This is a genomic window from Candidatus Accumulibacter phosphatis (assembly GCF_000024165.1).
GTDB classification, from domain to species: domain Bacteria; phylum Pseudomonadota; class Gammaproteobacteria; order Burkholderiales; family Rhodocyclaceae; genus Accumulibacter; species Accumulibacter phosphatis.
In genome coordinates this window covers 345,297-575,982 of the sequence record NC_013194.1, presented here as the reverse complement: position 1 = coordinate 575,982, position 230,686 = coordinate 345,297, and the positions used below count along the sequence as shown (strand labels likewise).

The following is a 230,686-nucleotide window of genomic DNA, read 5'->3' as shown; positions in this document are numbered from 1 at the left end:
CGGCGCGCCGGTGTCGGCGTTGAAGCGCTGGAAGAAGTAGCCGTTGCCGCCGGTCGTCGGAAAGACGCAGGCCAGACGTTCACCGACCACGATCAGGTCGGGCGGCACCGCATCGTCGGCACGGGTGTCCGGCGCGAGAGTGACCACCCCGGCCGTACCAAAAGCGGCGAGAGGGCGCAACGCGCGGTCGTAGCACGACAGGCGAATCTTGCCGTCGCCATGCCGGTGCAGCAGGTAGGTGCGCTCGCCGAGGGTGACGACCTTCGGCGCGGAGTGCTCGCCGACGTTGTCCTGCAGATGCACCGGCAGGCTGTCGATCGGCGCCAGTTGGCGGCTGAGGCGCAGCGCGACGATGTTCTTCTGGGCGGCGGCAAGCGCCGGGGTAAGCCAGACGCAAAGCAGACCATCAGCGTGGCGGGCAATCGCCGGAGGAGGGCCGAAAGCCGGTAGCGGCGGCGCAGCCGGAACGGCGACGCCTTCGAGCAACAGCGGCCGGCGCATCTGGGCAAAGCGGCTTCGATAGAACTGGCGCACGAGCAGGGCCGAGCCGCTGACCATCGGGGTGGCCATGCTCGTACCGGTGAGAATCTGGTAGAGATTTCGGTTGAAGCCGGCCGGCAGCATGCTGTCGGGATTGGCATTCCAGAACGGTGCAGGAACAGGTGCGCCGGGCAACGCCGGCGGCTGCGCGACCCATTGCGAGCGACACGAAAGGACATTGGTGCCCGGCGCGACCACATCGGGCTTGACGCGGTTGGTGTTGGTCAGCGCGTTGGTACGCACGCTTCCGCGGTCGCTGAACAGCGCGATCTCGTCAGCGTTGTCGGAAAAGCTGAAAGCTCCCGCGGCAGCACCGGCCGCGACGTTGAATGCCGCGTGGTTGTAACGTGCTCCGAAGAATGCGCGATAGCTGTCGCGCCAGCCGCCGTCACTGCGCAGATTCTCCGTGGCGCCGACCGTGAAGGCGTTCTTGGCAGTGGCCTGCAGGCGCAAGCTGCGCGCGTCGAGGACGCCGTTGCCGCCGCCCTGGGTATCCGATTCGGCGTTCCCGGCGGCGAACAGCACCAGGACATCGGGATGGTCGAAACACCAGCGGTCGACCGCCTGGGACTCCGCCGGCGTATAGCGGTTGTTGTTTGCTCCGAGGGCGAATGAACTCCCCCAGGAATTGTTGATCACGCGTGCCCCGTTGCTGGCCGCGAACTCGAAGGGAACGCGCAGGTTGGCCGGCAGTGGCGCCAGGCCGATCAGTGCGGCGCGGGGAGCGATCCCGCGCGTGCGACCCGCCGAACTGCTGCCATCGCCGACGACGATTCCGGCGACGTGCGTACCGTGCGGCGTAGCGTCCGGGACGGCGAGTGCCGCGTTGAACGGCGTGTTGCTGTTGCGCAGGAGGCGGACGTTGGCGACCAGATCCGGGTGGAAGGCGGTCACTGCTCCGGTGGACGGCGCCACGGCGCCGGCCAGATTGCCGACGTCGAAGCCCGAATCCACGACCGCGCCGATTTCGGCGAGGCCATCGAGATTGACGAGGAAGTTAACCGTTCCCAGGTCGCGCACCTGATTGGCGCCGAGAATCACTCCGGCATTGTGACTGCACACTTCCATCGTCGACGGGGCCGATGCCATATAGAGGCCCGGCACGCCGACAATGGCGGCGCAGCGCTCAGGCGGCACCTGCACAAGAAAGCCGTGCGCGAGGTCGGCAAGTACCGTCGCGCCGGCGGCCTCGAAGAGCGGGCGAACGCTCTCGGGATCGACTCCGTCAAAGATCTGCAATTGCAGATTTCCCTGCGCGGTCGCGGGCGGCGGCTGCAAAGCCAGCGTCGCCAGCGATGCGGCGGTGAACGCTTCCTCGGAGGCGGTCAGATCGAGATCGACGGCATAAGCCGGATGGTAGAGGCCAAGGAAGTCCACGTAGCGCAGGGCGCGCACCGTGTCGGAGGCGGCCAGCGGCATCCTGAACACGCCAGTAAACGGGTCGATCACGTGGACCTGTTCGCCACCTGCCAGAGCCATCTCCACCAGCCAGGCTTTGTCGACCGGCGCCACGAAATGAACGAGCCAGAACGCGGGCTCGTCCCCGCTTGGCGGGCTTGCCTGCAACGCAGCCGGCGGCTGCGGCGTTTCACTGGCTGGCCGGAAAGTCACCGGTCCGAGATCGAGAACTCCGGCGGCCGGGAAGGTCGACACCAAGAACCCCTCGGCAACGAAGGTGTCAACCTGCGCTTCGTCGAGGTCGACCCAGAAGTGTCCTCCCGCCTCGCGCAGGACGGTGACACGGGCACGCAAAAAGGTCGTCTGTTCGGGGGCACGGTCGGCGTCGAGTTGCAGGAAAGCGTGGGTGCGCGCCATGGCGGCCTCCGGTCTGCTTCAGGCCTGGATCGCCGGATCGATGTCGACCGGCTTGCTGCCGGGTGTCCTGCCCGGCGACAGAATACGCACGATCGGCTTGCCTTCGTCCTCGGCGAGCAGGCGTTCGAGGCGCAAATCCACCTCCGCTTCGAGCAACAGGGTGCGCGAAGTTGGCGCCGGCACCGCACCGGCGGAGAACTTCAGCGTCTTGACCGCTCCTTCGGCCTGGTAGCCTCCGGCGGTCCACGCAAAACCCCCGTCGCGCAGCAGCGCGTCGCGGTTGAGGACCAGCACCGCCAGCGCGAGTGCGAACGCCTTTTCGCTGCTGCCGGCGTCGGCCCCGGCGATCTGCAGGGTGAGCTTGTGCAGCGTCTTCAGGCGGGTTGCCGCCGCCACAACGCCGTACATGATGTGCAGGTGGTCGAAGCCCGTCAAATCCCGCGTGGCCAGCGGCTGGATCGAGAATGCGGCCGGATTGGCCGGGTTCCAGAGCACTTCAGCGCTCGCCAGCGCGACGAGTTCGCCGCTCGTCGCGCGCAGGTAGACGCGCTTCGGGCCCGGATAGGGTGGCCGCGTCAGCGCGTAGGGGCCAGCCGCTGCGGCCGGATCGAAAGCCAGTTCGTCCACCGCGTCCTCGGGACCCGGTTGACCGGCAACGGGATCGGCCGACAGGCGATCGAAGTCCCAGGTATCGATCGAAAAAGTGGCGCTTGCGGCACCCGCGCCGGTGAACAGCGACGGCAGTTCACGTTGCAGCAGATTCGCGATGGCGTTCTCGAGGGCGAGCAACATGGCTGCCTAGTCCGCGGCGCGGGGAATTGGGACGTTTTCGCCGCCACCCGGGCTCTCGCCCAGTTCCTCCTGCAGGACCTGTACGGCTCCGGCAATGCGCAACAAGGTAGCGCGGACATTGGCTGCTTGACTTTCAAGGTCGTCGAGAGCCTTGCGGCCCTTGTCGTACTCGGCGCGGAGTTCCTCGAGCCGTTTGCGTAGCCTCGCTTCCATTTGTCGAAACTCCTCCCGCGTCGGGTTGGGGGATGGGAATGGCTGTCGTCGTGGCCGCGATGTGGACTAGCGCAAGACGACGAAAACCTCGATGACACCTTCTCCGTCGACATGTGCGGCGAGCGCTTTGCCAATGATCGTGCCGGAAGGGTACAGGCTCTTCCCGTCCAACAGGATTGGCTCGGCGCGCATCGCATGCCCCGGCGTGGAGGACGTCGTCAGCAGATCACCACGACGGATCGGGCCGTTTTCGTCGCTCACCTTGCAGGGCACGCAACCGCACAACGCCACCGGGTAAGGACGGAGATCGCCAGCCGGCGCTTCCCGGTTGAGCTGCGAGTTGAGAAGAAAGCCCGGCTCGGTCGACAGGATGCCGATGACTGTCGGGTCGGCTGGCCCGCTCGAGCGAATGATCCGATCGGCGTCCGGATCGAGGCTGACGAGATCGCCTGGATCGAGTTCGAGGTCGGAAAAATAGATTTCGGCCACGTCACGCGGTCCGGTCTGGAACGCCCCCCTGGACCAAACCGTTCCCTCCGCCTCGACGTCCCAGGTTCGCAGACCGCCACCCCAGCCTGCCGTGAGCGGGCCAGGTCCCTTGTTCATACTGCCGATTCTGCCGGTAACCAGAAGGTCCCCGTTGACTTCCAGAACGTCCCAGAGCTTCACCACCCGCGCCTTGGTACCCGCGGGCTTTCCGGGAACTTGGGCGCCCGCCCGTCCAAGAATCATCAGGGCATCGTAGTTGCCGGCGTTCTCGATGGCGGCGAATCCGGGCGTGTTGCCGAATCCGCTGTGGTTGTGGTCGGTCTTCGTGAAGTACAGGTCGGAGTTGCCGGCGCGTATGCTTCCCGCCACGCTAACGCTGGAAATCGGCCCCCAGCCCATATCTCGGCCGATCGTCAGACTGTTCGCGCTGCTCTGATAGTAAGCGACACTGGCGATCCTGGTGCCCGAGTCGTGGATCGCGATCTCCGTATCGTCCCGGGTTTCGAAGAGCAGTCCGGCGGTGTTGTCGCTCCAGCCACTTCCGCCCCCAAAGCTCGAGGTAAGGCTGCCGACGGTCAGCGAACCTTTCGCCATTCTGTTGTTCGCCACGGCGTAGCCCGTGCCGTCGCACAGCCAGGTGCCGCCGACGACATGGAGTGCGGCCTTCGGCGTACTCGTGCCCATCCCAACGTTGCCACTGTCGTCCCAGCTCAATGCCAGCTTCTGCCCACCGTCGGTCGATCCGAGTGCTCCGCCCGAAAATCCGAACAGTACCGGGCCGTCGACGTTCGCCCCGGCGAACGGACTGCCCGGACCGTACCACCCCAGCCCATGGTTATTGTCGCCAGCCCCTCGCAAATACAAGCGCGAGTTGTTGATCCGGAGATCGCCGGCAACATCGAGCTTGGCGCTGGGCGTCGTCGTACCGATGCCCAGTGCGCCGGCGATGGTCAAGGGCCCGCTGATCGCGTCGCCCGCGCGATTGACCTTGGCATTGTCCAGGCGCTGCGTTTCGGTGACCAGGTCGTTCCAGTCCTTCGAGCGGATGGCGTCGCCGGCGCTCTTCGGAAACGGCAGATCGGGGGTCAGTGGCATGGTAGGGATCTCCTCGAAAAGCAGCTCAGAAAACGATGTCCCAGATCAGCGTCAGCTTGAAAGTGTCGGCCTTGGTGACCGGATCGAAGACGACGCGGTTGTACATCGTCCCATCCTTGGCGGCCGTGAAGATTCCCGCCTCGCGCAGAGGAGCGGCGCCGTTGGCTTCGGCGAAGTCGAACACCGCTTGCAGACTGACCTTGATCCGCTTGACGCCGGCGCTGTCGATGATCTCGGTATACACCGGGGCACCTACCGGGTTGCGCGCCCGCTCACCGACCAGCGCCGCTTGCTCGTCGGTAGCGGCGTCCGCACCGGTGCCCACCGCCATGTGACTGGCTTTCGACGGTGGCGTGCCTTCGACACCGGCGAACAGTTGGGCAGCCAGTTGACGACCACTGCGAACGATTCGGTTGGCATGGCTGCGGTCAACCAGGATCCGCTCCTGCCGGTCGGTCACCAGCAGCCTCAGCCTACCCTGCATATCCATGATTTCATGCATCGCTATGCTCCTGGAAAGGTTCACTGAAATCCGAAACTGCCGTCCGAGACAGCTACGTCGAAGACGCCGCCGATGGCGAAGTGCTCGCTGGCATCGTGTGTTTCGAGTGCACTGCTGAGGGCGCCGACGAGCAGATCTTCGAAGGTGTCGTGAGTCTCGGCGTGACGATGCTCGGCGGTGGCCGAAAACCGCTCGACAACCGCATGCTCTTCCCACGGCGTCTTCTCGGAGGACTCTCCCGGCAACGAGAGCGAGTACTGTACCATGCCGCGAACGCCGGCAGCCCGCTTGTCATCGACCACCTTCTGGATGGCGTCGAGCGACAATCCCTTGAACACCCGGAAGCGGTTTTCGTAGCCTGTACCGGCCAGAATGCGCCTGACTGCGGCGTCAACGAAGTAGGGAACGACGACGTCGAAGGTCAGCGGCTGGTAGCGGACCCATGCCATGCGCACGGTGAAAGCCGCCGCATCGAAAGTGTCGCCGCTGTCGTAGGCCGCGAATCCGAACTCGCCGGCGCGGGCTGCGGAAAAGACCCATCGCGAGCCACCTGCCGGTACCTCGGGCAGTGCCGGCGGCAGCGAACCGGCAAGGTCGACGAACCATGAACTGACATCCGTGGTGCCGATCGACGCCGAGAAACCCGTTGCGCCTTCGCCGGCCAGCAACAGCGTACTCCCTTCCGGGACCACGAATTCGTCCCGGGATACGATGCCGGCACCCGAGTCCTGCCGCACGAGCGACAGGTGCCGGCCACCACCCTGCGTAAAGGTCCACTCGATGCGCGGCACGACCGGCTCGACCGTCGCAAAGTTGACGTCGAGCGTGGCAGTGCTGCCGACGGGCGTCGGCAGCGCACTGCCGAGAACGACTTCAGTCTTCGGCGAAAACTCCTCGATCTGCACCAGCCTGTCGAGACCCGCCACCAGATCCGAGATGCCCCGGTTGACGGCGCCGCCCGGGCCGGCGATTTGTTTGGCGAAGAGATCCAGATCGTATGGCAACCCGAGGGCGGCGCGCACGGCTCCCTTGATGCCTTCCACGGTCCCGCCACCGATGAAGGAGAGCACCGTGGATTTGAGCAGTGGGCGGAAGGTTTCGTCACCTTCCGGCGTGCCGTCGGGCAGGCGACGCCGGAGGACGCCGAGGAGCGCGCCGAGACCATCCAGCCCGCCGCTCCCGGCGTAGTCGATCCAGTGCGACTTGAGCAGGTCCTTGACGGCCGCGTCGCTGTTCACCAGTTCGGCGGCCAGCGCGTCGAGAACCTGGTGGAGCAGTGAGTCGCGCTCCCGCGCCGCGTAGACGTCCGGGAATAGCGCTACCAGCCGATCGGTCTTGAAAGACACGCTCCCTCCTAGGTCGTGAGTCTGGTCTTGGCGGCAACCATCCCCGGGTAGGCAGTTGCCTGGACCATCAGCTCGATGCTGCTTGCGTCCAGACTGGCGAGGTTGGCGATGACGAGCTTGGCAAACGACGGCGCGGCCTGCTCGGCAGCGGTAAAGCTGATCGTACCGGCAACCTGGGCAACCTGCTGCAGAGGCTGGTTGGGGGTCGTCGCTGGCTTCGCCCGAACGGTGGCCAGGAGCGCGAGCTCGAGGCGACGGAAATGCACCGGCTTGCCGTCGTCATCAAGGATGCGCAACGACAGCGACAGGCTGCCATCGGCCGCCAGGCTGGCCGCCGACGCATCCAGCGCGTGCAGGGCGACGACTTCGAGCGCCCCGGCATCGGGACGCGCCTGCTCGCCGGCGTCGAGGACGAAGGGGTCCTGGTCGATCGCCAGCGCGGCATCGCTTCCCCGCACGTAGTCGAGCTGCACTTCACCCATGTCGGCGAGGCCGGCAACGCGGAAAGCAAGCGCCGCCAGTTTGCGCTGCGAAACCGGCTCGCCGATGGCAAGTCCGGCGAGCGCAGCGATGGCGGCGGTTCGGTAGCGCTGGCGGGCATCCTTGCTGCTCCCGTAAGCGTCGGGGATGACCAGGAATCGACCGGACAAGGTCAGCGTGCGCACCTGTTTGACGACCGCCTTGATGCCGGCGGCGCGCGTCCTGTCCACCACCCTTTCCACCTGCGGGGCAACCACATCGGGTTTGCCGGTCGAGAAGCGGACCCACACCTCACCCAGCGGTATTGCCGCATCGAGCGAGGCGTCACGCACTTCGACGCTGTCCACTCCTTCGATGTTGAGCACCGCATAGTGGATGGCATTGAGCGTCGCATTGCCGGCCCGCTCGAGGGCGTGTTTGGCGCGTTCGCGCAAGGGTTCGTCATCCTCGGCCGCTTCGCCGCCGGTCAACGGCTTCTCGTTGACGACGCCGCCGTCAACGCCGCGCGGAGGTGTTGGCATGACGGTCAGGCTTCCCGACCCGAGGTTGCCTGCGGGCCCGGCATCGACCGCCACGACCGCGACGGTGGTCTTCGGCGTCTTCGGCTGGAAAGTGATCACCAGGCTGGCCGACGGCGGCACGGTCTTCAGGGTAATGGTCACGCCGTCGTCGCCGAAAGGCTTGCCGGCCCTGGTGGCGACCGTCGCCAGGTCGACCTCCTTGCCCTTCTCGCGCACATGCAGCAGCGAGCCGATGGCGACGCTGACGCGCACGCTCTTGCCGGCTGCCGAGGTTTCCTCGACCAGCGTCGAGCGGATGACGCCCGGCGCGGCAACCTTGAAGACGCGCCCGCGCGCATCGGCGACGCGAATGCCGCGAGCTATGGCGACGTCGTTCCGGCCGGCTTTCTTCAGCCAGAAAGTGACTTCACCCTGCGCCGGCAGCGCCTGGCGGCGCTCGACGCCAAGCAGCGCCACGACGTTGTCGAGCGCAGCACCCTGAGCGTAGTCGATGAAGGCGCGCCGGTAGGCCTGGTCCATCTGTTCGTAAAGCAGTTTGAACTCACGCGACATCGCGCGCACGAGGGTTCCGGCGACGCTGCCGGCGTTGAAATCGGTAATCCCCGAGGGCAGGTCGCGGAAGAAGTAACCCACCGTCAGGCGAGAATTGTCGTCCGGGAACCAGACGGCAGCGATGTCGGCGTCGACGGTCGACGGCGGCGCCTGCCAGACGAGTTGGCCGACGGCGTACAAGTAGTGCTGGCCGAGTGTGAACACCGCCGGGCGGCCAGCGACGAAGCCGGTGATCTGGGCAGCCAGACCGCTCACCGGGCCGATACCCTTGAGTGGATAGCTCAACGTGCCGGCGCGAAAGATGATTTCCTGGCTGGCCGGCTGTTCGACACCGAGTTGCAGGCTTTCAACGAGCGCGTCGACCAGACTCTGGAACGGCTTCGAGAAGGGGTGTCCGACGTCGATCATGTACCCTCCAGGGCGAGGTCGAAAACAAGGTCAAGCGGCGTCGGCGCGTCGATCAGGAGAACCTGCATCGCCAGGCGCAGCAGCGTGCGCTCGCCGGCAATGCTGACCACCTCGATCGCCTCGACCCGGCGCACGCGCGCGTCGGCCTCGACGGCCTCGCGAGCGAAGACCTGTGCCTTGAGGCGCGTGCGCGGCAGATCAGGTTCGCCGATCAGTTCGTGCAGCCGGGAACCGTAATCGGGCCAGCCAAGGAGCGCCAGCTCGCCTTTGCGCACCCGCAGGCGCAGTGACAGCGCCTGGACGGCGTTGGCGTTGCCGTAGGCGAGCGCCAGGTCGCCCGACGATCCGACCGGACCTTCGAGCGTCAGATCGCTGCCGCCAGCGCCTTCGCGCAACTGGAGGTCGGCTCCGAACAGGCTCTGGCGTTCACTGGCCATCGTGCGTTCTCCCCTACGCCGCCAGAATGACCTGGCGCACGGCCGAGGTCGTGGCGCCGCCGCCGCTCACCGACAAGCTGAGCGTGTGGTTGCCGTTGCCGAGATTGGCAGGTAGCGCTCCCGCCCAGCGAAACCAGGTCTTGTCGTCGGCACGGATGAACGGCAGCGTCGCCAGGGTCAACGGAATATCGGCCGAATGCGCGGGATCCAGTGGCCCCACCGGTACCAGACGCAAGCGCATGGCGATGCCGTTGATCCTCTGGTAGTCGCTGTCGGCGACCCAGGCCTCGGGTGGCCCCGCATCCTTTCTCGCCCAACGCGCAGGGGCGAGAAATTCGAGCGTGGCGGCCGCTTTCGACAGCACCTGTCCGTTCGCCGCGGGGGTGCGAATCTGCGCGACCAGGCGGTGAACGATGCACGGCGCGGAGGCCGCGGGCGGTGCGCCACCGCTCATCGCCGAGCGCGTGACAGCCTTTATCGCGCTGAGGTCGGTACGCTCCTGATCGGTAGCAGCGAGAACGATGACGTGGCTGCCGAACTCCGCCAGCGGCGCACTCCAGTTGAGGATCGCCAGCGAATGGTCGGCATTGAGTTCGGGCTGAGTCTCGCTCGCCGCCGAATTCAGCGACGAATACCACTTCAGGTACAGCCCAGCCGAATCGCCGGTCAGGCTTCCCTGCAGCGCGATCGACGGCCCCGGTGGGTAGCCTGTGTCGTGCACCGGCTGGACGATCCGGAGGGCAAGCGCCGTCATGTCTGGCCGCTCGCGCTGAAGGCGGCCGAGCCGCCCGAGGGGAAAATCACGGCCATGTCGTTGACCACGTTGATCGGGACGTGATTGACCGTGACGGTGGGGTTTCCCGAACTCGGCAATAGCATGCCCGGCCACAGCGGTGCGCCTGACTGTCCCTGCATCGCCATGCCGAGTGCGACGATGCATTTCGACCCGGCCTTCACGGTCTTGTTGAAACTACTGACGATCCACACGGTCGGCTGCGGCTGCAAGGGCGACGCCGGCGGCGGCGGCAGAATGACCGGCGGCGCCGCCGTGCATTGCGGTGGGTCGCCGGGCATCACCTCGACCAGCGCCTCGAGCCCGGCGTTGCCGATCTTGAGCTTGCCGCCGGGCGACGGTTTGAACGTCAGCGTGCCCATCAGGTTGAGCGTTCCCTTCAAGGTCAGGTCGGCCATCAGGCCCCTCCCGAGATGTCGGTGCCGGAAATCGTCACGCTGCTGATCTTGCCGGTACCCTTGATCGTTCCGTCACCGTTCACCGTCAACGTCTTCCTGATCTCGACGTCGGCGTCGACGGTCAGCTGCGAGCAGGTGATGTCGATCGGCTTGCCGTCACAGACGATGGTGACCTTCTCGTTCCTGGCGTCCAGGGTGACGGTGATCTTGTCGCCGGCCTTCAGCTCGATGATCCCGTCGGGATCGATGCGCAGGCCGGCCTTGAACTCACTGTTGTCCTCGAGCTTGCTGACCGCGCGCTGCAGGAAGATGCTGCCGTCGTCGGCAAAGCGCAGATGGTTGACGGTGTCGTCGGGCAGGCGGTGCTCGAAAAGCACTTCGTCCTGCCTGAACAGCGGAGCGCGTTCCTGGTCGTGGTAGAAGCGTCCGGTGATTAGCGGCTGCTGCAGGTCGTGATCGAGGAATTCGACGAGCACCAGATCGCCGACGCGCGGTGGCGCGGCGAAGCCGACGTGCGACATGGCGATCGGCACTTGCGTGATCTCCAGTCCGTCGTGCTTGAGGCGCAGGTCGGCCTCGTAGTTGGCGGTGTCGTCTGCGCTGGCGTGAGCGGTGAGCGCGATGACCGTGGCCAGTTGCGGTCCCCGCCGCAAGGCCAGTTCCTCGCGCACCGTCCGGCGGACCATGTCGAGCAGTTCTTTCACTGGGACGTCTCCGTAGACACGACGACATCGGTGACGAATCCTTCGCGCGCGCCGAATCGATGGCTTAGGCCCTTGACGTAGCCGGTGGTGTTCAGTGCCGACTCGGGGGCATCGCTGGCCCCGCTGTCGTCGCCCAGTTCGAGATCCGGCATGCCGAGAACCGTCAGCCGTACTTCGCTGGTTCGCCGCGCAAAAGTGGCGGCATAGCCGGCAGCAAAGCGACCCGCCATGTCCTTGGTGCGCGCCGTCGGATCGGTGACCAGCAGTTCGTCGCCGTCGCCCGCCGAATCCTGGTAGTCCGCATCGGTCGCGGTGAGCCAGAAGCTCTTGTCTTCCCCCTGGCCCGACATCGGACTTTCGCCGCCGAGCAGCAGTTTCCGTGCAAAAGCCGGCCGCAGCCCGCCCGTGGCGCCGAGCAGGTGTTTGCCGTAGGTGAGACCGCCGGCACCGCCCTTCCCCAGCGTTCCCAGTGCTCCCGCAGCGGCCGTGGCAAGTCCTGCGCCGATGCCGCCGGCAGCAAGCCCTGCGGCCGGTCCGAGGCCGCGGAAATGGACTTTCCCCGCGCGGTCGGCAAACAACGAGTAGCCCAGGCGCTCGGCCAGGCGCCGCAACTGCGCGTGCGCGCCGAGACGGCGCTCGACCGCAAACCGCGGCAGTGTGATGCCGTCGGCAATCTCCCCTGGTTCGAGAGCAGCCTGCCCGATCAGATCACGCACCACGTCGCCGGCGCTCCGACCCAGATAGAACGACGAGACGCGCAGGTCGACGAGCGCGAGCAAGCTGCCGGCGCAGAACAGTTCGCAGCCAGCGAGGCGTGGCCGGACTTCCGCGACGCTGCCGGTGAACACGCGCGCAAGCCCGTCCTCGTCACCGAGGTCGAGTTGCACGGGATCACCCGGCGCGACCCCGCCGCTTTCGGCGAGCGTTACCCGCAGGCCGTCGATGGGCACGTCGAGGCTGCGCTCGACGACGAAGCGCGACGGACCGGCCAACGGTGAGGCCGAGTCAGCCGACAGACTGCCGGCAGTCAACGAGAAACGGGGGCGCAGGCCGGCCATCAGAAGCCTCCGTGCTCGCGGGCGTCTTTTTCGAAGCTCGCGTTCCGGTAGCCGTTGAGAATGACGTCCCACTCGTACACGCCGAACAACGGCAGGCCGAGATGGAAGAAGGGGCCCCACCAACTGTACTGGTTTACATGCCGCAGTTCGTGCTCGTAGAGCGCCTGACTCTTCGCGATCGTCACCGCACCGCCATACGCGGTCGGGCGGACGGGATCGGGGAGCGCTTTCCATTCGGCGTTCTCCTGGTATCGGCCATTGACGAAAATGACATTGCCGAAGGTGATGCCGAGCAGGCTGTCGAACGATCCGAGCCAGCCGCCCTTGCAGACCAGCGCGAAGGCATTCAGGCGGCCCGAGGCGGCGGCGTCGAAACCGGGCGTCTGCCAACTGACCTTGCCACCCGAGAACAGCCACACCAGCCAGCGCACGACCTCGCCGAGCAGACAACTGACTTCGATCGCCAGGCCGAATGCCGTGTTCGGTAGCGTCCACAGGACGCCGAGCAGTGACAGGAGGACGCCGCCGAAGCTCCAGTGTCCATCGGGGTCGAAGCGGTTGATGGGATCGTTGGCGCAGTAGGCGTGGCGGTTGCGCAGTCGCGGTTGGCGCAGCCAGTCGCCGAGGATCTGCGCGCGTGCCATGCGCTGCTCGCCGGCGAGCCGGAAAGGGTTGACCAGGCGGGCGTCGTCGGGCGCACCGGTGTGCGTATCCGGCGTCAGGAAGCGCCGCAGGTTCGGGTCGTACCAGCGACAGCCGATGCGGTAGAGGCCAAGGTCGGCATGCCAGAGGCGACCTCGATAGAGGTAGGGGCCCGCGGTGTGCAGCGGAACACCCCAGGGGTCGCTGGCGAAGGGTCCGGCAAGCGCCGTCTCTGCCTCGCCTGTCCCGGTGAAAAGCAGGTTGCCGTGCGCATCGCAGTGCAAGCACACCGCCTGCCCTTGGCGATGGGTCCGAAAGTCGATCATCGCGACGACCCCGGTCGGCAGGCGCAGGAAGATCAGTAGCGGCTGCCCGGAATCGTCGGCTATCGCCAGCAACCCATCGTCGGGGCCGTAGAGGTAGCGCTCGCTGCCTGCCGGTCCCGACTTGCAGACCAGCCGCCCCTTGTGGTCGTAAAGGCAGCGCGCGACGCGGGTGCCGTCGAGCAGCAGTTCGAGCAGTTCGCCCGCCTGATTGTGCCGGAAAACGCGCTCGGCCGAGCCTTGCCGAACCCGCCGCACGCGCTCAGCCAGGTCGCAGTCGACGGCTGTGGGCAGGCCGTCGTCGAGGGTCGCGTTATCGAGCGCATCGTAGCGATAGCACCAGGTCTCCTGGCCATCGCGGACTTCGGCAAGGCGCCCGCAGAAGTCGTAGGCATAGTCCCGGCGGCCTTCGCGAATCAGGCGGAAAGCCTCGTCGCGGACGAGCTCGCAGTGCCAGATCTCCTGCCCGGCGCGGCGCATCGACTGGCGGACCGGGCGACCACTGGCCGCCTCGTGCCAGGTTTCCTCGCGCACGCCGTCGAAGCCCTCGCACCACGCTAGCCGCGCCGCATCGTCGGTGCCGAAATGGGCGAGCTGGCGGCCGTTCCAGTCGATGGCGCTCGGTCGGCCCCGCTCGTCCCAGGTGAAACCGATCGCCTGTCGCCATTGCGGGAAGTCGATGCGCGCCAGGCGATCCTGGCCGTCGAAGGAGAAGCGCGCCGACAAGAGACTGCCATCGACCCGCTGATCCACGCCGCTGACGCGCCCTCGGGCGTCGTAATGGAAGTGGCTCTCCTCGCGATCCGAACGCGCAGTCGCCACCCGCTCGCCTTGCCAACGATAGACGAAGGGACTGGCATCGCCACGCAGAGTGCGCACCAGTCGCCCCTGCTCGTCATAGGAATGCGTCAGCACGCCGTCGGGGCGACGTACCTCGATGAGCCTGTCTGCCGCGTCATAGCGGTAGTCGGCCCAACGCCGACCGTCCCGGTCGACTGCCAGCAGGCGTCCGTCGTCACCATAGGCGTAGCCCCAGCGCTCGCCGTCGGGCTCGACGATCTCGGCGAGTTCGCCCGCTTGCCAGGTGTAACGCGAAATCGCCGGCCCCTCATGGACCTCGTTCGCCAGCCCCTGGTCGGCGATCACTTTTCTCGCCGCCGCTTGCGCGGCCTGCCAGGCGCGGAGTTGCGTCAGGGTACTCATGCGATCGCCACCCCGGCCGAGGCGCCGAGGGGAATCGCCTCGAGCATGCCGTCGAACTCGTTGCGGACCCGGTCGAGTTCCTGGTCGAAACTGGTCTGCAGGTTGGCAAGCAGGGTCAACAAGCGCTTGAAGAGATCGTCGACGAGCAGGCCATCGATACGGACGACAAGCTTGCTCACCTCGCCGAGGATCGCTTCGATCTTCTGCCGTAGTGTCGCCAGAACGCTCGACAGCGCCTGCCGAACGCGCACCAGGAAGGCGTCTATGGCTTGCTTGAGTTGCCTCAGCAGATCCTTGACCGAGCCGCTGATCTTGGCCAGCAGGTTCTGGAAAAGGGCGTCGAGGTGAGCTTTCAACGCTGCCGGATCGATTGCTCGCAAGGGATCGAGGAGTGGGTCCCAAACGCTGCTGCGCAAGGATGCCGCCAGCAGCTCGGGATCGAGGACGGCGAGCCTGGCGCGCAGGCTGGCATAGACGTCGGCAACGGCGTCCTTCAGCTCCCCCGGGTGGAGGGCCAGCGCCGCCTGCCGGATCTCCTTGAAGAAGCCGTCGACGGCGCTGTCGAGCGCGCTCTGCAGCGGTGCAAGCTGCCTCAGGAAGCCGTCGACGGCCAGGTCGATGCGCCGCGCTTTCAGGGAAGGCCTGAGCGTTGCCAGCCCGGCACGGACATCGGCCATGGCGAGCGGCGTGGGCTGGCGAAGAAACGGCGGCAGGATGCGTCCGAGTCCGCTCTGCAGTCGCTGGAACTCAAGCTGTGCGGTCGCGGTGTCGAGGGCGTTGATTCGCTGGCGCAGGGCGGTGACCAGCGCGGCGTGGGCCGTACTCAGACGGCACAGGCGGGAGGTGTCCGAGGCAAGGTCGAGCGGTGCCAGCGTCAGATCGAAGCGTGCCAGCAGCGAGGCCCCGGCGTCGCCGTTGGCGGTCGATAACGAGAGCCGCCCGGCAAGCCTGGCACGCAACTCCGGCAGCGCGACGACGCCGGCCACGCTGCTCGGTGACAACGCCGCAAGCCGGCCCTGAGCAACGCGCATGCCGCGCACGACATTCGCCGGGTCCATTGCCGGCAGTGCCGCCCCAAGGCCCTGGCGGATAGCTTCGAGCGCCCTCAACACGTCGTCCGCGGGCAGCGTCTCGACGGCCGCCAGAAGGCGGTCGAAGGCCTGGTCGAGCGGCTCGAACAGCGTGCTTGGCCGCATCGAGGCGGACAAGGACAGATTGACCTGGCGCAGCGTGCCATCGGGGTCGGCGAAGATCGCGTCGGTGATGCCGACGATCAGTGTCGTCATCTGCGCATGAAAGGTGTCGAGCGGCTCGGGCAGGTGCACCGCGCCGACAGCGTCGGCAATCGCCTGCCTGGCCTGCGCGAAGAGGTCGCGCTGCTTCTGTTCGAGCGTGCTCAACAAGGGTGTGATGTCCACCAGCTTGATCAGGCGGTCGATCTCGGCATGCAGCACGTGCAGCGGCTCGACCCAGACGTCGGGATTGGCGCGCTCGATGGTCCGCAGCATGCGCTGATAGGGTTCCTGCAGCGGCTCGAGAATCGCCCCCGGCGAGACGGTGCGGGCCTTGGCAAGGAGTTCATCGAGGAGCTTCTCGAGCGGTGCGACGACGGCGGCCCCATTGATCGCGAGGACGGTGTTGCCGACCTCGTCGAGCAGTCCGGTGACCGGCGCCGCCAGCGATGCGCCGTCGAGAGTCCCGACACGGCGGCGAAACTCCAGCCAGGCGTCGAGTATCGCCTGGACGACCTGCGCCAGTTGCGCATCGACGCTGGCAAACTCCTTCTTCAGTTCGCCTTCGATCATCCCCTCCAGGTCGATGGCGCGCAGGACAGAGAGACCGGCCTGAATGGCGATACGCTCGACGTCCGACAAGGACTCCGGCCGTATGGCGGCAAGGCGCGACTTGAGCGCACCGATTTCATCGACCACTTCGTCGGCCACGGGACGAAAGTCGATGCCGTCGAGCGAAGCGAGAAGCGTGCGCACCTCGTCGAGTCCGGCGGCCAACTTGGCCTGCAGATCCTCGATCAGCTCGCTGGCCGCCTGAATCGCGCTGGCCAGTTCCTGTCCCAGTTCGGCGACCGGAATGTTCTCGAGTTGGCCGAGCGCCGCGGCGAGTTGCGTGCTGATCCCCGCCAGCAGGTCGCCACCCAGATTGTCGTCGACGAAGTCGTTGGCATCCTGGAAGCCCTTCTCGATCGTCGACCGTACCTCCGCGATACCGAGCTCCTCGATCTGCCGCTGCACGGTCTGCAGCATTCCGAGCACGGCGGTCCGGACGTCTTCGACCGGAATCGCGGCGAGTTCGGCGCCGATCCTGCCGATGAAGTCGATCAGGATCTGGCGGACCTGCGCCAGTGGCGAGTCGCTGAACAGCGCGTGCAGCGAGCCCGCCATGCGTGCGACCTGTGCCGCGAGATCGTCCGGTGACAGGCTCATCGTCAGCCGCGCCAGCAGCGACTCGATGGCGCCGGCGATGGCATCGACGGCGTCGTCCACCGTCGGCACGTCTGCCAGTTCGACGGCGGCCAGCACGGCGGCCCAGGAGGTGAACAGCGTCTCCCATTCCGGCCGCGCCACGGCGACGGTCAACGCTGAGTACAGCGCCTCAAGGGCGAGAAAAGCGGCTTCCAGCGCCCGGCCGAGCGTATCGAGCAGCGCTTCGGGCGTCGCGTAGGCGGCGAGATCGTTCGGGTCGAACTCGCGCAACGCCTCGGCGAGGTTGCGCAAGGCCGTGGTCGCGGCGTCGCGGGTGGCTGCGACTGCTGCCTCGACCGCGGTGGCAGAGAATGGATCGAGGATCGCCAGGGCCGCGTCGAGCTGACTGCGGGCACCAACGAGCAAGTCGGCGTCGACGCCCAACAGGTTCCGGGAAAGGAATTCAAGCAGTTGATCGGCGGGAAGAACGCTACCGGAGGCCAGCGCCTCCATCGTCGCCAGCGCTTTGCTCACGGCTTCGAGCGTGTCGGCGTCGATCAGCGACGAACCGAGACCCGCGAGGCGGGCGCTGAACAGATTCAGCAGCTCGTCGATCAGAGCCAGCGCCGTCGTTTCGAGGCTGGCCCCCGGCTGGATCTGGCGCACCAGTCCGCTGCTCGCCAGGAAGTCGCTGACTTCCTGGTAGCGGTTTACGATTTCCTCGACAAAACGCAGGGCGTCGGTGGGGAGCGCTTCCTCGATGTTCGCCAGGGCTGCCGGCAGCCGCTCGGAGAGTCCGCTGACGTCGATCTGCAATGCCTGGTCAAGGCCTCCAAGCGCCTCGCTGATCCCTCGCAGCGGCGAGTCATGGCCACCGCCGGCCAGCGCGCTGGCGATGCCGAGAAAACCGCTGAGGCCAGTTTGGGCATTCGCGCTGGCGTTGCTGGCGCGCTGCAGATTCGGCAGGCTGGCCGTGGCGCCGCTCACAACAGGTCTCCGATGCCGCCCAGCGACGCGGCCGAGCCGCCGGCGATGCCCGTGAAGCCGTCGAGCATCGCCGGCAGACGAGTCGTCGGATTGGCGAAGTCGCTAGCGCCGGCAAGCAGGCTGGTCAGGCCGGCAACCTGCGCCAGCGCGTTCTGCACGTCGTCCATCAGCGCCGTGGCTTCGTCGAGGATGCCGGCGTCGAGACCGTCGAGCAGCCCACCTGCCGGCGGCGGTGGCGGCGGCACGTACTCGGTGACGACACATTCGTAGTCGTACTCGTCCGGGTAGCCGGCGCGCTCGGCTACGTCGAGCTGATCGACCAGCACCTGCGAGAAATAGCCATCGCCGGTCAGTTCGCACAGGAAATCCACCGGTTGGCGCGCCAGCAAGTGGTCGCGCAACTGCTTGAGGCGATCGCCGGCGTCGCCGCCGTAGAAAACGCCGCGAACCCGAATGCGCACGCTCGGGCGTCCCAGGTCCTGGGCCAGCTCGCCGGCAAGCCCGGGAACCGCGTGACGAACGAAGCGCGCCGCCTCGCTGGCCTCGATGCTCACCAGCTTGTCCATCGCCACTCCGGCAATCTCCAGCGCCATGCTAGGTCAATCCTCCCGTGAACCCAAGGTGACGGATCGCCTGCTCGCGCAGCCGCTCTTCCCAGCGATCGAGAAGACGGTCGAGGAGGAGGACGTCATCATGCGCAGCATCGGCCGGCATCAGAGCCGCCGTTGCCGGCCAGTCGGCACGCGTCAGCGGTGCGGCGCGCGGCACCGGCGCGGCCTCAGCAAGGGATGCCGGCGAGAGATCGGGATGTCGCCCTGCTGCCCCAGGGGGCTCGCCTTCGGCGGCAACAGGGGCTTCGCGGCGAGTTCCCGCCAGCACCGCCGCTTGTGTGTCTGCCGGGCGGCGCCCGGCGAGCAGCGACTCGAACAGGCCATTGAGATCGGCCACGCCACTGACCAGGCGCGTCTTTCGCGACGCGTCGGCGAGGATCTGGGAGGAGGCAGCGGTCGCGGGGCGCCCTGTCGCGCTCGTATCTCTTGTGCTCAGGCGAGAAGCCGTTGCGGGCCACTGCGCGGGCGGCGTACGAGTGACATTGCCTGGAGCGCCGTCAGGCGCCGACGAGGTGCTCCGCGGCGGCTCCGCGTGCAGCCCCTGCGCACTTGCGAGGGCCTCGCGCTTGTCACCCGGGCCATCGTTGCGACGGCGGCGTGCCTGCCGACTGCCACCGCGGAGTTCCTTGGTTTCGGTCGCCGGGATAGGTGGCGCGTCCGCGGCGCGCGTGCCGAATGTTGGCCCCTCTGGCCGCGGCGTGGGCAAAGTCGGTGCGCCCTGCCTGGTGCGCTCCGGAATGACGGGGCCGTCTTCGCTAGACCCCGGCGTCCCGCCTCTGGAGTCGACGGGCGGGGTCTGCCGGGGTGGGCTGTCGGTCGCCACCGTGACTTGCCCGGGCGACGTGCCAGGTAGCGACTGCAGCCCGGCAATCCCGGTCGATGCGAACATGGGGTCGATCAGGCGCAGCGGATTCCCGGGCAGCATGTCGGCCGGCAGCGCCATTCCCGCGTCAGCGCCTGCGCGCGGCTCGCTCGCCGCTCGTAAGCTAACCACTTCCCGGGAATGCACTGGCGTGCGCGCCCCTGCCGGCAGGTCCGCTACGGATTCCTGATGCGTACCTATAGGTGGGCCTGCTTGCAGGATGGCGGCGAGCAGGCTCTCCAGCGCAGCCGATGGGTCGACGCCGGCGAGATGCTGCGTGGCAGCCGCCCTTTCGGCACCAGGTAGTGTGAACAGTGCGTCGGCGACTTGCAGCGCGAGGCCTGCCGGTTCCTCCCACGGCGTCGGGTTCATGGCGCCGGCTGCGGTTCGCTGTCGCGGGCTCGCTGCCGCTCGATGCCGGCCAGGTAGACGGCAACCTGTCCCGGCGTCAGATCCGCCACCTGTGCCGGCGTCCAGCCGAAATACCACGCGAACTGCACGTGCGTTTCGCCGATGGCCGAGTCGGCAGCGTGGCGCACCGCGCCCTCGCCGGAAGCGAGTCCCGAGACCCGGTTGACGGCAGTGACCAGGAAGTTCACCAGTCCGGCGTGCATTTGCCGGACCTGTTCGAGCGGCACCAGGGGTTCGACCAGCGACTCCTTGATCATCAGCAAGGGCACCAGCGAAGGGTCATCGCGCGCAGCCCTGGCGATCAGCGCCAGCGTTGCCACCTTCAACGGCCGTAGTCGCACGCGCCCGCCTGCAGCGGCGGCAGCGTCCTCGTCACCGGGGCGGAGGATGCTCGGCGGCACTTCGACGTCGTAGGTCAGCAGACTGCCGGCGAGCAACTCCTGCGGCGTCAGCAGCCGTGCCTCCTGCGGCCCGGCGTCGGCGGCCGTTTCGTTCACCGCCTGGTCTCGGACTGCCGGCATGCGTTCGGAACTCCCGCGCGGTGGTCGAGATCGACCGTGCCGATCAGGTTTCCTCGTAGGCGACGCGCATCGCCTGGAAGGTGATCGCTTCCATCACGAAGGCGTCGCTCGGGATGCTGTAGGTCCAGCTGTCGAACTTGACGCCGAACACCGTCACCTTGGTCATCTGGCTGGGGTGTGCGGGATCCTTCAGCGTCGAGATCAGGTTGAACGACGGCTGGGCGAAGCTCGGACCCGATGGCGGACTGACGGAGCCGTCGCCGAGCAGCAGACGAAGCAGCGCACCATTGACGTGCGCCCTTTCCGCTGTACCGGAGACTCTCAGGATGCCCGGGCGCAAGTGCGTTGGGTAGCGACGACCGATCTCGTAGAAGGGGCGAACATCGCTGCTGACGCTGATCGAGACGTTGGTCAGCCGGCCGACCACATTCGACAGGTCGTACTGCGACACCACCGCGTCGGCAGCCTCACCTTCAGGGGTGGACGTATCCTCGACACCGAGGACGAGGACCGCATCCGTGGCACGCAAGACGTCGTTGGGCATGGCGGGGTCTCCTGTCTTACTGCAGCGTCATGACGACGCGGATGAAGTCGATGCTGAAGGTCGGCTGGATGGTCATCACCACGTTGACCTGGCCGGCAATCTCCTGGGCGCGCGTGGCGGTCACGTCGAGCATGTAGCCGGTCAGCGCCTCGTCCTCCACCATCCCGGTCAGGAACGCGTCGAGGGTCGCCTTGAGCGCGGCCCGTACCCGTGAATTGTTCAGCCGCCCGATGTAAGGGTTGGCCGCCGAACGCACGCCGTACTTGGCGTAATCGACGATCCGTCGCGTCGGGATGGCCGAGAAGGGCTGGCCGACGCCCTCGCTGGTGATCCCCTTGAGGACGCGCAGCCCCTGCCTGGAGACGATGGTCAGGACATTGCGCTCGATCAGCTGCGCCTGCTGCCCGCGATTGGCTTCCACGGCGATTCCCGGCAGGTTGATTGCCTTGTTGGTCAGGCTGGTCTGGACCGACTGTGCCGCGATCAGACCGGCAACAGCGGCGGCGGTGTACGCCGGCGGCAGCGTTGAGCCATCCGGATTCCGGATTCCCGGGCCAACGATCACAAGGCGACCCTCGGCGACGCTGTGGCCGAGAAAGTCGGCGATCTCGACACCGGGCGCGCCGATGACGCCGATCCGTTCGAGGTCGGTTTCCTCGGTTGACTTGAGGTGCCCAACCAGCACCGAGCCCATGCCGCGGGCGTCCTGGCCGCCCAGCACCACGAGATTGACGACCCTGTTCGAAATCGCTTCGAGTCCGCCAGCGTATTCGTCTTCGCCGGCATCGGCGCCATTGGCGCCGCCGACGTTGCTGCCCGTCCCGAAATAGGCGGCGACATCGGGCGCGGGTTTGCCGCTGCCGTGGCCCGCGTCGGCGACGGCGCGTACGAGCTTGGACTGCGCGGCGAGCGCAGTCAGACTCCTCCCGTCGGGAACGACGTAGGATTCCTTGAGCTGGCTATGAGTGAGGCTCACCTCGACGCTGTCCGCCGCTTCAACGAGGTAGCTGGCGGTCAGGACATCACCGGCGACGGCGCGCGGCGCCTCGCCAGCATGGAAATCGATATCGCCGTTCCAGACCGTGATGAGGATCTCGCCCGGCGCGGGGTCGGCATGGTCCACCGCGTAGGTCGCCACGACACTCTGCCCCGCCGCGGGCGCCTGGGTGGCAGCAAAGGCGAGCTCGCTGGTGTTGGGATTGATGCGGATCTCGTTGAGCGCCGGCGTCGCTGCCAGATCGTAGAGAATCGTTCCGGCGGTCACGCCGCTCGGTGGATTGGCCCCGTAGGCGCGTACCGGGCTGCCGTTGCCGTCGAGGACCACGATCGAGTTGATCGACGCAACCGTAGACACCTTCGGGTTGGCCAACTGGTAGCTGCCGCCGCCGTTCTTCGCTACCGCTTCATCGCGGGCGACGAAGCGGTAGACGAGGTTGAAGTTGTCGACCCGGCGCGTGTCGCCGCGCAGCACCTGGATGCGATTCTGCTGGTTGGGAAGGACGCTGTGGTACCCGAGTTGTGCGAAGGAGGCGGTCTGCTTTTCGCCGACGATGCGCGCCGGTGTTCTCGCCTGGCTCACCGAGATCTGGATGTCGTTGCCCCAGGTGCCCGGCGTGGCCGCCGTGAGGACGGCCAGCGTGTTGCCTGCGGGATCCTTGAGGGCATAACTCGCCGAAGCGGCACGCGGGCTGGCGACACGGACCGCAACCACGGTGGAGGCGCCATTGGCATAGGCGAGTTGCAGGGAACGGACGAGGGTCAGTGGATTCGATCCATCCTCGGGGATCGAATACTTGTCGGGGAGTCCAAAAAGCTCACGCGCCTGCGAAAAGCCGGAGAGGGTGATCGGGGTTCCCACCGGTCCCGATCTGGCGGTACCGACAACCGCGACGACCCCTGTCGCGACGCCGCCGGCGGAGATCAATCCCTCCGCCCGCACGTCGATGTACGTCCCCGGCACGATCATTTCCGACATAGCGATCTCCTTCGATTCGAGGCCGCTCCGCGCGTCAAAAAAGCGGTGCGCTCCACGACGTTCCAATACGGTTGAGCCAAGCAACGACAGGAAAAGCAGACCAGTGCAGCAGACGATGCGAACCGACTATCCCAGAATCGGCATGGGGAGTCAACTCCGGGGGAATCGTCTGAATCACCCTGTTAAACCAGTCAGAACGAACGTGCGAGGCGAGTCGACGTGCAGCCCGTCGGCGCATTCCCCGGCCAGGAAAGTCGGCCGGCTTGCGCACTATTTCATAACGCTGCGCCGCCCGCCCGGGAGAAACTTCGTTGCTACGGCGGATCCGGTTGCTTTCTTTGCACAAGCAAGAAAGGCTCGATCCGCACCCTCACCAAGTGACGACCGAAAGCATCCAATGAACAGAATCATCGTCCTCGCCATCACCGCCCTCGCTGCGGGCGGCAGCCTGCCGGCCGCCGCCTTTACTGTCGACGGGAAACTCGATGACTGGATCGCCAACCCGAAGACCTGGGCAGCGCTGCCCGGCAAGGGCATCCAAGCCTCGATCGAAGACCAGGTCGGCCGCGACGGCCGCGTGTACCCCGGCTGGGGAGGACAGGCCTACGATGCCGAGGCGCTGTATGCGGCGGTTTGCGACGGCAATCTTTACATTGCCCTGGCCACCGGTCACAACCCGAGAACTCTGAACCAGGGGAACAGCTATGGCGCGGGTGATTTCGCCATTGACTTCGGCAAGGATGGCAGCTACGAGTTGGGCATCAACGTCCTGCATGCCGAGAGCGTCAAGAAGGGCGTCTATACGTTCGAGAAATTTGGCGTCGAGGGCGGTGTCTACAAGAATCCGACGTGGGCCTATGGGTTGTGGAACGCCGCCGGGAACCTTGCGCCGGGCGATCCCGACCTTACTCATCCCACGCACCTGACTGCCGGCAAGCTGGTGGGAATGGCCGAGATCAGCTACACGACCAGTCCGGTGAAAGGCTATGGTGATTATCCAGAGGACGACCATTACTTCTACGAAATGAGCCTACCCCTGAGTCTGTTGCTCGACAGCGGCTGGGATGGCAAGGCTTTCGACATTCACTGGGCCGAGAACTGCGCCAACGACAGCATACTCGTCGACCCGCCCGCCGACATTCCCGAGCCGGCTACGCTTGCGCTGATCGGCTTGGGACTGTTCGGCTTGATTCCGCGTGACAACAAGAAGAAGGCCGTGACGAACTGATCCACGGCCAGCAAGCAGCGGTTGAAAGGGGGCAAATGCCCCCTTTTTTTGGTCGGACGTCGTCAGCAAACACGCTGACGCAAGCACCGGCCGAGTAGCTTAGCTGTTGCCGCTGTCGAGGAAGCTGCGCAGCTTGTCGGAGCGTGACGGATGACGAAGCTTACGCAGCGCCTTGGCTTCGATCTGGCGAATGCGTTCGCGGGTGACGTCGAACTGCTTGCCGACTTCCTCGAGGGTATGGTCGGTGTTCATTTCGATGCCGAAACGCATGCGCAGAACCTTCGCCTCGCGCGGCGTCAGGGTGTCGAGCACGTCCTTGGTGATGAAGCGGAGGCTTGAATAGAGGGCGGCCTCGGTCGGTGCCAGCGTCGCATGATCCTCAATGAAGTCACCGAGATGCGAGTCGTCGTCGTCACCGATCGGCGTCTCCATCGAGATCGGCTCCTTGCTGATCTTCAGGATCTTGCGGATCTTCTCTTCCGGCATTTCCATCTTCTTGGCCAATGTCGCCGGATCGGCCTCGAGGCCCGTTTCCTGCAGAATCTGCCGCGAGATGCGGTTCATCTTGTTGATCGTCTCGATCATGTGCACCGGGATGCGAATCGTCCGCGCCTGATCGGCGATCGAGCGCGTAATGGCCTGGCGAATCCACCACGTGGCATAGGTCGAGAACTTGTAGCCGCGCCGGTATTCGAACTTGTCCACGGCCTTCATCAGGCCGATGTTGCCCTCCTGGATCAGATCCAGGAACTGCAGACCGCGGTTGGTGTACTTCTTGGCGATCGAGATGACGAGGCGCAGATTCGCCTCGGTCATTTCCCGCTTGGCGCGGCGAGCCTTCGCTTCGCCGGTTGACATCTGCTTGTTGATGTCTTTCAGTTCGCGCAGCGGGATGCCGATGCGGTCCTGCAGCGCCAGCAGTTTCTTTTGCTCTTCCTTGATGTTCGGCGCATTGCGCAAGAGGACGGCGCCGTAGGTCTTGCCGGCAGCGGCGATCTCTACGTCGACCCAGTCGATGTTCAGTTCGTTGCCGGGGAACACCTTGATGAAATGCACGCGCGGCATGCGCACCGTGTCGACGCAGATTCGCTGAATCTTGCGCTCGCAGGCGCGCGCTTCCTCGACCATGGCGCGCACCGAGTCGCACAGCCTCTCGATGGTCTTCGAGGTAAAGCGCATCCCCATCATCTCTTCGGAGATCTCCTGCTGAAACTGCAGGTAGCCCTTGTCCTGGGAGCCCTTCCTCAGCAACAGCGCATGCGCCTTGGTGTAGCCGGCACGGATCCGTTCGAGCCGTTCGAGTCCTTCCGTCCTGAGTCTGAGCAGCGACGCTGCCGCTGCCGCGCCTTCGACGGCTTCTGCAGCCTCCTCGTCCTCGTCTTCCGCCTCGCTCTCCAGTTCCTCGGCCAGTTCTTCAAGCGAGCCACTGGTTTCCGGATCGATCAGTCCGTCGATCAACTCGTCGATGCGCATTTCGTCGCGTGCGATCCGGTCGGCGCAGTTGAGGATCTCCGCAATCGTCGTCGGACAGGCCGAAATCGCCTGGATCATGTGCTTGAGACCGTCTTCGATGCGCTTGGCGATCTCGATTTCGCCTTCGCGCGTCAGCAGTTCCACCGAACCCATCTCGCGCATGTACATGCGCACCGGATCGGTAGTGCGTCCAAACTCCGAATCGACGGTAGACAGGGCCTGCTCCGCCTGTTCTTCGACATCGGCATCGTCAGCCCCGGCAGCCGGCGCGGCATCCGACATCAACAGCGTTTCGGCATCGGGCGCCTCGTCGTAGACCTGGATCCCCATGTCGTTGAACGTGTTGATGATGCTTTCGATCTGCTCCGCATCCACAACGTCATCCGGCAGATGGTCGTTGATCTCGGCGTAGGTCAGAAAGCCACGTTCCTTGCCAAGCTTGATCAGCGTCTTGAGACGCATCTTGCGCGTCTCATCATCCACCGGTGCCGGTTGCGTGCCGACCTGCGCCAATAGATCCGCTGCTGCCTTGGCCTTCGCAGCCTTGGTTGTTACCACCTTTTCCCTTGCCATGACCATTTCCCGGATAGCGTTGAATTGGTAAACCCTAAAGTTTAGCACACATTATTTCGTCTCGCGGATGCCGCCGCGTGCGCCGAGTGCCTGCAGATACTGCCCCTTCTCTTCGCTCGACAGCCCGCTGACGCCGAGCTTCTGGATCTTGTCCTGCAGGAGCGCGAAAACGCGTCTCTGTTCACCGTCGCGCAGTTGCCCGAGCGCACCAGAAAACTCGCTATCGATTTCGTCTTCGGCAAAAGGCTGCTGCATTAGTTCAGCCGCCGCCGTATGCAAGACGCTTTCACACTCGCTGCCTCTCAGCCTTTCCAGCAAGGCCGGATAAGCCAGCGCCTCGGTCCCGCCGCCGGCTATCGTTTCGCATAACAGGCGGATTGCCCGGCCTTCCGCCGAATGCTCAGGCAGCAAGTCGAGCGGCAGGCCCGAAGCCAGTTCCGGTTTCTGCAACAACAGGCGCAGCAACGGCCGCAGCAGTGATGGCGCCTGCCGAGGCACACGCGCCGGCGCGGCGCGAACCAGCGGCCGCAGCTCGCACAGTCGCTCCACCTCGGCCTGCGAGAAGTCGCTGAGCTGGGCGAGGCGCTTGACGACCTGCAGCCTCAACAATGGCGACTGCAGACGGCCGATCAGCGGTTTGGCGACGGCCACCAGTCGGGCCCTTCCTTCGGCAGAACTCAAGTCGCAGTGCCCGGCCAGTTCGCGGAGCAGGAAATCCGACAAGGGCATCGCCTCGACGATCAGCCGGCGAAACGCTTCCGCCCCCCCCTGGCGGACGAAGCTGTCGGGGTCTTCGCCATCGGGCAGGAAAGCAAAGCCAATGCTCTTCTGCTCCGGCAATGTCTCCAGACTGTTCTCCAGCGCACGCCATGCCGCCTTGCGCCCGGCGGCATCGCCGTCGAAGCAGAAGACCAGGCGCTCGGCCTGGCGCAGCAGCTTGTGCACGTGCGTCGGCGTGGTCGCCGTGCCGAGCGTGGCAACGGTATTACCGACGCCGTGCTGGGCGAGAGCGACGACATCCATGTAACCTTCGACGACGATCGCCGTCCCGGTCTCGCGGATGACTGCGCGCGCCTGCGGCAGGCCGAACACCTCGCGGCCCTTCTCGAAAAGCGGCGTCTCGGGTGAATTGAGGTACTTGGGCTCACCCTGGCCGAGCACGCGGCCGCCGAAAGCGATCACTTCGCCTTTCTGGTTGATGATCGGGAACATGACCCGATCGCGGAAACGATCGTAGAGGCGACCTTGCTCGTTCCTGATCACCAGCCCCGCCACCTGCAACTCGGCGCTTTCGTAGTCGTCAAAAGCGCCGGCAAGACTCTGCCATCCTTCGGGCGCATACCCGAGGCCGAAGCGGCGGGCGATCTCGCCACTGACGCCGCGCGTCTTGAGATAGGAGACGGCCCTTTCCGACGCCTTGAGTTGTTCGTAGTAGAACTTCGCCGCGCGCGTCATGATGTCGCCAAGCGCCTGCGCTTCGCGGCCGTGCTGCGCCGCGTGCCTCGGCTCATCGGGAACCTGCAGGCCGGCGCGGCCAGCCAGTTCCCTGACCGCGTCAACGAAACCGACGCCGGTGTACTCCATCAGGAAACCGATCGCCGTACCATGCGCTCCGCAGCCGAAGCAGTGGTAGAACTGCTTGCTCGGACTGACCGTAAACGACGGGGACTTCTCGCTGTGGAACGGGCAGCAGGCTGCAAAATTGGCGCCCGTCTTCTTCAGCGGCACGTAGCCATCGATCAGGTCGACAACGTCGACGCGATAGAGAAGCTCCTGAATGAACGAGTCCGGGATCATCCAGAACCTTCCTCGAACCGGTAATGAACAGCGGCGAAGTAAGTCAGGCGCCAGTCAGACGAATCTTCACGAGCCGGGCCACCTCGCTCATATCGGCACGGCCGGCGAGGTCCGTGCGCAGGCTGGCCATCACCTTGCCCATGTCAGCGGGACCGCTGGCTCCGCTCGAAGTGATGGCCCGGGCGACGGCGGCGCCGATTTCCTCGCCGGAAAGACCGGCCGGCCGGTAGGTGGCGAGCAACTCGGCCTCGAACTGCTCTGCGTCGACGAGATCGTTGCGTCCGGCCGCGGCAAACTGGGCGATCGAATCGCGGCGCTGCTTGAGCATCCGCTCGATGACGGCCAGCACGGCCGCGTCATCGAGCACGATGCGCTCGTCGACTTCCTTTTGCTTGATGGCCGCGGTGAGCAGGCGCAACGTGCCGAGTCTTCTTGATTCGCGCGCGCGCATGGCGGCCTTGACGTCTTCGTTGATGCGCTCCTTCAGGGTCATCGCGAACTTCCTCATGGCTACATGGTGCCGCTTGACGACGCCGCGCGTCGCTCATCGCCGTTCCACAAACGCCAACAGCCGCCCATCTTCAGACAGGCGGCTGTCCCGGCAACGGCACTTCAGTGCTAGTACAGCTTGGGCGGCAGGGTCTGGCTGCGCATCCGCTTGTGATGCCGCTTCACCGCCGCGGCGAGCTTGCGCTTGCGCTCGGCTGTGGGCTTCTCGTAAAACTCGCGAGCCCTCAGTTCGGTCAACAGACCGGTTTTTTCAACGGTGCGTTTGAAACGACGAATGGCAACTTCGAACGGCTCATTTTCCTTCACGCGAATTGCAGGCATCGACTCATCCCAAGGTCAAAAAGGTCACATTACAGTTTAGCCGTCCATTATAAACACACTCGTGGACGAAATCCAAGAGCCAAATGACCATTTTCACTCCGTCTCGACATTGTGGTCCACGCTCTGCCGGAGCACGCCGGCCGGCGGCGAATCACTGGCTGCAGGCATAGGCGCTCATTCGGCCGCTTGCTCGTCGATGACCTCAAATCTGGTCGCGCCGGCCTCATCGCTGAAGCTGAAGACCTCATCGACCTGCAAGCCTCGCGGTATCTGGTGCGTGATGAACAACATGGTCACCTGACCCTTGAGCTTGTTGATCGTCTTCGCAAAGGCCTCGGCGGTCGGCTGATCGAGGTTCGACACCGCTTCGTCGAAGATCAGGATCGGCGGCCGCTTGAGCAGCGCCCGGGCGATCGCGATGCGCTGCATCTGGCCACCCGAGAGGCCAACGCCGCGCTCGCCGATCGCGGTCTGATAGCCGTCCGGCAGCTGCTCGATGGTGTCGTGGATCTCGGCGGCCTTGCAGGCGACGATCACGTCCTCAAAGCTGGCGTGCGGGTGTGCCATGACCAGATTGTCGTAGAGGCTGCCGGAAAAAAGGACGGTTTCCTGCGGCACCATCCCGAAGAAGCGGCGCAGTTCGTTGGCGGCGAAGTTGCGGATATCCCTACCGTCGATCTCGATCCGACCCTCGATCGGCACGAGGAAACCGAGCAGCAGTTTCGCCAGTGTGCTCTTGCCGCAACCCGAGGGACCCATGATGACGCTCAGGTGGCCCGGCTTGAAACGAAGCGTCAGTTGGCGGTAGAGCCACGCATGCTGTTCGCTGTAACGGAAGGCAAGGTCTTCGATGACGATGCCGCCGCTGCCAGCGACGTCCGGTGAACGCTCGCGACTCGGCGTCAGCGCATGCGCTTCCCGCGGCATGTCGACGATGTCGCCGAGGCGCTTGACGGCGATGTCCGCCTGCTGGAACTCCTGCCACAGGCCGACCAGGCGCAGCATCGGCTGACTCATGCGGCTGGCGAACATCTGAAAGGCGACCAGCATGCCGACCGTGAAGCCGTCGTTGCGCATCACGAGCAAGGCACCGACGATCAGGATGGCGAGCGTCATCAACTGTTCGAGACCATTGGCGACGACCTGATAGGTATTGCCGACCTGCTTGCTGGCGAAGCCGGCGGCGAGGTACTGGGCGAGGAGGTCCCCGTACCTGCGGTCGAGGTCGGGTTCCATCTGTAGCGACTTGACGGTGGCGATGCCCGAGAGGTATTCGGTGAGGAAGGCCTGGTTTCTGGCGCCGAGCATGAACTGGCGATTGAGTCTGGCGCGGAAGACCGGGGTGACCAGGACGCTCGCCACGGCGATGGCGCCGAGCAGGGCCAGCGCAATCAGCGAGAGTTGCCAACTGTAGGCGAACATCACGACGAGGAAGATCACCAGGAACGGAAAGTCGAGGACGAGCGTGATCGCAGCGCCAGAAACGAACTCGCGGATCGTCTCGACACCTTGCAGACGGGCGACGAGGGTGCCGGTCGGTCGTTGTTCGAACCAGCGCAAGGGCAGGTGCAGCAGGTGCCGGAAGACCTCGCTGCCGAGTACGGCGTCGATGCGGTTGCCGGTATGCAGAACGAGGTACTGGCGCAGCCAGGTCATGCCGCTGGTGAACAGCATGAACATACCCAAGGCCACCGCGAGGACGAGCAGCGTGCTGTCGCTCTGGTGGACGATCACCTTGTCGATGATCACCTGGGTAAACAAGGGCGTTGCCAGACCGACGAGCTGGATCGCCAGGCTGGCCAGCAGCACGTCGCGCCAGATCTGGCGGTGCTTGAGCAGTTCGGGGAGGAACCAGCGAAAACCAAAGGTCTGGCGTTCGCGGGCAAAGCCGGCGATGTCGCCCTCGTCGCCCCCGGCCGACTGGCGGGCGACAAGGACGACTTCCGGTTCGAGCGTCTGCAACGCTTCATCGATCGGCAGCGCGACAGCGCTCTGGCTACCTGGCCGGAAGTAGAGGATCTGCTCGGCGGAGGCCTTGACGACGAGAATCGCGCCGTGCGGCCGCGGTGCTTCGGCACCGGTGGCGGTGGCTGGCTTCAGCAAGGCGATGGCGGGCAGCGGCAGCCGCTGCCAGTCGGCCCCGTCGATCCGACACCCCCCGGTTTTCAGGCCGAGTGCCCGGGCCGCTTCATGCAGCGTCGCCAGGGTAGTCGGCGGCGGGCAGGCCTGGGCGAGCAAGGTAGCATCGAAGGGAATGCGGAATACGCTGCAGAGACTGCCGAGCAGCCAGAGGACTTCGTCCCGTCTCATTTCGGTCGTCAATTGCATGCTTGCCGCCTCCTCCGGAACGTGGTGCCTCTTGCCGCAACCCTCAACGAGCGCCCGGCTTCAGCGCCCCTGGCCACCGCGTCATCCCTACCCGCCTCCTGGCGCTCGTTGGCAGCGCACCGGCGAGGCCGTCCCAGGCAAGCGGCCTGGGCTGGAACGGGCGCGCCTTCCCGCTCGTCAGGACCATCACGCGAGCCGCTGCGCGCCAGACTGCAGCCCGGCGAGCGGTGTCAATGCCTGCGCTGCACCGCCGAATGCCGGATCGGCGAGAATGCCGATCGCCGGCGTCACGCCGATACCCGCCAGGCTGCCGCTTCTGCCGTACTGGTAGGCCAGATCGCCACCGAATGCCGCGCTGTCCGAGCCGGCGAGCTGGTGGCGGCTCAGCGCATCGGCCAGTGCCCAGTGAGTGAGCGTCGGAGTAGCCGCGCGGGCCGCGTCGAAGGCATCGACCAGGCCGCCGAAGTCGAAGCTCTCCACCCTCTCGTCGCGCAGCGGATCGCTGCCGCCGGCGTCGAAATCGGCCATCGCCTCGGCGATCACCTGCAGTCGGAGCACGCTGCGGCTGGCCGCGCCGGGAGCCGACGCATACCAATCCGTGAACGTGATCTGGTCGCCCGTAGCGATCGTCACGACGAGGTCGCGATCGACCTTGTCAAGCGACAGATCCGTGTAGGCGACGACGCCGCCGAGCGACAGAACATCCTGGCCGGAGTCCCCCGCCGCGAGCGTGTCCTGACCGTCGCCCCGGTTGAAAGCGATGATGTCGTTGCCGGGACCGGTGCGCAGCGTGTCGTTGCCGGTGCCACCCAGATAGATCTGTGAGCCGGCGCCACCGCTGAGCGTGTTGTTGCCGGCGCCCCCAGTGAATAGCGCGCTGCCGCTGCTGTCCTGGAGCGTGTCGTTGCCGGCCCCGCCTTCGAGAACATCGTTGCCCGCACCGCCATCGAGCGTGTCGTTGCCGGCGAGTCCGGCGAGCCGGTCGTCGCCGGCGTTGCCGCGCAGGCGGTTGGCGAGGTCGTTGCCGGTGAGCGTCGCGGCCGTGGCGACGGCGAGGAAGAGGTGTTCGACGTTGGCGGCGAGCGTGTGCTCGCTGCCGTAGCCATAGACGCTGTCGTTGCCCTGGTCGGCGTCTTCGACCGCCCGGTCGCCGGCGCCGAGGTAGTAGATGTCGTCGCCGAGGCCACCGGTGAGGATGTTGACGGCGCTGTTGGCGTGCCCGTAGAGGGTGTTGGCGCGGGCGTTGCCGGTGGCGTCGATGGCGGTGCCGCCGGTCAGGTAGAGGCGTTCGAGGTGCTCGCCGAGGGTCCAGGTGACGCTGCTGTAGACGGTGTCGAAGCCGGCGTCGGCGTCTTCGTGGATCGCGTCGGCGAGGTTGTCGACGGTGTAGCTGTCGTCGCCCGTGCCGCCGATGAGGGTGTCGGCGCCGAGCCCGCCATCGAGCGTGTCGTTGCCGGCGAGGCCGGCGAGCCGGTCGTCGCCGGCGTTGCCGCGCAGGCGGTTGGCGAGGTCGTTGCCGGTGAGCGTCGCGGCCGTGGCGACGGCGAGGAAGAGGTGTTCGACGTTGGCGGCGAGCGTGTGCTCGCTGCCGTAGCCATAGACGCTGTCGTTGCCCTGGTCGGCGTCTTCGACCACCCGGTCGCCGGCGCCGAGGTAGTAGATGTCGTCGCCGAGGCCGCCGGAGAGGATGTTGACGGCACTGTTGGCGTGCCCGTAGAGGGTGTTGGCGCGGGCGTTGCCGGTGGCGTCGATGGCGGTGCCGCCGGTCAGGTAGAGGCGTTCGAGGTGCTCGCCGAGGGTCCAGGTGACGCTGCTGTAGACGGTGTCGAAGCCGGCGTCGGCGTCTTCGTGGATCGCGTCGGCGAGGTTGTCGACGGTGTAGCTGTCGTCGCCCGTGCCGCCGATGAGGGTGTCGGCGCCGAGCCCGCCATCGAGCGTGTCGTTGCCGGCGAGGCCGGCGAGCCGGTCGTCGCCGGCGTTGCCGCGCAGGCGGTTGGCGAGGTCGTTGCCGGTGAGCGTCGCGGCCGTGGCGACGGCGAGGAAGAGGTGTTCGACGTTGGCGGCGAGCGTGTGCTCAGTGGCGTAGCCATAGACGCTGTCGTTGCCCTGGTCGGCGTCTTCGACCACCCGGTCGCCGGCGCCGAGGTAGTAGATGTCGTCGCCGAGGCCGCCGGTGAGGACGTTGGCGGCGCTGTTGGTGTCGCCACGCAGCGTGTTGGCGAGATCATTGCCATAGCCGTTGATCGCCGCCGTTCCGGTGAGAGTGAGGTTCTCGACGTTGGCGCCGAGTGTCCACCGGATGCCCGAGACGATCGTGTCCTTGCCGGCGTCGGCCGCCTCGATCACGGTGTCTTTGTCGCCGACGTAATAGGTGTCGTTCCCTGTGCCGCCTTCCAGCGTGTCGGCTTCGGCACCGCCATCGAGCACGTTGTTGCCGCTGTTGCCGGTCAGCCGGTTGCGCAGTGCGTTGCCGGTGCCGTTGATCGAGGCGCCTGCCGCCAGGACGAGGTTCTCGACGTTGTCGGCGAGGGTGTGGCTGACCAGACTCCAGACGGTGTCACTCCCCTGATTCGCCAGTTCGACAACGGTATCGCCGCGCTCATCGACGACATAGGTGTCGTCGCCGTCACCGCCGCGCATCGTGTCGGCGCCAGCGGCACCGTTGAGCAAGTCGTTCCCCGAGGTGCCCACGAGTACGTCCTTGTTGGCGGTTCCGAGAAGCGCGGCGGGAGACGCGGCGGCAATCTGGAGCGTCAATGGTGTGGCGACGGAAGCACCGGCTCGGTCGGTGGCCGTGATGCGTAGATTGAGGTTGCCTCTGGCGCCGACCGGTGCGATGCCGCTGATGTCCCCGGTGCGGGCGTCGATCGCCAGCCATGACGGCAGGGGGTCGCCAGTGGTCAGCGCGGCATGCAGCGTCAGCACCTCGCCCGGGTCCTCGTCCGCGAAGGTGTCGGAAGGTATCGTCCAGCGGATCGGCATGCCTTCGCGAAAGGTCAGCGTCTCGATAGGCGCGTTGACGACGGGTGCCTGATTGACGTCAGCGACGATCACTTTCAGGGCCTGAGAGGCCGACGCGCCGCTCCGATCAGCGGCGGTGACGAACAGGTCGTGGCTCCCGACATCCGCATTGGTGGGGGTGCCGCTGAGCGTGCGCGTGAGCGGGTCGAAGCGAAGCCAGGCGGGTTCGTCCGGCAGGTTCACCGACCAGGTCAGCAAATCGCCTGGGTTGGGGTCGCGGAAGGCGATTTCGGGCAGCACGACGGTGAACGCCTCGCCCTCGCGCGCCGAGACCGGCAACAGCGGCACGTCGGCTTGCGGAGCCAGGTTGCCCTGGGTGGCGGCCATGGCCTCGATGGCTCGACGGTCCCACGACGAACCGTTGGCGAAATTCACCTGCTCGACCGTGATGCGGCGCCCGTCAGCTTCGAGCTTCAACCAATCCGCACTGTCCTTGACACGGAAATACAGTCCGTCGGGCTGGTACTGAAGCGTGACGTCGCTGGGCAGGAGGTCGAAAAGGTCGATCCGCTCCACTTTGCCGATGACGCGATCCTGGCCGTATCCTCGCCCGTAGCGTACCGTGCTGGCATGGTAAAGAAGGTCGTTGCCGGCGCCGCCATCGAGGAGGTCCGCACCCTCCCGCGCAGACATGGAACTGCCGCCGTAGAGGGTATCGTCGCCGGCATCGCCGTAAAGCTGGTCGTCGCTGCTGGACCTGCTGCCGCTGTCCCCGTAGAGGACGTCATCGCCGTCGCCGCCGCGTAAGGAGTCGTTGCCACCACCGCCGGTGACCGTATCGTTACCGGCCTGGGCGTCAATCCTGACGTTGATGGTCGCTGTGGTCACCGGACCAAACGTCGGTATGGCGAAGAAGGAAGCCGCCAGTCTGTCGGCTCCCGCGGTTCCCACCAGTGCACCGGTGAGGTCGACGCGCGTGCCGTCGGCAAACTGCAAGGACTCGATCGGGATCACCGGTTGCCCATCGGCAAAGCGCGAGCCCGCGTCCTTGACGAAAACGAGGCTGTCGCTGCTTCCTGCCAGCGTCAGTTGCCAACTCTCGTCAGACAACACGGCGATGGTCAGATCCTGCATGCGGATCCCTTCGTCGAACCGGATATTGTCCCGGTCGACGGGCGCGCCGAGGCGCCGGTCGTCAATGATACGGTCCGTACCCGAACCGCGGCGAAAGAGATAGGTGTCGGCGCCGAAGACACCACTCAGTGTATCGTCGCCGGTTCCGCCGTCGAGCGTGTCGTCGCCCTCACCACCCCAAAGGTCATCGCGGCCGCTGCCGCCGTCGAGGTTGTCACTGCCCCCATAAGCCCTGAGGGTGTCGTTGCCGGCGCCGCCTTTGAGCACGTTCGCTGCCGCGTTGCCGTTGATCACGTTGTCCAGTTCATTGCCGGCAGCGCCGAGCGGGTTCGACCCGAGCAAGGTCAGGACCTCGACGCCGCTACCCTGGCTGGCCAGATCGAACGACACCCAGCTGTAGGCGGTGTCTCGGCCTTCGCCAGCGTGCTCGATGATGAGGTCGTTGGCGTCATCGATATCGTAGACATCGTTGCCGGCGCCGCCGACCAGCGTGTCTGCACCGGCCAGTCCTTCGAGCCAGTCATTGCCGTTGCCGCCGTCGAGCAGGTCGCCGCGATCGCCACCGCTCAGCGTGTCGGAGCCGTCGAAACCGAACAGTCGATTGCCGACGCCGTCAAAGCCGGTCAGTGAGTCCGCCGCTGACGTGCCGAGCGTCGACAGGCGTGCCTTGATGTCGTCAGCGGTCCACGTGAGACCATCGGCGAAAGTGATCTGCTCGATGCCGGCGGATGTTGCCGCGTTGTATTGCTGTCTGACGGTCACTTGATCGCTGCCGCCGAGCCTGACGATCAGGTCGCTACCGACGCGCGCGAGTTCGCTGACTGCGGCGGCAGCGAGGTCGGTCAGGCGCAGGGTATCGACGGTACCGTTCGTGTCGTTGGTTTCGTTGATCACATCGGCGCCGTCGCCGTTGGCAAAGAGGTAGATGTCGGCACCGAATCCGCCAGCCAGCCGGTCGTTGCCGCGACCGCCGGCCAACGTATCGGCCACTTCCGCGCCATTGAGGCTGTCGTCGCCGTCGAAGCCGTAAAGACGGTTGTCGGTCCCCGCCTGACCGTTGATCACGTCCTTGCCGGCAGTACCGGTAACGAGTACGCGCTCCTGGAGGTCGCCCACGTTCCAGCGCACGCTGTCGGCGAAGCGAAACTCCTCGATCTGGTGGCTGGCACCGGCAAAATACGCTTGAATCGTCAGCCGATCCGAACCGCCGTAGGCCAATACCAGGTCATTGCCGTTATGCGGACGCGTGACGGTGACTACCGAGGAAGCGACATCCAAGAACTCGACGACGTCGGCGTGGTCGGCGGTGACGTCATCGTCGACAATGAGATCGCTGCCGTCGCCGACGGCGAAACGATAGTGGTCGCTACCCGCCCCACCCCGCAGCGTGTCGTTGCCACGCCCACCGGTGATCACGTCGTCGCCGGCCAGACCGTCTACGAGGTCGTCACCACCCAGTGCGTCGATCGTGTCGGAGGCCAGGGTGGCGGTGTATATGTCGGCGCCTTCGCTGAGTTCGGTACTCAAGTGTGTGGCGATCTCGGCGCCGTTCCACTCGCTGCCGTCAGCGAAGCGGACGCGGTCGATCGGTGCGCCCGCGAAGTGCCGGAGGACGAGAACGTGTTCGCCGCTCGTCCGCACGCGGATGACGAGGTCGTCGTGGCTGCGTGCGAAAATCAGATCGTCCGCAAGCAGGCCGTTGCCGATGATCAGGCGGTCGGTGTCGAGCGAGGAGTCGCTGTTGTCGATTGTGTCGTTGCCACTGTCGAGCCCCCAGAAATAGGTATCGGAACCGGCACCGCCACGCAGGCTGTCGTTGCCGGCGCCGCCGTCGAGGCGGTCGTTGACGCTGGTGCCGGTCAGCGTGTCGTTGCCGGTCGTGCCGGTGAGGTCGAAGCCTCTGGCGAGCAGCTCGCCGTAGCTCAGCGCCGTGCCGTCGGCGAACTCGAAACGGTCGATCGCCGGCGGCTTCTTGGTGCCGAGGGCGTCGTCGGGGTCGAATCCGTCGATGTGGATGGCGTCGTCGGGGTTGCTGCCGACCAGGATCTTGAGCGAGCCGATCGCCAGCCGGATGTCGTCCGCGGTGATGCCGGCGCCGAAGCGCAGGGTGTTGGGGAGGGCAGTGCCGTCGGCATCGGTCTTGGTGCTGGTGTCGATGATCCGGTCGGTGCCGTCGCCGCGGCTGTAGAGATAGGTGTTGCGGCCGCCGTAGCCGATGAGGGTATCGTCGCCCCGGCCGCCCGAGAACGTGGTGTGGCCGTCGGTGGCGACGAGGTAGTCGTCGAGGCTGCCGCCGAACCAGAAGCTCCGCCCACCGCTGGCCGCGCCCATCGGCGTGTCGACGAGGCGGCCGATGAGTTCGCTGTAGCTGAGGGTTTCGCCGTTGGCGAACCGGTAGTGGCCAATGCTGCCCGCCAGGCCGTCCTTGATCAGCAATTGATCGTTGGTGCCGTAGGTGATGAGGAGCGAACCGCCGGAGTTGGCGATGCGCAGGTCGGTTGGCGTGGCATTGCTGAAGACGATGGTGTTGTCGCCCTCGGCATCGACGACGTATTCGACGAAGCCGTCCGCATCGCGCGGGCTGTCGCCGGCGGCGAAGAGATAGATGTCATCGCCGGCGCCACCTTCCAGGTAGTCGGTGTCGGTGCCGCCGATCAGCGTGTCGGCTCCGTCGCCTCCGCGCAGGCCGTCGCTGCCGCTGCCGCCGTCGAGAAGGTCGTCGCCGTCGCCTCCGCGCAGAGCGTCGTTGCCGCTGCCGCCGTCAAGGAGATCGTCGTCGGCACCACTGTCCAGGTAGTCTGTGCCGGTGCCGCCAAGCAGGGTGTCCAGACCGTCGTCCCCGAAGAGCGTGTCGTTGCCCTCGCCGCCGTCAAGAACGTCATCATTGCCCCCGCCGCTGAGGTCGTCGTGACCGGCGCCGCCGTCGAGGGTGTCATTGCCGCCATAGCCGCGCATGTAGTCGTCGCCGGCATCCCCGAAGAGTCGGTCGTCGCCTTGTTCGGTAACCAGTGCGTCGCCGGTATCGCCATGCAGTTCGTCGTTGCCGGCTGCGCCATGCAGTTCGTCGCCACCGCCGTCGCCGATCAAGGTGTCGTTGCCGGCATCGCCTTCGAGAGTATCGTCGTCGGCGCCTCCACTCAGAAAGTCCTCCCCGTCACCGCCCTTCAGCCGGTCGTTGCCGTCGCCGCCCCGCAAGGTGTCGTTATCGCTGCCGCCGTCGATATAGTCGTTGCCGGCACCACCCCAGGCGGCGTCGTTACCCTTGTCGCCCATGATGACGTCGTTGCCGCTACCGGCGGGCCCTTCTTGGTATTGATCGCCACGGGAGCTGGACAGGATTTGTGTGAAATCGAAGATGAAGTTCAGGCCGTCGCGCCTGACATCCCAGACGCCGTAGAGAAAGAAGTCAACATCGCCAAGCAGGAAATCGTCGCCTCCCAGGCCCCCGAGAAAATCGTCTCCCGCTCCACCGTAAATGAGGTCCGAACTGGAGGAACCGTACAAGGCATCATTGCCACCCTGGCCCGAGACGAGGTCGCCTGGCTCGTTGTTTCCGGCTTCCCTGATCTGCACGGCAAGGGTGGCGGCCAGATCGCCGAAGATGACATCGTCGGCATCGCCGCCGGCCAGCAGATCGTCGCCGCCGGCGCCCCCTTCGATGTAGTCGCGCCCGGTGCCACCGGCAACGAAATCGACATTCATCCCACCACTGATCCAGTCGTCACCAGAGCGTTGGGTCATGTAGTTCTGCGTATAGCCTGCGGCATCCGGTACCGCCAGGGCCATGTTGAAGCCATCGCCGAGAATGATGCGGTCGTTGCCCGGGCTGTTGTGCATCAAGTCGGTGGCGCCAGGCGCGGGCGCCGAGGGGTCGCCGACATAGTTGAACAGGTCGTCGTGGTGAAGGTCGATCAGTCGGAGGTCGCCAACGATGGTTCGCGTGACTCGGGAAGCGTCCGGAGCTTGCGCGAGGCGGATCCCGAAGTTGCTTGCCGCAAAGGCTTCCGCGCTGGTGTAGTTGTCGAAGGTAAGCGACGTGGTGTCGTCGAGGGTCAACACGCCGGGGGAGTGAAACCTCATCACGAAGCCATCGTCGCCGGCGAAAGTGTAGTCGTCCGAATCGGTGCTCTTCAGGAACAGTCCGGTTACGAGGCGGCCGTTGTACTTGATGAAGTTCATGCCGGTGTCGACGATGTGATCGTTGCCATCGCCGGTGTTGATGACGTAGGTGTCTTCGCCGTCCCCGCCCACCAGCGTGTCGTCGCCCTGGCCGCCAACCAGCGTGTCGTTGTTGTCGCCGCCCTCGAGGCGGTCGTTGCCCTGGCCGCCGAGCAGGGTGTCGCGGCCGGCGCCACCGCGGAGTTCGTCGGCGTCGGCGTTGCCTTCGAGGATGTCATCGCCAGCCCCACCATCCAGCTGATCGCTGCCGGCGCCGCCGTAGAAAGCGTCCTCGCCGGTTTCCCCAACAACGCTGTCGTTGCCGTCGCCGCCGAAGACGACGCGCGCTCGCGCAGCGGCGCCGGTCAGCGCATGGACTTCTTGCAGCGAGAGGCCACTGGCTTCATCTTTGAAGTGGCGCAGGCCAGTATCGAGGGTCGTTACGCGCAATGCCTGGCCTTCGCCGGTGTTGGCCAGCCGCGCTTGGGCGAGGCGCGCCAGGAAGGCGGCGCGGTCAGCGAGGTAGCGGTCGGTATAGGTGCCTTCGAGGTTCGCCCGCTGTTCGGGGGTGAGGTCCTGATCGGCTTTCCAGGCGGTGTATTCGGCGGTCCACTGGGCTTTGAGCGCGGCTTCGAGGGTGCTCTCCTGCCCGGGAACGGCTTTCAGCGCGAACGACGAGCCGGTGTGCAGGGTGAGGAAGGCGGCGAAGTCGGATCGGGCGGCGGTGGCCAGGTCGCGGCCAGGAAGGGTCAGGGTGAGCTTGCCTTTGGCCTCCTTGAAGGCCGGGCTGTCGCCAAGCGCCTTGAGCTTGTCGTAGAAGGTCTCGCGCAGGCTTTCGTCCGCCCAGGTGCCACCGGTGAGCAGGCCGTTGCCGTTCTTGGCCTTGCCCTGGCGCAGCTCGGGGTCGTCGTGAGTGAAGACGCGCAGCAAGCTGTCGAGGAGGGTTTCGAGGCCGTCGCCTTCGGCTCGTCCCTGGGTTCCGGTGGTCGATTCGGCTTTGACCACCGAGGCGGCCTTGAACAGGGTTTCGATGTCCGCTTGCGTGGCCGTCGGCGCGAGGGTCTGGAGCAGATGCTGGACGCTGAGGCTGTCGATGAGCAGGACGATGCTGTGGGTGTCGCCGAAGTCGTTCTGGGTGTAGTTGTTGATCGGCATCAGGGCGCCGGTGTCCCAATAGACGCCGGCCGCCGCTTTGCGGATGGTGCCGCGAACCAGCGGTTGATCTTCGATGAAAACGTCGACGTTGGCGCCATGGTGCCATTGCGAGTCGGCGACCATGGCCGTCACCAGGGTGGTGGTCTCGCGACCGACGACGTCGAACTGATTGTCGAGTCGGGGTGCGCCATCGGACTTGCCGAGAACGATGTTGATCGCGGCAGGCAGCAGCGCTTTGGCGGTAGTCTTGAATTCCTGCGCCACGAGCAGGGCCATCTGGTACTCGAAGCGGGCCTGGGCGACGACGCGCTCCGGGATGGCCGCCGGCTGGCCGTCTTTCGTGTCGGTGACTTCGGCGAGCAAGGTGACGGCCTGCTTGATGTTCTTGAGACGATCGAGGGCGAGGCTCAGCTGTTTGCGTTCGCTCGCGAAGCGCGCGAGGCCAACGTCGTCGGTCGCCGCCGCGGAGACGGTGTGGAGCAGGGCGTAATCGTCCGCCGTCGGTGAATGGCCGTCGGACAGGCGCTCGCGCAGCGTTTGGTAGAGTGTGCCCAGGCCAGCGTCGCTGAAGCGGGCGGCAATGCTCTCCGGAGCGGCGCGCAGGGCGTTGAAGTCGTTGATGACCTGACTGAGCGGGAAGCCGACCTGGCCGACGCCGGCGCCGTTGAAGGTGACGACCCGATCGACGTTGCCGGCGCTGCCGTCCTCATGGCGCAGCAGGTTGAAGGCGGTGGCGAGATGGCCGCCGAGGCTGTAGCCGGTGACGGAGAAGTGCTTTCCTTCCAGCGGGCCGCCCGGCTTGGTCAATTGGGCGTACCACGCTTCCATGTCGCTGATCTGGCCGAACGCCCAGCCGAATTCCTTGATCTCCATGGCGTTGGTCGCCACGCTGTCGCGCAGCGTGTCGTCGATGAATTCGGTGCTGCGGATGCTGAGGACGTATTGCTTTTCGGCTTCGTTGTAGAACAACGTGCCGCTGAAACCCGTGGTCGTGTTCGAAAGGTGGTCAATGACGATCCAGTCTTTGACGAACTTCTCCGCTTCGGTCGGAGCGAATCTGCTGGCGTGTTCGTTGCCGGTGGTGAGGATGTCCGGACGTATTGCATCAAAATAGTGTCCCTCTGTGGATATGAGGTCCCCAGGAGTCTGGCTGGGAGTCAATTTGGCTCTAAAGTCGTACAGCGCCTCGGCGGCCAATTGCAGGTTGGCGTACTTGAGCATTTCGGCAGGAGTCGGTGCAGCCATGATCACTTCTCCTTCATCGGAATCAGAATCTGGTCAACGAATTTTCGAGAGCTATCAAGATCGCCTGTCATTTGCATTGTTGGGCAGATCGAATGGTTCAACCACGGCATCGAATGATGCGGAGCGTGGATGTAGCTGATGGCGTAGCGGGTCATCTCGCCCAGCACCTCATGGGTCTTTAAGTCGAGCACTTTGACCGTGCTGCTCGCGACCCACAGCGCCCGCTCGTCAGGAATCACGTGGTCCTCGAAGGTGACCGCGTAGCGGGGCGAGGTCTTGCTTGGGGAGGGGATCTTGTCCAGCGACCAGCGGTAAGTGTTCATGTCGTACGCGGGGTCGTTTTCCAATTCCGCCCGATAGGCATCGGGATTCTTCTTTCCCGCCGCTTTCACCGAGCCACTATACCGATACCGCTGCCCATCCTTCTCATCGATCACCTCGACCCAGCGGTAGCCTGGCAGGCCGCCGGGGTTACGCGTTGTGCCAATGTAGCCGCGCCACGGCGACATTTCTCCATTTTTTGAAGCACGGTATTCGTAGCCAAGGAAGGATGTGATGTAAGAGTCTCCCGTGGCCTCCCGCCCAAACGCCGCCCCCGGCCACATCGGATCGGCGAGTTCGCGGCTGCGGCGTTCGGGGCGGATTTTCAGCAGCAACAGCCCCTCGATGTCCGGCACCGTCCTGTGGATACGGATGCCCGCGACCTTCTCGCATTTCTCGTCGTAGTACGCCTTGGCTTCCTTGATCTTCGCCAGGTACTCGACGCGGTTGAGCGGGTCGTAGGCGTAGAGCGGCAGAGCCGAGCTTGCCGCCAGCAAGGCGACGAATAGCCGTTGGCAACATGGTCCGGTCATGCCGTTTGCCTCCATTGTCGAGCGTTGCCCGCTTGTCCGTAAGAGACGTCGTTGCAGGTTTCCCCAGCAAACGCTGTCGTTCTGGTCGCCGCGAAGGACGACGCGCGCACCGTCGGTAGCGCCGTTGTGACAGGCGGTTTGGCCACCCTCGCTGGCGAGCTGGCCCTCCAGGTCGCCTGGCCTGATGGCCTGCGGGCGCGAGGCACGGAACGCGGCGATCATGTTTGGCAACTCGCGTTGCATCGTGGCGAGACCACCGTCGACGATCTTTCCCATTCTGGCTGACCCGCTACCACATCCCCGATGAACACAGGTGCCGTCCACGCAACCGGCATCCGCAACCTGACAGGTTTCGCGTCTGGCGAAGATGTTTCCGCTGGCGGCCTGCTTGCTGCCGCCAGCACCGGGAGCATAACCCGGGTCGCCGTGGTCAGCCGCCCCGGCTGACGCACTGCCGGCCCGGCGGGAAAGGCAAGAAGAGCAGGACGAACAGGAAGTGCAGCCGATGCAGTAGAAGGCGATCCGGCGCGGGCGACCCGGTCAACGCACATGGCCGGCAACACAAAGCCGAGTATCGATTCAAGGAACTCGAGGCCCATCCGTTTCCCCCTCAAGCAAGCTTGTCGCTCCCTTGGCGAGAGCCCTGCCCTGCATGCGTTGATGCGCAAGCGGCGAACCGGTCCGCCCTTGCCGTGCTGCCTGAGCAACGGTGCGCGGACATCTTGTCGACCCGCTCACCACAGGGGAACCCACGCGCGAGAGTGAGTCATAGCGCGGACCCGTGCCACGGATGTTCTCGCCGACCTCGTCAGGCCGCGACGAGACCGACACGGCGGTAGCAAGAACGTCGCGTGCAGGGGCGCCCGGGGCGCCCCGCCTCCCCCAAGATCCACACAAAACTGTACAAATAAACAGTATCACTGCCAAAAATGCTGCGTCAAGCCGCGTTACTGCTGGCCCTCGAACAGCACGTCCGGCCATGTTCTTAGCCGCTGTTTCTTAGCCGCTGCTGCCAGCCTGCTCGACGTCGCGGGCGAGGCGGATGCCCGAGAATTGCCAACACGCCGATGCCGGGAAGAAGTTGCGGTAGCTGGCGCGCACGTGCGCGTCAGGCGTGACGCACGAACCCCCTCTGAGGACGTATTGATTGACCATGAACTTGCCGTTGTACTCGCCCACGGCGCCGGCTCCGGCGCGAAAGCCGGGATACGGTTCGTAGCTCGAGCGCGTCCATTCCCAGGCGTCGCCGAACAACTGCGCCAGACCGTCAGCGCCAGCAGCTGCGGGGTGAAACTCACGCCTACCGGCAAAATGGCCGGCAAGCGGCAGCGTAGCGGCGGCGTTCTCCCATTCCGCCTCCGTCGGCAGTCGTGCCTCGGCCCAACGCGCATAGGTATCGGCCTCGTAATACGAGACATGCACTACCGGCCGCTGACGATCAAGGGGAACGAGACCGCCCAGGGTGAATTCCTGCCAATCCTCCGGCCGCTGCCAGTACAGCGGCTGGCGGCGGTTCTCCGCCAGCCGCCAGTCCCAGCCCTCGGCCAGCCAATGGACAGGATCGGCGTAGCCGCCGGCCTCGATGAACTGCAGGAACTCGCCGTTGGTGACCAAGCGCGACGCCAGCCGATAGGGTTCGAGGAACACGCGATGGCGCGGTTTTTCGTTGTCGTAGCAGAAGCCGGTGCCGGCATGGCCGATCTCGACGATGCCGCCGGGAACGTCGTGCCAGCTCAGCGCCGGTGCGGCTTCGGCGGCCGCCGGCCTGACCGCGTAGGCCGGGGCCAGGGGATTGTGGGAGAAGAGGTGTTTGAGGTCGGTCAGGATCAGCTCCTGGTGCTGCTGCTCATGGTGCAGGCCGAGGGTGAGCAATGCCGCCAGATCCGCGTCCGCATCCGGATGCGAATCCGCCGCCCTCTCGGCGAGCATGCTCTGCACGCGGCGATCGACGTCGGCGCGATACGCGAGAACGCCGGCCAGTTCCGGGCGCGTCAACAGCCCGCGCTGCGGCCGCGGATGCTTGTCGCCGACGGCGTTGTAGTACGAGTTGTAAAGCACCCGGAAGGCGGCGTGAAAGGGTTTGAAGTCGCGCTCCCAGCGCTCGAGGACGAAGGTCTCGAAAAACCAGGTGGTATGGGCAAGATGCCATTTCACCGGGCTTGCGTCGGGCATCGACTGCACGCAGCAGTCTTCTGCCGACAGGGGGGCGGTCAGTGCCAGGCTGGCATCACGCACCAACCGGTAGCGGGCGGCGAGGTCGTTCGCGTTCATCGAGCCAGCCTCCATGAGGTCTTCAGGGTCGGGCAAGCAGCACTGCAAAGGCGTGCCCGGAATCGGTCCAGCACGAGCGGCTGGCGAAACCGGCACGCTCGAGCAGACCGGCGAAATCGGCGATGGGGTACTTGTAGCTGTTCTCCGTGTGGATGCGCTCGCCGCGGCGAAAGTGCCGGCTACCTCCCGGCCACGTCACCAGCGTGTCGGCGTAGGCCTCCAGATGCATCTCGATACGCGACCTCTCGCGGTTGAAGAGGGCACGGTGTCGCCACTGCGCGAGGTCGAAATCGGCGCCCAGCAGCCGGTTGAGGTGCGTCAGGACGTTCAGGTTGAACGCGGCGGTCACCCCGGCGGCGTCATCGTAGGCCGCCTCGAGCACGGCCGCGTCCTTGACCAAATCGACGCCGATCAGCAACGCGCCATCCTCGCCCAGCAGAGCGCGCATGCGACGCAACAGGGCAAGCGCCGCCGGCGGGTCGAAGTTGCCGATCGACGAACCGGGATAGAAGACCAGCCGCCGATCGGCCGGTATGTCGTCAGGCAGCGCAAGCTCGCCCAGGAGGTCGGTGACCACGGCGCGAACGTCGAGCGCCGGAAAGGCGGCGCGCAGGCCATCAACGGCCTGGTGGAGAAAGTCGGCCGAGATGTCGACGGCGACGAAGCACCCCGGCTCGATCAGCGCGCACAGGCGGCGCGCCTTTTCGCAGTTGCCGGCGCCGAGTTCGATCACCGTCGCGCCGCGGCCGACCTGCCGGCCGATTTCCTCGCCGTGGGCCTGCATGATCGCGCGCTCGGTACGCGTGAGGTAATACTCCGGCAAGCGCGTAATCCGCTCAAAGAGCACCGAGCCCGCGGCATCGTAGAAATACTTCGGGGAAATGGTGGCCGGCGCCGCGCCAAGCCCGGCGGCGATTTCCGTAATCTCTGCGGCAAGAACAGGCGAAGCTGGGGGCAATTCCGCGTTCTCCAGTCGTGTTCAGTGGTGGTTACGGGTGTCACGAACTTCCGGCTTCCGGTGATCCCCGCGCGGCCAGGACGCTGGGCGCGTCAGGCGCGCATTCCGGCACTCTCTGTCCGGTCGCTGCGCACCGGCAAACCTTACAACACTTACGGCCGGACTGGCGAGAAAAGGCAAACGCCGTACACGCGGTGCTGCATGCCGGGTCGACAGCCCCGCCAGGGCACACTTGCAGCCGCCGAGCGATCGCGCTTGACCTATACTCACCGCTCCCCTTGAACCGCCTGACCACCCCCCGCCGCGAGGAGCACGCAATGCCTGATGCTACGCCCCCCGGAGCCGACCCGCTTGCCGCCGAGCTGCAAGCGCGGCTTGCCGGCGCGATTGCCCTGCGCGGGCCGGCCTATGTGCCGCGCACGCATCACCTCGACGCCGACGGCCGCCCGCTGTTCATCAACCGACTGGCGCTGGAGACCAGCCCCTACCTGCTGCAGCACGCGCACAACCCGGTGAACTGGTTCCCCTGGGGTGACGAGGCGTTCGCCGAAGCGCGGCGGCTCGGCCGGCCCGTGTTCCTGTCGATCGGCTATTCGACCTGTCACTGGTGCCACGTGATGGAGGCCGAGTCCTTCGAGGACGAGGCGATCGCCCGCTTCCTCAACCGCCACTACGTCGCCATCAAGGTCGATCGCGAGGAGCGTCCCGACATCGACGCCGTCTACATGAGCGCCGTGCAGCAACTGACCGGCGCCGGCGGCTGGCCGATGAGCGTCTGGCTGACCGCGGCGCGCGAACCCTTTTTCGGCGGCACCTACTTCCCGCCGCGCGACGGCGGCCGCGACGGCCAGCGTGGTTTCCTGCCGCTGCTCGGCGCCTTGTCCGACACTTTCCATCGCGACCCCGAGCGTGTCGGGCAGGCGTGCACGGCGCTGGTGGAGGCGATTCGCCACGACATGCAGGGCGCGTACGGAACGGGCGGCGCCGACGCTGCCATCGGCTTGCCCGCCGGCGACGTCATCGACGCCACCGTCGCGCATTACCGGCAGTCATTCGACGCCCGGCACGGCGGCCTGAGCCGGGCGCCGAAGTTCCCTTCGCACATCCCGGTGCGCCTGCTACTGCGCTATCACCAGCGCACCGGCGATGCCGACGCACTGCGCATGGCGACCCTGACGCTGGAAAAGATGGCCGCCGGCGGCCTCTACGATCAGCTTGGCGGAGGCTTTCACCGCTACTCCACCGACGTCCGCTGGCTGGTCCCGCATTTCGAAAAGATGCTCTACGACAACGCCCTGCTGGTCGTGGCCTACGCCGAGGCGTTTCAGGTCACCGACCGCGCGGACTTCGCCCGCGTCGCGCGCGAGACCTGCGACTACATCCTGCGCGAGATGACGGACGCCGGCGGCGGCTTCTACTCGGCAACCGATGCGGATTCGGAAGGCGAGGAAGGACGCTTCTTCGTCTGGCGCGAGGACGAGATCCGGCGCGAACTGGACGCTCTCGGCGACGGCGACACGACCGAACATTTCCTTGCCCACTATGACGTGCACCCGGGCGGCAACTGGGAAGGCCACACCATCCTCAATGTGCCGCGTCCCGACGAAGCCGCCTGGGAAGCGCTGGCCGCTGCGCGCGCCAGGCTATACGCGGTACGCGCCAGGCGCACGCCGCCCTTGCGCGACGAGAAGATCCTCGCTGGCTGGAACGGGCTGATGATCTCGGCCCTCGCCGTTGCCGGACGGGTTCTCGACGCGCCGCGCTACGTCGCCGCGGCGGTGCGCGCGGCGGATTTCGTTCTTACTCACCTGCGCGGCGCCGACGGCGGACTCCGGCGCAGCTTCAAGGACGGTCAGGCACGGCAAGCGGCCTTCCTGGACGACCATGCCTTCCTCGCGGCGGGCCTCATCGACCTCTACGAAGCCACCTTCGACGTGCGCCACCTGCGCGACGCCCTGGCGCTGGCCGAGACCACCGAGCACCTGTTCGCCGATCCGGCGGGCGCCTGGTTCATGAGCAGCGAGGCGCACGAGAGCTTGATCGCGCGCGAGAAGCCCGCCTACGACGGCGCCGAACCTTCCGGAACCTCGGTCGCCCTGCTCAACGCGCTCCGCCTCGGCGTGCTCACCGACGACGAGCGCTGGCGCCAGATCGCCGAACGCGGCCTGCGTGCCCATGCCAGGGTACTCGGCGAGCGGCCGATCGCCATGACCGAGGCCCTCTTGGCCGTCGATTTCCTGGCCACCACGCCGCGCCAGATCGCCGTCGTCTGGCCGGATAGCGCGGCTGCTGCGGCAGCGCCCCTGCTGGCCGTCGTGGGTCGGCATTTCCTGCCCGCCCGCGCGCTCGCCGCCGCGCCGGAATCGGCTGTCGCCGCGCTGGCGCAAACGATCCCCTTTGTTGGCGACAAGGTCGCGCAGGGTGGCCGCCCTACCGCGTATGTTTGCCGTCACGGACGCTGCAAACTGCCGGTGAGCGATGCGGCAGGGCTGGAGGCTCAGCTACGCGAAGCGGGCTCCTGAGTTCCTGAGGCTCGCGGATTGGCGGATTGCCCGTAGCGCGCATGTCAGCGCGGCGGCGGATGGTTGACGTACGTCACCGAATCGAGGAAGCGCTGAACTTCCTTTTCGGCCTCGGCAGCCTGGAACACCAAGAAAAAGGTGAAGCAGAAGCCCCGATAATAGGGAAACCAGTTCAGCAACTTTACCTCGACGTCCGGCCCGCCCACCTGGGACTTTGGAGGCCTTGCCTTGACGAGCTGGACGATCTTTCCATTCATTTCGACGTCAACGACCGGCCCGACGATCCCGCTCTCAGGCGTGTCCCTGGCGATCGCGTCCCGGGTTTGCTGGAGCCTCGTCGCGTAGTGTCGGCGGCAGGATTCGGCATCGGTGGGTCCATCGACTCGCTCGGCAGCGACACTCACCTTGATGCCGGTGCTCTGGTTGCTCATGCCGAGGAACACGTCGGTGCAGTCCGCCGCCCCGCTGTCGTCAGGCTCGAAGCCGGGCATATCGACCAGCAGGTGCCAGTCCTCGCCTTCGAGGTGGAGTCCCAGCTGGCCCTGCTGGCCCGTCGTGAAGACCAGCTTCTTCCCTGCGCTCAGCGCTGCGGGATTGCTGCAGGTCGCGGCCGGACGAGGGCTCGAAACGGCGAGATCGGCGACCTGAGCCCGGCTGAACGCTTCCGTCATGCGTTGGGCGTCCTCCTTGCTGTCATCGCGGTAGAGCAGCGACAGGCCCATGATCCTCCCGTCGAAGTCGGCCCATCCTTGCCTGTGGTACTCGTAGCTGTGAGGATCAGACGACAGGAACGGACCGACCGAAAGGTCAAAGAAGTAGACGCAAGTCCCCGTCGAGCAGACTTGGCGAACGGGCGAAACGAACTGCATCCTGCGCTCGATCGATCGGCGGTTCGCTTCCACCTCATCATGCAGCGAGCGCTCGCGGACACCGGGGCTTCTCGTGCCGAGGGGAAAGACCAGGAAGGAGGCGATCGGCGTCGACGACGGCAGCAGTTCGGCTCCGCCGACGGGCCCCGGCGGCCCTGGCCGATGGCGGTACTGCCACGCAATCGGAACGCTCAAGCGCATCAACGTACGGCCAGCAAAGCCAAATCCCCGGCTGATCTCGACGCCGACTGGCTTTCCTGGAACATAGGTCAGCGAATCGAAGATCTTCAAGGCCTCTTCCTCGGCGACCGGGCTGGTGACATTGAAATGGATGTCGAAGCAATGGCCGCGATACCAGGGAAACCAGAAGATCGCCTGGCGCGGGCCAAACTGCCGATCCTCCGAATCGAAGACCTGTAGCCGCTTCCCATGTCTTTCGACCTCGACGACCTTTCCGACGGTTCCCCGGTTGCCCACGTGGCGGGCCGTCTGATCGCGGGCTTTGCTGGTGTAAGGTGCGTGCCACTCGCGACACGCTCGCTCGCCGTCGGCGCCGGGCACCTTCTCAGCCAGGATGCTTGCCGTCGTGCCTGAAGCGGGATGCCGCATGAAGAGGAAGTGCTCGGGCATGAAAAACTCCGGCGGCTTGCCGACTTCGGAGATTCGTTCGTAGCCGGGCATGTCGATCAGGAGATGCCAGTCCTCCCCCCCGATGTAGAGGCCCAGTTGCCCAGGCTTGCCGGTGGTGAAGACCTGATTGGGGAAGACTCGGAAGGACGCCGTGCCCGACTTCGAGGCATCCTCTTCACTGGCCCAAGCCAACCCGCAGGCGACACGCAACACCACTCCGAAGAGGAGCGCCAGACGCGTGATCCGGATCGCCCGCGCTGCCGCAGTTTGCCGTGGCCGAATCACTTCGCGGATGTCTCCCAACCAACTCGAGAAGATCATCTCCTCTTCCGCTCCCTTATAGCCGCCGATTTCCACTGGCAGCAAGATCCATCACCGCAAAATCATCCGGCCGGCGCTTCGGCCATCACTTCGGGATTTTCTTCATCAGTTCCTTGACATCCCCGCGCTCAACCTTGTTGCGGAACTCCTTGAGATCGAGCACCTTTGCCTGGGTGATTTTCTCCGTGAGATGATCGGCAGCCGCCGTGCCGCCGTCGCTATACAAGAGGGAGATGCCCACGATGCTATCACCAAGTCTCACGAACCCGTCGCGGTGATACCTGAGCCCGTAGGTCGCGAAACCCTGCGAATACTGGGGTTCGTCGCCACGGATGGTCACATCGTAGTAGCTGAAGCAGACTTCCGCGCTGCACTTGCTGCGCACGGGACTGAGCACTTCGCCCCGTTCCAGCTTGGATTGCCGCCTCTCCTTGGTCATATCGACCGTGTGGTCTTCCGCCGACTTTACTGTGCCGAGCGGAGAGATCAAGAACGAGAAGACCTCACCTTTTTCAGGCTGACGCAGTTCGATTCCACCGATCGGACCCCCGGGCGGCGGCCGAAAGCCCCAGCGCCAGTCGATCGGAACGCTGAGGCGAATCCGGAAGTGGTACAGATAGAACAGGCGCTCGACGTCCGTGTTCCTTGGCTTCTGCGCCAGATAGGTGACGGAATCGAGGATGCGCAGGACTTCCTTCTCGGCGGACGGACTCGATACGGTGAAGTGAAAGTCGAAACAAAATCCCTGGTAATACGGTAACCAGTGGAGTGCTTTCGCGTGGTAATCCGACCCAACGCCAAACTCATACGCCTGCAGAATCTTTCCGTTGGCGCTGAACTCGGAGAGCGGCCCGGTCGTGCCACGGTCGCCGAGTGCGCGCGCCTTCGCCTCATGCGCCTGCTCGAAAGAGGCCGCGTAGTGCCTGCGACAGGACTCTTCGCTGTCGGCGCCGGCTACGCGCTCGGCGAAGATGCTGACCGGTGTCTGCAAGATGGGGTTCGTCATGTAAAGGAACTGAGAAGGAGAAGTGAATGGCCACTCGACATCCACGAAGCCGGGCATGTCGACGCGCAACTGCCAATCCTCACCTTCGATCCACAGACCGATCTGACCGGGTTTATCGGTCCGGACAACCTGATTCGGATAAGTCATCAATGCAGGTGGCTTGCTGCCCGCGGCAATTGACGATCCTTGGCCGAAATAGAGCGAAGTGGCGTGCATCAGCAAGCTGACAGCCAACCCGGCAACGGCTGTTCTGATCAGTATGGCCACCTTTCCGTCCCGGCACGATCCCCGGCCGATCCTCAGCTTGTTGCCAAACATGATTTCCCCCCCTTGAACGTCCGACACCAGGCGGCAACGACACGCTATCCCCCACACCAACGGTGTGGCTATGATTTCAATATAGTCCAGCGCCAGAGGGAGATCCACTCGCGAGTGATCTCTGCCTGCCGGCGCCCAGATGCGGCGCCAGATGCGCCGGGGCGCAGCACAGGCTCGCGTCGCTCGGGATCTCCTTCATCCCGAAAACCAGCAGTCTGTCGGACTTCCAGCTTGCTACCTGCCGCGTGGGTATGAAGCATGATGTCCGTCCAGGCCACCGAGGTCCGCCATATACGGCGTCATCGTCACCGATCGCAAGCTCAACGGCCTGCTGCCGCCTATGGCTACACCACGGGCATTCTCTCCGCCCGCGAGTCGAAGCGGGCGACTCGCCATTCGGTGGCCTGCCGCTTCATTGCCGCCAGAAGCCACTCCAATCACGATGGCCTGGCGACCCTCCGCCGACGTTTTCCTGACGAGCGGAGCGGCCTGTGCCTGCCAGTCCCGGTGATGGCCAGGGACATGCAAGTGCCCGAGCCAGTAGAACACTGGAACGCGCTGTCCGGCCACGGCCATGGTGGGCACACCCGATGCGTGACGAGACCGATCTCGAACGCCATGTCGACCATCTCCACGTCAATCCGGCCAAGCACGGCTAGGTCAGGCAACCGACCGCCCGGCTGTGCTCGCCGCTGCATGCGCCCATTGAATGGGGAATCGTCGGCGCTGACCGGGGGCAGCGTCAATGAAGGCGCGTCGAGAGGGGCCAGGCAACGGCGAATGGTGTTGGGCTTCGTTCCTCAGCCCAACCTACGCCTGGTACGCCTGCTGGATGACTGCAGGCGCCGTTCATTCCCGCAATGGCATTTCAGCCTGCGGCAGAGCCTCCGTCGATCGATGGCCTGATGAGCCGCTCGCCGCAAACCTCGCGAACACACCCGCGCAGCCAACGATGCGCTGGATCGGCATCCATCCGCGGGTGCCAGTGCAAGGAAACCGTGATCTCGGGAGTGGCGATCGGCAGGGGAAAACTGTGCATTCCGGCGCGCAGCTTGGCGGTGTGGCGCTCGGGGACACTGGCGATCAGGTCCGACGCTCGGGCGAGAACGAGCGCTGTCGAAAATCCGCTGACGATCGTGACGATCTGCCGTTCCAGCCCCAGCGGCTTCAGGGCTTCATCGATCATTCCCCTGTCGAACCCCCGGCGTGAGACGAGGATGTGTTTGCCCGTCGCATAGCGGTGAGGCGTCATCTCGCCCTGGCTCAGCGGATGCCCCATTCGCACGACGCCGATGAAACGGTCCCGGAACAATGCCTGCACACGCAGTTCCGGCGCCGTCGCCTTGCCGACAACGCCCGTTTCCAGGTCGACGCTTCCGTCGCGAAGCGGCGCGCTGTTCTTGTTCGACTTCTGCACGAAGCACAGCCGCACGCCAGGCGCTTGCTCGGCAACGCGGGCAATGAGATCTGGCCCGAAATTTTCCACAAAGCCTTCGCTGGTCCGCAGCGTATACATGCGGACCAGCCGTTCGAGGTCGAGTTTTTCGACGGGGCGGAGTGCCGCCTCGGCCGCCTGCACCAGCGGGCCGACCTGCTCGCGCAGTTCGAGCGCCCGCGGTGTCGGCACGAGACCGCGCCCGGCCCTGACCAGCAGCGGATCACCGGTTGTCGCACGCAAGCGCGCCAGCGCCCGGCTCATCGCCGACGGACTGAGCCGCAAGCGCTGGGCGGCGCGCGCGACGCTGCCTTCCGCGAGCAGCACATCGAGGGTGACCAGCAGGTTGAGATCGGCTGTCGACATGCATCGACGATAGCACAGCCTGATCGTGACATGGCGTCAGACACACGAATAAAGTGCAACCGGTGCGTCTTCCGCCATGCCAGACAAGGGCATAGAGTACGTTTCTGACAGCTCCATTTCGGGAGCCAGCAGAAAAGGAGGTCCTCTTGAAGTCAATCATTGCAAGACCCGACGCGGTAATGGCCGGAAGTGCGGAACACCGTCCTGCGGCTCGCTGGGCGCTGGCCAGCCTCTCGCTTTCCATGTTGCTGTCCTCGCTCGGCACGAGCATCGCCAATGTCGGTTTGCCGACGCTGGCACAGGCCTTCGGCGCCACCTTCCCGGAAGTCCAGTGGGTCGTCCTCGCCTATCTTCTCGCCATCACCACACTGATCGTCAGCGTCGGACGACTCGGCGACATCACCGGCCGCCGACGGCTGCTCCTCGCCGGAATCCTCGTGTTCACGGCGGCCTCGCTCCTCTGCGGCGTCGCACCGACGCTTTGGCTGCTGATTGCCGCCCGGGCGGCGCAGGGCCTCGGAGCGGCCATCATGATGGCTCTCACCATTGCCTTTGTCGGTGAGACGGTTGCGAAGGAAAAGACGGGTAGCGCCATGGGGCTGCTCGGAACGATGTCCGCGCTTGGCACTGCTCTCGGTCCATCGCTCGGCGGCGTTCTCATCGCCGGACTCGGTTGGCGGGCCATCTTCCTCGTCAACCTGCCGCTGGGTATCCTGACTTTTCTTCTCGCGCATCGCTACCTGCCCGTCGATCGCCGCAAGCCGAAAACCGATCGGGCCAGCTTCGACCACGTGGGCACGCTGCTGCTTGCTCTGACGCTCGCCGCTTATGCCCTCGCCATGACGCTCGGAGGCCGCGAATCCGCTCCGGTGAACCTGCCTCTGCTGTTGACCGCCGCCTTCGGCCTCGGCCTGTTCGTGCTTGCCGAGACGAGAGCCGCATCGCCTCTGATGCGCTTGGCGATGTTCCGCGATGCCGCGCTGAGTGCCAGCCTGGCCATGAGCGCGCTGGTGTCGACGGTGATGATGGCGACGCTGGTGGTCGGACCGTTCTATCTGACGCGTGCGCTCGGGCTCGACGCCGCTCTCGTCGGGCTCGTCGTGTCGGTCGGTCCGCTCGCCGCCGCGCTGGCCGGCGTGCCGGCCGGTCGCCTTGCGGACCGTCTCGGTGCACAACGCATGACCGTCATCGGGCTGGCCGGAATGGCCGCCGGCGCTTTCACTCTGTCCAGGATGCCGGCGGCGTTCGGCCTCCCAGGCTACATCGCCCCGATCACCGCCATCACCGTCGGCTATGCACTGTTCCAGACGGCCAACAACACTGCCGTGATGACGGACATCCGCCCGGACCAGCGGGGAGTCGTTTCCGGCATGCTCAATCTGTCGCGCAACCTTGGGCTGATCACCGGCGCATCGGTCATGGGCGCGGTTTTCGCGCTCGCCTCGACGACGAACGACATCACCATGGCGCATCCCGAAGCCGTTGCACACGGTATGCGAATGACGTTCGCCGTGGCGGCGATCCTGATCGTCGTCGGGCTCGCCATGGCGCTCGGCAGCCGCAATCGCGCAGGCCGTGCCTCGCTCCATGCAACACCGCAGACGTCGCCACTGCCCTTGACCAACGACCTTGCGCGCCCGGGGAGACTGCGGTAAGGCGGTGGTTCGCCCAGGCCTGACAAGGGAGCGGCGACGAACCGGCGTGTGCGGCGCCGTCGGCGTGCTGCGCTTGACGCCAGCATCACTGTCGATTGACAGTGGCTGTGCCTGGCACGGATACTCGTGACAGCGCAGAGACCAGCAGCTTGAGAGGACCGGCACTGGCTGGAGAAGCGCGCAGTGGTAAGCAACGGGTACACGCCTATGCCAGGGAGGCCTTCATGAAACTGATGATTCGAGTTCTTGCCGTTCTCGCCGCAGTCGCCCTGGCGATTCCCTCCAGCCACGCGCAGACCCTCACCGGTACGCAGGCGAGGAAGTCAGCGCAGGCCGACGCCTTCCTCGCCTACGAGAAGGCCTTGCTCGCCGGCGGGCTCGACGCCGCGCAGCCCTACATGACCGCCGCGAAGTTCGAGGAGTTGAACGGCATGCTGAAGACCTGGGGCGAAGACGGCTTCAAGCAGTTTCTCGACCGGATGCGCGGCGGCGCACAGGGTGAGGCGCGACGCAAGCAGATCGAGAAGGTCGAGCTGACCGGCGGCTACGCCGTGCTCGAGGCACGCGACAGCCCGCAGGTCCTTACCGTTCAGCATCTGACGAAGACGAAGGACGGCTGGCAGGTCGACGTCCGGCGCTGAAGTGGATGACGGCCGGGCCATGGTCGCCACCCTCAGAATGCGCTCTTGATCACTCCGCCATCGACACGCAGTGCCGCGCCGGTGGTTGCCGAGGCCAGCGGGCTGGCGACGTAGGTGACCAGTGCGGCCACTTCCTCGGGCGTGGCGAAGCGCTTGATGAGCGACGTGGGGCGGACCTGCGCGAAGAACGTCTTCTCGAATTCTGCGAACGACTGTCCCTCGGCCTTGGCGAGCGCGTCAACGAAATCGTTCACCCCGCGCGATCGGGTGGGCCCGGGAAGGATGCTGTTGACGGTAATGCCGGTGCCGGCGAGCGACTCGGCCAAGCCTCGCGCCACGGCAATCTGCGCCGTCTTGGTGACCCCGTAATGAATCATCTCGGCTGGAATCTGCACGCCGCTTTCGCTGGAGATGAAGATGATGCGGCCCCAGTCGGCACGTCGCATGGCCGGCAGGCAAAGACGGGCGAGCCGAACCCCACTCAACACGTTGGTCGCGAAGAAACGCATCCAGTCGGCATCGGCAATGTCGGCGAAGGGCTGCGGCTCGAAAATCCCGAGATTGTTGACCAGGATCTCGATATCGGGATTCTCCCGCACCAGTGCCGCCGCGGCATCGGCCGTACTGAGATCGCCGGCGAATCCCAGCACGTCGCTGCCCGTCGCCGATCTGATCGCCGTCACCGCCGTGTCAACGGCGGCCTGGGTACGGCCATTGACGATGACCCGGGCGCCTTCGCCGGCGAGAGCAGCGGCAATTGCGTAACCAATTCCGGCCGTGCTGCCGGAGACCAGCGCCAGCCTGTTCCTGAGTTGCATGTCCATGTGGTGTGCCCTTTCAGTGATGACATCCCCGTTTACGGGTGGAGAGGAAGATGCGCGGCGCTCGGCGGTGAGCCTGACGAAAACCGCGCATAGCGGCTGAGTGTAACCAACCGACGGACAAGAGCACAGGATTCTTGCGTACCGCCCGCCCAGAGTCGCGCGCAGCATAAGGATAGAAAAACTTTGTCTTTGCATGACCTTGCGGCGCCGCTAAGGTGAACGGCTAGCCGCTGAACTTGCGGGTCCAGCGGTGCAGCCGCCGGTGTCCCCGACACCTTTTCCCCGACACCATTCCACCTCAGGAGATTCGCAGATGTCCAACTGGTACGCAGACAACTCCCTTTCGATCGGCCGGACGCCGTTGATCCGGCTGAACCGCGTCGCCGACGGCGCCACCGCCACCCTGCTCGCCAAGATCGAGGGACGCAACCCCGCCTACTCGGTCAAGTGCCGAATTGGTGCAGCGATGATCTGGGATGCCGAGAAGCGCGGCCTGCTCGGGCCCGGCAAGGAACTCGTCGAACCGACGAGCGGCAACACCGGCATCGCCCTGGCCTTCGTCGCCGCCGCCCGCGGCATTCCCCTGACGCTCACCATGCCCGAGACCATGAGCATCGAGCGGCGCAAGCTGCTGGTGGCTTATGGTGCCAAGCTGATCCTGACCGAGGGCGCCAAAGGGATGAGCGGCGCCATCGCCAGGGCCGAGGAAATCGCCGCGGCGGACCCGGAGCGCTACGTGCTGCTGCAACAATTCAAGAACCCCGCCAACCCCGCGATTCATGAGAGCACCACCGGTCCCGAGATCTGGGATGACACCGACGGAGCGATCGACATTTTCGTATCCGGTGTCGGTACCGGTGGCACCATTACCGGCGTGTCGCGCTACATCAAGACCACACGCGGCAAGCCGATCGTCTCGGTAGCTGTCGAGCCCACGGCCAGCCCGGTGCTCACCCAGGCCCGCGCCGGCGAACCGCTGAAACCGGGCCCGCACAAGATCCAGGGGATTGGCGCCGGCTTCGTGCCGCAAGTCCTCGATCTCTCGCTGGTCGATGTCATCGAACAGGTGTCGAACGAGGAAGCCGTCGATTACGCCCGGCGCCTCGCCCGCGAAGAAGGAATCCTCTGCGGAATCTCCTGCGGGGCGGCCGTGGCGGCGGCGGTGCGACATGCCCGGAAGCCGGAAAATGCCGGCAAGACGATCGTCGTCGTCCTCCCGGACTCCGGCGAACGCTACCTGAGTTCGATACTGTTCGACGGCATTTTCGACGCCAACGGCCAGGCGCTGTAGCGCCCCGTACCGGGGCGGCGTCGGCCACCCCGGTGCGACACGGGCAACCGGCAAGGACCGGCATCGGCCCGGCCTCCTCGCCCTCGTTGCTCATCAGCCGTATTCTCGCTGGCCGCTGACGGCCTCGCCCTGCCGGCCGCCGACACGAACCATGCCGCCAGTCATCCGCCACTGATCTGACCGTCAGTGGCCTTGACTCGGCTACTCGCTTGCCGGCCTCAGCCGATGTAGCGAGGCACTGCCTCGACACTCGCGTGCCCGCGGGGTTGACGGCGATGACCCCGCGCGGAGCACCGCGCGACCCCCCCAAGCGATTTCCCGTGACCACCCGCCGCCAGGCTGTGGTTCGTGGACTGCGCAAATAAACTGAATGAATGAGCTTGCATTTGTGAATACGAATGGTTATCATTTGCGGCAATTGTTCTACGAAAGGAAACGGCAAGCGTGGAAGCTCCTGGACGCTCCGCGGCACTGGAGGCCACCAACGCCGCCGTGCTGATCAAATTGAATGAACTGTACAAGGAAGCCATTGCGCACGACGGATTTGCCGAGATCAAGGTGGAAATCCGCATCCTGCGGCGAGGGCAGAAGGAAGTCATTCTGCATTGCGGCAAGCAGTACCGATTCGTGGTGGACTACGCGCCCGGCAACTGAGGGCGCCCAAGAAGCACAGATTCCGGCCGGGGCGAGCCTGGCGGATGGCACAAGTCACAGGCTGGCGACGCGGGGTCGCAGCGAATTCCTCCGGAACGATCCGGAATTTTCGTGAAAAACCTGGTGCAGGAGTTCCCACGGGGAGGGAATCCGAGACCATCTGCTAGGAATTTACTCATGTTGAACAAACTCATGGCCATGACCAAGGCCGAACTGAAATCCACGATCCAGGCGATCGACGCCACCGCTGTCAAGGGCCGCGCCCTGCGCCGACAACTGGCAAGCATCAAGAAAAAGGAGGGCGGCTTCACGCTGCTCGAACTGCTGGTGGTCGTCGCCATTCTCGCGGCCATCGCCGGCACCGCCACGATCATGTTGCAGGACACCGACCGCAAAGGATCTGCCGCGGCGCACGTGGCGATGATGGACGAACTGTCGAAGGGCATCCAGACCTTCCGCGTGCTGAACGGCGGCAACTACCCCGACAACTTCGATTCGCTGCTGAAAAACGCCACCAACACGCTGGCTGGCGCCACCGGCCTCGCGCCCTTGCTGAGCGCCGATCTGCTGGGCAATCTGACGCTGTCGACGATCACCGCGGCCGATGTGGCCGCGCTGAACAGCGTCGGCATCACGACGGCCCGCGTCATCGACACGACAGCAACTCCGGACGGTGGCACCGCTACCGATTGCGCCACCGGTGCGGCGATTCAGGCCTTGCTCGCCAGCAAGGTCGGCAACACCACCCCGCAGAATATCTTCCGTCCGGTGGCGGCCAATGGTTGCGGGTTTGCTGCCAATGCCACGCTCACCGCCGGCGATGTTGCCTACGTATGGGCCAGCGCCGGGAATCTGCGGGTCAACGCCGGGGCTGCCGACAAGCTCGTCGCGTTCGGCGTCGGTCCGGACTCGACTCTGTTCAATCCGTCAACCATCGGTGCGCTGTCGAATACGCCGGTCTATCGGCACGTGGCGAACACCGAGTACAACCGCTTCATCGTGCTCTGGAACGTTTCCACCACCGGTGGCCAGGCTACTTTCCAGGCCATCGTCGACGGCGCTGGCGACACCAAGGACGAAGAACTGGGTGAAGTCGACAACGTTCGCCGCACTTAATCAGGTCTGACCTGAGTTTGACCGGGGCGGGTGACCGACCCCGTTCGCTCCACTCGGAGGGCGTCGAGCACACGCCGGCGCCCTCCCTCTCTCCTGGATCACGAACCGAGAATTTTCCATGGCGCTGTCCAAGGCAGGTGATCTGCGCGACTGTGGCTTCACGCTGATCGAGTTACTGGTTGTTTGCGGCATCCTGGCCGCGCTGTCCTATACCGCCTGGGGTACCTACATCGGCATTCAGGAAGGCGCCGAGGATGAGATCGCGCGCGCCGAAATGCAGCGGCTGGCCGATGGCCTGAGACGCTTCAAGGCCGATACCGGCTACTACCCCGGGCAAGGGCCGTTCGTGCTGTCCTCCCCCGGCACACTCGAAACTGCCGTTTCCGCTACCCGCATCGACTGCACGCCGGTCGGCGGCATCCTGCGCACCTGGGCGGCGCCGAATCTCGATGCCGACAGGGACGCCTGGTTCGCCTCGCCGGTCAATCTGGCCCTGCTGCTCGAAGCGCCGGCGCTGTGCGGCAATCACCCACTGGCCCATCTCAACCGCTGGAGCCCGGACGCCCGGCGTGGCTGGCATGGCCCTTATCTGGACAGCAAGTCGCGCTTGTGGGTAGACCACGGCGCGGATTTCAACGCCAGCACGGTGGTCTTCACGGCCCCGGACGGCACCGGCAGCCCGCTGGCCGGGGCCAAGCTGCTCGACATCCCGGCCTTCGGCGTCGGTCCTCGTTACCGTGCTGCCGGACCAAGCTGGAGCACGTGCAGCAGCCAGGCGGCAATCACCGGCAACTGCATGCTCGGCTGGCGCGAGGTCACGCGCGAAAGCATCGGCTACGACGCCAGCCGTCACGAACTGCCGGCGCGGGCTCGCCCCTTCGCCGTTTTCGGGCTGGCCAACGGCGACCACCCCCGCATCGTCTATTGGGGCCGCGACGGCCGCTACGGTGGCCGCAACACGGCAGACCCCTGCCGTCCCAACCTGAGCCATCCGGATGACTACGGCGATGACGATCAGGTTCTCTGCCTGAACGATTGATTGGACGAGGAAGACCCGTGCAAGCATCACCTTTCCTGCAAGTCCCCGCCCGCGCGGCTGCCCGCCTGGTCGTTGGCGTACTGCTGACGAGCCTGGCGTCCGCCAGCCTTGCCGTCGACGCTTCCCCGGCTGGCCGTGCCGCGCTCACCGCGGCACCGAGCAGCGACCCTGCCGCCAGCTACAGGGACGTCGACCTGAAAAAGCTGGTTGCCGGATCACGCACGGAAGTGCCGGGCCAGCGCGTCATCTTCGCACCGTCACCCATCAAGTTCCGGGCAACTCTGGCGGCGTTGCCGGCGCCGCAAAAAGCCGATTACCTGCTGGCCGCCCTGGCCATGATGAAGATCAGCAACCCGCCCAAGGTGAGTCAGCGCATTGGCCTCGATTACGGCGGCGACAGGGCGTTGGCTGCCTACATCGACGACGCGATTGCCGACCGCCTGGCCAACGAGGCGAAACCCGGTCAGGTGCTCACCTTCTACGCCTTTCACGTCTACAACCACTCCCGCGGTCCGGCGCTGCTGGTCACTTCGTTCGCGGACTGATCCTGACAATGATGCACATCTCCGCCACGCCGGTTCGTTCCGGCGAATCCATCGAGTCTGTCAGATCCATCGGTCGCGGCTTCACGCTGATCGAATTGCTGGTGGTGGTCGCCATCCTCTCGGCAGCCTCGCTGCTGGCCTTCGGCATCGTCACGGAGGACCGGGCGCAGATACGTTACGACGACACCCGGCTGCGCCTGCAAAGCCTGCGCCGCGCCATTCTCGGCCAGCTCGGGCCGGTGAATCCGGACGTCGTTGGCGGCTTCGTCGCCGACAATGGCGACCTGCCGAGCGATCTGGCGACGCTGTTGCGGTCCGGCAGCCTGCTTGCACAAGGCGTCCAGAGCCCGCTCTTCGACCCGGTTCCGGATGCCGCCACCTGCGCCAACAATGGCGGCGAGACGCCCCTGAGCGATAGCGGCGCCGTCCTGGTCAAAGGTCACCGCGGCGACTATCTCGGTGGTCTGAGCTTGAACGGACGCTTCCGCGACGGCTGGGGCAACGAGAGCAGCGACCCGGCTACCGACGCGCTTAACTTCGGTTGGTCGCTAGAGGGCGCCAGCCCTAGTCTGACCGTGGCCAGCCTCGGCAACGACAACGCCGCTGGCGGCAGCGACTTCGCGGCCGACCGCGCCCTGCGCATCACCGCGAGCGACTGGCAGGTACCCTTGCAGGGGTGGAGCGTGCGTCTGGTCGCGCGCACCGACATCCCGGCCACCCAGCCCCTCTCGGTCAGCCTGCTGGTTTTCCGCAACACCGCCGCCGGTGGCCAATGGCGACGTTACTCGACGCCGCTCAGCAGCGTCTGCCTCGACGGCAACGGCGACGGTCTGGTCGGCGGATCGGCGTGCCCGCAGAGTTCGGTGACACTGAGCTTCACCGCCAACTGCAAGGCAGGCGACACCAGCAGCGGCGACACCTTCGTTCCGCAGGGCCGACACCTCTTGCTGGTGACTGGCCACACCGGGGCACTGTGGAGCAGCGGTGACTCGCCGTACTGGGACACGCCGATCAACACCAGGCAGTCGGTTGCGCGCATCGACGCCGTCGCCGGCATGGCGCTGCCGGAAGCTCGGCTGGAGCTGCGATGACAGGCATCTCCGAGGACCGTCGGCCTGCGGCCAGCGCTCACGCGGTGGCGGTGGCGGACGGCAAGCCGGTGCCGCGGCGATGGTTGGCGAAGGCGAAGGCTCGGGCCAGCGCAGCGAGGGCTCGCCTGGCGTCGCTGCGCGCACGTCTTGGCGCCGGCGAGCAGCCGTGGCTCCTGCTGGCCTGGGATATCGCCAGCCTGAAGGCCGCGGTTCACGTCGGTGCGGCAGGCACGAGCCGCATCGTGGCCACCGCCGAATCGAAGCAGGCCCGCTTTGCCGATGCGCTCGACGAGGTCCGCACTCTCCTCGCAGGCCAGTCGGGCGTCAGTCCGCGCCGGGTTGCGCTGGCCGCCAGGACTCTCCTGCCGGGCGTCATCGACCTGCCGGTTGCCCCGGACAAACCCCGCCCGGCAAGACAGATGCGCGAACTGCTGCAGAGCGAGCTCGAACCGATCCTGGCGGAGTTCGGCGGCCTGTGGTCGCTCGGCGCCCTGCTGGAAGCGCGCGGCCACCTCTCCCCGGTTGACCGCGAACGGGTGACGCTGGAGGAAGCCGTGCGCCGGGAGGGGCGCCGGACGCCGCTGCGCTACGGCGAGACAGCGCTCGAAATGGCGCTGATCGACCGTGCCGGCCTCGACGAGTGCCTTGAACTGCAGGGGCATCTGCAGAACCTCGACGGCGATGTCGTTGCCGGCTGGCGCGGACGCTTCGCCGCCGGCCGTCCACTGTGGCTGGGCTGCGGCGTCGCCGCCGGCAACCACCGGCACTGGCGGGAAGCGCTCGCCGAGCGCAATCTCTGCCTCACCGTCTGTCTGCCGCTGGCGTGGTTGGTGAGCGAACCCACGAGCAGCGGCGAAGACCGGCGCGACGGCGCCGTCGCCACGATCTGCCTGGAGTTGCATCGCGAAGAGGTGGTCGCGGTGCACCGCCAGGACGGCGCGGTGCTGGCGACCCGCAGCGAGGGCCGTCTCGAACGCCGTCTGCGGCCCGACTGGCTGGCACGGCTGCTGTCCGAGTGGAACAGCGAGACACGTTGCAGCCTCGAGCTGGTCTGCCTGCATGCCGACGACGAGGCGGCAGCGCAGGGTATCTGCGACGACCTGAGCCTGTGCACCGGCTATCCGGCGCGTCTGCGAACGGCTGGCGAAACCTGGCAGGGCGTCTGGTTCACGCTCGCCAGCGAAGCCGCCAGTCAGGCCTCGCGCCTGCCTCGTATCGTCGAACGCGAGCTCCGCGACTCCCTCTGGAAAAGCCATGACTTCCGCCGCCTGGCGGGCATCGGCGTGCTCGTCGCCGCACTTGGCGTCATCGAGGGCGTGCAACAGTATCGGCTCTACCGGCTGAACGCGACGGTAGCCGAGAGGAGTCGCCTGGAAAGGGAAAAGTCGCAGACCTCCCAACGGGAATCGCAGTTCACCGCGGAACTCAACGAGTTGGCCGCCAGCCTCGACGCCAGTCGAAGGCAACTCGAACCGCTGGTCAACGACCGCGAGCGTCTCACGGCCATCGTCGCCATGCGTCAGAAGCTGCCCGACCTGCTGCAGCTGCTGGCCGAAGCGGTCGGTACCGATGCGGTTCTCGACAGCCTGCGCAACAGCAAGGTCGGCAGCAACGCCACCTCGGTCCAGGTCGTCGCCTGGTCGGCCAGCTATACCGGCGCCCAGGCCTTTGTCGGTCGAATCGCCGAACGCACCCACGCACTGGGCTACGCTGTCGCGCAGACCGAGATCGTCGAACGCAAAGGGCGCAACAACAAGCTCGGCCACGAAGTGAGCTTCTGGCTGGTGCCTGCAGGCGACGATCTGGAGAGTGCCCTGCCACCGGCGCAAGCGGCCACCGGCAAGCCGCCGGCCAACCCGGCAGGCGGCATTTCCGCCGGCAGCACTGCCGTCCGTCCCTGAGCGCGCGATGCAGGAAAACCAGACCCGGAAGACGCTTCGGCTGCGCCTGCGGCATCTTCGCGCGACGCTCCGAAGACTCTCCGACAAGGACAAGAACACCTACGCAGCGGTCGCCGCGGCGCTCTGCCTGGCGCTCTACTTCGGGCTGATCTGGCCGCGCGGCCACACCCGCCTGAGCCAGCTGGCGTACGAACTGGAGAAGCAGGCGACTCGCGACAAGCTGGCCGCCAAACAGCCGGCCAGGCCGCCGGCGCCGCTGCCCAGCCTGGGAGGCAAGAATCTCGTCGAAGCCCGGCGGGAACTCAGCGAACTGCATCGGCAAGTGGACGAAACCCGCAACGAAGTGGCGCGCCTGAATGGCAGCTTCGTTCCCCTCGACGACAGTCTGGCGATGAACGCCCTGAAGACCGGCCTGACCAGTCTGGCCGAGGCCGGCGACATGGAAGTCCTGGCGCTGGAGCACGTGTACCTGCGCAACGAGGACAAGGAGCGGGCGCCGACGTCGCAGATGGTGCACGAGGCCGCACAGGGCAACCCCTTCAAGCGCCCGCTGATCGTCATGCGCGCGCGGGCCAGCTACCACGGGCTGATGCAGTTTCTCGACGGCCTGTCGCGACTGCCCTACGTGGCGGCACCGGTGAGCAGCGACATCTCGGTGCAGGTCGAACGCCATCCAGAAACCCGGGCACCAGTGCGGCAATGGCTGGACGTCCAGATCAGGTTTGCCGTCTGAGCCATGACGCACGCAAGCCTTTCGCCAGCGAATGCGCACGCCGCTCTTGACGCCTTGCTCGCCACCGTCGTCGACAAGCAGGCGTCGGATCTCCACCTCGCGGGCGGGCGGCCACCATATTGGCGGCTGCACGGTGCCGTGGCGCCGATGTCGGCGACGGTCTGGCCGCACGCAGCCATGCACGAACTGCTGACGGCCCTGCTGGCCGCCGGCCAGCAAAGGGATCTGGCCGACAAGGGCAGCGTCGACCTCGGCTACACGTCGCGCGCCGGCGAGCGCTTTCGCATCAACGTCTTCCGCAGTCTCGGGGAACTGGCGCTGGCGGCGCGCCACCTGCCGGCGCGCTGCGCCAGCTTCACCGAGCTGCGCCTGCCGGAAAGCCTGCGCGACCTCGCGCATCTCGCCTCCGGCCTGGTGCTGGTGACCGGGATCACCGGCAGCGGCAAGAGTACGACGCTGGCCACGCTGATCAACGAGATCAACAGCACCATGCCAGCCCACATCCTGACCATCGAGGATCCGGTGGAGTTCGTTCACCGTCCGGCGCAGGCGATCATCACTCACCGCGAACTGCATACCGATGTTCCCGACTTCGCCGGCGCCGTCCGGGCGGCGCTGCGCGAAGACCCGGACGTCATCCTGGTCGGCGAGTTGCGCGACAACGACACCATGCGCGCGGCGCTGATGGCAGCCGAGACCGGCCACCTGGTCTTGTCGACGCTGCACACAGCGGACGCGACCGGGGCGGTCGAACGCTTCGTCGGTGCCTTTCCCGGGCAGGAACAATCGGTCGTTCGCCACCGCCTGTCGCTGGTCCTCAAGGCGGTGATCGCCCAGCAACTCCTGCCGGCCGTCGGGCGCGCCGGACGCGTCGCCGCCGTCGAGGTGCTGCAGGTGACGCCGGCCGTTGCCAACCTGATTGCCTCCGGGCGTACGGCGCAGATCTATTCGGCGATCGAATCGGGTCGTGACTCGGGTATGCAGACCTTCGACCAGGCGCTGGCCGGCCTCGCCCGCGACCACCTGATCGCCGTCGATGACGGCCGTCGCCTGGCCCGCGATCCGTTGGGTTTCGATCGTCTGCTGCGTAACGGACGGGGCGCCGGATGATCGTCAACGAAGCCGCGTTGATCAACGCGGGTCTGCAGGCGGGGCTGTTCGACCGCGAACTCGTCAACCGCCTGCGCAGCCAGGCCCGGATCGCGCGCCAGTCCTTGCTCGACGCCCTGTCGCACGAATTGCGGCTGCCGCGGACGTCCTTCTACCTGGCTCTGGCCGAAGCCCACGGGCTGCCCTATGCACCGCTCGATACATGGATTCTGGACCGCGCCAGCGCCACCCGCCTGCCGGGCACGCTCATCAAACGCCACCCGATGGCGCCCATGCGCACGCCCGAGGGAACGCTCTACCTGGCGATCAGCGATCCGGCAGACCAGATCGGCGTCGATACTGCCCGCCGCATCCTCGGCGCCGGCACACCGCTGGCTGTCGCCGAACCCGAAGCGATTGCGCCCTTGCTCGCGCAGTTCGCGCCGGGCGAGGCCCGCGATACGACGGGCGACGAACCGGTAGCTCTGTTCGAACGGTTGGTGCGCGAAGCGCTGCTGCGCCGCGCCTCGGACATTCACATCGAGAGCATCAAGGAGGGCACGCGCGTACGCCTGCGGGTGGATGGCCGCATGCAGGCCTGGGGCGCCTTGCTACCGCGCCAGCTCGGCGAAGGGATGATCTCGCGCATCAAGGTGCTTGCCGGCATGGACATCGCCGAGTCGCGCGCACCGCAGGACGGCGGCCTGAACTATCCGGCGAACGACGGCAGCGACCCCATGGAAATGCGCGTCGCCTCGGTGCCGGCGAAGTTTGGCGAACGCCTGACGCTACGGGTGATGCAGAGCGATCCGGAGCGCCAGACTCTCGCTGCGCTCGGCATGCCGCCAGTCATGGTGGAACGTCTGCAGAAGGCGCTCGCCCACCCGCATGGCATCGTTCTGGTCACCGGGCCGACGGGATGCGGCAAGAGCACGACGCTGTATGCCGTGCTGCGCGAACTCGATGCCAATGCCCTCAACATCCTCACCGCCGAGGACCCGGTCGAGCAGGTCATTGCCGGCATCACACAGGTCCAGGTCAGCGGCAAGGTGGACTTTGCCGGGGCACTGCGCAGCTTCCTCCGCCACGATCCCGATGTCATCCTGGTCGGCGAGATCCGCGATTTCGCGACGGCCGATGTCGCGCTCAAGGCGGCCACCACCGGCCACATGGTGTTGTCCACACTGCACACCAACACCGCCGTCGGCGCCATCACGCGGCTGGCCGACATCGGCTGCGAGCGCTTCCTGGTCGGCGCGACGCTGCACGGCGTCATCGCCCAACGTCTGGTACGCCTGCTCTGCACGCATTGCCGCCAGGCGCGCGCGCCGACGGTGGACGAGGGGCGACTGCTCGGCGTCAGGGAACGCGACGGCTGCCACATCCACGAGCCGAATGGCTGCCCGCGCTGCCTGGGTACCGGCTATCGCGGCCGGGTCGGGCTCTTCGAAGCGCTCTGGTTGGACGGCGAACTGGCCGAACGGATCGCCAACAGCGCCGGCGAGCGCGAACTCGCACAGGCCGCCGGCGGCTACTGGCGTCTGGCTGACGATGCCCGCGACAAGGTCTTGCGCGGTGTCACCAGTCTGGCCGAAGCCCGTCCCTATCTGCATCCCGGCCTCTGAAAGCGAACGCATGGCGACCTTCAGCTACATCGGCCTGAACCCCCAGGGCAAGGAGTTGCGCGGTCAGATCGAAGCCGGCGATCTGGCGCAGGCACGCCGCGTCCTGCGCGACCAGGGGCTGCGCGTTCTCGAACTGTTCGCCGGCACAAGCGGCGGCCGATCGCCGCGGGAACGGCTGTGCGAGCTTTGGCGCCTGTTGCGAAGCGGGCTATCGGTGCGCAATTCCGACCTGATGTTGTTCTACCGCCAGATGCAGTTGATGCTGCGTGCAGGCCACACGATTCTCGAAGCACTCGAAGCGGCGGGGCGCCTGTCGGCGCGGCCCCGTCTAAGCTCGCTCCTCGACCGCTGTGCGCAGCGGATCAGCGCCGGAAGCAGTTTCTCGGCCGCCCTGGCCAGAGAGTCATCGACCTTTCCGCGCCTTGCCGTCAAGCTCGCCGAGGCCGGCGAGGCGAGCGGTGAACTGGATGCGGTCTTCGAGCGCCTGGCCGTCTTGACCGAGAAGCGGGCCGACGTGCGCCGGCAGATGATGACAGCGCTGACTTACCCGGCGATCGTCACGCTGGTGTCGATCGGCGTGATCAGCTTTCTCGTCGGCTCGGTGGTGCCGCGCTTTGCGGTCTTCCTGCAGGCGCGCGGCAAGGCGGTACCGTGGGCGGCGAGAACGATGATGGAGATGGCCGACTGGCTTGGGCGCTGGGGCTTCACGCTGGTGATGGCGCTGCTCGGGCTGGTCGTCGGCTTCATCGCCCTGCGCCGACTGCCGGCGGCGCGGCTGCTTGTCGACCGCCTGATGCTCAGCCTGCCGGTACTCGGCGGCACGCTGATGGCTGCCAGCCTGGCGCAGGTCGCCTGGACCTTCGGCTTGCTGCTCAAGAGCCGACTCACGGTTCTCGAGGCGCTGCGCTCGGTGGCACAGGTCGCCGGCAACGCTGCGCTCACGCGCGCCCTGCAACTGGCGGCCGAGCAAGTGCTCGAAGGGCGCGCGCTGACCGTGGCGCTGGCGCGCGCGCCGATACCGCCACTGCTGCAGCACATGGCGGCGATCGGCGAGCGTAGCGGCGAGATGGAAGCCGTCATGGAAGCGCTCGGCAACCACTACCAGAAGGATCTCGATGCTCGCGTCAAGCTTCTCTCGTCGCTGATCGAACCCCTGTTGACGCTGCTCATCGGGGGCATCGTCGGCTTTGTCTACTACGCCTTTTTCCAGGCGGTCCTTGCCGTTTCGACCGGCGGCGGCTGAGCCGGGAATGGGCATGCACGGATTCATCATGCACAAGTATGTTCTCCTGCTTCATGTTCTGGCCGCGACCGTGTGGACCGGTGGCCACCTTGTCCTCGCTCTTGCGGTGCTGCCGCGCGTACTACGCGAGCGCTCGCCCGCCGATCTGCTTCGCTTCGAGTCCGCGTATGAAAAAGTGGGAATGCCGGCACTCGTAGTCCAGGTCCTCAGCGGCGTGTGGCTGGCGTGGAATCTCGTACCGGACCCCGGCGCGTGGTTTGCTGCCGACAACTTCGTCACCCGTCTCATCGGCTTGAAGCTGGGCTTGCTGGCGGCAACGCTTGCCCTGGCGACGGACGCCAGGCTGCGAATAATCCCGCAGCTATCGACCGACAATCTCGATGCCATGGCACGCCGTATTCGGCTGGTGACGGCCTTGTCGGTGCTTTTCGTCGTCGCCGGCGTGACTTTCCGCACCGGCGCCTGGGCATGAAACCCGCCGAGCCACTCGGCCAGGTCGGTGCGCTGCTGCTGCTGACGCTGAGCGCGCTCGCGCCGGCAGCGCATGCCCAGAATCGGGCGCTCGACCTGGCCCACGACAAGACGACCGACCTGCACCCGACCTTGCGTGCGGGTCTCGGCACACTGGGCCGCTACGCCGACACCGTCACCCGGCAGACCAAGGCGGTTGCCGGCAGCCACCAGGGCGAAGCGCCGTCGTCGGAGCGCGCTGGCCAGGTGCTGCCGCCCGCACCGGCACCGGCAGGCCGTCGTGGCGAGCCTGGCAACGACCCGTTCGAGGTCTCTCCGCAACTGCGCGAAGGCCGTAGCACCAACCGCTTCACCGGCCTGCCGGGTGCGAGCATCCTCGAACTGCAAAAACAGGTGCAGTTGCGGGCGCTGATCATCACGCCGCAAGGACGGGCCGTTCAGCTTTTCGTGAGGGGCGCGGAGACGATCACCGTGATGGACAAGGAACTGATCGATCTCGGCAGCCTCGGCACCTTCCTCGTGCACATCGAACGCGACGGGGTCACGCTCTACAACCCGAGCCTGCCGCAAGGGAAGAAGGTGGTCCTGCGATGAAGCAAGGCTTTCGTGCGGCCCCTTTCGCCGCCCTTTTCGCCGCCCTCGCCGCCGCCCAGCCACTGGCGTTCGCCCAGACGGCGGGAGCGAGCACCGGGACGCTGCCGACGCGCACCGCAAACCCGGCAGCCGTGCGGCCATCGCCCTTGCCCACCGGCATTCTCGGCGACATTCAGTTGACCCAGGTACGGCTTGCCGACGCCGCACGCATGCTGTCGCAGGTTGGCAAGACCAATGTGGTGGTCACCGGCAAGGTTGCCGAGCAGATCGTCTCGCTCTACCTGCGCGACACAACTGTCGAGAACATGGTACGCAACCTGTGCCGAGCGGCTGGCGTCTGGTATCGCTTCGACGCCACCTCGAAGACCTATGTCGTGATGAGCGGCGACGAGTACCAGAAGGACCTGGCGATCGTCCGCGACGAACAGACCGCGGTCTTCTCTCTCCGCCATCACAACGTCGTGGCGACCGCCAACGCGCTCAAGGCGCTGTTCGGCAACCGTGTTTTCCTGTCGCTGCCGATCGAGGAGATGCCCCCGACATCCCTGGGGAGCGGCACGCGCACCAGCAACAATACGGGCAACCGCGGGACGCCGACGACCCGTGGCGCCGGCAACCGTGCGAACACCGGCAACAATGGCGATACCGGCAGCACCTTTTTTGGCGGCGCCTCCTTCGATCAGGGCCCATCTGCCGGTAGTGCCGGCCCACTTGGCAGCTCCCGCGGGACAGCGGCTGGTGCGGCCGGCTCGGCAGCGAACTACGATCCAGCGTCCGATCTCGGCCGCATGAGCCAGGACCGCCTGGGCGGCCAGCTGCGTCTTGATGCCAACGGCCAACCCCTGCTCGGCATGGCCGAAATCCAGGACATGGCGGGTCGCCAGGGTCCGCCGGTGTATATCACCTACAACAGGCTGAACAATCTGCTCCTGGTGCGCACCGGCGACGAGCAGGCCCTGAGGCAGATTGCCGAACTGGTCGGCCAGATGGACAAGCAACCCAGGCAGGTCCTGCTCGAAATGAAGATTCTCGAGGTCAGGCTGGACAACGGTTTCCGCTCGGTGTTCGACATCGGCTTTGCCGGCACCAGCAAGAGCACGGGACCGCTGCCGGTCGGCGTGCTGCCGACGACGGTGCCGGACCAGTACGCGCGCAACGCAGGCACCACCGGCATGTTCGACATCGAGCAGGACGCGACCATGCTCTGGCAGTACATGAGCAAGTCGCTGAGCCTGCGCTTCCAGTTGCTGGCGCAGGAAAACAAGCTGAAGGTCCTCTCTTCGCCGATGCTGGTGGCTGCCAACAACCACCCTGCGCGGCTTTTCATCGGCGACGAGCGCGTGTTGACGGTCGGTGCGTCGTCGCAAAGCATCACCGGTACCACGGGTGCGACGAACACCCAGATCACCGTCGAAACCGAACGTCGGGATGTCGGACAGACGCTGTCGATCCTGCCGCGCATCAACGGTGACCGTTCGGTGACCTTGACCATCGACCAGGACAGTTCGACCGTCAGGCTCCGCGACGGCACCATCCCGATCGCTACCGGCACGGGCGGCGTGGTGTATTTCCCGATCGACACGGTGAGTACGGCAAATCTGCAGGTGACTGCGCACGCCCAGGACGGAATGACGGTAGCCATCGGCGGGATGATCCGCGACAGCCTCGAGCGCGATGAGGAGAAGGTACCGGTACTCGGCGACATCCCCGTGCTTGGCTACCTGTTCAAGCGCGATGTGCGCGCCTCGATACGCTCGCAGATCGTTCTGCTGATCACCCCGCGAGTACTGGAAAGCCCGCTCGAAGCGAACAGCGTGGCGCAGGTGAAGACGCAGGATTTCAACGCCCTGACGGCGACCATCCCAAGTACGCCGGTCATTCCGGCCCTGGTCAACAATCCGCCCGCGGTGCCTCCCTCGGCAATCGCCGGTGGCCGTGACGGCGATGTCGCGTTCGCCGGGCTGGCGCGCGCCGCTGCCGCAGCCGTGCGCCTACAGGATCCGACGGCGCCGCCCCCGGAAGGCCTGATCGCGGTTCCGTTGAACGACCATGGGCGCCTGTCGCTGGCGAACGGCATGGAAGCCAGACCGAGCGCGTCCTGGCAACGTGATGGGCTGTACGTGACCGCCCTGCAGGTGATCAGCATGAGCGCACAGCCCAGCACGCTGGCGCCGACCATGATCCCTGGCCGCTGGGCAGCGATGGTACTGGAAAGCTCCAAGCTGACGCCGGCCGGTAGCGCGGGTTCGTGGACCTGGGCCTACGCCATCTCCCGGCGGCCCTTCGAGCAGTCACTGGGGCAACCATGAAAACGCCGCACCTTGGCGCCTGGCGAGTCGTCGTCGCCCTGCTCGTCAGTCCACCGGCGCTTGCCGATTTGTTCGCCTCTGGATCGATGGTCGTATTCACGGCCGACGGTCAGCGTGAGATCGCTCTGGCGCCGGCACCCGCACCGACCCTGACGGTTTTCACCCCGGACGGTACGCGCGCCGTGACGATCGACGCCGACTGGCCGCGTATCCAGGGTAATGGCTACCTGAATCTGTCGGCCGGCTATCGCCACGACAAGCTGAGTTTCAACATCGCCGCGGATCGCCGCGGGGGCGCGACGCCGAACGTCCTTTCCGAGCTGACCTGGGAGATTCCTGCCGCGGAACTCCGCCTCGGCGGCGGCTGGACTCACGCTTCCGGCTTCACCGCCAAGGCTTACCTTGCCTACGCGCGAGCCTCTTCCGCCGGCAAGGTGCAGGATTCCGACTACGCGCTGAACGACCGTCAAGGTGAGTTCTCGCGCTCCTATGCCGACCCGCGTGACAGCCGGATGCTGGATGCCTCGTTCGGCGCCGGCTGGCGCTTTCCTGTCGGTGGACTGTCGTCGATCACGCCGATGCTCGGTATTGCCCGTCAGGAAAGTGAGCTGCGTTCGCGCCAGGGCCGACAAGTCCTTTGGGACAGCGACCAGGCCAAGCGGGTCGGCATTGCAGGTAGCGTTCCGCTCGGTGAGTTTGCTGGGCTCGACAGCAGCTACCAGCCGGTCTGGGAGAGCGTATGGGTCGGCCTGGACGGCGAATTCAGACCCTCGGAGCGCCTCTCCCTGCGCGGCGGCGTGAAACAGCACTGGTTCCGGTACCAGGCAGAAGCCGACTGGAACCTGCGCGACGATCTGTCCCACCCGGTGAGCTTCCGCCATCAGGGCGAAGGCACGGGCTGGCAGGCCGAAGTCGCCGCCGACTGGCTCGTCGTGCCCGGCCACAAGCTGACGGTGAACCTGTCCGGCGGCAAATTTACGCTCCAGGACGGCAGCGACACGACCTATTTCCGCAACGGGCGAAGCGTCGAGCTTCGCCTCAACGAGGTGATTTCCGACACCTGGTCGGCACGCCTCGGCTACCAGATCGACTACTGATGAGGAGTGCCCGAGATGAACGATGCATCCGAAAGACCCGTGCGCCACTGGCTACCCGTCGCCGTGGGAATCCTTGTCGCGGCGCTTCTCGCCCTTGGCTGGGCCGTATGGAAAACCGAGTATGCCTGGCGCGATGCTTACGGCGACGGCGACCTGAGCGAGTTGCGCGCGGCCGACCCACGGGCCCTGACGGCCGGCGACATGACCACCTTCCACAAGGGTTTCAAACCTTTCGGCCAGGCGGCGGAGAATCTGCCCTGGCAGTATGAAAAACTCTTCGACGACGGCGACGGGCTTTTCGAGCGCCCATTCCAGCCGGCCGTCAGGGAGATACGCTACAACACCCGCGATGGGCTGGGCCCGCTCTACAACGCCACGGCCTGCGGCGCCTGCCACTTCCGCGACGGCTCCGTCGAGGAGCCCTACACCAGCGGCCAGGGCATGAACGGGATCTTCCTGCGCCTGAGCGTTGCCGACGGCAAGGGCGGCTGGGCCGCCCCGGCCGGCTATCATTCCCAGTTGCGCGACAAGGCCGTGGCCGGCGTGCCGCCCGAGGGATTAGGCGTCATCGACTGGCAGGAGATGCCGGGCAGCTTTCCCGACGGCGAGGCCTACAGCCTGCGCAAGCCCAGCTTCCGGGTACTCAACCCGGGCTACGGGCGGTTGCCGGACGGCGTCATCTTCGAGGCGCGCAGTGCACCGCGTTTGCCTGGCATGGGCCTGCTCGAAGCGATCGACGAAGACACCCTGCTGGCCATCGCCAAATCCCAGGCGAACCACTCCGACGGGGTCTCCGGCCGCCCCAACTGGGTGACCGACCCGGAGACCGGCAAGCGGGTGATCGGCAAGTTCTCGCTGAAGGCCAACGTAGCGCACTTGCGCGCCCAGGCCGCGGGTGCCGCTTTCAACGACATGGGACTGACTTCGCCGCTGCATCCGCGTGAGCTGTGCCTGGCCGGGCAGAGCGCCTGCGCCGAGGCGCCGGCCGGCGGCACGCCGGAAGTTCCGGAACTTTCCGAAGAGCAGCTCCAGGCCTTGACGATCTACCTGCAACTGCTCGCCGTTCCCGCCCGCCGCAACCTCGACGACGCCGATGTGGGACTGGGCGGCAGACTGTTCGCCGAGGTGGGTTGCGGCGTCTGCCATCTCGACACCGTGCGCACCGGCAACAGCCACCCGATCAAGCGCCTGCGCGGTCAGACGATTCATCCCTACTCGGACCTGCTGCTCCACGACCTGGGCCCCGATCTCGCCGGCCGGCCGGACGGCGAGGCCAGTGCGCAGGAATGGCGGACGCCGCCGCTTTGGGGAATCGGCCTGACCAGGAAGGCAAACCACCACACCGTCTTCCTGCACGACCAGCGCGCACGCAGCCTGCAGGAGGCCATCCTCTGGCACGGCGGCGAGGCGAGCCCGGCGAAGGCCCGCTTCATGGCGCTGAACAAGGCCGGCCGCGCCGCCCTCATCAAGTTCCTCGAGTCGATCTGACCGGCTCCGGTGACCGTCTCGCGTCCCTTATCGCGTCCCTTATCGCGTCCCTTATCGAGCACCGTCGGCGGGCGCCCGCCGGCAGATCGGGCTGTCTCGTCCTGTGCCATCCACCTACCCCAGAAAGGTCCCGTCATGCCGCTCGCCAACGCTCCCACCGACTCTCCCCACCAGGCCATGGCCGCCGTCAACGCCGTGCTGCTCGGCAAGAACGATGTCGTCAGGCTGGCGATTGCCTGCCTGATCGCCGGTGGCCATCTGCTGATCGAGGATCTGCCCGGAATGGGCAAGACCATTCTGGCGCTGGCGCTGGCCAAGACGCTCGGCCTGTCGTTCCGGCGCGTGCAGTTCACCAATGACATGCTGCCCGGCGACCTCACCGGGGCGGCTATCTTCGTCAGGGAGAAAGGCGAGTTCGTCTTTCATCCCGGACCGTTATTCACGCAACTCCTGCTGGCCGACGAAATCAACCGCGCGTCGCCAAAGACGCAGTCGGCATTGCTCGAAGCGATGGAGGAACGCCAGGTGTCGAGCGACGGCATCACGCGTCCGCTGCCCGAGCCGTTCTTCGTCATCGCGACGCAAAATCCCGTTGACCAGCTATCGACCAACCCACTGCCGGAAGCGCAACTGGATCGCTTCTTGATGCGGCTCTCACTCGGCTATCCGGACGCCGCCGCCGAACTGGCGATGCTGCGCGGCGAAGACCGACGCCATCTGCTGGAACGTCAGGCGCCGGCGCTCACCATCCAGCAGTTGCTGGCCTTGCAAAAGGCGGCGCGCGCGGTCCACGCCAGCGACGCGCTGCTCGCCTATATCCGCCAGCTCGCCGAGCACACCCGGCACAGCGCCGGCCTGGCCTATGGCCTGTCGCCGCGCGCGGCGCTGGCGCTGCTGGCGGCCGGCCGCGCCTGGGCGCTCCTGGAGGGTCGCGAGCATGTGTTGCCGGCCGATATTCAGCGTGTCTTCCCGGCGGTAGCCATGCATCGCCTCGACCGCGGCGACGCGCGCGCCGCCGACACCGCTGCGGCGGCGATCCTGGAAGCGGTAGCGCTGCCATGATCGGTCGCTACGTGCGCGTTCGCTCGCTGCCACTGTTGCCGACCACGGCCGGCACGTACTGGCTGCTCGCCGTACTGGCCTTGCTGGCAACGGCGATCAACTACGCCAACAACCTGATATTCGCGCTCGCCTTCATGCTGCTTGCAGTCTGGCTGCAGGCGGCGGCAAGTTGCCGGCGCAACCTGGCGACGGTCGGCTGGCAGGTCGATCTGCCAAGGCCGGTTTTCGCCGGCGAGTCCCTGTCCATCGTGGGAGCCTTGACCGATCGCCGCGGCCACCGCCGTTACGGCATCGCCCTGAGCACCGGCAAGGCGAACAGTCTGCCGGTAGGCGTCGCTGCCGACGGCGAGGCGACGCTGTCCCTGGCCCTGCGGACCGATCGCCGCGGCGCGCTGACGATCGCCGACCTGGCCCTCGTATCCTGCCACCCCCTGGGTCTCTGGCGTGCTCGCCGCGCCTTGCCGGCGGTCGAGGCGCTGGTGTACCCGGCGCCCGGCGGGGCCTCGCCCTTGCCTGCCCGAGCCATGCGCTCGGCGCACCGCCAGACCGCCGCTGACGACTTTCAGGGCGTCCGTGCGCATGTCCCGGGGGACCCGCTACGGCGCATCAACTGGCGCGTCTTCGCGCGCAGCGGCGAAGCGGTGGTCAACGCCTTCGACGGCGGGCACGGCGGCGACGCCTTGTGGCTGGAGTGGGAGACGTGCCGTGGCGACACGGAAACCCGACTGGCACAGTTGACGCGCTGGGTACTGGAGGCCGAGCGTAGCGGCCGCGAATACGGACTCCGCCTGTTCGGCAAAGTTCTGCCACCCGCCCGCGGCCACTTGCAGCGCGAGAAGTGCCTGACCAGCCTGGCGCTGTGCGAGGTCGATTCGCAGGTCGGCCGGCGATGAGTTCCCCGTCTTCCTTGAACGACGCCCGGTGGTCTGCGGCACACCCGGACGGCAAGCCCCCGACGCCCGGCGCCAGCGGCCTGACTGCCCCGGCTGCCTGGCCTCTGGCGCTGACCGCGCTCGCCCTCCTGGCGCACGCGCCGATGCTGCCGCTGCCAGCCTGGCTACCGCTCGGGCTGGCGTTGGCCAGCCGTCGCCTGCCCCGCCGACCCTGGGCCGGTGGCCTCCGCCTGGCCGGTCTGCTGGTTTGCTGTACGGTCGCCGGACAGGTCTTCGGGTGGTTGAGCAGCGATGCCTTGCGCCTTTCGCTGCTCGCCACTCTCGCCCTCAAGTGGGCCGAGAGCCGTAGCCAGCGCGAATACGCCCTCGTCGCCGCGGCGGCCTGCGTCGCCGTTGCCGTCGGCCTGCTGCACTGGAGTGGAGGCGTCGGCCTGCTGTTCGTGGTGCTGAGCGCCTGCTTGCTGGTTGCGGTCTACAGCGGCTTCAGCCCGCCCGATGGCAGCACGACGCCGCTTCACAAGGGGCTTGGGATTCTGCGGGAAGCCGCACAACGCTTGCTCGTCACCCTGCCGTTGGCGGCCGTGCTGTTCCTGTTTTTCCCCCGCATTCCCGGGCCGCTGTGGGACATCGGGATGACGTTCGGGCTACCGCTACCGGCCAGCATCGAGAAATCGAACCAGGGCCTGGGCATTTCAGGCCGTCTGAAACCGGGTCAGACCCAGACCGGAGCGAGCGACGGCCAGGCCGTGCTGGTTGCCGAGTTCAGAGACTGGGTACCACCGACCAGCCTGCTTTATTGGCGTGGGCCGGTGTTCTACGACTTCGACGGCCAGGAATGGCGACTCGACGCCGACTACACGGCCGGCAACGGCCGCCGGATCATGCAGGCGGGTTGGCGGCGCTCCGCGGATTTCCGTGCCGGTCTTCAGTCGGCTAGCCAGGAAGTCCATTACCGGATCCGCCTGACACCCCACGGCGGTCTCTGGCTCTACGGGCTGGATCTCCCGGCGCGGCTGACCACCGAGTCGTTCATTGCGGCGGACTGGCAGGTACTGGCGCACCTGCCGGTACGAGAGGAAATCAGCTATGAGCTGAGTTCGTGGCTGGAATGGACGGCCGGCGGCGAACTGCTGCCGGCGCTGCGACAACGCGCCCTCGCCCTGCCGCAGGACAGCAACCCACGCCTGCGTGCGTTCGGCGCCGCGCTGACCAGCGCCGGCGACACCGATACCGTACTGCAACAGGCACTGGCCACGCTGGCCAATGGCGGTTACCGTGTGCGCGACCGCTTCACGCCACCGACTGGTGCCGATGCGCTGGACACTTTCTGGTTCGAAACCAGGGAAGGCAACGCCGAATTCTTCGCGGCTTCCTTCGTTGTCTTGATGCGCGCGGCCGGAATCCCGGCCCGCCTGGTGACCGGCTATCGGGGTGGCAAGCTGATGGCGTTGACCGACTACGTCCTCGTCAAGCGCAGCCATGCGCATGCCTGGGTCGAGATTTGGGATCAGGGCAAGGGCTGGCGGCGCGTCGACCCGATCGACATCGTCGCCCCGGAACGTTTCGCCAGCGGCTCGACGTCAGCAAAGCCGGCGCCGCCGACCTCGCCCCGGGCGACGCCGGCCGCCGCCCCGCGATCGCCCGCCGGCTCGCCGACACCTTTGCCGAGCGGGAGCTTCGCCTCCACCGGCGTGCCACACAGCCCAGCCGACGCCGGCTGGACGCCTGCCGATCTGGCCGGCTGGTTGGGACGCTGGGCGTTTCACCTTGACGGCGAACGTCAGCAGGCGCTGCTCCCCGGCAAGGGTGGCGGCCTCGCCTGGATCTGGCTGCTGGCCATCGCCGCCGGCGGCAGTGCCGGGGTCTTCGCCGTCGGCCTGCTCTGGGGACGCTGGCGAGAACAGCGCCGTTGCCCGCTGCCCCAGCGCGCCTGGCAGCGGGCGTGCCGGCGACTGGCCAGCAAGGGCTTGTGCCGTGGGTCAGCGGAATGCCCCAGCGACTTCGCCCGCCGCGTCGCCGGCGAGCGACCGGCCTGGGCGGCAGCCATGACCCGGCTGGCCGACGCCTATGGCGCCTGGCGCTACGGGTCGACCCCGGACGCTGTCGCCGCCGACGTACCAATTGCCGCACGCCATCTGATCAACCGGATTCTCGCCGAATGAAGTGGCGGCAACACCACTGCCGCTCGATGGTGGCGCGCAGCCTGTTCAACTCCCCCCAGGACAACCATGATCCCTCGTCGACTCCTTGCCTTCCTGCTTGCCGTGCTGGCCATTCTCGGCACACCTTCCGGCGCCGCCGCGGCGATCGACGGGGCCGCCGTCGCCGCAGAAATCAGCCGCCGCGGCGATGCTGCCGTTGCCGCCTACGATCCCGCCAACCGCCTGGCGACAGCCAGCGAACTGTCCAGCCTCTACTTCGCGGTCTTCGAGGGTAGCGGTATGGAAGTCGATCTCGGCATAAGGTCGCCGAGCCTCAAGAACGAACTCGAGGTGCTCTTCGGCGTCGTCAATGGCCAGGCCATGCAGGGCGTCGCCGCGGCAGATCTGCAGTCTTCATGGCTTGCATTGCGCGACAGGCTGAACGTCGCCGCAGCCCTTTACGGCACACCCGAAACGGACGGATTCCTGCCGGCACTGCTGAAATCAGCCCTGATCCTGATCCGCGAGGGAGTGGAAGCAATGCTCGTCGTCAGCGCGCTCACCGCCTACCTGCGGCGTGCGGGAGCCGCCGACCGTGTCTGGGTCCTCTACGCCGGAGTCGGCGTGGCGATTCCGCTGTCGCTGTTGACCGGCTGGGCAATGACCAGTGCCATACGCGCGGCCGGCGCATCGCGAGCCGTTGTCGAGGGCGCGACGATGTTGCTGGCTGCCGCCGTTCTCTTCTACGTAAGCTTCTGGTTGCTCTCGAAAAGCGAGTCCCGACGCTGGCAGGCCTGGATTGCCGGCCGGGTCGACAGTGCCATCTCGCGTGGTTCGCTGATCGCCCTGGGCGGTGCCGCCTGTCTGGCGGTCTATCGCGAAGGCGCTGAAACGGTTCTCTTCTATCACGCCCTGTTGGCCAGCCACGCCGATCACGGCGGGGCCATCATTGCCGGGATCGGGTTGGCCAGCGGCTTGCTGGCACTCGTCTATCTGGTGCTGAACCGAATGGCGCTACGCCTGCCCCACGCCACCTTCTTCGCTGTTACCGCGGTCCTGGTCTATGGCATCGGCCTTGTCTTTCTTGGCCAGGGAATCATCGAACTTCAGGCCGCCGGGAGGCTGGCAACCACACCACTGCCCGGCTTCCCTCGCGTTTCCTGGCTCGGCATAGGCCCAAGCCTGCAAGGTGTGACGGCACAGGGAGGGATGATCCTGCTGCCCTGGCTGGCCTGGACGTGGCAGCGAACCCGCCGTCGGGTCTCCTGATGGCGCAAGCGACCGGAAACAGCGGAGCGATGGATGACGACCGACTGCCCCGGTTGACAACGGTACGACGGCGCTCGCCGGCCAAGGCCAACGACAGGGAGGACCTCTGTTACCATTCGCCAACGGACGCCGTGCCGGCGACGAAGGGGCGCCGCCTCGTCCCGTCCCCCGGCGGCGCTCCCGGCGCGCCACCTTTCATCGAGATTCGCTGCCTTCTTCATGACCGCAAGTTTTGTCACACGCACCCACTGGCGCTGGCTTTTCTGGCTGACGGCGCTCGCCGTGCTCGTGCTGTCGCTGCTGCCACCGAGCCCTCACCTGCCCGACACCGGTTGGGACAAGAGCAATCACCTGCTGGCCTTTGCCGTGCTCGCCGTGCTGGGGCTGCGTTCGTATCCGGGCAGCCGGGGCCCGCTGCTTGCCGGCCTCCTGGCTTACGGCGGCCTGATCGAGGGACTGCAATCGCTCACTCCCGATCGTTTTGCCGAGTGGGCAGACCTGCTGGCCGACGCGGTAGGGCTTCTTCTCGGTTGGGGCCTGGCGACCGCCTGGTCGCGCTGGCGGTCGACCGGCTGAAGACCATCGCTCGCGGCACCCCCGGCGGCGAACAGGCAGGACGCGGCGCCTACTCGGTAGCGCTTGACAGGCGGTCGACGCCGCTTTCCTCGTTCCCTGCGCCGGCGGCACCGACGACCCGGCCAAAGCTGGTGACGCCGGCGCCCCGGACGAAGACGCATGGCTTGCCCGTCCTTTTGCACTGCTCCTTCACCCGCCAATAGGCGTTGTGGCTGATACAGCCGGCCTGACAGACGACGAGGTCGGCAGCGGCAAGTGCCGCGTCGATTCGGTTGAGGTTCTCCTCCAGCCCGCCGTCGTGATGCAGGAAGCTGCCGCCGCGTTGTTCGACCATCTTGCGGTAGGCGTCGACCGACCCTGAACGACCGCCGACGCAGAGGATGCGTTTGCCGGCAAGGTCCGGCGGCGGCTCATCGAGCACGGGGCGTCCCTGACCGGCGGCGCTTGCTTCGGCGGCGAGCAGATGCTCGATGGTTTCCTCGGCATGCTGGACGAGCCGGCCGAGTCGTTCGACCTCGCCTTCCAGACCGGCAACGCTCGCCCTCAATGCCGTCGCCCGCGCCTCCGCGTCGCTGGCGCGACGGGCCAGCGACTGGCGGGCCTTGAGCTCGGGCAGGCTTTGTCGCAAGGTGTCGAACTGCCCGGTCACGGTGGCCAGCATGCCTTCCTTGCCAGCCAGGCTGGCGCGCAAGTCGGCGATCTGGCGAACGAGGATCTGCGCTTCTCGCGATCTTTCCAACCCTTGCGCTTCGGCGTCAGCGCGCGCTTCGTGCAACTGCTTGCGCAGTTCGGCGTTCTCCGCCTGCACGGCCTGCAGTGCCGCCAGATCGGCACGCGTGCCGCTGCCCACCTGATGCTGGATCATGTGGATGTCGGCATAGATCTCCTGCGCCAGCGACGCGTCACAGGCGGGATGCGTCCAACTGGCCCAGAGCGCGCCGGGAATATCGCTGCCGGTCTTGCAGGACTCGCGCCACAGGGCGCGCACACCTTCTGCGCTCCTGGCGCCCGAGAAGCGGCGGATCGCCAGAGGAAAGCGTCGCTCCAGATACTTCTGCAGCACCTCCGACAGTCGGCTACGCGTTTCGCAGGCGCCGACGGCGGTCGTATGCAACATGAAGTCCGTCGTCTCGCGCGGAAAATGCATGATCCGGGAAATCAGCGTGCGCAGTTCATTGACCTCGAAACAGACACCAACCACCGGGCAGTGGAACTTTGCCTGGAGATCCCATAGCTTCCGACGCCGCGACCCCAGGGACGCATTGTCCGCGGCCACCGGCCGAGGTGCGTGCGGCAAGCCGGCAAGGGCGTCCCGTCGGCCTTGCTCGGTGGCGATGTCGGCCGCCGCGACGCGCAGAAAAGGAACGTCGGACATGCCCGACTCGTTTCGGCAGGGGCGCGAGGCGGCCACCGCCGTCAAGCCCGCAGGGGATCGTGCTTCGGGCGGGCCGCGCTGAGGCGCCCGCTGGCGCGCTCGCATAGGTTGCGGGTATCGGCATCGAGACCCTCCATCTCGCACAGGCGATCGAGCAGACGCGCGGCATTGAGGGCGGAATGCGGGCACCCCGTCTCGTCGTGGATGAGAACGAGGCTCAGGGCCCCGGCCCAGAGATCATTGGCTGGCATGGCAACTCCCGGTTGGTTGAACGCTAGATTCCGGCCATTACTAGCCAGAGAAGCAGGCCGGCCAGGAAGGTATTGAAGAGCAGACTGCGCATCGGTCGTTCCTTCTGTCGAGAAGCGCCCCCATCATATAGGCTCTTTGCTGAATCGTAAATAGCAATCATTCGCATTCTGTTCGACACCTGACTTGCTGCCCCTGCCGCTTCGCGGCGGCGCGAACCTGCGTAGCGACGAATTCACCCGCCCCTGCTTACATGACGGAGTTGCGTGCGAAGGCATCGCCGACCGCTGAGCGCATCCTCGCAGCGCAAACACGCAGTCTGCTGTTGGCCTGGAGTCTCCCGAAAACACTGGTAATACGAATGATTCGCATGTATAGTAACAGCGCCTGGATCAGGGTTGTGGGCGAATCTGCGACTTGGGCAGCGTCCCAGCGGAGCGACACGCTCCGCGCACGCTTGTTGGCGCGCCGGCAAACGGCGACGTACTGGAAGAAAGGAAACAGATTTCATGAGTTCGATGGACTTGATCACCCTGTTTGACCTGCCTACCGGCCAGGAAGGGACAGTACGCAGCGGACCCGTCGCCGCTGACGGCGAGACGGCGGACCACGAATTGGCGCTGCGACTGTTCGAAATTGGCTTTATCGAGGGCGAACGGGTGCGCGTCGTTGCCCGCGGCCACCCGGGCGGCGACCCCGTCGCCGTACGCGTCGGCAACACGATGTTCGCCTTGCGCCGGTTCGAGGCCGAGCGCGTCCTGGTCGCGCCGCTGCGTGGGGTGGTGGCATGAGTACGGCCAATGGAAGCTTGCGGCTGGCCCTGCTCGGCAACCCGAACTGCGGCAAGACGGCGCTCTTCAACCTGCTGACCGGCAGCCGGCAAAAGGTCGCCAACTATCCTGGCGTGACTGTGGACCGCAAGGAAGGGCAACTGACGACGCCGTCGGGCAAACAGTTTCGCGTACTCGATCTGCCGGGCGCCTATAGCCTCAATGCGGTCAGCATCGACGAGGAGATCACGCGCGATGTCGTGCTCGGCATGCTCGGAGGCGAGCCGCGACCTGACATACTCGTTTGCGTGAGCGACGCGACCAATCTCAAGCTCAACCTGCGGCTCGTTCTCGAGGTCAAGCGTCTCGGCCTGCCCATGGTTCTGGCCCTGAACATGAACGACCTGGCGAGCAAACGCGGTATCGAGATCGACGTGCCGGCACTGGCCCGCGAACTGGGCGTGCCGGTTGTCCGCACCATCGCTGTCAAGCGGGGCGGGGCGAGCGAGTTGATCAGCCAGCTCGACACCGCGCTGCCCGATGACGTAGCGCACCCACCGGTCTGGTTGCCGCCCGATGTCGCGGACGTCACCGCCACGCAGCGCGAAGTGCGGCGCATTCTTGCCGCGACGGTGCGCGAGCCGGCGCTCGACACGCGCTTCGACGAGCGCATCGATCGCGTCGTCCTGCACCCCGTCTGGGGAATGCTGATCCTCGCGGCAACGCTGTTTCTGATGTTTCAGGCGGTGTTCAGTTGGGCCAGTGTACCAATGGATCTGATCAAGAGCGGCGTTCAGGCGTTCGGTGTGTTTCTCACCGAGCAGATGCCCGACACCATTCTGCGCAGCCTGCTGGTCGACGGCATCGTCGCCGGCGTCGGCAGCGTGCTGGTATTCCTGCCGCAGATCCTGATTCTCTTCCTCTTCATTCTGGCTCTCGAGGATTCGGGCTACCTGCCGCGCGCCGCCTTCCTGCTCGACCGCCTGATGGGGACCGTCGGGCTGTCCGGCCGCTCGTTCATTCCCCTGCTGTCGAGCTTTGCCTGCGCCATTCCCGGCATCATGGCCGCACGCACCATCGCCAACTGGCGCGATCGGCTGGCAACGATCATGATCGCGCCACTGATGACCTGCTCGGCGCGCCTGCCGGTCTACGCACTGATCATCGGAGCGTTCATTCCGGAGAGCACGGTGGCCGGCGTCTTCAATCTGCAGGGGCTGGTCCTTTTCGGCCTCTACGTGGCCGGCGTGGTCAGCGCCATGGCCGTTGCCGGCGTACTCAAGTTGACGGTCGCCAAGGGATTGCAGCATCCGTTGATGCTCGAGCTGCCATCCTACCGCTGGCCGCATGGCCGCAATCTGCTGTTGGGCCTCATCGAACGCGCCCGGATCTTCATCATGCGCGTCGGCAACATCATCCTTGCGCTGATGGTGGTGCTGTGGTTCCTGTCGTCGTTCCCGGCGGCACCCGACGGCGCCGTAGGCCCGGCGATCCAGTACAGCTATGCCGGCATGCTCGGCCAGGCGCTCGAAGTGATCTTCGCGCCGATCGGCTTCAACTGGCAGATCTCGATCGCCCTGGTTCCCGGCATGGCAGCCCGGGAGGTCGCCGTCGGCGCGCTCGGCACGGTCTATGCGCTATCCGCAACCGGTGATGACGTGGCTGAACAACTGGCGCCGATGCTGGCCGCCGGCTGGTCGCTGCCGACGGCTTTCTCGCTCCTCGCCTGGTACGTCTTCTCGCCGCAATGCTTGTCCACGCTGGCGGTCGTCAAGCGCGAGACCAACTCCTGGCGTTACCCGCTGCTGATGGCCGGCTACCTGTTTGCCCTGGCTTATGGTGCGGCTTTCGTTACTTACCGCGTTGCCCTTGCTCTCACCGGAGGCTGACATGTTTGAGGAACTGGTAGCCTATGGCGCTGTACTCGGCGCCACCACCTACGCCACTTGGCGGCTCATGCCGGGTGCTCTGCGGGTCGCGCTGGCCGAACGTTGGGCGACCCTGGCCCCGCGTTTTGGGTTTGCCGACGCCGCTCCCGACCCCGCCCGTCGACAGGCCAGTGCGAGTGGCAGCAGCAGCTGTGGCGGCTGCTCCGGATGCGCCAGCAAGCCGACGTCAATCAAGGTAGTCGTCGTCACCAACAAGAACACAAACGCCCAGTAACCATGTCTATACCGACGCACAAACTCAAGACCCTCGCTTCCGCGCTGCTGCTCTCATCTTTTTTCGGGCAGCCGCTGGCCGCTCTGGCGGCCACCGACGAAGCGGACGCCACCGACGACACGCCGAACTGGCAGGAGACGACGCTCACCGGCGACTGGGGCGGCGCCCGCAAGCGGCTCTACGACTCGGGAGTTCAAGTCGACCTCATGTACACGGCCGACTACCTGCGCAACAACGCCGGTGGCTTGCAGCACGGCGGGGCCTACATGGGCCATACCGACCTCGTCCTGCAGTTCGACGGCGAGAAACTCTTCGGCTGGACAGGCGGTTCCGCCTTTCTGCAGTTGATCAGCAACACTGGCGGCAGAGTCAATCTCAACTATGTCGGCAGCCTGATGGGCGTCGATAACCTCGAGGCACCGGTCAACCGTACCGGCGTCTTCAAGGCGTGGCTGCAGCAAGCCTTCCTTGACGACAGGGCATCGCTTCGGCTTGGTCTTTACCCGATCGACAGCGAGTTCTACGTCACCGACGCCTCGGGAGTCTTCCTGCATCCGTCGTTCGGGATGGCGGCGGAAGTGGCCAACTTCGGCAGCCTGGCCGGCCCGTCGATTTACCCGACCAGCACCTATGCGGCACGCCTGCGTATCGATCCCGATCCTGCCTGGTACGCGATGCTGGCGGTTTCGCGCGGGATTCCCAGCGAGCGGATAGCCACCGCCGGCCCCAATGTCAGCTGGCCGAAGGGTACCGGCAGCATGCTCATCGGCGAAGTCGGTTTCAGTCCGGCCAAGGCCGGACTGCTGCGCGAGAGCACGCCGGCCGAGGCCAAGGACGACTTCGTGCCGATCAGCAAGCTTGCCGTGGGCATGTGGCGATTCTCGCCGCGCTTCCCGCAACTCGTTGCCGTCGATGCCGCCGACGAACCGCTGTTGGCAACGCACTGGGGCGCCTATTTCCTCGCTGAGCAGACGGTGTTTCGGGTTCCGGAATCGAACCGTGACCTCGCCGCTTTCGTCCGCTACGGTTTCACCGACGGCCGGACCAACACCCTCGACTACTCGCTCAGCGTCGGCTTCAGCTTCCGGGGTCCGTTCGCCGGACGCGAGAAAGACACCTTCGGTATCGCCGCGACGCGTGCGCACGCGGGTCCGCAGGGGCGCGCGCAGTTATCGGACGAGCTGGGCGAGCCGCTGTCGTCGGCCGCGGAAACGGCCGTGGAAATGACCTACCGGGCACAACTGGCCCCCGGGGTGGTCCTGCAACCGCTCGTCCAGCGGATCTTGAACCCGGGTCTGTACTTGCCGAACGCCACCGTCGCCGGGGTGCGCTTGCAGCTGGCGCTGTGAGCGTGCGCGGCCGGGACTCGAACTTGGTGGTGGGTTCCCGAAAACAATGGCGGGTAGCCTTGGCCTCAATCAGCCCTGATTGGTGACGGCGCACACCAATTGCAGGCACGACCTCTGTTTAGCGCTAACTATTGGAGAATCAAGATGAGTGACTTTGACCGTGACGAAGCAGTTGCCGTTCTCAATCAGATCATGGAGCTTGAACTGGCTGGTGTCGTGCGTTACACGCATTACGCACTGATGGTTTATGGCTACAACCGCATCCCGATCGTTGACTGGATGAAAAAGAACGCCGAGGAGAGTCTGGTCCATGCCGGGCGCGCCGGCGAACTGGTGACCTTGCTGGGTGGTCATCCGTCCTTGGGAATCGGGCCCCTGCTGGAAACGTATCAGCACGATACCGGGGATATCCTGCGCGAGAGCCTGGAGCATGAGACTCTGGCCCGAGCCGCCTACTACAGGCTGCTTGAGATCGTCGCGGGAAAGAACATCCTGCTCGAAGAGTACGCGCGGGACCTGATCGTCGACGAAGAAATGCACGCCGACGAAGTCAACAAGATGCTGCGCAGGCCGGGGGACACCGAGGCAGTCCGCGCGGTACCGTAACAAAGGGGCGGCACCGTGCGAGCGAGGTTTCTGCCTGTTGCCGGATGACGCCCACCGTATAGTATAGTTGACTCTGTTTGGGTGCCTTGCTCCACGACCGTGGGGCGGGTGAAACGGGAAGCCGGTGACTCTGATCCTTCAGACAGTCCGGCGCAGCCCCCGCTGCTGTAAGCCTGACGACTCCGCAAAACGCCACTGTGCTCGCGCATGGGAAGGCTGCTGGAGAAGACTGAAGGCAAGCCAGAAGACCGGCCCAAATCAAATGTAGCGCCAATCCCCGGGGTAAAGGGAGAGGTTGCGTCGATTCGCCGTCAGTCGGTTGTCGTCGCGCGGCTTGTCTTCCGATCTGTTTGCTTTTCCCCCAAATGGCGCATCTGGTCATTTCTCACTGTGGGAGAGAGTCATGCATATCATGGAAGGCTTCTTGCCTATCGAGCATGCTGTGGGCTGGTCCGTGGCATCCGCGCCGTTCGTCATCTACGGCATTCACGCCGTCAAACAACACATCCAGGAGAATCCCGAGCAACGAATGCTGCTCGGTGTGGCGGCAGCGTTTACTTTCGTTCTCTCGGCGTTGAAGCTGCCGTCTGTGACTGGCAGTTGCTCGCATCCCACCGGCACCGGGCTTGGCGCCATCCTCTTCGGCCCGGCGGCGATGGCGCCGATTGGCATGGTCGTGCTGCTCTTCCAGGCGCTGTTGCTCGCACACGGCGGCCTGACAACACTCGGTGCCAACATCTTCTCGATGGCTATTGTCGGACCATTCGCGGCTGCCGGTTTGTTTCGCTTGGCGCGCAGCCTGAAGCTGTCGTTCGCGGTCAGTGTCTTCATCGCCGCCAGCATGGCCGATCTGCTGACCTACGTGACCACCTCGGTCCAACTGGCCTGGGCCTTCCCTGATCTGGAAGGCGGCTTTGTCGCCTCTTTTGTCAAGTTTGCCGGAATTTTTGCGATCACCCAGATCCCGCTGGCGATCAGCGAGGGCTTGCTGACGGTGGTCATTTTCAACGCCTTGATCCGCTTCAACCCACAGGAATTGCAAAAGCTGAAACTCCTTGGCGGCAGGGAGGCGCACGCATGAAACACCATCAAAACCTCATCCTTCTGATTCTGGTTGTGCTGCTCGCCGTTTTTCCGCTGTGGCTGGTGGAGAAGCCGGCACCGGCTGCAGATGGCAAAGCGGTCGAGATTTTCGCCGGTGCGGACGACAAGGCGAAGGATCTGATCGGTGACATCAGTCCGAACTACACGCGATGGTTCGAGCCGCTGATGGAACCCGCTAGCGGGGAGATCGCCTCTCTATTGTTTGCTCTGCAGGCTGCTCTGGGGGCGGGCTTCATCGGCTACTACTTTGGCGTTTCGGTTACCCGTGAGAAGTATGCCGCGCGCAGGAAGGCGGCGGACGAAGGTGCCGGTGCCTACTGATCGAGCAATCGGCCTACACCAATCGCTGGCGGCGGGTCTCGCCAGTGGTCAAGGGAATCTTCGCGCTGTGCGGGCTCGGCGCGGCCTTCACTGCGGGGGTACCCGTCGCGACGACCGTCGTCCCTCTACTGATCGCCGCAGTGACGCTGGCAGGTGCCGGAATACCGAGCGGACGCTATCTGCGGGTAGCGACGCCGGCGTGCTCGCCATGGACCCCGAGTTGCTGGTACTCGACGAGCCGATGGCCGGCCTGAATCACAGCGCGCAGGAGGATCTGTTGGCGGTATTGGGCGAGCTACATGGCCGGGGCATTGCTCTGCTGCCGGCGACGCACGAGATCGACTTCACCTACCGCTGGGCCGACCGGTTTCACTTGGTGACGGGCGGTCATTGTGTGGCTTCGCTGGACGCGGCCAAGCTGGCCGACGGCGGGGAATGCCTTGTCGGCAGTTGGGCTGCCATAGCCCGGAGTCGTCGAGCTACAGCACGCACTTGCTGCCCGCGGGCAGGTCTCGGATGCGGGCAAGCCGCGAACGATCCATGAACTGTTGGCCATGCTGGCCAAAACAAATATGAAGGAGCGATAAACAATGTTGATAGCCAGAAACAAGCTGACCAACCTCCTCGGGGCGGCGCTGCTCGCCTCTTTTCTTGGTCAACCGCTGACTACTCTGGGCGCTGCGGCCGACAATCCCGCCGACCTTGGCAAAGTCATAGCGGCCGGCAAAGCCCCCGAAGGAGATTCAGTAGCGGCAAGCGATGCCACCGACGACACCCCCAACTGGCAGGAAAGCACCCTCACCGGCGACTGGGGCGGCGCCCGCAAGCGGCTCTACGACGCAGGCGTCCAGGCCGACCTCATGTACACGGCCGACTACCTGCGCAACAATGCCGGCGGCCTGCAGCACGGCGGGGCCTACATGGGCCATACCGACCTCGTCCTGCAATTCGACGGCGAGAAACTCTTCGGCTGGACAGGCGGTTCCGCCTTTCTGCAGTTGATCAGCAACACTGGCGGCAGAGTCAATCTCAACTATGTCGGCAGCCTGATGGGCGTCGATAACCTCGAGGCACCGGTCAACCGTACCGGCGTCTTCAAGGCGTGGCTGCAGCAAGCCTTCCTTGACGACAGGGCATCGCTTCGGCTTGGTCTCTACCCGATCGACAGCGAGTTCTACGTCACCGACGCCTCGGGAGTCTTCCTGCATCCGTCGTTCGGGATGGCGGCGGAAGTGGCCAACTTCGGCAGCCTGGCCGGTCCGTCGATTTACCCGACCAGCACCTATGCGGCACGCCTGCGTGTCGATCCCGATCCTGCCTGGTACGCGATGCTGGCGGTTTCGCGCGGGATTCCCAGCGAGAGGATAGCCACCGCCGGCCCCAATGTGAGCTGGCCGAAGGGTACCGGCAGCATGCTCATCGGCGAAGTCGGTTTCAGTCCGGCCAAGGCCGGACTGCTGCGCGAGAGCACGCCGGCCGAGGCCAAGGACGATTTCGTGCCGATCAGCAAGCTTGCCGTGGGCATGTGGCGATTCTCGCCGCGCTTCCCGCAACTCGTTGCCGTCGATGCCGCCGACGAACCGCTGTTGGCAACGCACTGGGGCGCCTATTTCCTCGCTGAGCAGACGGTGTTTCGGGTTCCGGAATCGAACCGTGACCTCGCCGCTTTCGTCCGCTACGGTTTCACCGACGGCCGGACCAACACCCTCGACTACTCGCTCAGCGTCGGCTTCAGCTTCCGGGGTCCGTTCGCCGGGCGCGAGAAAGACACCTTCGGTATCGCCGCGACGCGTGCGCATGCGGGTCCGCAGGGGCGCGCGCAGTTGTCGGACGAGCTGGGTGAGCCGCTGTCGTCGGCCGCGGAAACGGCCGTGGAAATGACCTACCGGGCACAACTGGCACCCGGGGTGGTCCTGCAACCGCTCGTCCAGCGGATCTTGAACCCGGGTCTGTACTTGCCGAACGCCACCGTCGCCGGGGTGCGTTTGCAGCTGGCGCTGTGAGCGTGCGCGGGTAGCCGAGGCGCGGGCCGCAAAACATCTTACCGGCGCTGCAACCACTCAGCCTGACAAGAGTCTGAGAGCAAGGAAGACACGACCTGCTTGCTGCTTCGGTAGGGAGGACTGGTGACGCCACACCGGTTCGACGCCTCGTCTTCGCCACGGCGCCAACCTGTAAGGAATGAAAATGAGCAATTTCGACCGTGAGAAAGCAATCTCGGTTCTCAATCAGATCATGGAGCTTGAACTGGCGGGTGTGGTCCGCTACACGCATTACGCGCTCATGGTGTATGGCTACAACCGCATCCCCATCGTCGGATGGATGAAGAAGAACGCCGAGGAGAGCCTGATGCACGCCGGGCGCGCCGGAGAAATGGTGACCTTGCTGGGCGGTCATCCCTCGTTGGGAATCGGCCCCCTGCTCGAATCCGACACGCACGATGTCGGCGACATGTTGCGTGAGAGTCTGGAGCACGAAACGCAGGCCAGGGAGGCTTATGGCCGCTTGCTGGAGATCGTGGCAGGGAAGCACATCCTGCTCGAAGAATACGCGCGCGAGCTGATCGTCGATGAGGAACTGCACGCCGATGAAGTCAACAAGATGCTGCGGCGGCCCGGGGAGACCGGGGCTTTCCAGTTCTGACTGTCGCGCTGCCCGCGGGGGGCACTAGCTGAGCAGAACGGGCTCCCTCGCCTGCTCGGAAATCAGCCGCGACAGCGCTGCCATCAATTCCTCCTCGCTGCGCGTGTCCTGCCAGCAACTGCCGTCCCAGCGGTAGTGAAACCCCCCCGACCTGGCGGCAACCCAGATCTCTTTGGCGGCATCGTGTCGATTGACGATGATCTTGCTGCGATCGGCAAATTCGATTTCGAGCACGCTGTCGCTGACCATCGCGAAATCCAGATCGGCACCGCTGCGTTCGAGCGCCGTTTCGATCTGCGTCAGCGTTGCGTCGGCAAGCTCGTTGAATTCGTTATCATTCATCCTGTGCTACCATCCCCGGTTTTGACGTCCAGATCCATGCGGCAACATTTTCTCGCGCCGGCTTTGCTGGCAACCTTGCTCCTTGCTGCCTGCGGCAACCGCGGCGGGCTGTTCCTACCCCCGCAGCCGACAGCGCCGGTCGCCGCCCAAGCCAAGCCTGCGGACGCCGCCGCGCAGCCGGCGACTCCCGGTGCAACGCCAGCAAAGGATTCTAGCACGCCCGGAGACCCGGCCCGATGACCGCCTTCGCTCGCCGGAACGGTGTGCTGCATGCCGAATCCGTCTCCTTGATCGATCTCGCCGCACGCTTCGGCACACCGTGCTGGGTTTACTCGCGCGCGGCGCTGGAAGCTTCACTCGCGGAGTTCGAGCGCGAACTCGCCGGCCTCGATGCACTCGTTTGCTATGCCGTGAAGGCAAACTCCAACCTGGCCGTGCTCGACGTTTTCGCCCGACGCGGCGCCGGCTTCGACATCGTTTCCGGCGGCGAACTCCGGCGCGCTCTGGCCGCCGGTGCCGACCCGCGGCGGATCGTTTTCTCGGGCGTCGGCAAGACCGCTGCCGAAATGGAACTGGCGCTCGCCGCCGACATCCTCTGCTTCAACGTCGAATCCGCTCCCGAACTCGACCGTCTCAGCGCTGTCGCCGGCCGTCTCGGCAAGACGGCGCCGATCAGCCTGCGCGTCAATCCCGACGTAGACGCGAAGACGCACCCCTACATCTCGACCGGCCTGAAAGAAAACAAGTTCGGCGTCGCCTACGAGGAGGCTCTGGCGCTGTACCGGCACGCTGCCAGCCTGCCGAATCTCACGATCAGCGGCATCGATTGCCACATCGGTTCGCAACTGCTCGATCCGGCGCCGTTTGCCGCAGCGCTCGACAAGATTCTGACGCTCGTCGATCAACTCGCCGCCAACGGCATCGTTCTGCACCACATCGACCTCGGTGGCGGCCTCGGCATTCGCTATCGTGACGAGGACGCGCCGACCGTTCAGGCTTACCTGCAGCCGATGCTGCAGAAGCTCAGGGACAGGCACCTGCAGGTACTGCTCGAACCGGGACGCCGCCTGGTGGGCAACGCCGGCCTGTTGTTGACCCGCGTCGAATACCTTAAGCCTGGCGAAGTGAAGAATTTCGCCATCGTCGATGCGGCGATGAACGACCTTGCACGGCCTGCGCTGTACGGCTCATGGCATGACATCGTCCCGGTCGTTGCGCCTCAGGGGGCGACCAGGCCGTGGGAAATCGTCGGGCCGGTTTGCGAATCCGGCGATTTTCTCGGCCACGGGCGCGACTTGGCTCTGGCCACCGGCGATCTCCTGGCGATCATGTCGGCCGGAGCCTACGGGATGGCGATGAGTTCCAACTACAACAGCCGGCCGCGGGCTGCCGAAGTGATGGTCGATGGTGCCGACGTCCACCTCGTTCGCCGCCGCGAGACCGCCGAGGAACTCTACGCCCTCGAGCAGCGCCTGCCTTGACTGATCGCGCATCGCGCCGGCGACTACCCCTCGCCACCGCCGAGCGCGCGCAGCGGCCACGGGGGTCGGCGCCGACCCCCGTGGCCGCCCTCAAACCGTTGGCGTTACCTGACGACCAGCACGCTTTCGTCCCACTTGGCGTGCTTCTCGAAACCGAGAAGGTTGGCGATCGTTGCGGCGATGTTGGATAGACCCGCGGTTTCCGTCTGTGTCAGGCCCAGCTTGCCGCCGCTGGCATTGTCGTAGAGGATCAGCGGCACGGGATTGAGCGTGTGCGCAGTCTTCGCCTTGAAGGAGCCATCCGCATTTGTTGCCGGCTGCTTGGTCTTCTTGTCGATCTCGTACATCTCGTCGGCATTGCCGTGGTCGGCGGTGATCAGTGCCACGCCGCCGAGCGCATCGATGACCGGCAGGATGCGCGCCAGCTGCAGATCGACCGCCTCGATGGCCATCGTCGCGGCGCGAAAGCTGCCGGTGTGCCCAACCATGTCGCCATTGGCGAAGTTGCAGCGCAAGGTCCGGTACTGGCCGCTCTTCAGAGCTTCGATCATGGCGTCGGCAATCTCGGCGGCCTTCATCCAGGGGCGCTGTTCAAAGGGTACGACGTCACTCGGCACTTCCTGGTAGGTCTCGCCGTCGAACTTGTTTGACCGGTTACCGTTCCAGAAATACGTTACGTGTCCGAATTTCTGGGTTTCGGAGCAGGCGAACTGCGTGATGCCGGCTTTCGCGAACCACTCGCCCATGGTATCGAGAATGGCCGGCGGATCGACCAGGAAGCGCCGTGGAAGCTTCAGGTCGCCGTCGTACTGCAGCATGCCGGCATAGGTGACGCTCGGCACGCGCACGCGCTCGAACTTGTCGAAAGCCGCATCCTCGAAGGCGCGCGTGATCTCGATCGAACGGTCGCCGCGGAAATTGAAGAAGACCACCGAATCCCCGTCCTCGATCGTGCCGGCGGGCTTGCCGTCGCGCGCGATCACGAATGGCGGCAGATCCTGGTCGATGGTTCCCGGAAACCTGACGCGTAGCGCCTCGATGGCGGCGGCGGCACTCGCGAACTGATCGCCTTCGCCCAGGACGTGTGTATGCCAGCCTTTGTCGACCATGTTCCAGTTGGCCTCGTAGCGGTCCATGGTGATGTTCATCCGGCCACCGCCCGAGGCAATCCGCGCGTCGAAGCCTTCGCTGCTCACTTCCGCGAGGAAGGCCTCGAAGGGCAGCACGTAGTCGAGAGCGCTGGTCTCGGGGACGTCGCGCCCGTCGAGCAGGATGTGAACACGCACCGCCTGGACGCCTTCTTCTCTGGCGCGAACGATCATCGCCCGCAGGTGATCGATGTGGCTATGGACATTGCCGTCGGAGAACAGGCCGATGAAATGAATCACGCCACGCCCGGCTTTGGCGCCGGCGACGATCTGCTGCCAGGCGGCGCCTTGCCAGATCGAGCCGGAGGCGATGGCGTCGGCAACCAGCGACGCGCCCTGGCTATAGACCTGGCCAGCGCCGATGGCATTGTGCCCGACTTCGGAATTGCCCATGTCTTCGTCGGAAGGCATGCCGACCGCAACGCCGTGAGCGCGCAAGGTGATGTTCGGGTAGGTCGCGAAAAGCCTGTCGAGGGTAGGTTTGCGGGCAGCGGCAATGGCACTGCCGACGTCGGATTTGGCGATGCCGTAGCCGTCCATGACGATCGCGACGATGGGGCCCTGAATTCCAGGGAAAGAGGCAGATTTCTGCAACATGATGGATTCCTGGGGAAGTGGAGTGGTGGGAGCGGAGGCCGCGATGAAGCGATACCGAACGGCGTCATCTCCAGTATACCTCAAGCCAGGTCCCTGGCTCCGCAATGCAGGCCTTGCCGCCAGGGCAATCGCTTACGCAGAGTTCATACAATTGATGGACGTCCGGTCGGAGAAAGCCAAAGCGATCAATGACTCGCGATAGCTCTCGTTTCGGTCGGCATGAAGACGGCGGCGGTTCAAGCCCATCTTGCAACCCTCTTCTTTGCGCAAGGTGGTCAGGACAAACTTGCGCAGAACGGAGAGGTTCCGCGCTGAGTTCCCCAGGCGGGCCCGACACTGATCTTCGCGAAAGACCACATCAAGTGTCCAGTGCAAGCCATTCTCGATGCCCCAGTGGCTACGGGATGCCTTGGCAAACATTTCGACCGTTTGCACACCGCAGGAACCGATCGCGTAACGCTGATCGACACTGACCTTGTCGCCGATCTGCCGTATCGACTCGATCATGCCGACGCCGCCGAGTTTCTTCCACGCCGCACGCATGGGCCTGTCCATCCAGGTGACGTCATTAATCCAGGTGTAACGACGGGTCTCGATGCGGCCATGATCCTTCTCGGTTTCCTCAAAATGCTCGACCGTGAGCCGACCAAACCCGGCGGCGGCGCCTGTGTCAAAAAACTCCCGAAGGGCCTCGGCCAGATTCTTCTGGTTGTCCTTGACCTGAAGCACGTAATCTCCCCCGCGGGCAACGATCTTCTCGGCCAGTTCGGTCTGGCAACCCAGCGCATCCATGGTGACGATACATCCCTTCAGGACCAGAACATCAAGCAACGCCTTCATCCCCGCTAGCTCGTGTCCCTTGCCGCAAGTGCCTTCCTGTGCCAGACACAGGCCGCTTTGCACCGCGTACGCCGTGACCATATGCAAGAGCTCGTTACTTCCTTTCTTGCCAGAACCCCGCAAGGTTTTCCCATCGATCGCCACCACACCGTCGATCACACCGGCCAGCTCACGGATCCAATCCCGAAAACGTGTTTCGAATATGTGAGCATCCAGCACCCGAAAGAGGTCGCCAAACGTGTCGTGCGATGGCGTGCCTCCTTCCAGTGGCCAGCGGAATCGCTCACTCAGCCACTCCTTGCGATCCTTGCACCAGTCAGCCACCTCAACCCAATTGTCCGCTCCGCACAGGATGGCGCACACTGCCATGATTAGAATCTGTGCCAACGAGTAGCGCTGTGCCGGACCTTTCCGTCCGTCCGGCAGCCCGGAAAATGCCTCCAACAGTGTCATCCCGCCGTCCTCCCGAAAGAGGAGAGTAGACGAGATTCTTACAAAAAATACAATACCCTGTCATAACTGACTGATTGTAAACCACTATTATCAGGAGTTTACGACATATGCGTAAGCGATTGCCCTGGCCTTGCCGCGAGTGGTCCTGCGTGCCTTCGTGCCCGCCTGCTCAGCGACGCTCGGCTAGCTTTCCTGCGGGCTGGCCGCCGGAGGTCCCGTGATCCCCGCGGCCGGTACCGACTTGTGTCGGGAGCGCGAGCGAGAGCGTTTCACCTTCAGTCGCGTCGGCTGGCTCGCTCGATGGCTATGGTGCCGTCTCTTGTGACCTCGCCGGGTGACGACAAGCCAGGCAATCTTGCCGACGATCAGGAAGAACAGGATCACCCAGAGCAGTGGATACTGAACGACCTCGATCAGCAGGCCGACGAATTCGCGCGCTGGGTTGAAGCCACCAGCCGACGCGACCGGCTCGGGGTTGGGCGACGCCGTCGCAGGCACCGGCCGGGCAGCCGGGGTGTCGCTGCCGTACTGAACGAAGGTTACAGCGGTGTTGTCGAGGCCCAGCGTCACTCTGCCCGCTGCCGAGACAACGTGAAACCCTTCCACGCCGGCGACCGAGAAGTCCACGCGACCGTCCTTGCCGACGCGTACATCAAGCGCTTCGGCGATCACCTCGACAACCGACTCCTGCAGTTCGTTCAAGGCAGCCGCGGCATCCTCGCCACGGTCTGCTGCGGCCGTGGCGGCGGATCGGACAGCACGCGCCGGGGAAGCCGTGGCGCTCCCTTGAAACGCACCATCGGCAACCGAGCGTCGCAGGCCGGGCAAGGGATCGGCGTCGTCGACACCGCCCGTGATGGCGCTGACATTGATACCGGGTTGCAGCCTGGCGAACGCCGGAACCGCCAGATCGCTGCCGCGCGCCAACGGGTCCGCCAGGACGGCAGAACGATCGTCGTAGCTGGTCGGCGCGGGCGGAAGGCCACGAACCCGCTCGCTTGCCGACGACGCCTGGCGCGCCAAGGCGGTTGCGTCGGAAATCCCGTCGGTCGCTCGTCGCACATCGGCCTGTTCGGCATCGACCTGCAGCGTCCGCTCATCAGGAACGACTGGGTGTGCCAAGACCTTGCCGGCGACCAATATCGCCGGCAACAGCCCCAGCCAGAAGCGCCCGCCGAGAGAGCGTGAAAACATTTCAGGACTCCGAGATCAGTTTGTTCTTGCAAGCAATATTCGTGCTATGGACACGACACTCATTAAACCATGGGTGTAATCCTCCAGCAACGATTCACTGTCCGGCGCAGTGTAAAATTTTCCGACAGCATCTGCGCGATGAGCCGTCGCGCACCCGCGAATTCCGCCGGGCCCTTCACCGACAATCGCGGGACTGCCGCCGCTGGGCGTTAGAATGAGGCCGGCAATGGTCAAGGCTTGGGAGAAACCGGTGAACCGCCAGCGATGGGCATGCCGTTTGAGAACACCAACATGTGCGCTACCGCACACCGCCTGCACAAGCACGGCACCAGCTTGCCGGCGTCGGCCGGTCTGTTGCAGACGATGAACGAACAGGGTCGCAAGCGCATTGCCTGGCACTACCTTGCCGCCGACGAGGCGGCGGCCAGACTGGAGGCCAGTTTCAACGACGGGCTGGCGGAAAGCGAGGTGCTCAGCCGCCGCGCCATACACGGCGAGAACCGGATCACGCCGAAGCCCGGCAAGGGCCCGTTGCAGCGCTTTGCCCTGCAGTTCGTGCAACCCCTGATTCTGGTTTTGCTCGCCGCCGGCGTGGTCACCGCCGCGCTCGGCGAATGGGTCGATTCCGGGGTGATCCTCGGCGTCACCCTGATCAATGCCCTGATCGGCTTCATCCAGGAAGGACGTGCCGAGAGCGCCCTGGCCACCCTGGCACAGTCAGTGCCCAGCGAAGTGACCGTCCTGCGCGGCGGCTGCAAGCAGCGGCTGGCATCGACGGCGCTGGTACCCGGCGACGTGGTGCTGCTGGCGGCCGGAGACAAGGTTCCCGCCGACCTGCGCCTGTTCCGCGCCAAGGACCTGCAGGCGATAGAGTCGGCGCTGACCGGCGAATCAGCTGCCGTCGCCAAGCACGGCGAGACACTGCCGGAAGATACACTGCTCGCCGACCGCGGCAACATGGCTTACGCGGGCACGGTGATGATCAGCGGGCAAGGCGCCGGGGTCGTCGTCGACACTGGCGATCGCACGGAGACCGGCCGCATTTCGCGCCTGATCGCCGAAGCGCCCGACCTGACGACGCCGCTGACATGCCGGATGGCGGCTTTCAGCAACTGGCTGCTGATCGCCATCGGCGTTCTGGCGGCACTCACTTTCGCGGTCGGCCTCTGGCGTGGCGAATCGGCTTTTGCCATGTTCATGGCCGCGGTGGCGCTGGCCGTCGGAGCGATTCCGGAGGGATTGCCGGCAGCGATGACGATCACTCTGGCCATCGGCGTGTCGCGCATGGCCAGACGGCGGGCGATCATCCGCAAGTTGCCGGCGGTCGAGACGCTCGGCAGCACGACCGTCATCTGTTCGGACAAGACCGGCACCCTGACCGAAAACCAGATGACGGTGCGCGAGATCCACACCGGCGGCAAGCGGACAGTCGTCAGCGGTAGCGGCTACTCGCCAAACGGGAAGGTCGGCGAGGGCGAAACCATCGCCGGCGCCTTGCGCGAATGCCTGCTGGCCGGCGCGCTGTGCAACGACGCCGGGCTCAACCGTGTCAACCGGCACTGGGAGGTCGTCGGCGACCCGACCGAGGGGGCGCTGCTGGTGGTGGCGCGCAAGGCCGGGCTCGACGAGCGAACTCTGCAGAGGCTCTTTCCGCGCCTCGACGAGATCCCATTTGATTCGGCCCGGCAATACATGGCGACCCTGCACGAGATCGAGGGCCAGCGGATGGCCTATTACAAGGGCGCGTTCGAACAGTTGCTGCCGCGCTCGCAGAGCATGCTCGATGCGAACGGGCAGTCTGTGCCGGTACGCCGGGTCGAGATCGAGGTCGCCGCCCGCGCTATGGCGGCGCAGGGACTGCGCGTCCTCGCCATTGCCCGCCTCGCTGCCGACCCGGCGCTGACCCTCGAGGCGATGGGTGCCGATAGCGGACTGCAGTTCGTCGGTCTGGTCGGCATGATCGACCCGCCGCGCCCGAAAGCGATTGCCGCCGTCAGGACATGTCACGCCGCCGGCATCACGGTCAAGATGATCACCGGTGACCATGCGGTCACGGCACTGTCGATTGCCCGGCAGATCGGCATTGCCAGGGCGGGAGAAACGGCGCTCAACGGCCGCGAACTGGCGGCGCTCGACGACGAAGGCCTGCGCGGCGTGGTGCGCAGTGTAAACGTCTTCGCGCGTGTCGAGCCGGAACAGAAGCTGCGCCTGGTGCGGGCGTTGCAAGCCAACGGTGAAGTGGTGGCGATGACCGGCGACGGGGTCAACGACGCACCGGCCCTCAAACAGGCGCATATCGGCATCGCCATGGGACTGGGGGGCACGGAAGTGGCCAAGGACGCTGCCGACATGGTGCTTACCGACGACGACTTTGCCAGCATCGAGGCGGCAATCGAGGAGGGGCGGGGCGTTTTCGACAACCTGGTGAAGTTCATCACCTGGACACTGCCCACCAATTTCGGCGAGGGTCTGGTCATCGTCGCGGCGATCGTCGCCGGCGCCACCCTGCCGATCACGCCACTGCAGATCCTCTGGATCAACATGACGACTGCCGTGTTCCTCGGACTGATGCTCGCCTTCGAGCCGATCGAGCACAACGTGATGCGTCGCCCGCCGCGCCCGCCAGGCGCTCCAATTCTCGACACCGGACTGGTCTGGCGCATCGTGCTGGTCAGCGTACTGCTGCTGGCGGGGTCCTTTGGACTGTTCCTGCGCGAGTTGGCGCAGGGCGAATCGCTCGCCGAAGCACGTACCGTTGCAGTCAACGTCTTTGTCGTCGTGGAGGCGATGTATCTCTTCAATTGTCGGTCGCTGACGCGTACGGCGCTGGGTATCGGCCTGTTCTCGAACCCTGCGGTGTGGTACGGCGTGCTGACGATGGCCGTGCTACAGGCGCTGCTGACCTATGTACCGCTGATGAACCGCCTGTTCGCGACCGCGCCGATCGGCCTGCACCAATGGCTCGAAATTCTTGCTGTCGGCGTGCTTGCCTATGTCGTGGTCGGCATCGACAAACAGTGGCGTGCGCGTCACTGACGCCCCTCGATGCAGATCTGGGTCGATGCCGACGCCTGCCCTGGCGTCATCAAGGAAATCCTGTTTCGTGCCGCGCAGCGCACGCGGATCATGACTACCCTGGTCGCCAATCAGATGCTGCGCGTGCCCGCTTCGCCCTGGATCCGCAGTTGGCAGGTGCCGACGGGTTTCGATGTCGCCGACCAGCGCATCGTTCAGGAAATGCAGGCGGGCGACCTGGTGATTACCGCCGACATCCCGTTGGCCGGGCAGGTCATCGAACGTGGCGGCTACGGGCTGAATCCGCGCGGCGAATTCTATAGTCGCGAAAATATCCGCGAGTGCCTCGCGATGCGTAACTTCATGGAGGAACTGCGCAGCAGTGGCGTCGCCACCTCGGGGCCGGCGAGCCTCAGCCAGAGCGACCGGCAGGTCTTCGCCGCGCAACTCGATCGCTTCCTCGCCAGGCAGCGCTAGACCTGACTGCGCTGGCGACCCGTTTCCGTTTACCATCACGCCTCGATCCGAACAGCAAGGAGGAACAGATGGACGTGGAATGGGTGCTTGCTACGCTCAACGATGTCATGGATGCACTCGAAGACGCCGTTGGCGAGCTGGAGAGAAGTCCGCAAGCGGTTGATCTCCTGTTGCCGGAGGTGATGCCGGCAATCTACGCCAAGCTCAACTACGCGTGGAACAGCCGCGAGTTGGGTCCCGAAGCGCTGGACAAGATCGACCACGACGCACTGGTCGGCTTTCCGAAGGACTTGCCGATGTGAGCGTACATCTGCCAACGACGATCGGTCAGGCAAAGCCCGTCTGCACGGCGTCCGGCGTTGACCCGCGCGGCGGTGGCGGGCGCTGGACGCGAAATACGATCCGCGCGATGCACCCCGACGGCTCTTCGCCATCCGCGTGGCGGGTGTTCGGACGCAGGCTGGCTGCCGCCTGATGCAGCTCGGCGATCTCGCGAACGATCGCCAGGCCGAGGCCACTCCCTTCGCCGTCTGCACCCTCCACACGGTAGAAGCGATCGAAGACCTTCTGGGAGTCCTCGTCGGCAATCCCGGGGCCGCTGTCCTCGATCTCGAGCACGGCAAAGTCGCCCTGCGCCACAACTCGGGCCGTCACCCGCCCACCGGCAGGCGTATAACGCAGGGCGTTATCGAGCAGGTTGTTGATCATCTCGCGCAGGAGAAAGGCATTGCCCTCGATGAGTACCGCTCCGGCCGCCTCGTAGCCGAGATCGATGCGCTTGTCGAGGGCCCGGACCACCCAGGTTTCAACAATCTCGCGCAGCAACTGATCGACATCCAGTGGCAACAGAGGCTGCTGCGCGTCCCCGCTGGCTTCGGCGCGCGCCAGCGCCAGCATTTGATCAACGAGGTGAGAAGCGCGATCGACTCCGCTCAGGATCTGCCGGAGAGCGTGTCGCAATTCTCCCGGATCGCTCTCGCGCATGGCCAGTTGCGCCTGCGTTTTCAAACCCGTCAGCGGTGTTCGCATCTGGTGCGCCGCATCGGCGATGAAACGACGCTGCGCGTCGACGTTGTGCTGCATTCTGGCGAGCATGGAGTTGAAAGCCTCGGTCAGAGGCCGCAGTTCCTCGGGGACCCGCCGCAGTGCGATCGGCGAGAGGTCGGCCTCGCGGCGAGCCTGGATGCGGTCTCGCAGACGCGTCAAGGGACGCAAGCCTTGCGACAGCCCGAACCAGACCAGCACCACAGCGAGCGGAATGATCACGAATTGCGGCAGGATCACGCTGGCTATGATCTTGTTTGCCAGTTGCGAGCGCTTCTCGGTCGTCTCTCCGACTTCGATCAGCACCCAACGCGCCGCTGACGCACCCGGCTCGAAGAGATACAGGTAGGCGACGCGCAAGGCCTGTCCGCGATACTCGTCGTCACGAAAAAGAACTTCGCCGTGTTCGCTCCGCGGCAACCCTTGCGGGTGTCTCGGTACAGGCAGTTCCGTATCGCCGACAATCAACGAGCCGTCGACATCGAGAAGATGGAAGTAAACATTGTCGATTTCGTCAGATCGCAGGAAGACCTGGGCGATTCCGGGCAGTGCAAAATGCGGTTGTCCGTCGACGAAACTCACCTGCCGCGATACGGCAGCGACATGTTCACGCAGCGACTGATCGTACGGGAAACTGGCCACACTATTGGCAAAATAGTGTGTGAAGGCAATGCTGATCGGCCACACGAAGAGCAGCGGCGCCAGCATCCAGTCGAGAATCTCGCCAAACAGCGAGCGCTGGACGTCAGGACTTTGTCTCTTCCGCAGGTTTCTCAAGGTAATAGCCGAGGCCACGCACGGTGATGATATTGACGCCGGTCGCTTCGAGCTTCTTGCGCAGACGGTGGACGTAGACCTCTATGGCGTTGTGACTGACCTCCTCGCCCCACCCGCACAGGTGATCCACCAACTGGTCCTTGCTGACCAAACGTTTGGCGCGCAGCAGGAGGATCTCGAGCAGGCCCAGTTCGCGCGCCGAGAGATCGAGCATTTCGCCATTGACGAGGGCGCAGCGATCGGTCTGATCGAAGGTCAGTGAGCCGCACTGGATCATCCGTGAGGTTCCCGACGAGCGACGGCTCAGGGCGCGCACGCGCGCCTCGAGTTCGGCGAGTTCAAAGGGTTTGGCCATGTAGTCGTCGGCACCGAGATCCAGCCCCTTCACCCGATCGTCGGTACCGTCGAGTGCCGTCAGGATCAGGATCGGAGTGCTCGAATTCCGAGCCCGCAAGCGACGCAGCACGTCAAGCCCGGGCAGTTTCGGCAGGCCCAGATCGAGGATGACGAGATCGTAGGTGTTGGTCATCAAAGCCGTGTCGGCATCGAGTCCGTTGTAGGCACAATCGATCGCGTAGCCGGCCTGCCGCAAGGAACGGCACAGACCATCGGCAATGATCCTGTCGTCTTCAGCGAGAAGGATGCGCATGATTCGCTGATCCCGGCCCGGCGCACGTAAGCTGTCTGTAAGCCGCTGCTCTTAAGCTACGCACGCTGTTCTCCTTTATGGTCTTTGGAGTTCCGGTTTCGGCCCGAACTCGGGGAGCGCCTTAATACTGCACTGGGCGCTCCCCGCCACTTTTTTGGATGGGGCGCGGCGCGCGAGCCGCAGATCCACGCCGCTCTCGGCGAGCAGCAACGTGCCGGCAAACCGTCAAACGCTGTGAGTCTAGCAAAAAAACGGCGGCCGTCGCAGCGTTCTCCGCGCCGCTCGGCGATCTCCTGCTGTCACCGACGCTCGGCGATCAGCGCGCAGCGGCCGGCATCCCGGTCAGCCGCGGACTGTCGCGGCCTCGCCGCGAAGCGTCGTTGCCACCAGCCTGACCCAATAGCTCACGCCGATCGGCAGGATCTCGTCATTGAAGTCGTAATGCGGATTGTGCAGAGTGCAGCCGCCCGTGCCGGGCCCGTTACCGAGCCAAACGTAGCAGCCTGGTCGTTCACGCAGCATGTAGGCAAAATCCTCGGCACCCATCGACGGGAGTTCGTCTTCACGAATCTTGCCGGGCCCCAGCAGTTCCCTGGCGACACGCCGACATACCTCGGTTTCGCCAACGCTATTGACGGTCGGCGGATAGCGATGATCGAAACGCACCGAGATCTGTGCCCCGAAAGCGCTGGCGATACCATTGCACAATCGCTCGACGGCGCGCTCGACCAGTTCCTGGGTTTCCACCTTGAAGCTGCGAATGGTGCCGCGCAGGATGGCATCGTCCGGGATGATGTTCCACGCCTCGCCGGCGTGTATCTGCGTGACGCTGACGACTGCCGACTCGCAGGGATGGACATTGCGGGCAACCACCGTCTGCAGCGCCAGAACCAGCTGGCTGCTGGCGACCAGCGTATCGACGCCTTCCTGCGGCATCGCCGCATGGCAGCCGTGCCCGCGTACCGAGATCTCGAAGGCGCAGGTACCCGCCATCACCGGACCCGGCATCACGGCCATTTCGCCGACCGGTATGCCCGGCCAGTTGTGGAGGCCGAATACCGCGTCCATCGGAAACTGGTCGAACAGTCCGTCGGCGATCATCACTGCCGCCCCACCTTCGGATTCCTCGGCGGGCTGGAAGATGAAGTAAACGATCCCGTCGAAATCCAGCTCGTCGCGGTGTGCCGCCAGGTAGCGCGCGGCACCGAGCAGCATTGCTGTGTGGCCGTCATGACCACAGGCATGCATTCGCCCCTCGTGTCGCGAACGATGCGGACAGTCGTTCTTCTCCTGCAAGGGCAACGCATCCATGTCGGCGCGCAAACCGATGGCGCGCTGACTGCTGCCCTTGCGCAACACGCCGACGACGCCGGTCCTGGCGAGACCGCGGTGGACCTGTAGTCCGTAGCTGGTCAATTCGCGGGCGACCAGATCGGCGGTGCGCGTCTCCGCGAAGGCGAGTTCCGGATGCGCGTGAATGTCGCGCCGAATGGCGACGAGGGCAGCAGCAAAGGAGAGGTCGAGAGTAGCCATGGGCCTGCCATGCAAAGTTGAGACGATAGTGTATGCGAGACTGACTTGTTCCGGAGCGATGCATCCGTTATGCTCCATGACATGCATCTCGTTCTCATCAGCGGCCTGTCTGGCTCCGGCAAGTCAATAGCCCTCAAGGTTCTTGAGGACGCCAATTACTATTGTGTCGACAACCTTCCTTCCCAATTGTTGCAGCCGCTCGTCCGGCACCTGGGGCAACAGGGATACGATCAGGTCGCGGTGGTGATCGACATCCGCGCTGGCGACAGCGTGGCCATGCTGCCCCGACAGCTCGACGCCCTGCGCGCCGCGGGCGACCTCGAGTTGCAGTTCCTGTTTCTCGACGCCCAGGATGAAACACTGATCAAACGCTACTCGGAGACGCGTCGCCGGCATCCCCTGGCCAGCGACCGACTGACCCTGACCGAAGCCATTGCCGAGGAACGCGTTCGTCTCGCCGGCCTGGCGGCTCTCGGACACCACATGGATACCAGCGGCCTCAAGGCGAGCGTGCTGCGGGAGTGGGTTCGCCAGTTCATTGCCGCTGGTGTTGGCGCGGACCCCTGCCAGGGGTTGACCCTGCTGTTCGAGTCCTTCGGCTTCAAGAACGGCATTCCGCTCGACGCCGATCTCGTTTTCGACGTTCGCTGTCTGCCGAATCCGCATTACGATCCGACCCTGCGGCCGCTGACCGGGCGCGACGCGCCGGTCATCGACTTCCTCGAGGCTGAACCCGAAGTGCTGCGCATGCGCGGCGACATCACCGGGTTCATTCGCGCCTGGCTTCCCTCGTACGTGCAGGACAGTCGCAACTACCTGACGGTGGGCATCGGCTGCACCGGCGGCCAGCATCGCTCGGTATACCTGGCCGAATGGTTGGGACGCAAGTTTCGCGGCTGCGCACGCGTCCTGATCCGTCACCGCGAACTGGCTCCGGTCACCGGCGACGCGCGCGAAGGCCAGTAATGCTCTGGCTCACGCTGCTGAAGCCGGGCGACTGGCTGATGATGGCGTCGGGTCTGGCGATCTGTGTCGTCTCGTTTCCGCTGGCCTGGCAGGCGGGTGTCGCTGAGAAGGCCGTCGTCAGGCTTGCCGGCGAGGTCTTTTCCGAACTGGATCTGTCGCGCAATCGTCGACTGGAGGTGCCAGGCCCGCTGGGAATCACGACCATCGTCGTCGACAAACGCCGGGTACGCGTCGCCGCCGACCCCGGACCGCGCCAGTATTGCGTACGCCAGGGTTGGCTGGCGCGTGCCGGCGAGATCGCCATTTGCGCCCCGAACCAGGTGAGCGTCGAGATCCGGGGAAGCCAGCGGCCCTACGATTCCTTGTCTTACTGAATGCAGCGTCCCATACGCTTCCGGGCGACGCACACGGATTTCTTTGCGCAGCAGTCTTGCAGCAACGACTTATCGGTTATACTTGAAAGTCAATCCGAGGAGCGCTGCAGGGCCGTCGATCGACGGTTTCAGGCTCGGATTCCTTAAACGGCGCTCATCCGACCAACCCGTGCCGGGTGTGGGAAGATGGGTGGACGCCGGCTGAGAACCTCCAGCCCCCGCATACACCGCGGCTTCGCTATCCCGGTCACAGTCATGATGGAGCCTTACTGTGATGGATGCTATTACCCAGACTCAAGATTACGTGATTGCCGACCTCGGGCTCGCCGAGTGGGGCCGCAAGGAAATCCGTATCGCGGAAACCGAAATGCCCGGCCTGATGGCGATTCGCGAGGAATTCGCCGCTGCCCGACCGCTCAAAGGAGCGCGGATCACGGGTTCGCTGCACATGACGATCCAGACGGCCGTGCTGATCGAGACGCTGACGGCGCTCGGCGCCGAGGTGCGCTGGGCGTCGTGCAACATCTTCTCCACCCAGGACCACGCCGCGGCCGCCATCGCGGCCGACGGCGTACCGGTCTTCGCTGTCAAGGGCGAATCACTGGCGGATTACTGGGACTACACGCATCGTATCTTCGAGTGGTCCGACGGGGGTTACAGCAACATGATCCTCGACGATGGCGGTGACGCGACGCTGCTCCTGCACCTCGGCGCCCGGGCGGAAAACGATCCGTCAGCACTGGCCAGCCCCTCTTCGGAGGAAGAAACCATCCTCTTCGCCGCGATCAGGGCCAGACTGGCCAGCGATCCGACCTGGTATTCGGTGCGCTTGGCCGCGGTCAGGGGAGTCACCGAGGAAACCACCACCGGCGTTCATCGCCTCTACCAGATGCACGCGCGCGGCGAACTGCGGTTCCCGGCGATCAACGTCAACGACTCGGTCACCAAGTCGAAGTTCGACAACCTCTACGGCTGCCGCGAGTCGCTGGTCGACGGCATCAAACGGGCCACCGACGTGATGATCGCGGGCAAGGTCGCCCTGATCGCCGGCTATGGGGACGTCGGCAAGGGCTCCGCACAAGCCATGCGCGCCCTCTCCGCGCAGGTGTGGGTCACCGAAATCGACCCGATCTGCGCCCTGCAGGCGGCGATGGAGGGTTACCGCGTGGTGACCATGGACTACGCTGCCGACAAGGCCGATATTTTCGTCACCTGTACGGGCAACTACCATGTGATCAACCATGAACACATGCGCAAGATGAAGGATCAGGCCATCGTCTGCAACATCGGCCACTTCGACAACGAAATCGATGTGGCGTCGATCGAAGCCTATCCGTGGGAGGAGATCAAGCCGCAGGTGGACCACGTGATCTTTCCCGACGGCAAGCGCATCATTCTGCTGGCCAAGGGTCGCCTGGTCAATCTCGGCTGCGGCACCGGGCACCCGTCCTACGTGATGAGTTCCTCGTTCGCCAACCAGACGATCGCCCAGATCGAGCTGTTCACGCGCACCGGCGACTACCCGGTGGGGGTCTACACGCTGCCCAAACACCTCGACGAGAAGGTCGCCCGCCTGCAACTCAAGAAGCTGAACGCGCAGTTGAGTGAACTGACCGACCAACAGGCCGCCTACATCGGCGTAGCGAAGGCAGGCCCCTACAAGTCCGAGCATTACCGCTACTGATGCCATATACCAACAGGGGGCTGGCATGCGCCTGATCCTGGTCTGGCTGGTCAACGCCTGCGCGTTGCTCGCCGTCGCTTACCTGCTGCCATCGATCCAGGTGGCTTCGTTCGGGTCGGCACTGGGCGCGGCGCTGGTCCTCGGACTGGTAAATACCCTCCTGCGCCCCCTGTTGGTTTTGTTGACGCTGCCGGTCACGGTCCTCACGCTCGGACTCTTCCTCCTTGTGCTGAACGGCCTGATGTTCTGGCTCGCCGGCTCGTTGCTCGACGGCTTCGTCGTCGGCGGCTTCTGGCCGGCGGTTTTCGGCGCCATCCTCTACAGCCTGTTCTCGTCTGCCCTCTCTTCGCTGTTGCCGACCGGTGAGGCCAGGTAACAACCTCGTGATGACCAAAGACACTCGCACCTTCAGCCTCGAACTCTTTCCCCCGCAGACCGCCGAAGGCGCCGAGAAGCTGCGCGCGACGCGCGCCCAGATGGCGCTCCTGAAGCCGAGGTTCTTCTCAGTGACCTTTGGTGCCGGCGGTTCGACGCGGGACCGCACGCTCGAAACCGTTCTCGATATCCAGCGCGAAGGGCACGCGGCGGCGCCGCATCTTTCGTGCATCGGTTCGACACGGGAAAGCATTCGCAGCATTCTCGAGCAGTATCGCGCGCACGGAATCCGTCACCTCGTCGCGCTGCGCGGCGACCTGCCTTCGGGCATGGCCCAGCCAGGCACCTTTCGCTACGCCAACGAACTGGTAGAGTTCATCCGCGCGGCAACGGGCGACTGGTTCCACATCGAGGTGGCCGCCTACCCCGAGTACCATCCGCAAGCGAGGAGCCCGCTGGACGATCTTCTGGCGTTCCGGCGCAAGCTCGAGGCCGGCGCGAATTCGGCCATCACCCAGTATTTCTACAATTTCGATGCCTACGCGCAGTTCATCGACCAGTGTCGAAGGATCGGCATCGAGGTGCCGATCGTCCCCGGAATCATGCCGATCTCGAGTTACAGCAGTCTGGCACGCTTCTCGGACAACTGCGGCGCAGAGATCCCGCGCTGGATACGAAAGAAGCTCGAAAGCTACGGCGACGATTCAGCGTCGATCCGCGCCTTCGGCCTCGACGTGGTGACGCAACTGTGCGAGAAGCTGCTTGCCAGCGGAGCGCCCGGTCTCCACTTCTACACGCTGAACCAGGCGTCGCTGACCAGTACGCTGTGGCAGCGGCTCGGACTGACCTAGCGTGCAAGACCACTACGCCGTTCTTGGCCTGGCCAGCGATGCGTCGGGCGAAGAGATCAAGCGGGCCTATCGGCGGAAGGCCTTGCAGTATCACCCGGACCGCAACGCCGCCGCCGAAGCGACCGACAGATTCCGCGCCGTGCAGGAAGCCTACGAGACGCTGTCGGATGGCAACCTGCGCCAGGCGTACGACGAGAATCGACGCCGCAATCTGCTCGAACGGCCACTGGAGACCGCTCGGGAGATCTGGAAGAACTACCTTGAAGGAGTACTGCATTGAGGCTGTCGCGATTCTTCGAAGAACTGAGATCGGCCTATGAGGCCGAGCTGGACGATCTGATGACCGATTCCGGCGGGCATGACGTCCTCGCCGAGCGGCTGAAGGCCAAGCGCGCGCAGGTTCCTCTGCTCTTGCCGATGATCGGGTGCAATCCGGAAATGGTCGCGGTCGCCTTCCACGGTGGAATGCGTTTTCACAGTCCCGACGTAATGCGCGACCTCGCCGCGCAGGAACCTGAAGACCTTCCCGCGTGGTCGGACCTGCTGAGCGCGGTCGAGCTTGTACCCTGGGCAGAGAAACTGGCCGCAACTGTCCTCCAGAACCCGGACGGCGACCAGTTCCTGGTCGTTACCGCCTGCCTGGAATATCTGCAGGGCAAGACCGGCGCAAACCCGGAGCGTCCGCCAACCGACGATGCCGACGAGGACGAGGACGAGGAAGGCGACGATCGCGATCTCGACGAGGCGGGGGCCGACTGGCTCTCGGAGCAGGGCTTCGATCGCCGAGATCGATTCTCCGGAGATTGAAACCATGAATCATCCTGTACGCCTGAAGGCCGAGAAGCTGATCCGCGCCGGCGACATCGTCGGCGCCGAACACGCCCTGGCATCGCTGGTCGAAACCGAAGGTGATGATTCCCTGGTAGTCGTCCTCGACGATTTCCCCGCCAAGGATCTGCTGGCTGTTCTTCGCGATTTCGATTCGTCGCGGGAATCGGTGGTCAGCTTGCTGGTCTCACCCGAGCAGTTCGCCCGGGCGATCGTTCTCGAAACGCGTTACGGCGATCCGAGTCACGAGCGCCTGCGCGGAATGATCAATGCCGTCATCTTTCGGGCGGAAAGTGACCCCGGCGAGTTCCTCGAAGCAATCGGCAACCTGGACGGTGGCTGTGATGCATTCGCCGACTATCTGTGCGACCGTGGCGAAAGTCTCGAACATTTCTTCCGCAACGGCACCTTCGACCTTTTCGACGAGGGTGGCGGCGATGCGCTGGCCGGCCTGACTGACGCGGAGCGCCTGGACGCCCTGTCCGATCCGGATACCAATCGGCCTGTCCTGAACCACAGTGAGGTCAACGATCATGACTGGATGGAACTGGTCTGGCTGTTGCGCTATCAGCAGCCGGAGGTCTTCCGCGACGTGCTGCTGATCCTGCGCGCACGCGCCAGCGCCGAAAGTGCTCAGCAGGCGGCCGCGGATGGCCGACCCGCGCAGGAGCAACGGCCATCGGGCGAGCCAGAGGAAGAGTCTGCCCTGTAGGCCGCGCGTCGATCGAGTCAACCGCCACGGACCTGCACACATGTCAGACCTCACGCCGAGCGACAGCCGCCAGGTCGCCGTTTTCGACGATCGACCGTTCTTCGAGAAAGCGCTGATCTACGGCGTGCGAGAGCGGATCGTCGAGCCGCAGCGACTGGCCGCCATACTCGACGACGCAGCGAAAGGAATGGTGCAGATCGCCGAGTATTTCGGTACCCCGTACCTGCGCCCGAATATCGAGGAAGCCCGTACTCGCATCGTCAACCTCGTCAGCCTCTACCTCGAGGAAGGCTGTGGCGGGGATCTCGCCAAGGCGGCGCGATCCTTGCGCGACAACACGTTTCTCTCGCATTCCCGTGGCGGATCGGAGATGCTAAAGCGTCTCTGGGCAATGCCGGAAGACGGATCGTACGGAATGCTCGTCCGCCAGTCGCAGAAGCAGTTCCTCGCCGAATGGTCGCTACGCACTCCGGCCGACTACCGACAACTCCTCGAACAACGCCAAGGGTATCAGCTGACGGTTTCAGCCGCCCTCTGGTTTGCCGAAGGGCTCGGCGTACCGGCATCCACCATCTCGACCGTCTCTGTGGAATCGATCATTCGTACCGCGCTGCTCGTTAACCTCGCCGGGCAGGCGGCGGCCTCGGTTCCGAACGCCGCCGAGTTCGCAGCCACGCTTGCCGTCATCCGGAAGAAGGGCGTGCCGGGCAAGGGTCGAAAACGGATCCGGGAGGTTTTCCAGAGTCTGCCCGACGCCTATCATGCGGTCGCCGAACGCGAGTTGAAAAAGCTGGAAGCCGAGGATCTGCCAAAGATCCTTGACGCGTCGCTGCCTCTCGAGGAACTGGTGCAAGAACTCGAACCGCTCTACTTCCTGCGCGACTTCGGCCCCGAAGATGCAGGTCAGTTGGACGCCATGATTTCGAAGGACTGGCACAGGATCACGCGTGGAAAGACGGACGACAGTTCCTTGCTGACGGTCTTTGTCTGCCTGGCGGCCGATACGCCGCCCAGACCGGTGCTGACGCGAACAGCCGCGCGCACCCTGATCCGGAAACTGCGTGCGGACGGATTTCAGCGGCCGCCTGTGCTCGTCTTCATCAGAGGCTTTGCTCCCTACGCGATGCAGGCTGACCTCGAAACCCTGTGGAATGAATTCTTCCCCGAGGCAGAAGCCTATCTGCTCGATGCCTCCGACACTACGCTCACCCAGGCATTGGCGTTCCTGAAAGAAAACTGCGTCGTCGTGTAGCGACCGGCGTCTGCCTTGTCAGACCGGGAAGCCAGCTGCCGGGAAACTCCTGCAGGCCTGCCTGCCAACGCGCTCCCAACCTGCTCAGCCACCGCTCCGGTCGCTGCCGACGCGTCCCGAATGCAGGCCGGGGCTTGCTGCAAATGCCGCCGCAGGCTAAAGTGCCGGATTGTGAAATTCTCGCGGGAGACAACGTGTTTTCCATCGTTCAGGCTGCTGGTTGGCCGATCTGGCCCTTACTGCTGGCGTCGATCATTGCCGTTGCATTGATCATCGAGCGCCTGGTGGCTCTGCGGCGCGCCAAGGTTGTTCCCCCCGGCCTCCTGCAAAGGGCAGTCGCCGAGTACCGGAAGAACGGTACGACGCCGGACCTGATCGCCAATCTCGAGGCCGATTCGCCGCTCGGGCGCGTCCTCGGCGCCGGGCTGCGCAACGTTGCGGCATCGCGCGAGATCATGAAGGAGGCGATCGAGGAAGCAGGCAGCGTGGTCTCGCATGACCTCGAGCGCTACCTCACGACGCTTGGAACCATCGCCTCGATCAGCCCACTGATGGGCCTGTTCGGTACCGTGGTCGGCATGATCGAGATCTTCGGCTCGCAGGCGCCGAGCGGCAGCAACCCGATTCAACTCGCGCACGGCATTTCGGTGGCCCTCTACAACACCGGGTTCGGCCTGCTCATCGCCATCCCGAGCATGATCTTCTGGCGCCACTTTCGCGCCCTGGTCGACAGCTTCGTGATCGAGATGCAGCAACAGGCCGTGCGTCTGGTCGAGGTGCTACACGGCGAACGCAAGTCCTGACCTGAGGCGCGGGCAATGAATTTCCGACGCGGCCGTGGCGCTGACGCACCCGAGATCAACCTGATCCCGCTGATCGACGTACTGCTGGTGATCATCATCTTCCTGATGCTCACCACCACCTACGCCAAGTTCTCGGGGCTGGAAATCAACCTGCCGACCGCCGATGCCAACAAGCAGCCAGACCCTCCCAGCGAGGTGAACGTGGCGGTGACGGCCAATGGGCAGGTACTGGTCAACAAAGCGCCGCTGACGACTGTCACGGTCGCAGCGATCAGCGAGGCACTGCGCCGCGCTGCGGGTGACGCCAAGGAGCCGGTGATCGTCATCAACGCCGATGCCAAGGCCACCCACCAGAGCGTCGTCGATGTCATGCAGGCGGCACAGACCGCCGGTTATCCGCGGATTTCCTTCGCCACGCAATCGCCGCACTGATGGCGGCTTCCGGGATTGCTCAGCGCCTTCCCGGCTGGTGGTACCAGCGCCGCCTGGCGCCGCCGCTCTGGCCTCTGCTACCCCTGGCATGGCTGTTCGGCCTGCTGGTTGGCTTGCGGCGAACCTTCTACCACTACGGCCTGCTGCGCTCGTATCGCCTGCCGGTACCGGTGATCGTGGTCGGCAACCTGACCGTCGGCGGCAGCGGCAAGACGCCGCTGGTGCTGTGGCTGGTTCGCTGCCTGCGTTCGAGCGGCTGGCGACCGGGAATCATCAGTCGCGGCTACGGAGGCAGCGCCCGGCAAGCACAAGAGGTTGGCGAGGACTCCGCGTTTTCGGTGGTGGGTGATGAACCCGTGCTGCTCGCCAGGCGCAGCGGCGTGCCGGTCTTTGTTGGTCGCGACCGCGTCGCGGCGGCGCGAGCCCTGCTCGCCGCTCACCCCGACTGTGATCTGATCGTCTCCGACGACGGGCTGCAGCACTACCGCCTGCAGCGTTCGGTCGAAGTGGTCGCCTTCGACGGACGCGGTATGGGCAACGGCTGGCTGCTGCCCGTCGGCCCGTTGCGCGAACCGCTGCGGCGCCTGTCGGCGGTATCGGCGATCGTCTGGAACGGTCCCCGGGACAAGGCGCTCGAACATGCTGCGCAGCGCTTGCCACAGTTCGACATGCATCTCGTCGGGGACAGCTTTGTCGCCGCCACCGGCGAACCCCGTCGCTGTGGTGCCGGCGCCTTGCGCCAGCGCCGCCTGCATGCGCTGGCCGGCATCGGCGACCCGCAGCGCTTCTTCCGCCAGCTCAGGGCGCTGGGACTCGAATTCGAGGAGCACCCTTTCCCCGACCACCACCCCTACCGTGCCGCCGACCTCGCCTTCGCGCAAGACGGCGTGCTGCTGATGACCGAGAAAGATGCGGTAAAATGCGCGGCGATTGCCACCGGAGAAGCTTGGGTACTACCGGTTGAAGCAGCAATTGGCGGACCGCCGGGCCATGCTGGTCTGTTCGAGATAATTCTGGAGAAACTGCATGGACGCACGCCTGCTTGACATTCTCGTCTGCCCGATCTGCAAGGCCAACCTCGAGTACCGCAAGGTCGAGGCGGAACTGGTGTGCAAGCCCTGCCGACTGGCGTTTCCGGTTCGCGATGGCATCCCGATCATGCTTCAGGACGAAGCCCGCCCGCTCGCGGCAGACGAAATCTGAGAACCAGCGGCCTGCGGCATGCGCTTCAAGGTCGTCATTCCCGCGCGCTACGCCTCGACACGGCTGCCCGCCAAGCCGCTGCTCGACCTCGGAGGAAGGCCGATGGTCGTTCGCGTGGCAGAGCGCGCACTGCTGTCGGGTGCCGACGAAGTCCTGGTCGCCACCGATCACGCCGAAGTTGTCGCCAGTGCCGAGCACTACGGCCTGCGGGTGCTGCTGACGCGGGCCGACCACGCGAGCGGCACGGATCGTCTGGCAGAAGTCGTCGAACTGGCAGGCTGGAGTGACGACACGATAGTCGTCAACGTGCAAGGCGACGAGCCCCTGATCGATCCCGCACTGATCGCCATGACGGCAACCCGCCTGGCGACAAGCGGCGCCGAAATCGCCACGGTGGCGCACCCCCTGACCGATGCGGCGGATTTCTTCAACCCGCACATCGTCAAGGTCGTCTGCGCCGCAGGCGGCGACGCGCTGTACTTCTCCCGCGCGCCCATTCCCTACGCCCGCGACCACTTTGCCCGCGAAACCGGCGGTGAGACACTGCCGGCCGATATGCCGGCTTTCCGGCATATCGGCCTGTACGCCTACCGTGCCCGCTTCCTGCGCACCTACTCCCGGCTGACCGCATCACCGCTGGAGGCCCTGGAAGCGCTGGAACAGCTGCGCGCCCTGTGGCACGGTTTCCGCATCAGTGTGGCGATCGCCGATCACCTGCCAGGCGCGGGCGTGGACACTCCCGAGGATGCACGAAGAATGCAGGAATGGTTCAAAAAGGTTTGACCGTGCGCGCATTTGAGGGTAAGTTTCCGCCTGATGATCACGACAACGTGCTGCAACCGCGTCGGACGTGAGCTGCAAGTGTATGAAATACTGGACAAACCTCGGGATTTTTTGTTCTTCGAAAGCAAACCATGAAGCTCATACTTCTCGGCGCGCCAGGCGCCGGAAAAGGCACTCAGGCCCAGTTCATTCGTGAACGGTTCGGCATTCCGCAAATCTCCACTGGCGACATGCTGCGCGCTGCCGTCAAGGCGGGGACACCGCTCGGCGTGGCAGCGAAAAAGGTCATGGACGCCGGTGGGCTCGTTTCGGACGAAATCATCATCGGTTTGGTGAGCGACCGCCTACGGCAGGACGACTGCCAATCCGGTTATCTTTTCGATGGTTTTCCACGCACCCTGCCGCAAGCCGAAGCCATGAAGGCCGCGGGCGTAGCCCTCGACTACGTTCTTGAAATCGATGTCGCCGACTCCGAGATCATCGAACGGATGAGCGGTCGGCGCGTCCATCCCGCCTCGGGCCGAACCTATCATATTCGCTTCAACCCGCCAAAAGCCGCCGGCAAGGACGACGTGACCGGCGAGGATCTGATCCAGCGTGACGACGACCAGGAAGAAACGGTGCGGAAGCGACTCCAGGTCTATCACTCACAAACCAAGCCTTTGCTCGAGTATTACAGCACCTGGGCGGCCAGCGGTGACCCGCGGGCGCCCAAGTGCCGCAAGATCGCCGGCGTCGGGGGCGTCGACGATATCCGGAAGGCGGCTTTCGACGCCTTGCAATAGTCGCCTGCAGCCCCCGGCACGACTCTTACGGAGGTAACACGACTGGCACGAGAGCCCCCGCGGGAACGCAAAGTTCGCCACGCCGGCGTCTGGCTGCGGTAGCGCCACGAACGCTACCGGCGGCATCCGGCCGTGCCTGGATGGCACGACGTACCTAGTGAGCGGCGGACAGTGGAATACGTTTTGCTGGCCATCGCTTGTTTTTGCAGGTCCAGTTGTGAGGCAAAATCCGACCCCGGGGAACATCCCGAGGGAGCGGGTAACTTTAGAGAGGGAGGTTGCTTATGTCGTCATTCTTGGTCTTCGCACTCGTATGTGCGGTCATTGCGGTGCTCTACGGAGCGGCAATGACAAAGTGGATTCTCTCGTTGCCGGCCGGCAACCCACGCATGCAGGAAATCGCCAAAGCCATTCAGGAAGGCGCGTCTGCGTATCTCGCCAAGCAGTACACAACGATCGCCCTCGTCGGCGCCGTGCTTTTCGTCCTCATCTGGTTTGCACTCGGCAAGTTGATGGCCTTTGGTTTCCTGATCGGTGCTGTCCTGTCCGGGGCCACCGGTTTCATCGGCATGAACGTGTCGGTACGCGCCAACGTCCGGACCGCCGAAGCAGCGCGCAACGGGATTGGCGCGGCGCTCAATGTCGCCTTCAAGGGTGGCGCGATCACCGGCATGCTGGTCGTCGGTCTGGGCCTCCTGGGTGTCGCGGGTTACTACGCATTTCTCAAGGGCTCCGGCGCCGACTTTCAGCATAGCGTTGAACCACTGGTCGGTCTGGCGTTCGGCGGATCGCTGATTTCCATCTTCGCCCGTCTCGGTGGCGGCATCTTCACCAAGGGCGCAGACGTCGGCGCGGATCTGGTCGGCAAGGTCGAAGCCGGGATTCCGGAAGACGATCCACGCAACCCGGCCGTCATTGCCGACAACGTCGGCGACAACGTTGGCGACTGCGCGGGCATGGCCGCCGACCTCTTCGAGACCTACGCGGTCACCGTGGTGGCGACGATGGTGCTCAGCGCGATGATGCTCAAGGGAGTCGCCGGCGCCAACGACAACCTCATCGTCTACCCGCTGGTCCTCGGCGGCGTATCGATCATTGCCTCGATCGTCGGCTGCTTCTTCGTCAAGTCGAACGACGGCGGCAAGATCATGAACGCCCTCTACCGCGGCCTCGCCGTCGCCGGCGTGCTGGCGCTGATCGCCTTCTATCCGGTGACCACCATGCTCCTGGGTAACGGCGTGACACTCGCCGACGGCAGCCTGATCAGTTCGATGAGCATTTTCTGGGCAGCGGCAATTGGCCTCATTCTCACCGGCTTGCTGGTCTGGATCACCGAGTACTACACCGGTACCGACTTCGCCCCGGTCAAACGCGTCGCCGAAGCGTCGACCACCGGTCACGGCACCAACATCATCGCTGGCCTCGCCGTCTCCATGAAAGCCTGTGCGCTGCCGGTGCTCTGCGTTTGTGCGGCGATCTACATCACCTATGCGCTGGCCGGTCTGTACGGCATCGCCATTGCCGCCACCTCGATGCTGTCGATGACCGGCATCATCGTCGCACTTGACGCCTACGGTCCGATCACCGACAACGCCGGCGGCATCGCCGAGATGTCCGGATTGCCGAAGTCGGTGCGCGACGTCACCGATCCACTCGACGCCGTCGGCAACACCACCAAGGCGGTCACCAAGGGCTACGCCATCGGTTCCGCCGGTCTGGCCGCGCTGGTTCTCTTCGCCGACTACACGCATGCGCTGGAAGTCAATTTCGGCGGCGGCCTGCGTTTCGACCTCTCCGACCACATGGTGATCATCGGCCTCTTCCTCGGCGGCCTCATCCCCTACCTCTTCGCCGCCATGGCCATGGAAGCGGTGGGTCGGGCAGCCGGTGCCGTGGTCGTCGAGGTGCGTCGGCAGTTCAAGGAAATCAAGGGCATCATGGAAGGCAAGGCCAAGCCCGACTACTCGCGGGCGGTCGGCATGCTGACAATAGCGGCGATCCGGGAAATGATCATTCCGTCGCTCCTGCCGGTGCTCGTCCCGGTTCTGGTCGGCCTGCTGCTTGGCCCGAAAGCGCTTGGCGGACTGCTGATGGGAACGATCATCACCGGCCTGTTCGTCGCCATCTCGATGACCACCGGCGGTGGTGCCTGGGATAACGCCAAGAAGTATATCGAGGACGGCCACTTCGGCGGCAAGGGTTCCGATGCCCACAAGGCTTCGGTGACCGGCGATACCGTCGGCGACCCGTACAAGGATACCGCGGGTCCGGCGGTCAATCCGCTGATCAAGATCATCAACATCGTCGCCCTGATGATCGTGCCGCTGATGGTTCCCGCCTCAACCGCCAAGCCCGTGGCCGCCATGCCCGCAGCGACCGTGGCCATCGCGGTCGTTCCGGTAGCCAAAGTCTATTTCGCCACCGGGTCGGCTGAACTGCCGGCTGACGCGACGAAGACGCTCGAAGTCATTGTCGTCCATGCCAAAGCCAATCCGGGTGCCAAGCTGGCCATTTCCGGCTTCCACGATCCAAGCGGCAGCCAGGCGGTCAACGAGGAAGTCGCGAAAAACCGGGCCAAGGCCGTACGCGATTCACTGAAGAACGTCGGCATTGCCGAGGAACGCATCGAGCTGAGAAAACCCGAGGTGACAACGGGCGGCGGCGATCCTGCCGAGGCGCGGCGCGTCGAAGTCAGCGTGCAATAGATGTCTCCGCCCGGCAGCGGCGGGAACGCCGCTGCCGGCGAAGAAAGGCAAACGGGCCGCAGCAGCGGCCTGTTGCTTTTGAAGGGGATCGAAAATCCAGAGGGCTGTCCGCCACGACCCGCCGAACGGTCACTGGCACGCGTTCTGGACATGTGAGCCAGCGGTTCTCTCGAACGTCGGATGACCGGCCCTGATGACTTTGCGGACGTTTGCTCGACAAGAAGCGAGGAGCCTCATCTGGGTGAGCCGCCATTGCCCGCCGCGATAGCACTGTGCCTGTTGGTCGTTTGCCGGGCCCGATCGGCCGGTCGGCTGGGCCAAGGTATGGTCGACGAGTGCTTGCTGGGAACCGTATGGGTGCAGCGTTGGTGTTCCTGGTGCGGCCAAGGGGGCCTGGACGACTACCTTGCCCCCTCCGGGGGGATCTACTTCCTTCCCTCGCTGTCTGGCCGGCTGCCGACTCTCTGAGAACTGGCGCCGTCATGCCGGACGTCAAGGGTTCGCGCCTTGCTCTCCGTGCTGCTTGCTGCAGTGTCATTGAAAGCCAGCCGGCCGGGCCAGTCCACGCTATTTCCCGTACGGGCTGGAGCGGCTGAGGACAAGACCAGAGGCTTGCCCGTATCCAAAGCTGGCGTGGCGCACTGCCCATGCTGCGGCTCTTTACCGTCCCTGTCCGAACAGGTCGATTTCGCCGGCTGACAACGTCGATCGCTAAACTCGACGCGGCCATTGACCTCGCATCTGAACAACGAACCGGCAATGGTCGGTTGGCAGACCTGCAACCCCAGAAATACCACGAAGATGCTCCGCAATTTCACCGATGACTCCCATCTCTGTCTGTGGAATGACTACGGGATTGATCTTCGCACGCCTCAAGCAGCGACCCAGTGTGGAAAATCACGGTCCAGCGCATCTGCCGTGCAAGGAGCTTGCCCATGGCGACCAGGTTCCGCCAGCCGACACCTCAAGTCGGTGGATGAAGCCTCCAAAACGAAAACGGGCATCTCGTCCTCGCGCTTGGCGCGTCCGCGCTTGCTGCGCAGAGTGCGGTCACGACCTTCTCATCGCCTCGTCGTGACAAGGCCGTGCCACGGGTCCGGCGTGCGGCACCCGGCCGATGGTCGAAACCGCCGCCCGTCATCCTGCTGTCGAAGCCCCTGACACAAGGACTCGACGCCGTCGACGTCAGGGTCCGCCGCTCTCTACTACGGCTTCAGCGATGGATTGAGCGTATATGTGCCGGTCAGGCTCGCCTGCGCCAGGATGTGTCCCTGGATTGCCGCACGCACCTGCGGCCCTGTCAGCTTGCCATCGACGTCCAGCCGGCCGACGTCCAGCGCGAAGACCGTGAACACGTAATGGTGGACGATCTCGTCATTCCAGGGCGGGCAGGGACCGTCATAGCCGTAGTAGTCGCCACGCATGTCGTTGTCACTGTCAAACCAGCCGGTGTAGTCATTGATCCCCTGCCGCGCGTCGTGCGGGGCGTGCGGGCCCGGCTTGCCACGCGGCGTGACATCGCTGGAGAATTCGCCTTCGCTGATCTCGCCGAGGCTGGCCGGGAGATCGACCAGCACCCAGTGGAAGAAATCCACGCGCGGCAGCGATGCCGGAACGGTGCGGTCTTCCTGGTTGACGTCGTCGCCCTTGCTCGGCACGTCGGGATCATGACAGATGATCACGAAAGAGTGCGTACCGGGTGGCGCATCACTCCACGCCAGATGCGGGTTGAGATTGCGGCCGAGACAGACATGGTGTTCCGGGTCAGCGAGACAGAACGCAAAGTCGCCTGGGATCGGTTGTCCGTCTTTGAAACTGTTGCTGGTCACTTTCATCGATAGTCCTCCTGATTGTTTACTCGGCCGCACTACGCTTGAAGTCGTGCAAGCGAAAACCTGCGACCCATAGTGTAGCGAAATAGACGCTCGCACCAAAGGCAACGACCAGCGATAGTCGCAGCAGCCGTTGCGTCAGGCCCCCGGCCAGCCATTCAGCCGCTTCGCCGGTGACGAACCAGAGCGCCGCCCCCATGCTCAGCATCGCCAACCCAAGTCTGGCGTAGAACAGGAGCCAACCCGGCTGCGGGACATAAATCGCGCGCTGCCGCAGGCCGCGATAGAGCAGGCTGGCGTTGAGGATCGACGCGAGGCCGATGGACAAGGCAAGACCGGCATGCTCGAACCAGCGGATGAGGATCAGGTTCAGCATCTGCGTCACGAAGAGAGTCAGAAGTGCGATCCTGACCGGCGTCCGGATGTTCTGGCGCGCGTAGAACCCGGGGGCCAGCACCTTGACCAGGATCAGGCCGAGCAGACCGAGGCTGTAGGCGACCAGCGCGTCGCGTGTCCGGAATACGTCAGTGGCCGTGAAAGCACCATGGTGGAACAAGGTCGTGATCAGCGGTACGGCAAGCAGAGCCAGCGCCAGCGCCGCGGGAGCGGCGAGCAGGAAGGTCAGCCGTAAACCCCAGTCGAGCAGTCGTGAGTACTCGTCGGCGCGACCGGTGGCATGACACCGGCTGAGCGAGGGAAGGAGGATGGTGCCGAGAGCGGCGCCGAGCAGCCCCGCCGGGAACTCCATCAGGCGGTCAGCGTAGTAGAGCCAGGAGACGCTGCCGGTACTCAGGAAGGAGGCAAAAATGGTATTGAGCAGCAGGCTGACCTGTGCCACCGATACGCCAAGGAGGGCCGGCGCCATCAGGCGGAAAATCCGCCGCACACCCTCGTCACGCAGGTCGATCGAGAACTTGGGCAGCATGCCAAGGCGCCGCAGACTGGGAACCTGGAAGGCGAGTTGCAGCGCACCGCCCAGGAAAACGGCCCAGCCGAGGGCGATGATCGGCGGATCGAAGAGCGGCGCCGCGAAGAGCGCCATCAGGATGAACGAGACGTTGAGCAGGACCGGGGTGAAGGCCGGTACGGCAAACCGGCTCCACGTGTTGAGAACGCCACCGGCCAGCGCCACCAGCGACATGAAGAGAATGTAGGGGAACGTGATGCGCGTCAGGCTGACGGTCAGCGCGAACTTCTCGGCCTCGTCGGCAAAACCCGGTGCCGAGACGTAGACCAGAACCGGCGCCGCCGCCATTCCCAGCAGGGTGACCGCCAGGACGACGAGAAAAAGCAGGCTGGCAACCCGGTCCACGAGCTGCCGCGTCTCCTCCGGCCCGCGCTTGTTCCGGTATTCGCCCAGCACCGGGACGAAGGCCTGCGAGAAAGCGCCCTCGGCAAACAACCGACGCAGCAGATTGGGCAGCTTGAAAGCGACAAAGAAGGCGTCGGTCAGCATACCGGCACCGAAAGTGCGCGCAATCACGAAGTCGCGCACGAAACCGAGAATGCGCGACAGCAGGGTCATGCTACTGACGGTGGCGAGTGATCTGAGGAGGTTCATCGGGAATCCGGGCGGTGCGGCAAACGCAAGGCCTGCCATGATAGCCGCTCGGCGGCGGCGAGTGAGAACGTCAGCGCCGGCATGCCGGCGAAGTTGCCCGGATTCACCCGCATTCACCCGCATTCGCCTGGATTTGCCCGGCAATCGTTGGCGAGAATGCGACAATCGGATAGAATCGGGCTGGCCATGGACTCCCTTTCACTGATCCGCGAATTCCTGCAAGGCCGACTCGGCGTCGAACCGGAGAAGATTGTCCCCGGTGCCTTCCTGGACGAACTGGGCGTCGATTCACTGATGGTTCTCGAACTGATGTTCGAGTTCGAAGACCGATTCGGAGTCACCCTGGCGAAGGACCTGAAGACTCCCCGCACGATTGGCGAAATGGCAAGCCTGATGGATCGGCTGCGCAGCGAAGAACAGTCTTGAGCCATGAACCGCTGTCGTGTTGCCATCACGGGGTTGGGCCTGGTCAGCCCGTTCGGCAATAGTCTTGCAGACTTTTTCCAGCGCCTGCTGAACGGGGAATCGGCGGTTCGCCTTCTCCGTCTCGACGACCCACCGCGGGCACTGGCCATCCCTTTTGTCAGCTGCCCCGGCTTCGCCGCCGAGACGGTACTCGGCAAGGCGCTGGCGGGAACGATGGATCGCTTCGCGCAACTCGGAACAGCCGCTGCTTTCGCCGCCTGGGACGACGCGGGTCTCGGCCGCCGACCGGGGGCAGAAAACCGCGAACGCTGGGGAGTCACCTGGGGAACGGCGCTTGGCGGCACCCTCGCCTACGAGAAGGGTTACAGGGAACTGTGGCAGAAGGGTCGCGAGCGCATTTCGCCGCTTTCCGTCATTCTCGGCATGAATAACGCGGCCAATGCCCACATTTCGATCCAGCTTGCTCTGGGCGGCGTCAGCATGAGCTACACGGTAGCCTGCGCCTCGTCGAGCATCGCCATCGGCGAGGCCTTCCGTCGGGTGCGCAGCGGCGAGGCGCCGATCATGCTCACCGGAGGGTCGGACGTGCCGCAGGCCTATGGCGTTGCGCGCGCCTGGGAGGCCCTGCGCGTCCTGGCCAGTGGCGACGAGACGACGTCCGCCACTGCCTGCCGTCCGTTCAGCGCCGACCGCAGTGGTCTCGTCCTCGGCGAAGGTGGGGCGGCGCTGGTGCTCGAGGACTGGGAGCATGCGACCGCGCGCGGGGCACGCATTCACGGCGAAATGCTCGGCTACGGGACCACTTGCGATCATGCACATCTGGTGCGTCCCGAGGTCGACGGGCAGATGCGTGCGTTGCGCGCGACGCTCGTCGATGCGGCCCTGAACCCGGACGACGTCGACTACATCAACGCCCACGGGACGGCAACCGTCGAGGGCGACCCCGTCGAGGTCGACGCGATCCGCGCGATCTTCGGCAGCGGCCGCAAGAAGCCAGCGCTCAGTGGAACGAAGTCGATGCACGGCCATCTGCTCGGCGCCGCCGGCGCCATGGAGGCCATCGTCACCATCCTCGCCTTGCGCGAGCAAGCCCTGCCGCCAACCGCGCATCTCGACCGGATCGATCCGGCGTGTGCCGGCGTCGATCATGTCACTTCGGCGCGGTGCGGCGGGTCGCTACGTACCGCACTCTCGAACTCCTTTGCTTTCGGCGGCAGCAACGCGGTGCTCGCGTTCCGCACTGCCGCGTCCGGATAACTCCACGGAACAGACGCAATGTCTCAAGACACCAGCCCACTCGCAGACGACGTCCTCCTCGCCGAGGTCGCCGAATTGATCGTCTCGGCGCTCAACCTGGACCTCAACCCGAGCGAAATCGAACCGGATGCGCCGCTATTCGGAGAAGGACTCGGACTCGATTCGATCGATGTCCTTGAAATTGCATTGGTCGTATCGAAGCGCTACGGTTTCCAGCTACGTTCGGACAATGACGACAACCTGCGCATCTTCTCCTCCCTGCGCAACCTGGCGGCGTACATCGCAAGACAACGAACGAAATGACCGGAATCACCCCGGCCACGCTGCTGCGTGGCATCGCCGCGGCCGGGCTGGTCATTGCCTGGGGATGGCTGGCGCATGCCGCCAGCTCCGGCGAAGGGGATTCAAATCTGGCAGTTGCCGTGGCCAGCGCACCGCTGCTGGCCATCGTCGTCATCCTGCTGTGGCGGGTGGGTCGCAAGTGGTGGCTGATCGCTGGTGCGCTGGCCGTCGTCGGCACGCTCGCCTGGCACTGGCAGGCACTGCGGCACAACGTCGCCCTGCTCTACTGCCTGCAGCACGTCGGCACCAACCTGGCTCTTGGCTTGCTGTTCGGTCGCAGTCTTTTCGGCCCTGGCGAGTCGCTGGTCACCCGCTTCGCGCGTCTGGCTCACCATGGCGTCCTTTCTCACGCGCAGTTGCGCTACACGCGGCAGGTGACCATCGCCTGGACGGCCTTTTTCGGGGCGACGGCGGCCGTATCGACCACGCTCTTCCTGTTTGCTCCGCCGGCCGTCTGGTCGATCTTCGCCAACCTGCTGACCATACCCCTTTTGGGCTTGATGTTTGCCGCCGAGTATCTGGTTCGTCAGCGCGTCCTACCGCCGGCAGAGTGTGCCGGGATTGCCGACAGCGTCCGCGGCTACCGTGAAACGATGCGCCAGCGGGGTTCTCGGGCGAGCAACCGATGAGCCGCGTGCCGCTGCTCGGGCACGCCAGCCTCGACGACATCTTCGCCTACCTGCCAGCGGGTCCGACGACGGTACGCCGCTTCCTCGCCACGGCGTCGGCGCTGGCCAAGCGCCTGCCGGCGGGACGCCACTTCCTAAATCTCTGTCAGGACCGCTATCGCTTCAGCGTCGGCCTGGCGGCCGGCCTGCTCGACGGGCGCACCAGCCTGCAGCCGGCGTCGCAATCGGTCGAAACGCTGCGCCAGATCCAGCGCCAGCATGCGGATGTCTTCTGCCTCTGCGACGGCGCCTTCGACAGCCTCGACCTGCCGCGTGTCGACTTTCCCGACCTGTCGGCGCTCGGGCTCGAGGCCGTGGCCGGCATTCCGGACATCCCCGGGGAACTGGTCGCGGTCACCGTCTATACCTCGGGATCGACCGGGCTGCCGATGGCGCACGACAAGTCCTGGGGGGCGCTCGTCCGCAATGCGCGGGCGGAAGCCAGCCGCCTTGGCCTGCTTGACGGGGCGCGGCACACGATTGTCGGCACCGTGCCGGCACAGCACATGTACGGATTCGAATCGACGGTGCTGCTCGCCATGCACGGCAATTCGCCGTTCTGGTCGGGCAAGCCCTTCTATCCGCAGGACATCGTCTGCGCGCTGCAGGCCGTGCCGCGCCCCCGACTGCTGGTCACCACGCCCTTTCATCTCGGCACGCTCCTCGCCGCCGACGTCGAACTGCCGACGCTTGACCGCCTGTTGTCGGCAACCGCGCCGCTCTCCAGGGAACTCGCGGCGGCCGCTGAAGCGCGCCTGGCCGCCCCGTTGGAGGAGATCTACGGGTGTACCGAAAGCGGCCAACTGGCCAGCCGCCGCCTGTTGATGGATGCGGCCTGGCTGCCGCTCGACGGTGTCTGCCTGGAACGCGACGGCGACCGGATCATCGCCTCCGGCGGCCATATCGAGGGTCGCGTACCGCTCGCCGACGCGCTCGAACTGTTGCCCGACGGCCGGTTCATGCTCCTCGGGCGCAACACCGACCTGATCAGCATCGCCGGCAAGCGCAGTTCACTGGCGTATCTCGACCACCAGATCCGGGCGATACCCGGTGTCGTCGACGGCGCGTTCTTTCAGCCCGACGAAGCCTCGCCGCAGGCCATCGTGCGCCTCTGCGCCTTCGCCGTCGCACCGGAACTGAGCGAGCGACAACTGCTCGCCCGACTGCGACAGCGGGTCGACGCGGTCTTCCTGCCGCGACCGCTGTTCCGCGTCGAATCGCTACCGCGCAACAACACCGGCAAGCTGCCGCGCGCCAAGTTGCAGGCGCTCTACGAGTCCCTCCGCCAGAAACCCCGCCATGCGCCGCGTTGATTTCGAATGGCGCGTCCCGGCCGACCACCCGGCCTTCGCCGGCCATTTTCCTGGGCGGCCGATCGTCCCCGGTGTCGTTCTGCTCGACCGGGCGCTGCTCTGCGCCGAAGCCTTGCTGGGCACGCCGGCGATCGTTTGGCAGATCGCACACAGCAAGTTCTTCAGTCCGGTCGGCCCCGGCGAGACGCTCGTTTTCCAGTTGCAGGCGGCAGCGGGTGGGAGCATCGCCTTTTCCGTCCGCGGCGGTGGCCGCGAGGTGGCTGCGGGCAGCCTGAAGCCCGGCCGATGAGCAGCGGCGAGCAGGCCACCAGCGGTTGGCGACACCAGCAGGAGCGCAGCAATCTCGCGATCCTGCGGCTGATGGTGTGGATTTCATTGACTCTCGGCCGACGCATCGGCCGTCTCGTCCTCTACGGGATCGCGCTGTACTTCCTGTTCTTTTCGCCGCAGGCGCGACGCGCCAGCCGAGCGTATCTCGGCCGGGCACTCGGGCGCTGGGCCGAGTGGTCAGACGGCTACCGCCACGTCCTGTCCTTCGCCAGCACGATCCACGACCGGGTCTACCTGCTCAATGGCCGCTTCGATCTTTTCGACATCGAAGTGCACGGCGCCGAAGCCCTGCACGCGGCGTTGGCACGCCAGCCGGGCGCGCTGCTCATCGGCGCCCACCTCGGCAGCTTCGAAGTCCTGCGCGCGGTCGGCCGTGGGCGAGCGGGGCTCAAAGTAGCGATGCTCATGTACGAAGACAATGCGCGCAAGATCAACGCGACCCTCGAGGCCATCAACCCGGCCGCCGGCGAGGACATCATCGCGCTCGGCCGCCTCGAGTCGATGCTCGAAGCGCGCGACAAGCTCGACAGCGGCTACCTCGTCGGGCTGCTGGCCGACCGCGGCCTCGCCGACGAGGCGACCAGGGAACATGCCTTCCTCGGGCAGCCGGCGAGCTTCCCGATCGGGCCCTTTCGCATTGCCGCCATGCTTCGCCGACCCGTCTTCTTCATGACCGGCCTCTATCTGGGCGGCAACCGCTACCGCATCCACTTCGAACCGCTGGCCGATTTCTCGCGCGTCGAGCCAGGCGCACGCGACGCCGCCATCGTCCAGGCGCAGGCGCAGTATGTCGCACGCCTCGAACACTATTGCCGTCTCGCGCCCTACAACTGGTTCAACTTCTTCGACTTCTGGCAGAAGGTGCGATGAAGCGACTGCTCGTCGGCCTGCTGCTGAGCGTCCTGGCCATCCCCGTCCTCGCCGCCTGGGATCTGGCACAGTTGATGGACGATCTGGCCCGCACCCGGGGTGGCAAGGCGCGTTTTGTCGAAACCAAGTACATCGCGCTGCTCGACCGGCCGGTCGTTTCGAGCGGTGAAATGAGCTTCACGAGCCCTGACCGGCTCGAAAAGCGAACGCTGACGCCGCGCCCGGAAACCTTGCTCCTCGACCGCGACCGCCTCACCATCGAGCGCGGCCGGCAGAAGCTGAGCATCGACCTGACCAACCAGCCGGAAGCCCTGGCCTTCGTCGACAGCATCCGCGGCGCCCTCACCGGCAACCGGCAGGCGCTCGAGAAAAACTACGCACTCCACCTCGCCGGTAGCCGCGACAACTGGAAGCTGACGCTGCTGCCCAGCGAGCAGGCGATTGCCGCGATCGTCCAGAGGATCACCATCACCGGCCAGCGCAACCGTATCCGCGGTATCGAGTACCTGCAGGCCGACGGCGACCGTGCCGTGATGACCATCGAGGCGCTGAGCGAACAGTGACTGCCGCCGCCCGCCGCACCTTCCTTCTCTGGTTGCTGGCCATGCTCGCCGGAGCGGCGATCGTCTGGAACAGCCGTTTCTCGGCCGACATGTCATTCTTTCTGCCCGCGCACCCGAGCGCCGAGCAGCAGGTGCTGGTCGACCAACTCCGCGAAGGCTCGGTCACCCGGCTGCTCATGCTCGCCATCAGTGGCGGCGATGCGCAGCAGCGCGCAGCGCTGTCGCGCGAACTGCGCGCACGCCTGGCCGACGGGCCGGAGTTGGCAACGCTGCGCAACGGCGACCAGCACAGTCTCGACGCCGATCGCGAGTATCTGTTCCGCCATCGCTACCTGCTCAGCCCGGCGGTCACACCCGAACGCTTCACGGTTGACGGCCTGCGCTCGGCGATTGCCGAGAGTATCGATGTTCTCGCCTCGCCCGCCGGCCTGCTGGTCAAGCGACTCCTGCCGCAGGATCCGACCGGCGAACTGCTCGGCCTGCTCGCCGGACTCGATGCCGGCGCCCAACCGAACAGCCGCGCAGGCGTCTGGGCTTCGCGCGACGGCGAACGCGCCCTTCTCCTGGCGCAGACCACCGCGCTCGGCTCCGACACCGATGGCCAGGCCGCCGCCATCGACGCCATTCGCGAAGCCTTTGCGGCGGCCCGCGCCGCCGCCGGAGTCAGCGGAGCCAACGCAGTCACCGGATTCGCCGACGCGAGCCTGCAGATCGCTGGTCCCGGCGTCTTTGCCGTACACGCCCGGACGACGATCAAGGAGGAGGTGGCGCGGCTGTCGATGATCAGCACGCTGGGCATCGTCACCGTACTGTTCTTCGCCTATCGCTCGCTCACACTGATCAGCCTCGGCCTGCTGCCGGTGGTCAGCGGCGCGCTCGCCGGCATCGTCGCCGTCAGCCTGGCATTCGGTACGGTCTTCGGCATCACCGTCGGTTTCGGCTCGGCGCTGATCGGCGAGGCCGTGGACTATTCGATCTACTATTTCGTGCAGTCCGAGCGCGGCGATGCGGCGGCCTGGCGGAGCCGCTTCTGGCCGACCATCCGCCTTGGCGTCATGACCTCGATCTGCGGTTTCGGCGTTCTCCTCGGCTCCGGCTTCCCCGGCCTTGCCCAACTCGGCCTGTATTCCCTGACCGGCCTGCTCACCGCCGCCGCGGTCACCCGCTTCGTCCTGCCGCAACTGGTGCCGGCCAACACGCCGCAACGCGAGCTTGGCGGGCTCGGCGAGGCCTTCCTGCGGCTCACCGGCCGGCTCGAGCGCCTGCGCTGGCCGCTAGTGCTCCTGGCCAGCGCTGCCGCGACGCTTCTCGTCGTCGATCGCGACGAGTTGTGGAACCGGGAACTCTCGGCCTTGAGCACCGCCACCGCCGAGGACCTGGCCACCGACGCGGCGTTGCGCGCCGACGCCGGGGCCCCCGACGCACGCCTGCTGATCGTCGTCACGGCCGCCGACCGCGAGCTGGCGCTGCAAGCCGCCGAACGCGCCGGTGCGCAGCTTGACGGTCTGGTCACCGCCGGCGTCATCGGCGGCTACGATACGCCGGCCCGCTTCCTGCCCAGCGAGGCGACGCAAGAGGCACGCCGCGCCAGCCTGCCGACCGCGGCCGAACTGCGCCAGAGCTTGCCGCTGGCGCTCGCCGACTCGCCGCTCGCCGCCAGCAAGCTCGAACCTTTCCTGCGCGACGTCGAGGCCGCGCGCACGGCGCCCACGCTCGGACCGGAAGCCTTGCGCGGAACCAGTCTCGCGCTGGCCGTCGACACCCTGCTGCTTCCACGACCCGCCGGCTGGAGCGTCCTCCTGCCGGTGCGCCCGCCTCCGGGCGAGGGCCTGCGCACGCTCGACGCCGACACCCTGCGTTCGGCTCTGGCCGGCTCTGGCGCGCTGTTCATCGACATGAAGAGCGAGCTCGACGCCCTCTACGCGCACTACCTCAACGAAGCCAAGCTGCTCGCGCTGGCCGGCCTCGCCGCCATCGTCGGCCTGCTCGCCGTGGCGCTGCGTTCGCCAGGGCGTGTGCTCACCGTCGTCGCGCCACTGCTGCTCGCCGTTCTGGTCGTCACCGCCAGCCTGCATCTCGCCGGCCAGCGCCTGCAGCTGCTGCACCTCATCGGCATGCTGTTGATCGTCGCCATCGGCTCCAACTACGCGCTTTTCTTCGAGCGCCTGGGCAGCCAGCTGCAGCACGAGCCGCGCGCCGTCGCCTCACTGCTGGTCGCCTGCCTGACCACCGCCATCGGCTTTGGTACGCTGGCGACTTCGCAGGTACCGGTCCTGCAGGCGCTCGGCATCACGGTCGGCCCGGGAGCCGTCCTGGCGCTGTTCTTCTCCGCCTGTTTCGCGGCATCCCCGTCGCCCCGACCATGAGCCCACGCCTGCCCACCGTCGGCCGGACCAGCGGCGCTCCGGCCTTGCTGGTGCTGCTGCCCGGCGCCTACATGAGCGCGGCCGACTTCGTCAACGCCGGTTTCTTCACCGCCGTCACGCGCCGCCGCCTGCCGCTCGACCTGCTGGCAGTCGACCTCGACCTGAGCCTGATCTCCAGCGGCGAGGCCTTGCCCGCGCTCCAGGAGAACGTGCTGGCGCCGGCTCGCGCGGCAGGCTGCCGCCACATCTGGCTGGGCGGCATCTCGCTCGGCGGACTGCTGGCGCTCTGCCACTGCGCCGACGCGCCGGGCAGCATCGACGGCCTGTGCCTGCTCGCGCCCTACCCGGGCAGCCGGCTGACGGCGCGTGCGATCGCCCAGGGCGGCGGCCTCGCCAATTGGCAACCGTCTGCCGAGGAACTCGCCGACCCCGAGTTTCGCATGTGGCGCTGGCTACAGAAACCGCCGCCCGACTTCCCGGTTTTCGTCGGCTACGGTGCCGAAGACCGCTTCGCGGCCGGCATGCGGCGAATCGCCGATTGCTTCCCGCCGGCGGCAAGTCAGGTCGTTCCCGGCGGCCACGAATGGCCGGTCTGGCAGATTCTGTGGAACAACTTCCTCGACCGTCGACTCCTGCCTGTGTGAAGCGCATGCCACAACGCTGGAAACCCTCGCCCACCATCCAGATGTCCTTCGCCGTGCACGGCGCGGCGTCGCTCGCCGTCCTGGCAACCCCCGGCCACTGGCCGTGGGCGCTCGGCGCGCTCGCCGCCAACCACCTCGTGCTCACCGCCGCCGGCCTCTTGCCGCGCAGCACCCTGCTCGGCGCCAACCTCAACCGTCTGCCGGCAGCCGCCAAGGCACGCCGAGAAATTGCCCTGACCATCGACGATGGTCCGGACCCCGAAGTCACGCCGCGGGTACTCGACCTGCTCGACAGCGCCGGCACCAAGGCCAGTTTCTTCTGTATCGGCAGCCGCGCCCGGCGATCGCCGGCGCTCTGCCGGGAAATCATTGCCCGCGGTCACCGCATCGAGAACCACGGTGACTCGCACTCGCGGGCTTTCGCCACCTTCGGGCTGCGCCGGATACGTGCCGACATCGCCGCGGCGCAGCACACGCTGACCGACATCACCGGCCAGGCGCCGCGCTTCTTCCGGCCGACGGCCGGTCTGCGCAATCCGCTACTCGACCCGGTGCTGGCGCGTCTCGATCTGCAGCTCGCGTCGTGGACGCGCCGCCCCTTCGATGGCCGCGAGGGCGATCCGCAGCGCGTCTACCGACGCCTGACTTCTGGTCTCGACGCCGGCGACATCCTGCTCATGCACGACGGTTATGCCGCGCGCACGCCGACCGGCGAGGCGGTCATCCTCGCCGTCCTGCCGCGGCTGCTGCATACGATCGCCGCCCATCGCCTCAACCCCGTGACGCTGACGACTGCCCTGACATGACCACACCCTTCCTGCCCACCCTGCTCGACGACGCCAGCCGCCCCTTTCGCGCCAGCGGACATTTCGCCTACCACTATGCGCGCGGCAAGCTGTCGAGCGACTGCATCTTCCGCGAACTCCTCAAGCGCGGCGTCTTTCCCGCCGAAGCACGCTTTCTCGACCTCGGCTGCGGCCAGGGCAGCCTGTTTTCCTGGCTGCTGGCCGCGCGCGCGCTCTACGAGAAGGGTGTCTGGCCTGGCGACTGGGCTGCCGCCCCAAAGCCGCTCAGCCTGCGCGGCTATGAACTGATGGCGAGGGACGTCGAGCGCGCCGCGCTGGCCTTCGGCAGACCGCACCCGATCGTCGACATCCGGCAAGGTGACATGCGCGCAGTCGACTTCGGTGCGGCCGACGTCGTCACCATCCTCGACGCGCTGCATTACCTGCCCCACGCCGACCAGGACGCCGTTATCGACCGTATCCGCAAGGCGCTGCCGTCCGGTGGCCTGTTCCTGACGCGTGTCGGGGATGCCGGCGCCGGTCTGCCCTACCACATCTGTAACTGGGTCGATCACGCGGTCACCTTCGCGCGCGGCCATCGCCTGCCAAGACTCTTTGGCCGCAAGCTCACCGAATGGGTCGGCCTGCTCGAGAGCCTGGGCTTCGTCGTCCACAGCGAACCGATGAGTGACGGCAAGCCCTTCGCCAACACCATGCTGGTCTGCCGAGTACCGGCGACAAGCCCGTGCCGCTAGGCCTGCCGATCGTCACCGGCGTCGCTTGGCGACCGTGACAATCATCCTCTGCTAATATGCGATCCAGACGATCCGGAGCCCCAACTTGACACCGCTGCTTGTTTCCGCCTGCACCCTGACCACCTGCCTCGGCCGCGGGCTGGCCGTCACGCTGGCGAAGCTGCGTGACGGGAGCAGCGGTCTCGTCCCCTGCGCCTTCGAAACCGTCGAGCTCGACACCTGGATCGGCGAGGTCGCCGGGGTTGACGAGCAGCGGCTGCCGCCAACGCTGGCGCACTACGATTGCCGCAACAACCGCCTCGCGCAACTTGCTCTGACGGCCGACGGTTTCACCGAACGGCTTCTGGCGGCAAGGGACCGTTACGGCCGGGACCGCGTCGGCATCTTCCTCGGCACCAGCACGGCCGGCATCCTGCAAGCCGAACTCGCCTACCGCCGGCGTGACCCGCACAGCGGCGCGCTGCCTGACGATTTCAGCTACTGCGGCACGCACAACCCCTTTTCGCTGGCCGCCTTCGCGCGCGAGCTTTTCGCCCTCGCCGGCCCGGCGGTGGCGGTGTCCACCGCCTGCTCGTCAGGCGCGAAGACCTTTGCCGCGGCCGCGCGTCAGATCGCCTGCGGCACTATCGACGCGGCCCTCGTCGGTGGCGTCGATTCACTGTGCCTGACGACGCTCTACGGCTTTGCTTCGCTCGAGCTGACCTCGAGCGACCCGTGCCGGCCGTACGACGTGGCCCGCAACGGCATCTCGATCGCCGAAGGAGCCGCCTTCGCGCTGCTCGAGCGAGCCCCCGCCGAAGCGACACCCGGCGCGATTCTCCTGCTCGGCTGTGGCGAATCGAGCGACGCCTACCACATGTCGTCGCCGCACCCGCACGGCCTCGGTGCGCGGATGGCGATGGCCGCGGCGCTCGACTCGGCCGGTCTGGCCCCGGCCGACATCGACTACATCAACCTGCACGGGACCGCCACGCCAAGCAATGACGCGGCCGAAGGCAAGGCGGTGGCGGCGCTCTTCGGCGACGGCGTGGCGTGCAGCTCGACCAAGGGAGCGACCGGCCACACGCTCGGCGCCGCCGGCGCCGTCGAAGCCGTCATCTGCGCGCTGGTGCTGACGCACGGCCTGCTTCCCGGCAGCCCGCATACGCTGACGCCGGATCCGGCGATCCCCCTCGACTACCAGTTGCGCGCGCGTGCCGGCCGGCTGCGGCGGGTACTCAGCAACTCCTTCGGTTTCGGCGGCAGCAATTGCAGCCTGGTTTTCGGCCTGACGCCATGAGACCGCCCCCACTCAGCGTGTGCATCGAAGGCGTCGGCTTCCTCGCCCCCGGCCTGCCGGACTGGCCGACGGCGAGCGCCGTGCTGCGCGGCGAACAGGCGTACGCGGCCGCGCCCTCGCTGCTGCCGGTGCCGAGCCTCCTGCCGGCGGCCGAGCGTCGGCGCGCCAGCCGTGTCGTCAAGCTGGCGCTGGCGCTTGGACTGGAAGCCGTCGCCCATGCCGAAGCCGACGTCGGCACGCTGGCCACCGTGTTCACGGCCTCCGGCGCCGACGGCCACAACTGTCACGCGCTGTGCGAGCAATTGGCGACCGACGACCGCCGGATTTCGCCGACCCGCTTCCACAACTCGGTGCATAACGCCGCCGCCGGCTACTGGGGGATCGCCACCGGGGCGATGGCCCCGTGCCAGGTGCTCTGCGCCTTCGACGCGAGCTTCGGCGCCGGTCTGCTCGATGCGCTGGCGCAGGTCGTCGTCGACCAGCGGACGACCTTGCTGATCGCCTACGACAGCGAGTATCCGGAACCCCTGCACCGCAAGCGGCCGGTGAGCGATTGCGCCGGCGTGGCGCTGCTCCTGGCGCCGGTGCAGAGCGTCCGCTCGCTGGCACGCATCGCCGTCACGCCAAGCAGCGACGCCGCCGCCAGGCTGGCCGATGGCGAACTGGAAGGCCTGCGCACGACGATTCCGGCGCTGCGCAGCCTGCCGCTGCTGCAGATGCTGGCCAGGCGCGAAGGTGGCAGCGTCTGCCTCGACTACCTGCCGCCGATGCAACTGCGTGTGGAAGTCGTCCCATGCTAGACCGTCGCTGGATCGCCGAGCACGTCCCCCACCATGGCGCCATGTGCCTGCTCGAGGCGGTCGTCGACTGGTCGGCGACGACGATTTCCTGCCGCGCCACCAGCCATACCGACCCGGCCAACCCGCTGCGCGCCGAGGATCGCCTGGGCGCGGCGAGCGGCATCGAGTACGCGGCGCAGGCGATGGCGGTGCATGGCGCGCTGCTCGCCGACGCTGGCGGCCGGCCTCGCCAGGGCTACCTGACCAGCCTGCGCGGCGTGACCCTGCACGTCGTCCGCCTCGACGACCTGCCGGGGGATCTGAGCATTCAGGCCGAGTGCCTGTCGGGCGACGGCACCAACGTTCTCTACCACTTCTCGGTCAGCCACGCCGGCCATTGCCTCGTCGACGGACGCGCCGCCGTCGTCCTCGACGCCGCAGCGGCCAACGTGCAAGGACGGCAGTGAAGCGCGCGCTGGTCACCGGCGGCAGCGGCGGCATCGGCGCGGCGATCTGCCGCCGCCTGGCCGCCGACGGCTGCCACGTGATCGTGCACGGCAACCGCGGCCGCGACAAGGCCGCGGCGGTCGTCGGCGAAATTCTCGCCGGCGGCGGCAGTGCCGAAGCGATCATATTCGACGTCACCGAACGCGAGCCTACCGCGACGGCGCTGGCGGAATTCCTCGCCGCCGGCCCGATCCAGATCCTGGTCAACAACGCCGGCATCCATGCCGACGCGGTCTTTCCCGGCATGTCCGGTGAGCAGTGGGACAGCGTCATCGACGTCTCGCTGAACGGCTTCTTCAACGTCACCCGGCCGCTGATCCTGCCGATGATCCGCACGCGCTGGGGGCGGATCGTCACCGTCTCGTCGATCGCGGCCATCACCGGCAACCGCGGCCAGGTCAACTACTCGGCGGCGAAGGGTGCGCTGCATGCCGCGAGCAAGTCGCTGGCCCTGGAAGTGGCCAGCCGCGGCATCACGGTCAACGCCGTGGCGCCGGGAATCATCGCCACCGGAATGGTCGACGGCGCTTTCGACCCCGCGACGATCAAGGCGCTGGTGCCGATGCAGCGCGCCGGCAGGCCCGAAGAAGTCGCCGATCTCGTCGGCTTCCTGGCTTCGGATCAGGCCGCCTACATCTCCGGTCAGGTGATCTCGATCAACGGCGCGCTGATCTAGAAGAGCCTCAGACGGTCATGGGATGCTGCAGCGTAAACGCCGACTCACGCTGCCCATGAGTAGTTTCGCTCCCCGCTGCCTTTCCATTGACCTGGAAGTCGGGCTGCGCGATGGGCGGATTCACCGCTTTGCCGCCGTTCGTGGTGACCAGCCGGAGACCTCGCTGCGTTTCCGGCAGGGCAATCTGCTGGCCGCGCTGGAGCAACTCGACGCGCTCGCCGAAGGCGCCAGCTTCCTGCTCGGCCATAACCTGATCGCTTTCGACCTGCCACATCTGGCCGCCGCCAAGCCCGACCTGCGGCTGCTGCAGTTGCCGGTGGTCGACACGCTGTGGCTCAACCCGTTGGCCTTCCCGCGCAATCCCTACCACCATCTGGTCAAGCATTACCAGGATGGGCAACTGCAGCGCGGACGCTTGAACGATCCGCTGCTCGACGCGCAACTGACGCTCGAGGTCTTCCGCGACCAGCACACGGCGCTGGCCGAAGCGTCACCGAGTCGGGTTCTCGCCTGGCACTGGCTGACGACCGTGCCGAGCCGGAAGTCGGGGCTGGACCGCTTCTTCATGTCCTTGCGCCACAAGGCACGCCCGAGCGATGACGAGGCGCTCGCCGCCATTCGCCAGCAACTGGCCGGACAAGTCTGCGAGACACGGCTTGGCGATGTGCTGGCCGATGCCGCCAGCCAGGGCTGGGCCCTGGCTTACGCACTGGCCTGGCTGTCGGTAGCCGGTGGCAACTCGGTGATGCCACCGTGGGTGCGCCATCAGTTTCCGCAGGCCGGCATTCTGATCAAGCGCTTGCGCGACACCGCCTGCGCCAACCCGGCTTGCCAGTGGTGCCGGGAACGGCACGATGCGCGAAAGGAGCTCGCGCGCTGGTTCGGCTTCGCCGAATTTCGTGCGGAGCCGGCCGATGACGAAGGCCGGCCTTTGCAACAAAGCATCGTCGAAGCAGCAATCCGCGGCGAGCATGTTCTGGGGATTCTGCCGACGGGAACCGGAAAGTCATTGTGTTACCAGATCCCCGCGCTCTCGCGCTTCGACAAGACCGGTGCGCTGACCGTCGTCATCTCGCCGCTGGTGGCCTTGATGGCCGATCAGGTGGCCGGACTGGAAGCCCGCAACATCAGGAGTTGTGCCGCGCTCAACGGGCTGCTTTCGATGCCCGAGCGCGCCGACGTACTCGATCGCCTGCGCCTGGGCGATATCGGCATTCTCATCGTTTCCCCCGAGCAACTGCGCAACCACACGCTGCGCAAGGTGCTGGCGCAACGCGAAATCGGCGCCTGGGTACTCGACGAGGCGCACTGCCTTTCGAAATGGGGGCAGGATTTCCGCCCGGATTATCGCTATGTCGGGCGCTTCATCCGCGAAAAGGCCGGCAATCAGCCGATCCCGCCCGTCCTCTGCCTGACGGCCACCGCCAAACCCGCTGTGATGGCCGACATCCTGGATCATTTCAGGGACAAGGTCGGCATCGAATTGCGCTGCTTCAATGGCGGCGCCAGTCGTGCCAATCTCGATTTCTGCGTCGTCCCGACCAGCCCGGCCGAAAAGTTCTCGCACATTCATCAGATCCTGGAGGCCGATCTGCCGCCTGAGCTGCCCGGCGGGGCCATCGTCTATTGCGCGACACGCCGTCAGACCGAGGAAATCTCGCGCTTTCTGCAGCAAAAGGGCTGGGCGGTCGACCACTATCACGCCCGGCTGCCGCCGGAAACGAAAAAGAACACGCAGAAGGCGTTCATCGAAGGCGATCTGCGCGTCATCGTCGCGACCAACGCCTTCGGCATGGGGATCGACAAACCGGATGTGCGTCTGGTCATCCATGCCGACATTCCGGGCTCGCTGGAAAACTACCTGCAGGAAGCCGGTCGTGCCGGGCGCGATAGCCAGTCGGCACGCTGCGTCCTGCTGTACACCGTCGAGGATGTCGAACGGCAGTTCGGCATGTCGGCGCGCTCAAGGCTATCGCGCAAGGAAATCCAGGCCATCCTGCACTCGCTGCGCAATCTTGAGCGGAAGAAGCGTAGGGAGGGTGGCAAGGAGGGAGGAAAAAGCAGCGACCTGATCGCCACCGCCGGCGAGATTCTCGCCGAGGACGAAGACGGGGCTTTCGAGCGCGATTCGGCCACCGACGACACGCGCGTGCGCACCGCCGTGTCGTGGCTGGAAGAAGCCGCGCTGCTCACGCGCGAGGAAAACCGGGTACAGGTTTTCCCGTCCTCGCTGCGCGTCGCCTCGCTCGACGAAGCGCGCAAGAAGATCGAGAGAAGGGTCATCGCGCCGGAGTATCGGAAAGGGCTGCTGGCGATTGTCGGCGCGCTGATCGGCGCGCCGGTCGATGAAGGCATCTCGACCGACGAGCTGATGCTCGTTTCCGGGCTTTCCCCCGAAAAGGTCCGCGCCGCGTTCTACGACCTCGAAGCGCTGGGACTGGCCAGCAACGATACGGCGCTGACCGCCTACCTCCACGTCGGCGTCGAGAGGTCGTCGAAGAAGCGCTTCGCGCAGGCCGCCGCACTCGAATCGGCGTTGATCGGCCTGCTGCGCGAGCAGCACCCGGACCTGAGCCGTGGCGAATCGTCGATACTCCATTTGCGCTACGCCAACCAGCACCTGAAGGATGCCGGCCACGCCGACGCCCTGCCCGAGCGCCTGCGCCAACTGTTGAGCAGCCTCGCCGCCGACGGCCGCGACGAGGAGGGCGGCCAGGGCAGCATGAAGCTGCGGCGTGTCGATGTCGAGTCGCTGGGCATCGAACTGCAACGCGAATGGTCGGCCGTGGAAGCCACCGCCAGACGCCGCCGAGCCGCCGCCGGCTGCCTGCTCGACCACCTGCTCGCCTGTCTGCCTGCCGGCGCCCGCGGCAACGATCAACTGGCCGAAACGACGCTGGGCAAACTGCTGGCCGCGCTGGAAGCCGACCTCCTGCTCAAGGCAGAAAGGACGATCACGCCCAAGCTGCTCGACCGCGCGCTGCTCTGGCTGCACGAGCAGGAGATCATCCGCCTCAACAAGGGACTTGCCGTCTTCCGGCCGGCCATGACGATTCGCCTGGAGCCCGACTGGAAGCGGAAGTTCATGCCCGGGGATTTCGCGCCGCTGCAGCTCCACTACGACGAACAGGTGGTGCAGATTCACGTCATGGCCGAGTACGTGCAACGCGGGCTCGAGGCCATGGCCGAGGCGCTGCACCTGACGATGGACTACTTCAGCCTGCAACGCGACGAGTTCATGCGCCGCTGGCTGCCCGATCGCGACAAGGAACTGGCGCGCCAGACGACGCCGCAATCGTGGCATGACATCGTCGAGGTGCTGAACAACCGGCAACAGCGCGAGATCGTTGCTGACGAGCGGGAGAGCACCAACGTGCTCGTCCTGGCCGGCCCCGGCTCCGGCAAGACGCGCGTGCTGGTGCATCGCATCGCCTACCTGATTCGCGTCCGCCGCGAAAATCCTCACGGCATCCTGGCGCTCGCCTACAACCGCCACGCCGCCGTGCAGATTCGCCAGCGCCTCGGCGAGTTGATCGGCGACGATGCCCGCGGCGTGGCCGTGCTCACCCTGCACGCGCTGGCCATGCGCCTGGCCGGCGCCAGTCTGGCCACGCAGAACGGCGGTACGGATGGCGACCTGTTCAAGGACATCATCGACCAGGCGGTCAACCTCCTCAAGGGCAAGGATCTGCCGCCCGAGGAAGCGGACCAGCAGCGCGAGCGCCTGCTGGTCGGCTTCCGCTGGATTCTGGTGGACGAGTATCAGGACATCGCGCCCGAACAATACGAACTGATTTCGGCCCTGGCCGGCCGCACGCGGCCCGATGAGGACGGCCGCATCAACCTCTTCGCCGTCGGCGATGACGACCAGAACATCTACGCCTTCAAAGGCGCCTCGGTCGAGTTCATCCGTCGCTTCGAGGCCGACTATGCCGCCAAACCGTCCTTCCTGACCGACAACTATCGCTCGACGGCCAACATCATCGAAGCCGCCAACCGGCTGATCGCCCCGGCGGCGAACCGCATGAAGCAGGCGCACCCGATCCACATCGATGCGGCGCGCAAAGCGCAGGCCGCCGGCGGCGAATGGACCAGCATCGACCCGGTCGGCCGGGGGCGCGTGCAGATCCTGCCGGCCGGCGACAACGAGCGGACCCAGGCCCTTGCCGTGATCACGGAATTCGAGCGCATGGCGCAACTGGCACCGGCGTGGGACTGGGCGCGCTGCGCCATCATTGCCCGCAACTGGCGGTCGCTCGACCCGGTGCGCAGCTATTGCGAACTGCAGGGTATCCCGGTGCAGCAGGCCGATGAAGACAGCAGCGGCTTCTGGAGTCTGCGCGAAACGCAGTCGATGATCGACGGGTTGCGGACGCGAGGCAGTGCGCTCATCGACGTACCGACGATTCAGCAGTGGCTGGCGATGCAGCCTGAGGGTCGGCCTGACGCCCACTGGTGGAGCTATCTGCGCGAGGCGGTGAGCGAGTATGCACTCGATGCCGGTGACGCCGAATTGCCGCTCGACCATTTTGTCGACTGGTTGGCCGAGTGGGGCCGGGAGGCGCGTCGGCGGCAGACCGGCCTGCTGCTGCTGACCGCGCACCGGGCCAAGGGTCTCGAATTCGATCACGTCGCGGTCCTTGATGGCGACTGGCTGCGGAGCGGCGCCAACGAGGATGCGGACGCCACGCGCCGCCTCTACTACGTGGCCATGACACGTGCCCGCAAGACGCTGGCGCTGGCGCGCTTCGATCGCGGCCAGGCCTGGCTCGACGCGTTGGTGGGAGGGCCGGCGGACTCGTCGTCCCACTCGTCGTCCCACTCCTTGTTCGACTCGCCGGCCTTCCTGCGTCGCCACGCGACGCCGCTGCCAGTGCCGCCGCCCGAACTGGCGCGTCGCCATCGGCGACTCGGCTGGCGACAGATCGACCTCGACTTTGCCGCACGCCATCCTCCCGGCCACGCCATTCACCGGGCACTGGCCGCACTCACCGCAGGCAGCCGGATCGCGCTTCGCCAAACATCGGCCGGCGCCTGGCGACTGTGCGATGCGCAAGGGGTCGACGTTGGCGCGCTGTCGCAGCACTTCGAACCGGAAGCCGACATGCACTGCATCGAAGCCCGCGTCGCTGCCATCCACGTGCGCCGACCGAGGGACGTGGCGGAGGCATACCAGTCGCGGATCAACGCGCAGAGTGAATCTTGGGAGATGGTCGTTCCCGAGCTGGTGTATGCACCAGACAGTTGACGAGGTTTCCGGGGGGCAGGTAGTCGGGTCATCGGCAATGACACGCTCGGCGAGCAAGTCGAATCGCTCACGCTGCTCGTCGTGGACCTCGAGTTGCGAAAGATCGCCTTGGTGGCGAATGGCGGGCGTGAATTTCCCCTATCGCAACTCGTACCAGACGCCCCTGCCGGCGCCGTGCTGACCCAGGCGGCCTTGCTCGACCAGCGCCCGGAAATGCTGCTTGAGCGTGTTGCGATTGCCGCCGGTCAGTCGAATCGCATCGCCCATCGTGATGCGACCATGCTCGCGTGCGAACTCGACAATCTGGAGCGACAGTTCAGGTAGCGAGGCCAATACCAGCTTTTCACGCTCGACCTTGCGATTGAGACGACGGACCTGTTCGGCGAGCGTGCGCAGGAAGAACGTCAGCCACGGTTGCCAATTCGGCGAAGTCGTACGGATCGTGCCTTGCGTTTGCCGCAAGGCCAGGTAGTAGGCCTCCTTGCTTTGCTCGACCACGCTTTCCAACGAGCTGTAAGGCACGTAGGCATACCCGGCCTGCAAGAGCAACAGGGTTGTGAGAACCCGGCTGAGCCGGCCGTTGCCGTCCTGGAATGGATGGATCTCGAGGAAGATCACGATCCAGATACCGATGAGCAGCAAGGGGTGAAGCTGTCCTGCCTGACGTTCTGCGTTGAACCAGGTGATCAGTTCAGCCATCAGGGATGGCGTGTCGAATGGCGTCGCGGTTGCGAAGACGACGCCCAGTTGTTTCCCGTCCTCAGCAAAGGCCACTACGCTGTTGGCAGTCGTCTTGTAGTTGCCTCGATGCCATGCATCCTTCTCGCTGTAGGTCAGGAGATCGCGGTGCAATTGCTTGATGTGGTTCTCGGTCAGCGCGATGTCCTGCCAGGACGAAAACACCAGTTCCATGACCTCGGCGTAGCCGGCTACCTCTTGTTCGTCCCGTGTGGCGAAAGACTTGATCTGCAGATTGGACAGCAGGCGCTGGACTTCGCGATCGGACAGCCTGCTGCCCTCGATGCGGGTGGATGAACCGATGCTCTCGATGGTGGCGACCCGCCGCAGTGCGGCCAGCCGATCCGGCGCCAGCGTACCGAGCGCGCGCCAAGCTCCCTTAAACTCATCGATTCCGGCGATGAGACTGAGGATTTCCGGGGTTATCTGAACGGCATGCGAGGCGATCATGCCGACAATGTTACATCCAATTACACCCATTTCAACACAGGCCCAAGAAGCGCGCAGAACGTAACTTTGCGCCATGGGGCAGGTCGTCGGGGCAGAGCTGACGCAGTTGGCAACGATGATCATGCTCAGCGCCTTGGTCTGCAGCAGCCAGCCGATGATGCTGGCCTCGCCCGGTGCCCAGTTGGGCAGGCGGCCAGCAAGGTGCGCGCCGAGCAGCTTGCCGCTGACCGACACGCCGAGCAGGATGCCGGCGGCGACGAATACGGCCTCACCGCCGAGCGTCCAGTTGGTGCGCAGGCCGGTGCTCAGGAAAAAGACTGGCATGACGACCAGCAGCACATGGTGGCGCAACAGGTCCATGCACTCCTGATCGAACCCACTCGGTGTCCATGATCGCTCCCGCCAGGAAGGCGCCGGGCAACTGGCGCTCACTCGACCCGCTCCGCAGCTATTGCGAACTCCGGGGTATGCCGGTGCAGCAGGCCGATGAAGACCGCAGCGGCTTCTGGACTCTGCGCGAAACGCAGGCGATGATCGGCTGGTTGCGAACGCGCGACAGTGCGTTGATCGACGTACCAACGATCCGGCAGTGGCTGGCACTGCAGCCCGAGGGTCGGCCTGACGCCCATTGGTGGAGCTATCTGCGCGAGGCAGTGGCCGAGTATGCGCTCGATGCCGGTGACGCCGAACTGCCGCTCGACCATTTCCTCGACTGGTTGGCCGAGTGGGGCCGGGAAGCGCGCCGTCGGCAGACCGGCTTGCTGCTGCTGACCGCGCACCGGGCCAAGGGTCTCGAATTCGATCACGTCGCGGTCCTCGATGGCGACTGGCTGCGAAGCGGCGCCAACGAGGATGCGGACGCCACGCGCCGCCTGTACTACGTGGCCATGACACGCGCCCGCAAGACGCTGGCGCTGGCGCGCTTCGATCGCGGTCAGGCCTGGCTCGATGCTTTGCCAGGAGGGCCGTCCGACTCGCCGGCCTTCCTGCGTCGCCGCGCGACGCCGCTGCCAACGCCGCCACCCGAACTGGCGCGTCGCCATCGGCGACTCGGCTGGCGACAGATCGACCTCGACTTTGCCGCACGCCATCCTCCCGGCCACGCCATTCACCGGGCACTGGCCGCACTCACCGCAGGCAGCCGGATCGCGCTTCGCCAAACATCGGCCGGCGCCTGGCGACTGTGCGATGCGCAAGGGGTCGACGTCGGCGCCCTGTCGCAGCACTTCGAACCGGAAACCCACATGCACGGCATCGAAGCCCGCGTCGCTGCCATCCACGTGCGCCGACCGAGGGACGTGGCGGAGGCATACCGGTCCCGGATCAGCGCGCAATGCGAATCGTGGGAGATGGTGGTTCCCGAGCTGGTGTATGCGCCGGGTAGCTGACGAAGCTTCAGCAGGCAGGTCATCCGGTCATCGGCAAGCACCGTAACGCTCAACGAGCCAGCCCAATCCTTCCAGCCACTCGTCGTGAATTGCGGCGCGAGGTGCCCTGCAGACGTGAGGAGTTGACGCTCAATTCCCGTGGCAAGGCGAGAGGATGCCAACAATCACTGAGAGGCGATCAAGGAACCACTGCGAACGATCGCCTATCAGCCATAACGGCCGTTGGCCTGTGTAGCTCAATCAGGCAGCAATCTACCGCTTACCTGCCGTTCAACCTTGATAGGTCGCGAACGGCAGCTTGCCTTTCTGGCGAATGCGCACTCCCGACCCATAGCGGTCATTGAACTTCACCAACTTCCGACGACCGGTACCGCCCCTACTCCGGACATTCGCTTTGCATTGAGGCGACGCTTGCTTCGTGGGTGAGCCAGTATCGCCGCCACGCCTAGAGCCCGAGCGCCCCGCTCTCGGAGATGCCGGGCGCCACCCTGGGCGAGGACGAACCCAGCCCCAACCGGTGCGGAAGTGCGAATCCGTCGAGCGCATTGCTTGGTAGAGGTGATGTGTTGGGGAGCGTGCAGGCGCACAAGCGCAAAGCTCGATGCCAATGCCAGACGAGCTCCCATTGCCCGTCGTGAGAGGACTCGTCCCCGGCGAATGGCCCCTGGCGCTGAGCGGGGCGGGACTCGTATGACTTTTCACGGGCTCCCCGGCCCAAGTGCGAGATTGACGCCGTTTGATGAAGGCGCATATACTCTCGTTGGCACCGTTGGATCTCTTATCCTTCCAGTCCTACCGAGAACGAATTCGAATCAACCCGTTAGCTGTCTTGCGTCAGGCTGAACTGATCGGAGCAGAGATGAAACAGCTATTGGCTACCATCTTGCTGGGAGCAGGCAACGTCGTTGCGATCACCCTGCTCAAGCATCTGGAGAGCCGCCAGGTGGAAAGCCTGCTGGCCGTCATTGCCAGCGCTTGCGTGGGGATCATTCTCACGAAGGCTGGCGAATACCTGTTACTGGAACTGCCGCTGAGATTTCGTCCGCTGAGACGATTGCTGGATCCGCGGGCGGCGCTGGAGGGACGCTGGCTCGAACACATCCCCGGCTTGCCCGGGAATCCCTACACCGTCCTCACGATTTCCTACAATGCGGAATCCAAGTCGTACTGCATGCACGGACGAAACTACGACATCAATCGTAATGAGCTCCGCACCTTCGACAGCCAGCACGTCAGCATTTCCAGCTCACTCAATCAAGTCCTCTATACGTACACTGCCCATCAGAGCCTTGAGAACCAATCCGACGCCGCCGGCGTCTGTTGCATGGACTTCCGATCGAGCAACTCCGGCAAGCTCGATAGCGGCCAAGGATTCTTCTTCAACCGCGATCCCCAGGCGACCAAGTTCTCCTTCTCCTTCAAACGGGTCGCCGGACGCGACGCGGAAAGCGACCAGAGCATCATTGATCGAATGACGCCGGCACCAGCGTTGCCCATCGCCGTGCATCAATGACCGCTGTCGCCTACGGCCAGATGGTCGCAGAACTCGTGGCCGGACAGGTCACCAGCTTGATGGACCACGCCTTGTCGGAGGCCGTGCTGCGACGGTTGGCTCGTGAGCTCGATGCGTGCTCCGCCTTCAAGACGACCATCCCTCATCTGCTCAGTCAGTTTGCCCGTAACGTTCCGCGGACCTACGACTGGAACTGTGGAAGTCTGCTGCAGCACGCGCCAGCGGAACCTCTGTTCTCCTCCATTCCTGCCGACGGTGCGCTGCGGACCCGACTGCGCGAGTCCATCGGGTTGACCTGGTGTCTGGGGCAGTTCTTGCTTCGAGACCAGCGCATCATCGACTTCTTGGAGGAAACGGTGGCCCTCGCTGACAACCCCCAATCCTGGTGGAGAGCGGCATTCTCCCTGGAACGGATCGGGCTGGTCGAGGCTGTGAGTTATTTGAAAGCTGCCCTGAAGTACCAGGGAGTCCCCGACCTTGACCTCTGTCTGAATTCATTGGGCAACGAGAAATCCCGTATCGGAATCCTCTTGCAGAGCGACTCACGAAACCTCGAAAAAGCGATCATACCTCGCCTGCGCGCCGTCGTGGGAAGCAGGAGCAGCATCAGCGGCACCAAGGAGGACCTGCTGGCGGCGGTATGGTTGCTGGCTCGTTTGAATCACCACGACCAGCACATCCGTGCGGCGCTAAAACGACTGGCCCGAGACCAGGACTATGAGATCCAGTTCTATTCCCTGCACGCGATCTCACGCCTCGGATCCCCTCACTTCGTCGATGACCTTCTGGAATTTCTGCGCCATGACACGCCCCATCTCCGGGTAATCGCCGCGGAGGGGCTGGGCAGAATCGACCTACCCCGAAGCGCCGAAGGGCTACGGCAGCGCCTCAGGTTGGAGATCAACGACGAGGTAGTTGGGACCATTACCGAGTCGCTGTATGCGCTGACCAACTATTACAGCCGCCAGAACTCGTTCATCGCCCGCACCGTGGGCGCGAGCGAGAACGGCATGATCGTCGACAAGGGCGACAAGTGGTACGGCAACCCGAGTATCTATCATGAGTTCAGCGCCTGTCAGGACCCGGAAAACGTATGCTTTGGCTTGCTTCAGCATCTGCTGGAGGGCGCGGAGATCGTGAATCCGATCGACCTCGGCAGCGGCACCGGCCGCCTGGCCTGGTACTTCCTGGAGCACTTCGCGTTCGAAGGGCAGATGTTCTGCCTGGATGTCAGCGAGGAGATGTGCCGCTTCCTGAACCAGCGCGCCACACGAGAGTGCATTGGCAGCGATCGCATCGTGATACGCCAAGGTGCCATAGAGGCAGCGGCAAGCGTCGTGGGCGAGCAATCGAGCTCGCTAGCAGCCTGTCGGACTTTCGGCTTGCTCCCCACCGGATATGCTATAATCATGCCTTTTGAAGCAACCGAGGGCCGGCATGTCCCACTTCATCGTCACCGACCGTAAGACCGACTACCTGCTACCGCCGTCACTGGACGATTGGCTGAACCAGGATCACCTGGCGCGATTCATCGTGGAGGTAGTCGACCAGCTGGACCTGTCGAAGCTGACGCGACAGTACGCTGGACGTGGATCGAAGGCGTACCATCCGGCGACCCTGCTGGCAATTCTGGTCTATGGCTACGCCACGGGTATTTTCTCCAGCCGCAGGCTGGAGCGGGCAACCTACGATTCGGTAGCCTTCCGCTACATTGCCGCCGGAAGCCATCCCGATCACGACAGCCTGGCGACGTTCCGCCGGCGTTTTCTGGACGAACTGAGCGACCTGTTTCTGCAGGTCCTGGCGATGGCCAAGGAAATGAAGCTGCTCAAGCTAGGTAACGTCTGTCTTGACGGCACGAAGATCGACGCCAACGCCTCAAGGCACAGCGCGCTCTCCCACGGACACATCGAAAAGCTGGAAGCCCAGCTCAAGGCTGAGGTGCAGGAACTCTTCAGCTTGGCGGAACAGGCGGATCAAGCCGACGTTCCGGACGGCGTCAGCCTGCCCGAAGAAATCAAGCGTCGTGAAGATCGGCTGGCGGCGATGGCAGTGGCCAAGGCGAAGATTGCTGCCCGGGCCGAAGAGCGTTATCAGCGAGAGAAAGCCGATTACGACGAGAAAATGGCGCGGCGCGCGGCCAAGGAAGAAGCGGCCGGCAAGAAGTTGGGCGGCAAGCCGCCGAAAGCCCCCGAGCCCGGCGCACGGGACAGTGACCAGATCAATCTGACCGACGAAGAATCGCGCATCATGCCGGTGGCCGGTGGCGGCTTCGAACAAGCGTACAACGCCCAGGCCGGGGTTGATGCGGCGACGATGCTGGTTGTGGCGGTCGGCGTGACGCAAGCCCCCAATGACAAAGAGCAGGTCGAGCCGATGCTGGCGACGCTCAAGGCACAAGCCGAGGTGCTGGGTCCCGTGGAAAGTTTGATCGCCGACAGTGGCTTCTGCAGCGAGAAGAACATCAAGGCATGCGAGGCCGCCAGTATCGATCCGGTGATCGCGGTGGCTCGCGACGAGCACCACCCTGACTGGCGGGAGCGGCACAGCGAACCGGCGCCGCTGCCGGAGAATGCGACACCCGTGCAGGCCCTGTCGCATCGCTTGAAGACCAAAGCGGGACGAGCCCTCTATGCCTTGCGCAAGCAGACCGTCGAGCCGGTCTTCGGTATCATCAAATCGGTCATGGGCTTTCGCCAGTTCTCGCTGCGCGGTTTGAAGAAGGTCACGGGCGAGTGGACGCTGGTCTGCCTGGCGTGGAACTTGAAGCGCATGGCCAAATTGCGCCCACAGTAGGGAAAACGAGGAGAAAACCGTCCAAAAGGCCGCAAAGTCGAGAAAATCCGGCCTTTTCATTCCGCATTGTGAAATTTGGCGGTTTTCTAAACCTCAAGTCCGACAGGCTGCTAGTGATTGCGAACTTCGCCTTTCCCAGTCGGTACTCGGAGCAGGATCGCATCTGGTCTGAGATCGAAGCTGTGCATCGATGTCTGCGCCCCGGTGGCAAGCTGATCACCATCGGATGGGACGAGACCTTCAACGACGAACTGAACGAGATGTGGTATCGCTTCGTGCCTGATGGAATTACCGCACGCAACTTCGAGGAGTGGCGTCAGTCGCGTGCCGCCGGATTTCATTCCGCCCGGAACTCTCAACTCACCTGGTTTCGCCGCAGACTTCGCGTGAATCTCCAGTTCCCGTCGGTGGATAGTGCCGCCCGTGTGATGGGATATCTGTTTGGACGAAGCGCCATCTGGGATGTCCTTCACAAGCACAAGACAACCTGGACCATGTCTCTCGGCATCACTGTAGACACCAGGGAACAGCTTAAGACAATCCTCGATAAGCGAAGCGAAAAGGACCTGGGAAAATGACCATTTCGGATAGCCCACCTGATTCCTTGTCCCATCTACAGACCTGGGTTGGTCAGCGATACTCCACGGTGGACCAGGCTCGCGGGCCAGAAAAGACCTTCCTCTTTTTCGTTGAAGAGGTCGGCGAGCTAGCTACCGCTCTTTCCCGGCGGAACGCAGAGAATATCGAAGAGGAGATTGGCGACGTCCTGATGTGGTTGGTCTCATTGGCCAACCTGACAGGCACTGATCTACGAGATTGTGTAGCCGCATACTTGCGCAGAAATTCCGGCACAAAGCCCAAGGTGTGATGACAGATGACGGATGTCAGTCCAGCCGAAGACCAAATACCAGCTCTGCTAGCGGCAGCTCCGAACCATCAAACCCGATGGTGCATCATCTCTGGCCCACCCTGTTCCGGAAAAACTACGCTCCTTCAAGAACTGTCCAGGCGTGGGTTTCGCACGAACTCCGATCTCTCGCGCAAACATTTCGAGGATCAGCGTGCAGCAGGCTTGGACCTCGAGCAGCTTCGTAGCTCGGGGGCGTCTCTGCATCGCAAGCTGTTCCTGCGCATGTTGTCTAACGCCGCCGGGTTGCCCCCGGATCAGCTTGTCTTCCATGACTACGGATTGCCGGACAATGTCGCCTTTCGCCTCGCGGACGGCCTGCCTGAGGATCCGGATCTGATGCGCAGCTGTGCTGCTTTCCGCTACTGGAAGGTCTTCCTGCTGGCACCCGTGCCGTTCGTGCGTGACGGGATTCGGATGGAGGATGAGGCGTACCAACATCAGCTGGCCGCTCTCCTGCCGGGGGTCTACGAGTCCTTGGGCTACGCTCCCATTTCAGTACCGCTCGAGAGTGTCCACAATCGTTGTCAGCAGATCCTGTCTGTAGTCAGCGCGTGATCTCCGCTCTCACCCCGCCGGTTCCGGGCTCGGGCACAGCGGGTCGACTGAAGCGCCGGGGTGCATCGGCAAGCGGACGGTCAAGGTGGTTCCCCGGCCGACCTCGCTCTCGAAGTCGATGGTGCCGTGGTGACGGTCCACCACGATCGAACGGGCGATGGCCAGCCCCTGGCCGGTGCCCTTGCCCACCGGCTTGGTGGTGAAGAAGGGATCGTACACCCGCGACCGGACAGCGAGGGGGATGCCGCTCCCGGTGTCGGCGATTCGCACCCGAACCATCCCGCCTCCACTCGCGACTGAATGGTAATCTTGCCCCGGACTCCGGACGAGGCCACCACGTCGCTGATGGCATGGGCGGCATTGACCAGCCGGCGTCACCGTCGTTATGAGGTGCTGGCAACCAACGCGCCACTGCGACTACAGGTTCGGTTTCGGCGGCACAGCAGTCGCCCCAACAATGAAGTTCTCGATTGCCTCACCGGCCGCTGATGGCCGTCAGCACGCGTCCGACATGATCCTTGCGTACTGCCGAGTCGAGACATGCAGCGACTTTGCCACCCGACTTGGGAAAAGAAACTGGTCACCGCGTCGCTGAGACTTTTCCAGCCACGCGGTGACGGCTGCTCTCGTCGGCTCGCTCAGTTCGAACTGCACAGGTCGCTGGGTCTTCCTCTGGATCACGATTGCACGGGGCAGTACCTGATTTCAAATGCGCCCACGCGGCAAGAAAAAGCCCGCCGTCCGGCGGGCTTTTTGTCTTCAGACTGTCCTTCAGCGGCAGGCGCGGTAGCCGACCGGCCCGGGCACCCGGCTAGGACGCTTCCTTGACCTCGGGAACCTTCCAGCTGCCATCGAGGATCGACGGCGCCTGTTCCTTCGGCCAGTACAAACGCATCATCAGGATAAAGTCACCCGTGGGTGCCGGCAGCCAGTTCGATTCCTTGCTCTTGCCCGGCGATTCGTTCTGGATGTAAAGATCGACCGATCCGTCCGCGTTCGCCTTGAGCTTGTTGCGCTGGCTCAAGGTGTAGCGATTCAGCTTGTTGTCGACAAAGAAGTAGTCCGCGTCGTACATCGTCAGTGACCAGAAGCCGTTCACGGGCGGCAGTTGGCCCTTTTCGAAGCGCAGGACGTACTTTTTCTCGCCGTTGTACTTGGCGGCAATGTCCGGTCCCGTGGAAGTCGGATACACGGCATCTTCCGGCCGGTTGGCGCCGAGGCCGATCGCGGTGACGAGCGCACGCTGCAGGTAATTCGTGCCGTACAGGCCCGTCTTTGTCGTGAACAGCCAGCCGTTTTCGAGCTTCATGTCGCCCGCCACGATGCCGGCCTTCATCCAGTCCATGATCAGGTCCTGAGCCGGCTTGGGCGCCCCGGCAAGGCCCTTGGCCACGGCGGGATCGAGCTTGGCGACGTCGAAATCCTGCCCCGGAACGATGCCGATCTTGGACAGCTTGGCCAGCATCGGAGCATCGTCAGCGGCCGCCGGATTGGTCTTGAGCAGTTCCGCGAAGAGCTTGAAGTACGCGGTGGCATCGAGCGCATTGACTTGCTCGCGCACGGCGGTCTTCATGTCGATGGCCGGATCGACCGTGCCGGGGGGCGGCGAGTAGGGCTTCCCGTAGGCAGACAAAGGCACGACCGAGATCTTGTCCTGCAATGTGTGCACCGCCTTGTAGTCCTCGGGGGTACCGGTGCTGTAGATGCGCCCGAGAACCCAGACCAGACCCGTCGGTGCCTTGTACTCGGTCACGCCAGCAGGCAATTCGCCCGACCAGCCCGGTCCGGTAATGGCGTAGGTCTGCGCCTTCGTGCCCGTCGTCCGCTTGCCCGGCACCTGGAACACGTTGGTCCAGCCGTCGAGCATCGGGAAAAGGAAGTAGCGGTCCTTCATGTCCGGGAGGCTCAGGATCCAGGGTTCCTTGGACACGTCGATCCAGGTGGTCGTGTAGAGCGTGTCGGCGTTCGGCGCCGTGACATCGCGGTACGACGCGTCGGGATAGCTGCGCATCCGGACGAAGTGCCCCATCGGAGCCCGGGAGCCTTGCGGTGCTTCCACGTTGGTCATGATGCGGCGCGTCATTTCCATCGTAACCAGCGGATAGGCGTAGACGTAGCTCTCGATGGCAATCACCCGTGCTTCGGCTTCCTTCGCCGCCGCTTCGACCGCCTTCGCTTCTGCCTCAAGCTTTGCTTTGGCTTCCGCAGCAACACGGTCGACCTGGGGTTCCACCTGTTTGCCGCATGCACCGAGCAGGACAAGGGAAAGCACGGTCAGCCCGATCGAGACACGCCTGAGCCGCTGGCTGGTGGGTTGTTCATTCATTGAGGAATCTCCTTGTTGGACCTGGAACCGCAAAGCTATCACGACAGGAGATGACGTCGCTAGTGGTTGCGATCGTCGTGCCAGCGATCGCTCGCTTCCGCGGGAATCCCGGCGAGCGGGGACAGCGCGTGTCTAAACTTCTGGGTGATTATCTGCCCGCCTTCCTTGCCTCAGCCAGTCGGTCATAGACTTGGCTACCCAGCCATTTTGAGACAAGCTCTTGCATCTCCGGCTTGCCCATGTAATCGGAGAACAGGTCCTCGTTCAGCTCCATCCGCTCAATGAACAGGGACTCGAGCACCTGCCGGAACACCAACTGGAACTTGTCGAGGGAGTTGACCGCTGCCGCCTTCTGCAGTGATTCGTTCAGGCTCGCCGCTTCAGCGATCTGATCGAAAAACAACTGGTCCGCCTCGTTCAACTCGCCGCCGAAGCGCTGGTTGATGAAGTCGATCAGGCGAGACAGCGAAACGAGCTCTTCGCGTACCATGCCCGACCCCACCTCGCGCTGGCCGTCCAGCGGTTTGGCATAGCCCTCGTCGAGGCTGATCGAGCCTTCACTGATCTTCTGCAAGCGATAGTAGTCGAGCTCGACCTCCTCGTCGAACTGGTAACCCGACCCGCTCTTGCGCTTGGGCAGCTTCAACGCGAGGAGCCGCAGGTACGTGAACAGCCTTTCCAGATCGCTGTCCTGGTAGGGGATCACCTGGCTCAGAAAGCTGTAAAGATTGCGGAAGGCCTGCAACTTGCCACGCCACAGCTCGGCTTCCTCTTCTTCCGTGTTCTGCAACTGCACGAAGCGCGCGACCGCCTGATCGAGGATCGCGTTCATCGTCTTGTGGTCGGCGGGGCTCTGGCGGCGTTTCGGGGCGAAGAACACCCGCGCCAGTTCGGCCACTTCCGTCTGGAGGTAGATCCCCGAGGCATCGAGCTCGGCCTTGACCTCGTACAGCTTGTCGGGATCGACCTGCTCGCCCATCACGGAGCCTTCGTAGTATTGACGGAAAGCCTCCTGGATCTCGCCGGGCTCATTGACGAAATCGAGCACGAAAGTGTCGTCCTTGAGCGGATGGGTACGATTCAAGCGCGACAGCGTCTGCACGGCCTGAATGCCCGCCAGGCGCTTGTCCACATACATCGTGTGCAGCAGCGGCTGATCGAAGCCGGTCTGGTACTTCTCGGCCACCAACAGCACGCGGAAGTCCGGCTTGGCGAAGGCGTCGGGCAGTTCCTTCTCCTTGAGGCCGCCATTCATCTCGACCTCCGTGTACGACTTCTCCGGGATCTTGTCGTCTTCCACCGTACCGGAGAACGCCACCAGGCTCTTGATCGGGTAGCCCTTTTCCTGGATGTAGCGGTCGAACTCCTGCTTGTAGCGCACCGCCTCCAGCCGCGAGCCGGTCACCACCATCGCCTTGGCATGCCCGCCGATCTTGTGCCGGGTAAAGTGCTGAAAGTGCTCGACCATCACCTCGCTCTTCTGGCCGATGTTGTGTGGGTGCAGACGCATGAAGCGGGCCAACGCCTTGGCGGCCTTCTTGCGCTCGACGTTGGGGTCGTCCTCGGCCTTCTTGATCAGCTTGTAGTAGGTCTTGTAGGTGACGTAATTCTTCAGCACGTCCTCGATGAAGCCTTCCTCAATCGCCTGGCGCATGGTGTAGCGGTGGAAGGCTTGGCCATTGCGGCCGAAGATCGCCAGCGTCTTGTGTTTAGGCGTGGCGGTGAAGGCGAAAAAGCTCATGTTCGGCTGATGGCCCCGCTTGGCCATGGAGCGGAACAGGCGCTCGAGTTCGAGCTCGCACTCCTCCTCGGCCATTTCCCACGCCTTGCGGCGCAGCTCCGCGCCGCCCAGCACACCCTTGAGCTCCGTCGCCGTTTCGCCCGATTGCGAGCTGTGCGCCTCATCGATGATCACCGCGTACTTGCGCGCGGGCAGATGGCTCTTGCCGCCTTCGCCGCGCTCCTCGCTCAGCTTGGCTAGCTGCCCGGACACGAACGGAAATTTCTGCAACGTGGTGATGATGATCGGCACGCCGGCTTCCAGCGCCTCGGCGAGCTGGCGCGAATCCTCGTCGATCTTCTGCACCACGCCCTGGCGGTGGTCGAACTGGTAAATGGTGTTCTGCAACTGACGATCCAACACCACCCGGTCGGTGATGACCACCACGCTGTCGAACACCCGCTCATCGCGTTCGTTGTGCAGGCTGGACAGGCGGTGTCAATTTGCGGCACATTAAGGCCAGCGAATCGCGGCGTAATGTGGCCAGCAGAAGTGGCTGTTTTAGCGGTTTCGGACGGGTCGGTTTTACGCCGTTTTCAGTCTTTTTGCAACGTGGCAAGTGGCGACCGGAAGGGTGTCCAGGGGACCGTGGAATAAATGCCGGCTGTTTGGCGTTTATGCCGCGAAAGCCCCTTGACACCCTGGAGGTCGCAGACGCTGACGGCAGTTGTCGGGGATGTTTTTTCATCCCCGGCGGCTGCCTCACGGCGAGTGCGGGGTCTGGGGCAGCGCCCCAGGGTTTGCTCGCCGCTGAGGGTCTAACGTGCGGCCGGGGGAGGCTTGGAAGCGTCCCTGCCCGCCGTGGCCTGGACGGGCGACCGGACTTCCGGCAGGGGCCGCGGTTTGCGCCGGGTCTCGCCGTCGAGAATGATCTGATAAGCACGGTCGCGCAAACGGTCGAGCGTCGCCGCCCCCATCAACTTGTTGGGAAACGCCGCGCCCCACTCGTCGAAGTGCAAATTGCTGGTCAGCAAGGTGGTCGTGCGCTCATAACGGGCATCAATCAGATCGTGGAAATCCTCATCCTGCGGCGAGCGCATAGGACGCAGCCCGAAGTCATCAATTGCCAGCACATCGACGCGGGCCAGTTGACGCAGCTTGCGCTCAAAGGAATCGGTCGCCCGCGCCGCGTGCAGCTGAGCCAGTAGCTTGGCGTGCGAAATGAACAGGACCTCATGGCCGGCGCGCAGTGCGCAATGGCAGAGCGACTGGACCAGGTGAGACTTGCCCGTACCGGTCGGACCGGCGATCAGAACCGGCGCCTGTTCGAGGACGAATCGGCAGGTTGCCAGCTCGGCAATCAAGGCGTGATTGACCGACGGACTGTGGCTGCAATCGAAACGTTCCAGAGTCTTGTCGCCGACCACCTGCGCCTTGCGCAGGCGCTGGGCAAACTGACGCTGATCACGACGGGCGACTTCGTCCTCGACCAGCAACGCCAGGAAGTCGGTGTAGGCCAGCTTGGCCTCGATCGCCTGACGGTTTCTCGCCTCGAGCGAGTCGAGGATGCCGGACAGGCGCAGTTGCTTGAGCAGGGGTTCAAGTGGGAGCATGGGATTCATGAGAGGATTCCAGATAGATAAGGGATGAGCAAGGAGCGGCGCGCCGTGCGGCGGCTCAATGCAACAGATCGGAGGGTTGGCGGCGGAAGTGGCCGCCACTCAGATAGGGCGCTTCCAGCGTCGGCGCGTCGATCAACTCCGGCTGCTGGTCGAGTCCGGTCTGGAGGATCTGCTTGATCGTGCGATAGCTCGGCGTACCAAAGTTCAGCGCGCGGCTACACGCCGCGTCGAGTCGGTTGCGACCGAACTGATCGGCCAAGCGCAGCAAGCCCTGGACGGCGCGCAGCTGATCGAGCACACGCTTCGCGAACAAGCTCTCGACGACCGCCCGACAAGCCGGCCCGACCGCCGTGGCCTGGGTCAAGCACCACTGCGGATCGCGCATGAAGTAAGCCTGGGCGTCGGGTGGCAGATGATCCGCGACGGTCGACCGCGTACCCGCTTTGAACAGGCGCGGATGGATCGCCACCAGCTCGTGCTCGTGATAGAGGCGTACGACATCCGGCGTGATTTCCAACCACAGCGTCTGGTGGATCAGGCGAAACGGCGCTGAGTAGTGGCAATACGCATGCTGGACGTGGCCGTTGCCGTGCAGCTTGGCCTTAGCCCAGGTTGGGCACGTTGGCGCGACGGCGGGCAGCGGCTGCAGCAGCGCTTGCTCGGTTTCGTTGAAGCGCATGAGCGGCCGCTCACGCGTACTGCCGTGGAGGCGATTGCCTGCCTCGCCCTGAATCCACGCCTCTAATTGCGCATTCGCGTGCGCCAGGCTATGAAACTCGCGCAGCGGCATGAAGTTGCCCTTGACATATTTGACTCCCGACTCCACGCGGCCTTTCTTGGCCGGGTCCGCGACCGGACAGGGGTCGATTACAAAGGCATAGCCGAGCGCGAGTTCGGCGTAGGCGCGCTGCACCGTCGGCTCGTAGTAGCAGGCGCGCGTGATCGCGCACTTCGGGTTGTCTATCCGTACCTTGCGCGGGACGCCGTTGAACCACTCGAAGGCGTGCCGGTGGCAGGCCAGCCAGGTCTCGACGCTCTGGTTGCGCACCACTTCGGCGTACTGGTGCCGACTCCACGACAAGGTCATGACGAAGAACCAGGTCTTGAACACCTCGCCGGAATGGCGGTCGGTGATCAGCGGTCCCGAACCGAAGTCGACCTGCGCTTGTTCGCCGACGGCAAAGTCGAGCATCACGGTCGCCACCGGGGCGGGGGCCGCTTCGCTACGCAGGAAGCGATAGACGGCATGCACGCTGCCGCCGTAGCCGTACCGGCGGGCCAGCGCCTGGCGGATGCTGCTCACGGCAATGCCCTGACGGTGCCACTCGAGAACGTTCTCGCGAAAGGGCTCCACAGTGGACAGGTGGCTCGCGTTCTTGACCGCCCCGCCGCCCGCCGTCTGGTAGTAACGCGCCATCGTCGCGTCGTCCGGCAGCGGGCTCGTCGCCTCCAGCCAGTTCTGCGCGGCGGCGATGTCTCGCACACGTGCGACGGTGTCGCGCCCGACCCCCTGTGCTCGGGCGACCGCCCGATTGCTTTCGCCCAGTCGCAGGCGTTGAATCATTTGTCGTATTTCGTACATTTCGAACTTCCTGTTAGCCATTGCGCCTGCCCCCGGCAAAATTGCCAGAGGTTACACAATCGGAAGTCCAAAACCGCCTCTACTTGCCTTCTACGTGGCCTTATTGTGCCGCGATTGCTCTGGCCTCATTGCGCCGCGAGTCCAGTGGCCTCATTACGCCGCCACCGAAATGGCCTTATAGCGGCGCGAACTAACAGGCGGTGCGCCAGCCAGGCAATCGTATTGCTTTTACCACTGCCTGCCGAGTGCTCAACCAGATAGTTATGTCCCACACCTTCGATGGCAGCGGCGGCCACCATCGGGCGCACCGCCTGCAACTGGTGATAGCGCGGGAAGATCAGGCTTTCCTTGCGAATCTTCTTGCCGTCGTCCGTCGTCTTCTCTTGCATATCGAGATGCAGAAAGCGGGCGAGCAGGTCGAGCAAGCTGTCGCGTTGCAGGACCTCTTCCCACACGTACGCCGTCTTGTAGTTGCGCCCCTCGCGGTCGGGCGGGTTGCCGGCTCCGCCGTCCAGGCCCCGGTTGAAGGGCAGAAAGTGAGTGGATGAACCGGCCAGACGCGTGGCCATGTGAGCCTCTTCGGTATCCACAGCGAAATGCACCAGCGTGCGTTTGGTGAACACAAAGATCGGTTCACGGGGGTCACGGTCGTTGCGGTACTGGTGGATGGCATTCGCCGCCGTCTGTCGGCTCAAGGGGTTCTTGAGCTCCAGCGTTACGACCGGAATGCCGTTGACCGACAACACCACATCGAGCGACTTTTGGGACTTGCGGCTGAAGTGCAGTTGTCGGGTGAGCCCCAGCCGATTGGCCTGATAGCGCGCCTCCAGCTCAGGGTTCAGGCCGTGCGCCGGACGAAAGAAGGCCATCCGCAAGGTCTTGCCGAAACACTTGAAACCGTGACGCAGCGTGGCCAGCGTGCCGTGGGTGTCCAGCCACTTGCACAGCGATTCCAGCACCCGCGTGCCGGTCTGCTCGCCATGCAACGCCGCCAGCTTCTCCCACACATTGGTTTGGGTGGCACGGATGAAGTCCAGCGCTTCATCGGGGAAGATCGCCCGCTCGCGGTCAAAGCCCGTGCCATCGAGCGACGTATAGCCCTCGCCGAGCAGGACCCACTCGATGGCGGTTTCAAAAGCGGCTTCGCTGGTGCGCTTCATGCTCGGTTCCGTGGTCGGTGGGGGTCCCGAGGGGTCAGAGCACCACCGCAGTCAGCGCGCCCTTGCCGGCACGACGGGCGCGTCTTCACCCCGCACCACCGGCTTGCCGTTCTCCCAGGTGACAGCGTACTGACCCAGACGCCGCTTCTTCTCCAGAACATTCGCAACGGACTTCCGGAGCGCGTCCAGTTGCTTCTGGCCCTCCGGGGACGGGGTCGTGATTTGCTTGGCGTTCATCGTTCGGCCCTCTCAAGCAATAGTTGATAGTAGTCAGCGCGCAGGATGGTACGCTGGTCTCCGCACTGCTCGAAGACCAGCTCCGGATTTTCACCATCGTTCATGAAGCAGATGCAGCGGTCGACGCGGCGGCTGAAGTCGTTCAGCAGGTGGCGCAGGCTGCGCGGGAAGCGCCGCTCGATATCCGCCTCCGGGATGGCGTGCCCACCGTGGGCCACCCGCTCGGCGACGCGCAGCTTTGACATCTCCGCGCTGGGCAGCGCCAGATAGATCAGGTCCACCCGCCAGCCGTCGCGGCGCAGCCGGTCGACCATTCGCAGATAGGCGCGTCCAGCCAGGGTGGTTTCGAACGCGAAGCTTTCACCGGCCACGATCCGGGTTTCCAGCTCCCGCAGGAAGATGCGGCTGGCGGCCAGCAACTCCCGCTCCGGGGCGAGCGGCGCAAGTCCTGCGGCGATCAGGTCGGCGTTGATGAAGTGCGCGCAGCCCGCCACCGTCGGCAGGTACTCCAGCGCAAAGGTGGTCTTGCCCGCGCCGTTGGGGCCGGCGATGATCCAGCAGGTGCGGGTCATCCGGTCATTTCCTCCAGCGGGATCTGGCCGGAGACGGCGGCGGTGATCAGCGCGGCGCGGCGTTCTTTCAGCAACTCCACGCTACCTCGGACAGCCTTCCGCTGAAGATCGATTCGTTTGGCGCCGTCCCTAATTTCAAGAACGATGCGCTCTTGCTCTTCGAGGGGAGGGACCGGTATGCGTATCGCGCTGAAAGTCTCTCGATTGATTTTTGGCATTGCCACCCGAGCCGATTCGAGTTCGGCCCACACCGAGAAATCCTCGGAGAGCAAGAAATACTGGAGATATTCCGGCATCAGCCTTTTAGAAGGACGGAGCGCATACATGTCCGCGCTGCACAAACAGTCGTCCTCGGCCAGCACCACCTTGCGCAACGCGGGACGAATTTTCGAGTAGAGAACATCGCCTTGCTTGCAGAAGTACTTGCCGCTCATGGCACCTTGATCCGCAGAGGTCTCCGTATGCGTAACTTCGCCGGTGCGTGACTCGATGTGATTGGGCGCCACGAGAATCATTTCCAAAAATCTGTCATCTTCAGGGTCTACCTGCCCTTCAGATATGAATACATCCCATGAGAACTTGGTCGTTGGCCAATGCGCCGGAATCTCGCCCAGCCATTCCTGGCCAGAGGGTTTGAGCGGGGAATTCGGATCAAGGCCGCGGGTGACGACGCGGCTGATGAGGGCTGCGCGCTTTTCTTCCAGCAGCGCCAGCATGCGTTCCTTCTCGGCGATCAGCCCGTCGATGCGGGCGGTTTCGCGGTCGAGGTAGGAGGCGATGAGGCGCTGAGCCCCCAGTTCCGGCAGGCTGACATTGATATCGCCGAGATCGGATGCATTGATTGCCGGATAGCTGACGCCGGTTGATCGGCTTTCGACCCCCCACAGAAAGCTGCTTGCACGCAGGGCGTACTTGCAGAATCGGTGATCGAGCTCGTTCGACGGCCTGACGACTGCAAATCCCGTCGAGACAATCAGATTGTCTGGCGGATTTTCGACTGACGCGATCGCTTGCAGGTAGGTCCGAACGGTAGAGACGATTACGTCACCATCGCGCACGATGCGGCGGGCTCGGCTGGGCGCATCGTCAAACCGATGGTTGACGATGTCGTGAAACCGCCCTTGAGAGTCAACATTGCCGATGTCGATGTAAGCCAACTCGAAGTCAGCATCAGTCGATTCTGAGAGTGTCTCGTCGTTGATCGTCGCGGCGTACTTCAGGCGCCGACTAGAGAACAGAGTTGCAAGCATCACTCCGTCACTTCCCCCAGCAACTCCAGAATCCGCGGCTCCACGCCGGCCAATTCCGCATCGATCTCGTGCCGATTGACCCGCGGCATTGCCGCAATGTTCGATCGCATCATGGTCGCTCCTCCACAACGCGATACGCCTGTTCCGGGTCGTTGGGCACCTCGGGCCGGGTCATGCGGATGCGACCGGCACGCAACAGCGGTCGCAGATAATTCTGCCGGACGGTTTCGACGTTGCGGGCCAGCAGCAATGCCAGTTCTTCGGCACGGCAGTCCCGGTGCTGACAGAGTGCGACGACCAGATCGCGCACTTCCTCGGGCGGACGGCGCTGGCCGATGGCACCCACCTGGGCGGCCAGTTCGCCAGACAACTCGTTGAGCAACGCACGCCGCGCAGGGTCGGCCAATGGGTCGGGGTTACTAGACAAGCCCAGGTGGTTACTAGATAAGGCGCCGGGGTTACTAGATAAGGCGCCCGGGTTACTAGATAAGCCGTCGGGGTTACTGGACAAGCTGTCATCGTCACCCAGCATCTTGCCGGTCGGCTGGTACCAGGTGGCCGAACCACGACCCTTCTGTTGGAGCAGACCGGCGTCGCGCAACTTTTTCAGCGACTGGCTGGCGGTCAGGGTGTCAACCTTGTTGGTGTCGCGCCAGGCGGCATTGTCGATGGCGCCGACTTCGCGGGCGACGACGAGCGCGCGGGCCTCGGCCTCGGACAGGTGAAGATTTTTGAAGCGCGCCAGCCACGCCAGATCGTCCGGGCCCAGAAAGTGATGAAAGAACAGGCGAACGACGAACTGATCCTGCCCGCGGTCGGATTCGAACAGCGGTGGCGCCAGCCCGGCCTTCTCGCACATCTCGCGCATGACGCGCACGCCGCTGCCCTTGGTTTCGGCAAAGCGGGTGTCGTAGAGCGCGGCGGCAAGCTTGGGATTGCGCGGCAGCGACCCAGGTTCGCCCAGGTGATCGGGCGATTTGAGCGAAAAGCCGGGGTTGCGGATTTCCAGACGATTGCTGTAGCGGATGATCTGCACCGGCGCGTGGCTGCGATAGCTGCGGTGCATCAGCGCATTGACGACGGCTTCGCGGATCACGCGTTGCGGCACGATGGGGCTGTCCGTGCGCTGCAGGTCGCCTTCGTCGAGGCCGAACGCCTTGGGCAGGTCGTCGAGGATGGCCGCCTGCACGCGGCGGATGAGCCGGAACAAAGGGTCGCGCAGTTCCAGACTGTCGAAGCGCCGCTCGGGGTCCGGCACCCACTCGCGGCCGGGAACGCGGATGTAGTCGACGCGCGTCATCGGGAACGTGCGGCGCAAGGCGACCGGCTTGCCGAACAGGACCAGCCCGGCAACGGTGGGCTGCCATTTCCCGTGCTCGTTGAGCCGCACGCAGCCGAGCGCCTGCAGCAGATCTTCATCACTCCAGCGCAGCTCTTCGGCATCGGGGTTGGTGTCGCGGCGCGACTGGCGGTAGTCGGCGAGGGCTTCGGGGGAGAAGTCGTCGAGCGTCCCATCCGGCACCAGACCGGCATCGAAACTCTCGTGCTGTCGCCCCTGGTAGAGAGCAATCAGGTCGTCATCGGTGCAATGCTGATCGGTGCTGCCGATGCGCCGAAATGCACCGCGCGGCAAGCCCTGCGCCTTGAGATAGAGCGGCTTGTCCTGTGGCGCCGCCTCGGGCACGAATACGGCGATCACCGTCTTGCCGTCGAGCACCTCGGCCTGGATGTCGAGCCGCAGCGGCCGGTTGAAGATGCCGGCAGCCTGGCTGGCAAGATCAGCGCTGATCTTGTCGGGGTGGTCGAGTCCCTGGATCTCATAGGCGGGGAACAGGGCCAGCTCTTCGCGCGTCACGCCGAGCAGCAGCCAGCCGCCTCCGAGCCCCGGCTCGTTGGCAAAAGCGCAGACGGTTTCGAGCAGCGATTTGCCGATCTCGTCGGCGCGCTTGGCCTCGATGCGCTCGTTTTCGTCCAGCAGGTTGAGACGTTCGAGCAGTTCCTGCGCGGTCACTGCGTTACCTCGCTGAGCAGGCCGAGGATGCGCTTTTCCACTTCGGCCAGTTCGGCATCGATCTCGCGCAACGGGCGCGGCGGCTGGTACTGGAAGAACACGCGGTTGAAGTTGATCTCGTAGCCCACCTTGCCGATACCGCCGTCCTGCTCATCCAATGTTTCGCGGTCGATCCAGGCGTCGGCCACGTAGGGGCGCACCTCGCGCAGCACGTAGCTGACGATGTCCTCTTTCAGCGGGACGCTCTCGGTATCCTTGAGCGCCGGGTCGGGTTCGTACTCGATGCAGACGCCCTCAGCCCCAGCCCCTCGCGCGCGGGGAGAGGGAAGTTTATGGAGGCCCAGCAGGGCGTAGAGCTCATCCTTCGTGATGTCGGCGGGCAGGGCCTGGCCGGGGAACAGAGCGGCGCGGTTCAGTGGCTCGACCTTGTGGTGCTTGGCGATGACGGGCGCGGCGTCGGGGTCCACCGTCGTGAAGCAGTCGCGGAAGATCTTCTTGTGCGCAGTGCCCTTGGCGCCCTTGGCCCAACCCTCGACGTCGTCGGGCAAGGTCCTGAACACCTGCTGAATGGTGTCCCAGGCCTGGTTCCAGTCCAGCAGCGGTTCGTTGCCGAGCTCGTCCTGCACGGCCTGCAGGGCATCGAACAGATCGGGGCAGGTGTTGAGGAAGCGCTCGCGCGCCTCGTCGGTGATCTCGAAGCGCAGGCGCAGCGGGCGCAGCACGGTGATGCGGCGATAGCCGAAGTCGGTGTTGTCGAATACGCGGCTGGTCTTGCTGTTCTCCATGGCGCCGTGTTCGCGGGTGACGGCGTCGAGCGCGGTCTGGTCGAGGTAGCGACGCTTGTCGCCCAGGCTGCGCTTCATCGGCGTGTAGCGCTCACGGGCGTCGATGAGCTGAATCTTGCACTTGCGGTGGGCGGCCTTGCGGTTGGTGACCACCCAGATGAAGGTGCCGATGCCCGTGTTGTAGAACATCTGTTCGGGCAGGGCGACGATGGCCTCGAGCTGGTCGCGCTCGATGATCCAGCGGCGGATCTCGCTCTCGCCGCTGCCGGCACCGCCGGTGAACAGGGGCGAGCCGTTGAAGACGATGGCAGTGCGCGAGCCCGGCTTGTCGCGGTCGCCGGATTTGTAGTCCTGGAACTTGCTCATCATGTAGAGCAGGAACAGCAATGCGCCGTCGTTGATGCGCGGCAGCTTGCCGCTGTAGCCGCGGAAGTTGGGCCAGCGGTCGATGACCTTCCTTTCCGCCTTCCAGTCCACGCCGAACGGCGGGTTGGCCAGCAGGTAGTCGAAGCGATGTTCCGGAAACGGGTCGTCGGTAAGGGTGTTGCCCAACATCACCTGGCCGTCCTTGTGACCTTTGATCAAGAGGTCGGAGGCAGCCACGGCATAGGAGCGCGGGTTGTAGTCCTGCCCGAAGACCTTGACCGTGGCCTGTTCGTTGTGGGCGCGAATCCAGTTCTGCGCCTCCGCCAGCATGCCGCCGGTGCCGCAGGCCGGGTCGCAGATGGTGACGATGACGCCGGCCTGCGTGAGCACGCTGGTGTCGGGCTCCAGCAGCAGGTTGACCATGAGCTGGATCACTTCGCGCGGAGTGAAGTGATCACCCGCCGTTTCGTTGGCCGCTTCGTTGAAGCGCCGGATCAGGTCTTCGAACACCAGACCCATGGTGATGTTGTCGACCTTGCGCGGGTGTAGGTCGATCTCGGCGAACTGGGCGACGACCTGATAGAGGCGATTGGATTCTTCGAGCTTCTCGATCTCCTTTTCGAACTCGAACCGCTCGAAGATCTTGCGGATGTTCTCGGAAAAACCGGCGATGTAGTCGGCCAAGTGGCGGCCGATGTTGTCCGGATCGCCTTTGAGCTCGGGGAAGTCGAGTTGGCTGTGGTTGTGAAAGCCCAGCGCGGTGCCGTCTTCATCCTTCGCCCGATAGTTGAGGATGGCGTCGATATTGGGGATGCCCTTGCTGCTCAATTCGGCATGGCGCTTGAGCACGGCCTCCTTGCTGGGCGCCAGAACAGCGTCGAAGCGGCGCAGCACCGTAAGCGGCAGCATCACGCGCTCGTATTGCGGTGGCCGGTAGGGGCCCCGCGCAGTAGATCGGCGACAGACCAGATGAAGTTGGCAAGTTGTTGGAAGTTGGAGGTGGCGCTCATGTCTTGATTCTGAGATGTGAGGAGTCAATTGCCATTGCAATTGCCCGATTTCTTGTGCCCGTAGTGATCACAACCATTTAACTTTCCGGTGTGCATGAGCACTGCCTGACAAAATCAAGCCAAGGGTAGCATTTCAAGGGCTGCTTTTGGGTGCGGGAGACGCAGCGCTTATTCTTTCTGAATGTCCCACCCGGCGCGCATAGCGGACAGTCCGCTTGTGGCGACCATGAGTCAGTTTTGGCCGAAGATCTGACGTTCTCAGTACAAGGAAATTCTGATCGAAGTGAAGCGCATCTGCGGGCGTGCCCGCTATTCGTGTGATTCCGGTTGGGGTTGGGCTTGGGCACGCAGCGCCCAACCTCCCGAGATCACTGGCTCCGCAAGACGATCTCCCGCAGCCGCTGCAGCTTCGGCCCCACAACCGGTACGGTGAGCATGGTACTGGCGACCGCCATCAGCAGCAGGGCGGTGAAGGCCTCGCTACTGATGACCTGCTTGTCGAGCAGGATGTTGGCGAAGATGATCATGATCAGCGCCTTGGTCTGCAGCAGCCAGCCGATGATGCTTGCCTCGCCCGGCGCCCAGTTGAGCAGGCGGCCAGCGAGGTGCGCGCCGAGCAGTTTGCCGCCGACCGACGCGCCGAGCAGGACGCCGGCGGCGACGAATACGGCCTCACCGCCGAGCGTCCAGTTGGTGCGCAGGCCGGTGCTCAGGAAAAAGACCGGCATGACGACCAGCAGCACATGGTGGCGCAGCAGGTCCATCCGCTCCTGATCGAACCACTCGGTGTCCATGATCGCTCCCGCCAGGAAGGCGCCGACCATGAAGTGCAGTCCCGACCAGTCGGCGCCGAAGGCGCAGACGGTCAGCCAGATCAGAGCCACATACCAGCGGTCGCGTTCCGCCAGTCGCCGCATCAGCGCCCGGAAGGCGTAGCCAAGCAGCGCGAAGGCGACGAGGAAGCCGAGTTGTCTGCCCACGCGGCCCCAGTCCATGAGGATCAGCGCCAGCACCCCCCAGATGGCGATATCGTCGAGACTGGCATAGCGCAGAATGCGCTGGCCGATGGGCTGGCGCAGGATGGCCAGCTTTTCCATCAGCAGGATCAGGATCGGCAGAGCCGTCACCGCGCACGCCATGCCGATGCCGAGGACGAACTGCCAGGCCATCGCCCGCGGCCCGATCCAGCCGTCGTGCAACAGCATCAGGCCGGCGGCCAGGCAGCCGAACGCGAGCGGCGTGCCGAGCGCCAGTCCGGCCGTGATGCTGCTCTCGCGACGATGCGCCCAGGCCTGCCTCAGGTCGAGTTCGACGCCGGCGATCATCACGAACAACATCACGGCCCACCAGGCGATGCCGTTCAGCGACTGCACCACCGCCGGGTTGAAGACGAAGGCGTAAGCGTCGGGGGAGAAGCGGCCCAGGACTCCGGGACCGAGCAGGATGCCGGTGACGATCTGGACGACGACCAGCGGCGCGTAGTAATCGGTCCGGCCGACCCGCCAGATCAGCCAGGGCAGCGTGAAAATGATCGCCATGGCGATCAGGAAGATTTCCGTCGTGTTCATACGTTCATGGACTCATCGCTTCATCGAGTCACCGATTCCTCAAGTCATCGAGTCATCGCGCCGGCGACGGGTTTACGGCCACCGCTCGCTCAACCGCCGAGTTTCCTGGCCAGCAGCCAAGGCAGGCGAAGCAGGAAACCGAGAAACAGCCGGGTATGCATCCACGTCAACAGGGTGTTGTCGCGCAGGTAGCGGAAATGCGAGACGCCGCCCTCGTCTGGCCGCAGGTAGCGGACCGGCGCGTCGCGGTTGAGCGGCGGCACGCCGGCCCAGCACAGGCGAACGACGGCTTCGGGGTCGAAATCGAAGCGGCGCATCCAGCGGTTGGCGAGCATGATCCGCTGCAGCGGGGCGATCGGGTAGACGCGAAAACCGTAGAGCGAGTCGCCTATCCCCATCCATAGCGTTTCGAGATTCGCCCAGCCGTTGGAGACCTTGCGCCCATTGACGCGTAGCGCCGGCGCGTCGGCGGCGAATACCGGCTTGCCAAGAACCATCGCTTCCGGACGATTCTGCGAGGCCGCCATGAAGGCGGGAATCAGGTCGGCCGGGTGTTGCCCGTCGGAATCCATCGTCAGCGCGTGCGTGAACCCGGCGACCCGCGCCTGGCTGATTCCCTCGAGCACCGCCGATCCCTTGCCGCGGTTTTCCGGCAGCACGATCACCTGCAGCCCGTCGTCGTCGTGCGCCAGCGCCTGCAGGCTCGCGACGCTGCCGTCGGTGCTGCCGTCGACGACCACCCACACGGGGGTCCACTGCGCACGCGCGGCGCGAACCGTGTCAACGACCTGCGGCCCCGGGTTGTAGCTCGGGATGATGACCAGATGGGTGGACGACGCAACCGGCATGGCAGGCGGTCAGCAGGCTTTCAGTGGGCGTTGCGGGCGTGCGGAAAAGCCGCACTGGCGACGGTGGTCGGCCATGGCGGCTGCAGTTCGGCGCGGAAATGGCTTTCGAGTTCGGCGGCGAAGGCGGCGACATCGCGCGGGGGGTTGAAGCGGCGGCCCAGGCGGATGCGGCAATGCAAGGGCAGCGTCGGTCGCCGGAACAGCGGCCAGTGCTTGCCGAGGTAGGGGGTGGAGAACTCGATCAACAGCGTCTGCACCGCCACCTGGCTGCGGCGGGCGATCAAACCGGCCGTCGGCAGGCAGCGATCGACCGGAAAGGCGGTAGTTCGTGTGCCCTCCGGAAAGATCAGCAGGCGGGCACCGCGGTCGAGTTCCTCGCCGGCGTCGAGAATCATCCTCAGCGGCGCATCGTTGCGGATGAAGCGCGCCAGACGCGCCGCAGCGCCGAAGAGGAGGTTGTCCATGAGTTCCGCCTTCATGACGCAGACGGTATCCGGCACGCGCGCAAGAACGAGCACGGCGTCGAGCAGCGAGGGGTGATTGGCGACGAGTACCAGCGGCCCGGCGTCGCGCAGTTGATCGAGTTCGTCGAGATCGAAGCGGCAGGCACACAGCGCGCTCAACACCCCGAGATAGCCCCGAAAGCCGGTGCGCGCGGCGAAGCGCCCGAGCGGCTGGCCTAGGCGCCGGGGGAGCAGCGGATGCAGGAGCATCGCAAACGGCAGCCAGATCAGGCAGCCAAGCGCCAGCGCCCCCAGCCCGAGCGCCATGGCGAGACGTTCATAGGCGACCCACAGCGGCTTTCCGCCACGCGAATCAGTCATCGACCCGCACGCGCGTCGACGATTCGCCGAGGATCCAGTTCACCGACAGTCCGGCGGCAAAATAGTCCTTCTGCCTGACCAGCGGGCTGTCCTCGAAAGTGGCGCCGCTGAGGTTGTCATAGCGGGCGAAGGCGCCGAGCCAGAATTTCGGGAAACGTTTGGAGATCGCCACCAGGTACTGCGTGCCGGCATAGCCGCCGTCGGCTTGGTAAGCCGGACGTGTCGCCGTCGCGTACTGCGGCGCCACCGAATAGTAATAGGCATTCTGCCGCTGGTTGCCGAACACCACGCCGGCGAGCAGGCCGAGGTTCCAGCCGGGCATCCCGGGGAGGTCGGTGATATCCATGTTGAGGCGGGGATGAAAGACCCAGCCGATATCCTGCGGCGAACTCTCGACGGTGAAGGCGGCACGCAGCGGCAGCAACAGCTTGAGGAAACGCGCCCGGTTTTCCGACCGCCAGAGCGTGATGTTCATCTGCGGGCCGATCTCGAAGGTCGCGTCCAGGTTCGGCATGCCCGAGCGGGCCCGGATGTCGTCGCTGCTGCCCGGCGGCGACAGCGCCAGACTGACGCTCAGGTCGATGCGGTCGGAATCGAAGAAGCTGCCGCGGATGCCATGCCGGTCGGCCTTGAAGAAGTCCCCGTGATAGGTAAAATAGGGAACCGGCAGCACGAAATTGTTGGTCTGATCCGACCCGCGGTAGTACGGGAAGCTGAACGCCGCCACGCCGGCGCCGAGTTCCCACAGCGGCTTTTCTTCCGCCGCCATGGCGACGGCCGAAAGACAGGCGACACCTGCCGCCATCAGGCGGCCAGTTCGCCGCCAGTTTGATGCAGCCATCAGCAACTCCCCAGAGCAGTCGAGGCGATCGCCTCGATTTCGACCAGAAGATCATGACGACAAATGTCGGCCTGCACGAAAAGCACCTCCGCGGCCTCGCCCAGCCGCTCCGCCAGCACGTCCCGAACCACCGGATAATCGGCGGCATGGCGCACATAAACCCGGTAGGCAAGCCCCGCCTGCGTGAAGGCAGCCGCAGGGCTCAGGCGCTTGGCCTCGACGATGAGCGCCTCGACATTGGCCAGCGCCTCGCGGCTTTGCCCGGCGACATCGCCGGGGTGGACGGTCCGGTGGCCGACGATGCTGGCCGTCCCGGAGATGAACAGGCTCGCCTGCCCCGGTAAGGTAAGCAGGACGGCGCGCGAAAACGTCGGACTGCGTGGCCCGTATTCCGCCGGATAGTAGTAGGCACTGACCTGCCGAGGGTTCTCGACCGGCCGAGCGGCGAGTCGACCGGCGATGAAGGCGACGCTCAGTCTCCCCTGGCGCAGACCGATGGTACAGGCTGCAGGTACGTTACCGGTCGCCGCGCGGTCGAAGGCCACGAAGGCATCGTAGCGGCCGATGTTGAACTGGCGATAACGCTCCAGCCCGTTCGTGTCGCGGTTGATGTCGGCAAGATAGTTCCAGACCCGCCAGAGGTGCGGCAGATCCTGCGCGGCCAGCAACTGGAAAATGCGCCGGTAGGCTTCTTCGGTCGCCGCCTGCAGGGATCTTGTTTCCCCGGCGGCCGAAAAAGCGTGCTCGTCGAGTTCGATGACACCGAACAGGATGTCCCGGCTGCGCCGGAAAGCGATTCCCTTGAACTCGCCGGCCTGGCACTCGCCATCGGCGGTCCACCGCTCCTGGACGGAGTCGCGGGTGTCGCCGAGCACCGGCGCCAGCACCGCCTGCACCGGCCAGGGCCACGGCGAGCGGCTTGCCGACGGGTTGCCGACGAGGGCGCCGCCGAGAACACACTTCTCGTCGAAAGCGTCGCCTGCCGCCGGCAGCGGCCGGCGGAGATCCGAACAGAACGCAAGGCTCACGGGGCCGAGCTCAGGGCAGGATCATCGACCCGGCGAATGTTGAAACGTCGTCGCCGCCAGCCCATGAAGGCACGCCGCGGCTGAATGGCATTGGCAATGTAGTAAAGCAGCTTGAACATGTGGATCGAGCGCCAGATCGGCGTCTTGCCGAAGATGTCGCCGGCGAGTACCGACAGCAACGCCTCCTTGACACGAAAGATGTTCTTCGGACCCATGAAGAAATCGCGCATGATCGGATTGGTCACCCGATAGATGAACCACGAGAACTGCTTGGGACCGTGCTGCATCAGTTGGTCGAAGCGCTTGAGCGCGGCCGTCGCCTCGGCCGGCGTCTTCAGGCAGGTGTCGATCGCCGCGGACCCGATCACCCCACTGTGCATGGCCAGCAGCACGCCGGACGAGAAGACCGGGTCGATGAAGGCGTAGGCATCGCCGAGCAGCAGATAGTTGGCGCCGTGCGTGCGCTCCGACACGTAGGAGAAATTGCCGGTCGCTTCAACCTGGTGTATCAGCTGCGCGCCGGCGAGTCGCCTGGCGAGTGCCGGACACGTGGCAATGCCGTCCATCAGGAAGCGTTCGATGCTCCGCTCGCCGCGCGTCTTCATGAAGTACGGCCAGGTGACCATGCCGACACTGGTCACGTCGTCCTTCATCGGGATGAACCAGAACCAGCCGTGTTCGAACCAGAAAATGGTGATGTTGCCTGCCGCCTGGCCATCGTTGCGCAGCGCGCCGGAGAAATGGCCATAGACCGCGGAACTGTTGTGGCGGGGATTGCGGTGCTTGATCTGGAAGCGATTGGCGAGGAAGGTATCGCGACCGGAGGCGTCGACGACGAAGCGCGCCGTCCATTCGACTTCGCGACCGTCGTCGTAGCGGGCACGAACGACGGCCTTGTCATCGCGCGGGAAGTCGACAGCCCTGGCCTTGCAGCCTTCATGGACTTCGACGCCCTTCTTTGCGGCATTGCGGATGAGGATGGTGTCGAATTCCGCCCGCTTCACCTGGTAGGCGTAGGGCATCGACTTGTCCCAGGCATCCGCGAAATGGAAGGCCTGCGGCATGGCGTGCTGCGGGGAGACGAATTCGGCCCCCCATTTCTCCATCCCGATCGCCCGGACGTCGCCGGCTACGCCCAGCCGCTCGAAAAGTGGCAGGTTGGCCGGCAACAACGACTCGCCGATGTGAAAACGCGGATGGCGCGCCTTCTCCAGGAGAACGACTCGATAGCCCTTTTCGACCAGCAAGGGCGCCACCGTTGAACCAGCGGGCCCGCCTCCGATCACCAGGACATCGCATTCCCGACGATCCGTCCCCCCCGCCTCATCCTGCATACCCTCAACCCCTGTCAGTCCTGCCGCCGGCGGCCAGAATGGCCAAGCACGACATTATACTGTTCCCGACGCCGTCGCTCCCAGGGCGGGTGGTGTACAGCACGCTTCCGGCACCGGCGCGGGCCTGACCGGACGGCGGGAAATCTTGATCGGCGACATGGCAGCGATGGCATCCGCTTTCAGTTCCGGACTCAGGAAGGGCTGCAGACCGACAGGTTGGCGCGGATGCCTGGCAAAGTCGCGCTTGGCAAGTTCGAGTTGCTCCTTGTTGGCGCTGAAGTAGCGAGCGGCAGCTATCGTCTCGGGCAGGTGCCTGACGACATGCCAGAGGCTCCAGCGATGCTGCCAGAGCCGCTTGGCGAAGCGCCGGCGGTAAGCCTTGCTGTCGTAATAGCGCTTGACATGCCAGTTGTAGAGCGCGTCCATCTCCTCGCGCGAGGAAAATCCGTGCGGCTTGAAGACGAAATTCAGGCAGTTCATCAAACGCCAGTCCTCGATGAACTCGCCCTCCTTGCCGCTGACGCATTCGTCCCAGATCGGCGCGCCGTACATCGGGCTGAACTTGGTCATGTTCATTTCGTCGAGATCGAGCGAGAGGATGAAATCGCTGGTGTGCCGGAGCGTTTCCGGCGTTTCGCCGGGCAGGCCGAAGATGAACAGGCCCTTGGCGCGCAGCCCGGCAGCATGGATCTGCTCGACGGTCTTCTTGACTTCGGGCAGCGTCACACCCGCCTTGTGGCGCTCCATCATTCCCGGATCGGCCGATTCGATGCCCATCGACACCATCAGCGCGCCGGCTTTCTTCAACATGCCCAGCATTTCGTCCGAGGTATGGCCGGTGCGGATGGCGCAGTTGAAGTTCATCCCCAGCGGCTTGTCGATCAGCAATTGGCACAGTTCGGTGACGCGCTTCCTGTGGGCCGTGAACAAGTCGTCGTAGAAATTGATGTGATACACCCCGAAGCGATCGCGCAGATGCCGCATGTGTTCATAGGTGTATTGCGCCGAGTTGGTCTTGTACAGCCGTTCGAACACCGTGCGGTCGCAGAAGGAGCAGGTATAGGGGCAGCCGCGCGAGGTGATCATCGTCGCGCCGTAGCGCTTGTCGTAGGCGAACAGCGGCAGATGGTAGGCGTGCGGGAAACCGGCCAGCTTCTCGTAGGCCGGAAAGGGCAGTTCGTCAAGATCGAGGATGCGGTGGCGACGAGGGTTACAGACGATGCGGCCGCCGGCGTCGCGGAAGACGAGGTTGTCGATGTCCCGGAGTGGCTTGCCGTTGGCCAGGTCGAGCATGCAGCCTTCGCCCTCGCCGATGCACAGGTAGTCGATTTCCGGAAAGTGTTCGAGGATCGGTGCGCCAATCGACGACACATGCACGGCACCGAAGACGATCTTGACCGCCGGGCGCTTCTGCTTGATGTAGATCGCCAGGTCGACACCGTCCATGAAGCTGGAAGTCGTCGCGCTGATCCCCACCAGATCGGGACGGGTGGCCAGGACGATCTCGGCATTGGCCTCGATGCCCGGCGGCGCATACGGGCCGAGGCAGTCGTGCAGTTCGGTGGGATGGCCATGCTTTTCCAGCCAACTCGCCAACTGCATGATGCCGATCGGCGGCATGCGGTTGGCGAGCACCGAAAAGTCGGGCTGCCCGGGGACGAAATTGAAACCGGCAGGGTGAACGAGCGTTACGCGCATGCCTTGCTCCTCGAACGAGTTTCCGGGATTCTAGCGCAATGGTGCCAGGACGCACTGGGCAGACCGGCGATGGCGCGCCGAGCCGCGGGAACGGGCAACGGAGGGCGTCGTGCGGAAGAGCAAAGGTGTCCGCGCTGAACGGCTCGCGTCGCGGGGGCACCGTGTGAACCTGGGCGTAGACCGGCAAAGCCTGGATCGGCAGCGGCAGCGGCAGGCACCGCTCCCTCGCCAAACTACTGAGGCTTTTTCGCGTCCGGGTTGATGGTGATGCCACGCTGCTGGAGGGCGGTCACCACAACTTGTGCATTCTTGTTCCCAGCGCTCGCCAGTTTTTGCGTGCCGGCGGCCAGCGCATCGAGCTGGCTGCGCATCTTCTCGGCATTCTTGAGCGTCGTTTCCTGATTGCTGCGCAGGTTTGCCAGGCTGGCTCGCTCCTGGTAGAGCTGGCTGGCCTGGAAGCCGGACCAGACGACTGCCGCCAGGGCCAGCAACAACACCGGCAGGAAAAAACTTGCGGGCTTGCGTTCGTCCATGCCGATCACCGTAGCGTGCCTGTCTGAGGGTTGGCGCTGAAGCTGATTCCTTGCGATGACAGCAACTCACGCAATTGTGCGTCGTTGTCCCTGGCCGCCAGGTCCGCCAGCGACTTGATCAGTGACTGGTAGAGCGGCTCGAGCTGCAGGCTTTGCTGGATGTACTGACCCCGTGCGGCCAGTTCATTCTGCGCCTGTCGGTTGTTGCTGAACATCACGGCATTGACAATCGCCAGAACCAGGGCCAGGGCGCCCAGCAGAACCAGGACGCGATATTGCAAGGTGCTCAACGGAGGTGCTCCTCTGAAAACGACAAACCGAAGCGGAGTGTGTACCTCCGGCGAGGCACCCACTCCGCATTTCAGTGTAGCATGGCCCGCCGACGCTGGAGAAGCAGGCTTGCCAGTGCGATCGTCAGTAGCAGTGACGTCGCCGGCTCCGGGATGCTGCCACCGCCGTCCCTGACGACGTTGGCATGGATCCGCAAGCTGCGCGATTGACCCAGTCCGGCCGTGTCAGAGGCATTGTAGCCAAAGCCCTTGAAGGTGATCGTATCCTCGACAAGGCCGAGGTCGGCGGCGGTGAAATCCAGTTCCAGGCCGCCGAGAGCGTCGCCCGCCCCAAGGGCCAGGAAGTCTCGCCAACCCTTGAAGGTGAAGTCGTCAGCCGCAGTGAAATCGAACGAGCCGCGCAGGAAGTCGGCCGGGCCGGCGACATCGTTGTCCACTTGCAGTGCCGCCGCGATCGACTTACCGATCACGATGTTGCCGAGATCGAGGTCATAGCTGGTACCCGTTTGCGTCAGGCGGCCCAGGCTCGACAGCAGATCGAAATCGGCATTGGCGAGATTATTGACCTGCGCCTTGACCAGCACACTGCCGCTGGCGCCGGCCGACACGTCCGTCATGTCCGGGTTCTGGCTCAGGAAAGTCACCGTTGCCGACTTGTCGAAGACGCCGGCCGCGCTGGTGTTCAGTGCGAGCGAAAGCGTTCCACTGCTCCCTGCCACGATTCCGCTGACCGGGCCGCCCGCGGTGAGTGCGCCGCCCCCGCTCAGCCCCGAGAGATCGGCGCGCAGGGTGTCGTTCAAGGCCGTCAGGTCGGCGGTGTTCTGCACTGTGATGTTGCGCGTGCTCACCGTGTCGCCGACACGCACGATGCCGAAGTCCACCGTGTCCGTAGCGAGTTTTCCGACGGCCGCGGTATACACCTTGCCCGCGAGCGCAACGCTCTTGCTGCCGATCGACTCGTCGCCGAAGCCGCTCGTGCCGGCGCCGTTGGAGACCAGCGCGAGGTCGACGTTGCCGCCGAAGTTGCCGGCGGTGGCGGTCGACAAGCTGACCGTGCGTGCCTCCGAGGCACCGGCGGCGAGGAGCGCCGTGCTGGCGGGGCCGGACACCACGAAGCCCGCCGGCGCTGCCCCGATACTGCCGCGCAGGCCTTCGCTGAAGCCGTCGGCCGCCGCGGTATTGGCGAGTGTCAGCGTACCCGTGGCGGCGGCGTCGCCGACGCGTTTCGCAGCCAGATGGACGGCATTCGTGCCGCCGGCTACCGCCAGGCGGTAGACGTCGGCGCTCAGGCTAACCACCTGCGCCGGCAGCGGCGTCGTCACTCCGCTGTTGAAGCTGCCGTCCGAGACGAAGTTGACCGTCTGCGTGCCGCTCTTGGCGCCGGCCGTGGCAAGACCATTGAGCGTCGCGCTCATCGCCGTGTTGTTCGACGCCGCGGTGGCCAGCGAGGCGATCGTGCCGCCGTTATTGCTGGCACCTCCGGTGACCACACCGAAGCTCGCATTCAGACCTTCGCCCGGCCCCGTGGTCAGGTTGCTCACCGTCAGTTGCTGGGTCTGGCTGGTGACCGTGCCTTCGCGGAACTTGCCGAAGTTCACCGTGGTGGGACTCAGGCCGGCCGTCGCGAGGTTGCCCACCGTGCCGCTGATGACGCCGTCGAGGTTGATCACCTGCGTACCCAGGTCGGTCAGCCCGAGGCCGTTGCCGATGGCATCGCCGTTGGACTTCAACAGGATCTGCACGTTGGCCGTCTTCGTGCCGGTGGACTTGGTGTCCAGCGTTACCACCATGCTCGTGCTGTCAGTGTTGCCGGCGAGCAGTCCGGTGATGCCGCCAGCGCCCGAGAAACTCGCGGCGTTGATGCCGCCGATGCTGCCGAAAGCGGCGTTCAACGCCTCGGAGAAACCATCCGTTGCTGCCAGGTTGCTGACCGTCAGCGTGCGCGTCTGCGTCGAGCCGAACAGCACATTGCCGAAATTGATGCTTTCGATCGTGTTCGGCTGCGCCAGACGATAGACGTCGCCGGTGACGTTGAGAACCTGCGGCGCATTGGCCGCGGCCACACCCAGGCCATTGCTGACGCCATTGACCGCACCGGCGGTTTCGTAATTCAGCGTCACCGTGCCACTCTTCGCGCCTGCACTGGTCGTGTCTACCCCGACCTTCATCGCGCTGCTGTTGTTTGCGCCCGCCAGCAGCCCGTTGATGCTGGCGCCGTTGTTGCTCGCCGCGCCGGTGTTGATGCCGAAGCGGGCGTTCAGGTCTTCGCTGAACGCGCCCGCGGTCGCGGTGTTGGCGACGGTCAGCGACGCGAGCTTGGAGGCGCCGACGTGCTGGTTCGCCACCGTCACGGTCGGTGCGGGCGTCGTGCTGCCGACGGCGGCGTTGTAAGCGGCGGCGCCGCCGGCCAGCACGATATTGAGCTTCTGGTCGGCGATGTTGTCGAAGTTGCTGCGCAGGTTCAACACCTGGCCGCTCAACGGCGCGAGGGCGCCGGCGGCGGCGGCGGTGAAGGTCACACCGAGATCGCCGGTATTGCTGCCCGGCCCGCCGGTAGTGTAGTTGCTGGCCGTGACGCCAGCGCCGCTCAGGCGTGCGTCGGTCAGGTTCGCGCCATTGACATTGGTCTGGAGCGCACCGCGCAGTAGCGGACCAGTGGTGCCCTTGTTGGCGATCTGGTAGTTGTAGGTAGTGGAGCCGACGCGTACGTTGTTGATCGTCAGCGTGGCGTTGGTCGTGTCACCGTTGGTGACGGCGGCACCGGTGATGGCCTGCGCCACATCACCACCGGCGACCACTTGCCCGGCGCCGCTGATCCCGGTGCGGCGGTTGAAGGCATTGCCAGTGCCTGCCGCGGCATTGGTGTAGTCGGTATTGATGGTCAGATTCTTCGTACCGATGTTGAGCGTCGAACCGGCTGCGCCCATCACCAGCTTGCCCTGCGTATTGGGGCTGTTTGCCAGGTTCATCACGCCCGTCGAGTCGACCTGCAAGGTGCCACTGCCGGACACTGGATCGGCAACCGAGAGCGTCCCGTTCTGCGCTCGCAGCAGGCCGTCGTTGGTGAGAGCGCCGCTGACACCGACAGTGATCGTGCCGCCACCATCGGCGTTGATGGTGCCGCTGTTGACCAGATTCTGCGTACCGCCGGAAAGATAGGTCTGGCCAATTGTGCCATTGACTCCATGTATGACGACATTCGGGCCAACGGTCAGTGTGGTGTTGCCTTCCATGCTCAAGGCCCGGTTGCTGCCGCCCGTGCTACCGAGTTCGATCGTTCCGGATCCACCCAGGGTCTGGTTGCCGCCCGAGAACGACAACACGCTGTTGGAGTTGATCTTGACGATGCTGCCGCCGGTCATTGTCAGACCATTGGCGACGCGCTCGATGCCAGTGGCGCTTGCCAGATCGATCGTGCCATTCAAGCTGACACCACTCAGCACGTTGCCGTTGCTGTTGCTGGCCGAGAACCTCCCCGTACCAACGGTATTGATTGTGCCGCCGGCGACGGTGACGCCGTTCTGAAAAACGGTGCTGTCCTTGGCGGAATCGATGTGACCGCTGCCGGTATTGTTCACGTTGTTGTTCAAGCGCAGAATGCCGCCATTGGCAGCGCCCAAGGTGCCGGCGTTGTTCGTTTGCTGGGCACTCAGGTCGATCAGCCCACCCCCGACATCGGCCAGGATCTGGCCATTATTGACCAACACCTGGGTGCCGCCCGAAAGGTAGGTCTGACCCACGGTTCCGTTCTGACCGCGCACCGCGATGGCCGAACCGACCGTCAGGGTGGTGTTGCCTTCCAGGGCCAGAGCGCGATTGCTGGCGCCCGTGGCGCCGAGCACGATCGTGCCTGCACCGTCCAGAGTCTGATCACCATTGAACGACAACACGCTGTTGTTGTTGACGCTGATCGTGCCGTTCAGGGTCAATCCGCCGGTGACGCGCTCGACGCTGGTGGCGCTCGCCAGATCCAGCGGCCCGTTGAACGACACACCGCTGAGGACATTGCTGTTGCTGTTTGAAACCCGGAAGTTGCCCGTCCCCGCGGAATTGATTGTCCCCGACAGCGTGACACCGTTTTGCAGGACGGTACTGCCGGCGCCGGCCACGATGCTGCCGCTGGGGGTTCCGGTAACGTTCGCATCCAGGACCAGCGTGCCGCCGTTCTTGGCCTCGAGAACGCCGTTGTTGGTCACGCCGTTGCTGGGTGTCAGGCTGAACTTGCCACCCGACACGTCGGCGGAGATGCGGCCGTTGTTGATCAGCGACTGGGTGCCACCGCTGAGGTAGGTCTGCCCAAGGGTTCCATTCTCGCCACGCACCACGATGTTCGAACCGATCGTCAGGGTCGTATTGCCCTCCAGACCCAGGGCACGGTTGCTGGCGCCGGTGTTGCCGAGCACGATGCTGCCGGTGCCGCTCAAGGTCTGATCGCCACTAAACGACAGGACGCTGTTGTTGTTGATGTTGACCGCGCCGTTCAGCGCCAGTCCGCCGGCTACGCGCTCAATGCCGGTGGCCGTGGCCAGGTCGAGCGTGCCGTTGAAGGTGGCCGCGGTCAAGGTGTTGCTGTTGGAATTGGCCGCCCGGAACGACCCGCCACCGGCGGCATTGATCACTCCGTTGAGGCCGACGCCGTTCTGCAGGATGGTGCTGCCGGCGCCGACGTCGATATGGCTGCCGACGGTGCCGGTAACGTTCGCATCCAGGACCAGCGTGCCGCCGTTCTTGGCCTCGAGAACGCCGTTGTTGGTCACGCCGTTGCTGGGTGTCAGGCTGAACTTGCCACCCGACACGTCGGAGGAGATGCGGCCGTTGTTGATCAGCGACTGGGTGCCACCGCTGAGGTAGGTCTGCCCAAGGGTTCCATTCTCGCCACGCACCACGATGTTCGAACCGATCGTCAGGGTCGTATTGCCCTCCAGACCCAGGGCACGGTTGCTGGCGCCGGTGTTGCCGAGCACGATGCTGCCGGTGCCGCTCAGGGTCTGGTCGCCACTGAACGACAGGACGCTGTTGTTGTTGATGTTGACCGCGCCGTTCAGCGTCAGACCTCCGGTTACGCGCTCGATGCTGGTGCCGGTCGCCAGGTCGAGTGTGCCGTTCAAGGTCACACCGGTCAGGATATTGCTGTTGCTGTTGAACCCCACCACCTTGCCCGTTCCCGTGGTGCTGATCGTGCCACCCGTGATCGTGCTGCCGAACTGATTGAGCACGCTGCCGTTGGCGATGTTTATGATGCCTCCGGTGTTAGCGATGTTGTGGCCGGCGCTGACCTGCAATGTCGCGGTGCTGGCGCTGCCGACGTTGATGGTGCCGGTGTTGGTGGTGCTGCCCGCGCCGCTTAGGGTGAGGAGGAATGCATCGATATTGACGCCGCCCCCGTTGTTGAGGTTGCGCACCGCCTGCGCCGCGTCGATCGTGACGGCGTTTCCTGCCGCGATGAGGGCGTCGTCGTTGATGCCTGGCACGATGGCGCACGACCAGTTGCCTGCAGTAGCCCAGTTGCCGCTCGCTGGGTTCCACGTACAGGCGGTGGCGAGTGCCTGCTGCGCCGGAAAGGCCAGCAGGATGGCAAGCAGGGTTGGCTTGACGGTAAAACGAGGTGCGCGGGCAGGCATTTTCGTCTCCTTGGATCGCGTCCGGAGCGTCGGCAGGACGCCGTACCGGCGGAAAAACACTTTTGCGTCATGGTTTTCGCCAGCACATTCCATGCCCGACTGCAAGCATCTTTGCCGCAGGAAGCAGCTTGGGGACTTATATCCGCGGGTTGGCGAGGGGAAGACGAACGCCGTGAACTTGCGTGATCGATCTCGATGCTTTCTCGGGCTGCTCGCTGTAAAGCGCCGGCATGATGCAAATGCACCATGTCGCCGCTGGCTGGTTAAGCGGCGACCGGTCGTGCACAATGGGCGGCATGCAAATGTCTGAAGCACACGCCCTCAACAGGGTGATCCTGTCCTTGTACCACGAGGGCCGCGAGGTGCCACTCGGCAGTTTTCAGGCCTGGGCGCTCGAGCAGTTGCAGTGCCTGATAGTGTTTGATTCGGCCTGGTGGGGCAATGCCGCGGCGAACCCGCCGGCGCTGCACCAGATGCATCTGTACCAGTGTGACGAGAGCATCCTGGAAGCCTACCCGCCCTACCTGGAGCAGGATCTCTTCCGCGCCGCCCTGATTGCCCGGCCCGGCACCACCGTCAACCTGAGCGATCTGACGACACGCGAACGGCATGTGCGGACGCCGCTGTATCGGGAGTTCGCGCGCCGCTTCAAGGTGGAATGGTCGCTCGGCACCCTGGTCATCGAGCCTGTCTCGTCGCTCTACGAGTTCCTGACGCTGTGGCGTCACGATCCCGGGCGCCCCTTTTCCGAGGCCGAGCGCCAGACCAAGGAACTGCTGATGCCGCATCTCGTGGAAACGCATCGCGCGGTACGGCTACGCCACTTCCTCAAGGTTCCGGCCGATCACGACCGGGAATGGGCGGTGGTTGACGCGCGCGCTTTCCTGCGCGAGGCATCGCCTGCCTTCATTGCCCGCCTGCGGGCGCAGTGGCCAGGCTGGAGCGGCAGCAGCCTGCCGGAGCCCCTGGCGTCGCACGCAACACGTGGCAGCCCCTATGTTTCGGCGGCAGTCCATTTCGATGTCACACCCTGCGGGCAATTGCGCTACCTCGTCGCGAGGTCGGAGGGGGCTTTGGCGCAGTTGTCTGGGCGCGAACGCGAGATCGCGACTCGCTATGCCGGAGGCGAAACCTATTCGGCCATCGCCGCCAGTCTGTCGCTGTCACCGACAACGGTGCGCAATCACATTGCACACTGCTTCCACAAACTCGGGGTGAACAACAAGGCGGAACTCGCGCGGCGGCTCGAACGCAAGGCGTGATGGGCGAAGGACTGGATTGTGTCCCTGGGGCCAAGGGGTTCTAACCCACGGTCAGAGTTTTCGCCAGGACCTACGCAACGGCGCTGAAGGCCCTGGAACTCCACACCGCTTCTATTAGGGCAGCACGACCAGACTGCGCGTCGGCGGATCGGTGGCGATCTCGCTGACCCGGCCGCTTTCGTCGAAAACGACCTGGAACTCGGCGTCACCCTCGCGCCAGAAGCGCCAGATGTTGGCGTCCAGCTTCGGGTTTTCGCTGCTCACCGGCATCCCGACGGACATGGTCACTTGTTCGCGGGTCATCCCGGTTGTCAGCTTCGCGCTAGTGATGGCCTCGCGAATCTTCGCCGGGAACGTGGCGATCTGCAGGCGGGGATCTTTCTTGACCACATAGCGCGTCACGAAAGCGTCCATTTCCAGATCCCGGCTGTAGTCGTTGCCGAGGGCTTGTTTGCCGCCGGCGACCAGCAGGTAGACCCGGTGGCGCCCGTAGCCCGTCACTTTCACCGGCGTCCCGACCGGGATGATCGTCTTGCCGCGCTGGGCGTAATTGATGTCGCTGATCCACGAGCCATCGCTGCGCATGTTGCAGCAGAGAAATCCTTCGGGCTGCGGCTGCGCACTGACCTGGCCAGCAACGAGAGTGCTGCCGAGAAGGATCGCGCGAATTGTCCATTGCATGGCGGTAATCTCCAGTATCTCGGAGCCGCCAAGGACAACGCGTGGGCAGACTCCCATGTGCACGCTCTGGCCCGCTGACCGCCATTCGACTGAGCATGACGATCGGGGCAACGACTGTCCAGAAACTTTAGCGTCGGATCAGTGAGCGGTCAATCGGTAGCCGGGGCGAGCGCATGCATCTTGTGTCTCTGTGGCCCAGGCAGCGATTTCGCAAGAGATGTCTGCTTCTGCCTGCAGCGCGCGCGGCCACCAGCAGCAAGTCGACCGGATCGTCATCGATTTTCGCTGGCTTTCGCGGGTCGCACTGGCCAACCCGCAGGTGGGCCAGCGTGGGCCAGACGCGATCGATTTTCTAGCCAATGGAAGCGCCAGGCAGACAGAGGACTGCAGAACGCCTGACGCTGTGAACAGATCTTGCGTGACCGCTTGCGCGCAGACGAGTATTCCAGCGGCTTCACTGCAATGGCACGCCTGCGCTCACCCTGCCCCGACCACGCGCTCAGCCAAGCGCTGACCGTTACCCGCCGGCGTCAGTCAGGGGAAGACCGGTGAACCGCTCGTCAAGCCGCTGCGAACGTCACCCGTTCGAAGTCCGACCCCTCCGCGACCAGACGCTGCAGCCGCACGTGCGAGGCGGTGTCCGTGTGCATCTCGAGTACACGCTCGCGGCGGTACCAGCCCTGCGGGATGACAAGCGTCTCCTCGGCACCGACTGCGGGCACCGCCGGCAGGAGGAAGGCACGGCTGTAGTGTTCGCCATGGCCCGGCCGCTCCGCTACCGGGCGGACAGCAACCGCGCGTGGCCGGCCGGGCAGTGCGGCGATACCTGCAACCAGGCCGCCACTCTGCTCCTGCCGCAGCCAGACGACCTGAGCAAGCAGGTGGGCGCTCCCGTCGTGCGGACAAAGGGACAGCAATTGCCCCGGCTCCAGCTTTCTGCCGGCGTTTGAACGCAACAGCCGGAAGCCATTGGCGCACTGGTCAAGAACTTCCCAGTCATCCAGGGCGAAGCCCTGCTGGCTCGGGCGCATGGTCAGTTGTTGTGTCGGATCAACCATGTGGCGGAAGGCAAAGAGGCTGTCGAACTCCTGCCGGGAATAGATGCGGGCATTGTCCGGTTGGTTGAACTCCGTGCCGGATATGTAGTAGTGCATCCCGACAAAGCCCGAGCACACCTTCGCGATTCCCGCAGCGCGGTGGCGGCGGAACTGACGTCCGGCGCGCACCAACGTCCACGGTTTGAAGACGCGCTTGAGCAGTCGATGGCACTGAACGGCAGTGCAATCCTCGCCGAGGCCAATTTGTGCGGGTGCCATCCTTTGCTGCAATTGCTCGCGCAGGCGACTGAGCTGCATCGCCAGGCGCGAGGTGTCAAGGCGACGCAGGTTTTCCGTCACCAGACACTCGGACGACGCGCACAGGCCTGCGTCCTGCATCAGGTCGACGACGCAGTGTGGCAAGGGCTCGCCCGGAATGGCAGCGTGAATGGTCACCAGTGGCGACCAGTTGCTTGCCCAGCGCCGGACCAGGCCGAGTTCACGAATGGACAGGCTGTAAGGCCCGGAGAGCTCGGTAAGCAGCAGCGCGACAAGCGCCGCGGCGCAGTGCGTGCTTCGCCCGAGCGGATCGAGTGGATCCTGCACGGCGAGCGTCGCGATTCCCCATTCCTCGGCGCTGGCGTAGAAACCGTGCAGGTTCAGCCACAACCCCGCCGGCAGCTGACGACGGGCACGATGGTGCTCGACGATTGCCATCCCGGTGTAGTAGATGCAGCGGTGCAGGATCAGCGCGAGTCGGTCGGCATCGGCACTGCCACCATCAGCGTCCTGCAACTGCGCGCAGTGCGAATACGAACGGGCCGCTTTCAGCCAGGTGCCCACGACCTCCTGAAAGGCCAGTTCTTCGAGATCACCCAGCGGTAGCGGCTTGTTGGTGAACCGCCGAGCCAGATCCTCCTCGATGAAGCACAGCGAGATCCGCGTCTGCTCGAGAATCTGCAAGTAGACGCCGGCAGCTGGCGGCGCCTGCAGCAGGCAATCCAGAAATGCGTTCATCTCCACCGCGGCTTGCTGGGAGTTCGCCAGCGGCAGGCGCGAGAGCACCTGAAACCCGGTCTCCAGGTCGGGAATCCTGAGGCTCGCAGGTGCCGTGTTGGCAAGGACTGCGCTCATGGTTTTCACTCCTCGGCCACCGCTCTTCACGGTGTATTGACTACGTACTGCGTAGGGCGGCGATGATTCCATCACCCAGTTGCCGCCCATCCACGAGCCTGCGACCAGGAGAATTTGCCCGCTGGGGCGCCGCCCAGACGGGAAATGGAAAGTGCCTGTCATCCCGCCAGCGTGGAATCAGATGCCAATGAACGTGTGGCGTCATGTTGCCCAAGCTCGCCAGGTTGATCTTGTCCGGCTGGTACAGGCAGCGAACGGCACGCTCCACGGCGAAAACCACGTTCATCAGCTGTGTTCTTTCCTTCTCCGGCAGGTCCGTCATCTCGCGCAAGTGGCGATGCAGAATGATTCGACAATATCCAGGATAGTCCGCGTCGTCCACCATGACCACACGGCACAAGGCGCTTTCCCACACCACCTCGCCACCGGGCGCTCCGCAAAGCACGCAATCATCGAAATCGTCAAGATCACTCTCACTCACTGCCTGCTCCTTACTCATTTTGTGGCGCCGTTGCGCCGTCCTGACGCACAGAATAAGCGGCGCCAACTGCCAGGCGTAAGGAAATAGGTCACAGCGGCAGCCAGTAAGCTTCCGCGCCTCGGCCTGGCCGGCTTCCGGCTCCTCCTGGCTGACCTCGCCTGCGTCAAACGGGACGCCGTTCGCGAACGCTGTGACCGTCCACGTCAGCGGCGACGGCGGCATCGCCGACATCGCACGAGCACTTGCCTGGCATCGAAAGGCGTTCTTTCAGCTTCGACCAGCGCCGTTCCACCTCCTTCCCCTTGACCGCCATGGCCAAGGCCCGCTTCTGGCCGACCAGCACGACCAGCGTCTTGCCGCGTGTGATTCCCGTATAGATCAGGTTGCGCTTGAGCATCATGTAATGCTGGGTCGAAATTGGCATGACCACCACCGGGTATTCGGAGCCCTGGGCCTTGTGGATCGTCGTTGCGTAGCAGAGGACCAGTTCATCGAGTTCGCCAAACGGATAGGTGACCACCCGACCGTCGAAGGTCACGGCAAGCTCCTCGTCGTCTCGATCGATGCCAGTGACGAAACCGATGTCGCCGTTGAAGACGTCGCGGTCGTAGTTGTTCTCGATCTGCATGACCTTGTCGCCGACGCTGAAGCGATTGCCGAACTTGTCCACACTGTGTTCGCCGGGCGGATTCAGCGCCGCCTGCAAGGCCTGGTTGATGCCACGGGCGCCGGTGATTCCCCGGTTCATCGGGCAGAGCACCTGGATGTCACGAACGGGATCGACATGGAACTTCCGGGGCAGGCGCGTCTGCACCAGATCGACGACGGTCTGCGCGATGACTTCCGGCTCTTCGGCGGCGACGAGGTAGAAATCCGAAGCTTCGCCCTTGCCCGGCAGACTGGGAAAGACGCCCCGATTGATCTGGTGAGCACTCCGCACAATGCGCGAACTCGCCGCCTGGCGAAACACTTCGGTCAGCCGGATGACGGGCACGCTACCGGAGTCGATCAGATCCGCCAGGAACTGTCCGGGGCCGACAGAGGGTAGTTGATCCACGTCGCCGACCAGAATCATCACTGTCGAAGTGGCGACAGCTTTGAGGAGCTGGTTGGCCAGCGGCACATCGATCATCGAACATTCGTCGGCAATCAGCACATCGCATTCGAGGGGATTGTCCGCGTTGCGTTTGAACTGGCCATTGAGCGGATTGACTTCCAGCAGGCGATGGATGGTCTTCGCTTCCAACCCAGTCGATTCGCCAAGCCGCTTGGCCGCCCGGCCGGTTGGCGCGCAGAGCAGCGGCTTGACGCCTTTGACGCTCATGATCGTCAGAATGGAATTGACCAGGGTGGTCTTGCCCACTCCGGGTCCGCCGGTGATCACCAGCAGCTTCGCAGACAAGGCAAGGCGAATTGCCTCCTTCTGGCTGTCGGCCAACTCGATGGCGAGCTTCTGCTCGACCCAGGGAATCGCCTTGTCGGCAGCGAAGTCAGGCAGAGTCGAGGCAGCCGTCGTGAGGCGGCGGACCTGGGCGGCAAGCGACTGCTCGGCGTAGTACAAGGGAGCCAGAAAGACGCTCGGCTGACCCTCGACGGTGTCCGGCACCAGCACCTCGTCGGCGATTTCCTGAGCGATCGCCGTTTCGATGATGGATTCCGGAATGTCGAGCAGTTTCACTGCCAGGGGAACCAGTTCGGCATACGGCAAACCGCAGTGACCCTGAGCCGAAGCTTCGGTGAGCGCATACGAGATCCCGGCTTGCGCGCGCAGCGGAGAATCCTTGGCGATTCCGACCTTCTGGGCGATCGTGTCGGCTGAGAGGAAACCGATGCCCCGAATGTCCTGCGCCAGGCGGTAAGGGTTCTCGCGAACGACGTCGACGGCGCCCTGGCCGTAGGTCTTGAAGATGCGCACGGCGCGGGCAGTGGACACGCCATGCGCGTGCAGGAAGACCATGATGCCGCGGATGATCTTCTGGTCGGCCCAGCCGGCGGTGATTCTGCTCGCGCGGACTGCGCCGATGCCCGGAATTTCCCGCAGTCGTTCGGGGGATTGTTCGATGACATCGAAGACTGCCGCGCCGAACGACTTGACCAGCTTGCCCGCATAGATCGGGCCGATGCCTCTGACCATCCCCGAACCGAGGTAGCGTTCGATGCCCGTCAGTGTGGTTGGTGGGGAAATCTTCACGAAGACCGCACGAAACTGCCGGCCATGCTCGCGATCGGTGACCCAATGCCCGGAAGCGGCGGCGTATTCGCCGGGGGAAACGATCGGCGTATGGCCGATCAGGGTGATCAGTTCCCGCTCCCCCTTCACCTTCAGGCGCAGCACGCAGAAGCCATTCTCCGGGTTGTGGAAGGTAACCCGTTCCACCAGCCCGGCGAGGCGATCGAGTTCGCCTGCCGGGGCGTCAGACATGACGCCTTGCCGTCAGGCGAGGTCCGCGCTGCGATCTGGCCGGCGACATGCCGCAGCAAACTGGCGCTAGCGACCCGCCAGGCTTGCCGCCAGCCTGCTCTCTTCGAGTTCGACGTGCCACGGCGCCAGGGTAAGGTGCCGTGGATTGAAGCCGAACTGGCGGGCATACGCCGCGCGCAGGGTGTCGAAGAGTTCATTGATTTTCGCAGGGCTCAAGGGTCAATCCTTTCGTTCGGAAGTTACCGCCACGATTGCAGCGACAGCCACCTGGCAGGCAAGAGCATACGCCACTCAGGCGGCACCGCGGCAGGCCGGGCAACGCCGAGGCGCACGTAACGCCGCCAGACGGTTTCAAGCGTGTGCTGAACTTCGTCAGCGGCAAGGTGACCTCGGACGGTGAGGCCAGGGTGGCAAGAAGCATCTCAGCGATCGACCGCACGCCCCTTTATCTTCTTTTCGTCGTGAGCTGTTTTCCTGGCCTTGGCCGGTGTCTCCCGTCCGCTTGATCGAGCCACAGCAAGGTATCGACATAAGACACAAACCGGTTCAGATAGTCGGGCGAGATATCCCGCATCAAGGCGAGTGAACGCAGCACCAGCCTGTGCGAATTGAGCGGACCGGCATTCTCCGGGCCCTGCTCGATCGCTTGCGTCACCTGCCTATCGACGCTGAGTCTCGACCAGGTGTTTCTGAAATAGCGCATGGCTTTGAGCTCGGCACGCGATTCGATGTTTCCTGCCGGGCCACCATCAACATCTTCCGGCGAATCTTGCGCCAGGTGGCGCGCAAGGTCCGCCAGGGACACCTGCGGGTCGCTTTTCGCCAGCCTGGTGACGTATCGACTCACGCCGCTGAAATCACCGGCGACGAAAAGCCGCTGCAGCTCGTCGGCAACATCCCGATCGTGCTCCCCTGCACGAGCGATCGTCTCCCTGGCATCGTCCTGCGTGCGTTCGAAGCGTCGCCGATAAGCCGCCAGCGCTTCTCTCAGCTTGCCGTCGAGAATACGTTTGACCTCTCCCCGCTGCCCGCGCGATCGCCTGGCCAGCGCTTCGATGAAATGGAAGCGTACGGGGTCCAGACGATCCGCACCGGTCAGGCGCAACGCAGCGATTTCCATAGCGGGATCAATGGCCCGCTCCGCCACTGACTGCGCGACTCCGCCGCGATTGGCCTCAGCCATCGGCCGGAATTTTGACATTCGAGGCTTTGGGCACCGGCGCCATTTCAACGCGCCGGTTCTGAGACCGCCCTCTGTCGTCGGCGTTGGATGCCACCGGCTGCTCCGTACCGAAAGCCGCCGCGAAGATCAACGATGACGGCATCCCTTCGTCTATCAACGCACGGGTAACCGTCAACGCGCGCTGGGCCGACAGTTCCCAATTGTCGACGAAGCGACTGTTGCCATGCTGAATCGGCACATCGTCAGTAAACCCGCTGACCATCAACAGCTCATCGCGCTCCCCCAGATAGACGCGCAAGGGCGCGACCAGGCTCTTCAGAAGTAGGCGACCAGCGGGTTGGAGCTGATCCGAGTTCAAGGCGAACAACACACTGCCGCTGATGCCAATGCGTCCGTTGTTCAAGGTCACCCGCCCTGTCGCCAGCGGAATGGCCAAGGCCTTTTCCAGTGCCATGCGGCGCTTTTCTTCCATCTGCCGCTTTTGCACTTCGGCTTCCAGATGGGTCGCCAGCTCGAGCTGGACACCCAGCACGCCAACCAGTATCAGCACGAAAGCGCCCAACAAGCCCGACATCAGGTCGCCAAAGACGGCCCATACCGGCGCCGTCTGCTCCATGCCGGCGTCACCGTTATCCATCAGCTTGCCTGATCCGTCGTGGTCGCCTGTTTGCCGGTGATCTGGCGCAATTCCTCGACGACCTTCTGTTGCGACATGATGCTCAGATCGATGATTTCGCGTGCCTGCGCCACGTAATAGGCGAGTTGCTCGTCACTTCTTGCCGTCGATTTATCCATCGAGACTTCGATTCTCTGCAGATTCGCAATCAATTTCTCGTTGGCTTCACTGAACGACTGCACGGCGAAACCGAACGCTTCGCCCAGGCTCGATATTTCGACGGCGCTGCTGGTGACGTGCGCGGCGATGTCGGACAGCCTGGCCGATTGTGCAGCGACCAGTTCGGCAAACTGGCTGCCGGCATTGCCGAGCAGCGTCGCGGAAGAAGCCACCAGCGAGTCGATCGCTGCCCGCTGTTCGGTAGACGCATGATCCATGGCAGCGCGCAGCGAATTGAGCGTTTCCATCGTTCGACTGCGTTCCTCGAGTAGTTGGTTGTCCCTTGCCATGCTGTTGGTCATTTCCTGGCGCAGTTTTCCAATCACTTCGGCGGCGGCGCGGGGCGCTTCCGAGGCCGTTTCCAGGAGTCGTGTCATGGGTTCTTCGAGCGCCGAACAGATTCGCTGCTGCTGCGCAAGCGTCTGCGCGCTCGCTTGTTGCCATTCATGCTGCAGCGACGCCGCCATCGATTCCAGCGATCGTGTCCACCCCTCCAGTCGTTGCCGATCACCGGATACCTGATTCGCCAGCGCTGTTCGCAACGCCTCACCAAGCGAGGCCAGAAGCGACTCCGTGCCTTGCTCGAAGGTCGTGGTGAATGCCGCCAATGATCGGTCCATTCCCCTGGTCACGCCCTCGCTTGTGCTTTGGTGCGTTGCCAACGCCGCCAACCACGTCTCCGAGACGCGGTTGGCGGTATCGCCAAAGCGCGCCGAAAACCCGTCGAGTTGAATTTGCGCCGAATCGATCATTCTTGCGTGCATCAGCTGCGTTTCCCGTGCTATGCCCGTCATCGCGGCCTCCACCGCGGGTTGGATCGTCTCGCCAGCCGCACGCGCGCCGTCAGTCAGGCTGTCCTTGAGCGATTTCTCGACCGAGCCGGCGAGATGGGTATAAACGTCCTTCGCCTCGCTGTGGAAGTTCTCCTGATTGGCGAGCAATCGCGCATGCCACTGCTCGTCCCGACGCTCGATCTGCTCCAGCATCGCCTGCAATTTATCGACCAGATCAGGCAGGGCCTGAGCTTGCAACTGCAGCGCCCGAAAGGTCTCCTGGCGCTGATGGGTGAGCGAAAACCCGCGAAACACGGTTGCAATCCTGGTGTCCAGCAGTTGCGCCGTCAGCATCCTTTCGCGCCGGCTCAGCGCCGACAGCAGGCCGAGCATGGCAGACGCGGCAACACCGGCTACCGACGTACCAAACGCCAGCCCCAGTCCCTTGACCGGTGCCGCAAGCGCGGACCGGATCGCCTGCAGGTCGGTGGTGCCTTCCAGCGCAAAGACGGCGCCATTGAGGGTGACGACCATGCCTAGAAAGGTCCCCAGCATCCCCAGCATCCCCAGCAGCCCCACCAGATAAGGGGTCAGGACGGGGCCGGGGAGGCCGATACGCTCACCTTCGATGCGCAAACGCACGGGGTTCTGGAGCGACGGATGCAGGCGGTCGAGCCATTCGGTCAAGCTCGACAGCTTGTCGGGAATCGCCGCCAGCGCCATTGCCAGGCTTGCCGTGGCGCGACGAAACTCGCGTATTTCCAGCGCGCCGAACAGATAGACCGCAGCAATGATCGCCGTCATTGCCAAGGCCAGCGCATTCGAGCCGACAAAGCCAACGCCTACCCAAACCACAGCCATGGCCCCCAACAGGAAGACCAGTGCGAAAACGCCTCTATTCATTTGACCTCGTTTGCCTCGTTCCTCAATGCTTCGATGAGCCCTGCTGTCGGCTGCAACCGAAGATCGAGTTCGGCCAGCAGCATCCCCTGCAATTCCCTGCAAAAGACTGACAGCCACTCCGCTGGGGGCGGCCGCGCGGCCCGGGAATCTGCCTGCCGAGTATCCGCAAGCGGCTGTTGATGCGCCTTGAGCAGTTGTTCGAAACGCCTTTCGAGCAGCATGGGCACCGTTGCGAGCAGTTGGTGCTCACGCACACACAAGGTGTTGTCCAGCGCCTCATCCAGGGCGGCAAGCTGCCTGAGCGGTGCGGAAGCGCGCGCAAGCGCCCGTCGAACGCTGCTGCGCAATGCGCGAACGCTCGCTTCCATGCTGGCTTGCTGGGCAAGATGGAGGCGACGAAAAGGCTGGTAGGCAAGCTGATAAGCAGCGGCAGTTTCAATGGTCGCGTCGGGTTCCGGCGTGGGCAACTTCATGCGTGTCTCGCCAATGGCAGACGAACAACTCGTTGTGATCGAATTCACCAGGGCCGTGCGTACCCGAGCGTATTCCTCTTCCATGGCGACTGCGGCGACAGCTTGCCCGCAAGACGGTGCTGCCGACCAGCTCGCCGCGCCGGCGTTCTGCACCGCATGCAGCGTGATGGCGTCAGACAAATCCAGCCATTGACTCAGTCTCTCGGCGAAATCCGGCTTCGACTCGGCGATGTCAACGATGGACAGGTCGGCGAGAAGACGAACGAGTTTTGATCTGTTGAAATTTGTACGCGGCACGGCTTGCGTCATACCAATATACCTGACGATTCGTTTTGCCGCTTCGAGATTCCACAGACCACAGTCGTCCGGCCTTACAGGAGGACGCGCTCGATACCGCCGTTGTTCGCGCGTTGCAAGTAGTGCGCCATCCAGTCTTCGCCGAGCAGGCGCTTGACGATCTCGACGACGATGTAGTCGGCCTGTGTTCCCGCATCGTCGTTGTAGCGCGACAGGCCCTGCAGGCAGGAGGGGCAGGAGGTCAGCAGCTTGACCTCGCCGGCGAAGCCATCGGCGCGCAGCCGGCCGGCGCCCTTCTCGATCTCCTCCTGCTTGCGAAAGCGCACTTGCGTCGACACGTCGGGACGCGTCACCGCCAGCGTTCCCGATTCGCCGCAGCAGCGCTCGGAGAGATCGACCGGCTGCCCCATCAACTGGTTGACCACCTTGATTCCCGGCATCGTCCGCATCGGCGCGTGACACGGATCGTGGTACATGTAGCGCGTACCGCCGACGCCGTCGAGCCGGATTCCCTTCTCGAGCAGGTACTCATGGATGTCGAGCAGGCGGCAGCCGGGGAAGATCTGCTCGAAGTGGTACTTCTCGAGCTGATCCATGCAGGTGCCGCAGGAAACGATGACGGTCCGGATGTCGAGATAGTTGAGCGTATTGGCGACGCGGTGGAACAGCACGCGGTTGTCGGTGGTGATCGTCTGGCCCTGGTCGGCCTCGCCGGCGGCCGTCTGCGGATAGCCGCAGCACAGGTAGCCCGGTGGCAGAACCGTTTGCGCGCCAATCTCGTAGAGGATGGCCTGGGTGGCCAGCGCGACCTGCGAGAACAGGCGCTCCGACCCGCAGCCGGGAAAGTAGAAGACGGCGTCCCCGTCGTAATCGGCAGCGCCGACCTTCTGCGGATCGCGGATGATCGGCACCACCTTGTCATCCTCGATGTCGAGCAGGGCGCGCGCGGTGCGCTTGGGCAGCCCGGCGGGCATCGGTTTGTTGATGAAGTGGATGATCTGCGCCCGCAGCGCCGGCGCCCCGAGCGTTGCCGGCGGCTGCCGGGTCTGGCCACGGGTCAGGCCCAGGGACTTGGCCAGGCGGTGCGCCAGGCGCTGCGCCCGGTAGCCCCAGTCGATCATCAGCTTGCGGACGAGCTTGATCGTCGCGGGATCCTTTACCGTCAGGAAGGCCATCGCCAGGGCCTTGGCGGGAACGAACTTCTTCTTGCCCTGCTCGCGCAGCAGATTGCGCATGCGGATCGAGACATTGCCGAAATCGATGTCGACCGGGCACGGCGTGACGCACTTGTGGCAGATCGTGCAATGATCGGCGACGTCGTTGAACTCGTCGAAATGCCGCAGCGAGACGCCGCGCCGGGTCTGCTCCTCATAGAGAAACGCCTCGATCAACAACGAGGTGGCGAGAATCTTGTTGCGCGGCGAGTACAGGAGATTGGCACGCGGCACATGCGTCGAACACACCGGCTTGCACTTGCCGCAACGCAGGCAGTCCTTGACCATCGTCGCGATGTTGCCGATCTCGGACTGCTCCATGATCAGCGACTCGGTACCAAGCAGCGAGAACGAGGGCGTGTAGGCGTTGCCCAAGTCGGCGCCGGGGAGCAGCTTGCCCTGGTTGAAGCGACCGCTCGGGTCGACCCTCGCCTTGTAGTCGCGGAAAGGCTGGATTTCCGCTTCGCTGAGGAACTCGAGCTTGGTAATGCCGATCCCGTGTTCGCCGGAAACCACGCCGTCGAGCGAGCGCGCCAGCCGCATGATGCGCTCGACCACCGCATAGGCCGTCTGCAGCATTTCGTAGTGGTCGGAGTTGACCGGAATGTTGGTATGCACGTTGCCGTCGCCGGCGTGCATGTGCAGCGCGACGAACAGCCGGCTGCGCAGGATCTCCCGGTGGATGGCGGCGATGCGTTCGAGAACCGGGCGGTAGACGACGCCGTCGAAGATGTCCTCGAGTTGCGGCTTGAGTTCGCTTTTCCAGGACACGCGCAACGAGTAATCCTGCAGGCGGTGGAACAAGGTCGGTTCGGCGGCGCGGTTGCGCAGACTTTCCACGCGCACGCCCAGGCGCGCGAACTGCGTCTCCGCTTCCGTCAACGGCAGATCCAGGTTGTCGAGCAGCCACTGCCAGCGCGCCCGCACTCCGGCGACGGCATCGAGCGCCATCGTCCGCCGCTCGCCGATCAGCAGCTCCTTGTCGAGGTCGGCGTCGCCGCGATGCAGCGGCAGGTCGCCGCGCAGCAGTTTGTCGAGCGCGTCGCAGAGTGCCAGCTTGTTCCGTATCGAGAGCTCGATGTTGATGCGCTCGATGCCGTCGCAGTACTCGCCCATCCGCGGCAGCGGGATCACCACGTCCTCGTTGAGCTTGAAGGCGTTGGTGTGGCGGGAAATGGCGGCGGTGCGTGCGCGATCGAGCCAGAACTTCTTGCGCGTCTCGGCATCGACGGCGATGAAGCCCTCGGCGCTGCGCAGGTTGCACATCCGCACCACCTCGGAGGCGGCGCTCATCACGGCCGCCTCGTCGTCACCGGTGATGTCGCCGAGCAGGACCATCTTCGGCCGGCCGGCGGTTTCCGCCTTGCGCTTGGCCTTGGTGGCGTAGCCGACGGCGCGCAGGTAGCGCTCGTCGAGATGTTCGAGGCCGGCGAGCAGCACGCCGGCCTGCCGGCCGCCGCCGCCCGGCTTGAAGTAATCGGTGATCTCGACGATCGCCGGCACCGCCTCGCGCACCTGGCCGAAAAACTCGAGGCAGACGGTGCGCGTGTGCTGCGGCATCTGGTGGAGAATCCAGCGCGCGGCGACGATCAGGCCGTCGGTACCTTCCTTCTGGACCCCCGGCAGACCGGCCAGGAACTTGTCGGTCACGTCCTTACCGAGGCCGGCCTTGCGAAAGCGGTGGCCAGGAATCTCGAGGATTTCGGGCGGCCCGTAGAGCGTTCGGCCGTCACGGCGAAAGCGCCTGATCTCGAAGCGGGCGACCTCCTGCTCGTGGATCTTGCCAAGGTTGTGGTCGAGCCGCGTCACTTCCATTTCGTGACCGCTCGGGTCGACCATCTTCCACCACGCGAGATTGTCGAGCGCCGTTCCCCAGAGAACCGCCTTCTTGCCGCCAGCGTTCATCGCGATGTTGCCGCCGATGCACGAGGCTTCCGCCGAGGTCGGATCCACGGCGAAGACGCGGCCGGCCGCCGTCGCAGCCTCCGAGACGCGCGCCGTGACGACGCCGGCGCCGGTGCGAATCGTCGCGCTGCGGCGATCACAACCCGGCAACTGCATTTCCTCGACCGCACCGATGTCGATCAGCTTCTCGGTGTTGATCACCGCCGAGAGCGGTGTCATCGGGATGGCTCCACCGGTGTAGCCGGTGCCGCCGCCGCGCGGGATGATCGTCAGCCCAAGTTCGATGCAGCCGCGCACCAGCGGCGCGATCTCGTCCTCGCTGTCCGGATGGAGGACGACGAAGGGGTATTCGATCCGCCAGTCGGTTGCGTCGGTGACGTGCGAGACGCGCGCCAGCCCGTCGAAAGCGATGTTGTCGCGGCGCGTGTGCCTGGCCAGCACTTTCCTGACCCGGGCGCGGCGCTTCGCGGTGTCGGCGAAATGCCGTTCGAAGGCATTGACCGCTGCGTCGGCAGCGCCGAGCAGCTCGCGAACCCGGTCGTTGCCCTGGCGGCGCTTTTCGATTTCCCGCAGACGGTGGCGGAGCGCCCCGACCAGGGCCACCCGCCGCTCGCGGTTGGCGAGCAGGTCGTCTTCCAGATAGGGGTTGCGCTGCACCACCCAGATGTCACCGAGGACCTCGTAGAGCATGCGCGCCGAGCGGCCGGTCACCCGTTCCGCGCGCAGTTCGTCAAGCAGCGCCCACTTTTCCGCGCCGAGCAGCCGAATGACGATTTCGCGGTCGGAAAACGAGGTGTAGTTGTAGGGGATCTCGCGCAGACGTGCGTTCATCGGTACTCCCGGCTGCGGGCAAAGGACGGATTCTAGCGTACTGCGGTGCAGCATCACAGCGGGGGTGCCATCGCGATCAGCGGCCGGGCTTTGGATAGAGGGCGGCCCTGCTTGGTGACATGCTGTTGTCTATAGCGGATGGGCCGGTTGCTGGAGTGATTCCGGCGTCGCTGTGGCAATGCCGTGCCAGCATTCGCAAGGACGTACTTCCCGGCAGTGCTATGGCATAGTGCTGCCACGCAGCGTGTTGTTCAATTGAAAGATGTTCGAAGTTTATGGCTTGCGACATCACGTGGGGTCTCCACGTGCCGCGAATCGACAATTCAGCGGCGGCTGCATTCCGGTATCCGAGTGGATACACTTGGCCACATGAACACCTTTCACCGCTCAGATGAATTTGACAGCTGGCTTGCGGCATTGACGGACAAGATAGGCCGTGCTCGCGTAGTTCTTCGCATCCGCTCTGCCGAACATGGCAACTTCGGAGACTGTGAACCAGTCGGCGCGGGAGTTTCTGAAATGCGGATCCATTTCGGTCCTGGCTATCGCGTCTATTTCATCCGTCGTGGAGAGGTGCTCTATCTGTTTGTTGGGAGGCGACAAGTCCTCACAGAAGCGCGACATCAAGCGCGCCATTGAAATGGCGCGGGCTTTGGACAAGGAGTTAACCATGGCCAAATTTTTCCCGTTCGATGCTGTCGAGTACCTAGGCGATGAAGCAACCATTGCAGAATACACTACTGCCGCATTGGAAGATTCCAATCCTGATGTGTTTCTAACTGCCGTGCGTGATGTGGCTCGCGCCCGTGGCATGTCACAACTTGCCAAAGACGCCGGTCTTGGGCGGGAAAGCCTCTACAAGGCGCTTACTCCCGGCGCAAAGCCGCGCTATGACACAATGCGCAAATTTCTACATGCTCTCGGTGTAAAGCTTTCCGCTTCTCCCATCCATTCATGAGTTGCTTGCCAGTCCAAAACGCGATGCCCAATCCTGCGGTCGAAGAGACGCTACGCGACAAAGCCGCTTCACGCTCCTCACCCTGAACGTTGGGCGCTCCCGAGGTAAGGCGCATGAGTTCTCCTTGTGGTCGGGCGAGTTTGGGGGACAGCATATCGAACTCGATCTGCTGCTTGTCGCACCTTCTCGACACACACGCATTGACGCCTTTCGCCCTTGGCCTGTTGAGGAATAAGTTTAGTATGCTGTCCCCGAAATTTGCGGGCATGCGGTGCCGTGGCGCAATCAGTGACACCACAGTCGGCAGCCCGCCAGGAATGGCGTGGCGTCCTGGCGCTTCGCGCCACGGTCTGCTGAGTCAAGCGGCGCTCGCCTGCCTGCCAATTTTTCGCTTTGGCCAGCCATTCCGGTTGGCCGAGGGGCAGGGCGGGTGCGTGTGCCGAGCGCCTGGATCGGCGTGCTCTGTGCAGGCCGCGGACGCCCACTGTGTGCATCCGTGCATTCGCGCATCCGCTGGCGCAGACCGATCAATGGTCGTCGTTGGCGAATGGGCGGCGGGGATCTATCAGTCCTTGCTCGGCGGCCGCTCTCGCTCATCGTGTCGCGCGGTGCAATCTCGGCGTGGCACCGTGCGGTACCGGTCGACCGGCAGCGCAGGAGTGTCGGCTGCGGTATCTTCGCCGCTGCGTGCGGCAGTGCCTACGAGCGAAGCGACGACCGTTGCAGACGTTTCGCATCGGGCGGCCGAAGTCGCGTGGTCGCGGCGGCTGGAAAGTTCGCGCTGCCGGGGCTATAGTCTGCAGGTCGGCGTCTGACTTTCGAGGTTTTCGTGATCAGCAGTGTCTCCCGTTTGCAGGCAGCGTTTTCGCCGGAGGTCGCAATTGACGACCGCGGGGGCGGTCGGCCGGTCGACGCGGAGAAGAGCAGCCCGGTGCGGAACGGCCTTTCGGTCGAGGAACAACGGCAGGTGGAAGTGCTGCGGGCGACCGACCGAAAGGTGCGTGCGCACGAGCTGGCGCACATCGCGGCTGGCGCCGGCCTGACCGGCGCCGCGTCCTTCACCTATCAGCTTGGCCCGGACAACCAGCGGTACGCTGTGGCTGGCGAGGTGAGTATCGACATTTCTTCTGGTGGCGATCCGGAAGAAGCGATTGCCAAGGCGCAACAGATTCGCGCCGCGGCTCTGGCGCCGGCCGATCCGTCGCCACAGGACCGCAAGGTCGCTGCCCTGGCGACGAAGATGGAGGACTCGGCACGGCAGGAATTGGCCAGCCAGGGCAGCGCGGCGAGCCAGTCGGTGACCGACGCACGCGTCGGCGGCGCGCTAGCCGCCTACCAGGCGCAGGCGGACGGTCCGCGATCGGCCGGATTCAGCGTTTTCGCCTGACGGCGAGGTCTGCTGTCTCTTGTCGCCGATCGTTGCTGGCACCTGCGTGAGGCGTTGGCAAGCTGCCTGTGGAGGGGCTCGCTCGTCCGGCCGAAGCGCCGCTCAGATCAGATCCAGCCGGCAACCAAGATGCCTTGGTCAGTGACCGCAGCAAAGTCATGCGAACAGCCGATGCCGAGCGACTGCCGAGGCGCCGCACCGGCTTGCGGGCTGCCAGCTTGTGCGCGGTACGGAACTGGGTACCGGATACGACGCGGCGATCTGGTCGGGTGGGGAGTGCCCGCGCGATGACGACAGACGCACGCTATTGGTCATTCAGATGGACCCCTTTGTCGAGCGGCCATTGGTGACCGTCGTTCCTTTGACCCGTGAGCTACGCGATACGCCGCCGTTTCGACTTCCGCTGTGTTCTGGCGCGAGCAACGCGCTGGACGGACGCTACGAGGCAACGGCGAAGCCGCCGGAGACGCGGTAACGCATCGGGCCAGCGGCTTCTGCGAAGCCCAGGCGCTTGACCCTGCCCGTAGCCTTACTTGATGCGCTGCAACTTCGGGCGGCCCGCCGGCGGTGGCGGTTCAGGTTCGCCTTCGGGAGCGCCGCTTTCGGGGGCTCCTGGAGTATCGGCGGGAGAATCGCTTTCGGGTTCGAAGGCCATGCCTGCACCGTTTTCACGTGCGTAGATGGCGGCAACGTTGCCGATCGGGATCGCTATGTCGCGCGCGACGCCACCGAAACGCGCCTGGAAAGTGATGCCGTCGTTGGCGATCGCCAGATTGCCGGTGGCTTCGTAGTCGACGTTGAGTACGATCTGGCCGTCGCGGACATGCTCGCGCGGGACCCGGGTGCGCGCATCGACAGCCACGGCGAGGTAGGGCGTAAAGCCGTTGTCACAGCACCACTGGTGGATGGCGCGGATCAGATAGGGTTTGGTCGACGGCAAGTCCACGTACGTTCCAGTCGGGAATGATTGATCGGCTGCAGAGGCCCGCCGGCGACGGCGAACGGCGGCGGCGGACCGCCGCTACTTGCGCATCGCCTTCTCGGAGGGAGTCAGCGCATCGATGAAACCCTGACGACTGAAGATCCTTTCGCCGTACTTCATCAAGGGCGCAGCAAGCCGTGAGAGTTCGATGCCGTAGTGGTCGAGCCGCCAGAGCAGTGGCGCAATGGCGACGTCGAGCATCGAGAACTCCTCACCGAGCATGTGCTTCTGCTTGACAAAGACCGGGGCCATTTCGGTGAGGCGGTCGCGAATCTGCTGGCGAGCCTTGTCCGCGGTCTTGCTGTTCCGTTCCAAGGGTTCGATGTAGGCGAAGACCTCGCGCTCCATGGTGATCAGGAGCTGGCGGGCACGCGCGCGCATGATCGGATCGGCCGGCATCAACTGTGGATGCGGAAAGCGCTCGTCGATGTACTCGTTGATGATGTTGGGTTCGTAGAGGATGAGATCGCGTTCGACGAGCACCGGAACCCGCCCATAGGGGTTGATGATCGCGATATCTTCCGGCTTGGCAAAGAGGTCGACGTCGATCACCTGGAAATCCATGCCTTTTTCATAAAGAACGATACGGCAACGGTGGCTGAACGGGCAGGTGGTTCCCGAATAAAGATTCATCATGATCAATACCCTCAAAAACGAATCGGCATCGCAACGGCTGCGAGCGCTTCTGGCGCCCTTGCCGGCGATGCCGTGGCCTGAAATCTGGCGCTTGTTCTTTGGCTTACTTGACGTCTTTCCAGTACGCCTTCTTCAGTGGATAAGCCACAGCGAAGAGAACGACAAGAAAGCCGAGCACACCAAAACCGAGCCGTTTGCGGAAACCGGCATCCGGCTCGGACATCCATACCAGGAAACCCACCAGATCAGCGATCTGCTTGTCGTATTCGGCAGGTGACAGCTTGCCGGGCGCCAGCAGTTCGAGGTGGTGATCCTTGTTCAATGCCTGCTGGCCCTGCAATTCCCAGAGGACGTTCGGCATGCCGACGTTCGGGAAAAGCGTGTTGTTCCAGCCGGTGGGCCGCTTTTCGTCAACATAGAAGGAACGCAGATAGGTGTACAGCCAGTCGGCGCCACTGCCCTCCTCCGAGGCGCGCGCACGCGCCACCAGGGTCAGATCTGGCGGGGCCGCGCCAAACCACAGTTTCTGTTCGTCCGGGCGCGCCGCGACACGCATCGGCTCGGCGATCTTGACCGCGGTGAACATCAGGTTGTCCTTGACTTGCTGGTCGGTCAGGCCGAGGTCGGTCAGGCGGCTATAGCGGACAAAGCTGGCGCCATGGCAGTTCAGGCAGTAATTGACGAAGGTTCTGGCGCCGCTTTGCAGGGCGGCCTTGTCGCCCTGTACGTCCGGCGCCTTGTCGAGATGGACACCAGCGCCGCTGGCCAGCGCGACAGCGGGGGCAAAGAGCAATGCCGTAAGCAGTTTTTTCATTGTTTGCATTCCTTTACATCGTCACGCGATCAGGTTCCGGCTTGTACTTGTCGATCTTCGACCACCAGGGCATGGTCAGGAAGTAAAGAAAGTAGTAAGCACTGAGGACCTGCGCCACGGGGGCGCTCGGGATGACGCCGAAGAAAGCGTAGGACGGCGGTTGCGTGCCAAGGAAGCCAAGAATGACGAAGGAGATCACGAAGATCGTCAGCAGGGTCTTGAAGATCGGGCCACGATAACGGATCGACTTGACCGGACTGCGATCGAGCCATGGCAGGAAAGCGAGAATCACGACCCCAGCCCCCATCGCGACGACACCCCAGAACTTGGCGTCAATCCCGAACAGCGGCCAGACCATGGCGCGCAGCAACGAGTAGTAGGGCGTGAAGTACCATACCGGAGCGATGTGCAGCGGCGTCTTCAACGGGTCGGCAGGCAGGAAGTTGTTGTACTCGAGGAAGTAGCCACCGCCCTCCGGAGCGAAGAAGACGATGATCGAGAACACCATCAGGAAGACGACGACTCCGACAATGTCTTTCACCGTGTAGTACGGATGGAAGGGAATGCCATCGAGCGGATGCCCGTGCACGTCCTTGCGCTTCTTGATTTCAACGCCATCCGGGTTGTTCGAACCGACTTCGTGCAATGCCAGGATGTGCGCGGCGACGAGGCCGAGCAGGACCAGCGGCACGGCGATGACGTGGAACGAGAAGAAGCGGTTGAGCGTCGCGTCGCCGACGACGAAGTCGCCACGGATCCAGATCGACAGGGGCTCACCGATCAGCGGTATCGCCGAAAAGAGATTGACGATCACCTGTGCTCCCCAGAAGGACATTTGTCCCCAGGGCAACAGATAGCCCATGAAGGCCTCGGCCATCAGACACAGGAAGATCAGGGTGCCGAAGATCCAGATCAGCTCGCGCGGCTGTCGATACGAACCGTACAGCATGCCGCGGAACATGTGCAGATAGACGACGACGAAGAACGCCGACGCGCCCGTCGAATGCATGTAGCGAATCAGCCAGCCCCAGTTTACGTCGCGCATGATGTACTCGACGCTGGCGAAAGCCACGGGGATGCCATTCGCGTTCAGCGAGGCATCCGGCTTGTAGTGCATGACGAGGAAGATGCCGGTGACTATCTGGATGACCAGCACGAGCATGGCCAAGGAGCCGAAGAAGTACCAGAAGTTGAAGTTCTTCGGCGCATAGTACTCGGACAGGTGCCCGCGCCACATCGAGGTTGCCGGAAAGCGGGCGTCAACCCACTCGAGCAGATTGCCCTGCAGCGAACCGTCCGACTTGTACTTTTCGAATTCCGTATTCGACGCCATGGCTTAGGCCCCCTTCTTGTCTTCACCGATGAGAATGCGCTTCTCCGACAGATACATGTGCGGCGGCACCTCGAGGTTGTCGGGAGCTGGCTTGTTCTTGAAGACCCGGCCGGCGAAGTCGAAGGTGGAGCCGTGACACGGGCACAGGAAACCTCCCAGCCAGGCAGCGTCCATACCGTCTTCGGTACCCTTCTTGAACTTGGCCGAGGGCGAACAACCCAGATGGGTACAGATCCCCACGGCGACCATGATCTCCGGCTTGATCGAGCGCGTCTCGTTCTTGCAATAAGCCGGCTGCATCGGTTTTTCGGACTTCGGATCGGCCATCGAGTCGTTGAGCTTGGGCAGCGTTTCGAGCATTGGTGCGCTGCGATTGATGATCCACACCGGCTTGCCCCGCCATTCGACGGTCATCATCTGACCGGGCTCGAGGCTGGCGAGGTCGACCTCAACCGGCGCACCGGCAGCCTTGGCCCGTTCGGACGGCAGCATGCTGGAGAGGAAGGGCACGACCGCGGCCAGCGCCCCCACCCCACCGATCGCAGCGGTCGCGACGACCAACCGTCGCCTCCCGCCGTCCACTTTGCACTCATTGCTCATAGCGCTGTTTCCCAGGACGTGATGAAAAGTTGGTACGAACTAAACCGCATTATTATACTCCAAAGCCGCCGCGGATTGAATCGCTGGGCCCCTGAAACGCTTAGCCTGCAAGCGGTCGACGCTCACGCAGGGCCTGTGCCAGCGTTCCCGAATCGACGTATTCCAGCTCGCCGCCGACCGGCACGCCACGGGCTATTCGCGACACGCTGACGCCGCGGCTGCGGAGCATTTCCGAAAGATAGTGTGCCGTAGCCTCGCCTTCGTTGGTGTAGTTGGTGGCGATGATCACCTCACGCACCAGCCCGTCACCGCAACGAGCCAGAAGCCGCTCGAGGTGCAGTTCGGCTGGCCCGATACCGTCGAGTGGCGAGACGCGACCCATCAAGACGTAGTACAGGCCCGAATAGGCGTGCGTCTGCTCCATCATGTTCATGTCGACCGGCGTTTCGACCACACACAACTGGCTGGGATCGCGCTTCGCCGAGAGGCAGCGAGAGCAGATCTCGGTTTCGGTGAAGGTATTGCAACGCTGACAATGGCGCAGCGCAGCGAGCGCCAACTGCAGCGCATCGGCCAGGCGATCGGCACCCGGCCGATCGTGCTGCATCAGATGGTAGGCCATGCGTTGAGCCGACTTTGGACCAACGCCTGGCAGACAACGCAAAGCCTCGATCAGTGACTCGAGACTCGACGGGGCGTTCATCAGAACGGCATCTTGAACCCGGGTGGCAGGTTGAGACCAGCGGAAAAGCCCGCCATGCGCTCCTGCGAGACTTGCTCGGCACGCCGCATGGCGTCGTTCAGCGCGGCCGCGACGAGGTCTTCGAGCATTTCCCGGTCATCCATCACCGACGGGTCGATCGCCACCCGGCGGACGTCGTGACCACAGGTCATCAAGACCTTGACCATGCCGGCTCCTGACTGCCCTTCGACCTCCAGTTGCGCAAGTTGCTCCTGCGCCTTCTTCATGTTTTCCTGCATCTGCTGAGCCTGCTTCATCAGGCCGGCGATCCCGCCTTTCATCATCTTGCTTGCCTCGAGGTGAACAAAAGAACCAGAAAAGAATCAAATGGGTTTAATGGACGATTCGATCAGTGTGGCATCGAAGGTGTCGATGATTTCACGTACGAAGCCGTCCTTCTCGACCGATGCTATGGCGCGATCCTGTCGCTCGCGACGATCGCGCTGCGCCGTCGCCGCCGGCGTGTCGCCGGAGACTTCATCGAGTTCGATGGCGAGCTGCAGCGGTCGACCGAAATGCTCGGCGAGCGACTGCTGCAGCTTGTCCTGCGCCGGCTTGATCAGCAGATGGCGGTGCGCCGGCGACAGGCGGAGAACCATCCGGGCTCCCGCAAGATCGCGCAACTCGCAGTGCTGACCCAGTTCCCGCGCCATGCCGCTGATCTTCAGCGCGGCCAGAATGGCGTGCCAGTCACCGGCCGGGCGATCCGGCTCGACCGCTGGCACTGACGCGGCAGCGGCGGGCGGCACCGACCCGCCGACCAACGCACCGTCCGCAGAAGCCGGCGTACGCTGGCTGCCAGTCGCTGCCGCCGGCACGGCTGCCCGAGGCGTTGGTGCTGCCCGGGGACGGGGGACGCTCGGCGCGGTCCCCGTGGAGCGCCCTGCGCCCTCGTCATCGAGCACCGGTCGGAAGGTGTACAGGCGCAGCAGCGTCATGATGAAGCCGGCCTGCTCGTCCGGCGCCAGAGGCAGTTCCTGGCGGCCATGCACAGCGATCTGGTAGGCCAACTGAACGAACTCGGGATCGAGAGCGGTCGCCAGTTCGAGAACCCGCGACCGCTCCGGCATGTCGTCAGCGATCGCCCGAGGCGCCAGCTGGGCAATCTGCAAACGGGTGAACAGGCTCGCCATCTCCTGTAACGCCGCGTCAAACGAGAGGCTGCGCGCCGTCATGTCGTCCGCGATCCGCAACAAAGCGGCCGCGTCGCCAGCCAGCAAGGCATCGAGAATGGAGAACAGCTGGTCGAGGTCGACCGAGCCAAGCATTTCCCGGACCTGTGCTTCCTCGACCTTGCCCGAACCGTGCGCGATCGCCTGATCGAGAAGCGACAGCGCATCGCGCATGCTGCCCGCCGCCGAGCGGGCGAGCAAATGCAGCGCTCCGGTATCGGCGCTGATGGCCTCGACTTCGAGGATGTGCTTGAGATGGCTGGCGATCAGGGGCTGCGTCATCTGCTTGAGATTGAACTGCAGGCAGCGGGAAAGAACCGTCACCGGAATCTTCTGCGGGTCGGTGGTCGCCAGAATGAATTTCACGTGCTCCGGGGGTTCTTCGAGGGTCTTCAACATGGCGTTGAACGCCGACGTCGAGAGCATGTGCACCTCGTCGATGACATAGACCTTGAAGCGACCGCGGGTCGGCGCATAGACGGCGTTCTCGAGCAACTGCCGCATCTCATCGACACGCGTATTGGTCGCCGCGTCGACCTCGAGGAGGTCGACGAAACGTCCCGAATCGATTTCCAGACACGCCGAGCAGGTGCCGCAGGGCGTCGCGCTGACGCCGGTTTCGCAATTCAGTGCCTTCGCCAGGATCCGCGCGAGCGTCGTCTTGCCGACGCCGCGTGTGCCGGTAAACAGATAGGCATGATGCAGCCGCTGTTCCGTCAGTGCGTGAGTGAGCGCGCGAACCACATGCTCCTGGCCAACCAGATTGGCGAAAGTTCGCGGGCGCCACTTGCGCGCCAGGACTTGGTAACTCATGGGACGGATTCTAGCAGATGGGGCAAGCGGCCCCGCGGGAGTTTTTCGGGGTCGGCTACCGAGGGTGCCGGCCGCGGTGGCGCACACAAGGCTTCGCGAATCGCGGCAATGACCGGCCCATGGAAAGGTGGCGAGCCTTACCCCCGGCACTCACATGAGACGGCTGTGGCTGCTTCCTTCCGGACCTGACCAGGTTCACCATCCTGCGATGCGGGGAGACCCGCCACGTGAAATCCTACCACATCAGCCACCACCGCGCCGGAAACAGTGCATGAAGTCGTCGATGAACGCGGCCTCCTGCAGCGGCTCGCTGCCGGCAAAGTCGATGGACACCGCCAGACGCGGCAACGCGAGCGCGCCCAACGGCAAGGCCGGCAGCGGTCGGCAACAGATGTCCACCGTGCGAGCCTCTTGCCGCAAGCGCCACCCCTCGGCCAGCCGGTCGACGGACCAACCGGCCAACAGAGGCCGCAACTGGCGCTCGAACTCGCGCAGCGTCAGAGTCATCACATACTGCGACACCCATCAGCCACCGGCGATCGGCGGCCAGATCGCCACCACGTCGCCAGCCGTCAACAGTCTTCCGGCACGCTGCGACGGCGGGATGTATTCGCCATTGACCAGAACCAGATGCACCATTCGCGGTGGCAACGACCAGGAATCGATCAGCGCGGCGACGCTGCAGTCGTCGGCAACTTCGAGCGGCAGCGCGTTCGTCCGCCGCGCCGCCGCCGGCAGATGGTCGGAAAGCGAGGCGAACAGCTTGAAAACGATCTCCATCAGTGCAGAGCGGCCAGCCCTCTGGCGAGATACGCTTCGCTCAACTGCAGCGGGTTGGCGAGCAAACGGTCTTTCCATGGCCCGAGACGCACCCTGCCCTGGATCAGACCACGCAGGACGCCGATGTGCTCGGTATGACCGATACTGTTGGCGCCGACCAGCCGGTCACCGTCGAAAACCAGGCGCAGGTAGCGGTAGTCGGCCTGATCGACCAGGCTTGCCGTCTCGCCGCCGGGCACGCCCTGCCATTGACCAAAGGAAACCGAGATCAGCCCGAGGGTGTCAAGGACGTTGAAGACGAAAGTCCCGCGCAGGGTCGCGGCTTGCCCCGCCATGTTGAGCGCCGCGATGCGGGCCTGCTCGACAGCATCGGGCTGAATCGCGTTCACCACGCGTCGGCCGGTACCCAGTTCGACCGCTTCGGCAACATCGCCGGCAGCATGGACGCCGGCGATGTTGGTCTGCATCGCCTCATCGACGAGGATGCCGGCATCGACCGCCACGCCACTGCCGGCGAGGAAGGCGATGTTCGGCTTGACGCCGGTGGCGCTGATCAGCACGTCCACCTCGATCGCTTCGCCGTCGTCGAGCGTGACCCGCAGGGCCTCGCCGGCGGGAGCGATGGCCACCACCTGCCGGCCGGTGCGAACGCCAACGCCCTTGTCCTCGCACCAGCGACGAATCATCGCACCGGCCACCTCGTCCATCATTCGCGGCACCATCCTGTCGCCCATTTCGACGACGGTCAGCCGGGGGCCACGGGCCGCCAGCGATTCCATGATGATGCAGCCGATGAAGCCGGCGCCCATCTGCAGCACACGCGCCCCGGGATTTACCGTGGCGGCAATGGCCCGCGCGTCGGCCAGTGTCCAGCAGGTCAATACCTTCGGCGAATCAATGCCGGGAATCGGCGGACGCACCGGGTGGGCGCCGGTGGCAATGAGCAGGCGATCGTAAGCGAGACCACTGCCGTCAGCCAGCCGAAGCCGCCGGGCACCCGTATCGAGGGCCGTCACTCGCCCCTGCCGCAAGCGAATTCGCAAACCCTCGAAATGACCCGCATCCTTGCGCAGATAGGTTCCCTCCTCGCCGATGCGCCCCATCAGCAGATAGGGAATGGCCATGCGCGAATAGGGAGGTTCGGCTTCGTCGCCAATCAGCGTGATTTCGCTGTGTGGATCGACGCGTCGCAGCGTCTCTGCGGCAACCACCCCGGCCGGGCCGTTGCCGATGATGACGTGGCTGGCCAACTCAGAGCCCCAGACGCGCGCGCGTCGCCGCTGTCGGCACTCCGTCGGGCGTCCAGCCACGCAGGCTGTAGTACTCGGGAAGCATCTTGCCGAGCTCGGCCACCATGCCTTTCGAGGCGCCTGTCTTGCACGGTTCGTTGAGCAGGCGCGGCGGCAGCGTGTCATCCTTGCCGGTGATGCCTGCCGCCAGGTTGAAGTCCCGCTCGAGATTCCAGATGCGTTCGCCCGTCTGCAGCAGTGACTCCAGCGACCAGTCGCCTTCGCACGCCGACTGGATCTGCGGCTGAATGTCGTTCATCGTCCAGGCGAAGGTGGTGAAGACGCACAAGCCGCTGGAGTCGACCGCGGCAGTGGCATCCTGGAAAGCCTTCAGCAGTTCGGGCTTGCCGGCAGTCTCGCGCGGGTCGGTCTTCACCGGGATGCCGAAAACCTCGCTCGACACCATATAGCCGCGCAAATGGCAGGCGCCACGGTTCGACGTGGCATAGGCGAGACCCATTCCCTGCAGGGCACGCCCGTCGTACGCGGGGAACTCCTGCCCCTTGACGGTCATCGACAAGTCCGGTCGGCCATAGCGCGTGCACAGGCGCTTAGACCCCAGCCCGACGACCTTGCCGAAACCCTCGCCACGCGCGGTCATTTCGGCCAGACGGCAGAGCGCTTCAGCGGAACCGAAAGGCGCCTCGAGGCCGATGTCGTCGCGGGTCAGGATGCCCAGTTCGTAAAGCTCCATCACCGCGCCGACTGTCGCACCGAACGAGATCGGGTCCATGCCGTCTTCGTTGCACACCAGGTTGGCATACTGAAGGGCCTCCAGATCGTCGACCCCGTTGGCATTGCCCAGCGCCCAGGCGGCTTCGTATTCGAGGCCGCCACTGGCCCCCCAATACTGCGGCTTGGTCTCGACCGAGAAGTGGGTTTCGTCGATACGCGAAATCCGGCCGCAGGCGATCGTGCACCCAAAACAGGCCTGGTTGGTGACGAGATGCGTCTTGCCATCCGTCGTGCGCTTTTCGTGCATCGCTTCAGCCGAGATCTTGCGTGCCCCCTCGAACTGCACGTCGCGATGGTTGCGGGTCGGCGAAGCACCCATTTCGTTGATCACGTTCATCAGAACCTGCGTGCCGTAGGTGGGCAGCCCCTGCCCGGTCACGGCGTTTTCTGCCAGCACCTTCTTGCCGGCAGCGACTGCCGCCATGAAGGACTTCGGATCGGCAATGTTGCCCACCCCAAGCGTACCGCGAACGGCAATCGCCTTGAGGTTCTTCGATCCCATCACCGCACCGACACCGGAGCGCCCGGCTGCGCGGTGCAGATCGTTGACGATCGCCGCGAAGAGGACCTGATTCTCGCCGGCGCGACCAATGCTGGACACCCGCAGCAAGGGATCCTGGTGACGCTTCTTGAGCGTGCCTTCGGTGTCCCAGACGGTCCTGCCCCAGAGATCCTCCGCGGCAAGCAGTACCGCCTTGTCGTTCTCGATATGCAGATAGACCGGGCGCGGGGACTTGCCCTCGACGATGATCATGTCCCACCCGGCCGCCTTGAGTTCGGCGCCGAAGAAGCCACCGGAATTCGAGCAGGCGATGACACCGGTCAGTGGCCCCTTGGTGACCACGGAATAGCGGCCGCCGGTAGACGCCATCGTCCCGGTCAGCGGGCCGGTGGCATAGATGATCTTGTTCTCTGCCGCCAGTGGGTCGACCAGCGGGTCAATCTCGCTGACCAGATACTTGCTGGCCAGCCCACGTTGACCGAGATACTGCGCCGCCCAAGCCATGTTCAACGGTTCGCTGACACAGCTCCCCTGGGTGAGGTTAACGCGAAGAACCTTGCGTGTCCAAGCCATGATCGTCTCTCCTCAAACGCGTGCAGCACTGTCAGTCTTCTGCGCCCATTGACGCATCCGCTCGAGGCCTGTCCAGTCCGCATCGATATAGGTGATGGCGCTGGTCGGGCAAGCGGAGGCACATGCTGGGTCGCCGCCACAGAGGTCGCACTTCTGGACTTTGCCACTGCCATGGTTGTAATTGATCGTCCCGAACGGGCAGGCGATCGTGCACACTTTGCAGCCGACGCATATGGCGTCCACTACCACCTTGGCGCCGGTGCCGGCATCGATCTTGATCGCCTCGACCGGACAAGCGTTGAGACACCAGGCTTCGGCGCACTGCGTACAGGTGTAGGGAACTTTCCGGCCTTCGTGGTGGAAATCGAAAACCTTGATGCGCGATGTGGCGGGGTTGAACAGACCGGTGTTTTCGTACGAACAGGCCATTTCGCACTGCAAACAGCCGGTGCATTTGCCCGGATCGATGTGCAAGGACTTCTGCATGACGTCTCCTCCGTTGAGTGATCGATGATCCTGTTGAACGACGTCGCGATATCTTCCGCAACTGAAAGACCACTATAGGCAATATCAGGCACTTGTGAAAGGTGCGCCGCAGCAATCCGCAGTCTTCCGTCCGCTGATCAGCGGCCGTCCTCGATTGGCCAAGTGCGGAGGAAATCGTCACCTTCACACGCCGATTGGCGAGTCCTCGACGGCAAGGCCGGCGACAACGGCGGCCCCGGAATGGCTTAGAATTCGACCTTCCCGAGCCTGAGCATCTGCCGACCGCTTCGTCATGCGCGGCAGATCGCGGCCGCGTCACTGCCTGTCCATCAGGCCGCCGAGTGCGGGAAGGCGGCAAGCGGCCGTTACGCGACGGCAGCAGTCGGGCAACACCTGCAAGATTCCGGGCCACCGACCCGCGTCGCGGCACCGCATGTCAGTCGGCCGCTTGCTGATTTACAACGCACCTATAGAACGATCACCATGGAAGCAACCCGCATCTGCCTAGTCCGCCACGGCGAAACAAACTGGAATGCTCAACAGCGTATCCAGGGACAGATCGATATCGGCCTGAACGCGGCCGGACTGGCACAAGCAGCCGCAGCGGCAAGGTGGCTGGTTGGTCAGCCGGTCGTGGCACTGTACAGCAGCGACTTGCTGCGCGCCCGCCAGACTGCCGAGAGTATCGCGACGACGCTGAAACTGCTGCCGATTCTGCGGCCGGAATTTCGCGAGCGACGCTATGGCCTGTTTGAAGGATTGACCTACGCCGAATCCCGTGCCGCCTACGCAGCCGACTACCTGTCATTCGAGAGACGTGATCCGGACTTTGTCATTCCGTGCGGCGGCGAGAGTCTGCAGCAACTGCACGAACGCGTCAGCACGGGCCTGCGGCTGTTGGCAGCTGGGCATCGCGGGGAAACGATCGTCGTGGTGACACACGGAGGCGTCCTCGACATCGTGAACCGTCTGGTCCGCGGCAACCCGCTCAGCAGCCCCCGCGACTTCCTGATTCCGAACGCTGCCATCAACTGGGTAAGCGCCCACGGCGACGCGTGGAGGCTCGAGGTGTGGGGTCAGACAGAGCACCTCGCAAAGTTCGGCCTTGACGAGCTTCCGTAGCGACCGTACCTGGGAGAGCGCGCCGTGCGTGAATCACGGCGGAGAGAGACGCCGGCGCCGCGGGACACCCAACAGGCGCCGCTACTGCCAAGCGACGCGTCCCCGTCAGCCGGTGATGTACTTCTCCATCTGCTGAATGATGAACTGCTGCTCGCAGATCGTCTCCTTGACCACATCACCAATGGAGACTATGCCAACGACGCGGCCATCGTCGTCGAGAACCGGCAAATGCCGGAAATGCTTTTCGGTCATGATCGCCATACACTCATCGACCGTCCGGTCCGGAGTTACATAGAGCACCTTGTCGGTCATGATCTCGCGGACCCGGGTGTCCTTCGACGCCTTGCCGAAGAGGATCACCTTGCGCGCATAGTCGCGTTCCGAGAATATGCCGACAAGTTGTTTGCCGTCAAGGACGAGGACCGCGCCAACGTTGTGATCGGCCATCACCTGCAAGGCATGAAAAACGGCATCGTCCGGCGAGACGATCACCAGCGGCCCGCTCTTGTCGGCGAGGATTTGCCTGAGTGTCTTCATGAAGCGTCCTTTCTGGTCGGGAAGTCACCGCCATACTAGGGCCTCAGGCGCTTCTTGCCAAGGGGCAGAATGACGGGCCAAGGCGGGCAGGGGGGCTGCCCGTGCCGTCAGCCAACGCGCGCGCCAGTCTAGCGCAGACCGGCAGCGTACTCGGCGACGGCGGCTATCTGATGGTCGGAGAGCTTGCCGGCAATGGTCCGCATCACCTTTTCCGAATCGTTGGCGCGCTCGTGACTCCTGAACGTCTTCAGTTGGCTGGCCGTGTACTCGGCGTACTGCCCGGCCAGGCGCGGATACTGCACCGGCAAGCCGGCACCCGCCGGGCCATGACACCCGGCGCAAGCCGGAATCCCCTTCTCGAAATCACCCATGCGCCACAAGGTCTTGCCCTCGGCAAGCAGCTTCTCCTCCTTGGCCAGCGAGGGCTTCATCTTCTGCTGCGAGAAGTACGCCGCCAGATTCCGCATGTCTTCGTCCGACAGCGCCGCAACCATGCCACCCATGATGGCATTGTTGCGCACTGCCGGTTTGCCGTCGGCTGCCTTGAAATTGCTGAGCTGTTTGTACAGATACTCGGAAATCTGACCGGCAAGAATCGGGTTGGCCGGCGCCGGGCTGTTTCCGTCGGCGCCATGGCAGGCCACACAAACGCCTTCGGCAATCTCCTTGGCTTTGGCCAGGTCAGGTTTGGCTTTCGCCTGCTCCGTTGCGAAGGCGGGGAAACTGGCGGCGAGGAGAACCGCAAGCACCGTTGTACGAATCATGTCGAGACTCCCATAGACAACATTGACTAATCTGAGGCCGGAGAAGCGAACCAACAAACCTGATATTCTATATCACTTTGCCTCCTCGGCACGCGCCTGTTCCGCCTATCCATCCACTCCCGGGTCCATCGATGCCTCTATTTCAGCAGGCCGCTTTTCACACGACGGTCGCCGATTTGCGTGATCTGCCCAGCGATTCGCTATGCGAAGTCGCCTTTGCCGGGCGTTCGAACGCTGGCAAGTCGTCGGCGATCAACACGCTGGCCAATCATTCGCGACTGGCTTTCGTGTCGAAGACGCCGGGACGCACCCAGCACCTGAACTATTTCCGACTCGCGGACGGCAAGTACTTCGTTGACTTGCCGGGCTATGGCTTTGCCAAGGCTCCCGAGGAAATCAGGTCGCAATGGGAGGGCTTGCTTGCCCCCTATCTGCGCCACCGCGAGGTACTGCGCGGCTTGGTCCTGATCATGGACAGTCGACACCCTCTTACGGAACTCGACGTTCAGATGCTCAGGTGGTTCGCGCCGACCGGCAAACCGCTGCATGTCCTGTTGTCGAAGGCCGACAAGCTGACTCGCCAGGAGCAGGTTCTCGCCCTGCGCGAAGTGCATGCGGTGCTGCAGGAGTTTGGTGAGAACGGCAGCGTGCAACTCTTTTCAAGCCTTAAGAAGTCGGGCGTCCGAGAAGCCGAGACGGTGCTTGCCGGCTGGCTTGGCCTGACAATGAGGGAAGAAACGCCACCGCCTGCCGGTCTGAGCACCGAGAAGAAAGCGCGCCCGAAGCAGCGTGCTGCCATGGGCTGGGGCGCCCGCAACGCCGGCAAGCCCCGCTGACAAAAAAAGCCCCCGGCAAAGGGGGGGCCGGGGGCGAGACATGCCTTAAGGGAATAAGGCACCCGCTCAGGGAGGTGAAGCGGGGGATGGCAAGACCATCCGTCGGTGAGAGTCGGGAGACGGCCACCGGTTCCCCGAGACCCTTTCTTTTTTCATCAATATTGTCTATCTGGTCGCCAGGATATCTATGGATTACACAGGAAGCTTCCCGACGCGACGCATGCGACGCATGCGTCGCGACGATTTTTCCCGTCGCCTGATGCGCGAGTCGCGCCTCGACGTCGATGACTTGATCTACCCGGTGTTCGTGCTCGCCGGTGTCGGACGTGTCGAGCCGGTCGCCTCCATGCCGGGAGTCGAACGGCAGAGTCTGGACCAACTGTTGAAGACAGCCGAACGGGCACTGGCCCTCGGCATTCCGGCACTGGCCCTGTTCCCGGTGGTCGACGCCAGCGGCAAGTCGTCGGGAGCGGAAGAGGCCTATAACCCCGATGGCCTGGTGCCACACGTGGTAGCCGCCTTGAAGAAGGAGTTCCCCGAACTTGGCGTGATCACCGACGTTGCCCTCGATCCTTACACCAGCCATGGCCAGGACGGCCTGATCGACGCCGACGACCCACGCGGCTACGTACTGAACGATGAAACGCTCGAGGTCCTCGCGCGACAGGCACTGTCTCATGCGCAGGCAGGTGCCGACATCGTCGCGCCATCCGACATGATGGACGGCCGTGTTGCGCGCATTCGTGGCGCGCTAGACGCTGCCGGACACATACATACACGGATCCTGGCTTATTCGGCGAAGTACGCATCGAGTTTCTACGGCCCGTTTCGCGATGCTGTGGGGTCAGCCGGCAACCTCGGCAAAGGCACCAAGCACAGCTATCAAATGGACCCGGCAAATAGCGACGAAGCGCTCCGCGAAGTGGCGCTCGACCTCGCGGAGGGAGCCGACATGGTGATGGTCAAGCCCGGCATGCCCTACCTCGACATCGTTCGGCGCGTCAAGGACGAATTCAAGGTGCCCACCTACGTCTATCAGGTCAGTGGCGAATATGCGATGCTCAAGGCGGCCGCCCAGAACGGCTGGTTGGACGAGCAGGCTTGCGTACTCGAGAGCCTGCTGGCGTGCAAGCGGGCTGGCGCTGACGGCATCCTGAGCTACCATGCGCTATCAGCCGCCGCCTGGCTCAAGGCTTCTGCTTGAAACCGGCTGCCGGGCACCGGCGTCGAACAGGTGCCCGACTCTCCACAAGGCGATAGAAAAGTGCGCCGGCCGCCATGCTGGCCAACCAGGCGATGACCATTCCTGCCAGGTTGACACCGGCAGTGGGCGGCGCAAAACGGGCAAACAGACCGCTGACGACCAGGCAGACCGGGAAGTGAACCAGAAAGACCGAGTAGGAGATTTTCCCCAGCCCGGCAATCAGGCGCGACCTCGGCCAGCTGTCCAGGAAGCCGGTGCACCGCGCCAGGCCAAGTGCCAATGCCACCACCAGCGCCACGGCAATGCGCGAGCGATAGTCGACGAGCAGCGCCGTGACCACCGGTACGACAAGCAGCAGTAGCCACCCGGCTATCGGTTGCTTGCGGGCTGTTGCCCAGTAGATCAGCACGCCCAGCGCGTAGGAACCGAAGAAGTACACGCCCCAGACGTCCCAGTCCGCATCGCGGTTGAAGTGGTACAGCGAGGCCAGTGCCAGGGCGCCGACCAGCAAGGCGCCCACGAAGGCCGCTCGCCCAGCGCCTTGTCCGAGGCGCCGCGCCAGCCAGAGAATCCCGAGCAGCAGGGCGAACAACTGGAAGTCGATGGCGATGTACCAGACGCCTGCCGACAGGCCCTCGTAACCGAGAATGCTCTGCAGCAGAAAGGCATGCGCAACGACCTGCGGCAGCGTCGGCAGGCCGGGCAGAGAGTCGTGCGTCATCAGGCGGCGGGCGATTGCGGCGCAGGCGATGCCGAGCAGCACGGCCGCCAGATAAGGAATCACGAGCTTCAGGTAGCGCCTCCACAGCAGGGACAACGGCCGGGGCGCCAACAGCACGCCACTCGGAGCCAGACTCTGCGCAGCGAGAAAACCACCGATCACCAGGAAGGCTTGCACCGCTATGCGCGCCTCCTGGCTGAGCCAGGAGACCAAGTTTGGCAGCAGGGAATGGGCATGGTCGGACATGGGCCCGTAGAACGCCAGGTGATGCAGGACGATCAACTGCGAGGCGACAGCCTTGAGCGCGTCGACAAAGGCAAGTCGTGGTCCGGATCCGGGGAGTGGAGCCTCAGCCACTCAGGAAGCGCGCGTGGTAGTCGTCGAAGGGCATCGGCCTGCCGCGCAGGTACCCCTGCATCTCGTCACAGCCTTCACCGGTGAGAAACTCCCGCTGCGCCTCGGTCTCGACGCCTTCCGCAATCACCGTCAGTTGCAGACTGTGGCCGAGGGCAATCACCGCGCGCGCAATGGCGCAGTCCTCGGTGTCGTTAGGGAGTCCGCGGACAAAGCTCTGATCGACCTTCAGCTTGTTGAGCGGCAAACGCTTCAGATAGGCAAGCGACGAATAGCCGGTACCGAAATCGTCGATGACCAGACTGATCCCCATTGCCCGCAGGTTGTCGAGGACCTGGACGCTGTTTTCGGCATGGCTCATGATCGCGCTTTCGGTGATCTCCAGTTCCAGAAAGCGGGCCGGCAACCCGGAGAGTTCCAGCGTCCTGCGCGCCGTCTGCTGGATTCGACCGCGCGCGAACTCGACGCCGGATACGTTGACCGACAGCACACCGGGAGCCAGACCAGCGGCTACCCACGTCGCCCACTGGCACGCCGCCGTCCCTTGCACCCACTCGCCGATCGGCACGATCAGTCCCGACTCCTCGGCCAACTTGATGAATTCTCCCGGTAACACCAGCCCTTGCTGCGGACGTAACCAACGCACCAGCGCTTCGGCGCCGACCACCTTGCCGGTAGCGAGCGAAAACTGCGGCTGCAGGTACACTCGCAGTTCGCCACGTTCGATCGCGCGCCGCAGGTCGGTCTCCATCTGCAGGCGGGCCAGCGAGGTCTGGGTGAGATCCTTGGTGAAGAACTCGTAGGTGTTGCGGCCGCGTTCCTTGGCGCGGTACATGGCGACGTCGGCGTTCTTCATCAAGGTTTCGGCGTCTGCACCATCCTGGGGAAAGACGCTGATGCCGATACTGGCGCCGACAAAGAACTCATGCTCGACGGTCACCGGTGACGCCTGCAGGACATTGAGAATCTTCTCGGCGATGTGCGAGACGGCCGTCGGCTCGCCGACGTCCTCGATGACGATCAGAAACTCGTCGCCGCCGAGCCTGCCGACGGTATCGGATTCGCGCATCAGCCGGCCAAGCCGCCACGCGACCTCACACAACACCCGATCACCGACCTGATGGCCGAGCGTATCGTTGATATTCTTGAAGCGATCGAGGTCGATGAAGAAGACCGCCAGACCCGTCTCGTCGCGATGCGCACGTTGCAAGGCCTTGTGCAGTCGATCACCGAGCAGCAGACGATTGGGCAGCCCGGTGAGCGGATCGTGATGGGCCTGATGATCGAGCTGGTCGTGCGCTCTGCGCAATTCCGTGATGTCCGAGAACACGCCGACATAGTGCGCGACCTTGCCCTGCGCGTCCTTGACGGCGCTGATCGTCAGCGACTCGAGAAAAGTCTGACCATCCTTGCGACGATTCCACAGCTCACCCCGCCAGCGACCCTGAGTACCGAGAGCCTGCCACATGTCCAGGTAGAAACGTCGGTCCTGAAAACCGGATTGCAGCATTCGCGGATTGCGCCCGATGACCTCGTCTTCGGTGTAACCGGTAATTTCGGTGAAGGCGCGGTTGACGGCAATGATGTTGCCGTCCGGCGCCGTGATCGTGATGCCCTCGGCGCTACTGTCGAAGACAGTAGCCGCCTGCAGCAGGCGGGCCTCCATCCGCTTGCGCTCGGTGATGTCGAGCATGACGCCGACCAACCCGCCACCGTTCTCGCCTGGCTTGCCATAAGTGGCCTTGTGAAAGATCACGTCGCGATAGTGGCCGTCCGCGTCGAGAACCCTGGCTTCGTAGACCTGCGAACCCAAGCGGGCGAGGAGCTCGTCGTCGGCCGCTTTGTAGCGATCGGCAAGGTCTGCCGGAGCAACGTCGTAAACGGTAGCGCCGACCACCTCGTCGCGCGACTTGCCGATCAGTTCCAGAAAAGCCTGGTTGCAGCCGAGGTAGCGCCCTTCCTGACTCTTGTAGAAGACCGGACCAGGAATGGCTTCGATCAGTTGGCGCATGAAATGAAGCTGCTGCGACAACTCCAGGGTACGGTCGGCCACGCGTTGCTCGAGTTCGAGGTGGCTTTGCCGCAAGGCCTGCTCGGCAGCCCGCTGGGCAGTCACATCCGCATAAGCCCAGATCCAGGTCTCGCTGTCCGCGCTCTCGCCAATGGTGCGACCAATGGCATGCACCCAGATTGGCGTACCATCGCGCCGCTGGTAAAGGAGTTCGCCGTCAAAGGTTTCGCCGCTTGCCGATTCCCCGTAGACCTGTCGTCCAACCGCTTCCCACGCCTCATCGCTGGCAAACAGGACACGCGTCGGCTGGCCCGCCAGACCGCCCTCCAGGTACCCGAAAATCTCCTCGCAGCGACGATTGCAGCGCAGAATCATGCGATTGCGGTGATAGGAAATACCGATCATCGCGTTGTCGAAGATCAGTTGCTGCTCCCAGAGGCTTTCGACGAGCGCCTCTTCGGCCGCCCGGCGGGCGGTGACGTCTTCGAAGAGCCAGACATAACCTTCGGCCGGGTTTGCCGGGTTGAGCAAGCTGCCGGTAACCTGGCACCAGATTGGCGTGCCGTCGGCCCGACAGTACTCCAGCTCGCCGATGAACTTGCCGGACTCGTCGGCGACTGCGTAGGCTCGCTCGCCCGCCTCGCGCCAGGCGGCTTCGCTGGCGAAGCAGACGCGCGTGGACTGGCCCAGCAGTTGCCCCGGCGCATAGCCGAAAATTCTCTCGAAGCTTGGGTTGCAACGCTGGATGACGCGGTCACGCAGGAAAGCAATTCCCGTCGGCGCTCGCTCGAAGATCAGCGCCTGCTCGCGCAACAGGGCCTCCATGGCCCTGTCGGCCTGACGTTTTTCAGTCACGTCTTCGAACAGCCAGACCAGACCATCACCCGGCTCCCCGGGGTTGGCGAGGCTGCCGGTCACCCGGCACCAGATCGGCAGGCCATCGGACTTGCAGTACTGCACCTCGCCGACGAAGCTGCCGCACTCGTCAATGAGTAGCTGCGCCCGCTCGCCCTTCTCGCGCCAGGCTTCTTCGCTGGCGAAGAAGCAGCGCGTCGATTGACCAATCAGCTGTCCCGGGGAGTAGCCGAAGATCCTCTCCAGGCTCGGATTGCAGCGCTGAATGATGCGATCGCGGACGAAAGCTATGCCGATCGGTGCCGCTTCGAAGATCAGCGTTTGTTCGCGCAGCAGCGCGTCCATTGCAGCGGCCGACGCGCGCTTTTCGCTGACGTCCTCGTACAGCCAGACATAACCCTCATCGGGGTTCGCGCGATTCATCATGCTGCCGGTGATGTGGCAGCAGAACGATTCCCCATTGCGGCGCCGGAAGATCGTGTCGCCGTGGTAGATGCCGGTTTCGGCGATCGCCGCGTACGCGCGGCGGCCAGTCTCGAGCCACGCCTCCTCGCTCGGGTAGTAGAGGCGCGTCGATTGGCCGACCAGTTCGTCCGCCGCATAACCCAGAAGCTCCGCAAAGCGGCGGTTGCAGCGCTGGATGATGCGCTCGCGCAGAATCACGATGCCGGTTTCCGCATTCTCGAAAATGAGCTGCTGTTCGCGAAGCAGGCGCGCGCTGGTGTCGCGCGTGAGGACTTCCTGGGTGACGTCGCGAACGATCCACACGGTGCCCAGACGTGGCGCCGCCGGGTCGATGGCTCTGGCAATCAGATGCGCGACAAAGGTGCTGCCGTCACGGCGCGCCAGGCGAGTTTCGAGGTCAACGATCTTGCCGACCCGCAATTGCGGCCGAACCGTGCCGCGCAAGGCATCGCAGGACGCATCGTCCGGCAGGAAAACCGCGTCCAGCTGCCCGACCAGCGTTCCCGCCGGCCAGCCGAAAAGCTCCTCGGCGCGCGGATTGCAGCGGTAGACAAGGCGGCTGCGCGTACACACCACGGCAATCCCCGAATGATCGAGGATCGCCTTGTATTCAAGAAGTTGCTGCTCCGGTGAGGCTGGCTCTCGCATGGCAATGAAGACGAATTCCTCAGGACACGGTCTGCAAACGGGAAAGATGCCCGGGCAGGTCGAGAAGCGACGGGACGCGCACATCGACGGCCAACGGCCGGCGCGTCGATCGGCTCACCCAAACGGTCTTCATGCCCAGGCGCCTGGCGGTCGTCAGATTGGACAACGAATCTTCGACCATGATGCAGCGATCGGCCCGCAATCGCTCGCTGCGCAACAGCTCACGGAAGCCGCCGACCGCCGGCTTGGGTTGAAAGCGGAGGCGCTCCACCGAATAGACGGCGTCGAAGCAATTGCTGATGCCGAGGAGTTCGAGTACCGCTTCACTGTAACGCAGCGGCGCGTTGGAGAAGACGATCTTGCGTCCCGGCAGACGGCGGAGCATGGCCTTGAGGCCGCGCTCGCAGACCAGCATGTGCTTGAGATCCGGAAACTGGTGGGTATGCCAGAGAAAGTGCTGAGGATCGGTGCCGTGATGACGTACGAGGCCGAGCAGGGTCGCGCCGTAGCGCTGCCAGTAGTCTTGCCGGAGGCGTGTCGCCTCGTCCCGATCGACGCCGAGGTGCTCGTGAATGTAGGCCACCATCGAGCGATTGATGTGCGGGAAGATGTGCGGACTGGCGTCGTGCAGGGTGTTGTCGAGGTCAAAAAGCCAGACCGGCGAAGCGGCTCTCAGCGTCGCCTCCCGATCAATGCGACTTGATCATCGTGCCGACACCGTGGTCGGTCAGGATCTCGAGGAGCAGCGCGTGCTCGACACGACCATCGATGATGTGCACGCTCTTCACCCCGTTGCGCGCCGCGTCAAGCGCCGCACCGATCTTCGGCAGCATGCCGCCGGAGAGCGTGCCGTTGGCAACCATGTCGTCGATCTGCTTCGGCGTCATGCCGGTGATCAGATTGCCTGCTTCGTCGAGGACGCCGGGCGTATTGGTCAGCAGTACCAGTTTCTCCGCCTTCAGAATCTCGGCGATCTTGCCGGCCACGACGTCGGCATTGATGTTGTAGGTTTCGCCACCCTTGCCGACGCCGATCGGGGCCACTACCGGGATGAAACCACCGGACTCCAGGTGCCCGATCAGCGACGGATCGATCTGCGTGATGTCGCCGACCTGGCCGACGTCGATCAAGTCTTCGCTGTTGTCCTGATTGGCCAGCATCAGCTTCCTGGCGCGGATGAAGCTGCCGTCCTTGCCGGTCAGCCCGACCGCCTTGCCACCCGCCTGATTGATCAGGTTGACAACATCCTTGTTGACCTGGCCACCGAGAACCATTTCGACGATCTCCATCGTTTCGTCATCGGTAACGCGCATCCCCTGGATGAATTGTCCCTTCTTGCCCACCCGACTCAGCAGGCTCTCGATTTGCGGGCCACCGCCGTGAACAACCACGACGTTCATGCCGACCAGCTTGAGGAGAACGACGTCGCGCGCAAAACACTGCTTGAGGCTGTCGTCGGTCATCGCGTTGCCGCCATACTTGACGACAATGGTCTTGCCGTGGAAACGTTTGATGTACGGCATGGCCTCGGCGAGAATGGCGGCTGCGTCGGCGGGAGTGATCCAGCGGTCGGTCATGGTGGCGTTCCTGATGATGACCGCCGGATTCTACCCGGCGCCGAAGCAAATAAAAAGGCAAGCTGCACCCAGGGGTGTCGACACCGAGTCGGCCACACTGGCCACCGTCACCAGGGAATCATGAGCCTGTCGAGACCAATCGCCGACCCCGCTCTTGGCCGCTATCGTGGTCGCTTCGCTCCTTCGCCGACCGGCCCCTTGCACTTCGGTTCGCTGGTCGCCGCGGTGGGCAGCTACCTGGACGCGCGTGCCAGCGGCGGCGACTGGCTGCTGCGCATTGAAGACGTCGACCAGCCACGGACGCTGCCGGGTGCCGCCGACGCTATCCTGCGCACCCTCGAAGGCTTTGGTTTTGAATGGGATGGTGAGGTGCTGGTGCAGAGCCGGCGTCTTGATCTCTATCGTGCGGCGCTGGTCGACCGACAGGTGAGCGGCGACGTCTACGCTTGCGCCTGCTCGCGACGCGAGATCGCCGCCAATTCACCCCCAGCAGCTGTGGATGGCGGGCTGGTTTACCCGGGCATCTGCCGTAACGGTCTGGCGGTTGGGCGAACACCCCGCGCCTGGCGAATGCGCGTCGCCGACTGCGAGATCGCCTTTGATGATCGCGTTCAGGGCCACGTCGGGCAGAACCTCGAGCGCGCCATTGGCGACTTCGTACTCCTGCGCGCCGACGGGCAGTTTGCCTATCAACTGGCTGTCGTCGTCGACGATGCGGCACAAGGCGTCACCGAGATCGTCCGCGGCGTCGACCTGCTCGAGTCCACGCCGCGCCAGATCTGGTTGCAGCAGCGCCTCGGACTGCCGACACCAAGGTATGCGCACCTGCCGATCGTGACCAATGCCGCGGGTGAAAAACTCTCCAAGCAGACGCGCGCGGCTGCCGTAGACCCCGCCGCGGGTAGTGCGCCACTGGCGGCGGCGCTTGGTTTCCTTGGCCACGCGGTGCCGCAGGACCTGGGTCGTGCGCCGTTGGCCGATTTCTGGCGCTGGGCGATCGCCGCCTGGTCGATCGAGCGCGTACCGAGGGGGCGCAGGGAGTACCGGGCTGCGCCGGCAACTCAAGGCTTGCGCCCGTAGCCGGCTATGCCGACGAGAACGCGGACCAGATTGTAGCTGGCCCAGCGCAAGAGGCGGGAAGGCCAGCGCAGCCGCTTCCAACTCTCGGCATGGAGTTCGTGAGCGCCACTTTGCATCGCCCCCTGAAGACTGTTGCGCAATTCGTCTGCAAAGTTTCCGTCACGCACGACTATGTTGGCCTCCCTGGCCAGAAGCAGGCTGAAGGGATCGATGTTCGACGAACCGACGGTCGCCCAATGCCTGTCGATGACCGCCACCTTGGCGTGCAGGAAGCTGCGCCGATATTCGAAGATCCGGATGCCGGCCGTCAGCAGCTTGCTGTAGAGCGCCTGCGTGGCGTAATGCAGCAGACGGTACTCGACCCGCCCCTGCAGCAGGATGACCACCCGCACCTTGCGTCGCACCGCATCGTGGAGGGCCTTGCGGAAACGGCGACCGGGCAGGAAATAGGCGTTGGCGAGAAGAATGTCCTCCTGCGCTGTGGCAATAGCCTCCAGATAAGCCTCCTCGATATCGCGCCGGTGGCGGATGTTGTCGCGCACCAGGAAGGCTGCGGTCTGCTCACCCCGGGCTGGCGGTTCTTTGCGGGGGGCCCGCGTCAAGCGGTAGCGGCGAGTCAGCTTGGCCCACAGGACCAGCTCCCACAAGCGGTGCATGGCTTCCTGAATCGGCGTCAGCAGCGGACCTTCGACGCGCACGGCATAGTCGTAGCGCGGTGGCACTTGATGCGGGGTATTGAGGTCGTCGATGACGTTGATACCGCCGACGAAAGCAATGTCCCCATCGATCACGACCAGCTTGCGGTGCAGGCGACGCAGACGATGGCGACGCAACTGAAAGCGCGCGATGTCGGGCCGATAGACCATGGCCTGCACACCGGCGGCGACCAACCGAGGCTGCAGGCGATCGGCAAACTCGCGTGCGCCAAAACCATCGACAAGAACGCGGACGGTGACGCCGCGTCGCGCCGCCCGGGCCATCGCATCGGCAACCTCGCGGCCGGTGACGTCATCCTCGAAAATGTAGCTTTCGAGATGAACCTCGTGCGTCGCTTCGTCGATTGCCCTGATCAGCGCCGGAAAATACTCGGCGCCACTGTTCAGCAGCGTCAGTCGGTTACCGGGCAGGAACCTGGCGGCCATCGCGTCGAGGAATCGCTTCCTGGAAGGTCGCGATGCCGCCCGTCATCGTGCCTTACGGCTGCTGGCTGACGAATACCGCCTGCGCCGGCATCGGCGCCGGGAAGCCGGCTGCCGCCAGCGACTCGCGAATCGTCCGGTTGGTGTCGAAGTACACCTGCCAGTAATGGTCGGTGTGGCAATAGGGACGCACGGCAAGCACCGGACCGACGAGGTTGAATTCGAGAATCTCGACATCCACGGCAGGATCGGCAAGCACATTGGGGATAGTCGCGATCTTCTCCTTGAGCAGTGCCATCGCCGCCGCATGGTCGGCCGCCCCGGACAACTGCGCCTTGAGGTCAACCCGACGATAGGCATTGGTCGAGAAATTCTGGATGGTATCCGAGAAGATCTTGTTGTTGCCGACGAGAGTCAGTACGTTGTCCGGCGTGTTGATCGCCGAGACGAAAAGACCAACCTCCTTGACCGTGCCGGTGATGCCGCCAACCGTCACGAAGTCGCCCACCTTGATCGGCCGCAGGATGATCAGGAACACGCCGCCGGCAAAGTTGGACAGCAGGCCCGACCAGGCCAGGCCGATGGCGACACCGGCAGCGGCAAAGAGCGCGGCAAAGCTGGTGGTCTGAATGCCGAAATAGCCCAGAATGCCGATCACCAGCACGATGTTCAGCGTCACGTTGATCACCGTGCCGAGATAGCGCATGATCGTGGCATCGACCTTCTGACGTTCGAGCGCGCTCTGGACCAGGCTGCCGACGCGGTGGATCAGCCAGCGGCCGATGACCCAGAAAGCAATCGCTGCGAGCACCTTGATGCCGAAGTCCGAAGCGTACTGGACCGCCAAGTCCTGCCAACGCGAAATGTCCTGCGCATTCATGGAATTCTCCTGACTATGGGGAAGTGGTGAGTTTCCCATTGTAGTTGACCCAGTGCAAGCCCGGGCGAGATGCCGCGCTGGCGATCAGGCGCATCGTGGCGCACTGCTTCCCGGGAGAACCGTGCAACAATAGCGCCGCCAGGACGGCTCGGCGAGACGGACCAAGCTGACCGCAAAGACCGTCCGGCAAGCCGGCGGCGGTTGATCCGGGGGCTTGATCCACGTCAATGCCGCGCCGGCCACCCTGCTCTCTAATGGGCGGATTTCCCTTTCTGGACGGCACGATGTTTCGGATCTCCCAGTACATGCAGGAACTCTCGGCGCCAAGACAGCCCGGGCCCAAACTGAACCCACCGGCGCCGGTGGTGATCTGGAATCTCATCCGGCGCTGCAATCTGACCTGCAAGCACTGCTATTCGATTTCCGCCGACACGGACTTCCCGGGAGAACTGGCGACCGACGAGATCTTCGTCGTCATGGACGACCTGAAGGGCTTTCGCGTCCCGGTGCTGATTCTGTCCGGCGGTGAGCCGCTGCTGCGACCCGACATCTTCGACATCGCCCGACGCGCCAAGTCGATGGGCTTCTACGTCGGCCTGTCGTCCAATGGCACCTTGATCGACGCGGCGAACATCGCGCGTATCGCCGACTGCGACTTCGACTACGTCGGCGTTTCGCTCGACGGCATCGGCGAAACGCACGACCGGTTCCGGCAGATGCCAGGCGCCTTCGACGCTTCCCTGAAAGGCATTCGCCTGTGCCGTGACCTCGGACTCAAGATCGGCGTGCGCTTCACGATGACGCAGGACAATGCCCAGGATCTGCCGCGACTGCTCGAACTGGTCGAGGACGAGGGCATCGACCGCTTCTATTTTTCGCACCTCAACTACGCCGGCCGGGGCAACCGGAACCGCCAGGACGACGCGCAGCACCGCCTGACGCGCTGGGCGATGGATCTGCTCTTCGACACCTGCCGGGACTACCAGGAGCGTGGCCTGCACAAGGAGTTCACCAGCGGCAACAACGATGCCGACGGGGTGTACTTCCTGCACTGGGTGCAGAAGAACTTCCCCGACAACGCGGCCAACATCCGCGCCCGGCTGGTCCAGTGGGGCGGCAATTCGTCGGGCGTCAACGTCGCCAACATCGACAATCTCGGTAACGTCCATCCCGACACCATGTGGTGGCACTACAGCCTCGGCAACGTTCGCCAGCGCCCGTTCTCGGCCATCTGGACCGACGTCTCCGATCCGCTGATGGCGGGTCTGAAGCAGTTCCCGCGAAGCGTTTCGGGGCGCTGCGGCGAGTGCCGGCACTTCGACATCTGCAACGGCAATACCCGCGTTCGGGCCCAGCAACTGACGGGCGACGCCTGGGCCGAAGACCCCGGCTGCTACCTCGACGACGAGGAGATCGGCGTCGCTCCCGGCCGTGAACGCGTGCCGCTGACCCCCTACATCAAGATTCGGAGAGCGTCATGACTCGGCGCCAAAGCCTCGCCGCCATCGCTCTGGTCGCGGCACTCGCCGGCACCCCGGCGCTGGTTGCGGCTGCCGGCGTCCAGGCGCTGTATCGGGAGCACTGTAGCGCCTGCCATGGCGAATCGCGCCTCGGCGGCATCGGCCCGGCGCTGCTGCCGGAGAACCTCGAACGCCTGCGCAAGGCGGACGCCGTCAAAGTCATTCGCGAGGGGCGAGTGGCAACGCAGATGCCGGCCTTCGGCGACAAGCTGAACGCCGACGAGGCACAGCAACTCGCCGAGTGGATCTACAGCAAGGTGTCGCCGGCACCGGTATGGGGTGAGGCCGAGATTCGCAACTCGCAGGTCGTTGATGCACAGGCCGCCGCGCAGCCAGCCCGACCCGGCCTTGGGCTGAAAGGTGCCGATCCGTTGAACCTGTTCATCGTCGTCGAAACCGGTGACCATCATGTATCGATCCTGGATGGTGACAGGCTGGAACGTGTGCACCGCTTCCCGAGTCGCTACGCGCTGCATGGCGGCCCGAAGTTCTCGCCCGACGGACGCTTCGTCTATTTCGCTTCGCGCGACGGCTGGATCACCAAGTACGACCTCTACAACCTGGTCGTCGTCGCCGAGATTCGTGCCGGCCTCAACACCCGCAATGCGGCCGTTTCCGGCGACGGCAAGTGGGTGATGGTGGGCAACTACCTGCCACACAGCCTGGTCTTGCTCGACGCCAAGGATCTCTCGCTGGTCAAGGTCATCCCGACGCTGGATGCCGCAGGCGCCAGGACCTCGCGGGTTTCGGCGGTTTACGACGCGGCGCCGCGCCAGAGCTTCATCGCGGCCCTCAAGGATGTGCCGGAAGTCTGGGAAATCAGTTATGACCCCGACGCCGAAGCGGTTGCGGAGGGACTGGTGCACGACTACCAGTACAAGGAAGGGCACTTCAAGCCGGGAATGTTCACACCTCGGCGAACCCTGCTGCAGGACCATCTCGACGACTTCTTCTTCACCCAGAGTTACCTCGAGATCCTCGGGTCGTCGCGCTCGACTCCCAAGGGGCAGGTCATCTTCCTCGACGGACGCAAGAAGATCGCCGACCTGGACCTGCCCGGGATGCCGCATCTGGGCTCCGGAATCACCTGGAAGTGGACTGACCCGGCCGGTCGCGAGCGGACCGTGATGGCCTCGCCGAATCTCAACGAAGGTCTGGTGACCGTCATCGACCTCGGCAGTTACCAGAACGTCAGGCAGATAAGGACTCTCGGGCCGGGCTTCTTCATGCGCAGCCACGAAAACAGCCGTTACGCCTTCACCGACTCGATGATGAGCCCGCAGCACAAGAACACCTTGCAGGTGATCGACAAGCAGAGCCTCGAAGTCGTCGCCGAAATCAAGGCGCAAGCGGGGCAGACGCTGGCCCACGTCGAGTTCACGCGTGATGGGCGTTACGCGCTGGCCAGCCTGTGGGAGATGGATGGTGCGCTGCTGGTCATCGACGCGCAGACGCTCAAGGAGGTGAAGCGCATTCCGGCCAGCAAACCTGTGGGCAAGTACAACGTGTGGAATAAAATATCGCGCTCCGAGGGCACCAGCCACTGATCCCGCAGCCGGGTGCCGGAGACGGGGCGCTTTGGCCGGAACAGATACGTCGAGAGGGTTGGCTATGCAAGAGACCGACAGCAGGGTGGTGCTGTGCCTGACAGCCGCGGCTTTGTCGCTGTGCTGTGCGGGCAGTTTGGCCGTACCGAAAGCCGCCGAGCATGAGGACGCGCCGGTGAGTTACGGGGAGGCTGCAGCGCCCCCGAAGCCAACGAACAAGGCTGCCGCCAAAACCGCCGCGCCAACCGGCAGGCAGGCTGTCGAAAGACCACAGGCCGGGAAGAGCGCGGGCGCGGCAGCGCCCAAAGCGTCGAAACGCCCGACACTGGGCAAGGTGGCAGCGCCCAAGAAGCCCCCGGAACAGGCCGCGAGAAGCACGCGGAAGAAGTAGCCACGCCTTCGCCAGCCGCCTCGCGAGCGCCCCGCCCTGGCCAGGCCGGTCGCCGTATCTCGCCCAGATAGCAATCCATGCCGGAGTCTGCAATGTACCGATCCGCCTTGAGCACGTTTCTCGTCCTGCTGTTTGCCCTACCGGTACTGGCCGACGAATTGCCGCGCGTCGACCTGACCGCCGGCTTCTACCGCATTCAGGCCGAAGTGGCCGCGCGGGATCCTGATCGCATGCAGGGACTGATGCATAGGCGCAGCATGCCCGCCAACCATGGAATGCTTTTCGTTTTCGCGCAGGCGGCACGCCATTGCATGTGGATGCGCAACACCCTCCTGCCGCTGTCGGTGGCCTTTCTCGACGAGGAAGGACGGATTCTCAACATCGAGGACATGCAGCCGCAGACCGAGGACAACCACTGCGCCGCGAAAGCGGCGCGCTATGCCCTGGAGATGAACCTCGGCTGGTTCGCAGGCAAGGGAATCAAGCCGGGAACCCGCATTGGCGGCATCGAACAGTCTCCACGCCCACAGTAGGCAGCCGCCAGACCGCCCCTCCCGGAAATGAACATCGCTCGCCGACAGGTCTGGCGTCCCAGCCTGCCGCGCACGGCCGACAGCACGCCGCTGCTCGGCTGGCTGCGTGACCGGGGGTCCCTGACAGCACGCATCCGGAGCCGCGGCCGATTTGCCGTGCGGGTACTGCGTCAGGGACTCGGCATACCGACAGCCGACGAAGCGCGCTTGCTCGGCCTGGATCCCGGCGTGCATGCCTGGGTGCGCGAAGTGGCGCTGTCCTGCAACGAGCAGATCGTCGTCTTCGCGCACACGGTCCTGCCGCGGCGACCGCGTGGCCCGCTGACCGTCTGGCTGTCACGCCTGGGTGAGCGTTCGCTCGGGGCACTGCTTTTCGCGCATGCCGGCTTCACGCGTGGACCGATGGCCTTCCATCGACTCGATCGTCGCCATGCGTTGTTCACAGCCGCATGGGCGGCGCTGCAACTCGCGGAGCAGAGTCCGGCGACTCTCTGGGCGCGCCGGTCGCGCTTCGGCCTTGGCGGGCAGTCCGTGCTGGTCAGCGAAGTCTTTTCGCCACGGCTGGCACAATTGCCCGAGCCCGGCAAAGAAAGCTGGACGAACGGCAAGCCGGTGCTATAATGCGCGCCGCACCGAGCAGCCCGCCTGCGAAGTGCAACGAGCATCGCGAACCTGGCCGTAACTCTCAAGCCCTCCTGCCTCCTGGTGTCGATTCATTCAGCACCGCCCTGGCACAAAGCTTTCGTGCTGATGGGTGCTGAACTCTCTGAGTCGATCAGAGCCTCTCTCAGCTTCTTCGTTGGTTGGCGTTGCGTTTTTCCTCTTGCAGCGTGGCATGCCTTGACGGCAGCGCGTCGCACATCCATACGAAAGACAAGCATGAATTTTGCAGAAATCGGCCTCCACCCGGCCATCCTCAAAGCCTTGACCGATTCCGGCTATAGCGAACCGACCCCCGTGCAGCAACAAGCCATTCCTCCGGCCATCGAGGGCCGCGACCTGATGGTCTCCTCGCAGACGGGTTCCGGCAAGACCGCGGCCTTCATGCTGCCGGCGCTGCATCGCTTCGCCTTGCAGGAGCGCCCGGCGGCTGTCCCGCGGCCGAGCGAGCGCGGCGCGGCCCGCCCGCGCGGCCACGATCGCCAACGCTTCCAGGCGGCGCAGCCACGGATGCTGGTGCTGACGCCGACGCGCGAACTGGCACTGCAGGTGACTGCCGCCACCGAGAAGTATGGCCGCCAGCTTCATCACGTGAGAGCGGTGGCCATCCTCGGCGGCATGCCTTACCCCAAGCAGATGGAGCTTCTCGGCCGCAACCCGGAGATCCTGGTCGCCACGCCGGGCCGTCTGATCGACCACATGAGCTCGGGCAAGATCGATTTCTCGCAACTGCAGATCCTCGTCCTCGACGAAGCCGACCGCATGCTCGATATGGGCTTCATCGAAGACATCGAGAGAATCGTTGCGGCGACACCCGGCTCGCGCCAGACGCTGCTGTTTTCGGCCACGCTCGATGGCACCGTCGGCGAGCTGGCCCAGCGGATGACGCGGGCGGCGCTGCGCATCCAGGTCGACGCCACTTCCGCCCGACATGACAACATCGAGCAGCGGATGCATTTCGTCGATGATCTGGCGCACAAGAACCGCCTCCTCGACCACCTGCTGCGCGATGCGACGATCGATCAGGCGCTGGTATTCACCGCCACCAAGCGTGACGCCGACACCGTCAGCGACCGCCTCAACGTCGCCGGCCTGAATGCCGCAGCACTGCACGGCGACATGCATCAGGGAGCACGCAACCGTACGCTGGCCGCGATGCGGCGTGGTCAGGTACGCATCCTGGTAGCCACCGATGTCGCCGCGCGCGGCATCGACGTGCCGACGATCACCCACGTGTTCAACTACGATCTCCCGAAGTTTGCCGAAGACTACGTACATCGTATCGGTCGCACCGGCCGTGCCGGCCGCAACGGGCTGGCCATTTCCCTCGTCCATCACGCCGAGCACTTCAACGTCAGGAAGATCGAGCGCTTCACCAAGCAGCCGATTCCGGTCGAAATCGTGATCGGTCATGAGCCGACTCGCCGGCCGATCGCCGTCAAGCCTCGCCCGGCCGGCAAGCCCGCGTGGAAGGGTAGCGACAACCGCGGCCTCGGCCAGCCGGCGGGGCGAACGGACAACCGCTTCAGCAAGCCATCCGCCCCCAAGCGCGACGGCGCTGGCCGCGCGCCGTATCACGAGGCAGCCAAAGGCAGCCACGGCGGCGTCGCCAGTGGCAGCCGCCGGACTTATGGCGATCGCTGATCCAGCGCCACCCTGCATCGGAAGCCCGCCACGCGCGGGCTTTTTTCTTACTGCCGAGGCGGCGGAGCCGCGGCATTCCGTTCGAGCCGATCCTCGATCTCGCCAAGGCAGGCAGCCAGGCTGTTCCCGGACTGTTCGACGGCGGTCAGCAGTTCCTTCTCGAGCCGATCGAGCCTGGCCAGGATCGCCGGATCCGCCGTCACCGGTGAGCCACCGCTGCGAACGCCCGCCAGCTTCTGCAGTTCTGCCTCGAGGAAGCTGCGCAGTTCGGTGAAGCGTGAGGCCTCCGCCTTGTCGGCCAGCTCGCGGTTGAGCTGCAGCTCCTGCGCATGCCGGCGAGAATCAAACAGCGCCGACGCTTGCACATAGACGACGAAGACCAGAAAGAAAGCGGTGAGGAAGGCGACGACGCCGAGCATGATCACCCCAAGCGGCGCCTGGATCTCGGTCAAGCCCAGTGACAGTGTCGTCGGAGCAATGAAGTGGTTCCAGTTGAGCGCCGAAAAGGCCGCGATGGCGCCGAGGATGAGCAACAGAAATACGGTGCGAAGCTTCATGCGGTGACTCCTTGGTTTTCCTGCCCGCACGCGCGGGCGCGAGATGACGGCCAGATCGCGAGTGTAGCGCAGGCAGTCAGGGAACGTCGGCCGACGGCATGCGGGCGAGGATGATTGCCGTCTTTCTGGCCAGCCCCGGCGCGTTGCGGTTGCGGTCGTAGAAGCGCGGGCTGGGGACCATCCCGGCCAGTCGTGCGGCCTGTTCGCGCGACAGTTGCGCGGCCGAAACGCCGTAGTAGTGGCGGGCGGCCGCCTCGGCGCCGAAGACGCCGTTGCCCCACTCGATGACGTTCAGGTAGACCTCGAAAATGCGCTGCTTGCTCCAGACCGCTTCCAGCATCAGCGTGATGACAGCTTCCTCCGCCTTGCGCCAGGGTGTCTTCGCCGGCGTCAGGAAGAGGTTCTTGGCGAGCTGCTGCGAGATCGTCGAGCCGCCGGCGACGATGCGCCCCTTCTTCTGGTTCTTCTCGATCGCATTCTGGATACCTTCCCAGTCGAAGCCTTCGTGATCGACGAACTTGGCGTCCTCGGCAGCGATCAGCGCGTGCTTCAGGTTCGCCGAGATCCTGTCGTAGCCTGCCCATTGCTTCTTCAGTTGCGCCTGTGGGTCCTTGACCCGCAGTTCGTCGAGGCGGATGCTCATGAAGCGGGTGTTGTCCGGATTGACCCAGTTCCACCAGAGAACCCAGCCAAACAACCATAACTGATAGAGCAGCAGCAGTGCGACGAAGCCCAGGACTAGCCGCTTCAGCCACCGGGCAAGCTGGCTCATCGCGCCAGGGCAGCGCGCAGCATGGCCAGTACCGGCGCCGTTTCGGGGCGGACACCGCGCCAGACGTGGAAGGCCTCCGCAGCCTGCTCGACCAGCATCCCGAGGCCATCCGCCAGACAGGCGGCTCCGTGACTCCCGGCGAAGACGAGAAACGGTGTCGGCCCCTGACCATACATCATGTCGTAGGCCAGGCTGCCGGAGGCAAAGACTCCCCCCGGCAATGGCGGCAATTCGCCGGTGAGACTCGCCGAGGTCGCGTTGATCACGAGGTCGAAGGACAGGCCGGCGACTTCGGGGTAAGCGCAGCCGAGTAGCGGCGCCGGTCCGGCAAAGCGTTGCGCCAGTTCCCGGGCTCGCCCGGCGGTGCGGTTGGCGATCACCAGTGCGGCCGGGCGAGCGTCGAGCAAGGGCCCGACGACGCCGCGCGCGGCGCCGCCCGCGCCGAGCAACAGTACGCGCTGTCCGGCGATCCGACAGGTCAGGTTGGTGCTCAGGTCACGCAGCAGGCCGGCACCATCGGTGTTGTCGCCCAGGATATCGGGGCCATTGAAGACCAGCGTATTGACGGCACCGGCAAGTTCGGCACGCGCTGCAAGCCGCGTTGCCAGGCGGCAGGCCTGTTCCTTGAACGGGACCGTGACGTTGGCCCCGCAACCGCCGGCAGCCGCGAAGGCGCGCATGCTCTCGGCGAACCCGTCCAGGGGCGCAAGAATCGCCTCGTAGCTGAGGTCCTGTCGGCATTGGGCAGCGAAGGCGGCGTGGATCGCCGGCGACTTGCTGTGGCCCACCGGGTTGCCAAAGACGCAGTAACGGTCGCTCATCGTCGTTTCAGCGCGCCTTCGTCTCGAGACTGTCGCGTTGGGTGAAATTCCAGCTGCGGGTGATCACCAGGACGTCCGTATCATGGCGGATGGCCGGCGGAAAAGCGGCAAAGGGAGCCGCCATGGCGACGATGCGGCGAGCGGCGTCGTCGAGAACCTTGTGCCCTGACGACCGATTGATCTCGACCGAGGCGACCGTGCCGTCGCTGCGGATGGAAACCGTCAGGATCAGGCTACCGTACAGCTTGCCGCGCGCCGCTTCCGGATAATTTAGCGTGCCGACGCGCTCGACCTTGAGCCGCCACTCTTCGTTGTACTGCGCAAAACGGTATTCATCGGCGCGTGTGCCGATGAACTTCTTGCGCGGTCTCTGGTTGTAGTCGTCGACCTCCTTGGCGATCTCGCCTTCGAGGCGGGCCATCGCCAGGGCGCTATGCGCCAGATCACGACCGCTGACGCTGGGCGTGGGCTCGGGCTGGACCTGCTTGTCCGCTGCCGGGGCGACGGTGGTACGGCTGCGCGTTTGCGCCGCCAGTCGCTGCTGATGGGCCTCAAGCTCCTGGATTCGCTTCTGCGAGTGGTCGAGGTCGTCACCGTCCTGATGTCTCGGTGCGGGTGGCAGCGGCGTCTTCGCACGGCGCTTCTCTTCGCTGTTGCCGCCGCCATCGAGATTGGCCTGTGCCAGGGCCTGCGCCTCGGAAGGCTTGCGGGCCGAGCGGCTATTGACCAGTAT

Annotated in this window: 191 protein-coding genes, 1 other RNA gene, 4 pseudogenes and 2 riboswitches (2 of these 198 only partly in view); of the genes and pseudogenes, 94 read left to right on the top strand and 102 right to left on the bottom strand. The window is 64.7% G+C overall.

Annotated features, from left to right (window positions below; all coding sequences use genetic code 11):
• From CAP2UW1_RS02415 to CAP2UW1_RS23460, 19 genes are all read right to left on the bottom strand, one after another.
• On the bottom strand, positions 1-2,355 hold the 5' end (the start) of the coding sequence (locus tag CAP2UW1_RS02415) for a S8 family serine peptidase (protein ID WP_012807280.1). It extends 2,679 nt beyond the left edge of the window; the window shows 2,355 of its 5,034 coding nt (coding positions 1-2,355); the start codon lies at positions 2,353-2,355; its stop codon lies beyond the left edge, outside the window.
• A gap of 18 nt (positions 2,356-2,373) precedes the next feature.
• On the bottom strand, positions 2,374-3,147 hold the full coding sequence (locus tag CAP2UW1_RS02410) for a hypothetical protein (RefSeq protein ID WP_012807279.1): 774 nt from the start codon (positions 3,145-3,147) through the stop codon (positions 2,374-2,376).
• Between the two features lie 6 nt (positions 3,148-3,153).
• On the bottom strand, positions 3,154-3,360 hold the full coding sequence (locus CAP2UW1_RS02405) for a hypothetical protein (RefSeq protein WP_012807278.1): 207 nt from the start codon (positions 3,358-3,360) through the stop codon (positions 3,154-3,156).
• Between the two features lie 66 nt (positions 3,361-3,426).
• Positions 3,427-4,944 carry a hypothetical protein gene (locus CAP2UW1_RS02400; protein ID WP_012807277.1) on the bottom strand — a complete coding sequence of 506 codons (1,518 nt, stop codon included), beginning with the start codon at positions 4,942-4,944 and terminating at the stop codon, positions 3,427-3,429.
• A 25-nt stretch (positions 4,945-4,969) separates the two neighbouring features.
• Entirely contained in the window at positions 4,970-5,446 is a 477-nt protein-coding gene (locus CAP2UW1_RS02395) for a hypothetical protein (protein ID WP_012807276.1), read from the bottom strand.
• A gap of 20 nt (positions 5,447-5,466) precedes the next feature.
• Positions 5,467-6,792 (bottom strand): hypothetical protein, encoded by a 1,326-nt coding sequence (locus CAP2UW1_RS02390; RefSeq protein WP_012807275.1) that lies wholly within the window; start codon positions 6,790-6,792, stop codon positions 5,467-5,469.
• Between the two features lie 8 nt (positions 6,793-6,800).
• Positions 6,801-8,753, bottom strand: a complete 1,953-nt coding sequence (locus CAP2UW1_RS02385) for a baseplate J/gp47 family protein (protein ID WP_012807274.1) — start codon at positions 8,751-8,753, stop codon at positions 6,801-6,803.
• Entirely contained in the window at positions 8,750-9,190 is a 441-nt protein-coding gene (locus CAP2UW1_RS02380; protein ID WP_012807273.1) for a GPW/gp25 family protein, read from the bottom strand. The genes CAP2UW1_RS02385 and CAP2UW1_RS02380 overlap by 4 nt, the downstream gene beginning before the upstream one ends.
• A 13-nt stretch (positions 9,191-9,203) precedes the next feature.
• Positions 9,204-9,944, bottom strand: coding sequence for a hypothetical protein (locus tag CAP2UW1_RS02375; protein WP_012807272.1), 741 nt, complete (start codon positions 9,942-9,944; stop codon positions 9,204-9,206).
• Positions 9,941-10,381, bottom strand: a complete 441-nt coding sequence (locus CAP2UW1_RS02370) for a hypothetical protein (RefSeq protein ID WP_012807271.1) — start codon at positions 10,379-10,381, stop codon at positions 9,941-9,943. Before CAP2UW1_RS02370 ends, CAP2UW1_RS02375 begins: the two co-directional genes overlap by 4 nt.
• The gene (locus tag CAP2UW1_RS23470; protein WP_012807270.1) at positions 10,381-11,085 is read right to left on the bottom strand and encodes a hypothetical protein; all 705 of its coding nucleotides are present in this window, start codon (positions 11,083-11,085) and stop codon (positions 10,381-10,383) included. The genes CAP2UW1_RS02370 and CAP2UW1_RS23470 overlap by 1 nt, the downstream gene beginning before the upstream one ends.
• Positions 11,082-12,143 (bottom strand): hypothetical protein, encoded by a 1,062-nt coding sequence (locus CAP2UW1_RS02360; RefSeq protein WP_012807269.1) that lies wholly within the window; start codon positions 12,141-12,143, stop codon positions 11,082-11,084. Before CAP2UW1_RS02360 ends, CAP2UW1_RS23470 begins: the two co-directional genes overlap by 4 nt.
• Positions 12,143-14,311, bottom strand: coding sequence for an RHS repeat domain-containing protein (locus CAP2UW1_RS02355; RefSeq protein ID WP_012807268.1), 2,169 nt, complete (start codon positions 14,309-14,311; stop codon positions 12,143-12,145). Before CAP2UW1_RS02355 ends, CAP2UW1_RS02360 begins: the two co-directional genes overlap by 1 nt.
• Positions 14,308-17,718 (bottom strand): hypothetical protein, encoded by a 3,411-nt coding sequence (locus CAP2UW1_RS02350; protein WP_012807267.1) that lies wholly within the window; start codon positions 17,716-17,718, stop codon positions 14,308-14,310. The genes CAP2UW1_RS02355 and CAP2UW1_RS02350 overlap by 4 nt, the downstream gene beginning before the upstream one ends.
• Positions 17,715-18,311, bottom strand: coding sequence for a DNA circularization N-terminal domain-containing protein (locus CAP2UW1_RS02345; RefSeq protein WP_012807266.1), 597 nt, complete (start codon positions 18,309-18,311; stop codon positions 17,715-17,717). Before CAP2UW1_RS02345 ends, CAP2UW1_RS02350 begins: the two co-directional genes overlap by 4 nt.
• A gap of 1 nt (position 18,312) precedes the next feature.
• A complete protein-coding gene (locus CAP2UW1_RS02340) occupies positions 18,313-19,563 on the bottom strand; it encodes a hypothetical protein (RefSeq protein ID WP_012807265.1) in 1,251 nt (416 codons plus the stop codon).
• Positions 19,560-20,123, bottom strand: a complete 564-nt coding sequence (locus CAP2UW1_RS25260; RefSeq protein ID WP_012807264.1) for a hypothetical protein — start codon at positions 20,121-20,123, stop codon at positions 19,560-19,562. Before CAP2UW1_RS25260 ends, CAP2UW1_RS02340 begins: the two co-directional genes overlap by 4 nt.
• A 43-nt stretch (positions 20,124-20,166) precedes the next feature.
• Positions 20,167-20,667 carry a hypothetical protein gene (locus CAP2UW1_RS02330; RefSeq protein ID WP_012807263.1) on the bottom strand — a complete coding sequence of 167 codons (501 nt, stop codon included), beginning with the start codon at positions 20,665-20,667 and terminating at the stop codon, positions 20,167-20,169.
• A 16-nt stretch (positions 20,668-20,683) separates the two neighbouring features.
• Positions 20,684-22,642: a phage tail sheath subtilisin-like domain-containing protein gene (locus tag CAP2UW1_RS23460; protein WP_012807262.1), complete on the bottom strand. Its 1,959-nt coding sequence runs from the start codon at positions 22,640-22,642 to the stop codon at positions 20,684-20,686.
• Positions 22,643-23,039: 397 nt separating this feature from the next.
• On the opposite strand from CAP2UW1_RS23460, the gene CAP2UW1_RS02320 reads away from it, so the two are divergent.
• Complete coding sequence (locus CAP2UW1_RS02320; protein WP_012807261.1) at positions 23,040-23,870, top strand: PEP-CTERM sorting domain-containing protein; 831 nt, start codon at positions 23,040-23,042, stop codon at positions 23,868-23,870.
• Between the two features lie 99 nt (positions 23,871-23,969).
• Here the strand turns inward: CAP2UW1_RS02320 and rpoD are convergent, their stop codons facing one another.
• From rpoD to egtD, 9 genes are all read right to left on the bottom strand, one after another.
• Positions 23,970-25,916 carry an RNA polymerase sigma factor RpoD gene (gene rpoD, locus CAP2UW1_RS02315; RefSeq protein WP_012807260.1) on the bottom strand — a complete coding sequence of 649 codons (1,947 nt, stop codon included), beginning with the start codon at positions 25,914-25,916 and terminating at the stop codon, positions 23,970-23,972.
• 51 nt (positions 25,917-25,967) lie between these two features.
• A complete protein-coding gene (dnaG, locus tag CAP2UW1_RS02310; protein WP_012807259.1) occupies positions 25,968-27,713 on the bottom strand; it encodes a DNA primase in 1,746 nt (581 codons plus the stop codon).
• Between the two features lie 43 nt (positions 27,714-27,756).
• The gene (locus tag CAP2UW1_RS02305; protein WP_012807258.1) at positions 27,757-28,206 is read right to left on the bottom strand and encodes a GatB/YqeY domain-containing protein; all 450 of its coding nucleotides are present in this window, start codon (positions 28,204-28,206) and stop codon (positions 27,757-27,759) included.
• A gap of 125 nt (positions 28,207-28,331) precedes the next feature.
• Positions 28,332-28,544 (bottom strand): 30S ribosomal protein S21, encoded by a 213-nt coding sequence (rpsU, locus tag CAP2UW1_RS02300; RefSeq protein WP_012807257.1) that lies wholly within the window; start codon positions 28,542-28,544, stop codon positions 28,332-28,334.
• A 174-nt stretch (positions 28,545-28,718) separates the two neighbouring features.
• Positions 28,719-30,872, bottom strand: a complete 2,154-nt coding sequence (locus CAP2UW1_RS02295) for a peptidase domain-containing ABC transporter (protein ID WP_012807256.1) — start codon at positions 30,870-30,872, stop codon at positions 28,719-28,721.
• Between the two features lie 186 nt (positions 30,873-31,058).
• On the bottom strand, positions 31,059-41,525 hold the full coding sequence (locus tag CAP2UW1_RS25930; RefSeq protein ID WP_012807255.1) for a calcium-binding protein: 10,467 nt from the start codon (positions 41,523-41,525) through the stop codon (positions 31,059-31,061).
• 2 nt (positions 41,526-41,527) lie between these two features.
• Complete coding sequence (locus tag CAP2UW1_RS02285; protein WP_012807254.1) at positions 41,528-42,655, bottom strand: hypothetical protein; 1,128 nt, start codon at positions 42,653-42,655, stop codon at positions 41,528-41,530.
• A 723-nt stretch (positions 42,656-43,378) separates the two neighbouring features.
• Complete coding sequence (egtB, locus tag CAP2UW1_RS02280; protein WP_012807253.1) at positions 43,379-44,650, bottom strand: ergothioneine biosynthesis protein EgtB; 1,272 nt, start codon at positions 44,648-44,650, stop codon at positions 43,379-43,381.
• A gap of 22 nt (positions 44,651-44,672) precedes the next feature.
• Positions 44,673-45,608: an L-histidine N(alpha)-methyltransferase gene (gene egtD, locus CAP2UW1_RS02275; protein WP_012807252.1), complete on the bottom strand. Its 936-nt coding sequence runs from the start codon at positions 45,606-45,608 to the stop codon at positions 44,673-44,675.
• Between the two features lie 317 nt (positions 45,609-45,925).
• On the opposite strand from egtD, the gene CAP2UW1_RS02270 reads away from it, so the two are divergent.
• Positions 45,926-48,130, top strand: a complete 2,205-nt coding sequence (locus CAP2UW1_RS02270; RefSeq protein ID WP_012807251.1) for a thioredoxin domain-containing protein — start codon at positions 45,926-45,928, stop codon at positions 48,128-48,130.
• Between the two features lie 44 nt (positions 48,131-48,174).
• Here CAP2UW1_RS02270 and CAP2UW1_RS02265 read toward each other — a convergent pair whose 3' ends face one another.
• The 3 genes from CAP2UW1_RS02265 to CAP2UW1_RS02255 all read right to left on the bottom strand — a co-directional run bounded on the left by CAP2UW1_RS02265 (position 48,175) and on the right by CAP2UW1_RS02255 (position 53,075).
• Positions 48,175-49,950, bottom strand: coding sequence for a hypothetical protein (locus CAP2UW1_RS02265; RefSeq protein WP_199931553.1), 1,776 nt, complete (start codon positions 49,948-49,950; stop codon positions 48,175-48,177).
• An 85-nt stretch (positions 49,951-50,035) separates the two neighbouring features.
• On the bottom strand, positions 50,036-51,274 hold the full coding sequence (locus tag CAP2UW1_RS02260) for a hypothetical protein (protein WP_012807249.1): 1,239 nt from the start codon (positions 51,272-51,274) through the stop codon (positions 50,036-50,038).
• A gap of 868 nt (positions 51,275-52,142) precedes the next feature.
• On the bottom strand, positions 52,143-53,075 hold the full coding sequence (locus CAP2UW1_RS02255; RefSeq protein WP_012807247.1) for a LysR family transcriptional regulator: 933 nt from the start codon (positions 53,073-53,075) through the stop codon (positions 52,143-52,145).
• Positions 53,076-53,254: 179 nt separating this feature from the next.
• Between CAP2UW1_RS02255 and CAP2UW1_RS02250 the strand changes: the two genes are divergently transcribed.
• Positions 53,255-54,730, top strand: a complete 1,476-nt coding sequence (locus CAP2UW1_RS02250; RefSeq protein ID WP_049778504.1) for an MFS transporter — start codon at positions 53,255-53,257, stop codon at positions 54,728-54,730.
• Positions 54,731-54,954: 224 nt separating this feature from the next.
• A complete protein-coding gene (locus tag CAP2UW1_RS02245) occupies positions 54,955-55,371 on the top strand; it encodes a hypothetical protein (RefSeq protein WP_012807245.1) in 417 nt (138 codons plus the stop codon).
• Positions 55,372-55,403: 32 nt separating this feature from the next.
• Here CAP2UW1_RS02245 and CAP2UW1_RS02240 read toward each other — a convergent pair whose 3' ends face one another.
• Positions 55,404-56,195 carry an SDR family NAD(P)-dependent oxidoreductase gene (locus CAP2UW1_RS02240; RefSeq protein WP_012807244.1) on the bottom strand — a complete coding sequence of 264 codons (792 nt, stop codon included), beginning with the start codon at positions 56,193-56,195 and terminating at the stop codon, positions 55,404-55,406.
• 313 nt (positions 56,196-56,508) lie between these two features.
• Between CAP2UW1_RS02240 and cysK the strand changes: the two genes are divergently transcribed.
• From cysK to CAP2UW1_RS02135, 21 genes are all read left to right on the top strand, one after another.
• Positions 56,509-57,486, top strand: a complete 978-nt coding sequence (gene cysK / locus CAP2UW1_RS02235) for a cysteine synthase A (RefSeq protein ID WP_012807243.1) — start codon at positions 56,509-56,511, stop codon at positions 57,484-57,486.
• Between the two features lie 444 nt (positions 57,487-57,930).
• Positions 57,931-58,140, top strand: a complete 210-nt coding sequence (locus tag CAP2UW1_RS02230; RefSeq protein WP_012807242.1) for a hypothetical protein — start codon at positions 57,931-57,933, stop codon at positions 58,138-58,140.
• 111 nt (positions 58,141-58,251) lie between these two features.
• Entirely contained in the window at positions 58,252-59,256 is a 1,005-nt protein-coding gene (locus CAP2UW1_RS02225) for a type II secretion system protein (RefSeq protein WP_199931551.1), read from the top strand.
• 118 nt (positions 59,257-59,374) lie between these two features.
• The gene (locus tag CAP2UW1_RS23455) at positions 59,375-60,295 is read left to right on the top strand and encodes a type IV pilin protein (protein ID WP_012807240.1); all 921 of its coding nucleotides are present in this window, start codon (positions 59,375-59,377) and stop codon (positions 60,293-60,295) included.
• Positions 60,296-60,312: 17 nt separating this feature from the next.
• Entirely contained in the window at positions 60,313-60,840 is a 528-nt protein-coding gene (locus CAP2UW1_RS02215; RefSeq protein ID WP_012807239.1) for a hypothetical protein, read from the top strand.
• A gap of 8 nt (positions 60,841-60,848) precedes the next feature.
• Entirely contained in the window at positions 60,849-61,931 is a 1,083-nt protein-coding gene (locus CAP2UW1_RS02210; RefSeq protein ID WP_012807238.1) for a prepilin-type N-terminal cleavage/methylation domain-containing protein, read from the top strand.
• Positions 61,928-63,832, top strand: a complete 1,905-nt coding sequence (locus tag CAP2UW1_RS02205) for a hypothetical protein (protein ID WP_012807237.1) — start codon at positions 61,928-61,930, stop codon at positions 63,830-63,832. Before CAP2UW1_RS02210 ends, CAP2UW1_RS02205 begins: the two co-directional genes overlap by 4 nt.
• A gap of 7 nt (positions 63,833-63,839) precedes the next feature.
• Entirely contained in the window at positions 63,840-64,565 is a 726-nt protein-coding gene (locus CAP2UW1_RS02200) for a hypothetical protein (RefSeq protein WP_012807236.1), read from the top strand.
• A 3-nt stretch (positions 64,566-64,568) separates the two neighbouring features.
• Positions 64,569-65,675 carry a type IV pilus twitching motility protein PilT gene (locus CAP2UW1_RS02195; protein WP_012807235.1) on the top strand — a complete coding sequence of 369 codons (1,107 nt, stop codon included), beginning with the start codon at positions 64,569-64,571 and terminating at the stop codon, positions 65,673-65,675.
• Complete coding sequence (locus tag CAP2UW1_RS02190) at positions 65,672-67,279, top strand: GspE/PulE family protein (protein WP_012807234.1); 1,608 nt, start codon at positions 65,672-65,674, stop codon at positions 67,277-67,279. The genes CAP2UW1_RS02195 and CAP2UW1_RS02190 overlap by 4 nt, the downstream gene beginning before the upstream one ends.
• Before the next feature lie 10 nt (positions 67,280-67,289).
• Positions 67,290-68,522 carry a type II secretion system F family protein gene (locus CAP2UW1_RS02185; protein WP_012807233.1) on the top strand — a complete coding sequence of 411 codons (1,233 nt, stop codon included), beginning with the start codon at positions 67,290-67,292 and terminating at the stop codon, positions 68,520-68,522.
• 28 nt (positions 68,523-68,550) lie between these two features.
• On the top strand, positions 68,551-68,994 hold the full coding sequence (locus CAP2UW1_RS02180) for a CopD family protein (RefSeq protein ID WP_041568048.1): 444 nt from the start codon (positions 68,551-68,553) through the stop codon (positions 68,992-68,994).
• Entirely contained in the window at positions 68,991-69,587 is a 597-nt protein-coding gene (locus tag CAP2UW1_RS02175) for a hypothetical protein (RefSeq protein WP_012807231.1), read from the top strand. The genes CAP2UW1_RS02180 and CAP2UW1_RS02175 overlap by 4 nt, the downstream gene beginning before the upstream one ends.
• On the top strand, positions 69,584-71,896 hold the full coding sequence (locus CAP2UW1_RS02170) for a DUF3438 family protein (RefSeq protein ID WP_012807230.1): 2,313 nt from the start codon (positions 69,584-69,586) through the stop codon (positions 71,894-71,896). Before CAP2UW1_RS02175 ends, CAP2UW1_RS02170 begins: the two co-directional genes overlap by 4 nt.
• Entirely contained in the window at positions 71,893-72,993 is a 1,101-nt protein-coding gene (locus CAP2UW1_RS02165) for a hypothetical protein (RefSeq protein WP_012807229.1), read from the top strand. Before CAP2UW1_RS02170 ends, CAP2UW1_RS02165 begins: the two co-directional genes overlap by 4 nt.
• A 15-nt stretch (positions 72,994-73,008) precedes the next feature.
• On the top strand, positions 73,009-74,481 hold the full coding sequence (locus CAP2UW1_RS02160) for a di-heme oxidoreductase family protein (protein ID WP_012807228.1): 1,473 nt from the start codon (positions 73,009-73,011) through the stop codon (positions 74,479-74,481).
• Between the two features lie 135 nt (positions 74,482-74,616).
• Positions 74,617-75,543, top strand: a complete 927-nt coding sequence (locus CAP2UW1_RS02155; protein WP_012807227.1) for an AAA family ATPase — start codon at positions 74,617-74,619, stop codon at positions 75,541-75,543.
• The gene (locus CAP2UW1_RS02150) at positions 75,540-76,436 is read left to right on the top strand and encodes a DUF58 domain-containing protein (protein ID WP_012807226.1); all 897 of its coding nucleotides are present in this window, start codon (positions 75,540-75,542) and stop codon (positions 76,434-76,436) included. The genes CAP2UW1_RS02155 and CAP2UW1_RS02150 overlap by 4 nt, the downstream gene beginning before the upstream one ends.
• Positions 76,433-78,598, top strand: coding sequence for a transglutaminase TgpA family protein (locus CAP2UW1_RS02145; RefSeq protein WP_012807225.1), 2,166 nt, complete (start codon positions 76,433-76,435; stop codon positions 78,596-78,598). The genes CAP2UW1_RS02150 and CAP2UW1_RS02145 overlap by 4 nt, the downstream gene beginning before the upstream one ends.
• A gap of 66 nt (positions 78,599-78,664) precedes the next feature.
• Positions 78,665-79,846, top strand: coding sequence for an FTR1 family iron permease (locus CAP2UW1_RS02140; RefSeq protein ID WP_012807224.1), 1,182 nt, complete (start codon positions 78,665-78,667; stop codon positions 79,844-79,846).
• Positions 79,847-80,065: 219 nt separating this feature from the next.
• Complete coding sequence (locus CAP2UW1_RS02135) at positions 80,066-80,422, top strand: VanZ family protein (protein ID WP_012807223.1); 357 nt, start codon at positions 80,066-80,068, stop codon at positions 80,420-80,422.
• A 49-nt stretch (positions 80,423-80,471) separates the two neighbouring features.
• On the opposite strand, the gene CAP2UW1_RS02130 is transcribed toward CAP2UW1_RS02135, so the two are convergent.
• Entirely contained in the window at positions 80,472-81,797 is a 1,326-nt protein-coding gene (locus CAP2UW1_RS02130; protein ID WP_012807222.1) for a DUF2325 domain-containing protein, read from the bottom strand.
• A 41-nt stretch (positions 81,798-81,838) separates the two neighbouring features.
• A complete protein-coding gene (locus tag CAP2UW1_RS02125; RefSeq protein ID WP_012807221.1) occupies positions 81,839-82,048 on the bottom strand; it encodes a hypothetical protein in 210 nt (69 codons plus the stop codon).
• A gap of 507 nt (positions 82,049-82,555) precedes the next feature.
• Here CAP2UW1_RS02125 and CAP2UW1_RS02120 point away from each other — a divergent pair.
• From CAP2UW1_RS02120 to CAP2UW1_RS02075, 10 genes are all read left to right on the top strand, one after another.
• Complete coding sequence (locus CAP2UW1_RS02120; protein WP_012807219.1) at positions 82,556-82,837, top strand: FeoA family protein; 282 nt, start codon at positions 82,556-82,558, stop codon at positions 82,835-82,837.
• The gene (gene feoB / locus CAP2UW1_RS02115) at positions 82,834-84,705 is read left to right on the top strand and encodes a ferrous iron transporter B (protein ID WP_012807218.1); all 1,872 of its coding nucleotides are present in this window, start codon (positions 82,834-82,836) and stop codon (positions 84,703-84,705) included. Before CAP2UW1_RS02120 ends, feoB begins: the two co-directional genes overlap by 4 nt.
• A 1-nt stretch (position 84,706) precedes the next feature.
• On the top strand, positions 84,707-84,979 hold the full coding sequence (locus tag CAP2UW1_RS02110; protein ID WP_012807217.1) for a hypothetical protein: 273 nt from the start codon (positions 84,707-84,709) through the stop codon (positions 84,977-84,979).
• 2 nt (positions 84,980-84,981) lie between these two features.
• Positions 84,982-86,328 carry a carbohydrate porin gene (locus CAP2UW1_RS02105; protein ID WP_012807216.1) on the top strand — a complete coding sequence of 449 codons (1,347 nt, stop codon included), beginning with the start codon at positions 84,982-84,984 and terminating at the stop codon, positions 86,326-86,328.
• A 144-nt stretch (positions 86,329-86,472) separates the two neighbouring features.
• Positions 86,473-86,934, top strand: coding sequence for a ferritin-like domain-containing protein (locus CAP2UW1_RS02100; protein WP_012807215.1), 462 nt, complete (start codon positions 86,473-86,475; stop codon positions 86,932-86,934).
• Positions 86,935-86,996: 62 nt separating this feature from the next.
• Positions 86,997-87,205, top strand: a riboswitch (cobalamin riboswitch).
• Positions 87,206-87,337: 132 nt separating this feature from the next.
• Complete coding sequence (locus CAP2UW1_RS02095) at positions 87,338-88,015, top strand: energy-coupling factor ABC transporter permease (protein ID WP_012807214.1); 678 nt, start codon at positions 87,338-87,340, stop codon at positions 88,013-88,015.
• A complete protein-coding gene (locus tag CAP2UW1_RS02090; RefSeq protein WP_012807213.1) occupies positions 88,012-88,359 on the top strand; it encodes an energy-coupling factor ABC transporter substrate-binding protein in 348 nt (115 codons plus the stop codon). The genes CAP2UW1_RS02095 and CAP2UW1_RS02090 overlap by 4 nt, the downstream gene beginning before the upstream one ends.
• 208 nt (positions 88,360-88,567) lie before the next feature.
• Positions 88,568-88,903: a hypothetical protein gene (locus CAP2UW1_RS02085; protein ID WP_041567663.1), complete on the top strand. Its 336-nt coding sequence runs from the start codon at positions 88,568-88,570 to the stop codon at positions 88,901-88,903.
• A 46-nt stretch (positions 88,904-88,949) separates the two neighbouring features.
• A complete protein-coding gene (locus CAP2UW1_RS02080) occupies positions 88,950-90,362 on the top strand; it encodes a carbohydrate porin (protein ID WP_012807212.1) in 1,413 nt (470 codons plus the stop codon).
• Positions 90,363-90,546: 184 nt separating this feature from the next.
• Complete coding sequence (locus tag CAP2UW1_RS02075) at positions 90,547-91,002, top strand: ferritin-like domain-containing protein (protein ID WP_012807211.1); 456 nt, start codon at positions 90,547-90,549, stop codon at positions 91,000-91,002.
• 24 nt (positions 91,003-91,026) lie between these two features.
• Here the strand turns inward: CAP2UW1_RS02075 and cyaY are convergent, their stop codons facing one another.
• Entirely contained in the window at positions 91,027-91,344 is a 318-nt protein-coding gene (gene cyaY, locus CAP2UW1_RS02070) for an iron donor protein CyaY (RefSeq protein ID WP_012807210.1), read from the bottom strand.
• Positions 91,345-91,380: 36 nt separating this feature from the next.
• Between cyaY and lptM the strand changes: the two genes are divergently transcribed.
• The gene (gene lptM, locus CAP2UW1_RS25925; RefSeq protein ID WP_291912560.1) at positions 91,381-91,584 is read left to right on the top strand and encodes an LPS translocon maturation chaperone LptM; all 204 of its coding nucleotides are present in this window, start codon (positions 91,381-91,383) and stop codon (positions 91,582-91,584) included.
• Complete coding sequence (lysA, locus tag CAP2UW1_RS02065) at positions 91,581-92,825, top strand: diaminopimelate decarboxylase (protein WP_012807209.1); 1,245 nt, start codon at positions 91,581-91,583, stop codon at positions 92,823-92,825. Before lptM ends, lysA begins: the two co-directional genes overlap by 4 nt.
• Before the next feature lie 104 nt (positions 92,826-92,929).
• Here the strand turns inward: lysA and gpmI are convergent, their stop codons facing one another.
• From gpmI to CAP2UW1_RS02050, 3 genes are all read right to left on the bottom strand, one after another.
• The gene (gene gpmI, locus CAP2UW1_RS02060) at positions 92,930-94,570 is read right to left on the bottom strand and encodes a 2,3-bisphosphoglycerate-independent phosphoglycerate mutase (RefSeq protein WP_012807208.1); all 1,641 of its coding nucleotides are present in this window, start codon (positions 94,568-94,570) and stop codon (positions 92,930-92,932) included.
• Between the two features lie 132 nt (positions 94,571-94,702).
• On the bottom strand, positions 94,703-95,863 hold the full coding sequence (locus CAP2UW1_RS02055; RefSeq protein WP_012807207.1) for an ISAs1 family transposase: 1,161 nt from the start codon (positions 95,861-95,863) through the stop codon (positions 94,703-94,705).
• A 183-nt stretch (positions 95,864-96,046) separates the two neighbouring features.
• Entirely contained in the window at positions 96,047-97,057 is a 1,011-nt protein-coding gene (locus CAP2UW1_RS02050; protein ID WP_012807206.1) for a hypothetical protein, read from the bottom strand.
• Positions 97,058-97,348: 291 nt separating this feature from the next.
• On the opposite strand from CAP2UW1_RS02050, the gene CAP2UW1_RS02045 reads away from it, so the two are divergent.
• The 3 genes from CAP2UW1_RS02045 to CAP2UW1_RS02035 all read left to right on the top strand — a co-directional run bounded on the left by CAP2UW1_RS02045 (position 97,349) and on the right by CAP2UW1_RS02035 (position 100,851).
• Complete coding sequence (locus CAP2UW1_RS02045; protein WP_012807205.1) at positions 97,349-100,093, top strand: HAD-IC family P-type ATPase; 2,745 nt, start codon at positions 97,349-97,351, stop codon at positions 100,091-100,093.
• Between the two features lie 9 nt (positions 100,094-100,102).
• A complete protein-coding gene (locus CAP2UW1_RS02040) occupies positions 100,103-100,549 on the top strand; it encodes a YaiI/YqxD family protein (protein WP_012807204.1) in 447 nt (148 codons plus the stop codon).
• 68 nt (positions 100,550-100,617) lie between these two features.
• The gene (locus tag CAP2UW1_RS02035) at positions 100,618-100,851 is read left to right on the top strand and encodes a hypothetical protein (RefSeq protein ID WP_012807203.1); all 234 of its coding nucleotides are present in this window, start codon (positions 100,618-100,620) and stop codon (positions 100,849-100,851) included.
• 25 nt (positions 100,852-100,876) lie between these two features.
• On the opposite strand, the gene CAP2UW1_RS02030 is transcribed toward CAP2UW1_RS02035, so the two are convergent.
• From CAP2UW1_RS02030 to CAP2UW1_RS02020, 3 genes are all read right to left on the bottom strand, one after another.
• A complete protein-coding gene (locus CAP2UW1_RS02030) occupies positions 100,877-102,370 on the bottom strand; it encodes a sensor histidine kinase (RefSeq protein WP_291912550.1) in 1,494 nt (497 codons plus the stop codon).
• A complete protein-coding gene (locus CAP2UW1_RS02025) occupies positions 102,339-103,019 on the bottom strand; it encodes a response regulator transcription factor (protein WP_012807201.1) in 681 nt (226 codons plus the stop codon). The genes CAP2UW1_RS02030 and CAP2UW1_RS02025 overlap by 32 nt, the downstream gene beginning before the upstream one ends.
• A gap of 342 nt (positions 103,020-103,361) precedes the next feature.
• Positions 103,362-104,552 carry a M20 aminoacylase family protein gene (locus tag CAP2UW1_RS02020; protein WP_012807200.1) on the bottom strand — a complete coding sequence of 397 codons (1,191 nt, stop codon included), beginning with the start codon at positions 104,550-104,552 and terminating at the stop codon, positions 103,362-103,364.
• A gap of 81 nt (positions 104,553-104,633) precedes the next feature.
• On the opposite strand from CAP2UW1_RS02020, the gene rapZ reads away from it, so the two are divergent.
• The 16 genes from rapZ (at position 104,634) to CAP2UW1_RS01940 (ending at position 118,305) form a co-directional block, all read left to right on the top strand.
• Positions 104,634-105,518 (top strand): RNase adapter RapZ, encoded by an 885-nt coding sequence (gene rapZ, locus CAP2UW1_RS02015; RefSeq protein WP_041568039.1) that lies wholly within the window; start codon positions 104,634-104,636, stop codon positions 105,516-105,518.
• Positions 105,518-105,892: a NusG domain II-containing protein gene (locus CAP2UW1_RS02010; protein WP_012807198.1), complete on the top strand. Its 375-nt coding sequence runs from the start codon at positions 105,518-105,520 to the stop codon at positions 105,890-105,892. Before rapZ ends, CAP2UW1_RS02010 begins: the two co-directional genes overlap by 1 nt.
• Before the next feature lie 90 nt (positions 105,893-105,982).
• Positions 105,983-106,055, top strand: a riboswitch (S-adenosyl-L-homocysteine riboswitch).
• A 111-nt stretch (positions 106,056-106,166) separates the two neighbouring features.
• A complete protein-coding gene (gene ahcY / locus CAP2UW1_RS02005) occupies positions 106,167-107,576 on the top strand; it encodes an adenosylhomocysteinase (RefSeq protein WP_012807197.1) in 1,410 nt (469 codons plus the stop codon).
• Positions 107,577-107,601: 25 nt separating this feature from the next.
• Entirely contained in the window at positions 107,602-107,952 is a 351-nt protein-coding gene (locus tag CAP2UW1_RS02000) for a phage holin family protein (RefSeq protein ID WP_012807196.1), read from the top strand.
• 10 nt (positions 107,953-107,962) lie between these two features.
• Entirely contained in the window at positions 107,963-108,802 is an 840-nt protein-coding gene (metF, locus tag CAP2UW1_RS01995) for a methylenetetrahydrofolate reductase [NAD(P)H] (protein ID WP_012807195.1), read from the top strand.
• A 1-nt stretch (position 108,803) separates the two neighbouring features.
• Positions 108,804-109,082: a DnaJ domain-containing protein gene (locus CAP2UW1_RS01990; protein ID WP_012807194.1), complete on the top strand. Its 279-nt coding sequence runs from the start codon at positions 108,804-108,806 to the stop codon at positions 109,080-109,082.
• Positions 109,079-109,609 (top strand): hypothetical protein, encoded by a 531-nt coding sequence (locus tag CAP2UW1_RS01985; RefSeq protein WP_012807193.1) that lies wholly within the window; start codon positions 109,079-109,081, stop codon positions 109,607-109,609. The genes CAP2UW1_RS01990 and CAP2UW1_RS01985 overlap by 4 nt, the downstream gene beginning before the upstream one ends.
• Before the next feature lie 4 nt (positions 109,610-109,613).
• Complete coding sequence (locus CAP2UW1_RS01980) at positions 109,614-110,342, top strand: hypothetical protein (RefSeq protein ID WP_012807192.1); 729 nt, start codon at positions 109,614-109,616, stop codon at positions 110,340-110,342.
• A gap of 40 nt (positions 110,343-110,382) precedes the next feature.
• Complete coding sequence (locus tag CAP2UW1_RS01975) at positions 110,383-111,594, top strand: hypothetical protein (RefSeq protein WP_012807191.1); 1,212 nt, start codon at positions 110,383-110,385, stop codon at positions 111,592-111,594.
• 194 nt (positions 111,595-111,788) lie between these two features.
• Positions 111,789-112,397: a MotA/TolQ/ExbB proton channel family protein gene (locus CAP2UW1_RS01970; RefSeq protein ID WP_041567662.1), complete on the top strand. Its 609-nt coding sequence runs from the start codon at positions 111,789-111,791 to the stop codon at positions 112,395-112,397.
• Positions 112,398-112,412: 15 nt separating this feature from the next.
• Positions 112,413-112,829 carry an ExbD/TolR family protein gene (locus CAP2UW1_RS01965; RefSeq protein ID WP_012807189.1) on the top strand — a complete coding sequence of 139 codons (417 nt, stop codon included), beginning with the start codon at positions 112,413-112,415 and terminating at the stop codon, positions 112,827-112,829.
• Positions 112,829-113,875, top strand: a complete 1,047-nt coding sequence (gene lpxK / locus CAP2UW1_RS01960; RefSeq protein WP_012807188.1) for a tetraacyldisaccharide 4'-kinase — start codon at positions 112,829-112,831, stop codon at positions 113,873-113,875. Before CAP2UW1_RS01965 ends, lpxK begins: the two co-directional genes overlap by 1 nt.
• Positions 113,856-114,032, top strand: a complete 177-nt coding sequence (locus CAP2UW1_RS01955; protein ID WP_012807187.1) for a Trm112 family protein — start codon at positions 113,856-113,858, stop codon at positions 114,030-114,032. Before lpxK ends, CAP2UW1_RS01955 begins: the two co-directional genes overlap by 20 nt.
• An 18-nt stretch (positions 114,033-114,050) precedes the next feature.
• The gene (kdsB, locus tag CAP2UW1_RS01950) at positions 114,051-114,815 is read left to right on the top strand and encodes a 3-deoxy-manno-octulosonate cytidylyltransferase (protein ID WP_012807186.1); all 765 of its coding nucleotides are present in this window, start codon (positions 114,051-114,053) and stop codon (positions 114,813-114,815) included.
• Between the two features lie 131 nt (positions 114,816-114,946).
• Entirely contained in the window at positions 114,947-115,600 is a 654-nt protein-coding gene (adk, locus tag CAP2UW1_RS01945; protein ID WP_012807185.1) for an adenylate kinase, read from the top strand.
• Between the two features lie 284 nt (positions 115,601-115,884).
• Positions 115,885-118,305, top strand: a complete 2,421-nt coding sequence (locus CAP2UW1_RS01940) for a sodium-translocating pyrophosphatase (protein WP_012807184.1) — start codon at positions 115,885-115,887, stop codon at positions 118,303-118,305.
• A 1,205-nt stretch (positions 118,306-119,510) separates the two neighbouring features.
• Here CAP2UW1_RS01940 and CAP2UW1_RS01935 read toward each other — a convergent pair.
• Together CAP2UW1_RS01935 and murJ are read right to left on the bottom strand one after the other, a co-directional pair.
• A complete protein-coding gene (locus CAP2UW1_RS01935; protein WP_012807182.1) occupies positions 119,511-120,140 on the bottom strand; it encodes a YbhB/YbcL family Raf kinase inhibitor-like protein in 630 nt (209 codons plus the stop codon).
• Positions 120,141-120,159: 19 nt separating this feature from the next.
• Entirely contained in the window at positions 120,160-121,698 is a 1,539-nt protein-coding gene (gene murJ / locus CAP2UW1_RS01930) for a murein biosynthesis integral membrane protein MurJ (protein ID WP_012807181.1), read from the bottom strand.
• A gap of 186 nt (positions 121,699-121,884) precedes the next feature.
• On the opposite strand from murJ, the gene CAP2UW1_RS01925 reads away from it, so the two are divergent.
• The 17 genes from CAP2UW1_RS01925 to CAP2UW1_RS01845 all read left to right on the top strand — a co-directional run bounded on the left by CAP2UW1_RS01925 (position 121,885) and on the right by CAP2UW1_RS01845 (position 140,506).
• The gene (locus CAP2UW1_RS01925; RefSeq protein ID WP_012807180.1) at positions 121,885-122,124 is read left to right on the top strand and encodes an acyl carrier protein; all 240 of its coding nucleotides are present in this window, start codon (positions 121,885-121,887) and stop codon (positions 122,122-122,124) included.
• A 3-nt stretch (positions 122,125-122,127) separates the two neighbouring features.
• Complete coding sequence (locus tag CAP2UW1_RS01920) at positions 122,128-123,381, top strand: beta-ketoacyl-[acyl-carrier-protein] synthase family protein (protein ID WP_012807179.1); 1,254 nt, start codon at positions 122,128-122,130, stop codon at positions 123,379-123,381.
• Positions 123,382-123,399: 18 nt separating this feature from the next.
• Positions 123,400-123,684, top strand: coding sequence for a phosphopantetheine-binding protein (locus CAP2UW1_RS01915; protein ID WP_012807178.1), 285 nt, complete (start codon positions 123,400-123,402; stop codon positions 123,682-123,684).
• Positions 123,681-124,352, top strand: coding sequence for a COG4648 family protein (locus CAP2UW1_RS01910; RefSeq protein WP_012807177.1), 672 nt, complete (start codon positions 123,681-123,683; stop codon positions 124,350-124,352). Before CAP2UW1_RS01915 ends, CAP2UW1_RS01910 begins: the two co-directional genes overlap by 4 nt.
• Positions 124,349-125,704 (top strand): AMP-binding protein, encoded by a 1,356-nt coding sequence (locus CAP2UW1_RS01905; protein ID WP_012807176.1) that lies wholly within the window; start codon positions 124,349-124,351, stop codon positions 125,702-125,704. Before CAP2UW1_RS01910 ends, CAP2UW1_RS01905 begins: the two co-directional genes overlap by 4 nt.
• Positions 125,691-125,993 (top strand): hypothetical protein, encoded by a 303-nt coding sequence (locus tag CAP2UW1_RS01900; RefSeq protein ID WP_012807175.1) that lies wholly within the window; start codon positions 125,691-125,693, stop codon positions 125,991-125,993. The genes CAP2UW1_RS01905 and CAP2UW1_RS01900 overlap by 14 nt, the downstream gene beginning before the upstream one ends.
• A complete protein-coding gene (locus CAP2UW1_RS01895; RefSeq protein WP_012807174.1) occupies positions 125,990-126,904 on the top strand; it encodes an LpxL/LpxP family acyltransferase in 915 nt (304 codons plus the stop codon). Before CAP2UW1_RS01900 ends, CAP2UW1_RS01895 begins: the two co-directional genes overlap by 4 nt.
• On the top strand, positions 126,901-127,467 hold the full coding sequence (locus tag CAP2UW1_RS01890; RefSeq protein ID WP_012807173.1) for a LolA-related protein: 567 nt from the start codon (positions 126,901-126,903) through the stop codon (positions 127,465-127,467). Before CAP2UW1_RS01895 ends, CAP2UW1_RS01890 begins: the two co-directional genes overlap by 4 nt.
• Complete coding sequence (locus CAP2UW1_RS01885; RefSeq protein WP_012807172.1) at positions 127,464-129,833, top strand: MMPL family transporter; 2,370 nt, start codon at positions 127,464-127,466, stop codon at positions 129,831-129,833. Before CAP2UW1_RS01890 ends, CAP2UW1_RS01885 begins: the two co-directional genes overlap by 4 nt.
• On the top strand, positions 129,830-130,477 hold the full coding sequence (locus CAP2UW1_RS01880; protein ID WP_012807171.1) for an alpha/beta fold hydrolase: 648 nt from the start codon (positions 129,830-129,832) through the stop codon (positions 130,475-130,477). Before CAP2UW1_RS01885 ends, CAP2UW1_RS01880 begins: the two co-directional genes overlap by 4 nt.
• Positions 130,478-130,482: 5 nt before the next feature.
• Positions 130,483-131,283 carry a polysaccharide deacetylase family protein gene (locus tag CAP2UW1_RS01875; protein WP_012807170.1) on the top strand — a complete coding sequence of 267 codons (801 nt, stop codon included), beginning with the start codon at positions 130,483-130,485 and terminating at the stop codon, positions 131,281-131,283.
• A complete protein-coding gene (locus CAP2UW1_RS01870) occupies positions 131,280-132,017 on the top strand; it encodes a class I SAM-dependent methyltransferase (protein ID WP_012807169.1) in 738 nt (245 codons plus the stop codon). The genes CAP2UW1_RS01875 and CAP2UW1_RS01870 overlap by 4 nt, the downstream gene beginning before the upstream one ends.
• A gap of 85 nt (positions 132,018-132,102) precedes the next feature.
• Positions 132,103-133,296, top strand: a complete 1,194-nt coding sequence (locus CAP2UW1_RS01865; protein WP_012807168.1) for a beta-ketoacyl-[acyl-carrier-protein] synthase family protein — start codon at positions 132,103-132,105, stop codon at positions 133,294-133,296.
• Positions 133,293-134,096: a beta-ketoacyl synthase chain length factor gene (locus CAP2UW1_RS01860; RefSeq protein WP_012807167.1), complete on the top strand. Its 804-nt coding sequence runs from the start codon at positions 133,293-133,295 to the stop codon at positions 134,094-134,096. The genes CAP2UW1_RS01865 and CAP2UW1_RS01860 overlap by 4 nt, the downstream gene beginning before the upstream one ends.
• Complete coding sequence (locus CAP2UW1_RS01855; RefSeq protein ID WP_012807166.1) at positions 134,090-134,542, top strand: hypothetical protein; 453 nt, start codon at positions 134,090-134,092, stop codon at positions 134,540-134,542. The genes CAP2UW1_RS01860 and CAP2UW1_RS01855 overlap by 7 nt, the downstream gene beginning before the upstream one ends.
• Entirely contained in the window at positions 134,539-135,258 is a 720-nt protein-coding gene (gene fabG / locus CAP2UW1_RS01850; protein ID WP_012807165.1) for a 3-oxoacyl-ACP reductase FabG, read from the top strand. Before CAP2UW1_RS01855 ends, fabG begins: the two co-directional genes overlap by 4 nt.
• A 55-nt stretch (positions 135,259-135,313) precedes the next feature.
• Positions 135,314-140,506 carry a RecQ family ATP-dependent DNA helicase gene (locus CAP2UW1_RS01845; protein ID WP_041568037.1) on the top strand — a complete coding sequence of 1,731 codons (5,193 nt, stop codon included), beginning with the start codon at positions 135,314-135,316 and terminating at the stop codon, positions 140,504-140,506.
• 138 nt (positions 140,507-140,644) lie between these two features.
• On the opposite strand, the gene CAP2UW1_RS01840 is transcribed toward CAP2UW1_RS01845, so the two are convergent.
• Entirely contained in the window at positions 140,645-141,694 is a 1,050-nt protein-coding gene (locus CAP2UW1_RS01840; RefSeq protein ID WP_041568036.1) for a Fic family protein, read from the bottom strand.
• 389 nt (positions 141,695-142,083) lie between these two features.
• Here CAP2UW1_RS01840 and CAP2UW1_RS01835 point away from each other — a divergent pair, with 389 nt between their 5' ends.
• The 7 genes from CAP2UW1_RS01835 to CAP2UW1_RS01805 all read left to right on the top strand — a co-directional run bounded on the left by CAP2UW1_RS01835 (position 142,084) and on the right by CAP2UW1_RS01805 (position 148,856).
• The gene (locus CAP2UW1_RS01835) at positions 142,084-143,082 is read left to right on the top strand and encodes an ATP-binding domain-containing protein (RefSeq protein ID WP_041567661.1); all 999 of its coding nucleotides are present in this window, start codon (positions 142,084-142,086) and stop codon (positions 143,080-143,082) included.
• A 739-nt stretch (positions 143,083-143,821) separates the two neighbouring features.
• A complete protein-coding gene (locus CAP2UW1_RS01830) occupies positions 143,822-144,595 on the top strand; it encodes a hypothetical protein (protein WP_199931550.1) in 774 nt (257 codons plus the stop codon).
• A complete protein-coding gene (locus CAP2UW1_RS01825; protein ID WP_012807160.1) occupies positions 144,592-146,061 on the top strand; it encodes a HEAT repeat domain-containing protein in 1,470 nt (489 codons plus the stop codon). Before CAP2UW1_RS01830 ends, CAP2UW1_RS01825 begins: the two co-directional genes overlap by 4 nt.
• On the top strand, positions 146,033-147,391 hold the full coding sequence (locus CAP2UW1_RS01820; RefSeq protein WP_012806779.1) for an IS1182 family transposase: 1,359 nt from the start codon (positions 146,033-146,035) through the stop codon (positions 147,389-147,391). Before CAP2UW1_RS01825 ends, CAP2UW1_RS01820 begins: the two co-directional genes overlap by 29 nt.
• Entirely contained in the window at positions 147,352-147,969 is a 618-nt protein-coding gene (locus tag CAP2UW1_RS01815; protein WP_199931549.1) for a class I SAM-dependent methyltransferase, read from the top strand. Before CAP2UW1_RS01820 ends, CAP2UW1_RS01815 begins: the two co-directional genes overlap by 40 nt.
• Positions 147,966-148,259 carry a MazG nucleotide pyrophosphohydrolase domain-containing protein gene (locus CAP2UW1_RS01810; protein WP_012807158.1) on the top strand — a complete coding sequence of 98 codons (294 nt, stop codon included), beginning with the start codon at positions 147,966-147,968 and terminating at the stop codon, positions 148,257-148,259. The genes CAP2UW1_RS01815 and CAP2UW1_RS01810 overlap by 4 nt, the downstream gene beginning before the upstream one ends.
• Before the next feature lie 6 nt (positions 148,260-148,265).
• A complete protein-coding gene (locus CAP2UW1_RS01805; RefSeq protein WP_081444088.1) occupies positions 148,266-148,856 on the top strand; it encodes an AAA family ATPase in 591 nt (196 codons plus the stop codon).
• Between the two features lie 9 nt (positions 148,857-148,865).
• On the opposite strand, the gene CAP2UW1_RS01800 is transcribed toward CAP2UW1_RS01805, so the two are convergent.
• The 22 genes and pseudogenes from CAP2UW1_RS01800 to CAP2UW1_RS01700 all read right to left on the bottom strand — a co-directional run bounded on the left by CAP2UW1_RS01800 (position 148,866) and on the right by CAP2UW1_RS01700 (position 178,082).
• Entirely contained in the window at positions 148,866-149,135 is a 270-nt protein-coding gene (locus CAP2UW1_RS01800) for a sensor histidine kinase (protein ID WP_041567658.1), read from the bottom strand.
• A 231-nt stretch (positions 149,136-149,366) separates the two neighbouring features.
• Positions 149,367-149,561, bottom strand: a pseudogene (locus tag CAP2UW1_RS25920) (tyrosine-type recombinase/integrase); the annotation flags it as partial.
• A gap of 106 nt (positions 149,562-149,667) precedes the next feature.
• On the bottom strand, positions 149,668-151,182 hold the full coding sequence (locus CAP2UW1_RS01795; RefSeq protein ID WP_012807157.1) for a DUF1254 domain-containing protein: 1,515 nt from the start codon (positions 151,180-151,182) through the stop codon (positions 149,668-149,670).
• Between the two features lie 148 nt (positions 151,183-151,330).
• Positions 151,331-153,400 (bottom strand): annotated as a pseudogene (locus tag CAP2UW1_RS01790) (type I restriction enzyme subunit R domain-containing protein); the annotation flags it as partial.
• A 320-nt stretch (positions 153,401-153,720) separates the two neighbouring features.
• Complete coding sequence (gene istB, locus CAP2UW1_RS01785) at positions 153,721-154,524, bottom strand: IS21-like element helper ATPase IstB (protein ID WP_012806914.1); 804 nt, start codon at positions 154,522-154,524, stop codon at positions 153,721-153,723.
• A 55-nt stretch (positions 154,525-154,579) separates the two neighbouring features.
• Positions 154,580-156,106 (bottom strand): IS21 family transposase, encoded by a 1,527-nt coding sequence (gene istA, locus CAP2UW1_RS01780; RefSeq protein ID WP_012806915.1) that lies wholly within the window; start codon positions 156,104-156,106, stop codon positions 154,580-154,582.
• 194 nt (positions 156,107-156,300) lie between these two features.
• Positions 156,301-157,266: pseudogene (locus CAP2UW1_RS01775) on the bottom strand (type I restriction endonuclease); the annotation flags it as partial.
• A gap of 51 nt (positions 157,267-157,317) precedes the next feature.
• Entirely contained in the window at positions 157,318-157,503 is a 186-nt protein-coding gene (locus CAP2UW1_RS01770) for a hypothetical protein (RefSeq protein WP_012807156.1), read from the bottom strand.
• Entirely contained in the window at positions 157,500-158,075 is a 576-nt protein-coding gene (locus CAP2UW1_RS01765; RefSeq protein WP_012807155.1) for an AAA family ATPase, read from the bottom strand. The genes CAP2UW1_RS01770 and CAP2UW1_RS01765 overlap by 4 nt, the downstream gene beginning before the upstream one ends.
• Positions 158,072-159,325, bottom strand: a complete 1,254-nt coding sequence (locus CAP2UW1_RS01760) for a restriction endonuclease subunit S (protein WP_012807154.1) — start codon at positions 159,323-159,325, stop codon at positions 158,072-158,074. Before CAP2UW1_RS01760 ends, CAP2UW1_RS01765 begins: the two co-directional genes overlap by 4 nt.
• 109 nt (positions 159,326-159,434) lie before the next feature.
• The gene (locus tag CAP2UW1_RS01755; RefSeq protein ID WP_012807152.1) at positions 159,435-161,336 is read right to left on the bottom strand and encodes an ATP-binding protein; all 1,902 of its coding nucleotides are present in this window, start codon (positions 161,334-161,336) and stop codon (positions 159,435-159,437) included.
• Positions 161,333-163,497, bottom strand: a pseudogene (locus tag CAP2UW1_RS01750) (type I restriction-modification system subunit M). Before CAP2UW1_RS01750 ends, CAP2UW1_RS01755 begins: the two are co-directional and overlap by 4 nt.
• A gap of 368 nt (positions 163,498-163,865) precedes the next feature.
• Positions 163,866-165,065 carry a cation:proton antiporter gene (locus CAP2UW1_RS01745; protein WP_012807150.1) on the bottom strand — a complete coding sequence of 400 codons (1,200 nt, stop codon included), beginning with the start codon at positions 165,063-165,065 and terminating at the stop codon, positions 163,866-163,868.
• A gap of 89 nt (positions 165,066-165,154) precedes the next feature.
• Positions 165,155-165,913 carry a glycosyltransferase family 2 protein gene (locus CAP2UW1_RS01740; protein WP_012807149.1) on the bottom strand — a complete coding sequence of 253 codons (759 nt, stop codon included), beginning with the start codon at positions 165,911-165,913 and terminating at the stop codon, positions 165,155-165,157.
• A 20-nt stretch (positions 165,914-165,933) separates the two neighbouring features.
• A complete protein-coding gene (locus CAP2UW1_RS01735; RefSeq protein ID WP_012807148.1) occupies positions 165,934-166,737 on the bottom strand; it encodes a lysophospholipid acyltransferase family protein in 804 nt (267 codons plus the stop codon).
• Positions 166,730-167,578 (bottom strand): MipA/OmpV family protein, encoded by an 849-nt coding sequence (locus tag CAP2UW1_RS01730; protein WP_012807147.1) that lies wholly within the window; start codon positions 167,576-167,578, stop codon positions 166,730-166,732. Before CAP2UW1_RS01730 ends, CAP2UW1_RS01735 begins: the two co-directional genes overlap by 8 nt.
• Complete coding sequence (locus CAP2UW1_RS01725; protein ID WP_012807146.1) at positions 167,578-168,606, bottom strand: chorismate transformation enzyme, FkbO/Hyg5 family; 1,029 nt, start codon at positions 168,604-168,606, stop codon at positions 167,578-167,580. The genes CAP2UW1_RS01730 and CAP2UW1_RS01725 overlap by 1 nt, the downstream gene beginning before the upstream one ends.
• Positions 168,603-169,940, bottom strand: coding sequence for an NAD(P)/FAD-dependent oxidoreductase (locus tag CAP2UW1_RS01720; protein ID WP_012807145.1), 1,338 nt, complete (start codon positions 169,938-169,940; stop codon positions 168,603-168,605). Before CAP2UW1_RS01720 ends, CAP2UW1_RS01725 begins: the two co-directional genes overlap by 4 nt.
• 54 nt (positions 169,941-169,994) lie before the next feature.
• Positions 169,995-171,638: a B12-binding domain-containing radical SAM protein gene (locus CAP2UW1_RS01715; RefSeq protein ID WP_012807144.1), complete on the bottom strand. Its 1,644-nt coding sequence runs from the start codon at positions 171,636-171,638 to the stop codon at positions 169,995-169,997.
• A 233-nt stretch (positions 171,639-171,871) separates the two neighbouring features.
• Complete coding sequence (locus tag CAP2UW1_RS01710) at positions 171,872-172,171, bottom strand: hypothetical protein (RefSeq protein WP_012807143.1); 300 nt, start codon at positions 172,169-172,171, stop codon at positions 171,872-171,874.
• A 5-nt stretch (positions 172,172-172,176) separates the two neighbouring features.
• Entirely contained in the window at positions 172,177-172,461 is a 285-nt protein-coding gene (locus CAP2UW1_RS01705) for a hypothetical protein (RefSeq protein WP_012807142.1), read from the bottom strand.
• A gap of 71 nt (positions 172,462-172,532) precedes the next feature.
• Complete coding sequence (locus CAP2UW1_RS01700) at positions 172,533-178,082, bottom strand: beta strand repeat-containing protein (protein WP_012807141.1); 5,550 nt, start codon at positions 178,080-178,082, stop codon at positions 172,533-172,535.
• A 302-nt stretch (positions 178,083-178,384) separates the two neighbouring features.
• On the opposite strand from CAP2UW1_RS01700, the gene CAP2UW1_RS01695 reads away from it, so the two are divergent.
• Complete coding sequence (locus CAP2UW1_RS01695) at positions 178,385-179,344, top strand: helix-turn-helix transcriptional regulator (protein ID WP_012807140.1); 960 nt, start codon at positions 178,385-178,387, stop codon at positions 179,342-179,344.
• Between the two features lie 114 nt (positions 179,345-179,458).
• Here the strand turns inward: CAP2UW1_RS01695 and CAP2UW1_RS01690 are convergent, their stop codons facing one another.
• The 10 genes from CAP2UW1_RS01690 to CAP2UW1_RS01650 all read right to left on the bottom strand — a co-directional run bounded on the left by CAP2UW1_RS01690 (position 179,459) and on the right by CAP2UW1_RS01650 (position 193,513).
• Entirely contained in the window at positions 179,459-180,025 is a 567-nt protein-coding gene (locus tag CAP2UW1_RS01690; RefSeq protein WP_041567654.1) for a hypothetical protein, read from the bottom strand.
• A 560-nt stretch (positions 180,026-180,585) separates the two neighbouring features.
• The gene (locus CAP2UW1_RS01685) at positions 180,586-182,196 is read right to left on the bottom strand and encodes a hypothetical protein (protein WP_012807138.1); all 1,611 of its coding nucleotides are present in this window, start codon (positions 182,194-182,196) and stop codon (positions 180,586-180,588) included.
• Positions 182,197-182,236: 40 nt separating this feature from the next.
• A complete protein-coding gene (locus tag CAP2UW1_RS01680; protein ID WP_049778629.1) occupies positions 182,237-182,695 on the bottom strand; it encodes an HIT family protein in 459 nt (152 codons plus the stop codon).
• Between the two features lie 145 nt (positions 182,696-182,840).
• Positions 182,841-185,099: an SF1B family DNA helicase RecD2 gene (gene recD2 / locus CAP2UW1_RS01675; protein WP_012807136.1), complete on the bottom strand. Its 2,259-nt coding sequence runs from the start codon at positions 185,097-185,099 to the stop codon at positions 182,841-182,843.
• 66 nt (positions 185,100-185,165) lie between these two features.
• Positions 185,166-185,315 carry a hypothetical protein gene (locus CAP2UW1_RS25190; RefSeq protein WP_012807135.1) on the bottom strand — a complete coding sequence of 50 codons (150 nt, stop codon included), beginning with the start codon at positions 185,313-185,315 and terminating at the stop codon, positions 185,166-185,168.
• Between the two features lie 229 nt (positions 185,316-185,544).
• Positions 185,545-186,282: a DUF2894 domain-containing protein gene (locus CAP2UW1_RS01670; protein WP_012807134.1), complete on the bottom strand. Its 738-nt coding sequence runs from the start codon at positions 186,280-186,282 to the stop codon at positions 185,545-185,547.
• Positions 186,275-186,919 (bottom strand): OmpA family protein, encoded by a 645-nt coding sequence (locus tag CAP2UW1_RS01665; protein WP_012807133.1) that lies wholly within the window; start codon positions 186,917-186,919, stop codon positions 186,275-186,277. The genes CAP2UW1_RS01670 and CAP2UW1_RS01665 overlap by 8 nt, the downstream gene beginning before the upstream one ends.
• Positions 186,919-188,793, bottom strand: a complete 1,875-nt coding sequence (locus CAP2UW1_RS01660) for a DUF802 domain-containing protein (RefSeq protein ID WP_012807132.1) — start codon at positions 188,791-188,793, stop codon at positions 186,919-186,921. The genes CAP2UW1_RS01665 and CAP2UW1_RS01660 overlap by 1 nt, the downstream gene beginning before the upstream one ends.
• Positions 188,790-189,575: a DUF3348 domain-containing protein gene (locus CAP2UW1_RS01655; RefSeq protein ID WP_012807131.1), complete on the bottom strand. Its 786-nt coding sequence runs from the start codon at positions 189,573-189,575 to the stop codon at positions 188,790-188,792. Before CAP2UW1_RS01655 ends, CAP2UW1_RS01660 begins: the two co-directional genes overlap by 4 nt.
• Before the next feature lie 62 nt (positions 189,576-189,637).
• Positions 189,638-193,513 carry a DUF3683 domain-containing protein gene (locus CAP2UW1_RS01650; protein ID WP_012807130.1) on the bottom strand — a complete coding sequence of 1,292 codons (3,876 nt, stop codon included), beginning with the start codon at positions 193,511-193,513 and terminating at the stop codon, positions 189,638-189,640.
• Between the two features lie 369 nt (positions 193,514-193,882).
• Between CAP2UW1_RS01650 and CAP2UW1_RS24290 the strand changes: the two genes are divergently transcribed.
• From CAP2UW1_RS24290 to CAP2UW1_RS01630, 4 genes are all read left to right on the top strand, one after another.
• Entirely contained in the window at positions 193,883-194,152 is a 270-nt protein-coding gene (locus CAP2UW1_RS24290) for a type II toxin-antitoxin system RelE/ParE family toxin (RefSeq protein ID WP_412566850.1), read from the top strand.
• Positions 194,153-194,183: 31 nt separating this feature from the next.
• On the top strand, positions 194,184-194,471 hold the full coding sequence (locus CAP2UW1_RS01640) for an addiction module antidote protein (RefSeq protein ID WP_012807128.1): 288 nt from the start codon (positions 194,184-194,186) through the stop codon (positions 194,469-194,471).
• A gap of 829 nt (positions 194,472-195,300) precedes the next feature.
• Positions 195,301-195,858, top strand: a complete 558-nt coding sequence (locus CAP2UW1_RS01635; RefSeq protein WP_012807126.1) for a putative metalloprotease CJM1_0395 family protein — start codon at positions 195,301-195,303, stop codon at positions 195,856-195,858.
• Positions 195,859-196,078: 220 nt separating this feature from the next.
• The gene (locus CAP2UW1_RS01630) at positions 196,079-196,333 is read left to right on the top strand and encodes a type II toxin-antitoxin system PemK/MazF family toxin (protein WP_041567651.1); all 255 of its coding nucleotides are present in this window, start codon (positions 196,079-196,081) and stop codon (positions 196,331-196,333) included.
• Positions 196,334-196,387: 54 nt separating this feature from the next.
• Here CAP2UW1_RS01630 and CAP2UW1_RS01625 read toward each other — a convergent pair whose 3' ends face one another.
• The 14 genes from CAP2UW1_RS01625 to CAP2UW1_RS01565 all read right to left on the bottom strand — a co-directional run bounded on the left by CAP2UW1_RS01625 (position 196,388) and on the right by CAP2UW1_RS01565 (position 207,315).
• A complete protein-coding gene (locus CAP2UW1_RS01625; protein WP_012807125.1) occupies positions 196,388-196,804 on the bottom strand; it encodes a ClpXP protease specificity-enhancing factor in 417 nt (138 codons plus the stop codon).
• 75 nt (positions 196,805-196,879) lie between these two features.
• Positions 196,880-197,476 carry a glutathione S-transferase N-terminal domain-containing protein gene (locus CAP2UW1_RS01620; RefSeq protein ID WP_012807124.1) on the bottom strand — a complete coding sequence of 199 codons (597 nt, stop codon included), beginning with the start codon at positions 197,474-197,476 and terminating at the stop codon, positions 196,880-196,882.
• Positions 197,477-197,579: 103 nt separating this feature from the next.
• Positions 197,580-198,290: a cytochrome c1 gene (locus CAP2UW1_RS01615; RefSeq protein WP_012807123.1), complete on the bottom strand. Its 711-nt coding sequence runs from the start codon at positions 198,288-198,290 to the stop codon at positions 197,580-197,582.
• A 13-nt stretch (positions 198,291-198,303) separates the two neighbouring features.
• Positions 198,304-199,623 carry a cytochrome b gene (locus tag CAP2UW1_RS01610; RefSeq protein ID WP_012807122.1) on the bottom strand — a complete coding sequence of 440 codons (1,320 nt, stop codon included), beginning with the start codon at positions 199,621-199,623 and terminating at the stop codon, positions 198,304-198,306.
• A gap of 3 nt (positions 199,624-199,626) precedes the next feature.
• Positions 199,627-200,223: a ubiquinol-cytochrome c reductase iron-sulfur subunit gene (petA, locus tag CAP2UW1_RS01605; protein WP_012807121.1), complete on the bottom strand. Its 597-nt coding sequence runs from the start codon at positions 200,221-200,223 to the stop codon at positions 199,627-199,629.
• A 100-nt stretch (positions 200,224-200,323) separates the two neighbouring features.
• Entirely contained in the window at positions 200,324-200,926 is a 603-nt protein-coding gene (gene recR / locus CAP2UW1_RS01600) for a recombination mediator RecR (RefSeq protein ID WP_012807120.1), read from the bottom strand.
• Entirely contained in the window at positions 200,926-201,249 is a 324-nt protein-coding gene (locus CAP2UW1_RS01595) for a YbaB/EbfC family nucleoid-associated protein (RefSeq protein ID WP_012807119.1), read from the bottom strand. Before CAP2UW1_RS01595 ends, recR begins: the two co-directional genes overlap by 1 nt.
• Positions 201,250-201,288: 39 nt before the next feature.
• A complete protein-coding gene (dnaX, locus tag CAP2UW1_RS01590) occupies positions 201,289-202,950 on the bottom strand; it encodes a DNA polymerase III subunit gamma/tau (RefSeq protein WP_012807118.1) in 1,662 nt (553 codons plus the stop codon).
• 126 nt (positions 202,951-203,076) lie between these two features.
• An RNA gene (gene ffs, locus CAP2UW1_RS24285) (signal recognition particle sRNA small type) lies at positions 203,077-203,175 on the bottom strand.
• An 18-nt stretch (positions 203,176-203,193) separates the two neighbouring features.
• Entirely contained in the window at positions 203,194-203,457 is a 264-nt protein-coding gene (locus tag CAP2UW1_RS01585) for a hypothetical protein (protein ID WP_012807117.1), read from the bottom strand.
• 18 nt (positions 203,458-203,475) lie between these two features.
• Positions 203,476-203,730: a sulfur carrier protein ThiS gene (gene thiS, locus CAP2UW1_RS01580; RefSeq protein ID WP_012807116.1), complete on the bottom strand. Its 255-nt coding sequence runs from the start codon at positions 203,728-203,730 to the stop codon at positions 203,476-203,478.
• Positions 203,730-204,980 carry an NAD(P)/FAD-dependent oxidoreductase gene (locus CAP2UW1_RS01575; protein WP_012807115.1) on the bottom strand — a complete coding sequence of 417 codons (1,251 nt, stop codon included), beginning with the start codon at positions 204,978-204,980 and terminating at the stop codon, positions 203,730-203,732. Before CAP2UW1_RS01575 ends, thiS begins: the two co-directional genes overlap by 1 nt.
• A 1-nt stretch (position 204,981) precedes the next feature.
• On the bottom strand, positions 204,982-206,829 hold the full coding sequence (locus CAP2UW1_RS01570; protein WP_012807114.1) for an aldehyde ferredoxin oxidoreductase family protein: 1,848 nt from the start codon (positions 206,827-206,829) through the stop codon (positions 204,982-204,984).
• A gap of 12 nt (positions 206,830-206,841) precedes the next feature.
• A complete protein-coding gene (locus CAP2UW1_RS01565) occupies positions 206,842-207,315 on the bottom strand; it encodes a 4Fe-4S dicluster domain-containing protein (protein ID WP_012807113.1) in 474 nt (157 codons plus the stop codon).
• A 483-nt stretch (positions 207,316-207,798) separates the two neighbouring features.
• Between CAP2UW1_RS01565 and CAP2UW1_RS01560 the strand changes: the two genes are divergently transcribed.
• On the top strand, positions 207,799-208,437 hold the full coding sequence (locus tag CAP2UW1_RS01560; RefSeq protein WP_012807112.1) for a histidine phosphatase family protein: 639 nt from the start codon (positions 207,799-207,801) through the stop codon (positions 208,435-208,437).
• Positions 208,438-208,542: 105 nt separating this feature from the next.
• Here CAP2UW1_RS01560 and CAP2UW1_RS01555 read toward each other — a convergent pair whose 3' ends face one another.
• Both CAP2UW1_RS01555 and CAP2UW1_RS01550 read right to left on the bottom strand, forming a co-directional pair.
• Positions 208,543-208,974: a CBS domain-containing protein gene (locus tag CAP2UW1_RS01555; RefSeq protein WP_012807111.1), complete on the bottom strand. Its 432-nt coding sequence runs from the start codon at positions 208,972-208,974 to the stop codon at positions 208,543-208,545.
• 128 nt (positions 208,975-209,102) lie between these two features.
• Positions 209,103-209,738: a c-type cytochrome gene (locus tag CAP2UW1_RS01550; RefSeq protein ID WP_012807110.1), complete on the bottom strand. Its 636-nt coding sequence runs from the start codon at positions 209,736-209,738 to the stop codon at positions 209,103-209,105.
• Between the two features lie 131 nt (positions 209,739-209,869).
• On the opposite strand from CAP2UW1_RS01550, the gene yihA reads away from it, so the two are divergent.
• Together yihA and hemB are read left to right on the top strand one after the other, a co-directional pair.
• Complete coding sequence (yihA, locus tag CAP2UW1_RS01545) at positions 209,870-210,574, top strand: ribosome biogenesis GTP-binding protein YihA/YsxC (RefSeq protein ID WP_012807109.1); 705 nt, start codon at positions 209,870-209,872, stop codon at positions 210,572-210,574.
• A 187-nt stretch (positions 210,575-210,761) separates the two neighbouring features.
• Positions 210,762-211,778, top strand: coding sequence for a porphobilinogen synthase (gene hemB, locus CAP2UW1_RS01540; protein ID WP_012807108.1), 1,017 nt, complete (start codon positions 210,762-210,764; stop codon positions 211,776-211,778).
• On the opposite strand, the gene CAP2UW1_RS01535 is transcribed toward hemB, so the two are convergent.
• The 4 genes from CAP2UW1_RS01535 to argB are packed head-to-tail and all read right to left on the bottom strand — an operon-like array spanning position 211,762 to position 218,409.
• A complete protein-coding gene (locus tag CAP2UW1_RS01535) occupies positions 211,762-212,856 on the bottom strand; it encodes an acyltransferase family protein (RefSeq protein ID WP_012807107.1) in 1,095 nt (364 codons plus the stop codon). The genes hemB and CAP2UW1_RS01535 overlap by 17 nt on opposite strands.
• Positions 212,849-216,832, bottom strand: coding sequence for a bifunctional diguanylate cyclase/phosphodiesterase (locus CAP2UW1_RS23450; RefSeq protein WP_012807106.1), 3,984 nt, complete (start codon positions 216,830-216,832; stop codon positions 212,849-212,851). Before CAP2UW1_RS23450 ends, CAP2UW1_RS01535 begins: the two co-directional genes overlap by 8 nt.
• Positions 216,833-216,851: 19 nt before the next feature.
• Positions 216,852-217,508: a pyrimidine 5'-nucleotidase gene (locus tag CAP2UW1_RS01525; RefSeq protein WP_041567649.1), complete on the bottom strand. Its 657-nt coding sequence runs from the start codon at positions 217,506-217,508 to the stop codon at positions 216,852-216,854.
• 13 nt (positions 217,509-217,521) lie between these two features.
• A complete protein-coding gene (gene argB / locus CAP2UW1_RS01520; RefSeq protein WP_012807104.1) occupies positions 217,522-218,409 on the bottom strand; it encodes an acetylglutamate kinase in 888 nt (295 codons plus the stop codon).
• 120 nt (positions 218,410-218,529) lie between these two features.
• On the opposite strand from argB, the gene gluQRS reads away from it, so the two are divergent.
• Positions 218,530-219,489 (top strand): tRNA glutamyl-Q(34) synthetase GluQRS, encoded by a 960-nt coding sequence (gene gluQRS / locus CAP2UW1_RS01515; protein WP_012807103.1) that lies wholly within the window; start codon positions 218,530-218,532, stop codon positions 219,487-219,489.
• On the opposite strand, the gene clsB is transcribed toward gluQRS, so the two are convergent.
• Complete coding sequence (gene clsB / locus CAP2UW1_RS01510) at positions 219,471-220,631, bottom strand: cardiolipin synthase ClsB (RefSeq protein ID WP_012807102.1); 1,161 nt, start codon at positions 220,629-220,631, stop codon at positions 219,471-219,473. The genes gluQRS and clsB overlap by 19 nt on opposite strands.
• A 52-nt stretch (positions 220,632-220,683) precedes the next feature.
• On the bottom strand, positions 220,684-221,508 hold the full coding sequence (locus CAP2UW1_RS01505) for a mechanosensitive ion channel family protein (RefSeq protein WP_012807101.1): 825 nt from the start codon (positions 221,506-221,508) through the stop codon (positions 220,684-220,686).
• A 284-nt stretch (positions 221,509-221,792) separates the two neighbouring features.
• Between CAP2UW1_RS01505 and nirJ the strand changes: the two genes are divergently transcribed.
• From nirJ to CAP2UW1_RS01475, 5 genes are all read left to right on the top strand, one after another.
• Complete coding sequence (gene nirJ, locus CAP2UW1_RS01500) at positions 221,793-222,989, top strand: heme d1 biosynthesis radical SAM protein NirJ (RefSeq protein ID WP_012807100.1); 1,197 nt, start codon at positions 221,793-221,795, stop codon at positions 222,987-222,989.
• Positions 222,986-224,575, top strand: a complete 1,590-nt coding sequence (locus CAP2UW1_RS01495) for a nitrite reductase (RefSeq protein ID WP_012807099.1) — start codon at positions 222,986-222,988, stop codon at positions 224,573-224,575. The genes nirJ and CAP2UW1_RS01495 overlap by 4 nt, the downstream gene beginning before the upstream one ends.
• A 483-nt stretch (positions 224,576-225,058) precedes the next feature.
• Positions 225,059-225,499 carry a DUF192 domain-containing protein gene (locus CAP2UW1_RS01485; RefSeq protein WP_012807097.1) on the top strand — a complete coding sequence of 147 codons (441 nt, stop codon included), beginning with the start codon at positions 225,059-225,061 and terminating at the stop codon, positions 225,497-225,499.
• 27 nt (positions 225,500-225,526) lie between these two features.
• Positions 225,527-226,120 carry a chorismate--pyruvate lyase family protein gene (locus CAP2UW1_RS01480; protein ID WP_012807096.1) on the top strand — a complete coding sequence of 198 codons (594 nt, stop codon included), beginning with the start codon at positions 225,527-225,529 and terminating at the stop codon, positions 226,118-226,120.
• Between the two features lie 258 nt (positions 226,121-226,378).
• Complete coding sequence (locus tag CAP2UW1_RS01475; protein ID WP_012807095.1) at positions 226,379-227,803, top strand: DEAD/DEAH box helicase; 1,425 nt, start codon at positions 226,379-226,381, stop codon at positions 227,801-227,803.
• A gap of 47 nt (positions 227,804-227,850) precedes the next feature.
• Here the strand turns inward: CAP2UW1_RS01475 and CAP2UW1_RS01470 are convergent, their stop codons facing one another.
• The 4 genes from CAP2UW1_RS01470 to CAP2UW1_RS01455 form a co-directional block, all read right to left on the bottom strand.
• On the bottom strand, positions 227,851-228,360 hold the full coding sequence (locus tag CAP2UW1_RS01470; protein WP_012807094.1) for a hypothetical protein: 510 nt from the start codon (positions 228,358-228,360) through the stop codon (positions 227,851-227,853).
• A gap of 76 nt (positions 228,361-228,436) precedes the next feature.
• Complete coding sequence (gene mtgA, locus CAP2UW1_RS01465; RefSeq protein WP_012807093.1) at positions 228,437-229,132, bottom strand: monofunctional biosynthetic peptidoglycan transglycosylase; 696 nt, start codon at positions 229,130-229,132, stop codon at positions 228,437-228,439.
• Positions 229,129-229,953, bottom strand: a complete 825-nt coding sequence (aroE, locus tag CAP2UW1_RS01460; RefSeq protein WP_012807092.1) for a shikimate dehydrogenase — start codon at positions 229,951-229,953, stop codon at positions 229,129-229,131. Before aroE ends, mtgA begins: the two co-directional genes overlap by 4 nt.
• A 7-nt stretch (positions 229,954-229,960) precedes the next feature.
• On the bottom strand, positions 229,961-230,686 hold the 3' portion of the coding sequence (locus CAP2UW1_RS01455) for an energy transducer TonB (protein ID WP_012807091.1). It continues 159 nt past the right edge of the window; only the last 726 of its 885 coding nucleotides appear in the window; the start codon falls outside the window, past its right edge; it ends in the stop codon at positions 229,961-229,963.

Bases quoted from the DNA above. Each gene is read 5' to 3' on its own strand.
- CAP2UW1_RS02410 (WP_012807279.1), bottom strand. From the start codon at position 3,147: ATGTTGCTCGCCCTCGAGAACGCCATCGCGAATCTGCTGCAACGTGAA.
- CAP2UW1_RS02405 (WP_012807278.1), bottom strand. From the start codon at position 3,360: ATGGAAGCGAGGCTACGCAAACGGCTCGAGGAACTCCGCGCCGAGTAC.
- CAP2UW1_RS02400 (WP_012807277.1), bottom strand. From the start codon at position 4,944: ATGCCACTGACCCCCGATCTGCCGTTTCCGAAGAGCGCCGGCGACGCC.
- CAP2UW1_RS02395 (WP_012807276.1), bottom strand. From the start codon at position 5,446: ATGCATGAAATCATGGATATGCAGGGTAGGCTGAGGCTGCTGGTGACC.
- CAP2UW1_RS02385 (WP_012807274.1), bottom strand. From the start codon at position 8,753: ATGATCGACGTCGGACACCCCTTCTCGAAGCCGTTCCAGAGTCTGGTC.
- CAP2UW1_RS02380 (WP_012807273.1), bottom strand. From the start codon at position 9,190: ATGGCCAGTGAACGCCAGAGCCTGTTCGGAGCCGACCTCCAGTTGCGC.
- CAP2UW1_RS02375 (WP_012807272.1), bottom strand. From the start codon at position 9,944: ATGACGGCGCTTGCCCTCCGGATCGTCCAGCCGGTGCACGACACAGGC.
- CAP2UW1_RS02370 (WP_012807271.1), bottom strand. From the start codon at position 10,381: ATGGCCGACCTGACCTTGAAGGGAACGCTCAACCTGATGGGCACGCTG.
- CAP2UW1_RS02360 (WP_012807269.1), bottom strand. From the start codon at position 12,143: ATGGCCGGCCTGCGCCCCCGTTTCTCGTTGACTGCCGGCAGTCTGTCG.
- CAP2UW1_RS02355 (WP_012807268.1), bottom strand. From the start codon at position 14,311: ATGAGTACCCTGACGCAACTCCGCGCCTGGCAGGCCGCGCAAGCGGCG.
- CAP2UW1_RS02345 (WP_012807266.1), bottom strand. From the start codon at position 18,311: ATGGCGCTGGAGATTGCCGGAGTGGCGATGGACAAGCTGGTGAGCATC.
- CAP2UW1_RS02340 (WP_012807265.1), bottom strand. From the start codon at position 19,563: ATGAACCCGACGCCGTGGGAGGAACCGGCAGGCCTCGCGCTGCAAGTC.
- CAP2UW1_RS25260 (WP_012807264.1), bottom strand. From the start codon at position 20,123: ATGCCGGCAGTCCGAGACCAGGCGGTGAACGAAACGGCCGCCGACGCC.
- CAP2UW1_RS02330 (WP_012807263.1), bottom strand. From the start codon at position 20,667: ATGCCCAACGACGTCTTGCGTGCCACGGATGCGGTCCTCGTCCTCGGT.
- CAP2UW1_RS23460 (WP_012807262.1), bottom strand. From the start codon at position 22,642: ATGTCGGAAATGATCGTGCCGGGGACGTACATCGACGTGCGGGCGGAG.
- CAP2UW1_RS02320 (WP_012807261.1), top strand. From the start codon at position 23,040: ATGAACAGAATCATCGTCCTCGCCATCACCGCCCTCGCTGCGGGCGGC.
- rpoD (WP_012807260.1), bottom strand. From the start codon at position 25,916: ATGGCAAGGGAAAAGGTGGTAACAACCAAGGCTGCGAAGGCCAAGGCA.
- dnaG (WP_012807259.1), bottom strand. From the start codon at position 27,713: ATGATCCCGGACTCGTTCATTCAGGAGCTTCTCTATCGCGTCGACGTT.
- CAP2UW1_RS02305 (WP_012807258.1), bottom strand. From the start codon at position 28,206: ATGACCCTGAAGGAGCGCATCAACGAAGACGTCAAGGCCGCCATGCGC.
- rpsU (WP_012807257.1), bottom strand. From the start codon at position 28,544: ATGCCTGCAATTCGCGTGAAGGAAAATGAGCCGTTCGAAGTTGCCATT.
- CAP2UW1_RS02295 (WP_012807256.1), bottom strand. From the start codon at position 30,872: ATGCAATTGACGACCGAAATGAGACGGGACGAAGTCCTCTGGCTGCTC.
- CAP2UW1_RS25930 (WP_012807255.1), bottom strand. From the start codon at position 41,525: ATGGCTGCACCGACTCCTGCCGAAATGCTCAAGTACGCCAACCTGCAA.
- CAP2UW1_RS02285 (WP_012807254.1), bottom strand. From the start codon at position 42,655: ATGGGAAAGATCGTCGACGGTGGTCTCGCCACGATGCAACGCGAGTTG.
- egtB (WP_012807253.1), bottom strand. From the start codon at position 44,650: ATGAACGCGAACGACCTCGCCGCCCGCTACCGGTTGGTGCGTGATGCC.
- CAP2UW1_RS02270 (WP_012807251.1), top strand. From the start codon at position 45,926: ATGCCTGATGCTACGCCCCCCGGAGCCGACCCGCTTGCCGCCGAGCTG.
- CAP2UW1_RS02265 (WP_199931553.1), bottom strand. From the start codon at position 49,950: ATGATCTTCTCGAGTTGGTTGGGAGACATCCGCGAAGTGATTCGGCCA.
- CAP2UW1_RS02260 (WP_012807249.1), bottom strand. From the start codon at position 51,274: ATGTTTGGCAACAAGCTGAGGATCGGCCGGGGATCGTGCCGGGACGGA.
- CAP2UW1_RS02255 (WP_012807247.1), bottom strand. From the start codon at position 53,075: ATGTCGACAGCCGATCTCAACCTGCTGGTCACCCTCGATGTGCTGCTC.
- CAP2UW1_RS02250 (WP_049778504.1), top strand. From the start codon at position 53,255: ATGGCCGGAAGTGCGGAACACCGTCCTGCGGCTCGCTGGGCGCTGGCC.
- CAP2UW1_RS02245 (WP_012807245.1), top strand. From the start codon at position 54,955: ATGAAACTGATGATTCGAGTTCTTGCCGTTCTCGCCGCAGTCGCCCTG.
- CAP2UW1_RS02240 (WP_012807244.1), bottom strand. From the start codon at position 56,195: ATGGACATGCAACTCAGGAACAGGCTGGCGCTGGTCTCCGGCAGCACG.
- cysK (WP_012807243.1), top strand. From the start codon at position 56,509: ATGTCCAACTGGTACGCAGACAACTCCCTTTCGATCGGCCGGACGCCG.
- CAP2UW1_RS23455 (WP_012807240.1), top strand. From the start codon at position 59,375: ATGGCGCTGTCCAAGGCAGGTGATCTGCGCGACTGTGGCTTCACGCTG.
- CAP2UW1_RS02210 (WP_012807238.1), top strand. From the start codon at position 60,849: ATGATGCACATCTCCGCCACGCCGGTTCGTTCCGGCGAATCCATCGAG.
- CAP2UW1_RS02205 (WP_012807237.1), top strand. From the start codon at position 61,928: ATGACAGGCATCTCCGAGGACCGTCGGCCTGCGGCCAGCGCTCACGCG.
- CAP2UW1_RS02200 (WP_012807236.1), top strand. From the start codon at position 63,840: ATGCAGGAAAACCAGACCCGGAAGACGCTTCGGCTGCGCCTGCGGCAT.
- CAP2UW1_RS02195 (WP_012807235.1), top strand. From the start codon at position 64,569: ATGACGCACGCAAGCCTTTCGCCAGCGAATGCGCACGCCGCTCTTGAC.
- CAP2UW1_RS02190 (WP_012807234.1), top strand. From the start codon at position 65,672: ATGATCGTCAACGAAGCCGCGTTGATCAACGCGGGTCTGCAGGCGGGG.
- CAP2UW1_RS02185 (WP_012807233.1), top strand. From the start codon at position 67,290: ATGGCGACCTTCAGCTACATCGGCCTGAACCCCCAGGGCAAGGAGTTG.
- CAP2UW1_RS02180 (WP_041568048.1), top strand. From the start codon at position 68,551: ATGCACAAGTATGTTCTCCTGCTTCATGTTCTGGCCGCGACCGTGTGG.
- CAP2UW1_RS02175 (WP_012807231.1), top strand. From the start codon at position 68,991: ATGAAACCCGCCGAGCCACTCGGCCAGGTCGGTGCGCTGCTGCTGCTG.
- CAP2UW1_RS02170 (WP_012807230.1), top strand. From the start codon at position 69,584: ATGAAGCAAGGCTTTCGTGCGGCCCCTTTCGCCGCCCTTTTCGCCGCC.
- CAP2UW1_RS02165 (WP_012807229.1), top strand. From the start codon at position 71,893: ATGAAAACGCCGCACCTTGGCGCCTGGCGAGTCGTCGTCGCCCTGCTC.
- CAP2UW1_RS02160 (WP_012807228.1), top strand. From the start codon at position 73,009: ATGAACGATGCATCCGAAAGACCCGTGCGCCACTGGCTACCCGTCGCC.
- CAP2UW1_RS02155 (WP_012807227.1), top strand. From the start codon at position 74,617: ATGCCGCTCGCCAACGCTCCCACCGACTCTCCCCACCAGGCCATGGCC.
- CAP2UW1_RS02150 (WP_012807226.1), top strand. From the start codon at position 75,540: ATGATCGGTCGCTACGTGCGCGTTCGCTCGCTGCCACTGTTGCCGACC.
- CAP2UW1_RS02145 (WP_012807225.1), top strand. From the start codon at position 76,433: ATGAGTTCCCCGTCTTCCTTGAACGACGCCCGGTGGTCTGCGGCACAC.
- CAP2UW1_RS02140 (WP_012807224.1), top strand. From the start codon at position 78,665: ATGATCCCTCGTCGACTCCTTGCCTTCCTGCTTGCCGTGCTGGCCATT.
- CAP2UW1_RS02135 (WP_012807223.1), top strand. From the start codon at position 80,066: ATGACCGCAAGTTTTGTCACACGCACCCACTGGCGCTGGCTTTTCTGG.
- CAP2UW1_RS02130 (WP_012807222.1), bottom strand. From the start codon at position 81,797: ATGTCCGACGTTCCTTTTCTGCGCGTCGCGGCGGCCGACATCGCCACC.
- CAP2UW1_RS02125 (WP_012807221.1), bottom strand. From the start codon at position 82,048: ATGCCAGCCAATGATCTCTGGGCCGGGGCCCTGAGCCTCGTTCTCATC.
- CAP2UW1_RS02120 (WP_012807219.1), top strand. From the start codon at position 82,556: ATGAGTTCGATGGACTTGATCACCCTGTTTGACCTGCCTACCGGCCAG.
- feoB (WP_012807218.1), top strand. From the start codon at position 82,834: ATGAGTACGGCCAATGGAAGCTTGCGGCTGGCCCTGCTCGGCAACCCG.
- CAP2UW1_RS02110 (WP_012807217.1), top strand. From the start codon at position 84,707: ATGTTTGAGGAACTGGTAGCCTATGGCGCTGTACTCGGCGCCACCACC.
- CAP2UW1_RS02105 (WP_012807216.1), top strand. From the start codon at position 84,982: ATGTCTATACCGACGCACAAACTCAAGACCCTCGCTTCCGCGCTGCTG.
- CAP2UW1_RS02100 (WP_012807215.1), top strand. From the start codon at position 86,473: ATGAGTGACTTTGACCGTGACGAAGCAGTTGCCGTTCTCAATCAGATC.
- CAP2UW1_RS02095 (WP_012807214.1), top strand. From the start codon at position 87,338: ATGCATATCATGGAAGGCTTCTTGCCTATCGAGCATGCTGTGGGCTGG.
- CAP2UW1_RS02090 (WP_012807213.1), top strand. From the start codon at position 88,012: ATGAAACACCATCAAAACCTCATCCTTCTGATTCTGGTTGTGCTGCTC.
- CAP2UW1_RS02085 (WP_041567663.1), top strand. From the start codon at position 88,568: ATGGACCCCGAGTTGCTGGTACTCGACGAGCCGATGGCCGGCCTGAAT.
- CAP2UW1_RS02080 (WP_012807212.1), top strand. From the start codon at position 88,950: ATGTTGATAGCCAGAAACAAGCTGACCAACCTCCTCGGGGCGGCGCTG.
- CAP2UW1_RS02075 (WP_012807211.1), top strand. From the start codon at position 90,547: ATGAGCAATTTCGACCGTGAGAAAGCAATCTCGGTTCTCAATCAGATC.
- cyaY (WP_012807210.1), bottom strand. From the start codon at position 91,344: ATGAATGATAACGAATTCAACGAGCTTGCCGACGCAACGCTGACGCAG.
- lptM (WP_291912560.1), top strand. From the start codon at position 91,381: ATGCGGCAACATTTTCTCGCGCCGGCTTTGCTGGCAACCTTGCTCCTT.
- lysA (WP_012807209.1), top strand. From the start codon at position 91,581: ATGACCGCCTTCGCTCGCCGGAACGGTGTGCTGCATGCCGAATCCGTC.
- gpmI (WP_012807208.1), bottom strand. From the start codon at position 94,570: ATGTTGCAGAAATCTGCCTCTTTCCCTGGAATTCAGGGCCCCATCGTC.
- CAP2UW1_RS02055 (WP_012807207.1), bottom strand. From the start codon at position 95,863: ATGACACTGTTGGAGGCATTTTCCGGGCTGCCGGACGGACGGAAAGGT.
- CAP2UW1_RS02050 (WP_012807206.1), bottom strand. From the start codon at position 97,057: ATGTTTTCACGCTCTCTCGGCGGGCGCTTCTGGCTGGGGCTGTTGCCG.
- CAP2UW1_RS02045 (WP_012807205.1), top strand. From the start codon at position 97,349: ATGTGCGCTACCGCACACCGCCTGCACAAGCACGGCACCAGCTTGCCG.
- CAP2UW1_RS02040 (WP_012807204.1), top strand. From the start codon at position 100,103: ATGCAGATCTGGGTCGATGCCGACGCCTGCCCTGGCGTCATCAAGGAA.
- CAP2UW1_RS02035 (WP_012807203.1), top strand. From the start codon at position 100,618: ATGGACGTGGAATGGGTGCTTGCTACGCTCAACGATGTCATGGATGCA.
- CAP2UW1_RS02025 (WP_012807201.1), bottom strand. From the start codon at position 103,019: ATGCGCATCCTTCTCGCTGAAGACGACAGGATCATTGCCGATGGTCTG.
- CAP2UW1_RS02020 (WP_012807200.1), bottom strand. From the start codon at position 104,552: ATGGCTACTCTCGACCTCTCCTTTGCTGCTGCCCTCGTCGCCATTCGG.
- rapZ (WP_041568039.1), top strand. From the start codon at position 104,634: ATGCATCTCGTTCTCATCAGCGGCCTGTCTGGCTCCGGCAAGTCAATA.
- CAP2UW1_RS02010 (WP_012807198.1), top strand. From the start codon at position 105,518: ATGCTCTGGCTCACGCTGCTGAAGCCGGGCGACTGGCTGATGATGGCG.
- ahcY (WP_012807197.1), top strand. From the start codon at position 106,167: ATGGATGCTATTACCCAGACTCAAGATTACGTGATTGCCGACCTCGGG.
- CAP2UW1_RS02000 (WP_012807196.1), top strand. From the start codon at position 107,602: ATGCGCCTGATCCTGGTCTGGCTGGTCAACGCCTGCGCGTTGCTCGCC.
- metF (WP_012807195.1), top strand. From the start codon at position 107,963: ATGACCAAAGACACTCGCACCTTCAGCCTCGAACTCTTTCCCCCGCAG.
- CAP2UW1_RS01980 (WP_012807192.1), top strand. From the start codon at position 109,614: ATGAATCATCCTGTACGCCTGAAGGCCGAGAAGCTGATCCGCGCCGGC.
- CAP2UW1_RS01975 (WP_012807191.1), top strand. From the start codon at position 110,383: ATGTCAGACCTCACGCCGAGCGACAGCCGCCAGGTCGCCGTTTTCGAC.
- CAP2UW1_RS01965 (WP_012807189.1), top strand. From the start codon at position 112,413: ATGAATTTCCGACGCGGCCGTGGCGCTGACGCACCCGAGATCAACCTG.
- lpxK (WP_012807188.1), top strand. From the start codon at position 112,829: ATGGCGGCTTCCGGGATTGCTCAGCGCCTTCCCGGCTGGTGGTACCAG.
- CAP2UW1_RS01955 (WP_012807187.1), top strand. From the start codon at position 113,856: ATGGACGCACGCCTGCTTGACATTCTCGTCTGCCCGATCTGCAAGGCC.
- kdsB (WP_012807186.1), top strand. From the start codon at position 114,051: ATGCGCTTCAAGGTCGTCATTCCCGCGCGCTACGCCTCGACACGGCTG.
- adk (WP_012807185.1), top strand. From the start codon at position 114,947: ATGAAGCTCATACTTCTCGGCGCGCCAGGCGCCGGAAAAGGCACTCAG.
- CAP2UW1_RS01940 (WP_012807184.1), top strand. From the start codon at position 115,885: ATGTCGTCATTCTTGGTCTTCGCACTCGTATGTGCGGTCATTGCGGTG.
- CAP2UW1_RS01935 (WP_012807182.1), bottom strand. From the start codon at position 120,140: ATGAAAGTGACCAGCAACAGTTTCAAAGACGGACAACCGATCCCAGGC.
- murJ (WP_012807181.1), bottom strand. From the start codon at position 121,698: ATGAACCTCCTCAGATCACTCGCCACCGTCAGTAGCATGACCCTGCTG.
- CAP2UW1_RS01925 (WP_012807180.1), top strand. From the start codon at position 121,885: ATGGACTCCCTTTCACTGATCCGCGAATTCCTGCAAGGCCGACTCGGC.
- CAP2UW1_RS01920 (WP_012807179.1), top strand. From the start codon at position 122,128: ATGAACCGCTGTCGTGTTGCCATCACGGGGTTGGGCCTGGTCAGCCCG.
- CAP2UW1_RS01915 (WP_012807178.1), top strand. From the start codon at position 123,400: ATGTCTCAAGACACCAGCCCACTCGCAGACGACGTCCTCCTCGCCGAG.
- CAP2UW1_RS01910 (WP_012807177.1), top strand. From the start codon at position 123,681: ATGACCGGAATCACCCCGGCCACGCTGCTGCGTGGCATCGCCGCGGCC.
- CAP2UW1_RS01905 (WP_012807176.1), top strand. From the start codon at position 124,349: ATGAGCCGCGTGCCGCTGCTCGGGCACGCCAGCCTCGACGACATCTTC.
- CAP2UW1_RS01900 (WP_012807175.1), top strand. From the start codon at position 125,691: ATGCGCCGCGTTGATTTCGAATGGCGCGTCCCGGCCGACCACCCGGCC.
- CAP2UW1_RS01895 (WP_012807174.1), top strand. From the start codon at position 125,990: ATGAGCAGCGGCGAGCAGGCCACCAGCGGTTGGCGACACCAGCAGGAG.
- CAP2UW1_RS01890 (WP_012807173.1), top strand. From the start codon at position 126,901: ATGAAGCGACTGCTCGTCGGCCTGCTGCTGAGCGTCCTGGCCATCCCC.
- CAP2UW1_RS01880 (WP_012807171.1), top strand. From the start codon at position 129,830: ATGAGCCCACGCCTGCCCACCGTCGGCCGGACCAGCGGCGCTCCGGCC.
- CAP2UW1_RS01875 (WP_012807170.1), top strand. From the start codon at position 130,483: ATGCCACAACGCTGGAAACCCTCGCCCACCATCCAGATGTCCTTCGCC.
- CAP2UW1_RS01870 (WP_012807169.1), top strand. From the start codon at position 131,280: ATGACCACACCCTTCCTGCCCACCCTGCTCGACGACGCCAGCCGCCCC.
- CAP2UW1_RS01860 (WP_012807167.1), top strand. From the start codon at position 133,293: ATGAGACCGCCCCCACTCAGCGTGTGCATCGAAGGCGTCGGCTTCCTC.
- CAP2UW1_RS01855 (WP_012807166.1), top strand. From the start codon at position 134,090: ATGCTAGACCGTCGCTGGATCGCCGAGCACGTCCCCCACCATGGCGCC.
- CAP2UW1_RS01845 (WP_041568037.1), top strand. From the start codon at position 135,314: ATGAGTAGTTTCGCTCCCCGCTGCCTTTCCATTGACCTGGAAGTCGGG.
- CAP2UW1_RS01840 (WP_041568036.1), bottom strand. From the start codon at position 141,694: ATGATCGCCTCGCATGCCGTTCAGATAACCCCGGAAATCCTCAGTCTC.
- CAP2UW1_RS01835 (WP_041567661.1), top strand. From the start codon at position 142,084: ATGATCGCTCCCGCCAGGAAGGCGCCGGGCAACTGGCGCTCACTCGAC.
- CAP2UW1_RS01830 (WP_199931550.1), top strand. From the start codon at position 143,822: ATGAAGGCGCATATACTCTCGTTGGCACCGTTGGATCTCTTATCCTTC.
- CAP2UW1_RS01825 (WP_012807160.1), top strand. From the start codon at position 144,592: ATGACCGCTGTCGCCTACGGCCAGATGGTCGCAGAACTCGTGGCCGGA.
- CAP2UW1_RS01820 (WP_012806779.1), top strand. From the start codon at position 146,033: ATGTCCCACTTCATCGTCACCGACCGTAAGACCGACTACCTGCTACCG.
- CAP2UW1_RS01810 (WP_012807158.1), top strand. From the start codon at position 147,966: ATGACCATTTCGGATAGCCCACCTGATTCCTTGTCCCATCTACAGACC.
- CAP2UW1_RS01805 (WP_081444088.1), top strand. From the start codon at position 148,266: ATGACGGATGTCAGTCCAGCCGAAGACCAAATACCAGCTCTGCTAGCG.
- CAP2UW1_RS01800 (WP_041567658.1), bottom strand. From the start codon at position 149,135: ATGGTTCGGGTGCGAATCGCCGACACCGGGAGCGGCATCCCCCTCGCT.
- CAP2UW1_RS01795 (WP_012807157.1), bottom strand. From the start codon at position 151,182: ATGAATGAACAACCCACCAGCCAGCGGCTCAGGCGTGTCTCGATCGGG.
- istB (WP_012806914.1), bottom strand. From the start codon at position 154,524: ATGAATCCCATGCTCCCACTTGAACCCCTGCTCAAGCAACTGCGCCTG.
- istA (WP_012806915.1), bottom strand. From the start codon at position 156,106: ATGTACGAAATACGACAAATGATTCAACGCCTGCGACTGGGCGAAAGC.
- CAP2UW1_RS01770 (WP_012807156.1), bottom strand. From the start codon at position 157,503: ATGAACGCCAAGCAAATCACGACCCCGTCCCCGGAGGGCCAGAAGCAA.
- CAP2UW1_RS01765 (WP_012807155.1), bottom strand. From the start codon at position 158,075: ATGACCCGCACCTGCTGGATCATCGCCGGCCCCAACGGCGCGGGCAAG.
- CAP2UW1_RS01760 (WP_012807154.1), bottom strand. From the start codon at position 159,325: ATGCTTGCAACTCTGTTCTCTAGTCGGCGCCTGAAGTACGCCGCGACG.
- CAP2UW1_RS01745 (WP_012807150.1), bottom strand. From the start codon at position 165,065: ATGAACACGACGGAAATCTTCCTGATCGCCATGGCGATCATTTTCACG.
- CAP2UW1_RS01740 (WP_012807149.1), bottom strand. From the start codon at position 165,913: ATGCCGGTTGCGTCGTCCACCCATCTGGTCATCATCCCGAGCTACAAC.
- CAP2UW1_RS01735 (WP_012807148.1), bottom strand. From the start codon at position 166,737: ATGACTGATTCGCGTGGCGGAAAGCCGCTGTGGGTCGCCTATGAACGT.
- CAP2UW1_RS01730 (WP_012807147.1), bottom strand. From the start codon at position 167,578: ATGGCTGCATCAAACTGGCGGCGAACTGGCCGCCTGATGGCGGCAGGT.
- CAP2UW1_RS01720 (WP_012807145.1), bottom strand. From the start codon at position 169,940: ATGCAGGATGAGGCGGGGGGGACGGATCGTCGGGAATGCGATGTCCTG.
- CAP2UW1_RS01715 (WP_012807144.1), bottom strand. From the start codon at position 171,638: ATGCGCGTAACGCTCGTTCACCCTGCCGGTTTCAATTTCGTCCCCGGG.
- CAP2UW1_RS01710 (WP_012807143.1), bottom strand. From the start codon at position 172,171: ATGGACGAACGCAAGCCCGCAAGTTTTTTCCTGCCGGTGTTGTTGCTG.
- CAP2UW1_RS01700 (WP_012807141.1), bottom strand. From the start codon at position 178,082: ATGCCTGCCCGCGCACCTCGTTTTACCGTCAAGCCAACCCTGCTTGCC.
- CAP2UW1_RS01695 (WP_012807140.1), top strand. From the start codon at position 178,385: ATGTCTGAAGCACACGCCCTCAACAGGGTGATCCTGTCCTTGTACCAC.
- CAP2UW1_RS01690 (WP_041567654.1), bottom strand. From the start codon at position 180,025: ATGCAATGGACAATTCGCGCGATCCTTCTCGGCAGCACTCTCGTTGCT.
- CAP2UW1_RS01685 (WP_012807138.1), bottom strand. From the start codon at position 182,196: ATGAGCGCAGTCCTTGCCAACACGGCACCTGCGAGCCTCAGGATTCCC.
- CAP2UW1_RS01680 (WP_049778629.1), bottom strand. From the start codon at position 182,695: ATGAGTAAGGAGCAGGCAGTGAGTGAGAGTGATCTTGACGATTTCGAT.
- recD2 (WP_012807136.1), bottom strand. From the start codon at position 185,099: ATGTCTGACGCCCCGGCAGGCGAACTCGATCGCCTCGCCGGGCTGGTG.
- CAP2UW1_RS01670 (WP_012807134.1), bottom strand. From the start codon at position 186,282: ATGGCTGAGGCCAATCGCGGCGGAGTCGCGCAGTCAGTGGCGGAGCGG.
- CAP2UW1_RS01665 (WP_012807133.1), bottom strand. From the start codon at position 186,919: ATGGATAACGGTGACGCCGGCATGGAGCAGACGGCGCCGGTATGGGCC.
- CAP2UW1_RS01660 (WP_012807132.1), bottom strand. From the start codon at position 188,793: ATGAATAGAGGCGTTTTCGCACTGGTCTTCCTGTTGGGGGCCATGGCT.
- CAP2UW1_RS01655 (WP_012807131.1), bottom strand. From the start codon at position 189,575: ATGACGCAAGCCGTGCCGCGTACAAATTTCAACAGATCAAAACTCGTT.
- CAP2UW1_RS01650 (WP_012807130.1), bottom strand. From the start codon at position 193,513: ATGAACGCACGTCTGCGCGAGATCCCCTACAACTACACCTCGTTTTCC.
- CAP2UW1_RS24290 (WP_412566850.1), top strand. From the start codon at position 193,883: ATGAACACCTTTCACCGCTCAGATGAATTTGACAGCTGGCTTGCGGCA.
- CAP2UW1_RS01640 (WP_012807128.1), top strand. From the start codon at position 194,184: ATGGCCAAATTTTTCCCGTTCGATGCTGTCGAGTACCTAGGCGATGAA.
- CAP2UW1_RS01620 (WP_012807124.1), bottom strand. From the start codon at position 197,476: ATGATGAATCTTTATTCGGGAACCACCTGCCCGTTCAGCCACCGTTGC.
- CAP2UW1_RS01615 (WP_012807123.1), bottom strand. From the start codon at position 198,290: ATGAAAAAACTGCTTACGGCATTGCTCTTTGCCCCCGCTGTCGCGCTG.
- CAP2UW1_RS01610 (WP_012807122.1), bottom strand. From the start codon at position 199,623: ATGGCGTCGAATACGGAATTCGAAAAGTACAAGTCGGACGGTTCGCTG.
- petA (WP_012807121.1), bottom strand. From the start codon at position 200,223: ATGAGCAATGAGTGCAAAGTGGACGGCGGGAGGCGACGGTTGGTCGTC.
- recR (WP_012807120.1), bottom strand. From the start codon at position 200,926: ATGAACGCCCCGTCGAGTCTCGAGTCACTGATCGAGGCTTTGCGTTGT.
- CAP2UW1_RS01595 (WP_012807119.1), bottom strand. From the start codon at position 201,249: ATGATGAAAGGCGGGATCGCCGGCCTGATGAAGCAGGCTCAGCAGATG.
- dnaX (WP_012807118.1), bottom strand. From the start codon at position 202,950: ATGAGTTACCAAGTCCTGGCGCGCAAGTGGCGCCCGCGAACTTTCGCC.
- CAP2UW1_RS01585 (WP_012807117.1), bottom strand. From the start codon at position 203,457: ATGACTCTGACGCTGCGCGAGTTCGAGCGCCAGTTGCGGCCTCTGTTG.
- thiS (WP_012807116.1), bottom strand. From the start codon at position 203,730: ATGGAGATCGTTTTCAAGCTGTTCGCCTCGCTTTCCGACCATCTGCCG.
- CAP2UW1_RS01570 (WP_012807114.1), bottom strand. From the start codon at position 206,829: ATGGCTTGGACACGCAAGGTTCTTCGCGTTAACCTCACCCAGGGGAGC.
- CAP2UW1_RS01565 (WP_012807113.1), bottom strand. From the start codon at position 207,315: ATGCAGAAGTCCTTGCACATCGATCCGGGCAAATGCACCGGCTGTTTG.
- CAP2UW1_RS01560 (WP_012807112.1), top strand. From the start codon at position 207,799: ATGGAAGCAACCCGCATCTGCCTAGTCCGCCACGGCGAAACAAACTGG.
- CAP2UW1_RS01555 (WP_012807111.1), bottom strand. From the start codon at position 208,974: ATGAAGACACTCAGGCAAATCCTCGCCGACAAGAGCGGGCCGCTGGTG.
- CAP2UW1_RS01550 (WP_012807110.1), bottom strand. From the start codon at position 209,738: ATGATTCGTACAACGGTGCTTGCGGTTCTCCTCGCCGCCAGTTTCCCC.
- yihA (WP_012807109.1), top strand. From the start codon at position 209,870: ATGCCTCTATTTCAGCAGGCCGCTTTTCACACGACGGTCGCCGATTTG.
- hemB (WP_012807108.1), top strand. From the start codon at position 210,762: ATGGATTACACAGGAAGCTTCCCGACGCGACGCATGCGACGCATGCGT.
- CAP2UW1_RS23450 (WP_012807106.1), bottom strand. From the start codon at position 216,832: ATGCGAGAGCCAGCCTCACCGGAGCAGCAACTTCTTGAATACAAGGCG.
- argB (WP_012807104.1), bottom strand. From the start codon at position 218,409: ATGACCGACCGCTGGATCACTCCCGCCGACGCAGCCGCCATTCTCGCC.
- gluQRS (WP_012807103.1), top strand. From the start codon at position 218,530: ATGAGCCTGTCGAGACCAATCGCCGACCCCGCTCTTGGCCGCTATCGT.
- clsB (WP_012807102.1), bottom strand. From the start codon at position 220,631: ATGGCCGCCAGGTTCCTGCCCGGTAACCGACTGACGCTGCTGAACAGT.
- CAP2UW1_RS01505 (WP_012807101.1), bottom strand. From the start codon at position 221,508: ATGAATGCGCAGGACATTTCGCGTTGGCAGGACTTGGCGGTCCAGTAC.
- nirJ (WP_012807100.1), top strand. From the start codon at position 221,793: ATGTTTCGGATCTCCCAGTACATGCAGGAACTCTCGGCGCCAAGACAG.
- CAP2UW1_RS01495 (WP_012807099.1), top strand. From the start codon at position 222,986: ATGACTCGGCGCCAAAGCCTCGCCGCCATCGCTCTGGTCGCGGCACTC.
- CAP2UW1_RS01485 (WP_012807097.1), top strand. From the start codon at position 225,059: ATGTACCGATCCGCCTTGAGCACGTTTCTCGTCCTGCTGTTTGCCCTA.
- CAP2UW1_RS01480 (WP_012807096.1), top strand. From the start codon at position 225,527: ATGAACATCGCTCGCCGACAGGTCTGGCGTCCCAGCCTGCCGCGCACG.
- CAP2UW1_RS01475 (WP_012807095.1), top strand. From the start codon at position 226,379: ATGAATTTTGCAGAAATCGGCCTCCACCCGGCCATCCTCAAAGCCTTG.
- CAP2UW1_RS01470 (WP_012807094.1), bottom strand. From the start codon at position 228,360: ATGAAGCTTCGCACCGTATTTCTGTTGCTCATCCTCGGCGCCATCGCG.
- mtgA (WP_012807093.1), bottom strand. From the start codon at position 229,132: ATGAGCCAGCTTGCCCGGTGGCTGAAGCGGCTAGTCCTGGGCTTCGTC.
- aroE (WP_012807092.1), bottom strand. From the start codon at position 229,953: ATGAGCGACCGTTACTGCGTCTTTGGCAACCCGGTGGGCCACAGCAAG.